The following is a 169,158-nucleotide window of genomic DNA, read 5'->3' as shown; positions in this document are numbered from 1 at the left end:
GCGCGGCCGCCTGGGCCGCCGTCTGGATGGTGCCGCCCACGAGGTTGCCCGCCCCGCCGAGCGCGCCCGAGACCGTGCTGAGCGTGCCGCCGACCAGGCCGCTGGCGGCCGAGGTGAGCAGGTACAGCACGACCAGCGTGGTCAAAGCCCAGGAGACCAGCCCGTGCAGCGCGGCCGCGCCCGGCAGGGGCTTGCCCGAGAGGCGGCCGGCGATCAGGCCGCCGGCCAGCGAGGCGACGATGCCCGAGCCGACGAACCACAGGCCCGCGCCCATCGACACGGTCGAGGCGGAGGGGTTGTCGGCGGCCTGGGTGCCGACCGAGGCCAACCCCACGCCGACCCCGACGAGATTGACGATCACCTGCGTCACCAGCGCCGTCACCGCGCCGGCAAAGATTGCGCCCCACGAGACCTCGTTGAGCAACACGGCACGCGTGTCGGCTTGCGCGGCTGACGTGGCAAGCGGGGAAACAGTCGTCGGGGTGGTCACGCTTCTACTCCGGGTCGTTGGTCGTTCAGGGTGTTGTTCGAAGGAGACTGGCTGGGCGCGCTCAGTCGCGGGTCGCGTTGACCAGCAGCCCCAGGCCGAAGCCGACGGCGCCGGCGATGAGCAGCGATGCGAGCGGGTATTCGGCAACCTGGCCGCTCACGCCGCCGGAGCCGTGGCGCAGGGCGCGCGCGCCACGATCGTAGGCGTCCTCGGCATAATCGGAGGCGTCGTCCGCCGCATGGCGCACGGACCGGCGGGTGCGGACGAACTGATCCTCGGCGGCCCCTTGAGCCCGGCGCGCGCGATCCTCGAGATCCTCGGAGCCGACGAGGCCACCCACGGTCTCCCGGATCCGGCCGCCGATATCGCGGGCGGTGTCGGCGACGTGCTCGGCGGCGTCGCGAACCGTGTCCTTGGCCTGGCCGTAGAGGTTCTCCGCCCCGCCGGCCGCCTCGCGGGCCCCCCCCTCCGCCTGGTCGTGCTTCGAGCCGGTGAGATCGCCCACCGCACCCTGCACCTTGCCGCCGAACTCCTTGGCGGCGCCCGTGATCCGATCCGTATCGACCATGTCGTTCTCCTGTCTGTTCGTGTCTGTGACGAGGCGCGTCTCGACGGAGGCACCCGATCAAACGGCCCTGGATGGCGTCAGCTGCGCTCCGACCCTGTGGGCTTGGATCCACCGGCGCTCGGAGCATCGGCGTCCTTCTTCTGACGCCGGCCCTCGGCCTCGACCCGGACATCGCCGGTGAGCTTCCCGAGGGCTTCCTTGACCGAGCCTTTGAGGTGCTCTGCGGACGTCGTCTTTCTATCTTCGGCCATGATTGCTCCGAGGGTCTTTGAGAGGCTCTGCACCTGAGAAGAGATGCTCCATCCCTCGTCGCGTTCAATGACGCTTCTATACTAGTAACTGGATCACTTTGTTCCAGGCCCACACAATGGAAAACCGTTTTCCCTGCCCAACACGGCGGCGTCGCTGCGCTTGTGGACTCCGATCTTGCGATCAAGCGCAGCACCATGATTGCGCACGGTATTGCGCGATCGATCGAGCGTCCGGGCGATAGCCGCGTCGTCGAGACACGAGAAGATTGGGTTCAGGATCTGCCGCACCCGCGGGGTCAGATTACTGATCACCGCATCTGATCGGCCCGCCTTCGACCGGCGCAGATTGGCAAACTTCTCGATCGGGTCGCGGCTGAACCAGGAGGCATCCGCATTCACCGCCTCGCTGGCGTCGGACGACGCGCGTTCGGTGTGCTTGCAGCCGCTGATGTCCTGCATGACCAGCAGCCCGGTGGCATCCGGATCGATCCCGACCCGCTCGCCCGCCGCCACTTGCTCGATCGGATCGTGGGCCGGGGTGATGTGGTTTCGGTAGCGCAGGCAGGGCGGTGCGCGATACGCATCGACCGTTGGGCCCAGTTCATCCGGGCTACCGGACCCGTGCATGGCAAGGACCACCGCGTGGGCGTACGCGATGGTCTGGTCGGGCTCGACCAGGATCACGCCCGTGCTCAAGCCGGCGCTGACCTGCCGGACTTCATGCCTGTCCACGCCCGCCGTCACGGCCTGATGCACCTCTCTCAGCACCGCTGCCCAATCGGCAGCGATGCATGAACAGGTTGCGCGCAAGCCGGTTCCAAAATTTATGTTAGGATCCTGGTATGCGCGTATCATTGACGCGTGAGCGCGCGACCAAAGATTGATGGTCACCGAATGCGTGGGGTCGATGAATGGTCCTGCGTTCGAAGCACTCAATCGATGGTGAGTCTCACCCCGTGCTGCATGTCGCCGAACCATTTCGTTCGCCCGCCACGGACGACGCCATGATCTCCTTCACGAGCGCCGAGCTCGGCCGAGATCTACGGATCTACTACCCAGAAGTTGCGTGGATTGATGACGATTCGCGTCTGGCTAGCGCACTGCGCCGCCTGTCCGAGGCTCTGGACGCGGCCGAGACGCGGTCGGAGCTTGGCTTCGCGGCGGAGTTGATCGCGGTGGTGCCGCATCTGCGCCGCTACGCGCTGTCGCTGAGCCGCAACGCGACGGAGAGTGACGACCTCGTGCAGTTCACCCTGCTCAAGGCCTGGGAACACCGTACCAGCTACAGTCCCGGTACAAGCCTGAAGTCGTGGCTCTTCACGATTCTGCGCAACGGCCATCTCAACGGCCGTCTGAAGTACCGCAGGGAAGTGCCGGATCCGGAAGGCTCCTACGCGGCCGGCCTGTCCAGCCGCGCCGATCAGGAGCATCGCCTGGACGTTCAGGATGTCCAGCAGGCACTCGACCGGCTCGAACCGCGCCAGCGGGAAGCCTTGCTCCTCATCGCGGTCGAGGACCTGAGCTACGAGACCGCCGCCGCCAGGATCGGCTGCCCGCCCGGGACCGTGAAGAGCCGGGTCAGCCGAGCCCGTGATCGGCTCGCCGTCGAACTCGGGGAGGCCTGACCGAGGCCTGCGATGATCCTGATGGCCCGGGACGCAGTCATGGAACCGGTTCGTCAGGGGCCATCCCGCAACCCGACCAGAGGGATCGTCCTCCGGAATCCGCGGAACGGCGCGATCGACCGATCGAGCCTCGCGAGACGCCGTGGAACGCGGCAGGCCCGGCGCCGCGATCAAACATCCCGAGCGGGAATCACGGTGTCCGAAGACCATGATCCCCGATGATGTGCCTCCAGATGAGCGTACCGGCCTAGTACTTCCGCACCAGGGGCGCGGGGGCCGGGGGCGGCGGGGCGCCGAATACGTAGCGGAAGCCGACCGAGACGAGATCGGCGCTCGAATCCACAACGCCCGCGAAGGCAATGTTGCCGACGTTGTAGTCGCGACCGATGCCGGAAAGGATCCGCGAGCGGTTCAGGAAGAAGTGCGAGTAGGCTACGTTCAGCGTCAGCGCCTGGCTCCACCGGTAGCTCGCACCCACCGAGACGTTGTAGCGGTCGCCGTCCGGCAGGCGCACCGAGCGGTTGGAGAAGTCGATCGGCGAGGTCTCGTAGGCGAAACCGGTGCGCAGGGTCAGGTTCGGCGACGCGTCGTACTCAGCACCGACCGAGTAGGTGTAGCCGTCCTTGTAGTTGAGTGGCAGGAAATTGACCGGCACGCCCAGCGTCTTCGACACGATGCCGACGGTGCCCAGCCTCGACCAGTTGTCCCACTCGAAGCCGAGATCCACCCGGGCCACCGGCGAGAGCGCCTGGGTCAGGCCGACGCTCAGCTTGTCGGGGGTGTTGAGCTTCGAGCGGACCTGGCCCGCGAGCGGCGCGAGTGCCAGCAGCGGCACGCCGATCGACCCGTCGATGTCGTGATGCACGGAGGAGCGGTAGCCGATGCCCAGCACGGTCCCGTCGCGCGGCGTGATCGTGGCGCCGGCCGTGAAGCCTGCGCCCCAGGACTCGCCCTTGAGGAAGGAGCTCGGGTAGACGGTCGGCTGGATGCCGGGGATCGGCAGCGCCTGCCGCAGGGTCAGGCGGAAATACTCGATGTTCGGGCCGGCCGCGACCGAGAGCCACTCGTTGACCTTGAAGCCGATCACCGGGTTGATCGCCAGGGAGAAGATCCGGGACGAGCGTCCGTAGACCTCGCCGGCCCAGACCTGCCGGGGCTTGGTCACGAGGCCGAACGGCGCGCCGGTCGCGAGGCCGAGCCAGAGGCGGTCGTTGATCTGGTAGGAGGTGGCGCCGGCCGGCACGACGGCGCCCTGACCGATATCGCCGGACCCGCCCAACCGGGCGAAGCCGGGGTTGGTGCCGACATCCGGCCGGATGGTGGACGACAGGCCGATGAAGGTGAAGTTCTGCTCGGCGACGAAGCCGGGGTTCATGGTGATGGTGGCGGGGTTCCAGAAGATCGAGGACACGCCGCCCGAGCCGGCCGCCGCACCGGCAAACGCCAGACCCTGCGCCTGCGTGCTCTGCTCCCGGATCCCGAACGCGCCCGCAGAGGCTTCGCTGAGCCCCAAGGCCGAGGCAAGAAACCCGGCGGCTACAACCCAATGGCGCGATGTCATACCTGTTTCCCCCGATCTGCAGATAACAAGGATGCAGAGTTTTCTTTTTGATTTGAAACGCGCGTCGACTGACCTCGGAAGACAAATCTATCTTCCGACGCGAGCGATGATCCGCCAATACCGTCGGCGCTCGCGAATCCGCCGCTATGACCTATACGTCACGAAGGTGACTTAAGGGGCACAAAACTGCAAGCTTGCCGGGCCGCGCTTTCCGGCCAAAACCGGCAGCAGACAGCCGAGGCGCAATGGGTGTGCTCTTTCGGCACCATGACCGACCGGGAGCGCATCTCCGCATGGCCGGAAGCCCGCGGATGGGGCTTGCACTTGACTTACCTAATGGGCTAGCAGTTCACGTATACGTCAATCCTGGCCTGCCCGAGTGGAGCGCTCCTCAAGAGAGCGATGCAGGGAGGGGGGAGGAGCATGTCGGCCAACCATATCGATGGCGGGGGCGTCGCAGCAGCCGCCACCGCTCCGCTGCCGCTGACGGAGGGGGAACCGGACACGCTGCCCGATCTCCTCGATCGCAGCTCGCGTCGCTTCGCCGACCGGCCGGCGCTGGAATTCCTCGGCCGGGTCTGGACCTATCGTGCGGTCGGCGCACTGACCGACCGGTTGGCACAGGGACTCGTCCGGCTCGGGGTCGGACGCGGTGTTCAAGTCGGCCTGTGCCTGCCCAACACGCCGTACTCGGTGTTCTTCTACTTCGCGATACTCAAGGCCGGGGGGACGGTCGTCAACTTCAACCCCCTTTATACGCCGCGGGAATGCCTGACGCAGATTCGCGATTCGGGGACGACGCTCATGGTCGTGTCCGACGTCGCCCGGATCTACGATCCCGTCTCCGCGATCGCCGATGAGGCGGGGCTGCACCATCTGATCCTGTGTCCGCTCGCCGATATGCTGCCCTTCAGGCGCGGCGTGCTCTACCGCCTGTTCAAGCGGACGGAGATCGCGCGGATCCCGGCGGACGCGCGGCACGTCCCCTGGACCAAGCTTCTCACCCGCGGCGGCGGCTCCGATGCGCGGACCGCCATTCGCCCCGACGATATCGCGCTGCTGCAATATACCGGCGGCACGACCGGCACGCCCAAGGCGGCGATGCTCACCCATGCCAATCTCGCCGGCAACGTCCGTCAGCTGGCCCCGCTGATCCGACAGACGGGCCTGCGGGACGGGCAGGAGCGCGTGCTGGCCGTCATCCCGCTGTTCCATGTCTTCGCCATGACGGCGGCGATGAACCTCGCGATCGAGATCGGCGCGCAGATCATCCTCGTCCCCCAGTTCAAGATCGATCAGCTCCTCGCCACCATCGCCCGCACCCGACCAACCTTCTTCCCGGCGGTGCCGACGATCTTCGGGGCCATCAACAAGGCGGCGGAAACCACGCCGGTCGATCTCGGCTCGATCCGGCTGTGCATCTCGGGCGGCGCGCCGCTCCCGGCCGAAGTCGCCAGCCGCTTCGAGGCGCTCACGGGCTGTCGCCTCTCGGAGGGCTACGGGCTGACCGAGAGTTCGCCGGTCGTCTGCGTCAACCCGTTCGATGCCCGGCGGCGCCCCGGCTCGGTCGGCCTGCCGCTGGCCGAGACGACGATCGAGATCCGGGATCCGTCTCATCCGGATCGGCTCATGCCCCCCGGCGCGAAGGGCGAGGTCTATATCCGCGGCCCGCAGGTCATGGCGGGCTACTGGCGGCGCCCGAAGGATACGGCCGAGGTGCTCGTCGACGGGGCGCTGAGGACAGGGGATGTCGGCTATTGCGACGCGGACGGGTTCCTCTTCCTGGTCGACCGGATCAAGGATCTCATCATCTGCGGCGGCTATAACGTCTATCCGCGCCAGATCGAGGACGCGCTCTACGAGCACGAGGCCGTCGAGGAAGCGGTGGCGGTCGGCATACCCGACGCGTACCGCGGCGAGAGCCCCAAGGCCTTCGTGAAGCTGCGCGCCGGGCACACCGCCACGCCCGAAACGCTTCGGATTTTCCTGGCCGACCGGCTCTCGAAGATCGAGTTGCCGCGGGAAATCGAGATCCGGACGAGCCTGCCGAAGACGGCGGTGGGCAAGCTCTCGAAGAAGGAGCTCGTCGCGGAGGAGCGCGACAGGGCCGACCTCACGTCTCCGAATCGGCGGGCTTCGGCATGACGTTGACGGTCCCTGGAGTCCGGGAATACGGTGGCCTTTCGTCAGAGAAGGTCTTCTGTGTCCGACACACTGTATACCGTGACCCAACTTGCCAAGGAATTGGGGGTCACGGCGAGGACGGTCCGTTTCTACGAGGACAAGGGCCTTCTGACTCCGCAGCGCGCTGGGAATACGCGTGTCTACGCGCATCGCGACAAGGTGCGGTTGATCCTCATCCTGCGCGGCAAGCGGCTGGGCTTCTCCCTGCGGGAGATCAAGGAGTATCTCAATCTCTACGACGTCGATCCGACGCAGAAGGAGCAGTGGCGCGACCTCCTGAAGAAGATCGACGGCCGGATCGAGCAGCTGGTCGATCAGCAGAAGGCCCTGGTCGAGACGCTCGGCGAGCTGGAGAAGCTCCGGCACTACGCGCTGGCCGCCCTCGAAACCGCCAAGCCGGCCAACAAGGCGGCCAATACGCGGCGGGCGCGCTAGAACCAGCTCGGCTGGATCGGCGCGAGGAAGCGCGTCGAAACGGCGATATCGAGGCCACTCGGATCATCCCGCGGTGGTTTACGGCCGCGTCCGACCGGGTACCCGAAACAACGATCCCACCCACTCCCCGCATCCCGAGGTGCAGGAGCGTAGCGGAGGCCTCGAAGGAGCCCTCCAGCTGGCCACGCGATCCCTCGAGCGCTCCTTCGAGGCTCGCTGCGCTCGCACCTCGGGACGAGGCGGTGGGGTTGGGAGGTCGCCCGCCCTGCGGGGGCCGGTCTCGCCGCACCGCATCGCAAGCGGAAACCCTTCGCGATTTCTCTTTCCCAACACGCGCTTACGCCGCTCCGCCGTCCCGCGGTCGGCCGTCACCCCCGCACGCCTCCCACCCTGATCGCTCCGAGAGGACAACATGACCGACGTCGTCATCGCGGGCTACGCCCGCTCGCCCTTCACGCCAACCAAGAAGGGGGCCCTTGCCCGGGTCCGCCCGGACGACCTCGCCGCCCAGGTCGTGCGCAAGCTCGTCGCCGACACCGGCATCCCCTCGAAGGACATCGAGGATCTGATCGTCGGCTGTGCCTTCCCCGAGGGCGAGCAGGGCTTCAACGTCGCCCGGCTGATCGGGCTGCTCGCCGACCTCGACCTCGGCGTCGGCGGCGTCACCGTGAACCGGTTCTGCGGCTCCTCGATGCAGTCGGTCCACATCGCCGCCGGGCAGATCGCGCTCGGGGCCGGCGAGGCCTTCCTGTGCGCGGGCGTCGAGAGCATGAGCCGCGTGCCGATGATGGGCTTCAACCCGATGCCGAACCCGGCGCTCCACAAGAAGCGGACCGGCGCCTACATGGGCATGGGCGACACCGCCGAGAACGTCGCCCGCCGCTGGCAGATCACCCGCGCCGACCAGGAAGCGTTCGCGGTGGCGAGTCACCGCAAGGCGGCGCAAGCGCAGGCCGAGGGGCGGCTCGCCGCCGAGATCGTGCCGATCGTGTCGAAGGATGGCACCGTCGAGGCCGACGGCTGCATCCGCTCGGACGCCAGCGTCGAGGGGCTCGCCGCCCTGAAGCCCGCCTTCCAGCAGGACGGCTCGGTCACCGCCGGCACCTCCTCGCCGCTGACCGACGGCGCCTCGGCGGTGCTCGTCTGCAGCGCGGCCTATGCCCGCCGGACCGGCCTCAAGCCCCTGGCGCGGGTCGCCGCCGTCGCGGTCTCGGGCTGCGAGCCGGAGATCATGGGCATCGGCCCCGTGGCGGCCTCGCGGAAGGCGTTGGCCCGCGCCGGCATCTCGGCCGACGCGCTGAGCGTGGTCGAGCTGAACGAGGCCTTCGCGTCCCAGGCCCTGGCCTGCATCCGCGACCTCGGCCTCGACGAGAAGACCGTCAACATCGACGGCGGCGCCATCGCGCTGGGCCATCCGCTCGGCGCCACCGGTGCCCGCATCGTCGGCAAGGCGGCCGCGCTGCTCGCCCGCGAGGGCGGCCGCTTTGCGCTGGCCACGCAGTGCATCGGCGGCGGCCAGGGCATCGCCACCCTTCTGGAGCGCGTGTGATGACCGGGATCCGCAAAGTCGCCGTCATCGGCGCCGGAGTCATGGGCTCCGGCATCGCCGCTCATGTCGCCAATGCCGGCGTGCCGGTGCTGCTCATGGACATCGTCCCGGAGGGGGCCGCCGACAGGAACACCCTGGCCAAGGGCGCCATCGCCAGGATGCTGAAGACGGAGCCGGCCTCCTTCATGTCGCCGCGCGCCGCCAAGCTGGTGGAGGCGTGCAACACCGAGGACCATCTCGACCGGCTCGGCGAAGTCGACTGGATCATCGAGGTGGTGGTCGAGCGCCTGGACGTGAAGCAGGCCCTCTACCGGCGCATCGACGCGGTGCGTAAGCCCGGCACCGCGATCTCGTCGAACACCTCGACCATCCCGCTCGACGCGCTCGTCGCGGGCATGCCGGAGGCGTTCGCGCGAGACTTCCTCATCACCCACTTCTTCAACCCGCCCCGCTACATGCGGCTGCTCGAGATCGTCACCGGCCCGCGGACCGATCCGGCGCTCGCCGCGACCGTGTCGGACTTCGCCGACCGCCGGCTCGGCAAGAGCGTCGTGCGCTGCAAGGACCGGCCGGGCTTCATCGCCAACCGGCTCGGCATCTTCTGGATCCAGAACGCCATCGCGGCGGCCGCCGATCTCGGCGTGCCGGTGGAGGAGGCGGACGCCGTGATGGGCCGCCCCTTCGGCATCCCGAAGACCGGCGTGTTCGGCCTCGTGGATCTCGTGGGCCTCGACCTGATCCCCCACACCACCAAGAGCCTGCGGGCGGCCCTGCCGGCGGAGGACGCGTTCCACGCCACCTACCGCGAGATGCCGCTGATCACGAAGCTGATCGCGGAGGGCTATACCGGCCGCAAGGGCAAGGGCGGCTTCTACCGCCTGAACCGCGCGGGCGGCCAGAAGACCAAGGAGGCGATCGACCTGGGGACCGGCGAATACCGGCCGTCCGCCAAGGCGGACCTGCCCGAGCTCAAGGAGGCCAAGGGTCCGAGGGCCGTGCTGGACCTGCCGGGCCGCGTCGGCGCCTATGCCTGGACGGTGATCGGCCCGACCCTGGCCTATGCCGCCGGCCTCGTCGGCGAGGCGAGCGACGAGATCGCCGCCATCGATGAGGCCATGCGCCTCGGTTACAACTGGAAATGGGGTCCGTTCGAACTGATCGACCGGATCGGCGGCGCCTACCTGGCGGAGCGGCTGGCGAAGGACGGCATGACCGTCCCGCCGATCCTCGCGGGGCTGAATGGACGGACCTTCTACCGGGTCGAGGGCGGCCGCCGGCAGGTTCTCACGGCCGGGGGCGACTACGAAACCCTTGTGCGTCCCGAGGGCGTGCTGCGGCTGGAGGACATCAAGCTCTCCGCCAAGCCCCTCCTCAAGAACGGCTCGGCCGCCCTGTGGGACATCGGCGACGGCGTGGTGTGCTTCGAGTTCACCTCGCAGTCGAACGCCCTCGACGAACAGATCCTGGTCCTGCTCGGCAAGAGCATCAAGCTGGTCAAAGACAAGTACAAGGCGCTGGTGGTCTACAACGAGGCCCCCAACTTCTCGGTCGGCGCGAATCTCGGCCTCGCCTTGTTCGCCGCCAACATCGGCGCCTGGGGTGAAATCGAGAAATTGGTCGCGCTGGGCCAGCAGACCTACGCGCAGCTCAAATACGCGCCGTTCCCCGTGGTCAGCGCCCCCGCCGGCATGGCGCTCGGCGGCGGCTGCGAGATCCTGCTCCACAGCGATGCGGTGCAGGCCCATGCCGAGAGCTATATCGGCCTCGTGGAGGCCGGCGTCGGCCTCGTCCCGGCCTGGGGCGGCTGCAAGGAGATGCTGGCCCGCTGGCAATCCGCGCCCAAGCTGCCCAAGGGGCCGATGCCGGCCACCGCCAAGGTGTTCGAGACGGTCTCGACCGCCACCGTCGCCAAGTCGGCGGAGGAGGCCCGCGACCTGCTGTTCCTGCGCCCCGGCGACGGCATCACGATGAACCGCGACCGGCTGCTCGCCGACGCCAAGACCAAGGCCCTGTCGTTGGTCGAGGGCTACGCGGCACCGAAGCCCGTGACGCTGACGCTCCCCGGCCCGTCCGGGGCGCTCGCCCTGCGCATGGCGGCCGAGGGTTTCGCCCGGCGGGGCATCGCCACGCGGCACGACCTCGTGGTGGCGGGGGAACTCGCCGCGGTGCTCTCCGGGGGCGAGGCCGACATGCTCGATCCCCTCGACGAGGACGCGATCCTCGAACTCGAACGCGAGAGCTTCATGCGCCTCGTGCGGACGGAGGCGACCCTCGACCGGTTCGAGAGCGTGATCGAAACCGGCCGGCCGGTGAGGAACTGACGCCATGCAGACCTACAAGGCTCCCCTGCGCGACATGCGCTTCGTGCTGCACGAGCTGCACACCGACCCAGAGGCCCCGATCCTTCCGGGCCTGGAGGACTTCACCCCCGACGTCGCCGGCGCCATCCTGGAGGAGGCGGCGAAGTTCTGCACGGAGCGGCTGCTGCCGCTGAACGCCTCCGGCGACGTGGAGGGCTGCCAGCTGGAGAACGGCGTGGTGCGCACGCCGAAGGGCTTTCCGGAGGCATACCGGGCGTTCCGCGAGGGCGGCTGGACCGCGATGGGGGCCGATCCGGCCTATGGCGGCCAGGGCCTACCGGCGGGCATCAACAAGCTCGTCGAGGAGATGATCTGCTCGACGAACCTCTCCTTCGGCCTCTATCCGGGCCTGAGCCACGGCGCCTATCAGGCGATCGAGGGCCACGCCTCGGAAGAGCTGAAGGCCGCCTATCTGCCGAAGCTCGTGGACGGGACGTGGTCGGGCACGATGTGCCTGACGGAGCCCCATTGCGGCACCGATCTCGGCCTGTTGCGGACGAAGGCGGTGCCGCAGGGCGACGGCTCCTTCGCGATCACCGGCTCGAAGATCTTCATCTCGGCGGGTGACCACGACCTCACCGAAAACATCATCCATCTCGTTCTGGCGAAACTTCCCGACGCACCGAAGGGCGTGAAGGGGATCAGCCTGTTCCTCGTGCCCAAGTACCTGCCCCGCGCGGACGGGACGCCGGGCGAGCGCAACGGCGTCACCTGCTCGGCCCTCGAGCACAAGATGGGCATCAAGGCCTCGGCCACCTGCCAGATGTCGTTCGACGACGCCAAAGGCTGGCTCGTGGGCGAGCCGCACAAGGGCATGCGCGCGATGTTCACGATGATGAACAGCGAGCGCCTGTCGGTGGGCATCCAGGGGCTGGGGGCTGGCGAGGCCGCCTACCAGGGGGCCGTCGCCTACGCCAAGGAGCGGCTCCAGGGCCGGTCCCTGGCCGGGACCAAGCGGCCGGATCTGGCCGCCGACCCCATCATCGTCCATCCGGACGTGCGGCGGATGCTGATGACGATCCGCGCCTACAACGAGGGCTGCCGGGCGCTCGGCGCCTGGGTCGCCCGAAGCCTCGACGTGATGGAGCACCACCCGGACCCCGCCGAGCGGCGCCGGGCGGAGGATTTCGCCGCGCTCATGACCCCGGTGGTGAAGGCGCTGTTCACCGATCTCGGGTTCGAGGCGGCGAGCATCGGCATGCAGGTCTACGGCGGCCACGGCTTCATCCGCGATCACGGCATGGAGCAGTACGTCCGCGACGCCCGGATCTCGATGATCTACGAGGGCACCAACGGCGTGCAGGCCCTCGACCTCGTGGGCCGCAAGCTCCCGGCCCATGCCGGGCGATACCTGCGCAGCTTCTTCCACCCCGTGCTGGCCTTTCTCGACACGGCGATCGAGGACGACGACCTGTCGCCGCTGGCGGAGCCGCTCGCGAAGGCCTTCGGCGCGCTGCAGCTTGCCACCGCCCACATCGCCCAGCGGGGCCTGAAGGATCCGGAGGAGGCCGGCGCGGCCGCCACCGAGTACCTGCGGCTCTTCGGGCTGGTGGCGCTCGGCTACATGTGGCTGCGCTCCGCCAAGGTCGCCCAGACGGCGCTGAAGGCCGGCACCGATGAGCGCGCCTTCTACGAGGCCAAGCTCGCCACGGCCCGCTTCTACATGGAGCGCATCCTGCCGCAGGTCGCGGGCCTGCTGGCCGCCGTGAAGTCCGGCAAGGACGCCATGATGGCCCTCGACGAGGCGATGTTCTGACGAAGAACCCCCGACCGGAAACCGGGCGGGGGCGGTCAATCCAGAGATATCAATCCAGAGATACGGAGAAGAGCGATGGCGGATCTCGGGCAGCTGGTCGATTCCATCGAGGAACGGTCGGAGGCGCTCAGCACGCTCGGTTACCGGGTGCGATTCGATCTCACCGATGGCGGCAGCATCCTCGTGGACGCAACCGGCGGCGGCGTGAACGTGTCGACCGACGAGGGCGGCGAGGCCGACACGGTGATGAAGCTGAGCTCGGACAACCTGCTGAAGCTGGTGCAGGGCAAGCTGAGCCCGGTGATGGCCTTCTCGACCGGCCGCCTGAAGGTCCAGGGCTCGCAGGGCATGGCCATGAAGCTCGCCGGTCTGCTCGACTCGTGACGCGTTCGCGCGGGACGCGACGCCGGTCTGCGCGCAGCCATCGAAGAGTGTTGGGAGAGGCAGGATGAAGGTGCTTGTGCCCGTCAAGCGGGTTGTGGACTACAACGTCAAGATCCGCGTGAAGGCCGACGGCTCCGGGGTCGAACTCGCCAACGTCAAGATGTCGATGAACCCCTTCGACGAGATCGCCGTCGAGGAGGCGATCCGGCTCAAGGAAAAGGGCACGGTCAGCGAGATCGTGGCGGTGTCGATCGGCCCGCAACAGGCGCAGGAGACCCTGCGCACCGCGCTGGCCATGGGGGCTGACCGGGCGATCCTGGTCAAGACCGACGTCGCCTGCGAGCCGCTGGCCGTGGCCAAGCTGCTCAAGGCTTTGGTCGACAAGGAGAGCCCGCAGCTCGTCATCCTCGGCAAGCAGGCGATCGACGACGACTCCAACCAGACCGGCCAGATGCTCGCCGCCCTGCTCGGCTGGCCGCAGGGCACCTTCGCGTACAGGATCGAGCCCGGCGCGGGCAGCCTCGACGTCACCCGCGAGGTCGATGGCGGCCTGCAGACGGTGAGCCTGACGCTCCCGGCCATCGTCACCACGGACCTGCGCCTGAACGAGCCGCGCTACGCCTCGCTGCCCAACATCATGAAGGCCAAGAAGAAGCCGCTCGAGGAGCTGGCGCCGGACGCGCTCGGCGTCGACGTGACCCCGAAGCTCACGGTGCTCAAGACCGCCGAGCCGCCGGGCCGCTCGGCCGGCGTGAAGGTCGCCTCCGCGGCCGAGCTCGTGCAGAAGCTCAAGGTCGAGGCCGGCGTCATCTAAGTCTCTGCCACCGCGGCCGCGCTCCCGTCCCGGTCGAGCGCGGCCCGCCAGCCATAGGGGTTCGCGCACATGACCACGCTTCTCTTCGTCGAGCACGGCAACGGCCAGATCAAGGACGGCACGCTCAAGGCGCTGACCGCCGCCAGGGACATCGGCGGGCCGATCCACGCCCTCGTGCTCGGCTCGGGATCGAAAGCCGTGGCCGAGGCCGCGGCCAGGCTCGACGGCGTCGACACGGTGCTGCTGGGCGAGGACGCGGCCTACGACCACGACTTGGCCGAGCCGGTCGGGGCCCTGATCGCCGCGATCGCCGAACCCTACGACACGATCATCGCCTCGGCCTCGACCACGGGCAAGAACGTGCTGCCGCGGGTGGCCGCGCTGCTCGACGTGGCGCAGGTCTCCGACATCATCAAGGTCGTGTCGCCCGACACGTTCGAGCGGCCGATCTACGCCGGCAACGCGATCCAGACCGTGCAGACGCCTCCGGGCAAGCGGGTGATCACGGTGCGCACGGCGGCGTTCAAGGCGGCCGGCGAGGGCGGGGCGGCGGCGCCGGTCGAGCCGGTCCCGGCGGCGGCGCCCGAGGCGGGCGGGTCGCGCTTCAGGGGCGAGGAGATCGCCAAGTCGGACCGTCCGGAGCTGGCCGCGGCGCGGATCATCGTGTCGGGAGGGCGCTCGCTCGGCTCGTCGGACAAGTTCCACGAGCTGATCGAGCCGCTGGCCGACAGCCTGGGGGCGGCGGTGGGCGCATCGCGGGCGGCGGTGGATGCGGGCTACGCGCCGAACGACTGGCAGGTCGGCCAGACCGGCAAGGTGGTGGCGCCGGACCTGTACGTGGCGGTGGGCATCTCGGGGGCGATCCAGCATCTGGCCGGGATGAAGGATTCGAAGGTGATCGTGGCGATCAACAAGGACGAGGACGCGCCGATCTTCCAGGTGGCGGATTACGGCCTGGTCGGCGACCTGTTCCAGGTCGTCCCGGACCTGCAAGCCGAGATCGGAAAGGCGAAGGGCCAGTAACGCGTGGGCCAGCCACGCGTACCCCTTCGCCTTTGAAGGCTCGGGTACGACGGCTGGCTCACGCGGCGTAGCGGTCGAGCGCCAGATCGTCGCTCGCGATCTCGGGGGCCCGGCCGGACACGAGGTCGGCGAGCAGGCGGCCCGAGCCGCAGGCCATGGTCCAGCCGAGCGTCCCGTGGCCGGTGTTGGTGAACAGGTTGCCGACCCGCGTGCCGCCGACGATCGGCGTGCCGTCCGGCGTCATCGGCCGCAGGCCGGTCCAGAACGCGGCCTGCCCGAGATCGCCGCCGGCCGGGAACAGGTCCTGAACCGAGCGCGCGAGGGTCTCGCGGCGCGGCCCGCGCAGGGCGCTGCTGAAGCCGGCGAGCTCGGCGGTACCGCCGACGCGGATGCGGTCGCCGAGCCGCGTGATCGCGACCTTGTAGGTCTCGTCCATCACCGTCGAGACCGGCGCGGCCGCCGCATCGGTGATCGGCAGCGTCAGGGAGTAGCCCTTCACCGGGTAGACCGGCAGGGCGATCCCGAGGGGGCGGAGCAGGGCCGGCGTGTAGCTGCCCAGCGCCGCCACGTAGGCATCCGCCTGCAGGAGGTCGCCGTCGGCGGTCTCGACCGCCGTCACCCGGTCGCCGGCATGGTGCAGCCGCGCGATCCCCGTGCGGTAGCGGAAGGTCACGCCGAGGCCCTCGCAGAGCGCGGCGAGGCGCTGCGTGAACAGGTGGGCGTCGCCGGTCTCGTCGCCCGGCAGCCGCAGGCCGCCGACGAACACGTCGCGCACGCCGGCGAGGGCCGGCTCGGCAGCGATGCAGCCGGCCGGGTCCAGCACCGTGTAGGGCACGCCGTATGCGTCGAGGACGCGGGTGTCGTCGCCGACGTGGTCGAGCTGCTTCCGCGTGCGGAAGAGCTGCAGCGTGCCCTTCTCCCGGTGGTCGTAGGCGATGCCGGTCTCGGCGCGCAGGTCGCGCAGCGCATCGCGGCTGTACTCGGCGAGCCGGACCATGCGGCCCTTGTTCCGCTGGTAGGCCTCCTCGGTGCAGTTCGCGAGCATCCGCATCAGCCACGCGTAGAGGCGGGGCTCGAGCCGCGGCCACAGCACCAAGGGGCGGTGGCGCATCATCATCCACTTGAGCGCCTTCACGGGAATCCCGGGCGCCGCCCAGGGGGCCGAGTAGCCGGGCGAGACCTGGCCGGCATTGGCGAAGCTGGTCTCCAGGCCAGGGCCGGGCTGGCGCTCCAGCACGGTGACCTGATGGCCGGTCCGCGCGAGGTAGTAGGCCGAGGTGACGCCGACGACGCCGCCGCCGAGGATGATCACGTGCATGGCGGGCCTCAGGCTCCGAGATAGAAGCGGTGGAAGCGGTGGCCGAGGTTGGTCAGGACCTCGTAGCCGATGGTGCCGGCGGCGGCGGCGACGGCGTCGACGTCGCGCTCCGGCCCGACGATGTCGACGAGCGCCCCCGGCCCGAGGGTGCCGGGCGCCACGTCGGTGACGTCGAGGACGAGGCTGTCCATCGAGACGCGCCCGATCAGCGGCAGCCGGGCGCCGCCGAACCACGCCGCGCCGCCCGCCGTGCTGCGGAAGAACCCGTCCGCGTAGCCGATCGCGACCGTGGCGAGGCGGCTGTCCCGGGTGACTGCGGCCGCGTGCCCGTAGCCGACCGGCGTCCCCGCCGGGACGCTGCGCGTCTGCATCACCCGGGCCCGCAGGCCGATCACGGGGCGCATCGGGTTCGGCGCGCCCTCCTGCGGGGCGATCCCGTAGAGGGCGGCGCCGGGGCGCACCATGTCGAAGTGGAAATCCGGACCGAGGAAGATTCCCGACGAGGCCGCGAGGCTCGCCGGCACCGCGGCCAGGCGTCGGCGGACGGCCTGGAAGACGGACAGTTGCGCCGCGTTGACCGGGCTATCCGGCTCGCCCGCGCAGGCGAGGTGGCTCATCACCAGCCGCAGGTCGAGACCCGCGAAGGCGTCCGGCCGGTCGAGGAGCGCGCCGATCTCGTCCGGCGAGAAACCGAAGCGCGCCATGCCGCTGTCGACCTGGAGGATCGCGGGCAGGTGCCGCGCGCGTCGCCGGGCCAAGTCCTGCCAGCCGTCGAGCTGGGTTCGGTCGTTCAGGACGGGCACGAGGTCGTGGTCCGCGCAGGTCGCCTCGCTGCCCGGGGCGGCGCCATTGAGCACAGCGATCACCGGTCCGGCGCCGAGGATGGACCGGAGGGCGACGCCTTCGCCGACCTGGGCGACGAAGAAGTGCCGGCAGCCGGCAGCGGCCAGGACCGGCGCGACCCGGTCGGCGCCGAGCCCGTAGGCATTCGCCTTGACGACGGCCGCGCAGGTCGCCGTCCCCGCCCGCACGGCAAGCCGGCGGTAATTCTCCGCGATGGCCGCGAGATCGATCGTGAGGAGGGCGGAGGCCGTCCCGGCCGGGCCCGGATCAGGCCGGAACGCGCGATCGATCCTGCTCATGGCGGCCCCTGGGACAGCGCTGCGATGCAATGCCGGAAAGCTATACGAAGGATCGTCGAAGGGGCGTGCGTCCTGCCGAAGAAATTTGAATTTGAAGCGTGGCCGTGCAATTTTCTGCGGCGAATTCGAAGTTCCTGCGAGTCGGACGTGGACGAGATCGATCGTCGCATCATCCAGGCCCTGCGGGGCGACGGCCGGATCAGCAACGCGGATCTCGCCGCCGCGGTCGGCCTGTCGGCCTCCGCCTGCCATCGCCGCGTGCGGCTGCTGGAGGAAGCCGGGATCATCCGGGGCTACACGGCGCTGATCGGCGGCGCGGTCGACGGGCCGGGCCTCGTGGTCCTCACCCAGTTCACCCTGGACCGCCAGACCGAGGATTATCTCAACCGGTTCGAGGCGGCCGTCCGGCGCTGTCCCGAGGTGCAGGATTGCTATCTGATGACCGGGACGGCCGATTACCTCGTGAAACTCAAGGTGATCGATGCGGCCGATTACGAGCGGCTGCACAAGGATGTCCTGTCGCGCCTGCCGGGGGTCGCCCGGCTGCAATCGAGCTTCGCCATCCGGACCGTCGTGGCCGCGGGCCGGCCGCTCTGAAGGAGCCCCGCAATGACGTCGAGCACCGAACCGCGCGCGGACGCCCCCTGCGACCTGCGCCTCCACGACGCCGCGCTCGCCGACGGAAGTCGGGTGACGATCGACATCCGGGGCGACCGTGTAGCGGCGCTACGCGATCCCGGCGCGCCGCTGCCGCCCGCCACCCGCACGATCGATCTCGGTGGCGCCCTGGTGCTGCCGGGCCTGTCGGACGGGCACGTCCACCTCGACAAGTGCCTGCTCGGCCTGCCGTGGCGCCCGCACGCGGCGGTGGGGTCGGTCCGCGCGATCATCGACGCCGAGAAGGCGTTCCGCCGGGCCACGCGGATCCCGCTTGCCGAGCAGGGCGCCGAGGCGCTCCTCGAAGGCATGCTCCGCGGCGGCACGACGAGCCTGCGGACCCATGTCGACATCGACGACGTCACGCGGCTCGACAACCTCGCCCAGATCCTCGACCTGCGGGCGCGCTGGGCCGACCGGATGCAGATCCAGATCGTCGCCTTCCCGCAGAGCGGCATCCTGGGTTGCCCGCCAGTCGCCGAAGATCTGGACGCGGCCCTGCGGATGGGGGCGGACCTCGTCGGCGGCCTCGACCCCGTCGGCATCGACGGCGACCGCGACGGTCACCTGGACATCGTCTTCGCCCTGGCCGAGCGGCACGGCAGAGGCATCGACATCCACCTTCACGACGGCGGCGCGGCCGGCCTCGCCACGATCGCGGCGATCGCCGCGCGCACCGCGGCGACCGGGCTGAGCGGGCAGGTCACGATCAGCCACGCCTTCGCCCTGGCGGACACCGACGACCTGGAACTTGGGCGGATCGCGGAAGCCCTGAACCGGGCCGGCGTCGCGATCCTCAGCAGCGTGCCGGGCGGGGCCCGCTGCCCGCCGATCCCGCGGCTGCGGAACCTCGGCGTCCCGGTCTGCTTCGGCACCGACAACGTCCGCGACTGCTGGAATCCCGCCACCGTCACCAGCATGATCGCCCGCGCCCAGCTCGCCGCCTACCGGTTCGACCTGCGCGGAGACGCGGACCTCGCGGGGCTCCTCGACCCGATCACCGTCACCCCGGCGCGGGTTCTGGGCCTCGGCACAGGCGCGGTGGCGCCCGGCGCGCGGGCCGATCTGATCGCCTTCGCGGCCGGCGGCGTGCCGCAGGTGATCGTCGAGCGCCAGGAGCCCGTGCTCGTCGTGGCGCGGGGCGCCGTCGCGATGGACCGACGCGGCGCCGCCGGGGACCCGCCGCCGTGAACGACCGCGCCCTGCGCTACCTGCTGGCCGTCGTGCGGGCGGGCTCGGTCCGTGCGGCCGCCGAGGTGCTGAACGTCGCCGCCTCGGCGGTGAGCCGGCAGATCATCGAGCTGGAGACGCAGGTCGGCGAGACCCTGCTTGAGCGCCTGCCCCGGGGCGTGGTCCCCACGGAGGCAGGCCGTCTGGTCGCCGCGCACGCGCAGCGGCAGGCCGACGAGGCGGCGCTGCTGGAGGACCAGCTGAAGCGCCTGCGCGGGGTGCAGCGGGGCACGATCAGCCTGCGCTGCGGCGCCGGCTTCCTGATCGACCTCCTCGACAACGCACTTGCCGGGTTCGCGCAGGACCATCCGGGCATCGCCTATCAGGTCGAGATCGGCACCACCGACGGGATCCTCGCGGCCATCGCCCGGGGGGACGCGGATATCGGCCTCGTCTACAACCCACCTGCCCACCCGGATGTCCGCGGTGTCGTCACCGCTCGGCAGCCGCTGTTCGCCATCCTGCCGAAAGGCCATCCCCTCGCCGACGGGGGGGCGCCGATCCCGCTGCGCAGCTTCGCCACCGAGCCCGCCGTTCTCCTGCCCCCAGACCATGGCGTGCGGCAGCTGATCGGACGCGTCGAGGCCGACGGCGGCTTCCGTCTGGTACCGCGGCTGGAGACCGCGTCCTTCGAGCTGCACCGCCGTTTCGTGATGACCGCCATGGGCGTCGCGTTCCTGCCCCGCTTCGTGGTCGCGGCCGAGCTGCGGGCCGACCTCCTGAACGCGGTGCCGCTGCGCGACGCGATCCTGTCCGAGGCGACCGCCCACCTCGTCATCCGGGCCGGGCGACGGCTGCCCGAGGGCGCAGCGCGCCTGCTCGGCTGGCTGGCCGACCATATGGTGGCGTTCCGTCCCCCACCGGCCTGACGTCACCGTGCTGGATTTCCGCACGTTGCGTGCAGAAATCCATGATTGTGGCAACGCTCTATTGCCGGGATCATCCTCCCGCACGGTGAGGACGGATCGGCATGACCATCGCAACGGTAGGCGTCGTCGGGCTCGGCAATATGGGTCTGGGCATGGCCGCGACCCTGGCCCGCAAGGGCTTCGTGGTCCTCGGCTACGACCTCGACACGGCCCGGCGCCCCGCCGCCGAGGCGGCCGGCGTCACCGTCTTCGACGCCCTCAACGACGTGCTCGGCCGGGCCGACGCCCTGGTGTTCTCGCTGCCGCTGGCGCGGGACGTGGAGGCGGTGGTCACAGCGGAGGGCGGGCTGCTCTCCCGGACCGACCGGAAGGTGGTGGTGATCGACACCTCGACCTCGGATCCCGGCACGACCCGGCGCCTCGCCGAGCGCCTCGCCGCGGCCGGTCACGCGCTTCTCGACGCCCCGGTGAGCGGCGGCCCGTCCGGCGCAGCCGCGGGCACCCTGACCATGATGATCGGCGGCGCCGGGGCGGATTACGAGCTGGCCCGGCCGGTGCTGGAGGCCATGTCGGCCCGCGCCCCCCATGTCGGGCCCTCGGGCGCCGGCAACATCGTCAAGCTCGTCAACAACCTGCTGGTGGCGGCCCATCTCGTCACCACCGGCGAGGCTCTGCGCCTGTCCGAGGCCGCGGGCCTGTCGGCCGAGGAAGCGGTCAAGGTCGTCAACACCGCCACCGGCCGCAGCGCAATCAGCGAGGTCATGGTCCCGCGCTGGGTCCAGTCCGGCACCTTCGACAGCGGCTTCTCGGCCGGCCTGATGCGCAAGGATGTGCGCCTCGCCCTCGAACTCGCCGCCGAATGCGGGATCGACCTACCGCTTTCCGCCGAGGTGAGGCGGATCTGGCAGGCCACGCAGGCCGCCATCCCCGACACGGCCGACTTCACCCGCATGGCCGATTACCGCGATCCCAAGGGAGCCCACTGATGTCCGGCATGCCGCACTCGCCCGCCGCCGACCGGGTCTCCGCACTCCTGGCCGACCTACTGCCGGGCGGCCGGATCGGGAGCGTCGTGGCCGGCGAGATTCTCGCCGGGACCGGCGCCGCCCTCGATCTCACCAACCCCGCCGATGGCGGCGTACTCGCGACCTTCGCCGATGCCGGGCCGTCGGTCGTCGAAGCCGCCATGGCGTCGGCCCGCGACGCCCAGCGCGCGTGGTGGGGGATGAGCGCCGCCGCGCGCGGCCGGGCGATGTGGGCCGTGGCCGCCCTGGTCCGGCAGCACGCCGTCGCGCTCGCCGAGCTGGAGACCCTCTCGGCCGGCAAGCCGATCCGCGACACGCGCGGCGAGGTCGCCAAGGTCGCCGAGATGTTCGAGTACTACGCCGGCTGGTGCGACAAGCTGCACGGCGACGTCATCCCGGTCCCGACCTCGCACCTGAACTACACCCGCCACGAGCCGTTCGGCACCGTGGTGCAGATCACCCCCTGGAACGCCCCGATCTTCACGGCAGGCTGGCAGATCGCGCCGGCGATCTGCGCCGGCAACGCCGTGGTGCTGAAGCCCTCCGAGCTGACGCCCCTGACCTCGCTGGCGCTGGGCCTGCTCTGCGACCGCGCCGAGGGGATGCCGCGCGGCCTCGTCTCGGTGCTGGCGGGCGCCGGCCCGACCACAGGCGCCGCGGCGGTCGCCCATCCCGAGACCCGGCTCGTCGTGTTCGTGGGCTCGGCCGAGGCCGGTGCGCAGATCGCCGCCGCGGCGGCCCGCGCCATCGTGCCGAGCGTTCTGGAGCTCGGCGGCAAGTCGGCCAACATCGTGTTCGCCGACGCCGATCTCGACCGGGCGCTGATCGGCGCGCAGGCCGCAATCTTCGGCGGCGCCGGGCAGAGCTGCGTGGCCGGCTCCCGCCTCCTCGTGCACCGCTCGATCCACGCGTCCTTCGTCGAGCGCCTGTCCCACGCCGCCGCGCGCATCCCGGTGGGTACGCCGACCGACCCGGCGACGCAGATCGGGCCGATCAACAACCGGCGCCAGCGCGACAAGATCGCCGCCATGGTCGATGCCGCCGCGGGGGCGGGGGCCACGATCGCGGCGGGCGGGGCCTGCCCTGCGGCCCTGCGCGACACGGGCGGCTTCTACTACGGCCCGACCATCGTGGACGGCGTCGCGCCGGACGCGGCGATCGCCCGGGAGGAGGTGTTCGGCCCGGTCCTCGCGGTCCTGCCGTTCGACGGCGAGGACGAGGCGGTCGCGCTGGCCAACGGCACGCCCTACGGCCTCGCAGGCGCGGTCTGGACCGGGGACGGCGGGCGCGGCCACCGGGTCGCGGCGGCTCTGCGGGCCGGCACCGTCTGGGTCAACGGCTACAAGACCATCAACGTGGCCTCGCCGTTCGGCGGCTTCGGCCGCTCGGGCTTCGGCCGCTCCTCGGGCCGCGAGGCGCTGATGGCCTACACCCAGACCAAGAGCGTCTGGGTCGAGACCGCCGCCGAGCCGGCCGTGACCTTCGGCTACGTGGGCTAGGCCGGTCTCGCGAGGGGAACCGGCGACCGACCAGGAACGACAACGGAGAAAGCGCCCGCCCGACCAAGGCGCACGACCCTCATCCCACCTGCCCCCCTCATCCTGAGGTGCTGCGAAGCAGCCTCGAAGGAGGGCTCCAGGGATCGCAGGTTTATCTGGAGGGCTCCTTCGAGGCCCGCTGACGCGGGCACCTCAGCATGAGGGGGTGGGTTGGACGGCCGATCAGAGGCTGACCGGTGAATGCGCCCCGCGAGCCGGGTCGACCAAGAGGATCAACCGACAAGCTGGCCATCAAGACCGGCAGGCGGAGCAATGGGCAACCTCGGGAGGGCATGGAGGATGACGATGGCGGGCGAACTCTTCGCAACGAATACGCGGCCGGTCGCGCAGCCCGTCTCGGGCGGCGGCAAACTCACGCTGTTCCTGCTCGCCCTCGTCATTGTCGTCATCGCGGAGGCGATCGGCAACGTCAGCATTCCGGTGGGCGCCGGCAAGATCGTGCTGCTGCCGCTGCTCTGGGCCCTGCTGCTGGGCGGTGCGCTGGGGCTGATGAGCCCCCGCCTGCCCGCGCCGCTGAGACTGTCGGAGGCGCTGCAGAACGCAGCCGGCGCCTATCTGCAACCGGCGCTGCTGATCTTCATCGCCAAGCTCGGCCTGCTCGTCGGCGGGTCGCTGCCGAAAATCCTGGCCTCGGGCTGGGCCCTGGCCTTCCAGGAATTCGGCCACTTCTTCGGCACGATGGTGTTCGGCTTGCCGGTCGCCCTCCTGCTCGGCATCAAGCGCGAGGCGATCGGCGCGACCTTCTCGGTTGGCCGCGAGCCGAGCCTCGCCATCATCGGCGAGCGCTACGGCATGGATTCGCCGGAAGGGCGCGGCGTGCTGGCCGAGTACCTGACCGGCACGGTGTTCGGCGCGGTGTTCATCGCCCTGCTGGCCGGGCTGATCGCCAGCCTGAAGATCTTCAACCCGCTGGCCCTGGCGATGGGCGCCGGCGTCGGCTCCGGCAGCATGATGGCCGCCGCCTCGGGGGCGATCGCGGCCCAGCAGACGCCCGAGGTCGCCAAGGACGTCGCCACCTTCGCGGCGGCCAGCAACCTCGTCACCACCACGATCGGCACGTACTTCACCCTGTTCCTGTCGCTGCCCTTCACGATCTGGGCCTACGGCAAGCTGGAGCCGATCCTCGGCCGCAACCGGCCGGACGCCGCCCGCCCGGCCGAGGTCGATCCGCAGGCTGCCGCGCCGGCCCATCAGGAGGTGCGGATCGGCCTCGGCGAGACCGTGCTCGCCTGGATCCTGATCGGCGCCTACGGGCTGATCGGCAACTGGCTGACCTACGGCGTCGTCCCCGACGCGCAGGTCGTGGCCGGGATGGCGATCATCATCGGCACCGTGCTTGCCGGCTGGGGCCTGTACCTGCTCCTCGGCCGGCGCCTGCCCGCCGTCCTCTGGGTCTCGATCATCGGCATGGCGCTGACCTATCCCGGCACGCCCTACGCGGCCGAGATCGCCGCCCTGACCGGCAAGCTTAACTTCCTGGCGCTGGCCACGCCGATCCTGACCTTCGCGGGGCTCTCGGTCGCCAAGGACGTGCCCGCCTTCCGCCGCCTCGGCTGGCGGATCGTCGTCGTCTCGTTCATGGCCAATGCCGGGACGTTCCTCGGCGCGGTCCTGATCGCGCAGTTCTTCATGCACCCGCCGCTGGGGTGAACCGCCGCGCGGAAGGGCGTAGGGTTGGGACGGGGGATCGAGGCGCTCCGGCGGCCTCCGGCAGGTGAGAGAGTTCACATGGGCATCGAGGCGGAGACCGTGGAGCGGATGGTCGCGTGGCGGCGCGACCTGCACGCCCATCCCGAGCTGGCCTTCCAGGAGGTCCGCACGGCGGACCTCGTCGCCCGGGAACTGGCCGCCTGCGGCCTGTCGGTGAAGACCGGGCTCGGCCGCACCGGCGTGGTCGGGACCCTGAACCGGGGCGACGGCCCGGCCATCGGCCTGCGGGCTGACATGGACGCCCTGCCGATCCAGGAGTCGACCGGCGCCGCTCATGCATCCCGGACGCCCGGCGTGATGCATGCCTGCGGCCATGACGGCCACGTGGCGATGCTGCTCGGCGCGGCGCGGCACCTCGCGTCGCGCACCGATCTCTCCGGAACCGTGCACTTCATCTTCCAGCCGGCCGAGGAACTCGAGGGCGGCGGGCGCGCCATGGTCGAGGACGGCCTGTTCCGGCAATTCCCGTGCGATTCCGTCTACGGCCTGCACAATTGGCCGGGCCTGCCGCTCGGGACCTTCGCCACCCGGATCGGCGCCATCATGGCCTCCCTCGACACGTTCGAGATCACGGTCGCCGGGTTCGGCACCCATGCGGCCATGCCGGAGTGTGGCACCGACACGCTGGTGGTCGTCTCCGAGATCGTCCTCGCCCTGCAGACCATCGTGAGCCGCCGGATCGCCCCCACGGAGCCGGTCGTGCTCAGCGTCACGCAGATCCACGGCGGCGACGCCTACAACGTCATTCCCGAGCGCGCGGTCATCCGTGGCACGGTCCGGTGCCTGAGCGACACCGTGCGCAAGCGCGTCGCGGAGCTCGTCGAGGCCATCGCCGGGGGCATCGCCGCCACGCATGGCGCCAGGGCGGATGTGTCCTATCGGTTCGGCTATCCGGCCACCGTCAACACGGGCGATGCCGTGGGGATTGCGCTCAAGGCCGCCGCGGCGGTCCCTGACATCACCGTGCGGCACGGCGATGTCGTGCCCTCCATGGCCTCCGAGGACTTCGCCTACATGCTCGAAGCCTGTCCGGGCGCCTATGCGTGGATCGGGACGGACGGGGCTGAGCGCGGCGCGCCGCTCCACAATCCGGCATATGATTTCAACGACGACGCCCTGCCTGTCGGAGCGGCCTATTGGGCCGCCGTCACCACGCGGTTGCTGGGCGCGCGCTAGCCGATCCGCGACGACCCGAAGCCCGGGGGCGTGCCGCTCGCGCGCCCGACGCTTCGGGGCGGGTGCGGCTCCAGCGGCTCGGATGGGGACAGCCCGAGCACGGCGACCCGGCGCATGAGCGGCGGCCCTCCGTCGCGGACGTAGCGACGCGATGCGCGCACGCGGCAGCTGTTTGGGTTGTCCGGCCCATCTCCACGAGCGCGCGGATCGAACTGCCGACGGCTCCGGTCAAGTCCGCATCATAGGCGTCACAAATCGTGCAGCCGCGAGCAAGCGTCACTGGCGTGTTCGACCGCGACTCCGACCAGCCCTCAGTCCATGGCGAAGCGATCGAAGCCCTGGCGCATCGGTGAACCCACCGATCAACCGGAGCCAGAAACGTCAAACCGGCCAGAAGGCCGGTCCGCAGAGATCAATGCTGTTGGGAAAAGAGATGGTAGCGAGGGAGGGATTTGAACCCCCGACACAAGGATTATGATTTGAGCGTGAGCACGGCTAAGTCATTGATAGAGCAGGGGATGCAGGGTGCTGCGCTAGTGGTGCGCTAGATCGATCGAACTCGCAGTTGGATGGCTGACGGCTGTCGAGAATGGCTGCTTAGTCGCATGTCACGCTTGCCTATGGAGTCCGCTCGGGGTGGATTTCGGCTGGTCTGCTTCGGGGAAGAAAAGCCGCCGAAGCGGACATGCCGAAACCGACGTAGCGGAACTAGATTTGGCTCATTCCGCCGTCGACACAGAGTTCGGCCCCCGCGACGAAGCTCGCCTCGTCGCTCAGCAGGAACAGCGTCGCCGCAGCAACCTCTTCCGGGCGCGCCATGCGTCCGAGCGGGATCGGTGCGATCAGCGCGGCCCGCCCCTCCTCCGGCACGTTCGCCATCATGGCGGTGTCGGTCGGCCCGGGGGCCACGACGTTCACGCGGATGCCCTGCGGGGCCAGTTCCGCGGTCCACGTGCGCGCGTTGGAACGCAGCGCTGCCTTCGTGGCGGCGTAGGTCCCGTAGGGCGTCACACCCATGACGTCGGCGATCGATCCCATAAGCACGACGGATCCACCGCGCTCCATCGCGCCAAGAGCTGCCTGCAACCCGAAGACAGCTCCACGCACGTTGACCGCGAAGTGGCGGTCGAAATGCTCCGGCGTCCCGTCGCGCAGGGTCGCCGGTTCGGAGATGCCGGCGTTGAGGACCAGCGCGTCGATCCGGCCGTGCGTCTCCCGCACCGTCGCCACGACGCGGTTCAGATCCTCCTGGAGGGCCGAGTCGGCGACGAGACCCCGAGCACCGCCCCCGACCCTCGCGGCAGCCGCCTCGACCTCGTCGGCGCGCCGTCCCGTCAGGACGACCGACGCGCCCTCAGCCGCCAGCAGCTCGGCGACCGCCAGGCCTATGCCCTTCGCCCCGCCGATCACGAGGGCGACCTTGTTCACCATGCGAGCCATCGCCGTATCCCTTCAGCTGCGATGGCCTCCCAGATACAGATCATATATCTGCTATCAAGAACGCACTTGGAATAGACTAGATATGGCCGACGATACCGATCCGGATGCCGCGTACGCCTGCGCGCTCGCCGACATGGCGCTGGTCCGCCCGGTGCTGGACAAGATCGCCGACAAGTGGACGATCCTGATTCTCACGGTACTCTGCCCGCAGCCGGCACGGTTCAACGCGATCAAGCGGCGGCTCGACGGCATCACGCACAAGGCGCTGGCGGACGCGTTGAAGAGGCTTGAGCGCAACGGTCTGGTGACTCGGACCGTGCTGCCGACCGCCCCCATCGGCGTCGAGTACGCGATCACGCCGCTGGGTCATTCGCTGCGTCAACCGTTCGAGGCCCTATGCGCATGGGCGCTGGAACATGGGGCATCGATCGCGGCGGCCAACCACGAGCACGAAGGCGGTAGGACCAAACCATCCGTCGGTGGCAGGCCCTCCACGAGCATCTGACGAAGAGGTTGGCGTCGCTGATCGGCAGCTCCCCCAATTGGGCGCCCTGAGGCCGACGGACCGATTTCGCCGCATCGCACACATATGATGTCGCATCTGCACAACGGCCGGCTCGCCCTATCATCACGGTTCGTCGTCAGGAGCCGTACGCGTGCTGAAGCCGTTCCCCCGTTCCGGCAGACCCGTCGAACGCGAGGACGGCTATCTCCCCCTGGAGGCTTATGCGGCCCTGGGCGAAGGGCGCTCGGTTGCGCTCTCCGGTGCCGACGGGTCGATCGACTGGTGGTGCTGCCCGAACCTCGACTCGCCTCCGCTGTTTGACCGCCTGCTCAACCCGGACGGAGGCGGCTACTTTGCCGTGACGCCCGATGCACCGTTCACCTGCGAGATCGGCTACCGCACCGGAAGCAACGTCCATGAGACGGTGTTCACCACCGCGACCGGCAAGGCCCGTCTGACCGAAAGCCTGAACAGCGGCAACGCCGGCCGCCTCCCGTGGGCGGAGCTTGCGCGCCGGATCGAGGGCCTGGAGGGACACGTCCGCTTCCGCGTCGAGCTCGTCTTCGGCACCCGGGGCGATACGGCTGGCCCCTTCCTCTCATCAAACGGCAGCGGCAGCGCCTTCCACGTCGCCGGTCTGATGGGCCTGTTCCGCTATGGCGACTGCGTCGTCGTCGATGCGGAGGACGATCACGCCATCAGGGCCAGCGTCTCGGTTGAGGCCGGGCAGAGCGCGACCGTGGCCATAATCGCCGGCGAGCACGAGCCTCTGGTCGTCGCGCCGATCGCCGACATCGACCGACGCATCGAGGTATCGTGCAAGGCGTGGCGGGCTTGGACGGAGGGGCTGGGATACGCCGGGCGGTACCGTGAACAGGTTGAGCGCAGCGCCCTGGCGCTCAAGCTCCTGCTGTATTCGCCCACCGGCGCCATCGCGGCCGCCGCGACTACCTCCTTGCCCGAGGGCATCGGCGGCAAGAAGAACTACGACTACCGCTACGCCTGGATCCGCGACGCCGGCTACGTCATCAAGGCCTTTCTCCGGCTCGGGGCCCACGCGGAGGCCAGCGCGGCGCTGGCGTGGATGTTCCGCCACCTGGGGGAGCACGGCGCGCAAGTCTTGTTCACAATGAACGGCGCGCCCGTATCGGACGAGGAGGAGTTCGATCTCCCCGGCTACCGCAACTCCCGCCCGGTCCGGACCGGCAACGCGGCAACCGGGCAGCACCAGCACGGCATCTACGGCGACATCTTCGAGACGGCCGCGCGGTTCGTGGCCGGCGGCGGGATGCTCGACCTGCGCAGCGGCGCCCTGCTGGCGCGCCTGGCCGACGAGTGCGCCGAGCGCTGGAAGATGAAGGATTCCGGGATCTGGGAGCTGCCCGAGAAGCAGCACTACACGGGCTCGAAGATCAGCTGCTGGCAAGCGCTGGCCCGGGCGGTCGAGATGGCCGATGGCGGGCATCTGCCCGGAAGCTGCCGGGACCGTTGGGCGCGTGCCCGCGACCGGGTGGCCGCCTGGATCGACGAGCACTGCTGGTCCGAGCAGCTTCAGGCCTACGCAATGTATCCGGGCAGCGACAGGCTCGACGCCTCGCTCATCCTGGCCGTTCGGTTCGAGTTCGGCAATCCCGATCGCTTGCGGGCGACCTGCGAGGCCATCGACCGCGAGCTCGGGCGCGGCCCCTATCACTACCGGTACACCGGGGTCGACGCCGAGGAGGGCTGCTTCCTGGCCTGTACGTTCTGGCTCGTGGAGGCGCTCGCCTTGCTCGGGAACGAGCGGGACGCATCCGCCAAGTTCGAGGCCGTGGTGGCGGCGCTCGACCGCAACTCCGGGACATATTCCGAGATGGCCGATCCGGCGACGGGGGCGTTCCTCGGTAACCTGCCCCAGGGGCTGACGCATCTCGCCCTGATCCAGTCGGCCGCGACCTTGTCGGGAATGGACCTCTAGCGGCTTCCGATCCGGTCCTTGCGGGTGAGGCCCGATCGGTCCGGCATGGGCGCGTGAGATAACCCTCCGGGGTGGGGGGCGACGTGTCCGTCCATCTCGCCATGGATATTCCATCAAATCGCAGGGCTCCGCGTTTCAGCCCCCGTCGGTCGATGACCGGGCAACGGGTCCGGTCGATGGCGAGCCAAGCCTTTCGTTCGCGCTTTTAGCTAGCTCTATGACGGACGGCTGCGACGCTTCCGAGGATTTCTTCGCGAACCCCTGCCGTCGGAGTGCTCGCCTGGGCCAAAGCCGACGAGACCACGGCGGCTTCACATCGCGCAGTCGTTACATGCCGAAATTCCATCCGCTGCGTTCGGGTCTACGACAGCCCTTCGACGGGGCGAGGATTCCGAGGCTCGCGATGGCAGATTCTAGTTCGAACTCCCTGTTCCGATTGGACGGTAAGGTCGCGGTGGTGACGGGTGCGGCCCGCGGCATCGGCCGGGCCTCCGCGGCCGCCCTCGCCCAGGCCGGCGCGGACGTTGTCGGCATCGACATCGCCGGGCCGGTCAGCTCGATCATGGAAGCGGCGAAAGCGACACCCGACGAGTTGGCGGATACGGGACGCATGGTCGAGGCCGCGGGGCGTCGCTGGCTCGGGCTGACGGCCGATCAGCGCGACATCGGCGCACTGCGGAACGCCGCCGACAGGATCGTTCAGGCCTTAGGCGGCATCGACATCCTGTTCGCTAACGCCGGCATCCAGGCGTTCAAGCCCCTACTGAAGATGGAAGATGCGGACTGGCATGATCAGATCGACGTCAACCTGACCGGCACCGCCAACGCGATCCGGGCCTTCGCTCCCCACATCGTCGCCCGCGGCGGCGGCCGCATCATCGTCACGTCGTCGACCCAGGGCCAGCACGGCACCCTGAACGGCTCGGCCTACTCGGCCTCGAAGTGGGGCATCATCGGGCTGATGAAGTCGGCCGCCCTCGAACTCGGCAAGCACCGCATCACAGTCAACGCCGTCATCCCCGGCCTGATCGACACGCCGCTGACGCGCCACGAGGAGCGGTACACGCAGGCCCTGCAGGTCGGCAACAAGGCGCCGTCCGGGAACGAGGCCGAGGACGAGGAGGCCGCCAAAGCGGCGCTCGCCGGCAAGTCGCCGCTCGGCGTGCCCTGGATCGATCCCGACGACGTCGCCCCGGCGGTCGTGTTCCTGGCTTCCGATGCCGCCCGCATGGTCAGCGGCACGAGCTACGCCGTGACCGCCGGAGACAGCGCCAACGTGACGGCCTGAGGCGAGAGCGTGCGGATACAGCCAGACAGAGAGTGAACCGGGCCGACAGCATTTGCCGCAGGATGGGTGGCCGCCGGAGCTCGGCGGTCCGCGTTCTCCATCCATCATCGCAAGGGAGTGCAGGCACATGGATCTCGGGATCTCAGGTCGCGTCGCCGTCGTCACAGGCGCGAAATCGGGCATGGGCCGCTCGACCGCCGAGCACCTGCTGCGCGAGGGCGTCCACGTCGTCCTGACCGACAAGGAAGGTCCCGAACTGCAGGTTACGGCCTCGGAGCTGGCGGCGCTCGGCCAGGTTCGCGCGGTCGAGGCTGACCTCAGCACGGCGAAGGGCATCGAGGTGCTCGCCGCCTTCGCCAACATGGCCTTCGACGACAAGCCCACCATCCTCGTCTGCGCCGCCGGCATCACGGGTGCGTCCGGCGACTTTCTCGAACTCACGGACGAGGACTGGATCGAGGCGATCCAGACCGACCTCATGGCCGGCGTGCGCGCGACCAGGGCCTTCATCCCGCATATGCGCACGGCAGGCTGGGGCCGGGTCGTACTGTTCTCATCGGAGGACGCCGTGCAACCCTACATCGAGGAGCTTCCCTACGCCGCTGCGAAGGCCGGCGTCCTCAACCTCGCGAAGGGATTGTCGAAGGCCTACGGGCCGGACGGCGTACTCGTGAACGCGGTTGGCCCGGCCTTCATCGCGACGCCGATGACCGACGCTCAGATGGAGAAGAAGGCCAAGGAGAAGGGCATCTCGTTCGACGAGGCGATCAAGCTGACGCTTGACGAGGAGCGCCCCGGCATCGTCGCCAAGCGCCGTGGCCGGGCCGAGGAGGTCGCAGCCGCGGTTACGTTCCTGTGCTCGGAACATGCCAGCTTCATCACCGGCGAGTTCCTCCGGGTCGACGGTGGTTCTGTTATGACCATGGGGGCCTGAGGTCGGCTTGCGAATCCACGGCCGTTCGGCGGCGATGTGCGTACCGAACGGCCTTCACTGCCTGATCAGGCCAGCGTGCGGACCTTGGGCTCGCGGTCCCAGTAGCGCTTCTTCGCCGCCTCAACGAAATCGTTGAGGTCGGTCACGCCCTCATCCACCTCGACGCCCGCCTTGTCGAGCAGCGGCTTTGCGGCGGCGTTGGCGCCGATGGCCTTCAGGTGACCGAAGGCATCCATCACCCACTGCACCGCGGCCGCTTCCTTCACGAGCTTGCCGGCGGCCTTCTCGGAGAGAATCACCGCGCAGCCATCGACCGTGACCGAGGGTTGACCGAACAGTTGCGCGTCGGCGGCGATGGCCGAGCCGTCGGAGAGCGGCACCTTGCCGACCTTCGGGGCGATGGTCATCGCATGGCCGCCCGCGGCCGTGATGGCCTTTTTGAGCGACTTCAGCTCATCCGCATCCGTCCCATCGGCGATCAGAATGCCGATGGTGCGGCCTTCGAGCGTGTGCCGCTCGAGGGGACCACGTATGATGCGCAGGGCCGGTGACGGCGCCATGTCCAGGACCGGTGCGGCGGTCGGCGAGGCGGGGGGCAGGTCCATCGTCAGTCCATCGGCGACGCGGGTCGCCAAATCCTCATCGACGTTGCGCAGGTTGGCGAGCATCGTCAGCCGGATGTGTTCCAGGCTCACCTTGGATAGTTCGAAGACCAGCGCGGAGGCGATGTGGGCCTGTTCGGCCGAGTCCATGGACCGGAAGAACAGCCGCGCCTGGCTGTAGTGGTCGGCGAAGCTCTCCGGCCGGATGCGCAGCTTCTGCCCCTCCTCCTCCGAGGGGAAGGTCACGTAGCCCTTGAAGGCGTCCTCACGGGCGCCGCCCGGCTCACCCGCGCGGGCGAGGCTGTTCGGCTCGTAGTTGGCGCGGCCCTTCGGCACCGCCATCTGCATGCGGCCGTCGCGCTGCTGGTTCATGAACGGGCAGCCCGCCGCCGCAGCCCGCCCCTTGGCGGCGTTGATCGGCAACTGGTGAAAGTTCACCGAGCCGAGCCGCGAGAGCTGCGTGTCCGTGTAGCTGAACAGACGGCCCTGGAGCAGCGGATCGTTCGAGAAGCCGATGCCCGGCACGACATGGCTCGGCACGAAGGCCGCCTGCTCGGTTTCCGCGAAGTAGTTGTCCGGGTAGCGGTCGAGCACCATGCGCCCGACGATCTTTACTGGCAGCACCTCCTCCGGGATGATCTTGGTCGCATCCAGGACATCGTAGGGCTGGCTGTTAGCGAATGCCTCGTCGAACAATTGCACGCCGAGTTCCCAAGTCGGGTAGTCACCGCGCCCGATGCGCTCGAACAGGTCCCGGCGCTGGAAGTCCGGATCGGCTCCGGCGATCTTCACGGTCTCGTCCCAGATGGTCGAGGCGAGGCCGGCCTTGGGCTTCCAGTGGAACTTGACGAAGGTGCTCTTTCCTTCCTTGTTAATGAACCGGAAGGTGTGGACGCCGAAGCCCTCCATATTGGCGAAGGTGCGCGGCAGCGTCCGGTCCGACATGGCCCACATGATCATGTGGGTCGACTCGGGCATGAGGCTGATGAAGTCCCAGAACGTGTCGTGGGCGGTGGCCGCCTGCGGGTAGCCCCGGTCGGCCTCCATCTTGGCGGCGTGGATCAGATCGGGAAACTTGATCGCGTCCTGAATGAAGAACACCGGGATGTTGTTGCCGACGAGATCCCAGTTGCCCTCGCGCGTGTAGAACTTGACGGCGAAGCCGCGCACGTCGCGCGGCGTGTCGATCGAGCCGGCGCCGCCCGCCACCGTGGAGAAGCGGGTGAACACCTCGGTGCGCTGCCCCTTCCGCTGGAACAGGTCGGCGACGGTGATGTCTGCGAGGCTTTCCGTGCACTCGAAGTAACCATGCGCGGCCGAGCCACGCGCATGGACGATCCGCTCCGGGATGCGCTCGTGATCGAAGTGGTTGATCTTCTCGCGGTAAACCTCGTCCTCGAGCAGGACCGGCCCGCGGAGCCCGGCCTTGAGCTGGTTCTGATTATCCGAAATCGGCGTGCCGTGGTTGGTCGTCAGCACGGGGTGATCGGCGTCGGCGGTCTGGTGGGTCTCGCCACCGTGGCCGGCGTTAAGCGAGGTGAGTTCGGTCATGGCATCTCTCCTTGGCAGGAGGCCAACCGAAAGCTGAGCCGTAAGTTTCCACCATCGCGCGAGAGCGGTGAAGGGGCCATGCCGGTCCGTGCAATCGCTCCAACAAGCCGGCCGCAGGGCCCGGCGTGTCTGCTTCACCGCGATTGCGCCTTGAAGCAGACCAGCGGCTTACGGCCAAACTCTGCCACGCTGCATTACCGATGAGCGTAAAAATGGTCGTTCGGCTTCGCGCCCATTGCGGGCATTCAGCTGAAAGCGGCGGCCTCTTGGAAGCAGACGTTCGTGGCATCTGCTGAGTGGAATACGATCAGTCTGCATTTGGGCAGGACGCGTGAACGCTAACTTCGAGTGATACGGAAGCTACCGCAACGGTCGGTTCGCTTTGATCTGTCCCCAAGCATTGCGGCAACTGCAAGGTTGCTAGCGCCGGCTTGGCTAAGACTGCCCGCTACTCAGTCGATAAATCACTGCAATAATTCAATGAACGAACTTTTAATAAACAATCGAAATTAACAAATTGCAAATATTGGAGGAAACATTTCCTTGGAGTCAGATAACGTCTGACGCCGTCGGCCTATAATCTATCAATTGCATGAATAATATCGCCGAATATTTCGACGGGTTGAGGGCGCCCGATGAAGTACCCCTGAACTTCGTCGCAGCCAGAGGCCGACAAAAACTGCAGCTGTGCCGCCGTCTCGACCCCTTCCGCGACGACACCCATCTTGAGGCTGTGACCGAGGCCAAGGACAGCTCGGACAATCGCCTTCGATTGTGGATTGGCATCCATACTGCTGACGAAGGATTGATCGATTTTGATCTTGTCGAAGGGAAACGCTTGCAATGTTGCCAGCGAGGAATAGCCCGTACCGAAATCGTCCATACTGATGTGGATGCCCATCGCTCGAAGGCGGTGCAGGACGGCACGTGCGCGCTCTAAATCGTTGATGATCACCGTCTCGGTGACTTCGAGTTCGAGCCGGGCAGGCGATAGGCCAGTCTCGGCCAGGATTGCGAGAATGCGCTCGGGCAGATCGACGTCGGAAAACTGCCGGGGGGACAGGTTGACGGCGATTTTGAGCGGCCGGGCCCAGCCTGCCGCCTCGCGGCAGGCTGCGCGCAAGACCAATTCGCCCAGCGGTAGGATCAGGCCGGTTTCCTCCGCCAGCCCGATGAAGGTCGCCGGTGCGATCGATCCCCGGACGGGATGGTCCCAGCGGGCGAGGACTTCGAAGCCGACGATTTCGCCCGTGTCGCTCCGGGCCTGGGGTTGATAATGCAGGGCGAGCGTCCCGCTCGAGATCGCGTGCCGCAGGTCGATCTCGAGACTGAGGCGGTCGGCGGCCCGATCATCGAACGCAAATTCGAACATTCTGAAGGTACCGCGCCCGTCGGCCTTCGCTTGGTACAAGGCGAGATCGGCGCGCCGGAAGACGGTCTCGCCATTCACGCCGTGCTCGGGGGCTAGAGCGATCCCCACGCTGACGCCGACCTGGACGGATTGTGCGCCGATGAGCGTCGGCACTTTGACCGCGGCGACCAGACGAGCGGCGAGATCGGACATCGTTTCCGAGCGGTCGACGTCAGAGACGAGGATGGCGAACTCGTCGCCGCCCAGGCGCGCGACCACGTCGCCGGCCGGAACGATCCGCTTCAGACGGCCGGCCATCTCCCGTAGCAACGCGTCGCCCGCCAGGTGACCGAACGTGTCGTTGACCGCCTTGAACCGGTCGAGGTCGAGACAGAGCACGGCGCATCCGCCGCCACGCCGCTGCAGGGCGTCGAGACGCTGGTTAAGGCATTCGTGAAAGAGGGTTCGATTCGGCAGATCCGTCAAATCGTCGTGGCGTGCCATATGCGCGATGCGTCTCTCGTTCTGCTTGCGCTCCGTGATATCGGTGAAGGTCCGGACCGCGCTGCCGTCCGACAGGGGTACGGTCCTTATCTCCAAGACGGTGCCGTTCGGGCGCTCGCGCTCATAGGTCTGCGGTCGCGATTCCAGGCCACCGCTCGCGACCCAGCCCTGGAAACTCGGATCGGATTTGGCGAAATCGTCCTGCTCCTGCTGATAGCGCACGACCGTCGAGAAGCTCGGCTTCGACTGCATCATCGCGGCGGGCAACTCGAGCAGTTCGATGGCCCGGGCGTTACAGACCTGCACGATTCCGTCGGCGTCGATCATGAGCAGTCCCTGATCCATCGTGTTCAGGGTGTTCGTCAGCAGCGTGCTGGTCTCCTGAAGACGCTGCTCAGTGCGGCGGATCTCGGTTACGTCCAGCACCGTGCCAAACGTCACCACCGCTGTGCCTTCCGGATTGCGGTCGCATCGACCGCGCACCAGCAGTTCGCGGACCTCGCCGCTCGGCTGAACGATCTTGGCCGGGTACTCAAATCGGGTGCCGGCGGCGATGTGGTCGTTCAGCAGCGCCAGGACCCGCGCGCGATCCTCGGGGTGGTAGGCATTCAGTACAGGTTCGCGCGTGATCGTCACGTCTTCCGCGAACCCGAACATGCGGCGCGCCTCGTCCGAGAAGTAGCCGAGGCCGGAAATCTGGTCGAATTGCCAGTGGCCCACATGGGCCATCTCTTCGGCCATGACCAGCAGACGATGGGCCTCAGCGATCGACGTCCACGCCTGAGCCGCTTCCCGCGTGGGCGGCACGACCACATCGCCTGATTGCGAAGCAGAAATCAGCACGTGGAAAGGTCCGACGACAGCACGTGAGAATGACGATGCCGCCTCGTCACTTCGATACCATTAACGTCGCAATCGATCTCGCGGCATCTCGCCCCTGAGTATCGACAAGATTGCTTGGATTTTCTCACTTTCGGTCGCGTGCAGTGCCACGATCGCCGTGACGAAAGGCGCGTTCCGATCGGGATCCTCGCCGCGGGCAACCCACGAATCCAGCCGGCTGAGACAGTCCGCACCAGCCCAGCCCTCGCTTCAACGTCGCCGGCGGTATGTCGGTCTGCGTAAAATTTGATGATCGGCCGCACGTGCAAACGCCCTGCCGATAGGGTTAATGATTCCTTACCGAGCTCGTGAGGATCCCTGATGCCCACCATCGAAGCGATTCGCCCGCAAGGCCTCAACGCGCGCGCTATATCCCTGCTCGAGCGCATCACATACCGTCGCGCCATCGATACCGAAGACCGCGAAGCGATCTTCCGCCTCCGCCACGAAGCCTACCTGCGGGAGGGCGCGATCACCGCCCGGGCGGATCAGCGTTTCACCGACGCCGTCGACGAGCAGAAGAACGCTTTCATCTACGGTGTCTACGTCGATGGCACGCTCTCCGGCTCGATCCGTCTCAACATCACGCTGCCATACGCGAGTGCTCTGCCGACGACCGCCGTGTTTCCGGACATCGTCGGACCGATGATCGATGCCGGCTGCATCATCGTCGACCCGACCCGGTTCGTGGCAAATCCGAACCTCTCACGCCGGCTACCGGAGTTGCCCTACTTGACGCTGCGGCTCGCGTGGCTCGCCATGGAGCATTTCGAGGGCGAGTATATCCTGCTTGCGATCCGCCCCGAGCATCGCGCCTTCTATCGCCGATATTGGAGCGCAACGGAAATGTGCGAGGCCAGACCCTATCCGAAGCTGACCAAGCCGGTGGGATTGTCGGTCGTGAACTATCTGGAGGTGAAGAAGACGGTTGAGAGCCGGTATCCCTTCCTGGCCTCCACCGACGCGGAGCGCGCGAGCCTGTTCGCGCCACACACCGTCCCGGTGGAGGCTGATGACACCCACACCGAGATCTGGCAGATCGCGCCGGCCCGAGTGGAGCGCAACGCCAGCGTTTAAGGGAAGCGATTGTCGAGACGGCCCGACACGCCGGTGAGCGACCGACGATGGCTCATACTGACCGTCCTCTTCATCGCCCGGACGGCCATCGCCTATCAGTTCGAGTCGATCGCGGCCGGATCCTTCTCCCTGACGGAAGGCACGCAGCTGAGCTTTGCACAGCTCGGCCTTCTGATCGGCTGCCACATGCTGCCCGGTGTCGCGCTCGCGCTGCCGGGCGGTCTGCTGGCTCAGCGGTTCGGAAGCAAACCCATCGTCCTCGTCGGACTGGGGTTGATGATCATCGGCGCCCTGACGATGGTCACCGTGACGGTGCCGATGCTCTTTGCCGGCCGCATCATCAGCGGGGCAGGCGGGGTTCTCCTGAACGTCGTGCTCACGCGCATGGTCACGGACTGGTTCGCCGGTCGTGACGCCGTGCTCGCCTTCAGCATCTTCGTAGCGAGCTGGCCCCTCGGCATTGCGCTCGGGCTCGTGACATTGCCGGCAACTGGTATCGTCTATGGTTGGAGCGGCATCGCAATCGTAAGCGCGCTGCCAAGCCTACTCGCCTTGGTTCTTGTATATATGTTTTACCGCGACCCACTTCAGCTCGCGGATATGCGCTTTGCTGCAACCGTAGGGCTTAGATTGCGCGATTACGCGCTCGCGACTAGCGCAGGCGCTGTTTGGGGCCTCTATAACGTGTCCCTTGTCATCTTCTTGTCGGCGGCTCCTGACCTCTTTCTGGCGAACGGTTACACACTGGCTAACGCCGGCTTCATCTCGAGTGTCCTCGGATGGGTGCTCGTCGTCGTGCTGCCCGCAGGTGGCTGGATCGCGCAGCGTGTCGCGCGTCCTGTAGCCTTCACGGTCGCAAGCCTCATGCTCGTTGCCGGCGCGGCCGTCGCGATGGCGCTTGGTCCCCAGACGATCGTCGCCCTCTTGATCCTGTCCGTGATCTTCGGCCTGCCGGCGGGGTTGCTGCTGGCGCTCCCGGGTGAATTGCTCTCCGCCGAGAGTCGCGCCGGCGGCATGGGGATGTTCTATCTAAGCTTTTACGTATCCATGACGGCCCTGCCGGCGGTCGCCGGTCTGATCCGCAATGCGACACACACTGTTGCCGGTCCAGTTTTATTTGGGGCGTGTATGGCCCTCCTTGCGGCCCTCGGCATGCTCCTGCTGGCGCCGCATCGTCAGACGGGCGCAGTCTGATGGCAGTGTGATTGCTGGGTTTCATCGTGCTCGATCGTTAGGCGGGGTTTTCCACCAACGGTTGCGACTGCCTTGATCAACAGTCAGGAGCGGAGACAGCGCCCAATGGGTGGCGTCACCCGTCCGCGCCCACCGTCGGTCTTGCATAGAGTTTCGGGCGAAGCAGAGACGAGCGTGGACGACCATGTTGGGTGGTTTTCTGCCCTTCCGCTATCACACGGCGGATGCATCAAAGCGGACGACGCCGCTGCACCCGCTTGAACCTTTTGCGGACTGTGAGGGGTGCGGTGTGATGACTGCGTTCTTGTAGAAGACACACTTTTGTTGAAGGTCAGCATAGAGATCAGCGTTGTCAGGTACGTCGATCACTAAATTGCTGCGTCTTCGCGCCCATCCGAGTGCCGATCCGGCTGAGCACACGGGAGAGCTGCTCAGCAGAGTAGGGCTTGTGCAGCAGCTCGAAGCCGTGGCTGCCCTCCTCAGCGAGGACATGGCTGTACCCGGAGGTAAGCACCACCGGCAGGTGCGGCAGGCGGCTGCGCAGCGCCTCTGCCAATGCGACCCCGCCCATGCCGGGCATCACCACGTCCGAGAACACCGCGTCGAACCCGTCTCCGTCCGCCCCAAGCCGGTCCAACGCGGCCTCGGCGTTGGCCGCCCATTCGGTGGCGTAGCCGAGGTCGTGCAGGATCTGTGTGGCGAAGCGACCGACCTCGACGTTGTCCTCGACCACCAGGATGCGTCGGCCCGCTCCGTCCGTCGAGACGTCGAGGACTTGCGGTACGTCGGCGCCCTGGGCCGGCGCGGTGACCTGGGGCAGGTAGAGCGTGAAGGTGGTACCCGCCCCCGGCGTACTCGCCACGTCGATGTCGCCCCCGGATTGCTTGGCGAACCCGAACACCTGGGACAGGCCCAACCCAGTCCCCTTGCCGACCTCCTTAGTCGTGAAGAACGGCTCGAAGATCCGGTCGATCTGCTCGACCGCGATGCCCGAGCCGGTATCGGCGAGCGCTACCGCGGCGAAGTGGCTGCGCGAACCGGCATGGCCGCGGATGGCCGGCATCGGCGCGTTGCAGGCCAATCGCAGCGTCAGGGTGCCCTCGCCATCCATTGCGTCGCGAGCATTGACGGCCATGTTCACCAGCGCCGTCTCGAACTGGCTGCGGTCGCAGTGGATGAAGCATTCTCCGTCGGGCAGATCGACGGCGACATGGATGCGGGCCCCGGTGACGGTATCCACCATGTCCGCGACGCCGCGCAGGCAATCGCCGACCTCGAAGGTCTCGGGCTTCAGTGCTTGCCGACGGGCGAAAGCTAGGAGTTGCCCGGTGAGCTTGGCCGCGCGGTCCACGGTGTCGGAGACTGCATCCATGTACCGTCGGCGCCGATCCTCGGGGAGATCCGGGCGACGCAGGAAGTCCACCGACGAACGGATGATGGTGAGCAAGTTGTTGAAATCATGCGCCACCCCGCCAGTGAGTTGGCCGACGACCTCCATCTTCTGTGACTGGCGCAGCGCCTCCTCGGCGAGGGCACGCTCGTTGACGGCCTCGGCGATCCGGCTCTCCAACGTGGCGTTCAACTCGCGCAGCTGAGCCTCGCGGGCGCTCAGTTCGTCGAGTCGTGCCCGTGCCTCGTATTGCCGCCTGCGACCCCGCAGGGCGGTCGACGCGACGCTGACCAGGGTGGTCGGATGGAACGGCCGCTCCAGGAAGCTGACGTTGCCGAGGATGCGCGACAGCCGTGTCGCAATCGGGTTGCGGTCCACGCCGCCCTGACGGGTCAGCATGATGAACGGCATGTCTGACCATGCCGGCTGCCCGACAATCCAACGGTCGAGCCCGGTGAGATCGGCGGTCCGTACCGCCTCCTCGGTGATCAGCACCGCCCCGGCGGTCTCGCCGAGCGCATCAACCAACTCGGGCAAGTCCCGGACAATCACCGCGGTGAGGTCCGCATCCGCGAGCAGCGCCTGGGCCAGCCTCGCGTCGCGTCCGTGCGGCGCCAGGATCAGGATATGCTCGGACGACGCGTCGTGGAACGACCTCACGACCGGTCGCCACCCAGCAACCCCGCGTCGCCGTCGCGTTGGACCAATTCCGGCACGCCGCGCAGGATGCCCTGGAACCCCTGCAAAGGTTCGCCGACCTGTAATCCGTTGCTGGTGATGCGATACTCGCGGATCGTGTCCTCGTGCGCGCCGGTGCGCTTCTTCACCACCGAAATGGCGCGGCGAACCTGCCCCAATGCCTCGAAGTATCGCAGCAGCACGACGGTGTCGGCCAGATAGGTGATGTCGACCGGGCTCTTCATGTCGCCCACCAGCCCGTGCTGGGCCACCGTCAAGAAGGTGCTCGCACCCTGTCGATTGAGGTACTGCAGCAGCTCGTGGACGTGCAGGATCAGCGCCGTCTCGTCGGGCATGGCGGCCTGGTAGCCGTTGAGGCTGTCGATCACCACGGTCTTGGCGTGTGCCTTGTCGACCTGCTGACGCACCAGGTGGGCGAACTCCCCCGGAGACAGCTCGGCGGCGTCGACCTGGTCAATCGTCAGCAGGCCCTGGTCGCGCAGACTGGCGAGGTCGAACCCCATTGCCCGTGTGCGCTCCAGCATCAGCCCGAGTTCCTCGTCGAAGACGAACATCGTCGCCTTCTCGCCGCGTGCGGCGGCGGCGACGACGTACTGGATCGCGAGCAGCGACTTGCCGGTGCCCGCCGGGCCGAGGATCAGCGTGCTCGACCCGGTGTCGACGCCGCCGCCGAGCAGGGCATCGAGTTCGGGAACGCCGCTCGCGAGCCGGTCCCGGGCGAACGCGGTCCTGTGCTCCAGGGCGACCAACCGCGGGAAGACCTGCACGCCGCCGGTCCCGATGCAGAAGTCGTGGTTTCCGCCGCGGAAGCGTTGGCCGCGGTACTTCATCACCCGCAGCCGTCGCCGCTCGGCGCCGTAGTCGGGCGCCAATTCCTCCAGCCGGATCACCGCGTGGGCGACGCTGTGGACGGTCTTGTCGAGCGCATCCGCAGTGAGGTCGTCGAGCATCAGCACGGTGGCGCCTTGGCGCGCGAAGTAGTGCTTCAGCGCCAGGATCTGCCTGCGATAGCGCAGCGAGCCGCCGGCCAGCAGGCGGATCTCGGAGAGGCTGTCGAGCACGACGAGGGACGGCTTGACCGCCTCGACCTGCTCGAAGATCGCACGGATCGTCTCGCCGAGTTCGAGGTCCGACGAGTACAGGAGGCTCTGCTGCTGCTCGACGTCGAGCAGGCTCTCGGGAGGGATCAACTCGTAGATGGTGAGGGCGTCGGGCAAGTCCCACCCGTGCGACCGAGCGGTCTCCTGCAATTCCTCCTTGGTCTCCGACAGGCTGACGTACAGGCCGCGCTCGCCCGCCGCCGCGCCGGTAAGCAGGAACTGCATCGCGACCGTGGTCTTGCCGGTGCCGGGACTGCCCTCCAGCAGGTACAGGCGGTTGCGGGTGAAGCCGCCGCCAAGCACGTCGTCGAGGCCGGTGATACCGAGCTTCGCTTTGTCCGTTCCCGCGGCTTTCGGTTCAGCGTCAGCGGGCATAGGTGGTCAATTCTTTCATCAAGGCTGGCGGAAGGGCGTGAGCAGGGATGCGCGGCAACATATCGGTAAGGTTCGCCTCGGCATGCGCGAGGTCGTGAGCCTGCTGTAGGTCGAGCCAGAACCGAGCGGGTACGCCAGACAAACGCGACAGACGGGCGGCCATGTCGGGCGTGATGGCAGCACGGCCGGCGAGAATGCGGTGCAGGGTCTGCCGGCAGATGCACAGCTCGCGCGCCGCCTGGATTACGGAGAGGCCGAGGCCGGGCAGCACGCGGTCGCGCAGCACCGTACCCGGATGGATAAGCTTCGCGTCCAGCGTGCGCATACACTTAGCCTCACGTAAGTTTTAGGTTGAACCTGTAGCGCCAAGCGAGACAGCGAGAAAGGCCACATCGATTGCGCCAGGGATCAAGATGCTGTGGCGTGACAGCACGTAAGCCGCCCATTCGCGAACGGCCGCTTTGGAGAAGCACCGACGGCGGTCCAGGCGGCTGGGCTGGGTCGCTATGAGAACGTCGCCTATGGGTGATTTCACGTCCGTCCGCTTCTCGTCAGCATATGCATCGAAGCCGACATGGCTTTAGGGACGCCTTCATAACCTAACTCTGTTTGGCGGAGGCTCTGCTTCCAGGCAACGCAGTTGACCTCGAACGCTTGAGCAACGACAGCGAAGGAGATGATACCGTCCGTCGTCACCGACCCGGCGCGCCTCGCGGCGCTCGACGCCCTCGCCATCCTCGACACACCCGCCGAGGCTGGTTTCGACGATGCCGTGCGCCTCGCCACGCGCCTGTGCGCTGCCCCTGTGGCCCTCGTCAGCTTCGTGGCCGGCGAGCGGCAATGGTTCAAGGCACGGGTCGGCTTTCCCCACTGTGAGACCGACCTGAACTCCTCGGTCTGCAAGTTCGTACTGGACGAGCCCGATCTCCTCATCATCCATGATCTCGCCGTAGATCCACGCACGTCAAAAAACCCGCTCGTCACGGGCGAGCCCGGCATCCGGTTCTACGCAGGCGCACCGCTGCGAACCATCGAAGGGCACGTCCTGGGTTCGCTATGCGTGATCGACACCGTCCCTCGTCCTGATGGCCTTTCCCCGGAGCAGGCCGACGACCTGCGAGCGCTCGCCCGTCAGGTCTCGCGCCAACTGGCATTGCGTCGGGTTATCGAGAGCCGCGACGAGACCTTGGAGGCGCAAGAGGCGCTTCGCGAGAGTGAGGATCGCTTCAAGACGATCCTGGAAACGGTCGAGGACGCGTTCGCCATCGTCCAGGTGAAGTTCGACGCCGACGACCGCCCGGTAAATTACCGTTTCGTCGAGGCCAACCCCGCCTTCGAGCGGCAGGCCGGGGTCAACCTGCGGGGTAAGTGGGTTACCGAGTTCGCGCCCGATCTGGAGCAGTTCTGGTTCGACACCTACGGGCACGTGGCCAAGACTGGCGAGCCTGCGACCTTTGAGAAATACGCGGAGGCGTTCAAGCGCTGGTTCGACGTACGCGCGGTCCGGGTCGGCAATCCCGACGAGCGGCGGATCGCGATCTTGTTCAGCGATGTCACTGGGCGCAAGAAGGCGGAGGCGGACCTGCGCGCAAGCGAGGCGGTGGCCCGACAAAACGTCGACCGTGTGCAACTCGCCCTCGCGGCCGGTGCGATCATCGGCACGTGGTTCTGGGACCTGCCGACCGACCGTTTCACTGTGGACGAAGGGTTCGCACGCAGTTTCGGGCTCGATCCGGCGCTGGGACGCGAAGGCATTCCGCTCGCCCAGATCGTCGCGACGGTGCATCCGGACGATCAGGCAGGGCTGGGCGCGGCCATCTCCAACGCCATCCTCCGGGGCGGGGCCTACGCCCACCAGTACCGGGTCAGGCGCGCGGACGGATGCTACTACTGGATCGAGGCGAACGGGCGCGTTGACCGTGGGCCGGACGGCACGCCCTTGAGCTTCCCCGGCGTCCTGCTCGACATCGAGGACCGTCGCGCGGCGCAGGAGGCGCTGCGCGAGAGCGAGGCGCATTGGCGAGGCCTATTCGAGCGGCTGAACGAGGGGTTTCTCGTCGGCGAGATCGTCCGCGACGAGGCCAGCCGGATCACGGATTGGCGCTACGTCGACGTAAACGCCGCCTGGGGCGCGCTCATCGGCTTCAAGCCGGAGGACGTCATCGGGCGGACGATCCGCGAGGTGCTGCCGGCCGTCGAGGACGAGTGGATCGACGAGTTCGCCGCCGTCGTCGAGACAGGCCACGCCGTGACGTTCACCCGCCGGGTCGGCAGCCTGTGCCGCTGGTACGAGGGTCGCGCCTTCCCGCTCGGGCGGGAGCGCTTCGGGGTCATCTTTCTAGAGGTGACCGCCCGCGTCGAGGCGGACGTGCGCCGCGACGCACTGCTCGAACTTGGGGATCGCCTGCGCGACGTCGCCGACGTTCCCACGCTGGTCGACGCCGCAGCCGGCATCCTGGCCCGCGCCACCGATGCGACCCGGGCAGGATACGGCCTCGTCGACCCGGCGAGCGAGACGGTCGAGGTACTCACCGACTGGCACGCGCCCGGCAACGTCTCCGTCTCGGGTATCCACGGCTTCCGCAGCTACGGCTCCTACATCGCGAACTTGAAGCGCGGGGAGGTCGTCGCCATCGACGACGTGACGCTCGATCCGCGCACCCGGGACGCCGCGCCGACGCTCCTCAGCATCGGGGTTCGGGTACTGCTCAACGTGCCCATCCTGGAGCGCGGCCGGCTCGTCGGCATCGCCTTCGTCCACTGGTCGGACAGCCATCCCTTCACCGAGGACGACCTTGCGTTCGTGCGCACGGTGGCTGACCGGGTGCAGATCGCGGTGGCGCGGGTGCAGGCGGAGGCGGACCAACGCGTACTCAACGAGGAGCTGTCGCACCGGCTCAAGAACACGCTGGCGATGGTGATCTCCATCGCCTCGCAGACGCTGCGCACCGTGCCGGACCGCGCGCCCGTCGAGGCGTTCGAGCGCCGCATCCACGCTCTCGCCTCGGCCCACGACGTGCTTCTGCGCCAAAGCTGGGCGGCGGCTCCGGCTAGGGAGGTCATGCGGGCTGTGCTGGTCAACGCGGGGCACGGCGACCGCGTCGACGTCGCGGGCCCGAAACTCGACCTCGGGACCCGGGCGACGCTCTCGCTCTCGCTTCTTCTGCACGAGCTGGCCACGAACGCGGCCAAGTACGGCGCGCTCTCGGTGCCCGGCGGCCGTGTTGCCATCGATTGGCGGCTGGAGGGCCAGGGTGAGGAAAGCGAGGTCACACTCGACTGGACGGAACGCGGCGGGCCGCCGCCCGTTCCGCCCGCAACCACCGGGCGCAAGGGGTTCGGTTCTCGCCTGATCCGCCTTGGGCTCATCGGGACGGGCGGCGTGGACCTCCGTTACCCCGCGTCCGGCTTCGAGGCGACGATGCGCGCTCCGCTCGTTCAGTTGCAGCATTCCTGAGGAGATTTGGTTGGGCCAATCGAAGCCGCCCGCGCGGCCTGTCATCCTCGTCGTCGAGGACGAGCCTTTGCAGCGATTGATGGCGGTGGACCTCGTCGAGGACGCGGGCTTCGACGTCGTAGACGTTGCCAGCGCGGCCGAGGCGGTGCGCGTACTGGAGAGCCGACCCGATATCCGTGTCGTGTTTACCGACATCGACATGCCCGGGGGGCTGAACGGAATGCAGTTCGCCGCGACCATCCGGGACCGCTGGCCGCCCATCGAACTGATCATCGTCTCGGGCAAGCGGACGCCCGGGGCCGAGGAGCTGCCGGCACGAGGTGTGTTCTTCGCCAAGCCCTACAAGAAGGAGGAGATCACCGCGATCATGCAACGAATGGTGAGGTGAACTCGCTGGTAGCAAACGGCCAACGAACGGCTGCTTTTGGGAAGCATCGATGGCCTTGGGCACGACTGACATGGGTCGGTAGAAGTCCGTCTGCTTCTTTGGCCGACACTCTCCGGAGTGGTCTGTCGGTTCCAGGGCAGCGCCGCCGAAGAGGCAGACCGGAATTCGACCGAGCATCCTTATCAAAGCGCCCGCGATTTCCCGGCGGCACCGGAGGAGTGCTTCTTCTTTTTGCGTTTGCCGGCCAGCAGCACCACCTCCGCATTGTCTTCGGCGACGCGCTCAGCCAGCGCGAAGTTATGCAACTCCGGCGTCCCATCCTGGTTCGCTGACGACCCTTCGGTCACAGCAAAGAAGGCCGCACGCACGATGTCCTTCTTGCTCGCCTCCGGATGCCGCTTCCGGACGGCGGCGCGGATCGCCTTCGGCTTCATGCCCGGCGCCGCGATGTTGCGCAGCGTTGAGGCAATCTCCTCGATGGAGGTCATACGGTCTCCTCGGCTGTTATCGCGTCGAGCCGCTACCCATAACCTATGTGACGCTTCGATGACACGGCCACATGCCGTGCTTCTCGTCCGGCCCACCTTGTTCACGCCTGTGTGAGGCCATATCGAACCCCTACGTTCCCTCCCGAGACCGGAACGCACTTAGGGCGCGCCTCTCCGCGAGGCGGAGCCCCTTTTTATTGCCCCGCTGGACGACGTAGCCGGCAAGCTCGTCGGAAAGCGTAGCCGCTCGTCTGGAGCCACAGCCCTCCGGTCGTCGTCTTGTCGCGGAGACACACCTACATGGCCGCCATGGCTAAGCGGCCGATGACCCTCGACCTGTTCGCCACGCTCGACATCATCGACGATGACGTCTCGGCGGTCGTGGACGCTTACCTGGCCGACCCCACCTCCCGCATGGTGGCGTTCGGCGACGGCTACCGCATCAATCCTGCGGCCGCCGTCGCGTCCCATCCCTTCGCCCGCACGTTGATGGAGCAGCCATGGGCGGACGAGGCGCTTCGACGTGCGGCCGTGCGGGCCGCCATCCTGCTCGCCGAACCGGAACGGAAGTGAGCGAGGGCGCGGCGATACCGCGGCCTCCGAGGCTCGATTCACGAACAGTGGGGTTTCATGATCGTCCCTGCCGGACACTTGGCATCCGGCAGTTCGCAGCGGCCGGTGAACAAACTATCGGCTCACTGGCGAGGATGTGAGACGGCTCCCGCTCCCGCCACATCAGGGCGTCGTGCAAGTGTCATGACATTGCGGCGACATCGGCGGCTGTCGATGCCGAGAGGTCGTTTTGCTCGCTTCCCTGACGCCGGGCTCCCCGACCACCCTGAGCCTGATCCTCGGCTGCCTCGTCCTGGCGCTCATCTTCGAGTTCTCGAACGGCTTCCATGATGCCGCCAATGCCGTCGCGACGGTCATCTACACCCATTCGCTGAAGCCCTTCGCCGCCGTCGTCCTGTCCGGTCTGATGAACTTCGCCGGCGTCCTCCTCGGAGGCATCGCCGTCGCCTATGCCCTTGTCGAGCTGATCCCACCCGACGCGCTCACCCCTCCGAACGGCGGGGCCGCAGTCGGCATGCTCGCCGCCCTGTTCGTATCCGCCCTGTCCTGGAACATCGGCACGTGGTGGCTGGGCATCCCGAACTCCTCGTCACACGCGCTGATCGGTTCGCTGATCGGCATCGCCGTCGCCGACGCCTTCCTTCACGATCGCAGCCTCGCGCAGGGCGTCGACTGGCACCAGGTTCGGGACGTGCTCGCCTCGTTGCTGGTCTCGCCGCTACTCGGCTTCGGCCTGGCGCTGCTGATGTTCCAGCTGTTGAAGCGCCTCGTGCACGACCGTCACCTCTACGAGCCGCCCAAGGAAGGGCAGCCGCCGGTCTGGTGGATGCGCGCGCTGCTGATCTTCACCTGCACCGGCGTCTCGTTCGCCCACGGGACCAACGATGGCCAGAAGAGCATCGGCCTGATCATGCTGACGATCATCGGCCTGTACCCGGCCGATTACGCGCTCAACCCGCAGATGACCCAGCCGCAGCTTGCCCAGATCGCGTCAGACCTGAACCCGGCGGCCGACCTCATCGCCCGCTTCGGCAACGACCGGAAAACCGAGGGCGCGCGGGCGGCGCACGAGATCCATGACCGTCTCGGCCGGATCGACAGCCCGGGCGACATCGCCGCCGACGAGCGGACCGCGATCCGCGACCGCCTCAACCGCGTCCTCACCGAGTTGAAGGCGGTCGAGGACAACGGCGGCACGCCCGATGCCGATAAGAAGACCGCCGAGGCGCTCCACGGCCAGCTCGGTCGGACGGTGCAGTATGCGCCCTGGTGGGTCCGCATCGTCAGTGCCCTGTGCCTCGGGCTCGGCACGATGATCGGCTACAAGCGGATCGTTCGCACGCTCGGGGAACGGCTGGGCAAGCAGCACCTCGTGCCGGCGCAGGGGGCCGCCGCGGAACTGGTGGCCGCGGGCTTGATCGGCGGCGCCGGCATCACGGGCTTTCCGGTGAGCACCACACACGTCGTGACGGGCGGCATCGCGGGAACGATGGTGGGTTCTGGCGCGGGGGTGCAGCCGGCGACGCTGTGGCAGATCGCGACGGCCTGGGTCCTCACCCTACCCGCGACGATCGTCCTGTCCGGGACGCTGTTCTACCTGATGTCGTGAGATCGGCATCGTGCGCGGCACACCAGACCGTCGGAGCTTCCGCATGCACCGTTCCCTGTCGCTCGCCGTCATCGCGGGCGCGATCGGCGGGCTCATCGCGGCAAGTGATGCCTGCGCTTGGGGAGACGAGGGCCACCGCATCGTCGGCCGCATCGCCCTTCCGCTCCTGACGCCGGAAGCCCGAAGGCAAGTCGACGCGCTGCTCGCCGCCGACACGGACACGCTCACGGCCCCGGATTTCGTCGCGCGCACCACCTGGGCCGACCGCTGGCGCGACTCCGACCGCAACACGACGAAGCTGCGCTACACCGCCACCCAGCAATGGCACTTCGTCGACATCGAGATCACGAACCCGGATTTGTCCGATGCCTGCGCGGGTCGCAGGCCGCTACCGGACGGTACACCCGCGAGCCAGGGCCCGGCACGCGACTGCGTCGTCGACAAGGTCGAGCAGTTCGCTGCTGAACTCGCAGACAAGAGCCTGCCACAGGCGGAGCGGATCCTGGCGCTCAAGTTCCTGCTGCACTTCACCGGCGACCTACACCAGCCGCTGCACGCGGCGGACAATCACGACCAAGGCGGCAACCAAGTGCAGGTGCTCTACGGAGGACACCGGGTGGCGAGCCGGCTGCATGCGTACTGGGACACGGCGGTGGTGCAGCGGATCGGGCGCGACGAAACGGCGGCCGCGGAGGACCTCGCGACGACCTTCGCCGCAGACCGCGACGCATGGCAACGCGGCCGACCCGCCGATTGGGCGTTGGAAAGCTTCGCGGCCGCCAAGGCAACGGCCTACGCACTGCCATCGGCGACGGTGCCGGATGAGCACGGCACGCCAGCCTACGCGCTGGACGAAGCTTATGAACAACGCGCCACGGCAACCGCCCGCGAGCAACTCACCAAAGCCGGCTTTCGCTTGGCCACCTTGTTGAACGCCGCCCTGCGTTGAGGCTGGACTGGAAGCTACCGTACGGGAAGAACAACCTGACGACGGTCCATCATTCCGAGCCGCAGCCGCTGGATGAGTGTCCGCTTCCGGTGCGCGTCGATGGCGATCCGCACGACTGGTTTGGGTCGGTAGGAGGCCGTCCGCTTTTCCGGCGGCCACGATCAACAGCAGATATTCTGCTTTCGGCCGCTTCCGCGCTTCTCAGCAGGCGCCTCTGAACGTCCGGGATGGGTGGTTTCCTTGCCCGTCTGCTTTGGGAAGTCGAAGCTACGATACCGGACGTTAACCAGCTCAAATCAGTCGACCAGGGGTGCCCCTTCTCTGGCGTTTAGCCACCCGCACAATAGGCTTCAGCCCACGGCCCAATCTGAGCGAAGCTCCGCCGCAGTCGCCGGCTGACCACCGCATGCAACGACCGTTGCAGACGCGGCGGCGACGAGTTCCGCGTTGTCCCGAGCCGTCCTTCCGTCCGGGGTGAGCAGGTTGTTCTCGAACCCAACGCGGACGTGTCCGCCGAGCAAGGCAGAGGCCGTGACGCAGGCGTTCTCATACCGACCGAAGGCGCAGGTCATCCAGTGCCTCGCCCGAGGCTGGTCCGGCGCCAGGAACGGCAGCAGATCGGACGGGGCCGAGGTCTGGCCTGCGGTGTACCGCCCAAGGACGTAGAGGACCGGCAAAGCTTCGAACGGCACCACTCCGGACGCTTGGAGTGCGGCGAGCCTCACGGCCTCCTCGGCCGTGTAGAGGATAACCTGGGGCACGATGCCCTCCCGGCGAAGCCACTCCATGAAAGTGCCAAACGGCTTCTCCGACGCGGCGTCGGGCGCGAGTTCGCGCAGGGCCAGGGACACGGCTTCAGGTCGGACGGCGCGCACCACCGCCATCTGCTCGGCCGGTTGGTAGAGGCCCAGGGCCTCGCTCGTGATCTGGATCACCGCCCTGTCGCCCGTGGCGGCTCGGATCGCATGCGTCGCGTCGGCATAGGCGCCCGCGTCGAGCAGATGTCGACCGTCCGCCCGGCGAACGTGGAGGTGCACCATGCAGGCACCGGCCTCCACACACGAAGCGACCGCATAGGCGTGCTCCGCCGGAGTAAGGGGAATTGCCGGATGGTCGTCCTTCGTCCGGCGTCCGCCAGTCGGCGTCACCGCGATGGCGGTCGGGCCTGGAAACGACATCGATGCCTCCTCGATAGCCAGGATGCCTCACCAAAATACATCCGTTGCATATATTCGTTGTTGCAACGTTTGTTGCATACAAGTGCGAAGAAGGGTACACAAGCCGCCATGGAACACGGTCCGCTCACGGAACAGATCGTCGGAGCCTTTGAGACCCTCGGGCCTCAGCTGAAGGCCGCGGCACGTTTCGTTCTCGACCAGCCCAATGAGGTCGCACTGCTCTCGATGCGCGAGCAGGCCAAGCGCGCCGGCGTCCAGCCCCACACCATGACGCGTCTCGCTCAGCGCCTGGGACTCGCTGGATACGACGACGTTCGCGCGCTCTACGCCGGGGCCGTTCGAGAAGGATCACTCGGCTTTTCCGGCAAGGCCGGTGCACAGGTCTCCGCGCAGCAGGCCAAGGGCGAGCGGGCGCTAGCCGTCGACATCGTCACGTCGATCGGCGCGCAGCTCCAAAGGCTCACTGAGCCGCAGGCCCTCGACCGGCTCGTCGTGGCGGCAGATCTGTTGGCATCCGCGGACAGGGTCTACTGCCTGGGCTTGCGGGCAAGCCACCCGGTCGTCGCGCACTTCGCTTACGTGATGTCATTCCTCGGCGAGCGCGCGGTCCTGCTCGATACCGGGGCCGGTACCGGACTCGACCCAATACGCTTGGCCTCTTCGAAGGACATGCTCCTCGTGGCCTCGGTTGCCCCCTATACTCGGGCGACGGTCGAGACGGCGCGCTATGCGCACGATTCCGGCGTGCCGGTCGTGGCCGTGACCGACAGCCTCGTCTCACCGCTCGCGTCGATTGCCCGGGAGACCATCCTGGTCCCGGCGGACAGCCCCTCCTTCTTCCACACCATCGCCCCCGCCCTGGTCGTTGGCGAGATCCTGGCCGCCCTCGTGGCCGGTCGGGGCGGCGATACCTCGCTCGCCGCGATCAAGCGCAGCGAGGCGCAGCTCACCGCCTTCGGCATCCACTGGTCACCCCCGCCCGCGAGGAGATCGCAATGACCCGCATTCTGCACCGCCAGATCAACGCGAACCTGCGCGTCGCCTCAGGTGGCAAGGGCGTCGAGCTCTTCGACCAAGATGGACGCAGTTACATCGACGCTTCGGGCGGCGCGGCGGTGTCCTGCCTCGGGCACGGGCATCCGGACGTCATCGCGGCGCTTCATGCCCAGACCGACAAGCTCGCCTACGCTCACACCAGCTTCTTCACCAGTGAGGTGGCCGAGGCCCTGGCGGACCGCCTCGTCGCAGATGCGCCGGCCGGCTTGGACTACGTCTACTTCGTCTCGGGCGGCTCGGAGGCCGTCGAGGCCGCGCTCAAGATGGCGCGGCAATACTTCGTCGAGATTGGGCAGCCGCAGCGCTCGAAGATCATCGCCCGGCGCCAGAGCTACCACGGCAACACGCTCGGCGCGCTGGCGACCGGCGGCAACGAGTGGCGGCGCGCGCAGTTCAAGCCGCTGCTCGCCGAGACCCATCACATCGATCCCTGCTACGCCTACCGCTACCGGGAAGCTGGGGAGAGCGAGGCCGAGTATGGTGCCCGGGCGGCGCAGGCTCTGGAGGACAAGATCCTCGAACTCGGCCCCGAGACCGTGATGGCCTTCGTGGCCGAGCCGGTGGTCGGGGCGACGGCCGGCGCCGTTCCGGCGGTCCCCGGCTACTTCCGCCGCATCCGCGAGATCTGCGACCGGTACGGCGTGCTGCTCCTCCTCGACGAGGTGATGTGCGGCATGGGCCGCACGGGGACGCTTCACGCCTGCGAGCAGGACGGCATCGCCCCGGACCTGCTGACGGTCGCGAAGGGCCTGGGCGGTGGCTACCAACCCATCGGCGCGACCTTCCTGTCGGGCAAGATCTACGAGGCCTTCGCGCAAGGCTCGGGCTTCTTCCAGCATGGACACACGTACATCTGCCACCCCATGGCCTGCGCGGCCGCACTCGCCGTGCAGGAGGTGATCGCCCGCGACCATCTCCTCGACAACGTCAAGGCGATGGGGGGCCACCTGAGCCGGCGGCTCGGCGAGCGCTTCGGCAACCACCCCCATGTCGGCGACATCCGCGGCCGGGGCCTCTTCATGGGCGTCGAATTGGTCGAGGACCGCGGCACCAAGGCCCCCTTCGATCCGGCCCTGAAGCTGCACGCGCGGATTAAGCGGGAGGCGATGAACCGTGGGCTGGCAGTCTACCCAGCCGGTGGCACCCTCGACGGAGTCCGTGGCGACCACGTGCTGCTGGCCCCGCCCTTCATCATCGACGCCGCGACCGTGGACACGGTCGTGGAACGCCTCGGCGAAGCGGTCGATGCGGCCATCGCCCAAGCCGCCTGAGAGCGGTGTGACCCCACGACCCGCCATGGGCCAGACCTGACCCAACCGTAGGATACCTGGAATGCGCATTCTGAAAAACGCGGCTTTTGCCGCGACGATGACGCTCGCCTTGATGACGGGCGCGAAGGCCGAAGACCTCGCCGGAACGCTCAAAAAGGTGAAGGACTCCGGCACCATCACCCTCGGCTATCGGGAAACCTCGGTGCCGTTCTCCTACCTGGACGGTGATCAGAAGCCGGTCGGGTTCTCGATCGACCTGTGCGGGAAGGTCGTCGCGGCGGTGAAGACAAAGCTCGGCATGCCGGACCTGAAGGTGGCCTACACTCCGGTGAACTCGGCGACCCGCCTGCCGCTCGTTGCCAACGGCACGGTCGACCTCGAATGCGGCTCCACGGCCAACCAGTTGGTCCGGCAAAAGCAGGTTGCCTTCTCGGTCTCGACGTTCGTCGCCCAATTCAAGTGGCTAACCCGCAGCGACAGCGGCGTCACCACGCCCGACGACCTCAAGGGCAAGACTGTCGCCGTCACTGCTGGAACCAACACGTCCCAGTTCCTGAACAAGCTCAACCAAGAGGACGGGCTGAAGCTCACGATCTCACAGGGGAAAGACCACGCCGAGAGCTTCCTGCTGGTCGACACGGGCCGGGCCGCCGCCTTCATGGAAGATGACATCCTGCTTGCCGGCCTGAAGGCTAATGCCAAGGACCCATCTCGCTTCAGGATCCTCGACAAGGCCTACTCGGCCGACCCCTACGCGCTGATGTTCCGGCGCGAGGATCCCGAGTTCAAGGCGCTGGTCGACGAGACCCTGGTCGGGCTGATGAAGTCCGGGGAGTTCAGCAAGCTTTACGTCAAATGGTTTGAGACACCGATCCCGCCGAGGGACCTCAACCTCAACTTCCCGATGTCGGACAAGCTCAAGGAGCTGATCAAGTCGCCGTCCGACAAGGCGAACTCCTGACCCGATGCCGCGGCCGTTGGGTCCGGGAGACCTGACGGCCTCGCGCCTTTACCTCTCGAACGCTGTTCGAACAGTGAAGCCTGAAAATAACAGGAATGGCTCGGCCGCTAGCGCGGCGGCCGCGCTTGTCCCAGGATGAGGACAGTCATGACTGTCTGCTTTCCGTCCTGTCGACGGGCACCTTGAGCGACCGAATAGGGTCGAAAACGGAACGGCTGCTTTCCTGTGCATATATCAAAATTTTGCAAAATTGATCGCACAGGTCTAGGGGCTATCTGATTACAGACCAAGAAACATCGCGCGCGATACAGCCATCCAGGCGCCTACCGGCGAACAATTCGTCATTGTAGAGGGTGATCGCCGCAGCGGGTGGAACTGAGTATGTCGAGCTATTCTTATATAACGGTCGCACGATCAGGTCCGTCTTGCTGCGCCGACCATCGAAGGTGACCCAGCAGCTGAACGACACCCGTGTCAGATTGGCATCTGCGCGGGTGTTCGTGACCTGAAAAACGTACCGACTGTCGGCGTTCTTGGCGTAGGTGAACGCAGGCTCGAATTCCGGCGCCTCATATATGTCCGCGGAAGCAACCCTGCATTGTGTGCGCTCAATTGCCAAGCCGGGCTGCCACAGCAGGCCGTTCGCACTGACCAGTGTGGCCTGCGTCGTTTCTGAAGGCGCCATCCAACCCCCAGCGCCGATAGAGACCTCCAGCACACGCTCGCTGGGATTGCCGTTCGCGTAGACCGGCCGGCAGGACACCGTAGCCAGACGCAGCCAATCCCGCGGGTGCCGGTTCGTAATTCGCCCGTACAGGTAGCTGCCCTCGACCCAGGTCTCCAACCTTACGGGCGGATCTTCGGTGTAGCGGTGAAAGGCAGCCCTCGGCTTAATATCCTCGGCCAAGAGGCGCTCGGCGTAGCCCATTGCCAGGGGGAGGGCGCCCAACGCCACCAGCACGAGCAATCCAATGCGGAGGACAGCTGCTGCCATCAAGAGGCCACCGCCGAAGAAGGCGATGCCGCCGAGGATGATCCACTCGTAAAGGTAGGGTGAGAGCGGATCGAGCCCTTCGTACCAAGCGGTGACGATCCCGCAGCCGATGCTGGTGAGCCAGAGCCGCAGCATCTTCAGCGATGCCCGGGAGAGTAGGGGGTGTCGTCCGTCGCGTGGGAAGCTCCAGGACCGCCGGGATAGTCCCAGGGGCACCCCAGCTGCGCGGGGCGCTGCACCGGCACAGGACGGCGCTCCAAATGCATCGCGGCGGCACTGGCCGCCCGCCGGCTTCCGGTGAGATGATGCAGGCTATGATGACGCCGGCCGATCTGCCCATCTGGGCCATGCTGACCCCGCCTAGCTTGGACGCACTGCTGCTGGGTCGCGGCCAAACCGTGCCGCGAGCGATTACCCTCGCACCGGACCTCGACAGCAGCAGCGTTGCCGACGCCCCGCTGCTCGCCACTACTCGGCTGATGATCCAGCGGGCCCAGGCAATCGACGGCCTCACCTTGACCGCTACCGGCGCACTGAGCCGCGCCGACGTGCGGGCAATTTTCAACGCGATGAGCTGGCCCGGCTACGACAAAGTCAACGCGCTCGCCATGAGCAAGGTGCTCAACGAGGCCGACGTGCTGCCTGTCGAGCTTACCCGCCTGACCGCGCAGACCGCCAGGTCGCTGCGAAAGCGCGGCAAGCGACTGCTGGCGACCAAACTCGGCAGTGGTCTCGCTGAGGCCGAGGCAGCCGCCGAGCTTTTCGCGAAACTCTTCGCGACCATCTTCTGGCAGACAAACCTCAGCTATTTCGATCGCGTGCCGTTCGAGGCCTGGCCGCAGAACCACGTTGGCATCGTGCTGTGGTGCTTGTCCGTGGCAGGGGAGGGGTGGTTTCTGCCCGAGGACCTGATGCGGTCGTGTACGGTGTGGGAGCCGGCGCTGATCGAAGGCCACGCGGACTTCCCGGCATACGCCTTCGAGAGCCGGGTTCTGCGCCCGCTCAGTTGGTTCGGACTGCTGGAGATGCGGATTATCGGCGACCCGGACGCCTCCACCTGGCAACGCGATCGACAGTACCGAAAAGCCACGCTGTTCGATCTGGCACTGCGATTCGACGTGAAGGTAGCCAGACCGCCAGGGCCTGCACATTGATAGCTTGGCGGCCGATCGCACCGCTAAGCTCTTGCTGCCGCACTCAGAAAATCTGCGAAATCGCAATATTCGACCCGACCACATCAGCGCCATCTGCCGCATGGATCCCCAGGGGGTTTAGTACGGACTAAAAAATTTTGTGTGGCCATGGCGCAGCTGCCGGCAGCGTTCGCCATGGCCAGTGAGATCACGCGGCCTTCTTCCGCCGCTCGGACATCATCAAACCGCGCGCAGCTGCGGCCTCCTTGATTTGCGGATCCAACTCTCCTGCACGAACCGCGGTGATCAGCGCGTCGAGCGTGGCGGGCAGTTTGTCCAGGCTGCCGATGCTGATGGCGGCCTTGCCCGGCTGCAGCTCCAGCGGCTTGCCACCAACCCGCATGATGAAATGCACGGTGCCGGCCTCGTCCTGAAACCAGCCCTTTCGCACACGGCGGTTTACCTCCACCCGCACGCGCTGACCCGACGTGTCCTTGCGCATCCCTACGGTCTTGGGTGGCTCGTACAGCCGGCCTTCGAGGGTGGCGCTCACCATATCCTTCTGTTCGGCGAGCTGACCGAGCAGCTTCTCGCGCGCCCGGCTCAGGGGATCGTTGGCCGAAGCGGCCGGCGCGGCGGTGCTCAGCTTAAGGGTCTTCAGCACGGACATCTGCATCTCCTACATGTGAGCTCGATTAGCTCTCATGTCTGGAACGCTACTGCCACTATCCTGCCGTTCAACCTGAGACTGGATCAGGACGCTGTCTGGATTAACGCACAGCGAGATACGGCTATGCACGTTAGATTGGCTCGTCCGCTCCACTCAGCTGGGGTATGCACGTATTATCTCGGAACAATGTCGAATCTAAGCTATTAAAATCGCGTTCAAAAATATCAGGATTTTGGGATTTTTGGCATGATAGCGGTCGCTGCCCTGGCCACGGCACCCTCTCCCAAAGCCAATAGCCCACAAAACCAAATGGGTAGACTGGAAGTCCGCTCATGGCGCTCTCCACGGAGCGATAGCGAAGTGGTGCCATGAGCAGCCATCGACAGATGGGTGCGAAAGCAGCAGGGGCGAAAAGCCCGTCCACGGCGTTGTCGCGAGTGGCTGGCTTGAAGAGCCAGACACGATGCGAAACGTCGCGGACAACGCCTGATAGTACTTCGTTGGATAGCGTCTTAAGGACGGATAATCTCTCTATAGAGAGATTGTTCTTTCTTATGTCGTTAGCCAATGATGTAATGTCAGTCGGATGATATATTATGTTCTTACCTATGTGGTATAAATATCGACGCACGCCATGCCCACGTCTTATAAGCATACGAGTTAACAACAAGGAAGAAAAGATGAAGCAAGAAATCAAGACTTGGCTCGAGACCCAGGCTGCCACGCAGCAGTGGCTTGAAAGAAAATACCGTGGCCATATGGCCTACCAAGTTGGCAGGGGAAAGGTATTCGCTCTTTCGTTTTCCGACTATGTGGATCTGTGGGGCCTGAGAAAGCTTAGGGAGGTCGCCAGGTTGATAGAAACCGGCAAGCTCACCAAGCGGATGCGCCATCCAGATAGAGGCTGGGTCCTTAGCTGGATTAGCAAAGAGGCTCGTGAAGCGGGGGAAATGAACATCACGACCGCGCGCATCCTCCAGCGCAATTCGAGCAAACACCGTTTTTACCTGCAGGCCGGCGACACCCATACGGATGCTGCCAAGCGCAAGATTGGCGATGCCAAACGGGGTAAAACGCTATCCGAAACTCATAAACAGGCCATCCGAGAAGCACGTATCGGGGTGCCGCAGAGCGCGGAGCACAAGGCCAAGCGTATCGCAGCCATTAAAGCGACGAAGCAGCGGCAGCGTGATGCCCAGGCTCAGCTGGCTATTCAGCCCACTTGAAGGCCAGCGAGTCGTGGTGAATGTAGAAATTCTACCTTTGCGCCAATGGCAAATGGCTGCAAAGCCATTGCTCAGTGTCATTGCGCGGCTAGATGTGGCCGTAAGCGGAATGACCGCTTTGGAGGAGGCTCGCTGGAAAAGCGGACGGCCTGCTACCGACCCAACCCGGTCGCCCAGACCGTCATGAGAGTGTCTCCAAAGCGGCCGTCGCATGATTTCCGTTCGATGTGGCAGCGGGCCTTCGGCGCTGCGGCCAAATCGAAGGATATTGTCTAAGCTGCTCGCAAAGTTGCGATCTGGGTGATTGCCTCGGCTGCACGGGTACGAAGATGTGAGACCAGGGGTTCAAGTTCCCTGCCCGATTGACACGCTGCCTCCACCTCGCGGCAAAGATCCGCGAGCGCCGAGAACCCAACCATGCGTGCTGCAGGAATCATCGCGTGTGCATCCCCTGCGATCTGCTCGCGGTCACGACCTATCAACGACGGTCCAAATCGATGCGCAAGTTCATCAGCCAGCATCGCCAGCAATTTAACCATCCGCTCCTTACCGACCATCTCCTTCATCTCGGCGAAGACGGTGAGATCGATGGGCGTCGGCGTCTCAGCACGCGCGCCGTGACCACCCGTCCAGCGATCGATGACGGCCAATAGTCCGTCGCGCCGGAACGGCTTGCCGACGTGGTCGTTCATGCCCGCCGCGCGAAACTCGCTGACCTGCTGCGATAGAACGTTCGCCGTGAGCGCGACAATCGGGATCCGCGCTGCCGCACCGCCGAGTTCACGGATCCGCCGCGTGGCCGTCATCCCGTCCATGCCCGGCATCTGCACGTCCATCAGCACAAGATCGTAGGGGCTCGCTCGCACGGCCTCGACCGCCGCTGCGCCATCACCGACTACATCCACCGTATGCCCGGCGCGCTCCAGGATCGCGCGGGCGAGATCCTGATTAAGTGGCACGTCTTCAGCCAGGAGTAGACGCTTGCCCGCTCGAACCCCTTCGACGGGTGATGCCGTTGGGGCGACGGCCGGTTCGGCCACCACGGGCAGGTTGAGGGCGAACCAGAAAGTCGAACCGCGGCTCACCTCGCTCTGAACGCCGATGTTGCCGCTCATCCGCTCGACGAGCGCCTTGGATATCGCCAAACCCAGCCCACTGCCGCCGTAGTCGCGGCTGATCGAGCCATCGACTTGGCTGAAGCGGCGGAAGAGGCGATCGCGCTTGTCGGACGGTATCCCGATGCCAGTGTCGCTGACTGAAAAGCGGAGGTAGATCCCTTTGCTGTCCGTCGCCTCCGCGATGACGCGCAAGTCGATCCGCCCTCGTGCGGTGAACTTCACGGCGTTGTTGAGCAGGTTCAGCAACACCTGCCGCAGCCGGTCCTCATCGCCGAGCAGCCAATCGGGTACGGCCGGATCGACGCTAACGCCAACCGTCAAACCTTTCGTCTCGGCCGTGTGCCGCACGATCGACACTGTGTTGTCGATCAGCATGGCAGGCGCGAAAGGTTGCGCTGCGATCTCAACCTGTCCAGCCTCAAGCCTAGAGAAGTCGAGCACGTCGTTGACTACGGTCAGCAGCGCTGCGCCCGCAGTGCGGATGCGTTCGGCGTGCTGGCGGGCCCCCGAACTTAGGTCCGCCTCCTCGCACAAGAGGTCGGCATAGCCGATCACGCCGTTCAGCGGGGTTCGGATCTCGTGGCTCATCGAGGCGAGAAACTCCGACTTGGCTTGACTCGCCGCCTCGGCGAGTTTTCTCGCGGTCTCGGCCTCACGGGTCTGCTCGGCGACACGCTGAGCTAGAGTCGCGTTCAAATCGTGGAGGGCGTCTTCGGCTGTGGCGCGCGCCGTATCATCGCGAACCGTGAGAACGGCACCGATCTGTGCGCCATCCGGGCCCAGGAGGGGTTGCGCGTTGCCGCTTGCGCGTACCTCGTTTCCATCCAGGCGCTTCACCCGCCACTGGGCATCTCGCACCGTTTGACCGTGCGTCAGCGCGCGGGTGAGCGGTAGATCCATTGGCGGATATGGCTGACCATCCTCAGTGAAGAGCCCATAAATCTCGCTGTAGGCATCCGGCTCCACCCCAAGTTGGGACACACCGTGGATCTCGGATGCAGCCTTATTGATCAGTGTGATCTTGCCCGTCGCGTCAGTGACAATCACGCCCTCGGCAAGCTGAGCCAGAATAGCGGCGCTCGTAGCGGTAGAGTGGTCGGCCCGTACCCGCGCCTCATGCAACTGCCTCTCGGTCAGGGATCGATAGCGCGCATCGCTCTCGTGCAGAGCGTGCTCGATCATCTTGCGCTGACTGATGTCCCGCAGGGTGGCGACATATCCGTCTGCTCGGCCAGTCAAGGCGTCGTGGGTGAGGGCGAAAGAGATTTCCAGCCAGACCCAGGTTCCGTCCGCGTGCTGGTAACGCTGGCAGGTCGTAGAGCGCTCGATGCGCCCGGCCGTTAGGTCGCCTAAAATCTCCGCGTAGCTCGCCGCGTCGTCAGGATGAACGAAAGCGAGGGGACGTGAGCCGACGAGTTGTTCGGGATTATAGCCGAGCACGGCGGTGACGGCGGGTGATACGTACCGCCGGGTCGTATCAAGGTCGCACCAGATGATGATGTCGGTGGCGTTCTCCGCCAGCAGTCGGTAGCGCGCCTCACTCGTGCGGATGTGCGCGTCCGCCGCCTCGCGCCGCTCGATCTCGCGGCCGAGTAGAAGTAGGGCACCGACGAGGATGAGCGTCAGACCACCAGCTACAGCGCCCTGCATGAGCGCAGATCGACGCCAGTCGGCCAACATGTCTTCGCGCGACAGTGCGGCTCCGACGTACAGAGGGTAGTCGTCGAGGAAGCTCAAGGCGACCACACGCTCGACCCCATCGGTCATGGCGGCCGTCCAGTACGGCTTATTATCCCGCGACGGGACGTGGAGCCGGTAATTCTCGCTCTCAGCGAAGTTCTTGCCGATGACCGCCGGAAGCGGCGGAGAGCGCACGAGCAGGGTACCATCTGAGCGCCACAGCGTGAGCCCGGCACTCGGCCCGTTATGAATCTTGTCGTACACACTCTCGAAAGTCTGCGGATCGACCGTCGCCTGAAGGATGCCGAGGAATGTTCCGTCTGCCCCCTCCAGACGGCGAACCACGGGGATCAGCACCCGGCCCGTCAAGCGCCCGGTAATCGGGTTGCCGATCACCATGCCTTTTTCAGGATGATCGCGCAGTGCCTGGAAGTAGTCCCGGTCCCGCACGTTGAGAGGGCGAGCTGGATAGATATCGGCTTCGACGACGGCCTGACCGTTTCGATCGATGATGATGATGTTGTTGAGGCGGGCGCGCTGCATCTGCTCACGCAGCGCGGCATGGATCTCTTCCGTCTGTATACTGCCCGCAGCTGGTACGACGAGAGGCGCTACAGCCCGTAGGTAGGTATCGATCGTCTCGAAGGTGCGTGCGGCGTGCTGTTCGAGAGCGTGGGCGGTGTTCGCTGCACGGGTCTCGGCGTCGGCAACCTCCTGCAGACGTTGATGATTGATGGCTAAGCCGACGATTGTGGGAACGCCGAGTCCGATCGTCAGCGCAGCGACCCGCGCGAGTGTCCCAAGCCGCTTTTCCATCGTCGTAACAGCAACCCCAGAAGGCATCGGTCCAATCGCCTTCACGGCCACCGACTCGAGGAAGCTTACCTATGTGAGGATGAACAAGCTGTGTGCCGGAAGCTGCTCTGTCGCGGAGGTGCTGGCGGAGGCACGGTCTGGAGCTATGCCTCGGTGTGGGTTGGTTTTCGTATGCCCATAAGAGCCTCTAACAAAACCGGGTTTGGCGCGTTGGGTGGAGATGGCAAGACCGCTCCTTCCCGATGGCCTGTGGGCCGAGATCGCACCGCTGCTGCCGCCTGAACGCGCTAAGCCGAAGGGCGGTCGGCCTCGAACCTCCGACCGCGCGGCACTGACGGGGATCCTGTTCGTGCTGCGCTCGGGCACGCCATGGGAGTTGCTGCCCCGGGAGATGGGCTGCGGTTCGGGGATGACCTGCTGGCGGCGCTTGCGGGATTGGCAGAGGGCCGGAGTGTGGGACCGTCTGCAGCACGCGCTTCTCGACCGGCTCGGCCGCCAGAACAGCATCGACTTCAGTCGAGCTTCCTTCGACAGCGCCTCGATCGCCGCCAAAAGGGGGGCCCGTCGACGGGCCCGAACCCGACCGATCGGGGCAAGCCGGGTACGAAGCGCCACATCGTCACCGATGCGAAGGGCATCCCCCTCGCTCTGAAGCTGACGGGGGCGAACGTCCATGACAGCCGAATCCTGGAGGCGGTCGTGGATGCCGTCCCGCCGATCCGGTCATGCTGGGGACCGCCGCGCAAGCGGCCCTCGAAGCTGCACGCCGACAAGGCCTACGACCACCGCCGCTGTCGTCAGGCGCTGACCCGCCGCCGTATCCAGCCCCGCATCGCCCGGCGCGGGATCGAGAGCAGCCAGCGGCTGGGACGTCGCAGGTGGGTCGTCGAGCGCACCCTGGCTTGGTTCGCCCAGTTCCGTCGCCTCGCCATTCGCTACGAGCGACGAGCCGACATCCATCTCGCCTTCTCGACGCTGGCTGCCGCCCTCATCGTCTGGCGCTTCATCGAACGATGGTTTTGTTAGACGCTCTAAGTGCGCCTTTCTCAGACCGGCGCTCGCCGCTGCTATCGACCCAACTCGGCTGCGGCAGCTGGTTCCCCCACTGCCGGAAAGCGGACGTAAGCCCCCATCAAGGTCGGAAGCGTGTCAGCTTATAAGCTTGTCCAGCGTGATGGGCAGGTCGCGGACCCGGCGGCCGGTGGCGTGGAAGACGGCGTTTCCGATCGCGGCTGCGACACCGACGATGCCGAGCTCGCCGACCGCTTTCCCGCCGAGCGCCGTGGCTGCGAAGTCGGGCACGCCGACCGAGAGGGTCGTGATCTTGGGGACGTCGGCGTTCACCGCCACAAGGTAGTCGGCGAGGTTCGCGTTCATGACGCGACCGGTCCGGGGATCGACCTGGCCCTCCTCAAGCAGCGCTTGGCCTAGGCCCATGACCATCCCGCCCATCCACTGGCTGCGGGCGAGGCGGGGGTTGTAGACCCGGCCGCTGTCGAACGCCCCGACCATGCGCCGCACCCGGACCGTGCCGAAATCCTCGTCGACGCGAACCTCTACGAACTGCGCGCTCCAGGCATGTGCGGAGACGCCGCCGTCTGTCGGCGCGATCATGCGCTGGAAGGTCTGGTTGGTCATCCGCCGGTCGTCCTCGGTCGCTCCCGGCTTGAACGTGTCGGCGCGCGCGACCAGCGGACCTTCGCCGAGCGCCCTGACTAGGTCCCCGACGTGGATGCCCTTCGAGGCGTTTCTCGCGGGCCGCACGTGCCCCTCGGACAGCAACAGGTCGTTTGCACGGGCCCCCGAGAGCGGCGAGCGGGGATGGTTGGCGGCGAGGTCCAGCAGCCGCTCACGCGCGGCGCGCGCGGCCTTAACGACGGCGCCGACGAGGAGGTTCGCGAGCTGGGAACCGCCGGCGAGCGGGGCGAGCGGAAGGTCCGTGTCCCCGAGCAAAACCCCTATCCGGTCAACAGGTATCGTCAGGACCTCGGCCGCGGCCTGCGCCAGGATCGTGTAGGTGCCGGTGCCCATGTCGATGCCGGCGCTGCGCACCTCCACCGAGCCGTCGTCCTTCACGACGACCTCCGCGTCGCCGGCGCTCCGCCGGACCGGATAGGTCCCCGAGGCCATGCCCCATCCGATCAGCTCACGCCCCTCGCGCATGGAGCGGGGCTCGTGGGAGCGCTGCGACCACCCGAAGGCCTCCGCGCCGGCGGCGTAGGCTTCCCTCAGCCTGCGGGTCGTCCAGGGAAGCTTCGCCTGCTGGTCGAACTCGGCGTAGTTCCGGAGCCGGAGTTCGAGCGGGTCCATGCCAAGCGCATGGGCGAGCTCGTCCATCGCCGTCTCGATGGCGAACGCGCTCGGGTTCTCCCCGGGCGCCCTGAACCAGCCCGGGTTCACGGTGTTCACCGGCGCGAGGCTGTGCCGGGAGGCAAGGTTTGGCACGGCGTACATGATCGGCGTCACGGCGTTGCAGGGCTCCACGTGCACGTCGTCGATGGCCGTCTCGTTCCAGCCCTCATGAACGATGGAGACCAGCCGACCGTCACCGTCCGCCCCGAGCGAGAGGCGCTGGTGCGTGCGCGGGCGTCCGCCGTAGCCGGTGAAGGTCTGCGGCCGCGTCAGGGCGAGCTTGACCGGACGCCCGATCTCGCGGGCCGCGGCGCAGGCGAGCGCCACGTGCGGATGCGGCGAGACCTTGCAGCCGAAGGCGCCGCCGACGAAGGGTGAGACGACCCTGACCTTGTCGACGCCGATGCCCATCCAGTCGGCGATGATGCTGCGCGCGCCCGCCACCCACTGGCTCGGCTCCCAGACCGTCAGGCTGTCCCCTTCCCAGGCCGCGATGCAGGCGTGGGGCTCGATGGGCAGGTTGTACTCGCGAGGGGTGGTGTAGGCTCCCTCGACCCTGACGGGCGCGGCGTCGAGCGCGGCCTGCGCGTCGCCCCAGGCGACCGACAACTGGTCCAGGGGCGTCCGTCCGGCACCTGTCGCTTCCGGATCGATGACGGCCGGGCTCTCCTCGTACTCGATCCTGACGAGCGCGGCCGCCTCGGTCGCCTGCTCGAAGATCTCCGCGACCACGAGGGCGACATGCTGCCCGTTCCAGCGGACGCGGTCGTCCTGAAGGGGGAGGAAGTTCTCAGTCGCCGCGCCTCCCTTGGAGAAGACCTCGGCCGGCGCGATCCTGAGACCGCTGCCGTGGGCGTAGGCGGCGACCACGCCCGGCACGGCCCGTGCGGCCTCCAGGTCGACGGTCGCGATGCGCCCCGCCGGGACCGTGGACTGCGCGACGACTGCATGCACCAGCCCCTCGATCCGGTGTTCTACCGCGTAGGGGGCCCGACCCGAGACCTTCAGAGGGCCGTCCGCCCGCGGGAGCGACGCACCCAGCCCGGCCGCCGCGACCCGCGTCGGCTGGTCGGCCCCGCGGGCCGGAAGGACCGCAGCGACCGCGCCCGCAGCGATCGAGGCGAGGACCGCCCGCCGCTGCGGGCCGGCATCGGGGTGACGGATCATGGGCGGGCCTCCATGTCGAGCAGCGCGCGGGCAACGACCCGCGGCGCCAAGATGGTCTTGTGGGCGTTCTGGGCGAGCGGCCGAGCCCCGGCGACCGCGAGCGCCGACGCACGGCGGATCACCGCCTCGTCGAAGGGCTGTCCCCGAAGGGCGGCCTCGACCGCGCGAGCCCGCCAAGGCCGGGTCGCGACCCCGCCGAGCGCGACCCGGGCTTCCCAGATCGTCCCTCCGTCCGGCGAGAGCTCGACCCCCACGGCGGCGCTCGCCGCCGCGAACTCGTAGGATGCCCGGTCCCTGACCTTGAGGTAGCGCGAGCGGCGGAGCGGCACGGAGACCGGCACCTCGATGGCCGTGACCAACTCGCCCGGCACGAGGTCGTGCTCGATGTCGGGGCGGTCCCCGGGCATGCGTAGGAAGTCCTCGACGCGGACGGTCCTCGCCCGCGGCCCCTCGATGCGGACCGTGGCATCGAACGCGACCAGGGCGACCGCGAGGTCGCCGGGATAGGTCGCGATGCAGGCATCGCTCGTGCCGAGGATGGCGTGGTTGCGGTGGATGCCGTCGATGGCCGCGCATCCGGAACCGGGCAGGCGCTTGTTGCACCGGGCGTTGCCCGAGGCATCGCGAAAATAGGCGCAGCGCGTCCGCTGGAGGACGTTCCCGGCCACCGTTGCCATGTTGCGGACCTGCGGCGAGGCCGCTTGCGACAGGCTCTCGGCGAGCGCCGGTGCCGCCCGCCGAATGTCGGGGTGGTCGGCGACGCGGCTCATGCGGGCCAGCGCGCCGATCCGTACCGTGCCGGCGTCGACCTCGATGCCGTCGAGACCGTCGAGATGCCCGATGTCCACCATGCGGGCCGGACGCTCGACGCCGCACTTCATGAGATCCAGCATGGTGGTGCCGCCGGCCAGGAAACGGGTACCGGCCACGGAGCCATCCCGCGCGGCCGGGTCGGCCCCGTCGGCCCGCAGGTATGCGAACGCTCTCATCGCGCAGCCTCCCCGGAAAGGCGGCCGGCGGCATCCCGGACCGCGGCGACGATGTTGGGATAGGCGCCGCAGCGGCAGATGTTGCCGCTCATGTACTCGCGGATCTCGCCGTCCGTGGCGGCGTGGCCTTCCCGGATGCACGCCAGCGCCGAGAGGATCTGGCCCGGCGTGCAGTAGCCGCACTGGAAGGCGTCGTGCTCGACGAACGCGGCCTGGAGCGGGTGAAGTCCGCCGTCCTCGTCCCGCAGGCCCTCGATGGTCGTGACCCCGTGCCCCTCGGCTTGCATCGCCAGGGTCAGGCAGGCGAGAACGCGCCTGCCGTCGACGAGCACGGTGCAGGCCCCGCACTGCCCCTGGTCGCAGCCTTTCTTGGTGCCGGTCAGGCCGGCATGCTCGCGCAGGGCATCGAGCAGCGTGACCCTCGGATCGAGGGGGAAGGTCATCTCGCGACCGTTCACGGTCAGCGTCGTCGAGCGCGCGGGCATGCGGCACCTCCGGCGTTTCGGGATCGTGGGGCAGCGGGTACGTGGCCGGCTACTGGGCGGAGTAGCCGCCGTCGACCATCAGCATGTGGCCGACGACGAAGGAGGCGGCGTCCGAGCAGAGCCAGAGCACGGCCGCCGCGACCTCCTCGGCGCGACCCATCCGGCCGACCGGATGCGCGGCGCGGATCGGGTCCATCACCGATTCCGTGCCGGCGAGCTCGACGAAGCGGCGGATCATCGGGGTGTCGATGGTGCCCGGGCCGACCGCGTTGATGCGGATGCCCTGCCGGGCATAGTCGAGGGCCGCCCCGCGGGTCAGGCCCAGGATGGCGTGCTTGGAGCCGGTGTAGGTGGTCAGGCCGGCGATGCCGACGACGGACGACATCGAGCCCATGTTGACGATGGCGCCGCCGCCCTGGCGGAGCAGCTGCTCGATCTCCGCCCGCATGGACAGCCAGACGCCGCGCACGCTCACGTCGAAGACGCGGTCGTAGGTGTCGGACGGCTGCTCAGCGAGCGGCTGCGAGTTCTGGTTCAGGCCGGCGTTGTTGAAGGCGTAGTCGAGGCGTCCGTAAGCCCCGACGACGCGCGCGACCATGCCCACGACGTCCGCCTCCTTGCTCACGTCCGTCGGGACGAAGGTCGCCTCACCGCCGCGGTCCCGGACGAGCCGGACCGTCTCCTCGCCGGCCTCCGCGCCGATGTCGCCGACGACGACGCGGGCGCCCTGTTCGGCGAAGGCGAGCGCGGTCGCCCGGCCAATGCCCGATCCCGCCCCGGTGACCAGGGCGACCTTGTCCTTGAATTCGTCATAGCGCGGCATTGCTCGCTCCCGAGATGCTTGAGGTGTGGGAAAAGGGGTTCGCGTCGTCTCAGGCGGCCTTGGCGGCGGCCTCCGGACGGTACGGCGGGTAGTCGACGTAGCCCTTGGCGCCGCCGGTGTAGAAGGTCGCCCTGTCCGGTTTCGTCAGTGGCCAATCGTGGCGCAGCCGCGCCACGAGGTCCGGGTTGGCGATGAACGGCTGCCCGAACCCGGCGAGGTCGATCAGGCCGTCGGCGAGGAATTTGGTGGCGCGCGCCTTGGTCAGGCCGCCGTCGAGCATCAGCGCCACCCCCGGCGCGTCCCGCCGCCACCGTCTGAGCAACCCGTGGATCGCCTCGCTCGTGGGCTTCTGGCCCTCGGGCGTGTTGAAGAAGCCCGTCTGGTCCATGACGTGGATGTAGGCGATGCGCCGGCGACCGAGCTCGCGCCCGAGCTCGGCGAAGGTGTCCTCGGTCTCGACGAAGGGCGGGACCGAATTGATCGTGCCGTAGGGCGTGAGGCGGATGCCGACGCGGCCGGGCCCGACCGCGTCGGCCACCGCGTCGACGACCTCCAGCGTGAAACGCAGGCGCCCTTCGAGGGTCGCGGCCGAATACCGGTCGGTGCGGTCGTTGATGAGCGGGTTTAGGAACTGGTCGAACAGGTAGCCGTTCGCGGCGTGCAGCTCGACGCCGTCGAAGCCGGCCTCGACGGCGTTGTGCGCGGCCCGGGCGAAGTCGGCGACCACGCGTTCGACCTCCTCCGTCGCGAGCGCGCGTGGCTTCGAGGCCGGGACGAAATCCGGCTCGCCCCGCTCGTTGCGCCCGAAGGCCATCGAGCCCTTGGCGGCGCGGCCGGTGGCGCTGACGGGCGCGCGGCCGCCCTCTTGGATGGATGTGTGCGAGATCCGCCCGACGTGCCAGACCTGTAGGAAGATCCGGCCGCCCGCGGCGTGGACCGAGTCGGTGACGAGGCGCCAGCCTTCGACCTGGGCGCGGGTGAAGATGCCGGGGTTATGGAGGTAGCCCTGGCCCTCGTTCGAGATCGGGGAGCCCTCGGCGACGATGAGGCCGGCCGTGGCCCGCTGCGTATAATAGAGCGCCACCTGCTCGGTTGCGGCGTCCTCCGGCCCGCGCGAGCGGGTGAGCGGCGGCATGACGATGCGATTGGGGAGCCGGAGCCCCGCGAGGTCGAAGGGGGTGAATAGGTCGGTCATGGGTCCTGCCTCGATGACGGCGGACCCATTGACTAACCGCCTTTCCTTTCGCGATAAATATTCTGCAATTCGTATCAATGCGGAATGATTTTCGTCCATGACGGTTGCCGTCGAGAGCCTCAGCGCGATGCAGGCATTCGTGCACGCCGCGGAGAAGCGGAGCTTCAAGCTCGCCGGCCAGCAGGTCGGGCTGACGGCTTCGGCCGTGGGCAAGGCGATCCAACGGCTCGAAGAACAACTCGCGGTCCGGCTGTTCCACCGCTCGACCCGGTCGGTCACGCTGACCGATGAGGGGATGCTGTTCCTCGACCGATGCCGCCGCATCCTGGCCGAAGTCGAGGCGGCGCAGGCGGAACTGACCCATGCGGGTGCGACCCCGCGGGGCCGGCTCAAGGTGAGCCTGCCCCTGGCCTCCACGCTCCTGCTGCCGGTCATCGCGGACTTCGCCGAGGCGTACCCCGGGATCGAGCTCGACCTCGACATCGGGGACCGCTTCGTCGACGTGATCGAGGAAGGGTTCGACGTTGTCGTGCGCTCGGGCGAGCCGAAGGACAGCCGTTTGCTGCATCGCCGGCTCGGGAGCTTCGCTTGGCGGTTCGTGGCTTCGCCGGCCTACCTGGAAGCGAACGGCAGGCCTGCGACCTTGGCTGAGCTCGCCGGTCACCGCTGTCTGCGCCAACGCTACGCCGAGACGGGCAGGCTCGTCCCTTGGCCGACCGGGCCTGACACCGACGGCAGGAGGGCGCCGGCCGCGGTAGCGGCCAACGCGCTGGACCCCATCATACTCATGGCCGAGCGGGGCCATGGCATCGCCTTCCTGCCGGAGCCGGTGATCCGGCGGCAGCTGGGGGCGGGAGCGCTCGTGCACATCCTGCGCGACAGTTCGGATAACGGTACGGTCGGGCTGCTATGGCCGGCCAGCCGATATCCCTCGCCGAAGGTCCGCGCATTCGTCGACTTCCTCGCGGATCGACTGGCGCGGGTCTTTGCACATCCGATCTGAACTTGGGCCGGCAGGTTCGCGAGCCATCGGATCGTGCGCAAAACCAAAATGCGCCGCGGTGTCGTGTACATGTCCGGATTGTTGATTCCACATCCCAAAACCGGAACGGCGGGAAACCACCCATCTGAGACGCTCACCCGGATCCGGCGCGGCAGCCGAAGCTGGCCGAAAGCGGCTAGTCTGCTTCGGAGCCGATCCAACGCAAAAGCGGACAGTCCTGAACCAGCCCGACCTAGCTGCTTTGACCGCCATCGCCGTTTTTCCAAAGCAGCCGTTCGTCAGCCCCCCCCCGGTTTAATTTGGCTCGGGGTGATCATCGGAAGTTATCTTAACGTCTGAGAGCAGACCTGCAAGCATGCGCCAAACGCTACAGGACTACCGCCATCCAGAGGGAGCAGCTCGCCGAGGATAGTTCATTAAAACCTTGTCGCTACAACCCTAGCGCGCATCGACTTGGGTGGTCTTCGCCCCCAAACCGATAGATGGGTGAGTAGATGGTTGCGATTGCATCCAACGAAACGGACCGGCTGGCCGCCCTGGACGATCTCGCGATCATGGACACGCCGAATGAGGCGCACTTCGACGCCGTCTGCCGTTTGGCGCGCGACCTGTTCGCGGTCCCGATCGCCCTCGTTTCGCTGGTCGACGAGGACCGGCAGTGGTTCAAGGCCAAGTGCGGCACCGACCTCGACGGTACGGAGCGAAGCATCGCCTTCTGCAACTACACCATCGTCTCCGATGACGTGCTCGTCGTCGAGGATGCGACGCGCGACGCGCGCTTCGCCGCGAACCCATTGGTGCATGGTGAGCAAGCCATACGGTTCTACGCCGGGGCGCCGTTGATACTCCGTTCGGGCATCCGTGTCGGAGCGCTCTGTATCAAAGACACGGTAGCGCGCGCGCTCTCGCCCGAGCAGGTCTGTCAGCTTCGCGATCTGGCCCAGATTGTCGTCGCACACCTGCGCTTGCGTGAGGCACAACGCGGTCACGAGGCGGAGATTGCCGAGCGCTTGCGCGTCGAGCGGCGGCTGCGGGGGGCGGCTGAGTTCCAGGCTATCGCCGAGGAAACGGCTCGCCTCGGCCATTGGCGCATCGACGTGGCCGGGCGGACGATCGCCTGGTCTGCGGGCATCGCGAGCGTTTTCGGTCGCAATGCGGTGCTCGACGTACTCGCTCTCGAAGAGCATCTCGGCTTCTACCATCCCGACGATCGTGCTGCGGTGCGCACGCGCATTGATGCGGCGATGGCCGAGCGCAGCATTCTGCCGCGCGGTGGCTACGAACACCGCTCGCGGGTGTTAAGGCCAGATGGCGAGGTACGGCATGTATCCGTGCACGGCGTGGCCGAGCGAGACGAGGCGGGTCGAGTCGTTTCGCTGCATGGCGTGTGCCTCGACGTGACCGATCTGACCCGCTCGGAACGAGAGCTTCGCGACACGGGGGCGTTGTTGCGTGCGACCCTGGAGGCGATGGACCAGGGTCTTCTCATGACCGACGCCGACGATCGCGTCCGCGTCCATAATGACCGCGTCGCCGCGATGATGGGCGTTCCTGAGAACCTGCTCTATGACGGCGCACCCTTCGAGGACGTGCGGCGGCATCAGATCGAGCACGGCGAATTCGCTCATCTGCCGGATCGCCTCAGGCGGTGGCTGGAGTTCGGCGAGGCGGAGATGCGCATTCACAACTACGAGCGCCAGCGTCCGGACGGCACCGTGCTCGAGGTGCGCACGCTGCCGGTGGCGACGGGTGGCTTTGTACGCACCTTCACCGACGTGACGACGCGGCGCAGCGCAGAGAGGGCGCTGCGCGAGAGCGAGGTGCAGTACCGCACTCTGGCTGACGCCCTGCCGCAACTCGTCTGGGTCGTTCAAGGCGACACGGGCGAGGCGAGCTACGTCAACCGCCGCTTCACGGAGTACTACGGGCAGATCGGCACCTCGCGCGCTGCTCGGCTCGCCCGGAACCACCCCGACGATGCTGGACGGATGGAGACGGCGTGGGCAACGGCGCGCTTCCGGCGCGAGAGCTACGAGGTCGAGGGCCGCCTCCGTCGTCATGACGGTATCTACCGCTGGCATAAGCTGGTGATGAAGCCGGTACGGTCCAACGGCGCCGTCATACAGTGGCTCGGCACCGCTCTCGACATCGACGATCAGGTCGAGGCCAGACACAGGCTGGAAGAGACCACCGATCTGCTGCAACTCGCCCAGGACGCGGCAGGGGCTGGCTTATGGGAATGGGACATCGGTGGTTCGGTTCGGCTCTCGTCCGCCAGCGCTCGCCTCCTCGGTTGCGGTGAAACGGACGGTCCCGTCGAGATGTCGCTCGACGCCTGGAAGGCGCACGTGTGGTCGGAGGATCGGCCCGGTCTGTGGGCTGACGTCAAGCGCGCGATCACGGCACGCGAGCCCTATACCTCCGAGTTCCGCGTCGGCGACCTGGACGGGCCTCGTTCACCGCGCTGGCTGCAATCGTTCGGCCGGGTGGTCTACGATGAGCGTAGCGGCGATCCAGTGCGCTTCGTCGGCCTGTACCTTGACGTAACCACCCGGCGCGAGGCCGAGGAGGCGCTGCGTGCGAGCGAAGCTGACCTACGTGTCAGCGAGGAACGTCTCGCGCTGGCCCTCGACAGCGGTGAGGATTGCCTGTTCGACTGGGATTTCGCCAACGGCAGGCTGTGGGTGACCGAGCGCTGGCGAGACAAGCTCGGCCTCACCGGCGATATGGCTCAGCCCACCATGTCGATCTGGATCGCAGCGATCCACCCTGAGGATCGCAAGCGCGTCGCTGCCGACACGCGTGCGCACCTCAAGGGTCGGACCCCGTCGCTCGAATGCGAGTACCGCGTGCGCCGCGCGGACGGGTTCATCTTCTGGGTGCTGGCCCGCGCCCGCGTGGCCAGTCGCACGCCGGACGGGCAAGCCACGCGACTGGTCGGCACGCTGATCGACATTTCACAGCGCAAGGAGGCCGAGGCACGCATTGCGCATATGGCGCTACACGACGCGCTGACCGGCCTGCCCAACCGTAACCTGTTTCAGAAGCGCCTCGATCACGCTTTGCACCGAGCCGCCCACGGGCCTGATCGCCACACCGTAATCGCGCTCGACCTGGACCGGTTTAAGGCGGTCAACGACACCTACGGTCACATAGCTGGGGACCGCATCCTGTGCCTCGTAGCCGAGCGCCTCCGCTCGATCGTGCGCGAGCCGGACACCGTGGCGCGGTTCGGTGGCGATGAGTTCGCGGTGATCCTGTCCGACATCGACGGCGGCGAGGCAGCACAGATCTGCGAGCGCATTATAGCCGCCGTGGGTGAGCCGCTCCTGCTCGACGGCAGAGTGATCGACATCGGTATCAGCATCGGCTTCGCCCTCATCTCAGATGACCGCGCGACTGCCGAGGAGGTGTTCAAGCGCGCAGACATGGCGCTATTCGAGGCCAAAGCCGCAGGCCGCAACACCTATCGGATGTTCGAGGCTGAGGCGCAGGCGCGAACCACCGCGCGTAGCTCGCTCGCCCTCGATATGAAGGAGGCGATCCGGCGCGGTGACTTCTTCCTCGTCTACCAGCCGATCATAGACGTGACGACCGGCGCGGTGGCGAGTTTCGAGGCACTCATGCGCTGGCAGCATCCCGAGCGCGGCTTGATCTCGCCCGCTGAGTTCATCCCGGTGGCGGAGGAGACTGGCTTGATCGTGCCGCTCGGCACTTGGGCGCTCAAGGAAGGCTGCCGAGAGGTTCTGAACTGGCCCACATCCGTACGCGTGAGCATCAACGTCTCGGCTATACAATTCCGCAGCGGTTTGGAGGAGGCCGTCGTCGCGGCGTTGGCTAGCAGCGGACTGCCCGCGGGGCGGCTGAAGCTCGAGGTGACCGAGAGCCTTCTGTTACAGCACGCCGAGCAGGCCATCACCGTGCTCCAGCGCCTGCGCGGCCTCGGCGTGCGCATCGCGCTCGACGATTTTGGTACGGGTTACTCATCGTTGAGCTACCTGCGCAGCTTCCCCTTCGACAAGATCAAGATCGACCGGGCGTTCATCCGCGACATCGCCGACCCGGACGCGGCTGCGATCATTCGGGCGGTGGTGAGTATTGGAGAGCGGCTGGGCATGGGCATCGTCGCCGAGGGCGTGGAGACCGCCGAGCAGCTTGAGCTTGTACGTCGGGAGGGTTGCATGCAGGTGCAGGGTTACCTGTTCAGCAAGCCGCTGCCCGCCGTCGAGGCACGCGCGTTCGCCGGGGCTCGCTGTGAGCAAGTGGCAGCCTGACAGAAGACTGCCGCACCATTTGCCTGTTCAGGGGAGTGGCGATCCGGCGCAACCTGCAGTCGGACAAATCCATCACTCTTCTCTGACATGTCCAAGCTCAACAACGCAGTCTCATCGTGGTGATGGTCGAGCACCTGAAAAGGCAACGGCATCCAGTTCGTGTTGATCGCCGACTACATTCGGGAGTGATTCCTGTGGAATTCAACGGCGTTGAATGTCTTGAGAAACGGTCTGGGTCCGACAAATTGTCGCCGCTGTTTAACGACTGCTTCTACCGATCGCATAGACAGAGCGCGAACATTCCAAGGTCCGGATGGCATTGAAGCAGGCAGGGCAACAACGTCCGCTTCGATGCTTCTCCGCTCAAAAGCAGCCCGTTGGATATCCACCCATCGGAGGCTTTCGGGCGGGTGATGTGCTGCGGCAGATGCTGGCCGAAAGCCGCTGGACTGCTTCCGGCTGCGCGATGCAGGAAACCGGACATCACAGCATACTCGCCGCTAGCGTCAGTAAGCCACGTTTTGCCGACGTTTGAATAGCCGACGCGATTTTCCGACGGGCTTGCAGCCATTTTGGCGGCCTAACATGCGTGCTCAGCGATCGTCGGAAAAACGATCCTTTTTCGTACATAGCTGATCGCACTACCTACCGTTGCGTTCCAATAGGGCAAGCTTCACTGAAACTGTGCTGTTGGAACGTGGCTTTGCGGTTTGAACGGAAGGGCCGCGAAGCCTCGGTTCAGACCGCTGTCATCACCGATCCGCCATCGACCCGTACATAGGCACCGGTGACGAAGCTGGCCTGCTTGGAGCAGAGAAACGCCACCATTGCCGCCACCTCTTCTGCCTTGCCGCGGCGCTTGGCCACGATGCCGGGCCGCTCCTCGTCGAGGGTCTGTTGGACCGCCTCGTCGAACGAGATGCCCTTCTCCGTCGACTTCTTCTGCATCTGCGCGTCGGTCATCGGCGTCGCGATAAAGGCGGGCGCGACAGTGTTCACGAGTACGCCGTCCGGCCCGTAGGCCTTCGACAGACCCTTGGCGAGGTTCATGATCCCGGCCTTAGCCGCCGCGTAGGGCAACTCCTCGACGTAGGGCTGAACTGCGTCCTCCGACGAGAACAGGATCACCCGTCCCCAGCCAGCCTTGCGCATGTGCGGGATGAAGGCCCGGGCGGCGCGCACGGCGGCCATCAGGTCGACCTGGATAGCTTCCAGCCAGCCATCGTCGTCGATGTCCAGGAAGTCACCCGAGGCCCCGGTGATGCCAGCAGCCGTCACCAGGATCGTCGGCTTTTCGTCGAAGGCCATGTCGGCGAACGCCTTCAAGACCTCAGCGCCCTTCATCCCGCTCAGGTCGGCCGCCACCGCCCGGACCTCGCCTAAAGCGGCCAGCTTCTCCACTGCCCGCTGGAGCTTCCCGTCGTCGATATCGGTGAGGACGACTTTCACGCCCTCCCGCAGGAGGTACTCGGCTGTCTTGAAACCCATGCCGGAGTCGCCGCCCGTGACGACCGCGATGCGGCCCGCGATGCCCAAGTCCATATCGGCGCTCCCAGTGACGAAGGAGGACCCGCATCAGACGCGGGTCCGGTTGGACGACTTTCACACGGCCTTGCTGAGAGGCCGCTCTCGCTGGTCTCAGCGCCCGGCGTTGCCGTCGCGCATCTCGCCGGTCGGTTCCTGGACATGAGCCTCCAGGAACCAGAGCTGCTTGTCGACCGCGCGGGAAACCTCTGTGAACAGGTCGGCCGTGTCGGGATCGCCCGCCTCGTCGGTCTCGTCGATGTTCTCGCGCACCGCGTTGGCGTAGGCAGCGTAGCTGTCGATCAGCGCGGCGATGTGGTCGGCGATGGCGTAGATGCCGGTCGGGTAGGCCGGCAGCTTCGTGCGCTCGACGACCACCTGGGTCGAGCCGAGTGCCGTCGCGCCGAGCTGCACGGCGCGCTCGGCGACCTTGTCGTTGAGGCCGTCCAACTCGGTGCGGAAACCGTCGAGCATCAGATGCACGGCGATGAATTGCGGGCCCTTGAGGTTCCAGTGCGCCTGCTTGATCGCCAGCGCCAGATCGATGCCATCGGCGAGCCTCGCGTTCAGGGCCTCGATCGACACGCGCTTGGCGTTCGAGTCGGTGTCGTTGCGGGTTTGGTGGGTGCGGGGCGTGGTGCCGGTCTCACCGGTAGTCATGTTCGATCTCCTCGGTCTCGCAAGGCGAAACCGAAGCTGCCGTGGCCGGTTCCAGCTGGCCTACGACCTGATCGCCGCATCCCAGAACCGCGCGACGGAACGACTGTTGTCGAAGCGCCGCCGACGCCGCGCAGCCCGCGCTGGCACGGCGCTGGAGGGAGATCCGTATGGCTGAGGACGTCAAGTCGATCTACGCGACGGCGCTGCGCAATACGCGCGCGTTGGAGAAGCAAGGGCTGGAGCAGATGGAGCGCCAGCTCTCTGGTTTGGAAAGCTACCCCGACTATGCGGCTGCGCTGCGCGATCACGTGCAGACGACCAAGACGCAGCTGTCTCGCCTCGACACCGCCCTTGAGGCGATCGGTGAGAGGCCCTCCGCGCTGAAGGAGGCGGTGACCAGTGTGGCGGGGACGGTCGGCGCGCTCGGTCATGCGATGGCGAGCGACGAGACGCTGAAGAACCTGTTTGCCGGTTATGCCTACCAGCACGATCAGATCGCCGCCTATCGCTCGCTGATCGTCATCGCCGAGGCGGCGGGTCAGTCGGCACAGGTGCCGCAGTTCAAATCGGCGATCGAGGAAGAGACGAAGGCAGCCGAGCGCATCGCTGCGTTGATCGAGCCGGTCACCGAGACCTATCTCACGCGCGCCACGGCTGGGGCCAAGGCCGACAGCTGATCGTCGACCTAGCGGCACCGCACCGTGGGTGGGTGGTGCCGTCCCTTGAATGGAAGGAGGGAAGCATGGCGAACAAGGACGATCACGACGAAACGTATAAAGAGTTCAAGTCCGTTGTGAATATGACGGCGTCAGCGCTGGAGAAGTTTCTAGCAAGCGACGAGAGCCAGTCCGTCGGCCAGAAGAAGGGCGATAGTGAGGCTACCGGCCACCAGGAGGGACGCCGCATCGTCGAGATACTGCATAAGAAGAAGGGCGATCTGACCGACGATGACTATTCGCACATGCGCAAGGTGGTGGGTTATGTCCATCGACATCTGAAGCAAGGCGGTCCGAAGGACAAGGATGCTGTCGAGGCCTCGCCGTGGCGTCTGTCGCTAATGAATTGGGGTCACGACCCGATGAAGGGCTAGCCCGACCCGTGCGACGAATGAAAGTTCCTGATCCAATTTAGTTTATCGCCCAAACAAAAATGAGGGGTCGGATCGATCACCGACAGGAGGCTGAACGCTAGTTCGAGGGAGTGGGCTACATCAAATGCTCTTCGCAGCCTACTTCACGAAACTGTGGGGAAATCGGGATCAGGCGGCCATTCTTCGACAAGCCGCTCCAGCCTATCACGCCTTGCGTGAACGGGCGATGATCTCTCTGGAATGCTGCGCAATCTCACGGGCCACGATCGCATCGTGGATCTCCCGCAGACGCTTCGTGCTATTGAGTTTGCAGCGATGAGAGGACTGTCGCGGGTCGTACAGCCGCTCGGCGAACGGGATCTCCAGCAGTGTCTGGCCGGCGGCATCAGTGATGACGAAGCCGTAAGGCATCGGACTCAGGCCCTTGCCGGCGAGTTCGGCGGCCATGTCGGGGATCGAGGCGTACGCCTCCAGGTAGGCGGTGTCCAAGTCGGCGAAGGTTAGGCCGTCCTCGTCGGGATCCAGACCGTCAGGGGTGCGCAGGTGGAAGAAGAACTGGGGCAAGGATGGCTCCCGATGACGGCATACGAGCCGGTTGCAAAGCAACCATCTTTACTCCAATCCCGATGATGTTCGCTCACCTGAGTTAGTCAGGCATCGTCTCTGGGTCTGACTGGTTTGAAGCCGGGAGCCGCCTCGATGGCAGAAGCTTTGATCGCCAAGCTTCGACAGTTCACCCCGATCTCGGCCCGGGACGAGCGGGCGTTGCGCGAATTGTCCAGTGGGCACGCCCGTCTCTACGAGGCGGGTGCGGAGATCGTGCGCGAGGGCGATGCTCTGGAGGCGGTCCGTATCGTCCTGTCAGGCTGGGCGTGCCGGTACAAGCGCCTGCCGGACGGGCGCTACCAAGCTATCGGACTGCTGCTACCGGGCGACGTGTGCACGCACGGTGTCGGGGTGGTCGCGACGATGGATTACGCGATCGAGGCGCTCGGCGCTGTGACCGTGATCGAGATCGCCCCGGCCGCGTTCGCCGCGCTGTTGGACGGCTCGCCCACCCTCGCCCGGGCCTTCGCCTGCGAGGAGCAGCAGTGCGCGGCGCTGCAGCGTGAGTGGGCGCTCAACCTCGGTCGTCGCGACGCACGAGAGCGGCTGCTGCACCTGTTCAGCGAGCTGTTCCACCGCCTACACGACATCGGGCTGACCCAGGACAACAGCTACGATTGCCCACTGAAGCAAGAGATGCTCGCCGACGTGATCGGTATGACCTCGGTACACGTCAACCGCGTGCTGCAAGCCCTACGCCGGGAGAAGCTGATCGAGCTGCGGGGGCGCCAGCTGACGATCCTAGACCGGCTCGCACTGGAGCGGATGGCGCAGTTCAACCCGAGCTACCTGCGGCTCGGATCCGTCGATGCAGGATCGGGTATCGACTAGCTGACGATCGAGGTCTCTCGCTTAGGTCTCCACTCGCGGGTTCCAAGCGGTATTAGAAGCAGCTCTTCACTCGATCTCCGCCAGCGGAGCGACCAGGGCGCAGACAACGCCGCTTGGCCGGTAGCTCAGTTCAACGCGGCCACCACTGCCCCCCGACAGTCCGCGCTGGATCAGCCGCGACCCGAACCCTTTGCGGCTCGGCGGCGCGACTAGCGGGCCGCCCCGCTCTTCCCAGCGAAGATGAAAGGTCGGCGGCCCATCCTCGTGTGCGACCCGCCAGGCCAAGTGCACGGACCCCGCCGGATCCGACAGCGCCCCGTACTTGGCCGCGTTGGTGGCCAGCTCGTGCAGCATCAGCGTGAGCGACACCATGGCCGCCTCGCCGACCGCGACTGCTGGGCCTTCGAGGCAGAACCGCCCCGGCTGTCGGTCGTCGTGCAGACCGAGCGCGGCGGTCGCCAACGCGTGCATCTCGGCGCCCCCGGTCTCGGTGTCGAGCAGGATGTCGTGCGCCCTGCCCAACGCGATCAACCGCGCCCCAAGGGTCTCGTTCGCCGTGATCAGATCAGGGGCCGTGCGCATCGTCTGCGTGGCGATAGCCTGCACGATCGCCAACACGTTTTTCATGCGGTGGCTCAGCTCGCGGTTGACGGTCTGCTGCTGCTCCTGCGCCCGCCTGCGCTCGGTCACGTCGGTGACGGTGATCACCGCACCGGACACCTCACCACCGATGCCGAAGGGCACGTTGGTGCATTCCACCGGGACTGGCAGTCCGTCCTTGCGGAAAAACACCGCCGCTTCAGCCATCAGCGGCGTGCCCTCGCGTAGGGCGTGGACGAACGCGCACGCCTCCGCCGGGAAGGGGCTGCCATCCTCGCGGTGGTGATGCAGCGTGTCGTGGAAGTTCCGACCCCGCAGTTCGTCGGCCTCCCAACCGAACAACCGCTCGGCCGCCGGGTTGGCGAGCAGGATCGTGCCATCCGGGTCGAGCCGGAACACCGCCTCGCTCACAAAGTCCGTGACGGTCCGCAGGAGGGCGCTTTGTCGCTCCAATGCCAGTTCGGTCTCCCGCTGTGAGGTGCGGTCGCGCAGGATCTTCAGGAACCCGATCACGAGGCCGGCTTCGTCCTTTAGCGGCATCATCTCGCCGCTCGCCCAGAACCGGGTGCCATCTTTTTTGAGATGCCAGCGCTCGTCCGTGCCCCGCCCCTCGGTCAGCGCGCTGTGCATCTCCAGCGCCGCGACGCCGCCCTCACGGTCTTCCGGGGTGAAGAACCGGTCGACGGTGTGGCCGATCATCTCCTCGGTCGACCAGCCGAGGATGTGTTCCGCCCCCGTGTTCCAGGTCGTGACGAGGCCCGCGAGGTCCGTAGCGATCATCGCGTAGTCGATCGAGCTTTCGACGATCGCCCGGTAGCGGGCCTCGCTGGCGGTGAGCGCCGTCTGTGCGGTCCGGGCGTCGAGGACGCTCTGGGTTACATCCTCAGCGTAGTGGATCAGGCCGACGACCTCGCCGCCTGGACCGAGCACCGGCACTTGGAGGGGGCGCCAGTGCCGCTCCTCGAACACGCCGTCCGGGCGGCGAATGTTGTAGTGCAGCACCGGCATGCGGTCGGGCTGCCTGGTCTGTACCGCCCGATCAAAGGACGCCCTCAGCTCCCGGGTGCTGTAGGCCTCGGGTGCGGCAGGATCGTCGGGGAAAACCGCAAAGATCGAGCGTCCCACGATCGCGCCACGCTCGGTCATGGTGGCGTGCAGGTAGGCGTCATTGACCCCGACGATCGTATAGATCGGGCCGTCCGGCGCAAGCAGCAGATAGGGGTTGGGCGTCGCCTCGAAGAATTCGAGCGCTGGGACGTCGGGCAGGTTCTGGCCGGTCACGGTCGGCGGGGCTCGGTTCGTCCGATCCATCGGTCTGCTGGTACACCGCGTGGTGTGCTGAACGACCGCGATGGCGTCTCACCGCGACCGTGCAGGGAATTTAGTCAAGTGCGTCGCCTAATTCCCTTCAGGGGTTGGGCCGCATGCGCTGATCGAGGGTGTCGATCGAGAGACACCCTCGACGCTGGATGTGCTATGGGTTGGCATGCCCGTCAAGCACGCCCGCCACATCGCCCTCAGCGCACCGCTTGCCGCTTGGATCGATGAGCTCGTCGCGCGCGGGGAGTACACCTCCGCCAGCGACCTCGTGCGCACTGCGCTTCGGCAGATGCGGGAGCGGGACGGTGGCACAGCGGTTGAGCCGGTTGGACGGCGCGCCCGGCGTGAGCCGTCGACCGACCGAGCCTGATACGATGGGGTCGCTGGAACATCGCTTGGACGACAGCCGCGTTCAGGCGGAAGCGATACACGCCTACGACTGGACCGACACGCCGCTCGGCCCACGCAGCGTGTGGTCGGCAGCCCTTACGGCCGTCTACGAGATGATGATGGCGTCCCCGCTCGCCATGTGCGCGGGCTGGGGGTCGGAACTGACGCTGATCTACAATGGGGCCTACGCTGACTTCCTCGCGGCCCGGCACCCCGCCGCCCTGGGCCAGCCGATCGCCCGGGTCTGGCACGACGTATGGCCCGATATCTCCCCGTTGATCGAGCGGGCGATGGCGGGTGGACAAGTCCATCACACCGACATGCATCTCGTCATGACCCGCAAGGGGCATCCCGAGGACACCTACTGGACCTTCGCTTACAGCCCCCTGCGGGACGGCAGCGGCGTGGTCGGCTTCCTCGACATCGCGATCGAGACGACGGCGGGCGTGCTCGCCGGGCGGCAGCGCGACGAGGCCCATCGGCGATTGAACCTGCGCAACGAGGACCTCGAAAATGCCGCGGCGACGAATACGGTCTCGCTCCAGCTATTCGAGAGCATCGTGCAATCGGACGAGGCCCCGATCCTCGCGTTCGACCACGGCTACCGCGTGCTGGCCTTCAACCAGGCGCACGACGACGACTTCCAACGCGTCATGGGCCGCCGCCAGCAACTTGGTGACGTGCTGCCGGACCTGTTCCCCGCGGAACAGGCGGCGGCACTCAGGGGTCTGATGGATCGGGCGCTCGCGGGCGAGCGGTTCGTCATCATCCAGGAATTCGGAGACCCCGGACGGGAGGTGCCGACATGGGAGATCACCTACACCCCGATCTACGGCGGGGACGGGCGGGTGGCCGGGGCCTTCCACCATGCGCGGAACATCTCGGAGCGTGTGCGGGCGGAGGCTGAGCTGGTCGCCACGCAGGAGGCGCTGCGCCAGTCTCAGAAGATGGAGGCGGTGGGCCAGCTCACCGGGGGCGTGGCGCACGACTTCAACAATCTGCTGACCATCATCCGCTCGTCGGTCGACCTCCTGCGCAAACCGGACCTGCCCGACGAGCGCCGTCGCCGGTACATGGACGCCGTGTCGGACACGGTCGAACGCGCCGCCAAGCTCACGGGGCAGCTCCTCGCGTTCGCGCGGCGTCAGGCGCTCAAGCCTGAGACGTTCGAGGTCGGTGCTTGCCTACGCGGTGTCGCCGACATGCTCGATACGGTTACCGGGTCACGTATCCGGGTCGGACTGGAGCTGCCCGAGGCCCCTTGCCACGTCCGCTGCGACCGCAGTCAGTTCGAGACGGCGTTGATCAACATGGCGGTCAACGCCCGCGACGCGATGGACGGTGAGGGCGCGCTGACCCTGCGGCTGGCCTGCGGGCGACCCATGCCTGAGATCCGCGGCCACGCCGGCTCGCGCTCGGCCTTCGCCGCGGTGTCGCTTATTGATACCGGCACCGGCATCGCGCCAGCCGACCTCGCCCGGATCTTCGAGCCGTTCTTCACCACCAAGGAGGTCGGCAAGGGAACCGGGCTCGGCCTGTCCCAGGTGTTCGGTTTCGCCAAGCAGTCCGGCGGCGACCTGGACGTGGTCAGCGCGCTCGGCACCGGCACCACGTTCACGCTGTACCTGCCCGAGGTCGAAGCGCCGGATGAGCGGCCGAGCGACGGTACACCCGAGGCCGGCGTGGTCGACGGCGCGGGGCGCAGGGTGTTGGTCGTGGAAGACAACGTCGAGGTCGGACGGTTCGCCACGCAGATCCTGCAGGACCTCGGCTACATGACGGAGTGGGCTGCCAACGCTGAGGCGGCGCTGGAGCGGCTGGACGGTGACGGGGCGGGCTTCGACGTGGTGTTCTCGGACGTGGTGATGCCAGGCATGGGCGGAATCGCCCTGGCCGAGGCGCTGCGCCGCCGCCTACCCGACCTGCCGGTCGTCCTGGCGTCGGGCTACAGTCACGTCCTGGCCGAGGAGGGCGCGCACGGCTTCGAGCTGCTGCACAAGCCCTACTCCGCCGACCAGCTCTCGCACGTGCTGCGCCGGGCGATCGCTCGGGCCGCCTGATGTCGCTGACGACTCGCATCCTGCTACTGGTCTTGCTCGCCCTCGCCCCGGCGTTGGCGATCCAGGGCTACAACGAGTTGGCCCTGCGTACCGCACGCGACGAGGCGGTACGGGCCGATACGATGGCCACAGCCCGTACCGTCGCCGAGGATCTCGCCCAGGTCGCCGAGAACGTGCGACAGGCCCTCGATTTCGTGGCGCAGGACCCTTCCGTCCGCGCCCTGGATCCCGCCGGTTGCACGGCGTACCTGCGCGGCGCGGTCGAGAGGAACCCGCACCTCGCGATCCTCGCGCTGTCTCGCCCGGATGGAGCCATCGTGTGCAACAGCGTCGGCTCCCCGCCCGGGGCCTATACGAACGCTGGGCGCGCCTATCACCGCCACGCCATCGCGGACGGCATGTTCGTCATGGGCACTTACGCCAAGGGTACCGCCTCGGGGCGGGACTCGCTGCATTTCGCGCAACCACTGCGCGACGCGGAGGGTCGGACGATCGGTGAATTGGCCGCGGCCGTCGACCTCAACTGGCTCAGCCGCCGCCTGCAAGGCGACCTACGGCTGCCCAGCACATCCCTGACCGTGGCGGACGGGGACAACGTCATCATGCTTCGCTATCCCGGAGGCGAGGGTTGGGTCGGCAAGCCTATCCCGGAGGAGCGTCTGCGGGCCCTGCCAGGGCGCGGTGAGGGGGTCCGGGTCGACGAGGGTCTCGATGGCCGCGTCCGGATCCTCGCAAACGCCCATCCGTCCGGCCCGGCTTCAGCGGCCTGGATCACGGTAGGGCGCGATCGAAGTGTGGCCTTCGCGGACGTCGATGCCGCCACCCGCCGCGGCTTGATCCTGATCGCTGTGGGCGCGGCGTCGGCTATCGCGGCGGCGCTGCTGGCGGGGCGATTTTTTATCCGCCGCCCATTCGGCCGCCTGCTGCGTACCGCCTCCGCGTGGCGGGAGGGCGACCTCGCCGCTCGCACCGGGCTGTCCGGGCCGGACGAGTTCGGGCGTCTCGGGGTGCAGCTCGACGCCATGGCAGGGGCGCTTCAACGCAACGAGACCGAGCTGAAGGGCGAGGTCGCCCGCGGACTGGAGATGCAGGATAGGCAGGTGACGCTGCTGCACGAGCTGAACCACCGGGTGAAAAACACGCTGGCCACGGTACAGGCCTTGGCGCGGCAGTCGACCCGAGATGGCGAGGCCCCGGGGGAGCGGCTGCAAGCGCGCATCCTGTCCCTGTCCAAGACCCACGACCTCCTGACCCGGGACGAATGGAGCGGTGCATCCTTGGATGAGCTGCTGGAGAACGAGCTGTCGCCCTACCGTATGGGGCCGGACCACATCACCCTGGATGGCCCCGCAGTGGCGCTGCCGCCACGGCACGTGCTGGCGCTGGGTATGACGGTGCACGAGTTGGCTACCAACGCGGCCAAGTACGGCGCGCTATCGGCGCCCGGGGGGCGGGTGCAGGTCGAGTGGTCGGTCGCCCGGGGTGAGTCCGGTGCGGCTCGTCTGCGATTGGCGTGGCGGGAGAGCGGTGGGCCGCCTGTCGCCACGCCGACACGCGTGGGCTTCGGCACCCGGCTGATTGCCGGCGGCGTCCGGCGAGAGTTGGCGGGGGAGATCGACTTGGCGTTCGAAGCAGAAGGCCTGCGCTGCTACCTCGACGTGCCACTGGACCCCGCTGTCAGCGCGATCCTATCGCCGACGCATTAGCGTCGACCGCCGACCTACTTGGGTACGCTCGGGCGGGTGACACCAGAAGATATGTTCCGCGTCTGCTACGGGTTGATCCGGCGGTGCCAGCGGACGGACCTAGACCACGCAACACACATAGCGCCAATCGGTCCGTTCCATTGAAGCGTGCTCTAGCGGAATGACCGAAAGCGCGAAGCGCAGCCGTTCCGTCAGGTTGTAATCGGCTTTTGGGACGCGAAAAGGCGAACGTCTAAGACCTGTTTGGAACTCGGTAGGACAGCCGCGTAGCGGATAACGAGAAGGCCTCTGCCGGGTTCGGAAGGCATAGCTTGCCGTGCTATTGAGCCGTTCCGTAGGCGCACGTTACGCCAATTGCCGGTCGGAATGCCTATCGGACCTCAGCTCTTCATCCGGGAGCGGAACTCCCGCATGCGACCCAACTCAGCCGCCGGGAACGCCATTTGCGTTTCTCCAAAGCGGTCGTTCGTCGGCCGCTCCGCAAGTTCGGCTCGGGGTCGTGAGCGGTCCCCAAGGCTAGGTCCGCTTGATGCGACCGCTGTCCAGAAGCGGACAGGCAGGAAACCACCGAGCCTGTGTGAAAACTCGGGCGCACTTCAAAATCGTGGAAGAATATTTTACGCAGCTATCCTTCAGGCATCTTGGGCGACAGGTGAGATGCCCCAAGGATGCCCTTGATAGCACTGTCCTCCCGGCGCGAGGGAAGATCCTTCTACAGGGCCTACGTTTTCACACAGCCTCCACCCTGAGCGGTCCTGCGGCTTGCGACCCAACCAAATCGTTCACGAAGACCGGACGAACACCCGAAAGCGGACGTGACAAACAAGCCACCGATAGGCGACGCCTGCTACTCAGCTGGTTGCAATCGTGTGTGCTCCTCACCCGACGCGTGCCGCGCCAACACCTTCGCCCTCCCGAACCGCGCGTACAGGGCAGGTAGCACCAGCAGGGTGAGCAGGGTCGCGCTCATCAGGCCGCCGATAACCACCGTGGCCAAGGGTCGCTGCATCTCCGCACCGGTTCCTGTCGCCAACGCCATCGGCACGAAGCCAAGAGCCGCCACGAGCGCCGTCATCACGACCGGCCGCAGGCGCGTTAGAGCCCCCTCCCGCACCGCCTGGGGAACTGACAACCCCTGCGCCACCAACGCCCGGATGTGGTTGAGCAGGACCAGTCCGTTCAGGACCGCTACGCCCGACAGCGCAATGAACCCGACCGCCGCCGAGACCGAGAACGGCATGTTTCGCAGCCATAGCGCCGCCACGCCCCCGGTCAGGGCCATCGGCACTGCGCTGAACACGATGAGCGCGTCCCGCGGCGAGCCGAGCGCCCCGAGCAGCAAGATGAAGATCAGCGCGAAGCAGGCCGGCACCACCACCATCAGGCGTTGGCGGGCCGCTGTCAGGTTCTCGAACTGGCCACCCCAGCGCACCTCGTAGCCCGGCGGCAGCCGAACCTCGGCGGCGATGCGCTCCTGTGCCTCGGCCACCAGCGAGCCGATGTCTCGACCGCGCACATTCGCGGTCACCACCACGCGTCGCCGTCCGTTCTCGCGGCTGACCTGGTTCGGTCCCTCCGTGAAGGTGAAGCTCGCCAGTTGGCGGAGCGGCACGCTCATGCCCGTCGCTCCCTGCGCCGCCGGCACGCCGGTGCTCGTCCGCGCCGAAGCCGCCTGCGCGGGCGGTAGCGGGACGGGGAGGTTCTTCAGAGCTTCGACGTCGCCCCGGACGTCGTCGGCGAGGCGGACTACGATGGCGAAGCGCCGGTCGCCCTCGAACACCAGCCCGGCGTCCTTGCCGCCGATGGCCGTGCCGATGACGTCCTGCACGTCGGCCATGCTCAGGCCGCGACGAGCGATCTCGCGCCGGTCGATCTTGATCTCCAGGAACGGCAGGCCGACCGCCTCCTCGACCTTCACGTCGGCGGCACCCTCCAGGCCGCGCAGGATGCTGGCGATCTTGCGAGCCCCCTCGACCATCGGACCGAACTCCTCGCCGAATACTTTCACGGCGAGGTCGTCGCGCACGCCTGCGATGAGCTCGTTGAAGCGCATCTGGATGGGCTGGGAGAAACCGAGCAGCGTGCCCGGGATCAGCTTTGCCTCCGCCTCCATTCGCCCGATGAGAGCCTCCTTGCTCTCGTGCGGGTCGGGCCAAGCGCTCTGCGGCTTGAGAATGAGGTAGGCGTCGCAGGCGTTCGGCGGCATGGGGTCGGCGGCGATGTCGGGCGTGCCGCAGCGCGAGTAGACGAAGGCCACCTCCGGGAATTTGCTCATCGTCTCCTCGACGCCGAGTTGCATCGCCTGCGACTGCGTGATCGACGTCGATGGGATGCGGCGCGCCTCCATGACGATGTTCTTCTCGTCGAGCGTCGGCGTGAACTCCTGCCCCAGCCGCGTCGCCAGGACGCCGGCAAGCCCGAGGATGGCGACCGCGCCGGCGATGAAGACCAGCGGCGCAAGGATCGCTCCGCCGAGCACTGGCCGGTAAATCGCCTTCAGCGCCCGGATGAGCGCGTTGTCGCCCTCGCTGACCCGGCCGCTGATGAAGGTCGCGACCATCGCCGGGACGAAGGTGAGCGACAGCACGAAGGCCGACGCCAGGGCGATCAGCACAGTCAGGGCCATCGGCACGAAGGTCTTGCCCTCGACGCCCGTGAAGGTCAGCAGCGGCACGTAGACGAGGATGATGATGGCCTGCCCGTAAACGCTTGGCTTGATCATCTCCTCGGCCGAGACCCGCACCGTCTCCAACTGCTCGTCGAGGTTCAGCGTGCGCCCGTGGGCGTGCTGGCGCTCGGCGAGGTGGCGCAGGCTATTCTCGGCGATGATGACCGCACCGTCGACGATGAGGCCGAAGTCGAGAGCGCCCAAGCTCATCAGGTTGGCGCTGATCCTCCCCACCAGCATGCCGGTCGCGGTCATCGCCATGGTCACCGGGATGACCAGCGCCGTGATCAACGCCGCCCGGATGTTGCCCAGCGCCAGGAACAGCACCGCGACGACGAGCAACGCACCCTCGGCGAGGTTCCGGGCCACCGTCCTCACGGTGGCGTCCACGAGGTCGGTGCGGCTGAGCAGCGTCCGGGCCTGGATACCGGGCGGCAGGAGCTTGTTGATCTCCCGGATCTTGGCGTCTGCGGCGGCCGAGACGGTGCGGCTGTTCTCGCCGATCAGCATCAAGGCGGTGCCCAGCACCACCTCGTGCCCGTTCTCGCTGGCCGAGCCGGTACGCAGCTCCCGCCCGATGCCGACCTCGGCGACGTCCGAGACCTGGATCGGGACACCAGCCCGGGTCGCCACCACGATGTCCCGGATCTGATCCATGTTCTCGATCAGGCCACCGGCCCGAACGACGTAGCCCTCGCCGTTGCGCTCGACGTAGTTGGCCCCGCGTGTCGCGTTGTTGGCCTCGACGGCCCGGGTGAGGTCGGTGAAGGACAGGCCGTAGCCGACGAGCTTCATCGGGTTCGGCCGGATCTGGTACTCCTTTACGAAGCCGCCGATGGCGTCAGCCCCGGCCACGCCCGGCACGCTCTTCATCTGCGGCCGGATGATCCAGTCCTGTACCGTGCGCAGGTAGACGGTGCGCTCGAAGTTGGACTTCAGTCGCTCACCCTCGGGCGTGAGGTAGCTGCCGTCCGACTGCCAGCCGGCTTGGCCGTCCCTGACCAGTGCTCCCTCGCCGGGAGCCTGGTACTCGACGGCCCACCAGTAGATCTCGCCGAGGCCCGTCGAGATCGGCCCAAGCTTCACCTCCACCCCAGGCGGTAGGGTGTCCCGCACCTCGACCAAGCGCTCGTTGACCTGCGCTCTCGCGAAGTAGACGTCGACCTTGTCGCTGAACACAGCGGTGAGCTGCGCGAAGCCGTTGCGCGAGAACGAGCGGATGCTCTCCAGGCCGGGCGTGCCAGCGAGCGCGCGCTCCAGCAGCACCGTGACCTGCTTCTCGATCTCGACCGGCGTCAGCGCCGGGGCGACGGCGTTGATCTGCACCTGGTTGTTGGTGACGTCGGGGACGGCGTCGATGGGCAGGCGCGCGAGCGACCATGCACCGAAAGCGGTGGCGATGAGGGTCACGAGGATGACGGCGTAGCGGTTGGCGACGGAGAAGCCGAGGATGGAGCGGATCACGGTTCAGTCCTCCGCCGCGGCCTTGCCGAGTTCAGCCTTCAGCGTGAAGCTGTTGATCACCGCGACCGCCTCCCCGGGTTCGAGCCCGGCTGTCACCTCCGCGCTGTCGTCGTCAGATCGCCCGAGCGTCACCGGCCGCGCCTCAAAACCGTCGGCCACCCGCACGAATACGTTCGGCTTGCCCTCCAGCGTCTGGATCGCGCCGGCGGGCACCATCACCCGAACCGGCTTGTCGGACACCAGGATCTCGGCGGCCACGAACGAGCCGGGACGCCACGTCTCGTTCGGGTTGGTCAACTCGGCCACGACCCGGGCGGCCCGGGTGTTCTGGTCAAGGACGGGCACGATGAAGACGATGCGCCCGCTCGCCGCCTCGCCGGTAGCCTCGGCACGGACCGCCACCGCCTGGCCCTCGCGGACCAGCGGCATGTCGCCTGGGCTCACCGCGAGGTCGACCCAGACTTTCGAAAGGTCGACGACCGAGTAGAGTTCGGTCTCCAGGTTGTCCCGCCCGACCGCGGCCCCAGGGTCGACGCGGCGCTCGACGATCTTGCCCGCGATGGGTGAGCGGATTTCCTGACGCTCGAACTGCGCCTCTGGCTGGTTTGGCAAGGCGTCGATCTCGGCCGGGCTCAGACCCAGGAAGGTGAGCTTGCGCCGGGCGGCGTCCTCCTTGACCTTGAGGTCCTGGTAGCTCGCTTGCGAGCGCAGGTATTGCTGCTCGGACGAGATGCGCTTGTCCCAGAGAGCCTTGTCGCGCTCGAACAGCGACCTCTGCAGATCGGTAGAGACCCGGGCGGCGAGGTACTCGCCCTTGGTCTCGGCGATCTCGCGGCTGTCGAGCAGGGCCACGACCTCACCCTTGGCCACCCGGTCGCCGAGGCCCTTGCGCAGCTCGACCACCGTGCCGGTGGTTTTCACCGCGATGCGAGCGGTCAGGTTGGCGCTCGGCACGATGGTGCCCGGGACGTGCAGGTGTCGCGACAGCCGGCCCCCGGCGGCGGCCTCGGTTCGGATACCGGCCTTGGCGACCTGGGCATCCGTCAGCCGCACGAGCCCGGGCTTTTCCGGTTCCGGGGCGGCTGCCGATTGAGGTGCGGGTCGCGCCGCCGTGGCGTTGGGCCAGGCATCCGAAAGCATGGAGCGGACGGCGTCCGGCGCACCGGGCCACCACGTCGCGATCAGGAAGCCGCCGGCGACAGCCAGCAGCACGGGGATAAGACGTCTGAACATGTCGATGCCATGGGCTGGCCGCCGCGAGCGCAGAGGCACTGTGCCGAAGTTCGAGGCGAGGGAGCGAGGTGGCTTTCTCAGGCCCTCGGAGGCTCGAACATCTCCCCGTCCCCGCCATCGGCTGTGAGGGACTCGTCGACAGCCGCAAACGCCATGACTATCCAGACGGCGGCCATGGTGGCCGTCGCGAAGGCGGGCATCACGCCCTGCGCGTGGGATTGGGCGTGATGGGCCAAGTCGTCCTCGGCATGCCGGTCCGCAGCATGGTCATGGTCGGCGAATGACGGCACGGCGTGCGCGACCGCCGGCGCCGCCGCCTGGCAGGCATCGGCCATCGCCGGCATGACCATGACGGCCATCAGCACGAACGCGACGGCCGCCGCTATGAGACGCCGTCCCAAGGACACCCGACAACCACTTCCCGATCCACGCCAGCCGACGCCAGAACGCCGATTTCCCTTCCCGTATCCTATCCGGGGGGATAGCATGTCAACATGGAACACGCGCACGCCTCCCACCCGGAAATCGTCAAGCGCCTGAAGCGCGCGCACGGCCACCTCGCCGGCGTCATCGCCATGATCGAGGAGGGCCGCGCCTGCGTGGACCTCGCGCAGCAGCTCCATGCGGTGGAGAGCGCCATCGCCAACGCCAAGCGGGTGCTGATCGAGGACCACATGGAGCACTGCATCGGCGACGGGGTCGGGGAAGGCGGCAAGACCGCCAACGCCGCGCTCGCCGAGTTCAAGGCGCTGGCGAAGTACCTCTGAGGGGCGCTCGATGCTGAGCGTCCTCGCCGACCGGAGCTACCGGCACCTGTTCGCCGCGCAGGTCATCGCCCTGATCGGCACCGGCCTGCTGATGGTCGCACTCGGGCTGCTGGCCTATCGCCTCGCCGGCCCCGAGGCCGGCGCGGTGCTAGGCACGGCGCTGGCCATCAAGATGATTGCCTACGTGCTGGTGGCGCCGGTGGCGAACGCCTTCACCGGGCAGTTGCCGCGCCGCGCTTTCCTAGTGGCGACCGACCTCGTCCGCGCTGCCGTCGCCCTGCTCCTGCCTTTCGTTGACCAGATCTGGCAGGTCTACGTCCTTGTCTTCGTGCTCCAGTCCTGCTCGGCCGCCTTCACCCCGACCTTCCAGGCGACCACCCCCGACATTCTGCCGGAAGAGCGCGACTATACCCGGGCGCTCTCTCTCTCGCGGCTGGCCTACGACCTGGAGAACCTGCTCAGCCCAGCGCTCGCGGCGGTCCTGCTGACCGTCATCGACTTCCACTGGCTGTTCGGCGGTACCATGGTGGGCTTCCTGTGCTCGGCGGCGCTCGTCGTCTCTGTCAGCCTGCCGAACCCGAAGCCGTCCGAGCGCCGCGGGATCTATGACCGGACCACGAGGGGTCTGCGCGTCTACCTAGCCACACCCCGCCTGCGCGGGTTGCTCGCCCTGAACCTCGCGGTGTCAGCGGCCGGCTCGATGGTCATCGTCAACACCGTCGTGATCGTGCGAGCCATCCTGCACCGGCCCCAGAACGACGTCGCGGTGGCACTCGGGTTGTTCGGCGGCGGCTCGATGGTCGCGGCCCTGCTCCTGCCGCGGGTGCTCGACCGGCTGCCGGACCGGACCGTGATGCTGCCGGCGGCGGGTCTCCTCGGTGTCGTGCTGCTCGCCTTCGCCGCGACGACCTGGGGCGGCGTAATCGGCTGGCCGATGCTGCTCGCCGCCTGGCTGGTGCTCGGGGTCGGCTACTCGGCCGCCCAGACCCCAACCGGGCGGCTGCTCCGGCGCTCGGCAACACCCGAGGACCGGCCTGCGGTGTTCGCGGCGCAGTTCGCCCTGTCGCACGTCGCCTGGCTTGTGACCTACCCGCTGGCGGGTTGGCTCGGCGCGGAGGCCGGCATGCCAGTCACGCTCGCGGTCCTCGGCATGCTCACCCTGGGGGCTATCGCGGCGGCGGCCATGCTGTGGCCCACCTCTGATCCGGGCGTGGTCGAGCATGAGCATGCCGACCTCGCATCAGACCACCCACACCTCGAAGGCATCGGGGCAAATCGGCATGCCCACACCTTCGTCATCGACGACCTTCACCATCGGTGGCCCGCGGCTAAGCCGGGATGACACCTATCAGCTTCCCGTTCAGCCAAATGTCGCCTTACAAGTTTTTCTGCTCGAAAGCAGAAGGGTGGAAATCCACCCACTCCGGTCGTAGCCCTCTACCCCGTCTGCAGCCTGTAAGCGGGCGTTCCCAGCCAGCGCCTAGTTCCGTAACCAGCCCCTATGCGAATGGGCGGTCGAAGCCGGATATGTCCGCTTACGGGATGTCGGCATAGCCATTTGTATGACTGAGATGGGCGCAAAGCCGAATGGCGGCTTTCAGGCTGCGACCCCACGGCATCCTCCACCGTACGTGAACCGTTGCTGTCGCGCGCACCCGCTCGACCGAAACGGCAGCGATAGAGAAATACCAAGTGAGCGGCCATATGCCGGATACCTCGCCCTCTTGATTGCTGAAGGGTTGCTGTTCTGACAAAGGGCAGACAAGCAAACGATCAAGCCGAGCAAGGGTATCTGTATAAGTGGTGCATTCGTAGATGTAGGCGTCGTAGGACACTCTTACATCCTCCGACGCTTACACTTTTAAAGCGGGGCCAGGTGACTGGAAGCATAGGCTTTTGCCCGCAGGTCTGTTCGCTCCCGAGCCATAAGGCGTCAGTCCCGATTACCCTCCATATCGGTCACGTCGACTGCATAGTACCTCAGACTGAGCTTGAATTTGTCGAACCACGCATCCGAGATCGATCTCGCGAAGAAGCCCGTGATTGCCTCGACTCCCTTTTGAATGTGCCAAGGCACCAAACTTTGATCAGCCTGAGCGAGGTCAGCAAGACGATTGGCCTGAATGATAGACGCGATTTCTACATAAACTTCATGGTTCGAGAGCATATTGAGACCGGTGGTGTCAAAGGCGGGCTTGAGCGGATCAACCCCAGGCATAAAATCGCCAACGGTGCATCTATTGCCGAGAGGACTGTTAAAGGGGAATGGTACTGCCCGGCCAACGTGCCCTCCATCCCTGGGCAGTTGCCAGCTCCTGAATGCGAATGCATCAGAGGCCCCGGTTCCACGGAAGCTCGATAGCTTAAGTCCAAGACTAATTATTTTATTTGCTTGTGCAACCCTGAATGCCCGGGAGCTATCGAAGGTGATCTCGATCGGCCGCCCCACGAGGGAACTAAGCGCGCGCTTAAGAGCAGTTAAAAGAACTCCGAAACCAGGCTCTCCAGTGCCCAGGAAGTGGATGTGCCGCACGTGATCAAACGCGTTTTGCTCAATCATATTGCGGAACTGCTTGCACCAGAAATGAAGGTCCAGTCGAGTGTGTCCGGCTATGGCGTAGCCATCTAATTTGTAGGGTACGACACGCTTCAACCAGGCTCTCGCCTCCGTGTGGTTGCGCCCCTGCAAAACGTTGAGCAAGAGCAAGTCGCTTCGTGCTCTCGAGGAAATTAGGAACTTAAGGTTGTTCTCGCTATCATTGAGGCAGGCTTCGAATTTTGTATACCCACTGCGCGGATCATTGAGACTGCGGGTAGGTACATCAAGAGCAACTCCGACGTCGCAGTTCGCCTCCTGCCAGTCGAGCACGAGCCGCCTGAACTGATGCATAGGAACACGGACGGCGCCGCTGATAAGAGAGAACCCACCGCTATCTCCAAGGAGGAACGTTCGCGAGCGTAATCTCTGTGAGATGATGGTGGGCCCGCGGTCAAATACGCCGAACGCAGCGGTGTATAGAGCACCGTCATAATGGAACAAAGGACTTTTCGGGCCCAGGAAATTCAGATCCCTTAGACTGACCCCTTCTACCGGTCTGCGAGTATTGGAGCTGATACCGCTCCGTGCTGCCCAGCGGGCATAGGTATTGTTCACAGCGGGTAAAAAGCGCGCATAGTCATGGCGCTGCTGGTGAAGCGCGATCATGCAAAACCTCATGGAATTCGCAGCCGGAAGCGCTGTAGCTCCGGCTGCAACGGTCCGAGCTTAGGTTCAGATATCGAATTTCATTGGCACATCAGCGGGCCACGCTTGCGGCTGAAGTACCCCAATAGACCGATTAGACCTACGGCCCTCGCGAAAAGCCGGAATAAAGACCTCGTAAGACGCAAGCCGAGTACGAAATTTCCATCTGATCACGTCTTCGCGGCCGATTGTGCAGGCGATAGGCGAGACAATATCGTTTCGAAGCTCTGCCATTGCCGATAGAAAATCAGCATAATCTTGTGCAGAAATTACAATTTTATCCTCGCCGTTACAGTTATTTATCGATAACTTGTGCTCAGTCCGAGCTACCAGAACAGATAGAACTTGGTCACGGATCCCCAAAGTGAGCGGTTGATCTCGCCGTCCCAGAACACGGGCAAGTTCATTTGCTACCGTGGCGTGCGCAGCAAATGCCAGTTGATTAATCTCGCATTGCGCCTGCCACTGTATTTGATTGTCTGTAGCAACTAGCGGGTATTCGCTGGTGCTGGATGTAACCTGCTGAAGGACTGAGCCAACGTCCGTCGCAACTCCACCATCAGCCTGGAGTGGTTGAGCTTCCGTTGTGATTTGGATCCGACCAACCCCAGCTTCCGCGCGTCCTGGATCAACAACCTTGAAATCCCATACTCCGCGGGTTGCAGTAGGTAGGATATTGATCTCGGCCCTGCGGCGCCCGTAGGTCTGCAAGACCACGTCGCCGTGCATCGGTTGTCGCAGAAGGCCGCCTTCGGCGAAAGGATGCGCATAGATTACAGGCGCACTTGGCGTCAGGATAGGAGAGACGGTGATCGTGCCATCTCGACGGATAACGAACTGGCGGCTCGTAACCCGCATCGGCGTGCTCGGATCTTTCGGATCGTGGTTTGCATCGATTGGGCGATCAGTCTTCCGCTCGCGAATGGAGTGAGAAAGGTGGAACAGCTCGGCAAGGAGTTGGACGCGATCGTCGGCTGCCGGCATGTGGGAGAGTACGAGTTCTTCGGGCTCGAAGGGTAGGCGATCCTCTTCTTTAAGCTCCTCGTAATTGATGGCTCCGTCGGCCGCGACATGTCTGGCCACGACAGCCAGCGACACACCTTTTGCAGAAAGCCTCGCGCGCGCGCGCTCAGCCACGATCTCCCGAACGCGCTCGCGATTGAGGTGCAATGGCCTTGGAGCCTCACCACCCTTAGGACTAGCTTCGATCGCGCCCAGGCCAGAAATTCCGCCCTTAGCCATCGCGATGGCTAATAGAGCCCGAACACCTTCGCGTGAGCGCGAAAACGAGCGAAGGCCATCGGGACGATCGTTCACTAGGATCTGTAAGCCGTCAAATGCCCTACAGTCCTTGTGAATGTCTTTGCTAGCTTGCCGACTATCCTTGATGTTCCGACCAAAAATCGCCGCCGAAGCGGGAGCAAATGGATGGTTGCTGTTAGGCGGTGTGATGCCTTGCTCATCAAGCTCCTTCTTGTAAGTTTTATCCGGCGTGTGCACGTGATCGAGAACGGCCATGAGCAAGCAAACAAGACAGGCTAAATCATACTCGCTTTTGCTAAATCGAGCAGCATGGATCACTGCTGCGGTTCCCTTTCGCCATCTCTCGTGCTCGCCTTCGCCCGTTCCACTTCCAACGTCAGGGATGAGCTCAAGAACCTTGTTTGCTGCCAACGCATTCTCGGCTTCCGTTGCGGGAGCTTCCAGGCTGGGCCAAGCGTCTGGAGAGGACACCTGAATGGCCTCAGCGACGAGCTGAGCGGCGACCTCATCGTTGATGAGAGTGGAACGTGAGTTCTGGGTTTTAGCTGCCATGACTGCGCATCCTTGGATGCGGACGATGGCCGGGCTTCGTAAAGCGCACGCCGGCTCACCGCCCGCGCGTTACCGGGGTGGGTGAGCCGCTGAGAGGCGGCCGTGGCAGACATCCACCGTATGGATGCTGGCACGTGAGCCGGCACTGTCCCGAGCCCGCTGGAAGTGCTCACGCCCTTCCATGCCAGGAGCCTCTGGCCTACGCTCCGATGATCGACGATCTCGAAGCTTACGTAGCCACTCCGATGAGCGGAGTTGCTCTACTGTGAACCCTTCAGCCCACCCCGGAGGTTAGAGAGCGGGCATCTACGCTCTCGCAGGCGGCTCGGACAGCTATGTCCGGAAAGGCCAAGCACATCGCAGGAACTTGGATCGCTAGCAAATCCTCATTCCTCCACCCGTATACGTTGCCATTACTGGCCGACGCTCCCGTACCGCTAGGGCCATTGGAAGGGCAGATTCTCACGATCAAATATACGCAAGCCTATCGCGCCTTTCAAGTAGGAATTTCTCTTGAAGAGAAATAGCACCGTAAAGTTGGTCGATTGGGTGGGTTGCGACTGGTACCTCCGCAATTTACCGCAATGAGTTTCTCGCTTGACACGGCACTCGCTCTTGGTCTTTGCTGGATCAGACGAGTGCGCAGAGCCGTTTACTTGCTCAGCGCGATCGGCACTGGTCGTCTGGAGGGCACTTCAGCCGCTCCTGACTGCGAAGTCACGACGATCACCAAACCATACTGCGAGCCTTCGTGGCCGCAGATGCTTTGTCGACCTGCCATTTGGCGGGCCGGTGCTCGATTGTGGCTGGAGCAGAGCGATGTGGCCCAAGACCGATGCCGACTGCGTGTCTGGCCGCAACCCTACTGTAAACGATGAATTCCCGCCGCCCTCAGCAGGGGTCGAGGCTCTCCTCGAGCGGGTGTCGACAACTTCTTTCTCAGACTGGCGCGCCCGAAGGGACGACATTCAGAAGGAAACCTACAGGCATTTTGCGGATGGCAAGATCACTGCGGCTGAGTTCGAACAGCTGACCATCCTCGTCCAGAACCGGGACCAGAATGTCGTCCACTCAGGTCGGACCTCGAGCAAATCAGTCGGTCAGAGCGTAAATGCGGCTGTTCGATTATACCGCGCTGCGGCAAGGGTGAAGGGCAGCCTGCCTCGGGGCACGACCCCGCGGAAGATGCTAACCGCGGCCGAACTTCGTGAACGGCGCGAGAAGCAGGGCAAGCGGATCTACCTTGCAAAGGTGAGCATCATCGCCGCGGAGATCCTTCAGGAAACTCGCTATGCGATCGGCATTCAGGCCGTTCTTGCCCGTGTCGTTAGGGAAGTCCGAAATACCGGCACGTGCGAGCAGGCGGTCGGTACGCTGGCCCAAGAGAGCGGAGCAAGCCGGCGCACCGTGCAGATGGCGCTGAGGCGCGCAGAAGCGGACGGTTTGATCGCGATTCAAGCTCGTCCCCGGAAGCCGAATCGTATCACGATCGTCAGCCAGAAGTGGCTCACGTGGATCGCGAATTCGATCAACAGGGACTCCGAACGTATAGATAACTATGGTGTTTCTTCTAAAGGTGCAGAAATTTGCACCCTACCATACGATAGTAGCGAATGCGCGCCGCATAGTCCGGCGGTGCTTGCGCGTCGCCCGAGACCGAGCCGCGAGAGCGGCCAAACTTCGATTCCATCGAACCGATCGCGTCCAGATACTACAAGTCTCAAGGCTGAGAAGTACGAGGGAGAACCGTTTGAGGAGCGGCTTGCCCAGCTTGAGAGTTCGGTTCTCGCGCATAGCGTGGCTGCCGCGCGGTCGACGGCAAAGGCTATCGAGGAGCCGGAGCAGAGACCGCCTCAGCCAGCCTTTGCGGATCTGGACGTGGGTGAGCCTGGCGCTGCCGAAGCGGAGATTAATGTGATGCTCTTAGCGGACGACGGATGTCGGAGGTGCGGGAGCCAATCCTGCGCGTGCTCTACCGGCTGACGGCGGCGCTATGGCCGGGCTGAACGTTCGATCCTATGCCGAGCGATCCGTGGCGGAATACTGCTGGCCCCGGTACGCTCGCAGGCGGCGGCGATCATTTTCGCTACCCTGCTGGCCCTCGGCGCGGCCACTGCATATGGCCCGCGGGGGTAACTCGACAAGCGTTTCATCAGGCACGATTGCTGCGTCTGGCTGGGCTTCGCGATGTCGACGTCGGCCGTGCCATTTCTTGCGGGTCAGAGCTGGTCCTGCCTACTCGTCCGGTCACCGAGGTGAACGGCTGGACACCCGTCCCATCGCGGCCCGCAGCGCGTCCGTGTCCTCCACGATGCGCCCGGCTACGCGTGCAGCTTCAGCATACGCGCTGATTGGGTGTTTTCCACGGAAGGAGAGATCGCGCTCCAGTCCGATGGCAAGGCCTGCGCTGACCTCCCTAAGCTCCTCGAGGCTGACGTAGCCGAGCTCAGGCTCGGCGAAGCCGAGATCGCACAGCCCGTACAAGGTATCGCCATTTGTCTCCATAGCGCAGACTAACCAGGTTGCTGGACCCGCCGGATTGAACAGCTTGAGCACGGGGCGATGGTCGCGCTCCGGCTCGCAGCCGTTGGCCAGGAGCAGTTCTCTAGTAGCTTTGTCGATCAAGGGCAGCATGGACATCCTCGCGCGTGTGACGAGGAAGCCGTGCAGCCAGGCCGGTTCAAGAGCGAGCGCGTTGAGTGTTTACGGCTCCCGCACCGAAACATCATAAAAGCTACATTTTGTGATGTTCCGCGCTAAGTCATTGATTTATCTACATCCTGCAAAGCGCTCGCCCTTACACGCGTTTGGCAACATCATTTTTTGCTTCGGACGCGGACAAAGTGTGAGGTTCTGATGAAGCAGGCGCGCGTGCCAACGGAGGCAGAGTTCCGGCGCTTGGTCGCGGTCGCCTCCCAAGGGCGGCACGGTCCCCGGAACCGGGCAGCCCTCATGCTGAGCTATCTTGCCGGCCTACGGGTTGGTGAGATCGCCGCACTTTGTTGGGTAGATCTTCTCGACAGCGAAGGGAAGGTGCGTGAGCAGCTGAGGCTGAGCGCGGCCGTCACCAAGGGGGGCCATGCAAGGGTCGTCTTCATGAACGCTCGCCTCCGACGAGAGGTCGAGCAGTTCCGATCCTCGATGTCCGGCGCGCCGGGTCTGAAGGAGCCCGTTCTGATCACCCAGAAGCGCACCGCGTTCAGCGCGAACACGATGTGTCAGCTCATGCGCGGGTTCTACGATCAGGCCGGTCTGGATGGCGGCTCAAGCCACAGCGGCCGCCGCTGGTTCATCACCCGGCTCGCACATGCCGGGATCTCGCCCAAGGCCATCATGATGCTGGCGGGTCACCGGCATCTCTCGACCACCCAGCGCTACATTGACGTCAACGATGAGATGATGCGCGCCGCCGTGGAGTTACTCTGACCACCATCGCGGCATGAGCGCATCGCTGATTGCGGCGACTATCAGCCCGCCGCGGGACGAGACAGGCACTGACGCGTCCAGGGCGGTAGGTGGAAGTCGAGTAGCGTCTCCTACTCGTCGCGCAGATCGCCGCCGCTAGCTCCCGATACCACTTTGACAGACCGTGCCCGGAACCTTGGCTATAAGGGCCGATTATCCCAAGACGGCCACGCTTGGTGATTCAGCCGGAGAAAAACGATGCGCGTTGTTGAGCTGGTGATCGCATCGTGCATACTCACGACCGCTGGCGCGAACCTGGCCTCCGCCCAATTCGTCGATCCCTTCAAGGTTCTTGAAGAGGCAAAACGTGATCGCTTGGAGCTAGATAAGCGGCTCGCACGGGAAGCGGCGGAACGAAGGCAAAAGGAAAAGGCGGAGCAAGCTGAGAAGCTGAACGCGCAGCGTAAGCTCGATCAACAAAGAGCTGCGGCCGTGAGCGCTTCCCCTCCAGTCGCGTCAGCAGAACAGGCTTCGGCTTCCCAGAAGCCTGTACCCAGCCCCGAACTGCGCAACCCGCTCGTTGTATCCGGTGATGCTGCAGGTGGTACCCTCGAAGCTAACCAGACAAGTGTCCCGGCGGCTCCTGGGACCGTAGTGGTTGTAGCTCCATCACCGGAGCGGTCGGACAGCACCGCCCACGCGGCTCCCGTCGCGAGCTCCACCACAGCTCCCCCGATCGCGACAGGCGCTCCGGATGTGCCACTCTCAGCAACCCTGACTCCCGATCCTGTGAGCGCTCCTCCTATTGTTTCCGAGCCCTCGCTCGGAACGCCGCTGGTTGGCGAGGTCACGAGGCCCGTTGTTGCGGCTCCTGCACGCGTACTGATCACGGTCGACAAGGCGACCCAGCGCATGCGGGTGACGGTTGACGGGAAGCTTCGGTACTCTTGGGCGGTCTCAACGGCACGAGCGCCCTACAGGACACCGGCAGGCACGTTCCACCCTTTGTGGCTGGCAAAGGTGCACTACTCCAAGGAGTGGGATGATGCTCCGATGCCCTATTCCATCTTCTTCACAGCGGCCGGGCATGCCATTCATAGCAGCCGCGCCACACGCCAGCTCGGCCGACCGGCGTCCCACGGATGCGTCCGACTTGCGCCGTCCCATGCTGCCGCGCTGTTCACGCTCGTGCGGGCTGTGGGTGCAGGCACGACAAAGGTCGTGGTCACCAACGGTGTGGCGGCAGGAAGAGCAGCACGGGGCCGCACGGCCGACGCGCGTGCTCATCATACGCAGCGCGCATCGTCTGAGATTTAACCTGCGAGATCTGGCGGAGGCCGGATCCTATATCGCGACTCCAGAGACATCTCTCTCCCCACGATGGCCTCACTAGAGCCGTGCCCTTTCAGGTTGGCTCGTAGGCATCGTATCCAGCAGCGGTAAGGTAGTTTCGGCACTCATCGGGCCGGACGGCGGCGAAAGCGTCCTCGATGGCGATGGTCAGGTCGGCGGCGGTCCGTGCTGCCGCCGTTCGGAGCAAGGCTTTGACCTTGGCAAAGACCTGCTCGATCGGATTGAAGTCAGGACTGTAGGGCGGAAGGTAGAGAACCCGTGCGCCAACCGCCTCGATGGCCTCGCGCACCCCGGCGACCTTGTGGGCGTTCAGATTGTCGAGGATGACGGTGTCACCGCGCCTCAGCACCGGAGCCAGGGTGTCGGTCACGTAGGCGCGGAAGCGCATACCATTCGTGGCTCCATCGAAGACGCTCCTGGCGATCAGTCCTGTAGCGCGCAGGGCGGCGGTGATGGTGGTGGTCTTGTAGTGGCCGTGGGGCACGGCGATCCGGCAGCGCTGACCACACGGAGCACGACCATAGCGGCGGACCATCTTCGTCGTGGCGGCCGTTTCGTCGAGGAAGACCAGGCGATCCGGATCGAGGTCGGGTTGGCGATCGAACCAGTCCTCGCGCGCGGCCCTCACGTCCGGCCGCTCCTGCTCGGCCGCGTGGACAGCCCCTTTTTACGGGTGATCCCATGCCGGGCGAAGAAGCGTGACAGGCTACTCGTGCTGGCCCGGACGCCGCGTTCCGACAGCCTGTCGCGCAGTTCCCGCAGGAAGGAGAGCGGGTGTTCTTCGTTGAGCCGAAGGATCAGAGCGGCCTGCGCTTCCAGACGCTGCGAGTTGCGGTCGCCGCCCATGGGCTTGGGCGCGATCTTACCGTCCTGTCGAAAGCGCTCATGCCAACGGACTGCGCTGGCTGCCCCGACACCGAAGCGTTTGGCCGCCTGACGCCGCGAGGCGCCCGCCTCAATCGCGGCGATCACACGCTCGCGCAGATCGACCGACAGGGCTGAAGGCATGGCGCTCCTCCATCACAAGCCCATCCAGCGAATCACACGCCAGCCAGATCGCCAACCCCAACCGATTCAACCCGCCAGGGCACGGCTCTAGCCAAACTTTTCACCTGCGAATTGATGGATTTATTATAACACAGAAGAAGGTACTATACGCCTGCACCAGCCTTGCAATCGCGCAACTGTAGGTCACACGCTAAATGACCCCTTGGGCCTTCTTGATCGCACTCCTTTCACCAACGATGATATCTATTATATTTATAAAAAAATTGCAGACAATAATTGTGCCAGAACTAGAATACAGAGAGCGTGGTCGGCGACATTTTCTATCTTGTTCGCACCAACCCTCACGGGCTTTTTATTGTTCAAGCCTCAATGCCTGAAGTCACTTGGCATATTTTCGTTGTCGGCTATCGTTGTAGTTTGTATCTCACGCATTTCCGAAGTCATCGTAGGCTTCTATGGTGACGCCCTGGATAAAATTGACACTACCAGACAAGGATACAACAATCCAAGGACTAATATGGGAGTTTCTGAAAGACTTAACTGGCTCGGATTGAGCTACGTCGAGGTTCTACAGTATTATGCTACACTTACATTTCTAACATGCAACCTTGTTGAACCGACTTCTTTCGGCGAAAAGCCACTTTCAGGGACCGATGCTCTTTTTTTCAGTGTCGTTACGATCACAACAACGGGATACGGCGACATGAGCCCTAAAGGGGACATTGGACGACTTCTTGCAGGTTGCGAGACACTGACAGGAATTATACTTCTCGTAGCTGTCCTGGCTTCTTACATATCTGGAAAGATAGAAGCAAAAAAGATAATGCCCTAGAGCGAGCTGACAATACTGCAGACTCCCTTTCTAGATCAAGCTCGCCTAGCGCCTAACTCGCTAGACGATATTTGTCTCGCACGTTTCATTTGTTTTTCAAGTCGTCTTCTCAAAGTATTTGTATTACAAAGCAGCAACGCGCGATGATCAAAACGACAAATTCTCTTGCTATGGGACGAAGGGCGCAACTGACCCAGTCAGCGGACTTGGATACAAGAAGCCATAACGGTCGGCAGGGGTTTGTCACCCGATTTGCTTAATCAGGCATCTCGCCTCGCCGGTCCTTCCGGCATTTGGCATCGATCTATTCAGGCGCACCGCCGAAGCCTGCGAAATCCAATCCAATTCGTGTCATCGAAATACCCAAACGCTGGATTAGGTTGAGGGCGTACTCGTAGCGCAATTGGCTTACGACAGTCGCTGATGCCTTACGGAAGACGAGTTGCTCCCCCTCCACCGCGGTGACGAGCACTTCGAAGGACCAGTCTTTCAGTTCACCCTCGTTCTCGGCGTAAAGAGTGCGCCAGTAAGGAGCGGATCCGGGATTGGGATCGAAGCCGAAGCACGTGATCTCTCCGTCGATACGGAGGTAGACGTAGCGGTTCGAGTTGATGTCTTCCGGGATAGGTCGCCCGCTCAGTCTGTTGAGCCTGACCGCGGCGAAGGGAAGTCGCGGACCGAACGACTCCTTCTGAAGGTTGGTTAGCTGCGAAGGAACTGTATCGCAGGCTGGCGAAAGGCAGATCCAATGACCGCCGTCAAGGGTGAAAACGTGTCCAGTTGTAAGGTGCCACCCGAAGCTAGGCTTGCTGCAGACGAACGCGTTGTGTTCGAGAAGCGCCTTCCGCTTTTGATCCTCGTTTGCCAAATCAACGCCGAAGTGCTTGACTGTGAGGCCGTTGATCTCGCCCGAGGCGACCTCCGCCTGGGCGAGACGGTCCGCGAAGTGGATCACGTTGGGCAGAATTGCTGCAATCAGTTCATCTGAATGCCGTTGAACGCTTTCAGCGACGCGGCTCTGACGTTCGCGGGCATCAGCCTTGAGTAGCCGGTCATACCAGTGGGCCAGGGCGTGCTTGTGCCCGAGCGCGAGATCCTGGGCGACCATACCCTGGTCGTCCATTTCGGCGCGGAGCTTCGCGAGATAGAGGCGTGATGGAGGTGGCCGCCAATCGTTCAGGGCCTTGAGCATCTCCGCCGTCAAATCCTCGCTGTCGGCCTTCCGGCAGAAGGCAACGAAGACAGTTCCTGTCTTCAGCCACTTGATGGCGCCGTTCGACCGCTGCGGGACCGGGCTGTCGAAGTCCGCCATCTGCTCCGCAAGCTTTTGCCCGGTGCGCTCCATGACGTAGTCGAGTACGAGCTTGACGTTGCGCCCCTTGAAATTTGCCTCGTCGATGAGACTCTTAAATCTTCCGAACGGGGGCTCCGCAGAGAACGCGCGACCAGCGTACGTGCGGGGTTCGTACCGTGACGCGAGATATTCGGTCCTTCCGATCGACGCGAGGATTTCGTCACCAAGACCCGGACGTACATCGTCCGCGTCCTCGTCGATCAGCTTGCTGGCGGCTTCGTCGTCGATCTGTCTATCAACGGGTTTGGTCAGCATCGCGAGGCAGACCTGCTCGAAGACGACGTCGAGGTCGGTCTGAGTATGAACAAGGACCAGATTAAAATGATCGTTCCGTGCCAGTTGACGGATGATCGTGATCGCCTGCGAGCCGTCATCCGTACGGCTCCGGTCGAGTTGGAAGTCCAGGATGAGAAAGTCAGATTGGTGAAGGTGGGCCGCAGTCGCGACGTCGGCATCCGCGTTAACGTTGGATCCGTCATGGATATCCACCAAGAGCGGTGGTTTCGAACTCCTGAAACCGCGAATGACCTTTAGTATCGGTTCGGGATTTTTCCGCCACTGCTTCGCGTCGCCGAGATTCTCCGCTCCCTCTGGGGGAGCGTCGCCAGCAAGAATTTCCTCGTAGGTTGGATAATCGTCATCGATGATCAGGACGGATCGGATCGGATCGATGAAGGCCTCTTTTACGAACGCGGAATAATGGTCAGCCGGCACTGAATTCGGCCCCTCGGAATGTAATGATGAAGTTCGCTCCGCCCATCGGCATGCTTTCGGACGGAAGTTCGTAGCGGATGCGGTGCCCGCCTGCAGCGAGATTGGCACGGGCTAGGTAGAGACCGACGCCGCGGCCTCCACGCCCCTTACGCGTGAAGAACAGACCAAAGAGACGTGCCGCGTCCTCGGGGTCGACGCCGGGGCCGTTGTCGGAGATCACAATGTCCCCGTCGACCACGTCGAGAACGATCTTCCTGTCGCCGCTCGTCGAGGTCCCGAGCCAGTAAATACTGTTGTTTACAAGGTTGATAAAGACCGGGAACAGACGCGACGGCTGATCGAAAACGGAAAACGATCGGAAGGCGGGCGTGGCGATCAGGCGGACCCTCGTTTTCGCCAAAGCGGGGCGAAAGAACTCCTCCACGTAATCGGCGATCTCCGTGCCACTGACCAGCCGTTGGACCTTTTCCCCGGCTAGACGGAGTGGGGAAAGGAAGCGCAGCTGATTGGTCAGGCCTTCGTATCCCAGCCGGATGTCGCTGGCGGCCTTGCCGTTCTGGACGTCGACGGGAAGATTGCGCAGGCCCGAGCCGATGATATCGTCGAAGTCCTGTAGGTCGTGGCCCACGATTTCGACGGCGATGCCGAGCTGCGCGAGCGCATTCAGACGTTCAAGTTCGATGCGAAGTTCGGCCATTTCCTCCATGTCGGATATTGCGAGATGTTCGAGATCGATGCTCTCTTTCAGGCTTCGGAGCGCTCCGATGTATGAAACGAAGATCTGCTCGTTCTCTTGGTCCATGCTCAAACGCATTGCATCGAGCGCCCGCGAACAGTCGATGTAGGTCGTTTCATCGCGATCGAACCGGGCGAGCAGCGGTGCCGCTTCGGCATGGAAGAGCTTGTTCCGCTCCTGAAGGAGGCTGCCTAGGCGCTCGGACTCGCCCTTTAGCAGATCCACAAGAGTGGATCGCCACGATTTGATACGGTTGTGGATCTGGGCCGCGTTGCGCTGAATCTGTTTTTCCAGCAGTTCGCGCGGCTCTGCAGGATTGATCGCTTCGATGCGCGCCTCGATCCTGGACCCCATCTGCTCCAGTAGCGACGCGATTTCGCGCATTCCGCCCTTGTAGCCTTCGTACGTCTCCTCCAGCGTCCCAAGATTCTTCGGCGCACCCGGGACCTTCAGATCGTTTGCTGCGTCGCGAAACTGTTCGAGTGAATTTTGTGCCGCTGCGATGCCATCGACGTCTTCAATGCGCAATTCTCGGGAAGAACGTCGGATCTCCTCTGCAAGTTTGGGAACCGCCTTCGAGGCTGTCTTCAGACGCGTCCGGAATTCGCTGCGGTGCTTGGAGCGGAGCTTGTTGCGCGCCTCGGATGCTCGAGTAGCCTTGTTTGCCGCCTGGATTTCCGGAAGCTGCGTCTCGCGGACGCCGGAATCGGAACCGAAATAGCGTCGCGCCGAGACCTTGAGCAGATTTCCGACGATCGCGCGGAGGGTCTTTGCGGCACGGTTGTCAAGAAGCCCTTCGCGTCCCGCCTTGTCCTTTAGATTCGGGTTGCGGCCCCGCTCGATCGCAATCCGGCCGAACATCTGGCGGTGGTTCCAAAATTCGCGCCCAGCGTTAAAACTTCGCCTCATCTCAATTTCGAAGAAGTCGTTGTCAGTGCGTCCGAACGGTAGAACTCGCAACTTATCTCGAAAGAGCATAAAGCCGGAATATAGCTTTGCAAGTTCTAGAAATTGTTGGTGCTGTAGCTTGTCGTGACTTGAGTTCTCCTGTCGGAATTCCATCGCGGCGATATAGATGTCGAAGGGTCCGACCTGGCTGTCAGCCCGGCGAGGCAACACGAGGTCCTTAGGAGGATCGATGATGCAAGAGCCTTCGATCCAGTTCCCGAATGCCTTGACTCGGCCCTCGAAGCGACCGTTTGCATCGATCACGCCCTCGAATTGATGCTCTAAACGTTCGAGGGTCGCGCGGTCGAATTTCTTGTCGCCGCCGACGACCGTGCGCGGTACCTCACCGTTCCAGGCCCGAACCAGATAGGAGAATTCGAGCTCGCTGCCGTCTTTCTGTCCCGGCTTTGGCTTCGTGAAGGGATCTACAAACCCCATCAATGTTTCAAAGAAACGCTCCCGCGAGGCGTGCGAGGCCGTGTCCTCGACGTCCTGCCGTAGTTGCACGGAAAGATCAAAGTTGATCTCAGATACGAGTAATGCGGTTCCATGCGGCGCTTCCCCCGTGAAGACCGGCCAGTTCGCGAGATGCCTGTCGCTGAACGGAATGTTTTCAATCGCCCGCAGAATTGCTGCCGACGGCGGCACGAACTCGCCCTCACTCTCGCGATCAAACTGTCTCCAGGCCGCCTCATCATAGTCCGTCCAGGCACTCTCGAGCCGTTTCCGACGAGCGTCTTCTCCGATTCCTTCGACGTTCTCTGCGAGCTTGCGGGCAAGGTTGGGCAGCTGCTCGAGGAGCTGCCTCGGATCGTCGCCCTCCACCACCGGGATCTCGACATCGGACAGGATGAGGAACGGGTTCTCGAACAGGCGCCAGTCGACCAACGCGGCCACGTAGGGCTGGTCGACACGTTTTGACATTAGGAGGAGCAGAGGCCCCAGGTTGGCGCAGGAAAGCCGGCCGATACCCTTCTGTCCTTGACGCGGACGGACCGGCAGGCCGTTTCGATCCCGCGCTGGAGTGCGATCGTCGACCGCCTTCGACTCGGTCCCCACGACCAGCCATCGTCCGACGAACTCGGTCCGGTTCATGCCGTGACCATCGTCCGACATGACGGCCACGGGGACATCGCCGTCGTAGATGTCGAGGGCGACGTGCCTGGCATAGGCGTCGAAGGCGTTCTTCCAGAGCTCGGAAACAGCCGTCGGGCAGTCGGCGATCTGCTCGCGTCCGAGGTGATCGACGGTCCGGGCTCTCGTTTGGAAGGCGATCCCGTCGATCACGCGTCCAATCCGTATCTGGTTCGCATCCAATCTCCCTCGCGGAGCAACGCCGTTCTGCGTGCAAGCGTGCTCTTCTTCACACGAGCAGCTTTACGGCGCGTTTCGCGAGGTGCAAGCAGGAGCATAAGACCGCTTCTGCAGGCGGTAGGAAGAGGCCCTTTAACAAGCGCTGCGCATTCTCCAGCTTGACTGTGCGGAAGCGTCGGGCATGGTCGATCCAGTCGCGGAGATCGGGCGCGGCCGACACGCGGTAGAAGAGTGAGTACGAGACCTGGGAAGTATGCGCGATTGCGTGCCGACACTTTCAGGTCCAGCTGCCGGTCGAAGCGGCGTCGGCCGATCAAACGCGTCCGGTCAACCGTGAGCGTCGAAGCAACAGCGCAGGCGCCGGAGTCCTCTGATCTCGGGGGGCGCGGTCGCCCGAAGTTCCTTGCCATCGACTTCTTCTGCGGCGCTGGCGGCACCACGCGCGGTCTTCTGGATGCCGGCGGATACGTGATCGCTGGCGTCGATAAGGAAACCACTTGCCGACGGACCTACGTCGAAAATAATCGCAATCACTTGCTCGACGGCGCGCTGCCCGCATTCCTCGAGCGCGACATCTTTGAGAGAACCGAGGACTATCCGTCTGGTCAACGGTCCGAACTCGTCGAAGAATTGGATGTGTTGATCGGCAATGCCCGGCGTAGCCATCCCGGCGTCCCGCTGCTCTTCGCCGTCTGCGCTCCGTGTCAGCCCTTCACCACGCTATCGCGCAGGACCATGAGCCCGGAGCGTCTCGCCAAGCGAGAGAAGGACCGAAACCTACTGCAATGCGCCGCTGACCTGATCGAGCGTTATAGGCCTGAACTGGTCTTGTCCGAAAATGTCGCTGGCATCCGCGATCCCCGCTACGGCGGTATCTGGGACGGCTTCGCGACGGAACTCTCTCGGATTGGCTATGCAACCGGAACCCGACTTATATGCGTGTCCGCCTTTGGGATCGCGCAATACCGCAAGCGTTCGATCCTAATCGGCGCCCGTGCAGACGTCGTAGCGTCGACGACCATCGACGAGAGCGACGGACGAATCGTGGTTCCAGACCGCGACGACGCCTCTCCTGCGAAATCGGTCGCCGAGGTGATCGGCCACTTGCCGAAGCTGGGCGCAGGCGAGGTTCATGCTGAGGTGCCCAATCACCGAACCCGTTCACTCAGTGCCCTCAACATCGAGAGAATGAAGTTCGCACGTCCCGGTGAGACCAACCGTTACATGGCCGACACTGCTTCCGGTGATCTCAGTCTCGAATGCCACCGGCGAGTGAATGCCCGGCTTGCGCAGCGGTGCTTCAACGACGTCTACACCCGCATGAGCGCCGACCGGCCCTCGCCGACTATCACGACGAAGTGCCACAGCATTTCTAACGGACGCTTCGGCCACTATGACATGGACCAGCTACGCGGCATCTCGCTGCGAGAGGCGGCCGCGCTTCAATCCTTTCCGGACGATTACGTGTTCCACCCCGTCGAACGCATCGAGCCGATCGCGAGAATGATCGGAAACGCTGTGCCCCCAAAGCTCGCGCAATTCTTCGCAGGATACCTCGTCAGGTTGATCGCTGGCGCGGCTCGGTCCTGAGATCATTGAGCAGCCCGGCCGTGCCCTCGGCCAGGCTGCATTCCCAGACCGTGAACACGCGCCAACCTGCAGCCTCTAGGGCGGCCCGGGCAGCCCTGTCGCGTTCGACGTTGCGATCCAGCTTTGGCCCCCAGAAATCAACGTTCGTGGACGGGCGCTTGCCTCGGCGGCAGTGGTGCCCGTGCCAGAAGCAGCCGTGGACGAACACCGCCATGCGATGGCGGGGTAGAACGAGGTCCGGACGCCCGGGAAGGTCGCCGCGGTGTAGTCGGAAGCGATGGCCAGCAGCGTGCAGGGCTCGTCGGACGACCATCTCCGGCTTGGTATCCTTGCCCTTTACCGCCGCCATCATTCTGGATCGCGCTTCTGGCGGCACCCGATCCATCAGGCCACCGACGGTCGCGGCAGCGACCTCATGTGACTTTCGTCACGTAGTCGTCGAGCCTGAGGTAATCCGACTTCTTCGGCAGCAGGATGGCGTAGCTGCCGGGCGACTTCTCGACCAAATGGACGTGCCAGTAGCGCGAGCCGTCATCCTTGATCGTGACATTCAGACCGTCGAGATGGCTCACGAACTCTTTTCCCGGGATTGCAAACGCGATTTTCAAGTCCATGCACCCGAGGACGAAGTAAGAGCGCTTGGTCTCGTTGAGGAACTCGGCCCATTGCGGGTGAAAGGCGTACCAGTAGGGATATGAGTTCCGTTTGAGGTACCGCTTCGACACTGTACAGGCGGCCCTGACTTCATGGTCTGCGCTCCAGAATAGTGCGCGGCTCTTCCGTATCAGCGGCGCGCCATGATCGCGGCCCACGGCAGTGATGATGCTTTCGCGCTTCCTTTGAAGCAACGTACTGTCCGTGAACTCCCAGCTGCTCTTCGGCGTGCGGTCCTCGTCCGAGCGATCCTCAACCTCCGGCTCAGCCAACCCTGCGCTCAGCTTTTCCACGTCGGTGGCCGTGGTGAACATCACGTCGATCATGCGGTCCAGGCGCGTGTACTCCATGGGCGCCAGCAGGCTTCGGATTTTTCGGCCAGTCTCTGGCCCATCGGCGTTCTCCTTCAACTGCACCAACTTAAGGAGGGCCTCGGCGCTGATCAGCCTGACATCCCACGCGTGCCGCGAGCCCCTGATCTGGGCCTCCAGTTCGCCCGTGTCCTGCCGACCAACGATAATGAGGACCGAGGACGGCCCGCTGACCTGGCCGGCCGCGGCCAGGCGATCCCGGTATCCTGCAAGCGTGTCGAGCGACATGCGATAGGCATCGGTTGTCTTGACCTCGGCGATTATGGAATGGCCCTCAGGCGATAGCCAGATGCCGTCGTACCCAATGGCGCTAACCACTCCTTGGTAACGCCCGTTCGTTACCGTGAAATCCAGGCGGCGCCCTATTTCATTAATGAGGTCCTGGAGGATCAGGCCGCCCTTATTCAGGCTCGATCCGAGGCACTGGTCCACGTAGACAGCGATCTTGTGTGTCGGCACCTGCGAAAGGTACTGGCGAAGTTCGCCCGAACAGACGGACCCGTCGCGTAGCAAGCCGTCCCCTGCTGTCGCAACAACCTGCTCGATGCTAAACTCGCCCACGGCAATTGGGTTTGAGGTCCAGAGTGCGAGGAGGGGCATTGAGGGGTCCGGGTTATGAACAAAGACCGTAGTCTGACGATCGAACGCTCTGGCTGCAATTAAGGAGCGCTCCGGTCTTCTGCAGGTCTTGTGCAGCCCGGAATCATGCGCGCGTCCACTCCGGCCGCAGCCTATCCACAACACGCTCAAGCCGCACCTGGCCGTAGTGCTTGTCGATCATGGCGAGCGAGGTCCGGCAGTTGCGAGCCACATCGAGCACCTCAGCTCCGTTCGCGAGCTGCTCGCTGATGTAGAAATGGCGCAGCGAGTAGGGAGTTCGCTTGATTCCGCGGTGATCCCGCTCGAGCCCGGCCGCCTTCACCAATTCGGTAAAGCCATTTGCCACCGAGGCAATGCGCTTGCCCTGCTCGTTCGCAAACACCGGGTCCGAATCATCAGGCTCTCGGCCCATGCTGCGCTCGAACAGCATCCAGAGGGTGTCGAACCATGGGATCGCCGCCTTCTGCGGGATGGCCTTGCCGCTCTTGCCCTTGCCCCGCACCTGCAGCCGGACGTCCCGATCGTCCACGCTTTTGCCTCTCCCAGCGCGGTACCCCAACACGTCGCCCCAGGTGAGGTTATACATCTCGGTGGGGCGCAGGCCTGAGAACGCGCCGATCATCACATACGCGTGCAGCACGGTGCGATCGCGCCGGGTATGATCGTCCAGGCGCTTGATGCGCCAGCTGCGCCGGTCGCTGGTTCGCACCTCGGCGCCGGTGCCGTCCATAATCGGGTCTGCCAATCGGCTGAGGCTCACCGCCTCCAGCCGGGCGAACTCGTGCGGCTCGAAGCTCGGCCGTCGGTTATCGGGTGAACGCCGAGCCTTGATGCTGATCTCCGGTGGGGTCTTCAGGTAGCCCTGCCGCGAGGCCCAGCGCAGCAGCGCACGCAGCACCACGCTCTCCCCGCGTTGGCGGCTCAGGGACGGGGCCGAGCGCCGTACAGGCCGGCGCAGCCGATGGCCGTCACGCTCATACTCGATATGTGTGATGAGCTTGCCCGGCCCCTCGGTCCAATAAGTGCGCCGCCACTCCGCGTAGCGCTCCAGATCCGTCTCGGTGACCGCGTCGATTGGTTTCTGGCCGAAGTAGCCGATGAAGTAGCGGCGAATCACGGCCGGCTCGCTCTTGCCCTGGTCGGCTCGACGTTCGCCGCGTTCCACCTCGCGCAGGATCTGCGCGATGTAGGCCTCAGCCACGCTCTCGAAGGTGTGCGTTTTAGCCGTGAGACCCAGCTTGGCTCTGTAGGTGGCCTCGTACCAGATGGCGTCTGCGCGCCGTTCGGCTTCCCGCTGGTCGTCTGTGTCGAGCGAGCGCTTGAACTGGCCCTGGCCTTTGATGCTGAAGCGCACCTGCCACTTGGTGCTGCCAACGCGCCGGAAGAGCTGGTAGCGCTCGGTTTGGACGTTGCCAGGGGTGCTCACGATGCGGCCCTGTCTGGTTACTGCGGTGCGGAGGACTGCGCTAGAAGTGCGCTAGGGTGCTCCGTGAGCCCCCAGCAAACCGTTACGCCCGCACGACAATTTTTTCGGCTGCGCTAGCGCTGTTCTAGGATTTAAAGCCGAAATTCGCAGAGAGCAAGGCAATGAAAAACCCCGCTAAGTGCTTAGCGGGGTTACATAAAATTGGTAGCGAGGGAGGGATTTGAACCCCCGACACAAGGATTATGATTCCTCTGCTCTAACCAGCTGAGCTACCCCGCCACGAGCCGATGCCGCCCAGGGGACGGTCAGCACGGGGCGGTATAGGGAGGGCCGGCGCGTCGTGTCAACGGTCTCGCGCAGGCAAATCGCGCAGGCAGGCCCATGCCCGGCAGGGCGGTCGTGAGACCAAACGAAACCACCGTCGCCTGTACAGGGCTGTCGGATGCTGTGCCCGCAAACCGGGTGCCCTATGGTGAGGATCGGGCTCGTTCAGACCCTCGCAAACCGGGAGCGTTCGATGACACGTCACGCCTGTCGATATCTCGCTGTTCTGTTCACCTTGGCGCTGCCGCCGGCAGCCCACGCGGCCGGCGAGGGCGCGACCTACCGGGCAACCCTCGACGGGGCGAGCGAGGTGCCGGCCACGCAATCGAAGGGGTATGGCGAAGTCACCGCCACGTTCGATCCGGCGACCAAGCGGCTCAGCTGGCAGGGGAGCTACAGCGACCTTACCGGGCCCGTGACCGCCGCCCATTTCCACGGTCCGGCCAAGCCCGGTGAAAATGCCGGCGTCCTGGTGCCGGTGACCGCTGCGACGAGCCCCTTCACGGGTGAGGCGACCCTGGACGAGGCCAAGGCCGCGGATCTGGAGGCCGGCCGCATCTACTTCAACATCCATACGGCTGCGAACCCGAAGGGCGAGATCCGCGGCCAGGTCACCCGCGCGCGGTGAGCGTTCACGACGGCCACCTCGACGCGCATCCGCAGGACCGGTAGGCGGAAACGTCCCCGCCGGAGCTCTCGATGAAGCAGACCGAAGCCATCATTGCCTGGACACCGACGCGTTGGTCCGAGCTCAGACCCGAGACGGCAGGGCAGGTCGTGGTCCTGCCTGCCCCCGATGAGGCCGGATTGGCCAAACGCTACATGATGCGCGCGGGCGCTAGTTCGTCTGCGCTGGCCGCCTTGTCCGACGAGGCGCGCATCGCCCGCCTGTTCATCGATTTCCAGACCCTCGTGGTGCGTGACGGCATCGATCCGCAGGTCGCCCACCGGGCCTTCCTGGCCATCGACGAATACCGGTTCCGGATCGCCCCCGATACGGAGGGTGCCGAGTTCGAGGATCCGCCGGAAGAGGATTAGCCCTATCGGCGCGCCAGGGAGCTACCCTCACGCAGGCGTGAGAATAACGAATACACATGCGCCGGTGGCGCCCTATCTACCCCGATGTCCTGCCTTTGCCGGAGATCGGTCATGCCCGTTTCCCGCCGCGCCGTCGTCGCCGCTGCGGCCCTGGCGCCGCTCGCCGCCCGGTTCGCTGCTGCCGCCGAGCCGTTGATCCGACGGCCGATCCCGTCCAGCGGCGAGATGCTGCCGGCAATCGGGATCGGTACGTCCCGCCGGTACGAGGTTGAGCCGACCGCCGACAAGATCGCGCCGCTCAAGGAGGCGGTGCAGACCTTCGTGTCCCAGGGCGGATCGGTGATCGACACCGCGCCGAGCTACGGCACCGCCGAGGACGTGCTCGGGGTCATCCTGTCGGAGACCGGCCTGCGCCAGAAGGTCTTCCTCGCCAGCAAGGTCGATACGACCGGCCGCGACCAGACCCGCGCGGAGTTCGAGCGGTCGCTGAAGCGGATGAAGGTCGATAGCCTCGACCTCGTGGCGGTCCACAATCTGATTGACGTGGCCGAGAATCTCGCAGTGCTGCGCGACCTGAAGGCGGCCAAACGGATCCGCTACGTCGGCGTCACGGTCTGGCGCGACAACCAGCTCGACGCCCTCGAAGCCGTGATGAAGCGCGAGACCCTCGACTTCATCCAGGTGAACTACGCCATCGACAACCGCGCCGCCGCCGAGCGGGTGATCCCGCTGGCCGCCGACCGGGGCGTGGCGGTGATGACCAACGTGCCCTTCGGCCGCGACCGCCTGTTCAAGGCGGTGCAGGGCAAGGAGCTACCGGCCGTCGCAAAGGATTTCGGCTGCACGAGCTGGCCGCAGTTCTTCCTGAAGTACGTGCTGGGCAACCCGGCCGTGACCTGCCCGATCCCCGGCATGGCGAAGTCTGCCTATGTCGAGGACAACCTCGCCGCCGCCCGCGGAACGCTCCCGGATGCGGCCCAGCGCAAGCAGATGGAGACCTTCATCGATGCGGTCTGATCGTTTCACGCGCCGTGCGGCGTTCGCCCTTGCAGCCGGCCTCACCCTGGCGGCTGCGGTTCCGGCCCTCGCGCAGGACGGTGCAAAGAAGATCCGGATCGGCGTGATCGGGGCCGGCAATATCGGCGGCACCATCGGGACCCTGTGGGTCAAGGACGGCCACGAGGTGATGTTCGCCTCGCGTCACCCGGAGACCCTGGCCGCCATGGTGTCGGAACTCGGGCCGAAGGCGAAGGCCGGCACGCCGGAGGAGGCGATCAAGTTCGGTGACGCCGTGTTCATCGCGGTGCCCTACAAGGCCTATCCGGAGCTCTCGAAGGAGATCGGTTCGTCGCTCAAGGGCAAGATCGTGCTCGATGCCGGCAACGCCACGCAGAAGCGCGACGGCGCGCTCTACGACGAGGTCCAGGCCAGCGGCATCGGTGCGACCTCGGCCAAGTATTTCCCGGGCGCGAAGCTGGTGCGGGCGTTCAACGCCGCCAACTACAAGGTCTTCGCGAAGGAAGGCGCCGATGGCGGCAAGGACCGCACCGGGGGCCGCATGGCGATTCCGATCGCCGGTGACGATCCGGAGGCTTTGAAGGTCGCGGAGGGTCTGGTCCGCGATGCCGGCTTCGATCCGGTCGTGGTCGGCCCGCTCAAGGATGCCGACAAGTTCGCCATGGGCTCGCCGGGCTTCGGTCACGATGTGACCGCACCGGAACTGCGGGAAAAGCTCGGACTCGGCAAGTGAAGCGGCTGCCGAACGGAGCGATGTTCCGCGCGGGCCGCGTCCATGCCTGATCCCGTACCGGGCCGCGGCCCCCTCGCGCGCCTGATCGACATCCAGCCCGGCGAGGGCCGGGCGCTCGCCTGGGCCTGGGCCTACATCTTCTCGATCCTGGCCGCCTATTACGTGCTGCGCCCGATCCGCGACCAGATGGGCGTGGCCGGCGGCATCGAGAACCTGCCCTGGCTGTTCACCGCGACCCTGGTGGGCATGCTCTGCCTGAACCTGCCCTTCGCCTATCTGGTGAAGCGGATGCCCCGGGCGCGGTTCGTGCCGATCACCTACCGGTTCTTCGCGGCCAACATCCTCGTCTTCGCGCTGGTCCTCTACGCCGCCCCGCCGGACTGGACGATCTGGATCGGGCGCGTCTTCTTCGTCTGGCTGTCGATCTTCAACCTGTTCGTGGTCTCGATCTTCTGGGCGACCATCGTCGACGTGTTCTCCAACGAGCAGGGCCGGCGCCTGTTCGGCTTCATCGCCGCCGGTGCGACGGTCGGCGCCATCGCGGGCTCGGCCACCACGGCGATCCTGGCCAAGAACGTCCCGACCTGGGGCCTGATGCTCTGCGCCGTCGTGCTCCTCGAAGTCGCGGTGTTCTGCATGCGCGGCCTCGCGGCCCTGTCGAGCCGCCTTCATGAGGTGCCGGGCAGCGGCGCCAGGGACGGGCAGGATGGAACGATCGGCGGGAGCGTTCTGGCGGGCGTGACCCGGACCTTCGCGTCGCCCTACCTGCTCAACATTTCCCTGTTCCTGCTGCTGTTCTCGGTGACCTCGACCTTCCTGTATTTCGAGCAGGCCGGCATCGCGAAGCGCAGCTTTCCGGATCGGGGCGCCCAGACGGCCTTCTTCGCCAGCGTCGACCTCGCGGTGAACGTGCTGACGCTCGGCGTGCAGCTGTTCCTCACGGGCCGGATCGTGAATCGGCTCGGCGTGGGGCTCACGCTCGCCATCCTGCCGGCCTTCAGCATCCTCGGCTTCGCGGCGCTGGCGGTCTGGCCGACGATCGGCGTGATCGTCGCCTTCCAGGTTCTGCGCCGGGCCGGCAACTTCGCCATCGCCCGGCCGATCCGCGAGGTGCTGTTCACGGTCGTCCCGCGGGAGGACCGCTACAAGGCCAAGAGCTTCATCGACACGGTGGTGTATCGCCTGGGCGATCAGGTCGGCGCGTGGTCGTTCACGGGCATCCAGGGTCTCGGCTTCGGCAGCACCGGGATTGCCGGGGCCGCAATCCCGCTCTCCGCCGCGTGGCTCCTGAACAGCCTCTGGCTGGGGCGCGCGCAGGACCGGCGTCAAACCGAAGCCGCAACGGAAGAGCTCAATGCGGCCGGGCCGTCGGCATCTCTCAGTCGGGCGGCTCCGTCAGCTTAGAGCCGTGCCCGACCGCGTTGCAATCGTGCGCGGCTTTAAGCCTTTGTTTCAACGCGCTGTCTTGCGCCGAACCGGTGTCCACTTCGGCGGAGAGCGCTCTAGCGGCGCGCATCCATAGCCTACCAGTGCTTCATCCAGTGCCAGACCAGGAAGGCCGGGACGGGGAGCATGATGGCGAAGAAGATCCAGTCGAACATCGGGGGCATGGGGCAGTCCTTCGTTCGGTCCGCCCCAGGTCCTACCGGCGCCACCGGCCGACGTTCCGGCTGCACAGCGCTCGCCTCCACCCCGCCGCTCGCTGCGTCGCGTTAAGCTTCGATTTACCTTAACCCGTGAGGGATCGGGTTCGGTTCGGTCGGGAGGGGGGCATGACCGGTCTTGCGCTGCCGGCACGGAGGCGATCGCGCAGTCTCCCCTGTCGCATCCTGACCGTGCTTGCGCTGCTCGCGCTGGCGCCTTCGGCCGCCGCCGCGCAGGAGCCGCTGTTCCTGCGCATCCGGCCCATCTCGGACGCGGAGGCGGCGCGCGCCGCCCGGGAGGCGTTGTGGGCGCGGCGTCAGGCCCATGCGCGGGCGGTGATCGAATCCGTTTGCACCGGCTGCCTCGGCGCCTGGAAGCCGACCGCCGAGCCGGCCCCGGCCCCGCCACCCATGCGCGAGCCGGATGCGGTGGCGAACCTCACGGTCCCAATAGGGGTTGAAACCGACCCCGGCGCCGTTGCATCCGACGTCCCCGATCCACCGACCCCTGAGAGGCATCCATGACGCAAGCGCATCCGACCAGTGGCGCCGAGCCCGAAGTCGATTGCCCGGTGAGCCTCGAAGTCCTGGGCTCCGTGTACCGCGCCGACGATTTCGACCTGCCGTTGATCCTGGAGCAGATCCCGCCGCTGAAGCGCGCCCAGCTCGCCACCTACCTCTACGGCAAGAGCCACATGCACAAGCTCGGCCTCAAGGTCGCCCGCTCCTGCGAGCGCGACGACCTGATCAAGATCGCAGGCGAGATCGGCTCGGTGATCCACGGGCAGGCGCACCTGAAGCCTTCGAAGCCGGCCCCGGCCGCCGCGCCCGAGCTGCGCGCCAAGACCTTGCCGGGCCAGAAGAAGGTCAGCCTCGCCGGCGCGCCCGCGAAGCCCGCCATCAGCCTGGGCGGCTCGGCCAAGGTCCGCAACTTCGACTGAGCGAGCGCTTCTGGCGCGCGCCTTGCGCGGCGATCCCCAGCCCTCGGCGGGGATGCGCGTTGCGCGCGCCCCGGGCTTCGGATAATCGCCCGCGATGAACACCGACCACGACAAGATCCTGATCGTCGATTTCGGCTCTCAGGTGACGCAGCTCATCGCACGCCGGGTGCGGGAGGAGGGCGTCTATTGCGAGATCGTGCCCTTCACGAAGGCCGATGCGGCGTTCCGCGAGCAGAAGCCGAAGGGTGTGATCCTCTCCGGCGGCCCCGAATCGGTGACGGTCGAGGCCTCGCCCCGGGCGCCGCAGCTGGTTTTCGAATCCGGCGTCCCGGTCTTCGGCATCTGCTACGGGCAGCAGACCATGGCGGCCCAGCTCGGCGGCGCGGTCGAGGGCGGGCACCATGCGGAGTTCGGCCGGGCCGAGGTCGAGATCCTGGCTGACTGCCCCCTGTTCACGGGCGTCTGGAACAAGGGTGAGACGTATCCGGTCTGGATGAGTCACGGCGACCGGGTCACCAAGCTGCCGGACGGCTTCACCACCGTGGCGATCTCCAAGAACGCCCCCTTCGCGGCGGTGGCCGACGCGGCGCGCAACTACTACGCGGTGCAGTTCCACCCGGAGGTGGCGCATACCCCCCACGGCGCCCTCCTGATCCGCAACTTCGTGCGCGACATCGCGGGCTGCTCCGGCGACTGGACGATGGGCGCCTACCGCGAGGAGGCGATCGCCAAGATTCGCGAGCAGGTCGGCGCCGAGAAGGTGATCTGCGGCCTGTCGGGCGGCGTCGACTCCGCCGTGGCGGCCGTGCTGATCCACGAGGCGATCGGCGACCAGCTCACCTGCGTGTTCGTCGATCACGGCCTGCTGCGGATGGGCGAGGCCGAGCAGGTCGTGGCGCTGTTCCGCGATCACTACAACATCCCGCTGGTCCACGTGGAAGTCTCAGGGATGTTCCTGGCCGCGCTGGAGGGTGTGTCCGATCCGGAAGTGAAGCGCAAAACGATCGGCCGCCTGTTCATCGACGTGTTCGAGGCCGAATCGAAGAAGATCGGCGGCGCGAAGTTCCTGGCACAGGGCACGCTCTATCCCGACGTGATCGAGAGCGTGTCGTTCACGGGCGGCCCGTCGGTGACGATCAAGAGCCACCACAATGTCGGCGGCCTGCCCGAGCGCATGGACATGAAGCTCGTGGAGCCGCTGCGCGAGCTGTTCAAGGACGAGGTCCGAGTGCTCGGCAAGGAACTCGGTCTGCCGGAAGCCTTCGTCGGTCGTCACCCGTTCCCGGGTCCGGGTCTGGCGATCCGCTGCCCCGGCACGATCACGCCAGAGAAGCTGGAGGCCTTGCGCAAGGCCGACGCGATCTACCTCGACGAGATCCGGCAAGCCGGCCTGTACGACACGATCTGGCAGGCCTTCGCGGTGATCCTGCCGGTGAAGACGGTCGGCGTGATGGGCGACGGCCGGACCTACGACCACGTCTGCGCGCTGCGCGCCGTGACCTCGGTGGACGGCATGACGGCCGATTTCTATCCGTTCGACATGGCCTTCCTGGGTCGGGTCGCGACCCGGATCATCAACGAGGTGAAGGGCATCAACCGGGTGACCTACGACATCACCTCGAAGCCCCCCGGCACGATCGAGTGGGAGTGAGGTCGCCGCGAATCAAGTCGGTTGACGGAGTGGATTAAGGATCCGGACGTCATCGAAATCGCGCTCGTTGTCGGTGACGACCACGCAGCCGTTCGCTTCGGCGTCCGCAGCGATGATCGTATCCAGCGCGTTTCGCGGGCGACCACGCGCCTTACCCTCGGCCATCAGACGCGCCCAGATGAGCCCAGCAGCTTCATCGAAGGGCAGCACCCGGCCCGCGAAAAGCGCCTGCGGTACTTCCGGGCCAGCGAACCACGTCTCGAGCACGCGCCGGCGCTGCCCGTTGGGCTTCTCCAGAATGCCGCGCCGGATTTCAGCGACTGTCAGTGAGGCGATATAGAGGTCCGTGTCGGATTGCTCGGCCATCCATGTCAAAAGAGATGCGGAGGGCTTCGGCTTGATGACGTGGCTGATGATGTTCGTATCAAGCAGATAGCGCATCAGAGGTCTGGCACAGGCCGTTCGTCCCGCGCGCGGGTCAGGTCCAGGTCGGCTTCGATCAGGGGGGATCGCCGCAATGCAGCCAGGATCCCGCCCTTCGGGCTTGGCTCGCCAGCGACGGAACGGCTGACTGTCGCACGCAGCTCCGAAGCCTGCGGCGTATCCTGGGCGAGAAGCGTCGCGAGCGACTGGAGAAGATTGCGGTCCGTATCGCGGCCTACCACTGTAAAGCGCACCAGGCCTCGTGCGCGTGAGCTCTGGACGAGGCGTTGCTGAGCCATGCTGGAGGCAACCTCCCACGCGGATTGAGTTCACCGGTCAGCATAGCGTTACGGCCCGCACAGAGTGGGTTCAAGCGCCTTCAGCACGGGCCGATAAGCCGCGAGATGAAGGCCGTCCCGCATGGCGCCGGGCTTGGCGTAGCCGGTCTCGCCGTCGCGCAAGGGTGCAAACGGATCGGTGAAGGTGCAGCCGAGGCGCCCACACAGGCCGCGCAGCCGCTGCGAGTAATCGGCGACCGCCGCGGCGTCGACCAGCGTCCCGAGTTCACGCCCGACCGGGGGGAGGGCGGTGACCACCACCCGCGGCGCGAGCCCCTGCAGGCGGCGCACGATGAGCTCCGCGGCCGCCTCGAACCGCGCGGCCGGCCCGGCGGAGCGCGGCGCGTTCTTCATCAGGATGTCATTGGTCCCGATCGTCAGCGCAGCGATCCGGGGATGCGCCGTGAAGCTCAGCTGCGCGAGGTGATCCGCATAGGCCGCCGCCGTCGAGCCGCTCACGCCGCCATTGACCAGCGGCAATCCGCACGCCTCCTGGCCCCCGGGATGCAGCTCGACCTGCGAGTCGCCGCCGTAGAAAACATATTGGGCGGGCGCCTCGTCCAGGCTCACCTGAATGGCGATCAGGCGCATGACCGCGTAGGCGCGCGCATCGGCGGCCGGCCTGTGCAGCCGCCAGCCCACGACGCCGCCAACGGCGAGCAACCCGATTCCGGCGACGATCAGGAGCGCGACGCGCTTCACGGCTCGGCGCCGGCACGGTCGACCTGTGCATCCGGCCGGGAATCCGTCGAGGCGTAGTAGGGCTTGATGTCGAGGAGCGGCGTGCCGTCGATGCAGTCGAGGCCGCGCACCCGCAGCACGTCGCCCTCCCGGCCGAGCAACGCCACCACCGAGAGTGCGATCGGATTCGGCCGCGCCGGCGAGCGCAGCGAGAAGGTGCCACGCGGCCCGTCCGCATGGCGCGGCTGCTGGACCACGAGGCCGCGGGTCGCCTGCTCCATCCAGTAGAGCAGGATCAGGTGCGTGCAGCCCGTGATGGAACGCAGGCCCGCCGCGTAGGCGGCATCGACCTCCACGGTGCAGATCGCGTCGGCCTGCAGCCCGTTCTTCGGGCATTCGGAACGCGTCCGCCAGGGGGTACGGAGCCGGCCGAGGAAGTAGAGGCCCGCATCGAAGGTCGCGGGCAGGTTCGCCATCTCCTCGCCGGGACGGATCCCGAACGCGTCCGTGCTCATGCGACCTCGCTCTGTCTCCGGGGCTTCTCGGCCAACCCCCCGCCGCCCGCAAGCCCGCATCTCGCGCGCCCGCGTCCGGGGGTGTAGAGCCGGCGCCGGTACGGGAGGCGACATGATCGAGCGGGAATTGCGGCCGATGCAGGCGGTGCCGGATGCCGGGACCGCGATCGACCGCTTGGCCGAACTCTACGACGGTGCGGTCGGTGCCCTTAGGGAGGCGCTGGAGCGCTACCTCGCGGGCGGGCCGCCGCCGGACGCCACCGAGCGGCTCGCCTTCCGCTACCCCGAATTGCGGATCAGCTACCGCCCGGACGGTCCGCTGCCGCGCGTGCGGCGCGCCACCGCGAAGCTTCAGGCCGCCGGCACCTACGCCACCACGGTCACGCACCCCGCCTTCTTCCGCCACTACCTGACCCGACAGCTGGAGCCGCTGATCGCCGATTACGGGATCACCCTCGAGGTGGGCCTGAGCGCGCAGGAGATCCCCTATCCCTACGTGCTGGAGGCGGGGCTCGATGCAGGCGGGCGCGCCGTCGATGGCGCGGACCTCGCCACCTACTTCCCGGTGCCGCTCCTGTCGCTCGTCGGAGACGAGATCGCGGACGGCACCTTCGACCAAGTCCCGGGCGAACCGCTGCCGCTCGCGCTGTTCGATGCCGTGCGGGTCGATTACTCGCTGCGGCGCCTCGTTCACTACACCGGCTGCGACTGGCGCGAGGTTCAGCCCTGGATCCTGCTGACCAACTATCACCGCTACGTCGATCAGTTCGTCCGCCACGGGCTGGAGCGGCTGGCCTCGGGCGCGGAGGGATTCGAGCGCCTGGTCCTGCCGGGGGGCGTGTCCGTGTCCCGCGCCGAGGCCGCGCAGGCCGACCCGGCGGCGGTGATCGCCGCCTCGCCCTGGCACCGGCACCAGATGCCGGCCTACCACCTCGTCGCCCAGGGCGCCGACGGCACCCATCAGGGCACGACCCTGGTGAATATCGGCGTCGGCCCCTCGAACGCGAAGACGATCACCGATCACCTCGCGGTGCTGCGGCCGGATTGCTGGCTGATGGTCGGCCATTGCGGGGGCTTGCGGCAGTCGCAGACGATCGGCGATTACGTGCTGGCGCACGCCTACTTGCGCCGCGACCGGATTCTCGACGAGCTGGTGCCACCGGACGTGCCGGTCCCGGCGCTCGCAGAGGTGCAGGTCGCCCTGCAGAGCGCGGCCGCCGCCGTGACGGGCGAGCAGGCCGAGGCCCTGAAGCGCCGCCTGCGCACCGGCACGGTCGTCACCTACGACGATCGCAATTGGGAATTGCGGTTCAGCCAGGAGCGGCGGCGGATCAACCAGTCCCGGGCCGTTGCGGTCGACATGGAGAGCGGCACCGTCGCGGCGCAGGGCTTCCGCCTGCGCGTCCCCTATGGCGCGCTGCTCTGCGTGTCCGACAAGCCGCTTCACGGCGAGATCAAGCTGCCGGGCGCAGCCAACGCGTTCTACGATCGCGCCGTTTCGGAGCACCTGCAAGTCGGTCTGGCGGCCCTCGACGCCCTGCGCGCCGACCGGCATGGGCTGCACTCGCGCAAGCTGCGGAGCTTCGACGAGCCGCCATTCCGATAGCGCTTGGAGCGCCCGTCCCGGACGCCTTGTACCGGGCCGATCTCAGCGGTGGAGGAATACGCCTTCGCCGATTCCCAAGCTTGGATACGCTCGCGCCCATCGGTGTGGGTCGATCAGCGAGGCATGTAACGTTGGGTGCTCCGATGGCCCGTTCCGCTCGGCTTTTGGCCCAGGCGTTGGGCGGAAGGGCGCGGACGTCCGTGACTGCGGTATCCGCGCCGCTCGGCGCTTGAATGCACGCCACAGCCCTCGTCCCTCCGGCCCGCATGAGCCTTCGTCAGTCGCGAAGGCTCCGTCCAGCAGTCCCGAATTGCGAACCGTTCCAGACGCGCCAGGATGGCGGGCGGGTCAGATGGGTTAGCGGGAGAATCTGGTGAGCGGCGTTGCGACGGTTCCGACGACCGCGGCCCTGCTCGTCCTGTGCATGGGCCTCTGGGCCACCGCCCTGCTCCCCGAGGTTGTGACGGCGCTCGCCTTCTTCGGTCTGGCGATGCTTCTCAGGCTCGGCAGTTCCGCGACGGTGTTCTCCGGCTTCTCGGCTTCGGCCTTCTGGCTGGTCCTGTCGGGGATGGTGGTGGGGCAGGGGATGACCCGCACGGGACTCGGTGCGCGCACGGCCCGGGCCCTGGCGCTGCGCCTGTCGGGCTCCTACACGCAGCTCATCGCCGGGCTTGTCACCCTAAGCTTCCTGCTCGCCTTCGTGATGCCGTCCAACCTCGGACGGATCGCCCTGATGATCCCGGTGACGCTGGCGCTCTGCGATGCGTTCGGGCTCGGCCCCGGCCGTCCCGGGCGGACCGGGGCCGTCCTGGCGGTGGGCGTCGCGACCCCGGTCCTGTCCGCCGCGATCCTGCCCGCCAATGTGCCGAATCTGGTGATGGCCGGCTCCGCCGAGCGCCTCCTTGGCCTGCACTTCTCCTACCTGTCTTATTTCCTCCTGCACGCGCCGGTCCTGGCCTTGGTGAAGGGCGTGATCCTGACGGCCCTGGTCGTGCGGCTCTTCCCGGATCGGCTGGCCGGGGGCAGACCCGCCCTGGCGCCACTCCCGCCGGTCTCGGCGGCTGAACGGCGGCTCGCGATCATCCTCGCCTGCACCCTCGCGCTCTGGATGACCGACAGCCTCCACGGGCTCGCCCCGGCCTGGGTCGGTCTGGCGGCGGCCGTGACCTGCCTGCTGCCGCGCATCGGGGTCCTGCCGGCCGAGGCCTTCCAGCAGGTGAACCTGCGAACATGCTTCTACATCGCGGCCCTGCTCGGCCTCGTGGCCCTCGTGAACGAGACCGGCCTCGGCGAACGCCTGGGCCGTCTCCTGCTGGCCCTGGCGCCGCTGGCCCACGACGCACCGGCGCAGGACTTCGCGGTGCTCACCGGCATCGGCACGCTTCTGACGCTGCTCGTCACGGCCAATGGCGCGCCGGCTTTGTACACCGCGCTGGCGGGCGAGATGACGCGCGCCAGCGGCCTGTCACCGATGGCGGTCGTCTCGATTCAGGTCATCGGTTACTCGACCCTGTTCTTCCCGTACCAGGCCCCACCGATCGTGGTCGCCAGCGAACTCGGCAACGTGCGCCTGCGGGACGCGACGCGCCTGACCCTGAGCTTCGGCCTCATCGGTCTCGTTGTGGCTGCGCCCCTCGATTACGCGTGGTGGAGGATGCTCGGCGCCCTGAAGTGACAGATTTCGACTTGTGTAGCCTGCCCGGACACATTGCGTCGCACCATGACGGATTGCGGCTTGCCCGCGCAGGCTCTAGCGCTACCACCTTAGAGACGGTCCAGTTCGCAGCTGCGAGGCTTCACTCCGATGGCACCCACCGCGCGCCCGACAGTGGCACAGCCGCTTTCGCCACATCTCCAGATCTATCGCTGGACCTGGACCATGGCGATGTCGGTGTTTCACCGCATTACCGGCACGGCGCTCTACGGCGGGACTGCGCTCGTCGCGATCTGGCTGCTCGCCCTGGCCTCCGGACCCGTCGCCTATTCTTACGTGGCGGGATTCTTCGGCTCCGTGATCGGGCGCCTGATCCTGTTCGTCTACACGTGGATCCTGATGCACCACATGCTCGGCGGCCTGCGCCACTTCGCGTGGGATTTCGGGATCGGCTTCGATCGCGAGAAACGCCTCGCCATGTCGCGCCTCACCCTGATCGGGTCCGTGGCGCTCACGGTCGTCATCTGGGCGGTCGCCCTTCTGGTCCGCTGAGGAGGCCGCGATGGCACAGGAACAGATCCGCCAGGACACCCGCGTCTCGATCCGCACCCCGCGGGCCCGCGTACGCGGCCTCGGCGTCGCCCATCACGGCGTCGGCCATTGGTGGCTCCAGAGAATCACCGCCGTCACCAACGTGGTGCTGATGCTGGCCTTCGTGGTCATCATCGCCAACATGGCCGGCCGTAGCTACGCGGAGGCGGCGCATATCGTCGCGAATCCCCTCGTCTCGATCCTCCTCATCCTGGCGCTCCTGTCGGTGACGCTCCACATGCGTCTCGGGATGCAGGTGGTGATCGAGGATTACGTTCACGCGCAGGCGACCAAGATCGCCGCGGTCTTCGCCAACAACGTCTACGCGGTCCTCGTGGCCGTCGCCTGCCTGTACGCGGTTCTGCGCATCGGCTTCGGACAGCCGGCCTGAACCCCGCCCACACGACATTCGAGGAGCCGAACATGGCCGCCAACGGCACCAACGGCAGCGGGCCTGCCTACACCATCCACGATCACGCCTTCGACGTGGTGATCGTCGGCGCGGGCGGCGCGGGCCTGCGGGCCACCGTCGGCTGCTCGGAGGCCGGGCTGCGCACCGCCTGTATCACCAAGGTGTTCCCGACCCGCTCGCACACCGTGGCGGCGCAGGGCGGCATCTCGGCCTCGCTCGGCAACATGGGCCCGGATGACTGGCGCTGGCACATGTACGACACCGTCAAGGGGTCGGACTGGCTCGGCGACCAGGACGCGATCGAGTACCTCGTGCGCAACGCGCCGGCCGCCGTCTACGAGCTGGAGCATTGGGGCGTGCCCTTCTCGCGGACCGAGGAAGGCAAGATCTACCAGCGTCCGTTCGGCGGCATGACCACCGACTACGGCAAGGGCACCGCCCAGCGCACCTGCGCGGCGGCCGACCGCACCGGCCACGCCATGCTGCACACCCTCTACGGGCAGGCGGTGAAGAACCAGACCGACTTCTTCATCGAGTACTTCGCCCTCGACCTGATCATGGACGACGAGGGCCGCTGCCGCGGCGTCATCGCCCTCGATCAGGCCACCGGGGAGATCCACCGCTTCCGCGCCCAGACGACCATCCTGGCGACCGGCGGCTACGGGCGCGCCTACTTCTCGGCGACCTCGGCCCATACCTGCACGGGCGACGGCAACGCCATGGTGCTGCGCGCCGGCCTGCCGCTGCAGGACATGGAGTTCGTGCAGTTCCACCCGACCGGCATTTACGGCGCGGGCTGCCTGATCACCGAGGGCTCCCGCGGCGAGGGCGGCTACCTGACCAACTCCGAGGGCGAGCGCTTCATGGAGCGCTATGCGCCGTCCGCCAAGGACCTCGCCTCGCGGGACGTGGTCTCGCGCTCCATGACCATGGAGATCCGCGACGGCCGCGGTGTCGGCAAGAACAAGGATCACATCTACCTGCACCTCGACCACCTCGATCCGAAGATCCTGCACGAGCGCCTGCCCGGCATTTCGGAGAGCGCGAAGATCTTCGCGGGCGTCGATGTCACCAAGGAGCCGATCCCGGTCATCCCGACCGTCCACTACAACATGGGCGGCATTCCCACGAACTATCACGGCGAGGTTCTGACGCTGCGCGACGGCAATCCCGACACCGTGGTGCCGGGTCTGATGGCGATCGGCGAGGCGGCCTGCGTTTCGGTGCATGGCGCCAACCGCCTCGGCTCGAACTCGCTGATCGACCTCGTGGTGTTCGGCCGCGCCGCCGGTAAGCGCTGCGCCGAGATCGTCGAGCCGAACGGCCGCGCCATGGAATTGCCGAAGGGCGCCACCGACAAGGCCCTCGAGCGCCTCGACCGCTTCCGCCACGCCAACGGCTCGACGCCGACTGCGGAGCTGCGCGCCGAGATGCAGAAGACGATGCAGAACAACTGCGCCGTGTTCCGCACCGGCGAGGTGCTGGAGGAGGGCAAGGGCCTGATCCACAAGGTCTGGAACGCCGCCGCCGACGTGAAGATCACCGACCGGTCCCTCGTCTGGAACACCGATCTGCTGGAGACCCTGGAGTTCGACAACCTGATCGGTCAGGCGGTCGTCACCATGGAATCGGCCGCCAACCGCACCGAGTCCCGCGGCGCCCATGCCCGCGAAGACTTCCCGGATCGCGACGACAAGGACTGGATGAAGCACACCCTGTCCTGGCTCGACGAGGGCCGGCATCAGGTGAACATCGATTATCGCCCGGTGCATACCTACACGATGTCGAACGAGATCCAGTACATCGAGCCGAAGGCGCGGGTGTATTGAGTTGAATATTGGCGAAATGCATGTCTGAAGTCAGCATTGACGCTGTATTCAGACTGATCGCCGGTCGTACCGAGGTGGAAAGGGGGTCTGTCATGCCACACACCTACCAGGGATTTCCTCGGATCTCGGTCGACCCCGCGGTGATGGGCGGCAAGCCGTGCATCCGCGACATGCGCGTGACCGTTGGAATGATCCTAGGCGAACTCGGCGGTGGGACGACCATCGAAGAATTGCTGTCTGATTATCCCTACCTGGAACGGGAAGACATCCTTAAGGCCCTGCGCTTCGGCGCCTCGCTCGCAGGCTTCAGGGACGTCGCCCTGGTTGCCGCATGAAACTCGTGATCGACATGAACCTGTCGATCAGCTGGATCGATGGGCTGGAACGTCGGGGCTTCTCCGCCGCGCACTGGAGCACGATCGGGCTTCAGGACGCGGCGGATGAAGCCATCATGGATTGGGCACGCGCAAACGGCGCGATCGTACTCACGCGCGATCTCGATTTCGGCGCAGCCCTGACACGAAAAGCGCTGATCGCCCCGAGCGTTATCCAACTCCGGTGCGGACGCGTCGAGCTTGAGCGCCATTTGGCCCTGGTGACGCGCGTGCTGACCGAGCACGGCGGCACCCTGGAAACCGGCGCAATCGTCATGATCGAAGACGAACGCGTGCGCGTTCGCATCTTAGATCCTAACCCTATCTCCTGATCGATACTGCCGGACATCGACGCAATGGCCCAGTTCAACCTTCCGAAGAACTCCCAGATCACGCAGGGCAAGTCCTGGCCCGCCCCTCCGGGCGCCAAGAGCCTGCAGACCTTCAAGATCTACCGCTGGAACCCGGATGACGGGGCCAATCCGCGGATCGACACCTATCAGGTCGATCGCGAGGATTGCGGCCCGATGGTCCTCGACGCCCTGCTGTGGATCAAGAACAGGGTCGACTCGACGCTGGTCTTCCGCCGCTCCTGCCGCGAGGGCATCTGCGGGTCCTGCGCCATGAACATCGAGGGCCAGAACGCGCTGGCCTGCACGATGGGCATCGACGAGTGCAAGAACCCCGACAATGCCCTGCCGGTGATGACCCGGAAGGACAAGGACGGGGCGATCCGGATCTATCCGCTGCCCCACATGCCGGTCCTCAAAGACCTCGTGCCGGATCTCACAAACTTCTACGCCCAGCACGCGGCGATCGAGCCGTGGCTGCAGACCGAGACCCCGGCCCCCGAGAAGGAGTGGCGGCAGACCCCCGAGGATCGTTCGCGCCTCGACGGACTCTACGAATGCATCCTCTGCGCGTGCTGCAGCACGTCCTGCCCGAGCTACTGGTGGAACGGAGACAAGTTCCTCGGCCCGGCGGCCCTGCTTCAGGCCTATCGCTGGCTGATCGATTCGCGTGACGAGAACACCGGCGACCGGCTCGACAATCTGCACGATCCGTTCCGGCTTTACCGCTGCCACACGATCATGAACTGCGCCAATACTTGCCCGAAGAGCCTCAATCCGGCGAAGGCGATCGCCGAGATCAAGAAGATGATGGTTGAGCGCGCACTCTGAAAGAACAAAGCCCGATTCGCTGTCGGTGCGTTCCGGACTGATGATCCGGAACCGGTCGCGATCGGGGCGTGGCTCTGGACTTGAGGCCTGAGGGCCACACTGTTTCGAAAAGGCGCTGTTTCCGCGACGGACTCACCGGGCGTCGCAGGCAGCGCCTTGCAGTCAGCGCATTTGCCATCGAGTCAGGGCCGACGCGCGACAACGCGCCTGTTCAAGCTTGACCCAAGTGGACCGATGCTGCGCCCCAGCCTGTCGACGTTCGCCGTTCTCTGCCTCGCTGCCAGCCTCGGAGCCTGCGCGTCGAGCCGGCTCGACGCACCGCGCACCCGGGCGCCCCAGCCCGGCCTCGATGCGGTCCAGGCGGTTCCGTCCGGGACGGTGACGGCGGCCCCGCTCGCGCCCCCGCCGGGCGTTGCGGCCAGCCCCGATGCGCCGCCCCCCGGCCCACAGGCCGCCCTCTCGCCCGCCACGCCGACCGTGATCCCCGAGCCCGTCGCCCCTCCGGCACCGCCGCCGCCCGTGGTCGCCACCGGGCGCGCCGCCGTCGTCGGAAGCTGGGATGCCCGGGACGCGACCGGCGCGAACTGCAAGGTCACGCTGTCGAGTGCGCCGGCGCTGGATCTCTACAAGGCGTCGGCCTCGGCCTGCCCCAACAAGGATCTGGCCAAGGTCTCGGCCTGGGATTTCCGGGACGGTGAGGTCTATCTCTACCAGCCGGGCGGCACCGTGGCGGCGCGCCTGCGCCAGGGCGGCGGGGGCCTGGAAGGCGCGCTGACCAAATCGGGTGCCGCCCTCGCGCTAAACCGCTGAGCGGGACGGCGCGACCTCCGCGCGCGGTTGGCACCGCGCGCCCAAGACTTACATGAGGGGCTCCCGCAGCGTCACGCCCCAGGCAGCATGTTCCTCGATTGGCTCGAGCGCCGCGTCGATCCGTTCGCGCCCTTCGATGAATCGCAGATGCCGCCGCGCTCGGTGCTCGGCTTCGCGTGGTTCTACCTGCGCCCGATCCGCGCCGCCCTGGCGGCCCTGTTCGTCATCGCGGTGATCGCCGGCACGGTCGAGGCCTCGCTCTACCTCGTGATGCGCTGGTTCATCGACCTGCTCGGCACGGCCGATCGGGCCACGGTTCTGGCGGACCACGCCACGGGTTTCGGCCTGGCAGTGCTGCTGGTGGCCGTGGTGCGTCCGGTCTCGATCTGGGCGCACGAGGTGCTGTCGAACCAGCTCATCGTGCCGCAATCGACCAGTCAGATCCGCTGGCGGGCGCATCTCTACACCCTCGGACACCCGCTCTCGTACTTTCAGGGCGACTTCTCGGGCCGCCTCGCCAACCGCGTCGTGCAGGTGGGACCGGCGGTGCGCGAGCTCGCCGTCGTGTTCATCGACACGCTGCTCTACGTGGCGATCTACGCGGTGACCGCGGTCGGGCTGTTCAGCTCGATCTCCCCGTGGCTGGTCCTGCCGGTCCTTGTCTGGATCGGCGCCTATGCGTGGCTCACCACGTGGTTCGTGCCCCGGGCGCGGGCCCGCTCGCACAAAACCGCCGATACCCGCTCGACGCTGATCGGCCGCATCGTCGACAGCTACACCAACATCCTGACGGTCAAACTCTTCGCCCGGGACCGGGAGGAGCGCGCCGCCGTGCGCGACGCCGTCGAGGTCCACACCGAGGCGTATCTCCATCAGTTCCGTCTGGTCACGCTCACCACGAGCCTGCTGGGCATCCTCAACAGCGCCCTGCTGATCGCCACGGGCGCAGCCTGCCTCGTCCTCTGGCGCGGCGGCGGCATGAGCACCGGCGAGGCCTCGGCCGGGCTCGCCCTGGTGCTGCGGCTCATCGCGATGTCGGGCTGGGTGATGCAGACGGTGCGCGGCGTCTTCGAGAATGTCGGCGTCGTGCAGGAGAGCATGCAGACGATGGCGCGACCGCACGCGCTGATCGATGCGCCGGATGCGCGGGAGCTCGTCGTCACCGGCGGCGAGATCCGCTTCGAGGGTGTCGGCTTCCACTATGGCCGCGGCGACGCCACCGTGATCGAGGACTTCTCGCTAACCATCCGCCCCGGCGAGAAGGTCGGCCTCGTCGGCGTCAGCGGCGCGGGGAAATCGACCCTCGCGAGCCTGCTCCTGCGCCTCTACGACGTCGAGAGCGGGCGTATCCTGGTGGACGGCCAGGACATCGCGGGGGTGACGCAGCAGTCTTTGCGCGAGGCCATCGCGATGGTCAGCCAGGATACCTCGCTGCTGCACCGCTCCATCCGCGACAACATCGCCTACGGCCGCCCGGGCGCGTCCAACGAGGAGATCGAGCAGGCTGCCCGGCTCGCCCATGCGGACGGGTTCATCGCCGACCTCGTCGACCACAAGGGGCGGCGCGGCTACGACGCCCAGGTGGGCGAGCGCGGCGTCAAGCTCTCGGGCGGCCAGCGCCAGCGGATCGCCATCGCGCGGGTGATCCTCAAGGACGCGCCGATCCTCATCCTCGACGAGGCGACCTCGGCGCTGGACAGCCAGGTCGAGGCGGCGATCCAGGAATCCCTCGACACGCTGATGGCCGGCAAGACCGTGCTGGCCATCGCCCACCGGCTCTCCACCATCGCGGCCCTCGACCGGCTCGTGGTGATCGAGCGCGGGCGCATCGTGGAGGAGGGGACCCACGCCGACCTCGTGGCCCGCGGCGGTGTCTATGCCGGCCTGTGGTCGCGCCAGTCGGGCGGGTTCCTGGCCGATCGGACTGCGCTGGGGCGCCGCGAACCCGAACAGCCGCTGGATCGACGGCCGCGCCAGATTCCCGACCCTGTGCGGGGCTGACAGCCCCCGCGCTCAACGCCGATCGCACCGCACGACCGCAATCGGCCCCGACACCTTTCGAGAGACCTCCATGCCGGCACTCGACCTCGCGGGCCTTCCCGCGCGGGACGGAGCCCCTCTGCACCGTCCCTGGCTCCGTGAATTGCGGGCGACGCTCGCCCTGTCCGGGCCGCTCGTACTGATCAATCTCGCCCAGCACGGCCTGATCATGGCCGATGTCGTCCTGCTCGGCCGCCTTGGCGCCGAAGCCCTGGCGGCGGCGACCCTGGCGCACGGGCTCTACTTCATCCTGTTCATTGGCGGCCTGGGCCTGACCGGAACGGTGGCGCCGCTGATCGCCGGGGCGCGCGGGCACGATCCTGACGCCACCGATGCCGCGCGCCGGACCCTACGGGCGGGCCTCTGGGCCGCAACGTTGGTGGCCGCACCGCTGATGGGGCTGCTGTGGCATACCGGCCCGATCCTCGCCGCGATCGGCGAGCCGCCGGCCCTCGCCGCGGCGGCGGGCGCCTACATGCGCGTCCTGCAATGGGCGATGGGGCCGGCCCTGCTGTTCATGGCCCTGCGGGGCGCGCTCGCCGCCCTGGAACGGCCGGGCTGGGCGCTGGCCGCGAGCCTCGCCGCTCTGCCGTTGAACATCGCCCTCGGGCTCTGGCTCACCTTTCCGGCGGGCCGCGACCTCGGCATGGTGGGTATCGGAGCCGCCACCCTGTGTTCGGCCGTGTTCAGCCTCGCCCTTCTGGTTCTCGTGGTGCTGTGTGATCCGCGGCTCAGGCGTCATCGGCTGCTCCACGGATTCTGGCGCTTCGACGGCGCCCGGCTCGCCGCCGTGTTCCGCCTCGGCCTGCCGATGGCGGCCACGGGCCTCGCCGAGGCCGGCCTGTTCGAGGCGGCAGCCCTCGGCATGGGCCTGTTCGGGGCGAGCCAGCTCGCCGCCCACGCGGTGGCGATCCAGATCGCGGCCGTCTGCTTCATGGTACCGAACGGCGTCGCCCAGGCTGCGACCGTTCGGGTCGGCCTCGCCTTCGGGCGCCGGGACGGGACCGGCATGCGCCGGTCCGGTGCGGTCGCCCTCGGGCTCGCCTTCGCGTTCATGACGCTCTGTGCGCTCACCCAGCTTGCCGTCCCCGAGCGCCTCACCGGCCTGTTCCTCAACCTCGGCGATCCGGTGAACGTCCCTGTCCTGCCGATCGCAGTTGCCTTCATCGGCTTGGCGGCGCTCTTCGCGGTGGCCGACGGCATCCAGTCGGTGGCACTCGGCATGCTGCGCGGCCTGCAGGACACGCAGGTGCCCATGTGGATCGCGATCGGCGGCTACTGGGGCCTCGGGGTGCCGCTGGGCGCCGCCCTGGCCTGGGGCGCCGGCTTCGAGGGCATCGGTATCTGGCTCGGCTTCTGCGCGGGCCTGTTCGCGGTGGCGAGCCTGCTGGTCCTGCGCTGGCGCCGACTCACCCGTGCCGCCTGAGGCCGGCGCGGTACCGGATCCGAGGCGCGAACGGCCGCGCGCGTGCCCCGTCGACCGCACCGCAGTAACATACGGCCCCGCTTCCCACGCGAGATGCGCAAGCGCTTTGGCCGTCGGCTTGACTCCGGGCGACGGGCGGTCGCATTGCACAGTTTAGAATTAAAGTGCTGTGGTTCGGCCGAGCCGACAAACCCGCACGGCAAGCGGGGCGTCTCCATCGTCCGGCACGGTGAGGACCCGCTCTCTGGAGGTTCGAGACCTTGGCGAACACATCAGCCGCCGCCCCCACGACGCATGGGCAAGACGGCAGCCGTCGTGACTTCCTGTTCCTGGCCACCGGTGCCGCGCTCGCCGTGGGCGCCGGCGCCGCCGTGTGGCCGCTGGTCTCATCCATGGCGCCCGATGCCGACACGATCGCGGCCGGCGCCCCGATCGAGGTCGATCTGACGCCGATCCAGGACGGCCAGATCGTCAACGTCTTCTGGCGCGGCAAGCTGATCTTCGTGCGCAAGCTGACCGCGAAGGAAGTGACCGACATGAAGGCGGTCCACCTCTCGGCGATGATCGATCCGGCGGCGTTCACGACCCGCGTCAAGAACGGTCACGACCAGTGGCTCGTGGTGTACGGCAACTGCACCCATCTCGGTTGCGTGCCGATCGGCCACCAGGGCAATTTCGAGGGCTGGGCCTGTCCGTGCCACGGCTCGCAATTCGACGCGGTGGGTCGCGTGCGCCACGGACCGGCGCCGATCAACCTGCCCATCCCGCCCTACGCCTTCCAGACGGACGCCAAGATCCGGATCGGCGAAGGCGGCAAGGAAGCGGCCTGAGGAGGACGGAAGCATGAGCGGAACGGCCAGCACCTACGTCCCGAAGAGCCGCGTGGCGAAATGGTTCGAGGCGCGCCTGCCCATCGCCGGGCTGGTGCACTCGTCCTTCATCGCCTACCCGGTCCCCCGGAACCTGAACTACTTCTGGACCTTCGGCGCGATTCTCGCGGCTTTCCTGGGCATCCAGATCATCACCGGCGTCTGGCTGGCGATGCACTATGAGCCGTCGGCGACGGGCGCCTTCAATTCCGTCGAGAAGATCATGCGCGACGTGAACTACGGCTGGCTGCTGCGCTACGCGCACGCCAACGGCGCGTCGATGTTCTTCGTGGCGGTCTACGTCCACATGTTCCGGGCGCTCTATTACGGGTCGTACAAGGCCCCGCGCGAGGTGCTCTACATCCTGGGCGTCGTCATCTACCTGCTGATGATGGCCACCGCGTTCCTGGGCTACACGCTGCCCTGGGGCCAGATGAGCTTCTGGGGTGCCACCGTCATCACCAACATCCTGGCGGCGATCCCGGTGGTCGGCGACACGATCCAGACCCTGCTCTGGGGTGGCTACTCGGTCGGCAACCCGACGGTGAACCGCTTCTTCTCCCTGCACTATCTGCTGCCCTGGATGATCGCCGGCGTCGTCGTCCTGCACGTCTGGGCGCTGCACGTGACCGGTCAGAACAACCCCGCCGGCATCCCGATCAAGTCGGGCAAGGACGCGGTGCCGTTCACGCCCTACGCCACCGTGAAGGACGTGTTCGCGACCTGCGTGTTCATGATCCTGTTCGCGTGGTTCCTGTTCTTCCGGCCGAACTTCCTCGGCCACGCCGACAACTACATCCCGGCGAACCCCGCCGTGACGCCCGCGCACATCGTGCCGGAATGGTACTTCCTGCCGTTCTACGCGATCCTGCGCGCGGTCCCGAGCAAGCTCGGCGGCGTGATCCTGATGTTCTCGGCGGTGATCATCCTGGCCTTCGCGCCCTGGCTCGACACGTCGCGGATCCGCTCGTGCAACTACCGGCCGATCTACCGCCAGTTCTTCTGGGTGTTCATCGGCGTGACGCTGCTGCTCGGCTGGCTCGGCTCGCAGCCCCCGGAGGGCGGCTACGTGATCGCCTCGCAGGTCTGCACCTTCTACTACTTCGCCCACTTCCTGATCGTCATGCCGCTCTGCGGCCTGTTCGAGACGCCGAAGAAGCTGCCGGGCTCGATCCTCGAGACCGTGACAGGGCCGGGCAAGCAGGTGAGCGGATCCGGCATGCCGGCGGGCGCCGCCGCCGCTCCGACCACCAAGGGCTGACGGGCGACGACAGGACCATGATGATGACCCGCGTCCTCTCGACCGCCGCCCTCGCGGCCCTCCTGCTCGGCGTCGCGCCGGCCTCCGCCCAGGAAGGGCATGGCGGACCGATCCCGGCCCGCGTGAACTGGAGCTTCGCCGGCACGTTCGGCCGCTTCGATACCGCGCAGCTTCAGCGGGGCTTCCAGGTCTACAAGGAAGTCTGCTCGGCCTGCCACTCGATGAAGCTGGTGTCCTTCCGCAACCTCGCGCAGGAGGGCGGGCCGGACTTCACTGCCGGCCAGGTCAAGGCGCTCGCCGCGACCTATCAGGTCAAGGACGGGCCGAACGATGCGGGCGACATGTTCGACCGCCCCGGCCGCCCGGCCGACACGTTCCCGCCGCCCTTCCCGAACGATCAGACCGCCGCCGCGGCCAACGGCGGCAAGGCCCCGCCGGACTTCTCGGTGATCGCCAAGGCGCGGACGTTCTCCCGCGGCTCGCTCTACTTCCTGACCGACTGGCTGCCGTTCATCGGCTATTCCGAGCAGGGTCCCGACTACATCCACGCGCTGCTCAATGGTTACGAAGAGGCACCGAAGGACTTCACGGTGCCGGACGGTGGCCACTACAACAAGTACTATCCCGGCCACATCATCGCGATGCCGCCGCCGATCACGGACGGGCAGGTCACCTACCCGAAGAACGATCAGGGTCAGCCGGTGGTGCCGGAGACCGTCGATCAGTACGGCAAGGACGTCGCGGCCTTCCTGATGTGGACGGCCGAGCCCCACATGATGGACCGCAAGGCCCTGGGCTTCCGGGTGATCCTGTTCCTGATCATCCTGTCGGGTCTGCTCTACTACGTGAAGAAGAAGATCTGGGCCGATGTCGGCGGCGAGGTCCACGGCCTCCAGCCGGAACTGCACAAGACCTACTGAGGCCGGCCAGATCGGTTCGCTGTTCGGATGGGCCTTCCTCGGGAGGCCCATCTTTTTTGGGTCGGCTCTCCGTGCTACCGATCGCCCGCCGCGACGGTCCCCTGTCCGACCCCGCTTGTCCCCTCCGCCACCTCATCCTGAGGTGACCGCGTCAGCGGACCTCGAAGGAGGGCTCAAGGGATCGCTGCAGCTTCCAGCGGTCTCCTTCGAGGCCTCCGCTTTGCTCCGGCACCTCAGGATGAGGTGCCGGGTGGGATAGACCGCGCTGCCCAGGCGTCGCGCGTTGAGGGAATTCGGCATGACGGCAGCGGTCCTCGGGGTGATGGGTGGCTCCGGCGTCTACGACCTGCCGGGGCTTGCGGATGTTCGCGAAGAGCGCATCGCATCCCCCTGGGGCGAGCCCTCGGACGCCCTGCGCATCGGGCGGATCGGCGACACCCAGATCGTGTTCCTGGCCCGCCACGGGCGCGGTCACCGCTTCTCGCCGGCCGGCATCAACTACCGCGCCAACATCGATGCGATGAAACGCCTTGGCGTCACCGACCTCGTCTCGCTCTCGGCCTGCGGCTCGTTCCGGGAGGAGCTGCCGCCCGGCCTGTTCGTGCTGGTCGATCAGTTCGTCGACCGCACCCATGGGCGTGCCTCGTCCTTCTTCGGCGACGGCTGCGTCGCCCATGTCTCGCTGGCCCACCCGGTCGGGCCCGGTCTCCAGGCGCGGATCGCGGCGGCCGCCAAGGCGGAAGCGATCGCGGTCCATCGCGGCGGCACCTATGTCTGCATGGACGGGCCACAATTCTCGTCGCTCGCCGAGTCGCGCGCCTACAAGGCGCAGGGCTTCGACGTGATCGGCATGACCAACATGCCCGAGGCCAAGCTCGCCCGCGAGGCCGAGATCACCTACGCGACGATCGCCATGGTGACCGACTACGATTGCTGGCACCCCGGCCACGACGCCGTGGATGTGGCGGCCGTGGTGGCGGTAGCGCGGGCCAATGCCGACAAGGCGGCCCGGCTGGTCGCCCGGCTCGCCCGGGACTTCCCGGCGGAGCGCGAGCCCTGCCCGGCCGGCTCGCACCGGGCGCTCGACGGCGCGATCATGACGTCGCCCGCCGTCCGCGACCCCGCTCTGCTCGCCAAGCTCGATGCCGTGGCCGGGCGGGTGCTCATTGGATAGGCGACAGCCCTTTCCAATCGGAAGAAAGTCCATCTAGAAGGCGCAGGCGGCAGCGGCCGCCCTCGACGCGAAGTCCGAAACAAGATGCGCAGCGCCACCATCACCCGGAAGACCGCGGAGACCGACATCGCGGTCACCGTCGCCCTCGATGGCACCGGCCGGTCGAAGATCGCCACCGGGATCGGTTTCCTCGACCACATGCTGGATCTGCTGGCGCGGCACGCCCTGTTCGATCTCGACGTGAAGGTCGATGGCGATCTGCACATCGATCAACACCATTCCGCCGAGGATTGCGGCATCGCCCTCGGGCAGGCCTTCGCCAAGGCCCTGGGGGACAAGCGCGGGGTAACGCGCTACGCCGACATCCACCTGCCGATGGACGAGGCGCTGACCCGTGTCTGCGTCGACATCTCGGGCCGCCCGTTCCTCGTGTTCCGCACGACGTTCCGCGTGGAGAAGATCGGGCAGTTCGACACCGAGCTGGTGCGCGAATGGTTCCAGGCCTTCGCGATGAACGCCGGCCTGACCCTGCACGTCGAGACGCTGTACGGCGACAACGCCCACCATATCGCGGAGAGCTGCTTCAAGGGGCTGGCTCGGGCCTTGCGGAAGGCGGTGGCGATCGATCCCCGGGAGGAGGGGCGCGTTCCCTCCACGAAGGGCTCCCTGTAGAGCATCGTGTCCTCGCGCTCCCCGACCGTCTCCAGGACGGTTTGGGAAGCGCCGTTGTCGGAGTTTTGCGATGCGGATGCGCAGCTACACGCTCCACTTGCCGCCCGATGCCCGCCCAGGCGAGGCCGTCGGGCTCGATCGGGCCGTCCTGGTGCCGGATGGCTTCTCGTGGTCAGCCTTCGCGTTCACGGTGCTGTGGTTCCTGTATCACCGGCTCTGGATCGCGGCGCTGATCGTGCTGGTTGGCCTGATCGCGCTTGCGGGGGCGGGGATCGTTCTGGTGCTGCCGACGGGCGCTGGCCTGATCGCCACATTGCTGGCCGGATGGCTGATCGGGCTGGAGGCGTCGAGCCTGCGCCGCTGGACCCTCGCCCGGCGGGACTGGCCGGCGCGCGATGCCGTAATCGCGGGCAGCCCCGAGGAAGCCGAGGCCCGCGCGATCAGCCGCTGGCTGGATGCGAACCCGGCAACGCCGCGCGCGCCATTCCCCAGTGGCCCGAGCCGACGCGCCGAGCCGGTGATCGGCCTGTTTCCCGCCCAGGAGGGCGCCCGGTGATGAGCCGGACGACACGCGCATGAGCACCGAGACCGTCGCGATCATCGATTACGGATCGGGCAACCTTCACTCCGCCGCCAAGGCCTTCGAGCGCGCCGCCCGGGAAAGCGGGTGCGACGCGCGGATATGCCTGACCGCCGATCCGAAGGCGGTCGCCGGGGCCGACCGCGTCGTCCTGCCCGGCGTCGGCGCCTATGCGGATTGCCGCCGCGGGCTCGACGCCGTGCCCGGCATGGTCGAGGCGATGACGCAGGTCGCCCAGCGGGACGGCCGGCCGTTCCTCGGGATCTGCGTCGGGATGCAGCTCCTGGCGACCCGGGGGCTCGAATACACCACGACGCCCGGCCTCGGCTGGATCCCCGGCGATGTCGGCCTGATCAGGCCGTCGGACCCGGCCCTCAAGGTCCCCCATATGGGCTGGAACACCCTGCGTCCGGCCCGCGACCACGCGCTGCTCGCCGGCATCCCCACCGGCGAGGACGGGCTCCACGCCTATTTCGTGCACAGCTACGCGCTGTCCCCCGAAAGTCCCGGCGACGTGGTAGCGCGGGCGGATTATGGCGGGCCGATCACCGCCCTCGTCGCCCACGACAACATCGCCGGCACGCAGTTCCACCCCGAGAAAAGTCAGCGGCTCGGCCTCGCGCTCATCGCGAATTTCCTGACGTGGCGGCCCTGAGAGCGGCCACGCTTCGGCAAGAAGGACTGAATCCCCCGTGATCCTGTACCCGGCGATCGACCTGAAAGAGGGGCGCTGCGTCCGCCTGATCCAGGGCGACATGGCCCAGGCCAAGGTGTTCGGCGACGACCCGGCCGCTCAGGCCGCGATCTTCGAAACGCAGGGCTTTCCCTGGCTGCACGTGGTCGACCTCGACGGCGCCTTCGCGGGGGCCCCGCGCAACGCCGCGGCCGTGGACGCGATCCTCGGGCGGGTGACGATCCCGGTTCAGCTCGGCGGCGGCATCCGTGAGATGAAGACCCTGGAGGGCTGGCTCGCCAAGGGCGTGTCGCGGGTAATCATCGGCACGGCGGCGGTGCGCGATCCCGGCTTCGTCCGCGAGGCCGCCCGCCAGCATCCCGGCAAGATCGCGGTCGGCATCGACGCAAAGGACGGGCGCGTCGCCGTCGAGGGCTGGGCGCAGACCTCCAGCATGACGGCGGAGGAACTCGGCCGCCGCTTCGAGGACGCCGGGGTGGCTGCGATCATCTACACCGACATCGCCCGGGACGGGATCCTGAAGGGCCTCAACGTCGAGATGACCCTGGCGCTGGCGCAGGCCGTGCGCATCCCGGTGATCGCCTCGGGCGGCCTCGCCTCGATCGACGACGTGCACCGCCTGCTGCAGCCGGATTGCGCGCTGATCGCGGGCGCCATCACGGGGCGGGCGCTCTACGACGGCCGGATCGATCCGGAGGCGGCGCTCGCCGCGATCGCTGCGGCACGCGGCCCGGCTTCGTGATAGATCTGTCCCGGTGGCGGCGCTGACTCGGGAGGCCTCGATGACGGCAGTGAAGGCCCGGCGCTCCTCGGCCGGGACGGCCTACGCGGACGATTTCTATACCTGGACCCAGGAGCAGGGCGCGCGGCTGCGGTCGGGTGACCTGTCGGGCCTCGACCGCGCGAATCTGGCCGAGGAGATCGAGAGCTTGGGCAGGAGCCAATATGACAGCCTTGTCAGCCTGTGGCGCGTCGTCCTGCTGCACATGCTGAAATTCGACTATCAGCCGGAGCGTCGGAGCCGCAGCTGGACAGTTTCGATTCGGACGCACCGAAACAGAGCCGCCGACGTGCTGGACGATAATCCGGGGCTGAAAAGCCGTCTGGTTCAGGCGGTCGAGCGTGCTTATCGTGATGCGCGGGAAGAGGCGGCAGCCGAAACAGGTCTGCCTCTGAGGATGTTCCCGAAGGATTGCCCCTATACGCGGGAAGAGCTGCTGACGCGGCCCTTCTCTGCGGATCCCGATGACCTCTCGGACTGAAGAGCCGCCCTTGCTCAAGACCCGCATCATCCCCTGCCTCGACGTGAAGGACGGGCGCGTCGTGAAGGGCGTGCGCTTCGAGGGCCTGCGCGATGCCGGCGACCCCGTCGAGGCCGCCAAGGTCTACGATGCGGCCGGCGCCGACGAACTCTGCTTCCTCGACATCACCGCGAGCCGGGAGGCCCGGGGGACGCTGCTCGACATCGTCAGCCGGACCGCCGAGGCCTGCTTCATGCCGCTGACCGTCGGCGGCGGGGTCCGCACCGTCGAGGACGTGCGTGCCCTTCTGCTCGCCGGGGCCGACAAGGTCGCGATCAACACCGCGGCCGTGAAGGACCCGGATCTGGTCGCCCGCGCCGCGGAAAAGTTCGGTGCCCAGTGCATCGTGGTGGCGATCGACGCCAAGCGCGTCTCGCCCCCCGGCGACCCCGCCGCCTGGGAGATATTCACGCATGGCGGCCGCGATCCGACGGGCATCGACGCCGTCGAATTCGCGCGCCTCGTGGTCAGGAAGGGCGCCGGCGAGTTGCTGGTCACCTCCATGGATAAGGACGGGACCCGCTCCGGCTACGACCTCGCCCTGACGCGGGCGATCAGCGATAGGGTCTCCGTGCCGGTGATCGCCTCCGGCGGCGTCGGCGGGCTCGATGACCTCGTGGCCGGCGTGGCCGAGGGCGGGGCGAGCGCCGTGCTGGCAGCCTCCATCTTCCACTTCGGACAGGCGAGCGTGGCCGAGGCCAAGGCCCATATGGCGGCGGCCGGCCTCGCCATGCGCCTCGACGGTCCCGCTTCTTCCGCGAGGGCGCCCCTGTGAGCAGCTACCTTCTGGCGAACGCCAACCTCCTCGACCCGGCGACCGGCCGCGAGACCGCCGGCGCCGTCCTCGTCCGGGATGGGCGGATCGCCGATATCGCCAGCGGCGCCGCTCCGGGCACGCCGGGCGGTGCGAAGCGGATCGACTGCCTCGGTCGCGTCCTGACCCCCGGCCTCATCGACATGCGCGCCTTCGTGGGCGAGCCCGGGGCCGAGCATCGGGAGACCCTGGCCTCGGCGAGCGCCGCCGCGGCCGCGGGCGGTGTGACGACCCTGGTCTGCATGCCGGATACCAACCCGGTGATCGACGGGCCGGCCATCGTGGATTTCGTGCTCCGCCGCGCCCGCGACACGGCGAGCGTCACCATCCTGCCCGCCGCCGCCATCACCAAGGGCTTGGCCGGCAAGGAGATGACCGAGTTCGGCCTGCTCAAGGAGGCCGGCGCGGTTGCGTTCACCGACGGGCTGCACGCGGTTGCCAACGCCCAGGTGATGCGCCGCGCCCTGACGTACGCCCGGGACTTCGACGCCCTGGTGATGCAGCATGTCGAGGATGCCGACCTCGTCGCCGAGGGCGTGATGAACGAGGGCGAACTCGCCACCCGGCTCGGTCTCATGGGCATCCCCCGCGAGGCCGAGACCGTGATGCTGGAGCGCGACCTCCGCCTCGTGCGGCTGACCGGCGCCCGCTACCACGCCGCCATGATCTCCTGCGCCGATTCGATCGAGATCGTCCGCCGGGCCAAGCAGGACGGGTTGCCGGTGACCTGCGGCGTGTCGGTCAACAACCTCGTGCTGAACGAGAACGACATCGGCCATTACCGCACCTTCTGCCGGCTCTCACCGCCGCTCCGCGACGAGGCCGATCGGCACGCGGTGGTGCAGGCCCTCGGCGAGGGCGTGATCGACGTGGTCGTGTCCGATCACAATCCGCAGGACGTGGAAACCAAGCGCCTGCCCTTCGCGGAGGCGGCAAACGGCGCGCTGGGGATCGAGACCCTGCTCGGCGCAGCCCTGCGACTCGTCCATACCGGCGACATCGATCTGGCGAAGCTTATCGCCGCGCTGACGGTGAACCCCGCCCGGATCCTCGGGCGCGAGGCCGGCCGCCTCGCGGTCGGCGCGCCGGCGGATCTCGTGCTGATTGATCCCGATCTGCCCTACGTCCTCGACAAGCGGCGGCTGAAGTCGCGGTCCAAGAACTCGCCGTTCGACGAGGCGCGCCTGCAGGGCGCCGCGGTGCTGACCCTGGTCGGCGGTGAGATCGTCCACGCGATGGACGACGTGGCGGCGGCGGCCTGATGCCCGCCGATCTCGCAAGCTGGGCCACCCTCGGCGGCCTCGTCCTCGGCTACGCCCTGGGCTCGATTCCGTTCGGCCTGATCCTGACGCGCTTCGCCGGGCTCGGCGACGTGCGGGCGATCGGCTCCGGCAATATCGGCGCCACCAACGTGTTGCGCACCGGCCGGAAGGGGCTCGCCGCCGCGACCCTGCTGGGCGACGCCCTGAAGGGAACGGCGGCGGTCCTGATCGCCCGGAACCTGGGGGAGGGGCCCGCGCTCGCTGCCGGGCTCGGCGCCTTCCTGGGCCATTGCTTTCCCGTCTGGCTCGGCTTCAGGGGCGGCAAGGGTGTCGCCACCTTCATCGGCGTGCTGCTCGCCTTCTCCCCGCCGGCGCTCGGCATCTTCGCGTTGATCTGGCTCGGCCTTGCCTTCGCGCTCAAGTATTCGTCGCTCGCGGCCCTGGTGGCATCGGCGGCGACGCCCCTGGCGCTCTGGGTCCTCGGCGTCCCGGCGCAAGCTGTGCTGTTCCTGCTGATGGGCGTGCTGCTATGGTGGAAGCACGCGCCCAACATCCGCCGACTCGCCTCCGGCACCGAGGGGCGCATCGGCCAGAAGGGCTGAGCGCAGGCACGGGATGCGCGGTCCTTGGGGGGATCGTATGCAGCTCACCGATGCCCAACGTCTCGATTGGCTGCGCCTGATCCGCACCGAAGGCGTCGGACCGCGCAGTTTCCGCACGCTGATCAACCGCTTCGGCGGGGCGGCGGCTGCCCTCGACGCCATGCCCGATCTCGCACGGCGCCAGGGCAAGCGGCTGGAGCCGCCGACCCGTACGCAGGCCGAGGACGAGATCGCGGCCCTGGACCGCCTCGGCGGCAGGCTGATCGCCTCCGGGGAGGCGGACTATCCGCGGCTTCTCCAACAGACCGATGCGGCACCGCCACTCCTGGCACTCCGCGGCGCCGCGATCCTGAACCGTCCGGCGGTGGCCCTCGTCGGCTCGCGCAACGCGTCCACGGCTGGGCTCGCCTTCACGGAGCGGCTGGCCCGCGGCCTCGGCGAAGCCGGCCTGACGGTGGTGTCGGGCTTGGCACGGGGCATCGACGCCCGGGCCCACAAGGCCAGCCTTCCGACCGGCACCGTCGCGGTGATGGCCGGCGGGCAGGACAAGATCTACCCGGCCAATCACGCCGCCCTTGTCGACGCGATCCTGGGGGAGGGTGGGGCGGTGCTGGCCGAGATGCCGATGGGTTGGGTACCGCGGGGGCGCGATTTTCCGCGGCGCAACCGCATCATCTCCGGCCTGTCGTACGGCACCGTGGTGATCGAGGCCGCGCGCCGTTCCGGCTCGCTGATCACGTCGCGCTACGCCCTGGAGCAGAATCGCGAGGTCTTCGCGGTCCCCGGCTCGCCGCTCGATCCGCGCGCCGAAGGCACCAACGACCTGATCCGCCAGGGCGCGGCGCTGGTCTCCGAGGTGTCGCATATCCTCGACGTGCTGGGGCCCATCATCGAGCGCGGTCCGGACGCGGAGGCCGCTCCTGCGCGGGGCCGGCCGGACTTGCGCGATCAGCCGGACTTCTGGGACGAGATCAACCTCGACGCGGCAAACCCGGACGCCCTCGAGCCCCCGGACCTGTTCCGCCAGCCCGAGCCTGCCGTCTCGGAAAGCCCGGATGATTTGCCGGAGCCGGCCGACGACCGCGCCCGTATCGTCGCCCTGCTCGGACCGAGCCCGGTCGGCACCGACGAGCTGGCCCGCAGTGCCGGCCTCGGCATCCGCGTGATCCAGACCGTGCTGCTGGAGTTGGAGCTCGATGGCCGGATCGAGCGCCACGGCAGCGGCACGGTCTCCCTGCTCAGCCGCTGAACGGATCCGCGTCGGCCGCCGCGTCGGCTTCGACGTCCGCGAGGTGGCGCATCACGTCGAGGCAGCCCTGGAGGATGTAGGCGGCGGCGAGCTTATCCACGAGTTCGCCGCGCCGGGCGCGGGAGGCGTCGGCCTCGATCAGCGCGCGGGTCACCACCGCGGTCGAAAGGCGCTCGTCGAAGAACACGTGGGGCAGGGGCAGGATCGGCGCGAGGTTGCGCATGAAGGCCCGGGTCGATTGGACCCTTGGCCCCTCGCTGCCGTCCATGTTGAGCGGCAGCCCGACCACGAGGCCGCCCACCGCGTGCTGGCGGCACAGGGCGGCGAGGCGCTGCGCGTCCGGCGTGAACTTCACCCGGCGGATCGTCTCCAGCGGCGTCGCGATCTGACGGCCCAGATCCGAGAGAGCGAGGCCGATCGTCTTGGTGCCGAGATCGATGCCGATCAGCCGCGCCCCGCCGCGGGAGGCGGCCGCGAAGGCGCGGATCGCGTCGTGATTCATGGTTCCGCCTGCGTGCTGCGCGCCAGGATAGCCTCCGCGACACCCTCGAACCGTGCCGGCAGAGGCTCGAAGCCCGGCCCGAGCACCAGAGCTGCGGCGGGGCCGGTGATCCGCGTGAAGAAGTCAGTGAGGCTTTCGCCGCCGAACCGGATCGTCTCCAGATCCGGCGCGAGCAACCAGATATCGTATTCCGGGCCGCCGCCCGTCACGTCCCAGAACAGCAGGCCGCCATCCTCGCTACGGCCGAAAAAGCAGGCCCGCTCGACGACGGCGGGATCGCCGCCCTCGACGTCGAACCGATGCGGTTCGGCCCCATCCTCCAGCATCCCGATGGTGGCGCCGACGCTGTGGGCGATGATCCCGGCCTGGGTGATCAGATCGCTGGCCTCGTAGGGGCTGGGGACCGCAATCCGGACCTGCTCCCCCGCCAGACCGACGCCGCAGGCTAGGCAGAAGCTGCGGTATGAGTCCGGCAGGGCGAAGCCGAGTTCCGCCGCCGCGCGGTCGAGCACCGTCTCATCCGGCACGAAGCCCGGGGACAGGCTGGTGAAGATCTGCGCCCACATCGATCCCGCTCTCTCATCCACAGGCTTGCCGCGCTCCGTAGATCGCCTCGGATGGACGCGGAGCCGTTCCCGTTTAGGTAGGTAAATGCTTCGTTAATCCACCGCTCGGGTACCCGCCTTGTCGACCATCGGCCAGCCCACCCGGACCAATCCCGCCCCATCGGCACGGACGATGCCGCGTCGACACCGCCTGATGCTGCTCCTCGCCTTCGAGATCCTGGTGCTGGGTTTCGCGCAGGCGGCAGTCCAGCCGGTGCGGCGGCCCGGGATCACCATCGAGATGTCTGTGATGCCCCATCACGTCGTGACCTGACAGAGGGGCCGGACGGCGCTCCGCGTTGCGGCGCGTCGGAACCCGGTGCTATAGCCCGGCCGATCCCCGGGGGCTGCCCCGGGACAGGGGCGAACGGGACGGCATGTCGGTCGACGAGAAGACGGTTCGGCGCATCGCGCATCTGGCGCGGATCGCGGTCACCGACGACGAGGTCGGGCCGCTGCAGGGCGAGCTGAACGCGATCCTGGCCTTCGTGGAGCAACTCGGGACCGTCGACGTCACCGGCGTCGAGCCCATGACCTCCGTGACGCCGATGGCGATGAAGAAGCGCGAGGACGTGGTCACCGAGGGCGGCCGCGCCGCGGACGTCGTGGCGAATGCGCCCGAGACCGAAGACAACTACTTCCTGGTCCCGAAGGTGGTCGAGTAGGCCTGTTTCGGCCTGAGGCTTGCGGACGGGATTTCTGGCGGGCGCGCCGCGGCGCGCGGGGACGTGAACAGCGTGAATCCGAACGAACTCACCCTGGCCGAGGCGCGCGACGCCCTCAAGGCGAAGCGACTCTCGGCCCGCGAGCTGACGCAGGCGCATCTCGACGCCATGGGCAAGGCCCGCGCGCTGAACGCCTATCTCTTGGAGACGCCCGACCACGCCCTGGCGATGGCGGACGCTTCGGACCAGAAGCTCGCCACCGGCGAGGCCCGGCCGCTGGAGGGCATCCCGCTCGGCATCAAGGACCTATTCTGCACCGACGGCGTGACCACGACGGCGGGCTCCAAGATTCTCGAGAGCTTCGAGCCGCACTACGAATCGGCGGTCTCGGCCAATCTCTGGCGCGACGGCGCCGTGATGCTCGGCAAGCTGAACCTCGACGAGTTCGCCATGGGCTCGTCCAACGAGACCAGCGCCTTCGGCAACGTCGTCTCGCCCTGGCGACGCAAGGGCTCGGACGCGCAGATCGTGCCGGGCGGCTCCTCGGGCGGTTCGGCCGCCGCAGTCGCGGCGCGGCTGTGCCTCGGCGCCACCGCTACCGATACCGGCGGCTCCATTCGCCAGCCCGCCGCCTTCACCGGCACGGTCGGGATCAAGCCGACCTACGGGCGCTGCTCGCGCTGGGGCACGGTGGCGTTCGCCTCGTCGCTCGATCAGGCCGGTCCGATTGCACGGACGGTGCGCGATTGCGCGATCCTGCTCGGCTCGATGGCCGGGGCGGATGCCCGCGACACGACCTGTGCCGATCTCGCGGTGCCCGACTTCGAGGCGGCGGTCACCCGCGGCGTGAAGGGCCTGACCATCGGCATCCCGAAGGAGTACCGGGTCGACGGCATGCCGGCCGAGATCCAGAAGCTCTGGGACGAGGGCGCGGCGTGGCTGAAAGCCGCCGGCGCGACCATCAAGGAGATCTCGCTGCCGCACACGGCTTACGCGCTGCCGGCCTACTACATCGTGGCGCCGGCCGAGGCGTCCTCGAATCTCGCCCGCTACGACGGCGTGCGCTACGGCCTGCGGGTGCCCGGCAAGGACATCGCCGGGATGTACGAGAACACCCGCGCCGCCGGCTTCGGCCGCGAGGTCAAGCGCCGGATCATGATCGGCACCTACGTGCTCTCGGCCGGCTACTACGACGCCTACTACGTCCGCGCGCAGAAGATCCGCACGCTGATCAAGCGCGACTTCGAGCAGGCCTACGCCGACGGGGTCGACGCGATCCTCACCCCGGCGACGCCGTCGGCCGCCTTCGGCATCGGCGAGAAGGCTTCGGCCGACCCGGTGGAGATGTATCTCAACGACGTGTTCACCGTGACGGTGAACATGGCGGGGCTGCCGGGCATCGCGGTGCCGGCGGGCCTCGACGGGCAGGGGCTGCCGCTGGGTCTCCAGCTGATCGGCCGACCGTTCGACGAGGAGACTCTGTTCGCCGTCGCCCAGGTGATCGAGGATTCGGCCGGGCGGACCCAATTGCCTGAGCCGTGGTGGGCATGACCGTCCCGTATTACCCCTGGACGGTCTGGATCTGGGCCGGGTTCGACCCGGCGCTGATCGTGGTCGCACTCTATCTGGGCTGGACGGCGAGCCAGTTCGGCAAGGTGTTCATCGCGGCGATCGCGGCGCTGGGTTTCTCGGTGCTGTTCTCCTACGCGGTGAGCGCAGCCGGCATCCCCTGGCCGGCCCCAGTCACCCATGACGGGCCGACCTTCTTCCCGGTCCGGGCCGTCGCGGCTCTGCTGTGGGCGATCGTGGGCTACGGCGCGCAGAAGGCGATCCGACGCCGCGCTTGATCTTTTTGCGCTGCGGCCCGTAAGTGACCGCACGATATTGACCCCCGTCGCGACCTCATCCTGAGGTGCCGGAGCGCAGCGGAGGCCCTGGAAGAGGCTTCCAGCCAGCCGCGCGATCCCTGGAGCCCTCCCTCGAGGCTGCTGTGCAGCACCTCAGGATGAGGTCGCGGGTGGGAGGATTCCGCCAAGCCACTCTCCCGGCCCGGACGACCATGAACGCACCCGTCGACCCCAAGAAGCTGATCAAGGGCGGCCTCCACGATTGGGAGGTGATCGTCGGCATGGAGATCCACGCCCAGGTGTCGAGCCAGGCGAAGCTGTTCTCCGGCGCCTCCACCGAGTTCGGCGCCGAGCCGAACGACCACGTCTCGCTGGTCGATGCCGCGATGCCCGGCATGCTGCCGGTGATCAACGCCGAATGCATCGCCCAGGCGGTGCGCACCGGCCTCGGCCTCAAGGCGCAGATCAACCTGCGCTCGGTGTTCGACCGGAAGAACTACTTCTACCCGGATCTGCCGCAGGGCTACCAGATCTCGCAGTACAAGGATCCGATCGTCGGCGAGGGCGAGGTGCTGGTCGACATGGCCGACGGCTCCTCGATCACCGTCGGCATCGAGCGGCTGCACCTGGAGCAGGATGCCGGCAAGTCCCTGCACGACCAGGACCCGACCCGCAGCTTCGTCGATCTCAACCGCTCGGGCGTGGCGCTGATGGAGATCGTCTCCCGGCCGGACCTGCGCTCGTCGGAGGAGGCGAAGGCCTACGTCACCAAGCTGCGCACGATCCTGCGCTATCTCGGCACCTGCGACGGCGACATGGAGAAGGGGTCGCTCCGCGCCGATGTGAACGTCTCGGTGCGCCGCCCCGGCGAGCCGCTCGGCACCCGCTGCGAGATCAAGAACGTCAACTCGATCCGGTTCATCGGGCAGGCGATCGAGACCGAGGCGCGCCGCCAGATCGCGATCCTCGAGGATGGCGGCAAAATCGATCAGGAGACACGCCTGTTCGACCCGACCAAGGGCGAGACGCGCTCAATGCGCTCCAAGGAGGAGGCGCACGATTACCGCTACTTCCCCGATCCGGATCTGCTGCCGCTCGAATTCGATCAGGCCTATGTCGACGCCCTCGCCGAGGGGTTGCCGGAGCTGCCGGACGCCAAGAAGGCGCGGTTCGTGGCGGATTACGGCCTGTCGCCCTACGATGCCGGCGTGCTGATCGCCGAGCGGGCCTCCGCCGACTATTACGAGGCGGTCGCCAAGGGGCGGGACGGCAAGGCCGCGGCCAACTGGGTGATCAACGAGCTGTTCGGCCGCCTGAACAAGGAAGGCCTGTCGATCGAGGCGAGCCCCGTCTCGGCGGCGCAGCTCGGGGCGATCATCGACCTGATCGGCGAAGGCGTGATCTCGGGCAAGATCGCCAAGGATCTGTTCGAGATCGTCTGGACCGAGGGCGGCGATCCGCGCGCCCTGGTCGAGAGCCGCGGCATGAAGCAGGTGACCGATACCGGCGCCATCGAGAAGGCGGTGGACGAGATCATCGCCGCCAATCCCGACAAGGTCGCCCAGGCCAAGGAGAAGCCGACCCTGCTCGGCTGGTTCGTCGGCCAGACCATGAAGGCCACCGGCGGCAAGGCGAATCCGGCGGCGGTGAACGCGCTGCTGAAGGCCAAGCTCGGGATCGAGTGACCGGCTTATCGCGGACGGCCTACCAACCCGTGCCCTCATCCCTGAGGTGCCGGAGCGCAGCGGAGGCCTCCTAAGGCCGCCCTTCTAAGGTGTTTGGCGGTCTGATCGGATGCATCATCCTTTTCCCGGGCGCATGCAGCGTCAGCGGAATGCGACCCGGGACCCAGCGCATGACGTTGCGCAGCGGCGTTCGGGATCGACCTGCGCCGCTGCGCGGCACTTTTTATGCTGGATCCCGGATCAGGTTCCGCTGACGCTCCACCTGTCCAGGAAAGGAAGCGCGGGGCCCGCGATGCACGCTCGACCAACCTTGATAGGGCTAGCCTTCTAAGCCTACTGGGATCCTTGGAGGGCTCCTTTGAGGGCCGCTGACGCGGGCACCCCTCAGGTAGAGGGCGCGGATTGGAAGGTCGGCGCTCGTGAATCAGCGAGTCCACCGAGCCTCTTTCATTGCCTGCGCCACGACGAAATCCCGCCACGGCACTGCCGGGCAGGTGAAAGCCGTCGAATCCTCTGAGAAGAAACCGCGGCGGAACGGCTCGAGTCGGGGCCTTTCGCGCATTCGAAGGCGTGCCATGTTGGCCGCTTCTGCGCCCCTGGAGCCGCGTCCGTCCGGCTGTTCGTCTGCTGCCGCTGGGCTTCGGGCCGAACCGGTCCCGGAACCGTCTAGGCGGCGTTACGCTGCGGTGGAGTCATCCCTGTCTCCTCCAGCTTCAGACAATCGCATCCGTTGCGAAACCTGATCTCCTCAAGTTTCCGGCCGATCCGTGCCTGCATTTGCGAAGCACACACAGAGACTGCGCCCGCCATTCGCCTCGGTCAACCGCAATTTTGCCGGTGAAATGCTTTTTCCTGGCCGCCGGCTCCGTGATGCAATGCAAGGCGAAACCGTTCAGGCACTTGGATCGATCTTGCGGCATCGCGGAATTTTCACTGGTGCCCTAACGAATTGTCGGCTTCCAGGTTGTTCTCACGCAGAAGCGGCGGCCCCCAAGGCTCTGGGGGGACAACGCCACGGTCCGGCAGAAGGGCTTAGCCGGCCCATCATCAGCGCCGGTCCGCCTCGACGGTGGGCGCTGTGGTCGCGTGCGTCAGGGCGGAGACGCGGTCGCGCAGGTCCATGAACCAGGTCGGGGCCGGCGCGCGGCCGCCATTGACCACCACGGTCGCGGTCATGCCGGCGATCAGCGGGATCTCCGGCGGCACGTGATCGATCTGGATCCGGACGGGCACCCGCTGCGCCAGCCGCACCCAGGTATAGACTGGGTTGACGTCCGGCAGGCCCTGCGTGCTGGCGGCGGCATTCGCCGTCGCGATGCCGAGGGTGATGCTGGCCACCGTGCCGGTGAGGCGCGGATCGAAGCCCATCAGCTTCACGTCGGCCCGGTCGCCGACATGGATGTTGGGCATCTTCGTCTCCTCGAAATAGCCGTCGATCCAGTACGAATCGGTATCCACCACGCTGATGTTCGAGGTGCCCGTCCGGGCGTAGTCGCCGACCCGCATCAGCAGGTTGGTGACGCGGCCGTTGACGGTGGATTTCACCTGCGTGCGGTCGAGGTTGATCTTGGCTTGGCGCAGCTGCGCCTGCGCACTCTCCAGGGCGGCCGCGGCGATCTTGGCCTGGCCGGCATATTGCTGCTTCTCCTCGACGGAGGTCGAGACCGTGGTGAGCGCCTGCCGCCGGGCCGATTGAGCGTTCTTCACCTGCAGGTCGGCCTCCCGGTTCTTCACTTCGGCATCGGCCGAGGTGACGTTGACCTCGAAATCGACCGGGTCGATCACGTACAGCACGTCGCCCTTGCGGACGTTCTGGTTGTCGTGGACGCGAACCTCGACGATCTGCCCGGCGACCTGCGGGGCGATGTTGGCGACCTGGACGCGCACCGTCCCGTCGCGCGTCCAGGGGGCGGCCACGTAGAACTCCCAGACGTAGGCAGCCGCCAGCCCGGCGACGAGCAGGATCACGCCGGTGGCGGCCAGCCGGAAGACCTTGGCGGCGCGGCCCCGGCGCGGGACGATTGGCCGGAGATCGCGATGATCCGTCGCCTCCGTGCGGGCGGCCTTGGGATCGTCCTCGTCGGCGGTCGTTTCGGGCATCAGATCAACGCGATGAGGAGGGCGAGGACGCAGACGTAGAGACCGGCCTCGGCGAGCGGGGCATTGGCAACATAGCGGCTGAAGCGGATGCGGGCGAAGACCCAGCGCAGCATCAGGAGGATGACGAAGGCCGCCAGGGCATAGGCGACGAACGAGGAGATCAGCACCCCACCGATGTGAATGTCCTCATACATCGCCGTGTCCTGAGTCCCCGTCCGTTTGCGGTTTCACGAGGCGCCGACGCCGAGGCGCCGCAGGAACGTGCGGTGCCGGGCGATGGTCCGCGCCGCGGTGAGGAGATCGCTGGCGGCCCGCGCCGTCGTGAGCCGCACGCTCCGATCCTGTCGAGAGGCCGCGCGAATCAGATCACCGGCCGAGGTTTCGAGCGCGCGGTCGTCGCCGGCGGCCAGTCCGGCCCGCGCCCGCAGGATCGCGTCGCGCAGGGCCGTGACGGCCCGCAGCCGGCGCAGTTCGGCATGGCCCCGGGCCGCGGCCGCCTCCAGCCGGGCCAGCGCGAAGGCGTGCGAGAGGCTCGCCCGCCGCACCGCGCCGCTCCCCGAGCTGTAATTGGCGAACTGGAACAGCCGGTCCGCATTCAGGCTGGTCCGCGTGGTGGCATCGCCGCCCTCGCCGACCAGGGCATCGGCGAGGGCGCGCCGGGCGGAATCGAGGGCGAAGACGCGCTGCTGCGCCGGCGTCACCGGGATGAGGAGGCGCACGACGATCGACAGGATGATCGCCGCGACCACGACCAGGAAGGCGTTCAGCAAGAAGGTCTGCGCATCGTAGCTCTGCGGGTTCGAGGGGCCGAGCAGGACCGGGAAGAACACGATCAGGATGAAGCCGATGCCGAAGGTCTTCGGGTTCAGCGACAGGAAGCAGCCCAGGAAGATCACCGGTGCCATCACCAGGGCGAGCATCGGAAAGCCCTGGACGCCGTCGAGGAAGACGAAGCGCGCGATCCCCGCGAAGGTCGCCGCGAGGGTCATCCCGATGACGACACCGGTGGCGAATTTTTTCGGATCCGGCGTCGTCGACGACAGGGCCGCGGTCGCGGCGACCTGCACGAGGGCGAACGAAGCCTGGGGCAGGCCCAGTGCCACGAAGATTGCGGCGGTCGCGGCGAAGCCCAGCGCGACCCGGAGGGCGCCGCGCAACGCCACGGGGAAATCCCGATGGGTCGGCAGGCTGGCGTCGCGCAGGGGCGCGTGGCCATCCGCCACCGCCTGGATCCCGTCCTGGGCGAAGGTCGCCGCACAGACGAAATCCAAGGCGCGCTGGAGCATCACCACCTCGTCGACGGGGCGTCGCCCGTCGCGGACGGCCTCGTCGACGAGGTCGCGCAGGCGCGCATCGTCGCGATCGAGGCTTTCGGGATCGGGCGCGTCGGCGACCCGGCGGCAGATCGCCATCGCCTCGGCGACCGCGGGGCTCGGGTTCTTCAGATGCGCGGCGGCGGCCGCCACGGTCCGGATCGAGGCCGCCATCACGTAGAGGGCGGCGATGCAGCTGCGCGCCCCCGCGGCGCGGAAGCGGCCATCGTCGAGTTCCCCCGCGATGGCGCTGGCATCGGCGCGCATCGGGGCGATCGTCCGGATCAGCGCCGCGGTGCGCTGGGCGCCGAGATCGCCTTCGGCCAGGGACGTTCGAGCATAGGCGCGGGTCTCGTCCCAGGCCTTGCGAAGCTGCGGCAGCAGCGCCCGCCAGGTGCTGGGGGAGGCGAGGGCGTCGTTGATGAAGGTGATCGCCACGATGCCGAGGACGATCACGGCGACCCGCGAGACCGCGGCGTCGAAGGCGCCCTGCGGATCGTCGATCTGTCCCAGGGCGATGATCGCCACCGTGTAGCCCGACAGCATCGCCCCATAGGCCCGGGTATCCTGGAGGTACTGCGCCACGAACACGCACAGGCCGAGCCAGACCGTGAAGCTGAGGAACAGCATCACCCGGTCCTGCCCGAACAGGGCGACGACCACGATCGACACCACGGCGCCGATCAGCGTGCCGAGCAGGCGATAGACGGCCTTGGAGATGGCCTGCCCGCGTTTCGGCTGGGCGAGAATCGCCACGCAGGTGGCGGCCGAGGAGGCGCTGTCGAGCTGAAGCCAGAAGGCCGCCGCCAGCGCCAGCATCATGGCGATCCAGATGCGCAGCGCGAAGGCCCAGGCCGCGGGCTTCGGCACCCAGGCATCGAGGAACGCGATCAGGCGATCGACGAGCGGAGCCGTTCCCGTCTCCGCGCCGGCAGCGGAGCCCTCAGCCACGTCGGGACCGGCCGGGACCGGCCCCGCCACGCGGGATCGACGCGCCCAGGCGCGCCGGTCCCGTCCACCGATCGGCGGACGAAGCTGTCGGCCCGTGCCGGGGCAGCCATCCAACCGTCATGTCGCTTAACCCCCGGAGATCCATGGCTTCGGCGGTAGGAACGAACGAAAAGCGTCGCGGTTCGCGCGTCTCAGGCCTTGTCGCCGCCCTTCAGGCGCTTGTTGCACTTGCTCCAGTACTGGGGCCACTTGGGACCCTGAGCGGCCTTCTGCGCGTCGGTAAGTGCGCGCCATTCGGCACCGCAGGTCTTCTGGCGCGTCCGCGCGGCACTCTGGCCGGGCGACGGCTCCTTCGCGGCGGGAGCCGCCGGGGCCTCGGCGGCGGCCGGAGGCTTGGTGGGCGCCTCCTTGGAGGAGGGTTCCTTGGCGGAGGGGTCCTTGGCGGATACCGGCTGCGCGGCGAGCAGTGGCAGGGCCAGCCCGGCAATTGTCACGAATCGTCTGATCATCGTCTCAGTCCCCCCGGCACCCTGACGGCGCCCCGGCGGCACTCTCGTTGCACGCCGGCCGGACCGGCAAGGCCACGCCGAAGGTCGCCAACAGGAATGCGGCACATCCCGCATTCGTGAGCGCGGGGCCGCTCTTGCCCTTGAGCGCAGCGGGGAAATCGTCTTCACTGCCGGGATTGTCCGACCCGGCGGAGGGGCACCGCGCCGCTGACGGTTCGGTCGTGGAGCAGGCAGAGCATGGCAGCGGTGTCCGGGCGGCCGATCGACGTGCATACCTGGAGCACGCCGAACGGCTGGAAGATCCCGATCATGCTGGAGGAGTGCGGGCTCCCCTATAGAATCGTCCCGGTCGACATCGCCAAGAACGAGCAATTCGCTCCGGATTTCCTGGCGATCTCACCCAACAACAAGATCCCGGCGATCGTCGACCCCGACGGGCCCGGCGGAAGCCCGATCTCGGTTTTCGAGTCGGGCGCCATCCTTCAGTATCTGGGACGCAAGACCGGCCAGTTCTATCCGGTGGACGAGCGGGCCCGCGTCCTCGTGGATCAGTGGCTGTTCTGGCAGGTGGCCGGCTTCGGACCGATGCTCGGCCAGACCCACCATTTCAAGATCTACGCCCCCGAGAAAGTGCCCTACGCGATCGAACGGTTCACCGCCGAGGCGAAGCGCCTCTACGGCGTGCTGGAGCGCCACCTCGAAGGCCGCCCCTTCCTCGCCGACGACTACTCGATCGCCGATATCGCGACTTTCACCTGGGCCAAGCTCCACTTCAAGCAGGGTGTCGAGATCGAAACCCTGCCGAACGTGAAGCGCTGGCTGGACGCGATGCTGGCGCGGCCGGCGGTCCAGCGCGGTCTCGCGGCGATCTGACGAGCCGCGAGACCCTGCCCTCAGTTCTTGATGGCGGCCTGCTGGTTCACGTCGGGCACGCGTGTCCAGGTCTGGGATCCGCACAGGACCCGGAGCATGCAGCCGGAGACGCTGAGTTCGGCCTCGCTCTCCCGCTCGAGGCTGACCGTATAAATCTTGCCTTCCTCGATGTTGTAGATCTCGCCCGTGTACTTGTCCTCATCGGGCTTCAGACCGTCGATCAGCTGAAGGCCCATGACCGGGCGGGCGCGCTTCTTCGGATCGGGGTTCTTGAGATCCGTGCGGGGCGTGCCGGACTCGGTGGTCGGCACCTTGAGCCACACGACCTTGCCGCAGACCAGTTTCTGGCCCGGGCCGCAGCGGTCGATCCGGATCTTGGCGCGGCCGTCGCCGGTGAGCCAAGTACCAGAGGGATCCTTGCCGGACGGATCCTTGGCGGTATCGGCGGCGGCAGCGGAGAGGCCGGCGAGGAGCAGGGTGGCGCTGAGGGCGAGGCGCATGGTTCGTCTCCGGAATGGGGGCGTGGCGGATGCCCGGGGGATGGACGAAGTTCGATGGAGCGGGATTGAGCCGTCGCAATCAGGCGATTTTTCGGCAGTGTTGCGGCAGCGCCACGGCCACGCTTGCCGGAAGGGATCGCCCCGGGCGGCTTGAGGCCCCGTGGAGCCACCGCTATAAGCCCGGCGCCGAAGCGAAATTCTCGCTCCCGAGGCGCGCCCGGCATCTCGGCGCGCCGCACGCCTTTTCCACAGACGGACCGGACGCATAATGGCCACCGAGCGCACCTTCTCGATCCTCAAGCCCGACGCCACGCGCCGGAACCTCACGGGCGCCGTCAACGCGGTGATCGAGGAGGCCGGCCTGCGCATCGTCGGCCAGCGCCGCATCCGCATGAGCCAGGCGCAGGCGGAAAAGTTCTACGAGGTGCACAAGGAGCGCCCGTTCTTCGGCGAGCTCGTCAGCTTCATGACCTCCGGCCCGGTGGTGGTGCAGGTTCTGGAGGGCGAGAACGCCGTGGCGAAGTACCGTGAGGTGATGGGCGCCACGAACCCGGCCCAGGCCGCCGAGGGCACGATCCGCAAGAAGTTCGCGGAGTCGGTCGGCGAGAACACCGTCCACGGCTCGGACAGCGCCGAGAACGCCAAGATCGAGATCGCGCAGTTCTTCCAGGACTCCGACATCGTCGGCTGATGCACGCTGCGGTGGCGGGCCGGGCACACCGGCCCGCCATCGTTCCCGCGCCCACTCGGGCGCGCAGTGAATGCCGCCCTGTGTGTCCGGCCCGCCATTGACGGGGCGGAGCCCGAAGGAGTCCAACGGCCGAGCTTAGCCAACTCAGCCCGGACCCGAACCACCATGACGATGCGCCGCCTGCCCCTGCTGATCGCGACCGGTCTCTTCGCCCTCGGCGCGACCGCCGCCCTCGCGGGCGGATCCTCGGCCCCGTTCCAGCAATACGAGCCGGACCCGGCGCTCAAGACCGCCACCAAGGCGAATCTCGAAGGCCGCGTGCGCCACGCCTGCACGGTCGTCCAGGCCCGCATGACCAGCGCCACCGAAGCGTCCCTCGAGCGCCCCTGCGGCTGCTACGCCCGGCAGACCCTGCGCAGCCTCGACGCGTCCGAGATCGAGGCCTACCGGGCGACCGGCTACTTCAACGATTCGGCCCGCGCCAAGGCTCTGTCAGCGCTCGACAGCTGCAAGCTGCAGCGGCCGGTCTGAAAACACCGGGGCGCCGCCCCGGACCCCGCCGAAGGGACACGTCCCTTCGGCATCCCCCTCACACGCTGAACAGCACGCCCTCCGGCGCCTGCTCGCTGATGACCACGCGCTCGCCCTCCAGGCGGGCGCGCCCGCTCGCCACCAGGGCGAGCACCGGCGGATAGAGGCGCCGCTCCTGCACGATCACGCGGTCCGCGAGGCTGTCCGGATCGTCATCCTGGCGGACCGGGATCGCCGCCTGCGCGATGATCGGGCCGGCATCGAGTTCCGGCACGACGAAATGGACGGTGCAGCCGTGCAGGCGCACGCCCGCATCGAGCGCCTGCCGGTGCGTGTGCGTACCCTTGAACAGCGGCAGCAGGGAGGGATGGATGTTGATCATCCGCCCCGCCCAGCCGGCCACGAAGCCCGGCGTCAGGATCCGCATGAAGCCCGCGAGGCACACCAGCTCGACGCGCGCGGCCCGGAGTTCGGCCTCGAGGGCCGCATCGAAGGTCGCGCGATTCGGAAAAGCCGTATGGTCGACGACTCGCGTCGGGATGCCGGCCTCCGCGGCCCGGGCGAGGCCCGCCGCGTCCGGCCGGTTCGACAGGACCAGTACGATCTCGGCCGGATAGGCCGGGTCCCGCGCCGCTTCGAGGATCGCCACCATGTTCGAGCCGCGGCCCGAGATCAGGATCGCGACCCGCCTCTTCCCCGTGGCCGCCATCAGAGGGCGAGGCGCCCGCTGAAGGTCACCGGCTCGGGGCCCCGCTTCGTAATGCGGCCGAGGCGCACCGGGCTCTCGCCGGCCCGGGTCAGGGCCTCGTCGACGTCGTCCACCGCGTCGGCGGCGGCGATCACCACCATGCCGATCCCGCAATTGAAGGTGCGCAGCATCTCGGGCTCCGCGACGCCGCCCTCCCGGGCGAGCCAGCCGAACACCGGCGGCGGCGTCACGGCGTCGAGGTCGATCGCGATGCCGACATCGTCCGGCAGCACCCGGGGCAGGTTGTCGGGGAAGCCGCCCCCAGTGATGTGGGCCAGCGCCCGGATGCCGTCCGTGGCGGCGAGCGCGGCGAGCAGGGGCTTCACGTAGATCCGGGTCGGCGTCAGCAGCGCCTCGCCGAGGCTCATCGCCGGCGCGAACGGGGCCGGCGCGTCCCAGCCGAGGCCGGTCTTGGCGACGATCCGGCGGACCAGCGAGAAGCCGTTCGAATGCACGCCGGAGGAGGGCAGGCCCAACACCACGTCGCCCGGCGTGATGCCCGGACGCGGCAGCAGGCTGCCCCGCTCGGCGGCGCCGACCGAGAACCCGGCGAGGTCGTAATCCGACCCGTCGTAGAGGCCCGGCATCTCGGCGGTCTCGCCGCCGATCAGCGCGCAGCCGGCCTGACGGCACCCCTCGGCGATGCCGCGCACGATGTCGGCACCGACGCCCGGCACCAGCTTGCCGGTGGCGTAGTAGTCGAGAAAGAACAGCGGCTCGGCGCCCTGGACGATGATGTCGTTCACGCACATCGCCACGAGGTCGATGCCGATCGTGGCGTGCCGCCCGGTCTCGATCGCGATCTTGACCTTGGTGCCGACGCCATCATTGGCCGCCACCAGGATCGGATCGCTGAATCCCGCAGCCTTCAGGTCGAACAGGCCGCCGAAGCCGCCGATCTCGGCGTCCGCCCCGGGGCGCCGGGTCGAGCGCACCAGCGGCTTGATCGTCTCGACCATCGCGTTGCCGGCGTCGATATCGACACCTGCCGCCGCGTAGGTCAGCCCCGTCGTCGGCTCCTTGCCGTCCCTGGCCGTCATGCCCGCGCCACCTCGCTGATTGCTCGGCCCGCTCTAGCGGCTAACCGCGCGTTGCGCGAGTCGGTGCCGGATCGCGCCGACAGCGGATCGGGCCTTGACCTGCGCCGATGCGGGGTGATCCTGAGGAACCATGCCCGAGAACGCGCCCCCCCGGCAGCTCGCCTTCGACCTGCCGCTCGATCCCCGTTACGGGCGCGAGGACTTCCTCGTGGGACCGGCCAACGAGGCCGCCTACGCGCTGATCGAGGCGTGGCCGGACTGGCCCGACAGCGTGCTGGTGCTCACCGGCCCGCCCGGCAGCGGCAAGAGCCACCTCGCGGCGATCTGGGCCGAGCGCGCCCATGCCTGGACGGTCCCGGCCGCCGAGATCGACGCCGACGCGGTCCAGCACCTCGTCTCGAACGGGGCGCTCGTGATCGAGGATATCGACCGCGCCGGGAGCCGGGACGAGGCGGCCCTGTTCCATCTCCTGAACCGGGCGCGCGAACTCGGATGCCCGCTGCTGCTGACGAGCGGCACGGGCATCGACGCCCTGGGCCTCACGACGCCCGACCTGCGCTCGCGCCTCCGCCTCGCCCCCGGGATCGCCATCGCGGAGCCGGACGACGCCCTGTTGCGGGCCGTGCTGGTGAAACTGTTCGTGGATCGCCAATTGGTGGTCGATCTGGGCGTCATCGATTCGCTGGCCCTGCGAATCGATCGTTCGCTCGGCCGAGCCCGGGACGTGGTCGCCGAGCTCGATCGGGACGCGCTGGGCCGGCAGAGGCGGATCAGCCGGCCGCTGGCACTGGCCGTCCTGCGCCGCATGGGCCTCGACGACGAGGCCGAGGAGCCGGGCGGCTGAACGCGGAATCGTAGGGTGTCACGGAACTGTCGTGATGCCCCGGGGCGTACATTGTAGAACGCGCGACGCAGCGACAGGAGCAGGGACTCGGAATGGATTCGACGCAGAAGCCCGTGGAACGCGAAGCCGCCGATGAGGCCGCCGAGCCCCGTCGGCATTCCGCGGCCACTCCGACCACCCGGCGTGCGCCGGCCGTCCGGCGGCCTCCGGCCGCCGCCGCGCCGGGTGCCACCGCGACGTCGGGCAAGGCCACCGCACCGACCGGGCAGCCCAAGCCGGCCGTGACACGGCCCCGGACCGCGCCCGCCGCCAAACCGGCCGCTGATCCGACGGCTCGGTCCGACGCTCAGGCGGCCAGCCCGCCGACGGCCACGGCCGCCGCCATGCCCGATACGACCGACGAGTGGCCGGCGGTCGCCGAGCCCGAGGAGCGGCAGGCCGACGCGGCGCGGGAAACGGTGCTCGAAGCCGGGCGCGGCCTGCGGCACACGCCGGAGCGGTTCGTGAACCGCGAGCTGTCCTGGCTGCAGTTCAACCGTCGGGTGCTGGAAGAGGCGTCGAACCCCAACCATCCGCTGCTGGAGCGCCTGCGCTTCCTGTCGATCTCGGCGAACAATCTCGACGAGTTCTTCATGGTCCGTGTCGCGGGCCTGATCGATCAGGTGCGGGCGGGCCTCACGGTCCCGTCCCAGGACGGGCTGTCGCCCTCCGAGCAGCTGGTGCGGATCGGCACGGAGGTGTCGCGCCTCGCCGCCGATCAGCAGGCGCGCTGGCGCGAGCTGCGCGAGGAGCTGCACGACTCCGATATCGACATCGTCGAGCCCGCCGCGCTCACCGCCGAGCAGGCGACGTGGCTGGAGGATTATTTCCTCACCCACATCTTCCCGGTTCTGACCCCGCTCGCCATCGATCCGGCCCACCCGTTCCCGTTCATCCCGAATCTCGGCACCACGATCGCCCTGACGCTGGTGCGCCCGAAGGACGGGCGGACCCTGCGAGCCCTGATCCGCCTGCCCGGCGTCATCGACCGCTTCGTGCGCCTGCCGGTGAGCGACAGCGAGACCACGGCGCGCCTGATCCCGATCGAGCAGGTGATCGGGATGTTCACCGGCCGGCTGTTCCCGGGCTACCTCGTGAAGAGCAGCGGCGCGTTCCGGGTGGTGCGCGACTCCGACCTCGAGATCGAGGAGGAGGCGGAGGATCTCGTCCTCCACTTCGAGACCGCCCTCAAGCAGCGCCGCCGCGGCGTCGTCATCCGCCTCGAAGTCGAGGCCGGGATGGCCGAGGATCTGCGCGGCTTCGTGGTGGACGAGCTGGAGATCGCCCCGGACGCGGTGTTCCTGGTCGAGGGCATGCTGGCCCTCAACGAGCTGTCCCAGGTGGTCGGGATCGACCGGCCGGACCTGAAGTTCAAGCCCTACAATCCCCGCTTCCCGGAGCGCATCCGCGAGAGCGGCGGCGACGTGTTCGCGGCGATTCGCCAGAAGGACTTCATCGTCCACCACCCCTACGAGTCCTTCGACTCGGTGGTGCAGTTCCTGGCCCAGGCGGCCCGCGACCCGAACGTGGTGGCGATCAAGCAGACGCTCTACCGCACCTCGTCGAACTCGCCGATCGTGGCGGCCCTGGCGGAGGCGGCCGAACTCGGCAAGTCGGTCACCGCCCTGGTGGAGTTGAAGGCCCGCTTCGACGAGGAGGCGAATATTCGCTGGGCGCGCAACCTGGAGAAGGCGGGCGCGCAGGTGGTGTTCGGCTTCGTCGAGCTGAAGACCCACGCCAAGCTGTCGCTGGTGGTCCGGCGCGAGGGCGACAAGCTCGTCACCTACTGCCATGTCGGAACCGGCAACTATCACCCGATCACCGCGCGCGTTTACACGGACCTGTCGTTCTTCACCGCCGACCCGGCGATCGCCCGGGACGTGTCGCGGATCTTCAACTTCATCACCGGCTACGCGGAGCCCGCCGAGCTGGAGCGCATGGCGGTCTCGCCGCTGACGGCGAAGAACAAGCTCCTTGAGCACATCGAGGCCGAGGTCGCCCACGCGAAGGCCGGCCGCCCGGCGGCGATCTGGATCAAGTGCAACTCGCTGGTGGATGCCCAGATCATCGACGCGCTCTACGACGCCTCGGAGGCCGGGGTGCAGATCGACTGCGTGGTGCGCGGCATCTGCTGCCTGCGGCCCGGCATCCCGGGCCTGTCGGAAACGATCCGGGTGAAGTCGATCGTCGGGCGCTTCCTGGAGCACGGGCGCATCTACGCCTTCGGTAACGGCGTCGGGCTGCCCCATCCCAAGGCCACGGTCTACATCTCGTCGGCCGACCTGATGAGCCGGAACCTCGACCGGCGCGTCGAGGCGCTGCTGCCGATCACCAACCCGACCGTGCACCAGCAGGTGCTCGACCAGATCATGCTGGCGAACCTCCTCGACAACCGCCAGAGCTGGCGGCTGCTCGCCTCCGGCGGCTGCGAGCGGATCCAGCCGGCCGACGGCGAGGAACCGTTCAACGCGCACAAATATTTCATGACGAACCCGAGCCTCTCGGGGCGCGGCAAGGCCTCGAAGAAATCGAGTCCGCGCGCTCTGAGCCGCCGGGCGCAGCGGGGCTAGAGTTTGGCCCCATGCGCCGGAGACTCGACAGGTTTCGGACGGACGCGCTCCGGTTCTGCGTGAGAAACTTGCGCACGCTCAAAGAACTGCGCAAAGGCAGCACCCGTTCGCCGACGCAACGCCATGTGGTTTCCGTGCAGCCGTCACGGCTTCTTGCCCGGCAACCCGGCAACGACATTCTGGATCTGGAGCCGATATCGGTCGTCGCGCGACCGGTCTCGTCCCCGGATCGCACCGGCGGCGCCTCCGTCGAGCCCGCCACGCTCACTCAAGGACCCGGACGCTTGGGCAGTTCTCGCGCCAATCTCCTCCTCGCGCACAATGCGGAGCAGCCCGTGCACGCCGCGCAATCCCCGGTCGCCCTCATCGATATCGGCTCGAACTCGGTGCGCCTCGTCGCCTATGACGGCCTGACCCGGGCCCCGACGCCGCTCTACAACGAGAAGGTCCTATGCGGCCTGGGCCGCAACGTTCTGACCACCGGTCGGCTGAACGACGAGGCGGTGGCCCGGGCGCTCACCGCGCTCGCCCGGTTCCGGGTGCTGTGCGAGACGATGCGGGTGGGCCGGGTCTTCGTGCTGGCGACCGCGGCGGCCCGCGACGCCGAGAACGGGCCCGACTTCCTGCGCGCCGCGGAGGCGGCCTGCGGCCAGGAGATCCAGCTCCTCTCGGGCCGGCGCGAGGCGGAACTCTCCGCGATGGGCGTCATCTCGGGTTTCCACGCGCCGGACGGCGTGGTGGGCGATATGGGCGGCGGTTCGCTGGAACTCGTCGACGTCCGCGGTACCGTCGTCGGCCAGGGCGTGACCATGCCGCTCGGCGGCCTCGCCCTCCAGGATCTGTCCGGCGGCTCGGTGAAGAAGGCCGCCAAGATCGTGCGCGAGCACATGCGCAAGGCCGTGCCGCAGCTCGAAACCCTGCGCGGGCGGACCTTCTACGCGGTCGGCGGCACGTGGCGGGCACTGGCGCGCCTGCACATGGCCGCCCGCGGCTACCCGGTCCACGTGATGCACGGCTACACCGTGGAGCCGACCGACGAATTGACCTTCCTGCAGCTCGTCGAGCAGACCGATGTCGCGTTGCTGCAGGACGTCGAGGCGATCTCGGAAGCGCGGCGTCCGCTCCTCGCCTACGGCGCGGTGGTGCTGGAGGAGATCATCCGGGTCGGCCGCCCGCGGGAGGTCGCGATCTCGGCCTCCGGCGTCCGGGAGGGCCTGCTGTTCGAGCAGCTCGACCGGGATGCAAGGCTGATCGACCCGCTGCTCGCCTCGGCGGCGGAATTCAACACCCTGCGCTCCCGCGCCCCGCGGCACGGCGAGGAGTTGATCGCCTGGACCGACCAGTTCGTGGCGACCCTCGACGGCCACGAGACCGCCGACGAGCGACGCCTGCGCCATGCGGGCTGCCTGCTCTCGGATGTCGGCTGGCGTGCCCATCCCGATTACCGCGACGAGCAGAGCATCGCGGTGATCCAGAACGCCGCCTTCGTGGGCGTCGATCACCCGGGCCGGGCCTATCTCGCCCTCGCGGTATCGCTGCGGCACACCGGCCTCGCACCCGAGAAGGCCAACCCGATCCTACGTGGCGTCGCGGGCCCGCGCCTCTTCGACCGGGCGCGGCTCCTCGGGGGTTTGCTGCGGATCGCCTTCCCGATCTCGGCCGGCATGGACGGGGCGCTCGGCCGCGCGCCGCTCACCGTCGAGGACGGGAAGGTCACCCTGCGGCTGCCGCGGGAGTGGGAGGCGCTGAACGGCGACCGCCTGCTGAACCGCGTCCGCGGCCTCGGCCGCGTCGTCGGCCTTGAGGGGCGGGTCGAGATCGGCTGAGCCCCGGCTTCAAGCGAGCCGATCCGGGAAGATCGCCTTTTTGATCACGGCATGGACGCCCCAGTTGCCGTCCACGACCTGCGTGATCCCGAAATCGACCGCCACCGACATCAGCGAGATCGCCTCGTCCTCGGTGAGCCCCTTCGCGTGCATCAGGAACTGGCGCATCTTGCGGAAGGCGTCGCGCATGGCGAGGTCGATCGACGATTTCGCGAAGATCGCCGCCTGGGCGTCCGGACCGAGGTCGCGCAGGTAGTTCGGGTAGCTGAAGCCGGACAGGACCCAATCGTCCTTGGTCTCGATCATCGGGAAGTCGAGGGCTTCGAGCGGCGAGCCCGGCAGGTCGGCCTTCTTGTGCAGGATGAACTGGAAGGTGCCGGTGAGCGAGCACTCGATCGCGGTCCCGCACATTTCGGAATCGCCCTGGCTGGCATGGGGATCGCCCACCGAGAACAGCGCCCCCGGCACCGCGACCGGGAAGTAGAGCGTCGCGCCCTTGCCGATCCGCCAGTTGTCGATGTTGCCGCCGGTATAGCTCGGCGGGATCGTGTTGACCCGGTCGGCCTCGGCCGGCGCCACGCCCAGCGTGCCGAAATGCGGGCGGATCGGCACCCGGATTCCCTTCAAGACGTCGAAGGTCTTCTGGGTTTTTGAATGGTCCACCGGCAAGCCGGGATAGTCGATGGTCGGATGCGCGACTCCGAACGGGTCGGTCACGCCCGGCCAGCGGAAGCTGTAGATTGCCCGCGCCCAGTCGCGCGCCCCGGTGGCGTCGACCTCGTAGATGGTCACCACCTCGCGGGGCTTATCGCCGGTGATCAGATCCTTGTAGTGGAAGCCCCACCACGCCGCCGCGTTGCTGCCGAAGGCGAGCCCCTTGTACTTGGGATTGGCGCTGGGGCGCGGCGCCACGTCGAGGATGCGGACCTCCAGCACGTCGCCGGGCTCGGCGCCGCGGATCGCCACCGGGCCGGTGCAGATATGGACGCCGAGGCCGCCGCCGGGGCCGATCTTGGCGTCCATCGGCCCGGCGCCGCGGGGCGAGACGCCCATCTTGTCCTTGGTCCAGAGGTAGACGCTTTCGGCCCCCGGATCGCCCTCGATCATCCGCTCGGCATCGTCGCTCGCTTGGTGGGTGAGCGTCTCGATGGTGACGAAATCACCGGAGCCGATCTCGACCTGCGGTTTCAGGCTGCGGCTGAAGAAGCCCCAATGCACCGTCTCGGCATTGGCCGGCAGATGGTAATGCCCGGTCGCGGCGAATTTGGCGCCGGAGGCCTCAGCCAAAGCCGGGCTGACCAGCGAGGGACCGCCGGCCGCGAAGGCCGCCGCCGCAGCGCCCGTCGCCACGAACCCGCTCTTCAAGAAGGCGCGCCGCTCCGGCTCAAGGTCGCGCTTGAACCGGCGCCGGTGCTCCTCGAAGGCGTGGCAGTTCGGGTCGTCGCCCTGGCACATGGTGTCGGCTTCCGGTGGTTGCGTTTCCCCGGAAGCGGTCAAGCAATTCGACGGCCACGCTGGCGGCCGTCGATAGATCTCTTCAGGCGGAGACCATCCCGACACCCGGCTCCTCGGCCTTCGGCGGCGCCGCGTCGGACTGCGCTTCGACCACCGCGGCGGCCGTCACGTTGACGATGCCGCGGGCCGTCACCGACGGCGTCAGGATGTGGGCGGGTTTGGCCGGTCCGATCAGCAGGGGGCCGACCGGGAGCGCGTCCGCCAGCATCTTGGCGAACTGGAAGGCGATGTTGGCCGCGTCGAGATTCGGGAAGATCAGGACGTTGGCCGCGCCCTTCAGGCGGGAGCCCGGCAGCACCCGGTCGCGGACCATCTCGGAGAGCGCCGAATCCGCCTGCATCTCGCCGTCGACGATCAGATCCGGATCGCGCTTCTGCAGGAGCGCGACGGCGTCGCGCATCTTCATGGCGGAGGCCGAATCCGACTGGCCGAAATCCGAGTGGCTGAGCAGCGCGATCTTCGGGGTCATCCCGAAGCGGCTGACGTGGCCGGCGCAGGCCTGGGCGACGTCGGCGATCTCCTCCGCGGTGGGGTTCGGCCGGACATGGGTGTCGGCGAGGAAGTAAGCGCCGTTATGGGTCACCACGAGGCTCATGGCGGCGCATTGCTCGACGCCGGGCGCCAGCCCGATCACGTCGCGGATGATGCGCAGCCGCGTCTCGAACCGGCCCTCCAGGCCGCAGATCAGCGCGTCGGCCTCGCCCCGGCGGACCGCGATGGCGCCGATCACGGTGTTGTTGGTGCGCACCAGCGTCCGCGCCGCGTCCGGCGTGATGCCGCGCCGGCCCGCGACATCCAGATAGGTCTGCACGTAGGCGCGGTAGCGCGGATCGTCCTCGGGGTCGATCAGCTCGAAATCGCGCCCGTGCTCGATCGACAGGCCGAAGCGCTTGAGCCGCGTCTCCACCACACGCGGCCGGCCGACCAGGATCGGGAACGCAACCTTGTCCTCGACGATCGCCTGGACGGCGCGCAGCACGCGCTCATCCTCGCCCTCGGCGTAGATGACGCGCTTGGGCGCTTCCTTCGCCTTGGAGAAGAGCGGCTTCATGATCAGGCCGGACCGGTGCACGAACCGGTCGAGGCTCTCGACATAGGCGTCGAGATCCTGGAGCGGCCGGCCGGCCACGCCCGAATCCATCGCCGCCTTGGCGACCGCCGGGGCGATGCGCAGGATCAGCCGCGGATCGAACGGGCTCGGGATCAGGGATTTCGGCCCGAACGGCCGGGCCTCGCCGCCATAGGCCCGGGCGACCACGTCGGAGGTGGTCTCGTGGGCGAGGCCGGCGATCGCCTTCACGGCGGCCTTCTTCATCTCCTCGTTGATCTTGTGGGCGCCGACATCCAGCGCGCCGCGGAAGATGTAGGGGAAGCACAGGACGTTGTTGACCTGGTTCGGGAAGTCCGACCGGCCGGTACAGATCATCGCGTCCGGCCGCTCTTTCTCGGCCAGATCCGGCATGATCTCCGGATAGGGGTTGGCGAGCGCCATGATCAGCGGCTTCTCGGCCATCTCCTTCAGGTATTCGGGCTTCAGCACGCCGCCGGCCGAGAGGCCGATGAACACGTCGGCGCCCGGGATCACCTCGGCGAGGGTGCGCTTGTCGGTCTCCTGGGCGTAGATGTCCTTCCAGCGGTCCATCAGCTCCGGGCGGCCCTTGTAGACCACGCCCTTGATGTCGGTGACCGTGATATTCTCGCGGGTCGCACCGAGCGACACGAGGAGGTTGAGGCAGGCGAGCGCGGCCGCGCCCGCCCCGGAGGTGACGATCCGGACGTCCGACAGGGTCTTGCCGGCGAGTTCCAGCCCGTTGAGGACGGCGGCCGCCACGATGATCGCGGTGCCGTGCTGGTCATCGTGGAAGACCGGGATGTTCATCCGGGCCCGGCACTGCTCCTCGACCTCGAAGCATTCGGGCGCCTTGATGTCCTCCAGGTTGATGCCGCCGAAGGTCGGCTCCAGGGCGCAGACCACGTCGACGAGCTTCGAGACGTCCTTTTGGTCGACCTCGATGTCGAACACGTCGATGCCGGCGAACTTCTTGAACAGGACCGCCTTGCCCTCCATCACGGGCTTGGACGCGAGCGGGCCGATATCGCCCAAGCCCAGCACCGCCGTGCCGTTGGAGAGCACCGCCACGAGGTTCTGGCGGATCGTGAGGTCGGCGGCCTGCTGCGGGTCGTCGTGGATCGCCATGCAGGCGGTGGCGACGCCCGGGGAATAGGCGAGCGCGAGGTCGCGCTGGTTGCCCAGCGGCTTCGTCGCCTGGATCTCGAGCTTCCCGGGCTTGGGCAGGCGGTGGTAGACGAGCGCCCCGGCCTTGAGGTCCTCGGACATGTTATCGGCCATCGCCCACGCTCCCGCTCACCTTTTTCACCGAGGACGACGCGATCGCGCATCGCGCGGGCTCGCGTCTTGACCGGTCTGTTGCACCGGCTACGCAGGGGGCGCAACCCGCACAACGAGACCCGGATCCATCTCGCCAAGCTGGCGAGGGCCTACGGC

146 protein-coding genes, 1 tRNA gene and 1 pseudogene (1 of these 148 only partly in view) are annotated in these 169,158 nt (G+C 66.9%); 92 read left to right on the top strand and 56 right to left on the bottom strand.

Annotation, left to right across the window (positions count from 1 at the left end; genetic code table 11):
• The 4 genes and pseudogenes from AAHG09_RS06930 to AAHG09_RS06915 form a co-directional block, all read right to left on the bottom strand.
• Nucleotides 1-490: pseudogene (locus AAHG09_RS06930) on the bottom strand (PhnA-like protein); the annotation flags it as partial.
• 61 nt (nt 491-551) lie between these two features.
• Nucleotides 552-1,058, bottom strand: a complete 507-nt coding sequence (locus AAHG09_RS06925) for a CsbD family protein (RefSeq protein WP_342106186.1) — start codon at nt 1,056-1,058, stop codon at nt 552-554.
• 77 nt (nt 1,059-1,135) lie between these two features.
• The gene (locus AAHG09_RS06920; RefSeq protein ID WP_342106185.1) at nt 1,136-1,309 is read right to left on the bottom strand and encodes a CsbD family protein; all 174 of its coding nucleotides are present in this window, start codon (nt 1,307-1,309) and stop codon (nt 1,136-1,138) included.
• A 93-nt stretch (nt 1,310-1,402) separates the two neighbouring features.
• Nucleotides 1,403-2,065, bottom strand: coding sequence for a helix-turn-helix transcriptional regulator (locus AAHG09_RS06915; protein ID WP_342106184.1), 663 nt, complete (start codon nt 2,063-2,065; stop codon nt 1,403-1,405).
• A gap of 200 nt (nt 2,066-2,265) precedes the next feature.
• Here AAHG09_RS06915 and AAHG09_RS06910 point away from each other — a divergent pair, with 200 nt between their 5' ends.
• On the top strand, nt 2,266-2,934 hold the full coding sequence (locus AAHG09_RS06910) for a sigma-70 family RNA polymerase sigma factor (RefSeq protein ID WP_342106183.1): 669 nt from the start codon (nt 2,266-2,268) through the stop codon (nt 2,932-2,934).
• A 247-nt stretch (nt 2,935-3,181) separates the two neighbouring features.
• Here AAHG09_RS06910 and AAHG09_RS06905 read toward each other — a convergent pair whose 3' ends face one another.
• Nucleotides 3,182-4,495, bottom strand: coding sequence for an OmpP1/FadL family transporter (locus AAHG09_RS06905; RefSeq protein WP_342106182.1), 1,314 nt, complete (start codon nt 4,493-4,495; stop codon nt 3,182-3,184).
• Nucleotides 4,496-4,918: 423 nt separating this feature from the next.
• Between AAHG09_RS06905 and AAHG09_RS06900 the strand changes: the two genes are divergently transcribed.
• From AAHG09_RS06900 to AAHG09_RS06865, 8 genes are all read left to right on the top strand, one after another.
• Nucleotides 4,919-6,640, top strand: a complete 1,722-nt coding sequence (locus AAHG09_RS06900; protein WP_342106180.1) for a long-chain-fatty-acid--CoA ligase — start codon at nt 4,919-4,921, stop codon at nt 6,638-6,640.
• Nucleotides 6,641-6,697: 57 nt separating this feature from the next.
• Nucleotides 6,698-7,114 carry a MerR family transcriptional regulator gene (locus AAHG09_RS06895; protein ID WP_342106179.1) on the top strand — a complete coding sequence of 139 codons (417 nt, stop codon included), beginning with the start codon at nt 6,698-6,700 and terminating at the stop codon, nt 7,112-7,114.
• Between the two features lie 412 nt (nt 7,115-7,526).
• The gene (locus AAHG09_RS06890; RefSeq protein WP_342106178.1) at nt 7,527-8,663 is read left to right on the top strand and encodes a thiolase family protein; all 1,137 of its coding nucleotides are present in this window, start codon (nt 7,527-7,529) and stop codon (nt 8,661-8,663) included.
• The gene (locus AAHG09_RS06885) at nt 8,663-10,984 is read left to right on the top strand and encodes a 3-hydroxyacyl-CoA dehydrogenase/enoyl-CoA hydratase family protein (protein ID WP_342106177.1); all 2,322 of its coding nucleotides are present in this window, start codon (nt 8,663-8,665) and stop codon (nt 10,982-10,984) included. Before AAHG09_RS06890 ends, AAHG09_RS06885 begins: the two co-directional genes overlap by 1 nt.
• 4 nt (nt 10,985-10,988) lie before the next feature.
• Nucleotides 10,989-12,779: an acyl-CoA dehydrogenase C-terminal domain-containing protein gene (locus tag AAHG09_RS06880; protein WP_342106176.1), complete on the top strand. Its 1,791-nt coding sequence runs from the start codon at nt 10,989-10,991 to the stop codon at nt 12,777-12,779.
• 75 nt (nt 12,780-12,854) lie between these two features.
• A complete protein-coding gene (locus AAHG09_RS06875; protein WP_342106175.1) occupies nt 12,855-13,163 on the top strand; it encodes an SCP2 sterol-binding domain-containing protein in 309 nt (102 codons plus the stop codon).
• Nucleotides 13,164-13,227: 64 nt separating this feature from the next.
• On the top strand, nt 13,228-13,977 hold the full coding sequence (locus tag AAHG09_RS06870) for an electron transfer flavoprotein subunit beta/FixA family protein (protein WP_342106174.1): 750 nt from the start codon (nt 13,228-13,230) through the stop codon (nt 13,975-13,977).
• A gap of 69 nt (nt 13,978-14,046) precedes the next feature.
• Nucleotides 14,047-15,000 (top strand): electron transfer flavoprotein subunit alpha/FixB family protein, encoded by a 954-nt coding sequence (locus AAHG09_RS06865; RefSeq protein WP_342106173.1) that lies wholly within the window; start codon nt 14,047-14,049, stop codon nt 14,998-15,000.
• A gap of 58 nt (nt 15,001-15,058) precedes the next feature.
• On the opposite strand, the gene AAHG09_RS06860 is transcribed toward AAHG09_RS06865, so the two are convergent.
• Both AAHG09_RS06860 and alr read right to left on the bottom strand, forming a co-directional pair.
• Nucleotides 15,059-16,318, bottom strand: a complete 1,260-nt coding sequence (locus AAHG09_RS06860) for a D-amino acid dehydrogenase (RefSeq protein ID WP_342106172.1) — start codon at nt 16,316-16,318, stop codon at nt 15,059-15,061.
• Between the two features lie 8 nt (nt 16,319-16,326).
• Nucleotides 16,327-17,460: an alanine racemase gene (gene alr, locus AAHG09_RS06855; protein ID WP_342106171.1), complete on the bottom strand. Its 1,134-nt coding sequence runs from the start codon at nt 17,458-17,460 to the stop codon at nt 16,327-16,329.
• A gap of 147 nt (nt 17,461-17,607) precedes the next feature.
• Here alr and AAHG09_RS06850 point away from each other — a divergent pair, with 147 nt between their 5' ends.
• The 7 genes from AAHG09_RS06850 to AAHG09_RS06820 all read left to right on the top strand — a co-directional run bounded on the left by AAHG09_RS06850 (nt 17,608) and on the right by AAHG09_RS06820 (nt 25,686).
• Nucleotides 17,608-18,057 carry an Lrp/AsnC family transcriptional regulator gene (locus AAHG09_RS06850; protein WP_342106170.1) on the top strand — a complete coding sequence of 150 codons (450 nt, stop codon included), beginning with the start codon at nt 17,608-17,610 and terminating at the stop codon, nt 18,055-18,057.
• Between the two features lie 12 nt (nt 18,058-18,069).
• Nucleotides 18,070-19,308: an amidohydrolase gene (locus tag AAHG09_RS06845; RefSeq protein ID WP_342106169.1), complete on the top strand. Its 1,239-nt coding sequence runs from the start codon at nt 18,070-18,072 to the stop codon at nt 19,306-19,308.
• Nucleotides 19,305-20,216, top strand: a complete 912-nt coding sequence (locus tag AAHG09_RS06840) for a LysR family transcriptional regulator (RefSeq protein ID WP_342106168.1) — start codon at nt 19,305-19,307, stop codon at nt 20,214-20,216. The genes AAHG09_RS06845 and AAHG09_RS06840 overlap by 4 nt, the downstream gene beginning before the upstream one ends.
• A 101-nt stretch (nt 20,217-20,317) precedes the next feature.
• Nucleotides 20,318-21,202: an NAD(P)-dependent oxidoreductase gene (locus AAHG09_RS06835; protein WP_342106167.1), complete on the top strand. Its 885-nt coding sequence runs from the start codon at nt 20,318-20,320 to the stop codon at nt 21,200-21,202.
• Entirely contained in the window at nt 21,202-22,740 is a 1,539-nt protein-coding gene (locus AAHG09_RS06830) for an aldehyde dehydrogenase family protein (RefSeq protein ID WP_342106166.1), read from the top strand. The genes AAHG09_RS06835 and AAHG09_RS06830 overlap by 1 nt, the downstream gene beginning before the upstream one ends.
• A 339-nt stretch (nt 22,741-23,079) precedes the next feature.
• Entirely contained in the window at nt 23,080-24,450 is a 1,371-nt protein-coding gene (locus AAHG09_RS06825; RefSeq protein WP_412759996.1) for a DUF3100 domain-containing protein, read from the top strand.
• 78 nt (nt 24,451-24,528) lie between these two features.
• On the top strand, nt 24,529-25,686 hold the full coding sequence (locus tag AAHG09_RS06820; protein WP_342106164.1) for a M20 aminoacylase family protein: 1,158 nt from the start codon (nt 24,529-24,531) through the stop codon (nt 25,684-25,686).
• Between the two features lie 708 nt (nt 25,687-26,394).
• On the opposite strand, the gene AAHG09_RS06815 is transcribed toward AAHG09_RS06820, so the two are convergent.
• Nucleotides 26,395-27,126 carry an SDR family NAD(P)-dependent oxidoreductase gene (locus AAHG09_RS06815; RefSeq protein ID WP_342106163.1) on the bottom strand — a complete coding sequence of 244 codons (732 nt, stop codon included), beginning with the start codon at nt 27,124-27,126 and terminating at the stop codon, nt 26,395-26,397.
• A gap of 82 nt (nt 27,127-27,208) precedes the next feature.
• Here AAHG09_RS06815 and AAHG09_RS06810 point away from each other — a divergent pair, with 82 nt between their 5' ends.
• The 4 genes from AAHG09_RS06810 (at nt 27,209) to AAHG09_RS06795 (ending at nt 31,810) form a co-directional block, all read left to right on the top strand.
• Entirely contained in the window at nt 27,209-27,631 is a 423-nt protein-coding gene (locus AAHG09_RS06810) for a winged helix-turn-helix transcriptional regulator (RefSeq protein ID WP_342106162.1), read from the top strand.
• Nucleotides 27,632-27,782: 151 nt separating this feature from the next.
• Nucleotides 27,783-29,588: a glycoside hydrolase family 15 protein gene (locus AAHG09_RS06805; protein WP_342106161.1), complete on the top strand. Its 1,806-nt coding sequence runs from the start codon at nt 27,783-27,785 to the stop codon at nt 29,586-29,588.
• 403 nt (nt 29,589-29,991) lie between these two features.
• A complete protein-coding gene (locus AAHG09_RS06800) occupies nt 29,992-30,876 on the top strand; it encodes an SDR family NAD(P)-dependent oxidoreductase (protein WP_342106160.1) in 885 nt (294 codons plus the stop codon).
• Nucleotides 30,877-31,003: 127 nt separating this feature from the next.
• The gene (locus AAHG09_RS06795) at nt 31,004-31,810 is read left to right on the top strand and encodes an SDR family NAD(P)-dependent oxidoreductase (RefSeq protein ID WP_342106159.1); all 807 of its coding nucleotides are present in this window, start codon (nt 31,004-31,006) and stop codon (nt 31,808-31,810) included.
• Nucleotides 31,811-31,875: 65 nt separating this feature from the next.
• Here the strand turns inward: AAHG09_RS06795 and AAHG09_RS06790 are convergent, their stop codons facing one another.
• Together AAHG09_RS06790 and AAHG09_RS06785 are read right to left on the bottom strand one after the other, a co-directional pair.
• Nucleotides 31,876-33,963: a catalase gene (locus AAHG09_RS06790; RefSeq protein ID WP_342106158.1), complete on the bottom strand. Its 2,088-nt coding sequence runs from the start codon at nt 33,961-33,963 to the stop codon at nt 31,876-31,878.
• Nucleotides 33,964-34,537: 574 nt separating this feature from the next.
• Entirely contained in the window at nt 34,538-36,661 is a 2,124-nt protein-coding gene (locus AAHG09_RS06785) for a putative bifunctional diguanylate cyclase/phosphodiesterase (RefSeq protein WP_342106157.1), read from the bottom strand.
• A gap of 360 nt (nt 36,662-37,021) precedes the next feature.
• On the opposite strand from AAHG09_RS06785, the gene AAHG09_RS06780 reads away from it, so the two are divergent.
• Nucleotides 37,022-37,777: an N-acyl amino acid synthase FeeM domain-containing protein gene (locus AAHG09_RS06780; RefSeq protein ID WP_342106156.1), complete on the top strand. Its 756-nt coding sequence runs from the start codon at nt 37,022-37,024 to the stop codon at nt 37,775-37,777.
• A 33-nt stretch (nt 37,778-37,810) separates the two neighbouring features.
• Nucleotides 37,811-38,971 carry an MFS transporter gene (locus AAHG09_RS06775; RefSeq protein ID WP_342106155.1) on the top strand — a complete coding sequence of 387 codons (1,161 nt, stop codon included), beginning with the start codon at nt 37,811-37,813 and terminating at the stop codon, nt 38,969-38,971.
• A 352-nt stretch (nt 38,972-39,323) separates the two neighbouring features.
• Here AAHG09_RS06775 and AAHG09_RS06770 read toward each other — a convergent pair whose 3' ends face one another.
• The 3 genes from AAHG09_RS06770 to AAHG09_RS06760 are packed head-to-tail and all read right to left on the bottom strand — an operon-like array spanning nt 39,324 to nt 42,860.
• The gene (locus tag AAHG09_RS06770) at nt 39,324-41,021 is read right to left on the bottom strand and encodes an ATP-binding protein (RefSeq protein ID WP_412759995.1); all 1,698 of its coding nucleotides are present in this window, start codon (nt 41,019-41,021) and stop codon (nt 39,324-39,326) included.
• On the bottom strand, nt 41,018-42,535 hold the full coding sequence (locus AAHG09_RS06765) for an ATPase domain-containing protein (RefSeq protein ID WP_342106154.1): 1,518 nt from the start codon (nt 42,533-42,535) through the stop codon (nt 41,018-41,020). The genes AAHG09_RS06770 and AAHG09_RS06765 overlap by 4 nt, the downstream gene beginning before the upstream one ends.
• Complete coding sequence (locus tag AAHG09_RS06760; protein ID WP_342106153.1) at nt 42,525-42,860, bottom strand: HigA family addiction module antitoxin; 336 nt, start codon at nt 42,858-42,860, stop codon at nt 42,525-42,527. The genes AAHG09_RS06765 and AAHG09_RS06760 overlap by 11 nt, the downstream gene beginning before the upstream one ends.
• A gap of 351 nt (nt 42,861-43,211) precedes the next feature.
• Here AAHG09_RS06760 and AAHG09_RS06755 point away from each other — a divergent pair, with 351 nt between their 5' ends.
• Both AAHG09_RS06755 and AAHG09_RS06750 read left to right on the top strand, forming a co-directional pair.
• The gene (locus AAHG09_RS06755; protein WP_342106152.1) at nt 43,212-45,992 is read left to right on the top strand and encodes a GAF domain-containing protein; all 2,781 of its coding nucleotides are present in this window, start codon (nt 43,212-43,214) and stop codon (nt 45,990-45,992) included.
• 10 nt (nt 45,993-46,002) lie between these two features.
• Entirely contained in the window at nt 46,003-46,380 is a 378-nt protein-coding gene (locus tag AAHG09_RS06750) for a response regulator (RefSeq protein ID WP_342106151.1), read from the top strand.
• A 182-nt stretch (nt 46,381-46,562) separates the two neighbouring features.
• Here AAHG09_RS06750 and AAHG09_RS06745 read toward each other — a convergent pair whose 3' ends face one another.
• On the bottom strand, nt 46,563-46,868 hold the full coding sequence (locus tag AAHG09_RS06745) for a hypothetical protein (RefSeq protein ID WP_342106149.1): 306 nt from the start codon (nt 46,866-46,868) through the stop codon (nt 46,563-46,565).
• A gap of 300 nt (nt 46,869-47,168) precedes the next feature.
• Between AAHG09_RS06745 and AAHG09_RS06740 the strand changes: the two genes are divergently transcribed.
• From AAHG09_RS06740 to AAHG09_RS06730, 3 genes are all read left to right on the top strand, one after another.
• The gene (locus AAHG09_RS06740; protein ID WP_342106148.1) at nt 47,169-47,441 is read left to right on the top strand and encodes a hypothetical protein; all 273 of its coding nucleotides are present in this window, start codon (nt 47,169-47,171) and stop codon (nt 47,439-47,441) included.
• A 229-nt stretch (nt 47,442-47,670) separates the two neighbouring features.
• Nucleotides 47,671-49,050 (top strand): inorganic phosphate transporter, encoded by a 1,380-nt coding sequence (locus AAHG09_RS06735; protein WP_342106147.1) that lies wholly within the window; start codon nt 47,671-47,673, stop codon nt 49,048-49,050.
• A gap of 43 nt (nt 49,051-49,093) precedes the next feature.
• Nucleotides 49,094-49,999, top strand: coding sequence for a S1/P1 nuclease (locus tag AAHG09_RS06730; protein WP_342106146.1), 906 nt, complete (start codon nt 49,094-49,096; stop codon nt 49,997-49,999).
• A 350-nt stretch (nt 50,000-50,349) separates the two neighbouring features.
• Here AAHG09_RS06730 and AAHG09_RS06725 read toward each other — a convergent pair whose 3' ends face one another.
• Nucleotides 50,350-51,177, bottom strand: coding sequence for a beta-keto acid cleavage family enzyme (locus tag AAHG09_RS06725; protein WP_342106145.1), 828 nt, complete (start codon nt 51,175-51,177; stop codon nt 50,350-50,352).
• Nucleotides 51,178-51,285: 108 nt separating this feature from the next.
• Here AAHG09_RS06725 and AAHG09_RS06720 point away from each other — a divergent pair, with 108 nt between their 5' ends.
• From AAHG09_RS06720 to AAHG09_RS06710, 3 genes are all read left to right on the top strand, one after another.
• Nucleotides 51,286-52,176: a MurR/RpiR family transcriptional regulator gene (locus AAHG09_RS06720; RefSeq protein WP_342106232.1), complete on the top strand. Its 891-nt coding sequence runs from the start codon at nt 51,286-51,288 to the stop codon at nt 52,174-52,176.
• Nucleotides 52,173-53,504 (top strand): aspartate aminotransferase family protein, encoded by a 1,332-nt coding sequence (locus AAHG09_RS06715; RefSeq protein ID WP_342106144.1) that lies wholly within the window; start codon nt 52,173-52,175, stop codon nt 53,502-53,504. Before AAHG09_RS06720 ends, AAHG09_RS06715 begins: the two co-directional genes overlap by 4 nt.
• Nucleotides 53,505-53,565: 61 nt before the next feature.
• Nucleotides 53,566-54,465, top strand: coding sequence for a transporter substrate-binding domain-containing protein (locus tag AAHG09_RS06710; RefSeq protein ID WP_342106143.1), 900 nt, complete (start codon nt 53,566-53,568; stop codon nt 54,463-54,465).
• Nucleotides 54,466-54,736: 271 nt separating this feature from the next.
• Here the strand turns inward: AAHG09_RS06710 and AAHG09_RS06705 are convergent, their stop codons facing one another.
• Nucleotides 54,737-55,594, bottom strand: a complete 858-nt coding sequence (locus AAHG09_RS06705; protein ID WP_342106142.1) for a hypothetical protein — start codon at nt 55,592-55,594, stop codon at nt 54,737-54,739.
• Between the two features lie 179 nt (nt 55,595-55,773).
• On the opposite strand from AAHG09_RS06705, the gene AAHG09_RS06700 reads away from it, so the two are divergent.
• A complete protein-coding gene (locus tag AAHG09_RS06700) occupies nt 55,774-56,613 on the top strand; it encodes a hypothetical protein (protein ID WP_342106141.1) in 840 nt (279 codons plus the stop codon).
• 187 nt (nt 56,614-56,800) lie between these two features.
• Here the strand turns inward: AAHG09_RS06700 and AAHG09_RS06695 are convergent, their stop codons facing one another.
• Complete coding sequence (locus AAHG09_RS06695; protein WP_042672067.1) at nt 56,801-57,262, bottom strand: DUF6641 family protein; 462 nt, start codon at nt 57,260-57,262, stop codon at nt 56,801-56,803.
• Between the two features lie 680 nt (nt 57,263-57,942).
• On the opposite strand from AAHG09_RS06695, the gene AAHG09_RS06690 reads away from it, so the two are divergent.
• Complete coding sequence (locus AAHG09_RS06690; RefSeq protein ID WP_342106140.1) at nt 57,943-58,488, top strand: hypothetical protein; 546 nt, start codon at nt 57,943-57,945, stop codon at nt 58,486-58,488.
• A gap of 272 nt (nt 58,489-58,760) precedes the next feature.
• Here the strand turns inward: AAHG09_RS06690 and AAHG09_RS06685 are convergent, their stop codons facing one another.
• Nucleotides 58,761-62,153 (bottom strand): PAS domain S-box protein, encoded by a 3,393-nt coding sequence (locus tag AAHG09_RS06685; protein WP_342106139.1) that lies wholly within the window; start codon nt 62,151-62,153, stop codon nt 58,761-58,763.
• A gap of 169 nt (nt 62,154-62,322) precedes the next feature.
• On the opposite strand from AAHG09_RS06685, the gene AAHG09_RS06680 reads away from it, so the two are divergent.
• Nucleotides 62,323-63,128, top strand: a protein-coding gene (locus AAHG09_RS06680) for an IS5 family transposase (protein WP_342106138.1) whose coding sequence is annotated in 2 segments (ribosomal slippage) — nt 62,323-62,653 and nt 62,653-63,128 — 807 coding nt in all. Because the reading frame shifts where the segments join, the coding sequence is not laid out codon by codon here.
• A 123-nt stretch (nt 63,129-63,251) separates the two neighbouring features.
• Here the strand turns inward: AAHG09_RS06680 and AAHG09_RS06675 are convergent.
• From AAHG09_RS06675 to AAHG09_RS06655, 5 genes are read right to left on the bottom strand one after another with little or no spacing between them, the layout of a single operon-like run.
• Entirely contained in the window at nt 63,252-65,621 is a 2,370-nt protein-coding gene (locus tag AAHG09_RS06675) for a xanthine dehydrogenase family protein molybdopterin-binding subunit (RefSeq protein ID WP_342106137.1), read from the bottom strand.
• On the bottom strand, nt 65,618-66,610 hold the full coding sequence (locus AAHG09_RS06670) for an FAD binding domain-containing protein (RefSeq protein WP_342106136.1): 993 nt from the start codon (nt 66,608-66,610) through the stop codon (nt 65,618-65,620). Before AAHG09_RS06670 ends, AAHG09_RS06675 begins: the two co-directional genes overlap by 4 nt.
• On the bottom strand, nt 66,607-67,095 hold the full coding sequence (locus AAHG09_RS06665; RefSeq protein ID WP_342106135.1) for a (2Fe-2S)-binding protein: 489 nt from the start codon (nt 67,093-67,095) through the stop codon (nt 66,607-66,609). The genes AAHG09_RS06670 and AAHG09_RS06665 overlap by 4 nt, the downstream gene beginning before the upstream one ends.
• A gap of 49 nt (nt 67,096-67,144) precedes the next feature.
• A complete protein-coding gene (locus AAHG09_RS06660; RefSeq protein WP_342106134.1) occupies nt 67,145-67,918 on the bottom strand; it encodes an SDR family oxidoreductase in 774 nt (257 codons plus the stop codon).
• Between the two features lie 49 nt (nt 67,919-67,967).
• On the bottom strand, nt 67,968-69,113 hold the full coding sequence (locus tag AAHG09_RS06655) for an alkene reductase (RefSeq protein ID WP_342106133.1): 1,146 nt from the start codon (nt 69,111-69,113) through the stop codon (nt 67,968-67,970).
• 97 nt (nt 69,114-69,210) lie between these two features.
• On the opposite strand from AAHG09_RS06655, the gene AAHG09_RS06650 reads away from it, so the two are divergent.
• Together AAHG09_RS06650 and AAHG09_RS06645 are read left to right on the top strand one after the other, a co-directional pair.
• Complete coding sequence (locus AAHG09_RS06650; RefSeq protein ID WP_342106132.1) at nt 69,211-70,116, top strand: LysR family transcriptional regulator; 906 nt, start codon at nt 69,211-69,213, stop codon at nt 70,114-70,116.
• A 494-nt stretch (nt 70,117-70,610) separates the two neighbouring features.
• Nucleotides 70,611-74,390 (top strand): EAL domain-containing protein, encoded by a 3,780-nt coding sequence (locus tag AAHG09_RS06645; RefSeq protein WP_342106131.1) that lies wholly within the window; start codon nt 70,611-70,613, stop codon nt 74,388-74,390.
• Between the two features lie 738 nt (nt 74,391-75,128).
• Here the strand turns inward: AAHG09_RS06645 and AAHG09_RS06640 are convergent.
• Together AAHG09_RS06640 and dps are read right to left on the bottom strand one after the other, a co-directional pair.
• Entirely contained in the window at nt 75,129-75,932 is an 804-nt protein-coding gene (locus AAHG09_RS06640) for an SDR family NAD(P)-dependent oxidoreductase (RefSeq protein WP_342106130.1), read from the bottom strand.
• Between the two features lie 96 nt (nt 75,933-76,028).
• Nucleotides 76,029-76,574 carry a DNA starvation/stationary phase protection protein Dps gene (dps, locus tag AAHG09_RS06635; protein ID WP_342106129.1) on the bottom strand — a complete coding sequence of 182 codons (546 nt, stop codon included), beginning with the start codon at nt 76,572-76,574 and terminating at the stop codon, nt 76,029-76,031.
• Nucleotides 76,575-76,741: 167 nt separating this feature from the next.
• Between dps and AAHG09_RS06630 the strand changes: the two genes are divergently transcribed.
• Together AAHG09_RS06630 and AAHG09_RS06625 are read left to right on the top strand one after the other, a co-directional pair.
• A complete protein-coding gene (locus tag AAHG09_RS06630) occupies nt 76,742-77,251 on the top strand; it encodes a DUF892 family protein (protein WP_342106128.1) in 510 nt (169 codons plus the stop codon).
• 65 nt (nt 77,252-77,316) lie between these two features.
• Nucleotides 77,317-77,664: a DUF3140 domain-containing protein gene (locus AAHG09_RS06625; protein ID WP_342106127.1), complete on the top strand. Its 348-nt coding sequence runs from the start codon at nt 77,317-77,319 to the stop codon at nt 77,662-77,664.
• Nucleotides 77,665-77,868: 204 nt separating this feature from the next.
• Here AAHG09_RS06625 and AAHG09_RS06620 read toward each other — a convergent pair whose 3' ends face one another.
• Complete coding sequence (locus tag AAHG09_RS06620) at nt 77,869-78,228, bottom strand: DUF6894 family protein (RefSeq protein ID WP_342106126.1); 360 nt, start codon at nt 78,226-78,228, stop codon at nt 77,869-77,871.
• 135 nt (nt 78,229-78,363) lie between these two features.
• On the opposite strand from AAHG09_RS06620, the gene AAHG09_RS06615 reads away from it, so the two are divergent.
• A complete protein-coding gene (locus tag AAHG09_RS06615) occupies nt 78,364-79,101 on the top strand; it encodes a Crp/Fnr family transcriptional regulator (protein ID WP_342106125.1) in 738 nt (245 codons plus the stop codon).
• Between the two features lie 66 nt (nt 79,102-79,167).
• Here AAHG09_RS06615 and AAHG09_RS06610 read toward each other — a convergent pair whose 3' ends face one another.
• Nucleotides 79,168-80,982, bottom strand: a complete 1,815-nt coding sequence (locus tag AAHG09_RS06610) for a PAS domain S-box protein (RefSeq protein WP_342106124.1) — start codon at nt 80,980-80,982, stop codon at nt 79,168-79,170.
• Nucleotides 80,983-81,187: 205 nt separating this feature from the next.
• On the opposite strand from AAHG09_RS06610, the gene AAHG09_RS06605 reads away from it, so the two are divergent.
• The 3 genes from AAHG09_RS06605 to AAHG09_RS06595 are packed head-to-tail and all read left to right on the top strand — an operon-like array spanning nt 81,188 to nt 85,177.
• Nucleotides 81,188-81,391 (top strand): ribbon-helix-helix domain-containing protein, encoded by a 204-nt coding sequence (locus AAHG09_RS06605; protein WP_342106123.1) that lies wholly within the window; start codon nt 81,188-81,190, stop codon nt 81,389-81,391.
• A 4-nt stretch (nt 81,392-81,395) separates the two neighbouring features.
• Nucleotides 81,396-83,471, top strand: a complete 2,076-nt coding sequence (locus tag AAHG09_RS06600) for a PAS domain-containing protein (protein ID WP_412759994.1) — start codon at nt 81,396-81,398, stop codon at nt 83,469-83,471.
• A complete protein-coding gene (locus AAHG09_RS06595; protein ID WP_342106121.1) occupies nt 83,471-85,177 on the top strand; it encodes a sensor histidine kinase in 1,707 nt (568 codons plus the stop codon). Before AAHG09_RS06600 ends, AAHG09_RS06595 begins: the two co-directional genes overlap by 1 nt.
• 847 nt (nt 85,178-86,024) lie before the next feature.
• On the opposite strand, the gene AAHG09_RS06590 is transcribed toward AAHG09_RS06595, so the two are convergent.
• The 3 genes from AAHG09_RS06590 to AAHG09_RS06580 form a co-directional block, all read right to left on the bottom strand.
• Nucleotides 86,025-89,309, bottom strand: coding sequence for an efflux RND transporter permease subunit (locus tag AAHG09_RS06590; protein WP_342106120.1), 3,285 nt, complete (start codon nt 89,307-89,309; stop codon nt 86,025-86,027).
• 3 nt (nt 89,310-89,312) lie between these two features.
• The gene (locus tag AAHG09_RS06585; RefSeq protein ID WP_342106119.1) at nt 89,313-90,542 is read right to left on the bottom strand and encodes an efflux RND transporter periplasmic adaptor subunit; all 1,230 of its coding nucleotides are present in this window, start codon (nt 90,540-90,542) and stop codon (nt 89,313-89,315) included.
• A gap of 77 nt (nt 90,543-90,619) precedes the next feature.
• On the bottom strand, nt 90,620-90,901 hold the full coding sequence (locus tag AAHG09_RS06580; RefSeq protein ID WP_342106118.1) for a hypothetical protein: 282 nt from the start codon (nt 90,899-90,901) through the stop codon (nt 90,620-90,622).
• Between the two features lie 135 nt (nt 90,902-91,036).
• Between AAHG09_RS06580 and AAHG09_RS06575 the strand changes: the two genes are divergently transcribed.
• A complete protein-coding gene (locus AAHG09_RS06575; RefSeq protein WP_342106117.1) occupies nt 91,037-91,309 on the top strand; it encodes a metal-sensing transcriptional repressor in 273 nt (90 codons plus the stop codon).
• A gap of 10 nt (nt 91,310-91,319) precedes the next feature.
• The gene (locus tag AAHG09_RS06570; RefSeq protein WP_342106116.1) at nt 91,320-92,651 is read left to right on the top strand and encodes an MFS transporter; all 1,332 of its coding nucleotides are present in this window, start codon (nt 91,320-91,322) and stop codon (nt 92,649-92,651) included.
• A 193-nt stretch (nt 92,652-92,844) separates the two neighbouring features.
• On the opposite strand, the gene AAHG09_RS06565 is transcribed toward AAHG09_RS06570, so the two are convergent.
• The 3 genes from AAHG09_RS06565 to AAHG09_RS06555 all read right to left on the bottom strand — a co-directional run bounded on the left by AAHG09_RS06565 (nt 92,845) and on the right by AAHG09_RS06555 (nt 96,368).
• Nucleotides 92,845-93,144, bottom strand: coding sequence for a hypothetical protein (locus AAHG09_RS06565; protein ID WP_342106115.1), 300 nt, complete (start codon nt 93,142-93,144; stop codon nt 92,845-92,847).
• Between the two features lie 98 nt (nt 93,145-93,242).
• Complete coding sequence (locus tag AAHG09_RS06560) at nt 93,243-94,514, bottom strand: hypothetical protein (protein WP_342106114.1); 1,272 nt, start codon at nt 94,512-94,514, stop codon at nt 93,243-93,245.
• A 66-nt stretch (nt 94,515-94,580) separates the two neighbouring features.
• A complete protein-coding gene (locus AAHG09_RS06555; RefSeq protein WP_342106113.1) occupies nt 94,581-96,368 on the bottom strand; it encodes a hypothetical protein in 1,788 nt (595 codons plus the stop codon).
• Between the two features lie 819 nt (nt 96,369-97,187).
• Between AAHG09_RS06555 and AAHG09_RS06550 the strand changes: the two genes are divergently transcribed.
• The gene (locus AAHG09_RS06550) at nt 97,188-98,351 is read left to right on the top strand and encodes a hypothetical protein (RefSeq protein WP_342106112.1); all 1,164 of its coding nucleotides are present in this window, start codon (nt 97,188-97,190) and stop codon (nt 98,349-98,351) included.
• Nucleotides 98,352-98,615: 264 nt separating this feature from the next.
• On the opposite strand, the gene AAHG09_RS06545 is transcribed toward AAHG09_RS06550, so the two are convergent.
• Nucleotides 98,616-99,002 (bottom strand): DUF2958 domain-containing protein, encoded by a 387-nt coding sequence (locus tag AAHG09_RS06545; RefSeq protein ID WP_342106111.1) that lies wholly within the window; start codon nt 99,000-99,002, stop codon nt 98,616-98,618.
• 222 nt (nt 99,003-99,224) lie between these two features.
• On the opposite strand from AAHG09_RS06545, the gene AAHG09_RS06540 reads away from it, so the two are divergent.
• A complete protein-coding gene (locus AAHG09_RS06540; RefSeq protein WP_342106110.1) occupies nt 99,225-99,794 on the top strand; it encodes a tyrosine-type recombinase/integrase in 570 nt (189 codons plus the stop codon).
• 237 nt (nt 99,795-100,031) lie between these two features.
• Nucleotides 100,032-101,090 carry a L,D-transpeptidase family protein gene (locus tag AAHG09_RS06535; RefSeq protein ID WP_342106109.1) on the top strand — a complete coding sequence of 353 codons (1,059 nt, stop codon included), beginning with the start codon at nt 100,032-100,034 and terminating at the stop codon, nt 101,088-101,090.
• Nucleotides 101,091-101,178: 88 nt separating this feature from the next.
• On the opposite strand, the gene AAHG09_RS06530 is transcribed toward AAHG09_RS06535, so the two are convergent.
• Nucleotides 101,179-102,134, bottom strand: a protein-coding gene (locus AAHG09_RS06530) for an IS630 family transposase (RefSeq protein ID WP_342106108.1) whose coding sequence is annotated in 2 segments (ribosomal slippage) — nt 101,179-101,783 and nt 101,783-102,134 — 957 coding nt in all. Because the reading frame shifts where the segments join, the coding sequence is not laid out codon by codon here.
• Nucleotides 102,135-102,459: 325 nt separating this feature from the next.
• On the opposite strand from AAHG09_RS06530, the gene AAHG09_RS06525 reads away from it, so the two are divergent.
• Nucleotides 102,460-102,966 carry a potassium channel family protein gene (locus AAHG09_RS06525; RefSeq protein ID WP_342106107.1) on the top strand — a complete coding sequence of 169 codons (507 nt, stop codon included), beginning with the start codon at nt 102,460-102,462 and terminating at the stop codon, nt 102,964-102,966.
• 304 nt (nt 102,967-103,270) lie between these two features.
• Here AAHG09_RS06525 and AAHG09_RS06520 read toward each other — a convergent pair whose 3' ends face one another.
• Nucleotides 103,271-105,034 carry a response regulator receiver domain gene (locus AAHG09_RS06520; protein WP_342106106.1) on the bottom strand — a complete coding sequence of 588 codons (1,764 nt, stop codon included), beginning with the start codon at nt 105,032-105,034 and terminating at the stop codon, nt 103,271-103,273.
• Nucleotides 105,024-108,005, bottom strand: a complete 2,982-nt coding sequence (locus AAHG09_RS06515) for an ATP-binding protein (protein ID WP_342106105.1) — start codon at nt 108,003-108,005, stop codon at nt 105,024-105,026. The genes AAHG09_RS06520 and AAHG09_RS06515 overlap by 11 nt, the downstream gene beginning before the upstream one ends.
• 360 nt (nt 108,006-108,365) lie before the next feature.
• Here AAHG09_RS06515 and AAHG09_RS06510 point away from each other — a divergent pair, with 360 nt between their 5' ends.
• The gene (locus AAHG09_RS06510; protein ID WP_342106104.1) at nt 108,366-109,622 is read left to right on the top strand and encodes a DNA cytosine methyltransferase; all 1,257 of its coding nucleotides are present in this window, start codon (nt 108,366-108,368) and stop codon (nt 109,620-109,622) included.
• On the opposite strand, the gene AAHG09_RS06505 is transcribed toward AAHG09_RS06510, so the two are convergent.
• From AAHG09_RS06505 to AAHG09_RS06490, 4 genes are all read right to left on the bottom strand, one after another.
• Nucleotides 109,591-110,007 (bottom strand): very short patch repair endonuclease, encoded by a 417-nt coding sequence (locus tag AAHG09_RS06505; protein ID WP_342106103.1) that lies wholly within the window; start codon nt 110,005-110,007, stop codon nt 109,591-109,593. The genes AAHG09_RS06510 and AAHG09_RS06505 overlap by 32 nt on opposite strands.
• Before the next feature lie 28 nt (nt 110,008-110,035).
• Nucleotides 110,036-111,247, bottom strand: a complete 1,212-nt coding sequence (locus AAHG09_RS06500; RefSeq protein WP_342106102.1) for a hypothetical protein — start codon at nt 111,245-111,247, stop codon at nt 110,036-110,038.
• Nucleotides 111,248-111,350: 103 nt separating this feature from the next.
• The gene (locus AAHG09_RS06495; RefSeq protein ID WP_342106101.1) at nt 111,351-112,673 is read right to left on the bottom strand and encodes a tyrosine-type recombinase/integrase; all 1,323 of its coding nucleotides are present in this window, start codon (nt 112,671-112,673) and stop codon (nt 111,351-111,353) included.
• Between the two features lie 202 nt (nt 112,674-112,875).
• Nucleotides 112,876-112,952 (bottom strand) — tRNA-Met (locus AAHG09_RS06490).
• Nucleotides 112,953-113,190: 238 nt separating this feature from the next.
• Between AAHG09_RS06490 and AAHG09_RS06485 the strand changes: the two genes are divergently transcribed.
• The 8 genes from AAHG09_RS06485 to guaA all read left to right on the top strand — a co-directional run bounded on the left by AAHG09_RS06485 (nt 113,191) and on the right by guaA (nt 120,020).
• Entirely contained in the window at nt 113,191-113,625 is a 435-nt protein-coding gene (locus AAHG09_RS06485) for a CHRD domain-containing protein (protein WP_342106100.1), read from the top strand.
• Between the two features lie 71 nt (nt 113,626-113,696).
• Nucleotides 113,697-114,035 (top strand): hypothetical protein, encoded by a 339-nt coding sequence (locus AAHG09_RS06480; protein ID WP_342106099.1) that lies wholly within the window; start codon nt 113,697-113,699, stop codon nt 114,033-114,035.
• A gap of 111 nt (nt 114,036-114,146) precedes the next feature.
• Nucleotides 114,147-115,052: an aldo/keto reductase gene (locus AAHG09_RS06475; RefSeq protein WP_342106098.1), complete on the top strand. Its 906-nt coding sequence runs from the start codon at nt 114,147-114,149 to the stop codon at nt 115,050-115,052.
• Entirely contained in the window at nt 115,042-115,785 is a 744-nt protein-coding gene (locus AAHG09_RS06470) for an NADPH-dependent F420 reductase (RefSeq protein WP_342106097.1), read from the top strand. Before AAHG09_RS06475 ends, AAHG09_RS06470 begins: the two co-directional genes overlap by 11 nt.
• A 42-nt stretch (nt 115,786-115,827) precedes the next feature.
• Nucleotides 115,828-117,189 carry an NTP/NDP exchange transporter gene (locus AAHG09_RS06465; protein ID WP_342106096.1) on the top strand — a complete coding sequence of 454 codons (1,362 nt, stop codon included), beginning with the start codon at nt 115,828-115,830 and terminating at the stop codon, nt 117,187-117,189.
• A gap of 368 nt (nt 117,190-117,557) precedes the next feature.
• Nucleotides 117,558-117,953: a hypothetical protein gene (locus AAHG09_RS06460; protein WP_342106095.1), complete on the top strand. Its 396-nt coding sequence runs from the start codon at nt 117,558-117,560 to the stop codon at nt 117,951-117,953.
• Complete coding sequence (locus tag AAHG09_RS06455) at nt 117,950-118,369, top strand: hypothetical protein (RefSeq protein ID WP_342106094.1); 420 nt, start codon at nt 117,950-117,952, stop codon at nt 118,367-118,369. The genes AAHG09_RS06460 and AAHG09_RS06455 overlap by 4 nt, the downstream gene beginning before the upstream one ends.
• Before the next feature lie 94 nt (nt 118,370-118,463).
• On the top strand, nt 118,464-120,020 hold the full coding sequence (guaA, locus tag AAHG09_RS06450) for a glutamine-hydrolyzing GMP synthase (protein WP_342106093.1): 1,557 nt from the start codon (nt 118,464-118,466) through the stop codon (nt 120,018-120,020).
• A gap of 12 nt (nt 120,021-120,032) precedes the next feature.
• Here the strand turns inward: guaA and AAHG09_RS06445 are convergent, their stop codons facing one another.
• From AAHG09_RS06445 to tsaA, 4 genes are read right to left on the bottom strand one after another with little or no spacing between them, the layout of a single operon-like run.
• Nucleotides 120,033-120,464 carry a type II toxin-antitoxin system VapC family toxin gene (locus tag AAHG09_RS06445; RefSeq protein ID WP_342106231.1) on the bottom strand — a complete coding sequence of 144 codons (432 nt, stop codon included), beginning with the start codon at nt 120,462-120,464 and terminating at the stop codon, nt 120,033-120,035.
• Nucleotides 120,461-120,742: a hypothetical protein gene (locus AAHG09_RS06440; RefSeq protein WP_342106092.1), complete on the bottom strand. Its 282-nt coding sequence runs from the start codon at nt 120,740-120,742 to the stop codon at nt 120,461-120,463. Before AAHG09_RS06440 ends, AAHG09_RS06445 begins: the two co-directional genes overlap by 4 nt.
• Before the next feature lie 48 nt (nt 120,743-120,790).
• Complete coding sequence (locus AAHG09_RS06435; protein ID WP_342106091.1) at nt 120,791-121,483, bottom strand: SGNH/GDSL hydrolase family protein; 693 nt, start codon at nt 121,481-121,483, stop codon at nt 120,791-120,793.
• Nucleotides 121,480-121,977, bottom strand: coding sequence for a tRNA (N6-threonylcarbamoyladenosine(37)-N6)-methyltransferase TrmO (tsaA, locus tag AAHG09_RS06430; protein ID WP_342106090.1), 498 nt, complete (start codon nt 121,975-121,977; stop codon nt 121,480-121,482). Before tsaA ends, AAHG09_RS06435 begins: the two co-directional genes overlap by 4 nt.
• A gap of 112 nt (nt 121,978-122,089) precedes the next feature.
• Between tsaA and AAHG09_RS06425 the strand changes: the two genes are divergently transcribed.
• From AAHG09_RS06425 to dprA, 24 genes are all read left to right on the top strand, one after another.
• Nucleotides 122,090-123,583: an AMP nucleosidase gene (locus AAHG09_RS06425; RefSeq protein WP_342106089.1), complete on the top strand. Its 1,494-nt coding sequence runs from the start codon at nt 122,090-122,092 to the stop codon at nt 123,581-123,583.
• A 373-nt stretch (nt 123,584-123,956) separates the two neighbouring features.
• The gene (locus AAHG09_RS06420; protein WP_342106088.1) at nt 123,957-125,258 is read left to right on the top strand and encodes an SLC13 family permease; all 1,302 of its coding nucleotides are present in this window, start codon (nt 123,957-123,959) and stop codon (nt 125,256-125,258) included.
• 129 nt (nt 125,259-125,387) lie between these two features.
• Complete coding sequence (gene sdhC, locus AAHG09_RS06415; protein WP_342106087.1) at nt 125,388-125,789, top strand: succinate dehydrogenase, cytochrome b556 subunit; 402 nt, start codon at nt 125,388-125,390, stop codon at nt 125,787-125,789.
• A gap of 10 nt (nt 125,790-125,799) precedes the next feature.
• Nucleotides 125,800-126,219, top strand: a complete 420-nt coding sequence (gene sdhD, locus AAHG09_RS06410) for a succinate dehydrogenase, hydrophobic membrane anchor protein (protein WP_342106086.1) — start codon at nt 125,800-125,802, stop codon at nt 126,217-126,219.
• 32 nt (nt 126,220-126,251) lie between these two features.
• On the top strand, nt 126,252-128,069 hold the full coding sequence (gene sdhA, locus AAHG09_RS06405; RefSeq protein WP_342106085.1) for a succinate dehydrogenase flavoprotein subunit: 1,818 nt from the start codon (nt 126,252-126,254) through the stop codon (nt 128,067-128,069).
• A gap of 20 nt (nt 128,070-128,089) precedes the next feature.
• Nucleotides 128,090-128,404: a DUF433 domain-containing protein gene (locus AAHG09_RS06400; protein WP_342106084.1), complete on the top strand. Its 315-nt coding sequence runs from the start codon at nt 128,090-128,092 to the stop codon at nt 128,402-128,404.
• Nucleotides 128,401-128,775: a DUF5615 family PIN-like protein gene (locus AAHG09_RS06395; protein WP_342106083.1), complete on the top strand. Its 375-nt coding sequence runs from the start codon at nt 128,401-128,403 to the stop codon at nt 128,773-128,775. The genes AAHG09_RS06400 and AAHG09_RS06395 overlap by 4 nt, the downstream gene beginning before the upstream one ends.
• Before the next feature lie 24 nt (nt 128,776-128,799).
• Nucleotides 128,800-129,624 (top strand): succinate dehydrogenase iron-sulfur subunit, encoded by an 825-nt coding sequence (locus AAHG09_RS06390; protein ID WP_342106082.1) that lies wholly within the window; start codon nt 128,800-128,802, stop codon nt 129,622-129,624.
• 234 nt (nt 129,625-129,858) lie between these two features.
• On the top strand, nt 129,859-130,434 hold the full coding sequence (locus AAHG09_RS06385; protein ID WP_342106081.1) for an AprI/Inh family metalloprotease inhibitor: 576 nt from the start codon (nt 129,859-129,861) through the stop codon (nt 130,432-130,434).
• An 87-nt stretch (nt 130,435-130,521) separates the two neighbouring features.
• Nucleotides 130,522-132,435, top strand: a complete 1,914-nt coding sequence (locus AAHG09_RS06380; RefSeq protein ID WP_342106080.1) for an ABC transporter ATP-binding protein — start codon at nt 130,522-130,524, stop codon at nt 132,433-132,435.
• Nucleotides 132,436-132,505: 70 nt separating this feature from the next.
• Entirely contained in the window at nt 132,506-133,900 is a 1,395-nt protein-coding gene (locus AAHG09_RS06375; RefSeq protein WP_342106079.1) for an MATE family efflux transporter, read from the top strand.
• A 260-nt stretch (nt 133,901-134,160) separates the two neighbouring features.
• Nucleotides 134,161-134,730: a ubiquinol-cytochrome c reductase iron-sulfur subunit gene (gene petA, locus AAHG09_RS06370; RefSeq protein ID WP_342106078.1), complete on the top strand. Its 570-nt coding sequence runs from the start codon at nt 134,161-134,163 to the stop codon at nt 134,728-134,730.
• A gap of 13 nt (nt 134,731-134,743) precedes the next feature.
• A complete protein-coding gene (locus AAHG09_RS06365) occupies nt 134,744-136,030 on the top strand; it encodes a cytochrome b (RefSeq protein WP_342106077.1) in 1,287 nt (428 codons plus the stop codon).
• Between the two features lie 17 nt (nt 136,031-136,047).
• Nucleotides 136,048-136,950 carry a cytochrome c1 gene (locus AAHG09_RS06360; protein WP_342106076.1) on the top strand — a complete coding sequence of 301 codons (903 nt, stop codon included), beginning with the start codon at nt 136,048-136,050 and terminating at the stop codon, nt 136,948-136,950.
• Between the two features lie 298 nt (nt 136,951-137,248).
• Nucleotides 137,249-138,124, top strand: coding sequence for an S-methyl-5'-thioadenosine phosphorylase (locus AAHG09_RS06355; RefSeq protein WP_342106075.1), 876 nt, complete (start codon nt 137,249-137,251; stop codon nt 138,122-138,124).
• Between the two features lie 84 nt (nt 138,125-138,208).
• Complete coding sequence (gene hisB, locus AAHG09_RS06350; RefSeq protein WP_342106074.1) at nt 138,209-138,796, top strand: imidazoleglycerol-phosphate dehydratase HisB; 588 nt, start codon at nt 138,209-138,211, stop codon at nt 138,794-138,796.
• A gap of 76 nt (nt 138,797-138,872) precedes the next feature.
• Nucleotides 138,873-139,352: a DUF2628 domain-containing protein gene (locus tag AAHG09_RS06345; RefSeq protein WP_459558966.1), complete on the top strand. Its 480-nt coding sequence runs from the start codon at nt 138,873-138,875 to the stop codon at nt 139,350-139,352.
• Nucleotides 139,353-139,371: 19 nt separating this feature from the next.
• On the top strand, nt 139,372-140,031 hold the full coding sequence (hisH, locus tag AAHG09_RS06340) for an imidazole glycerol phosphate synthase subunit HisH (protein WP_342106072.1): 660 nt from the start codon (nt 139,372-139,374) through the stop codon (nt 140,029-140,031).
• 37 nt (nt 140,032-140,068) lie between these two features.
• A complete protein-coding gene (gene hisA / locus AAHG09_RS06335) occupies nt 140,069-140,812 on the top strand; it encodes a 1-(5-phosphoribosyl)-5-[(5-phosphoribosylamino)methylideneamino]imidazole-4-carboxamide isomerase (protein ID WP_342106071.1) in 744 nt (247 codons plus the stop codon).
• A 40-nt stretch (nt 140,813-140,852) separates the two neighbouring features.
• Entirely contained in the window at nt 140,853-141,332 is a 480-nt protein-coding gene (locus AAHG09_RS06330; RefSeq protein WP_342106070.1) for a DUF29 domain-containing protein, read from the top strand.
• A gap of 10 nt (nt 141,333-141,342) precedes the next feature.
• On the top strand, nt 141,343-142,146 hold the full coding sequence (gene hisF, locus AAHG09_RS06325; protein WP_342106230.1) for an imidazole glycerol phosphate synthase subunit HisF: 804 nt from the start codon (nt 141,343-141,345) through the stop codon (nt 142,144-142,146).
• Nucleotides 142,143-143,447 carry a dihydroorotase gene (locus AAHG09_RS06320; protein WP_342106069.1) on the top strand — a complete coding sequence of 435 codons (1,305 nt, stop codon included), beginning with the start codon at nt 142,143-142,145 and terminating at the stop codon, nt 143,445-143,447. The genes hisF and AAHG09_RS06320 overlap by 4 nt, the downstream gene beginning before the upstream one ends.
• Nucleotides 143,447-144,049, top strand: coding sequence for a glycerol-3-phosphate 1-O-acyltransferase PlsY (gene plsY / locus AAHG09_RS06315; RefSeq protein WP_342106068.1), 603 nt, complete (start codon nt 143,447-143,449; stop codon nt 144,047-144,049). The genes AAHG09_RS06320 and plsY overlap by 1 nt, the downstream gene beginning before the upstream one ends.
• A gap of 37 nt (nt 144,050-144,086) precedes the next feature.
• Nucleotides 144,087-145,298 carry a DNA-processing protein DprA gene (gene dprA, locus AAHG09_RS06310; protein ID WP_342106067.1) on the top strand — a complete coding sequence of 404 codons (1,212 nt, stop codon included), beginning with the start codon at nt 144,087-144,089 and terminating at the stop codon, nt 145,296-145,298.
• Here the strand turns inward: dprA and ruvX are convergent.
• Nucleotides 145,288-145,800: a Holliday junction resolvase RuvX gene (gene ruvX / locus AAHG09_RS06305; RefSeq protein WP_342106066.1), complete on the bottom strand. Its 513-nt coding sequence runs from the start codon at nt 145,798-145,800 to the stop codon at nt 145,288-145,290. The two genes, dprA and ruvX, sit on opposite strands and share 11 nt — an antisense overlap.
• Nucleotides 145,797-146,366 (bottom strand): SMI1/KNR4 family protein, encoded by a 570-nt coding sequence (locus tag AAHG09_RS06300; protein WP_342106065.1) that lies wholly within the window; start codon nt 146,364-146,366, stop codon nt 145,797-145,799. The genes ruvX and AAHG09_RS06300 overlap by 4 nt, the downstream gene beginning before the upstream one ends.
• Before the next feature lie 172 nt (nt 146,367-146,538).
• Between AAHG09_RS06300 and AAHG09_RS06295 the strand changes: the two genes are divergently transcribed.
• The 5 genes from AAHG09_RS06295 (at nt 146,539) to gatB (ending at nt 150,602) form a co-directional block, all read left to right on the top strand.
• Complete coding sequence (locus AAHG09_RS06295; RefSeq protein ID WP_342106064.1) at nt 146,539-146,679, top strand: hypothetical protein; 141 nt, start codon at nt 146,539-146,541, stop codon at nt 146,677-146,679.
• 103 nt (nt 146,680-146,782) lie between these two features.
• Nucleotides 146,783-147,070: an Asp-tRNA(Asn)/Glu-tRNA(Gln) amidotransferase subunit GatC gene (gene gatC / locus AAHG09_RS06290; protein ID WP_043355468.1), complete on the top strand. Its 288-nt coding sequence runs from the start codon at nt 146,783-146,785 to the stop codon at nt 147,068-147,070.
• A 72-nt stretch (nt 147,071-147,142) separates the two neighbouring features.
• Nucleotides 147,143-148,621: an Asp-tRNA(Asn)/Glu-tRNA(Gln) amidotransferase subunit GatA gene (gene gatA, locus AAHG09_RS06285; protein ID WP_342106063.1), complete on the top strand. Its 1,479-nt coding sequence runs from the start codon at nt 147,143-147,145 to the stop codon at nt 148,619-148,621.
• Nucleotides 148,618-148,917 carry a hypothetical protein gene (locus AAHG09_RS06280; protein WP_091713905.1) on the top strand — a complete coding sequence of 100 codons (300 nt, stop codon included), beginning with the start codon at nt 148,618-148,620 and terminating at the stop codon, nt 148,915-148,917. The genes gatA and AAHG09_RS06280 overlap by 4 nt, the downstream gene beginning before the upstream one ends.
• Nucleotides 148,918-149,129: 212 nt before the next feature.
• Nucleotides 149,130-150,602, top strand: a complete 1,473-nt coding sequence (gatB, locus tag AAHG09_RS06275) for an Asp-tRNA(Asn)/Glu-tRNA(Gln) amidotransferase subunit GatB (protein WP_342106062.1) — start codon at nt 149,130-149,132, stop codon at nt 150,600-150,602.
• A gap of 1,047 nt (nt 150,603-151,649) precedes the next feature.
• Here gatB and AAHG09_RS06270 read toward each other — a convergent pair.
• From AAHG09_RS06270 to AAHG09_RS06255, 4 genes are all read right to left on the bottom strand, one after another.
• A complete protein-coding gene (locus tag AAHG09_RS06270) occupies nt 151,650-152,702 on the bottom strand; it encodes an HlyD family secretion protein (RefSeq protein ID WP_342106061.1) in 1,053 nt (350 codons plus the stop codon).
• The gene (locus AAHG09_RS06265) at nt 152,702-152,896 is read right to left on the bottom strand and encodes a DUF1656 domain-containing protein (protein ID WP_342106060.1); all 195 of its coding nucleotides are present in this window, start codon (nt 152,894-152,896) and stop codon (nt 152,702-152,704) included. Before AAHG09_RS06265 ends, AAHG09_RS06270 begins: the two co-directional genes overlap by 1 nt.
• A 33-nt stretch (nt 152,897-152,929) precedes the next feature.
• Nucleotides 152,930-154,966: an FUSC family protein gene (locus AAHG09_RS06260; protein ID WP_342106229.1), complete on the bottom strand. Its 2,037-nt coding sequence runs from the start codon at nt 154,964-154,966 to the stop codon at nt 152,930-152,932.
• A gap of 191 nt (nt 154,967-155,157) precedes the next feature.
• Entirely contained in the window at nt 155,158-155,475 is a 318-nt protein-coding gene (locus AAHG09_RS06255; protein WP_342106059.1) for a hypothetical protein, read from the bottom strand.
• Nucleotides 155,476-155,712: 237 nt separating this feature from the next.
• Here AAHG09_RS06255 and AAHG09_RS06250 point away from each other — a divergent pair, with 237 nt between their 5' ends.
• The gene (locus AAHG09_RS06250) at nt 155,713-156,348 is read left to right on the top strand and encodes a glutathione S-transferase family protein (RefSeq protein WP_342106058.1); all 636 of its coding nucleotides are present in this window, start codon (nt 155,713-155,715) and stop codon (nt 156,346-156,348) included.
• A gap of 20 nt (nt 156,349-156,368) precedes the next feature.
• Here the strand turns inward: AAHG09_RS06250 and AAHG09_RS06245 are convergent, their stop codons facing one another.
• On the bottom strand, nt 156,369-156,848 hold the full coding sequence (locus tag AAHG09_RS06245) for a DUF2147 domain-containing protein (protein WP_342106057.1): 480 nt from the start codon (nt 156,846-156,848) through the stop codon (nt 156,369-156,371).
• Nucleotides 156,849-157,116: 268 nt separating this feature from the next.
• On the opposite strand from AAHG09_RS06245, the gene ndk reads away from it, so the two are divergent.
• Nucleotides 157,117-157,539 (top strand): nucleoside-diphosphate kinase, encoded by a 423-nt coding sequence (gene ndk, locus AAHG09_RS06240; protein ID WP_160533087.1) that lies wholly within the window; start codon nt 157,117-157,119, stop codon nt 157,537-157,539.
• Nucleotides 157,540-157,704: 165 nt separating this feature from the next.
• A complete protein-coding gene (locus AAHG09_RS06235; RefSeq protein WP_342106056.1) occupies nt 157,705-158,070 on the top strand; it encodes a hypothetical protein in 366 nt (121 codons plus the stop codon).
• 58 nt (nt 158,071-158,128) lie between these two features.
• Here the strand turns inward: AAHG09_RS06235 and purN are convergent, their stop codons facing one another.
• Both purN and purM read right to left on the bottom strand, forming a co-directional pair.
• Nucleotides 158,129-158,779 carry a phosphoribosylglycinamide formyltransferase gene (purN, locus tag AAHG09_RS06230; RefSeq protein ID WP_342106055.1) on the bottom strand — a complete coding sequence of 217 codons (651 nt, stop codon included), beginning with the start codon at nt 158,777-158,779 and terminating at the stop codon, nt 158,129-158,131.
• Entirely contained in the window at nt 158,779-159,858 is a 1,080-nt protein-coding gene (purM, locus tag AAHG09_RS06225) for a phosphoribosylformylglycinamidine cyclo-ligase (RefSeq protein ID WP_342106054.1), read from the bottom strand. The genes purN and purM overlap by 1 nt, the downstream gene beginning before the upstream one ends.
• 130 nt (nt 159,859-159,988) lie before the next feature.
• Between purM and AAHG09_RS06220 the strand changes: the two genes are divergently transcribed.
• The 3 genes from AAHG09_RS06220 (at nt 159,989) to ppx (ending at nt 165,137) form a co-directional block, all read left to right on the top strand.
• On the top strand, nt 159,989-160,702 hold the full coding sequence (locus AAHG09_RS06220; RefSeq protein WP_342106053.1) for a P-loop NTPase family protein: 714 nt from the start codon (nt 159,989-159,991) through the stop codon (nt 160,700-160,702).
• A gap of 383 nt (nt 160,703-161,085) precedes the next feature.
• A complete protein-coding gene (locus AAHG09_RS06215; protein WP_342106227.1) occupies nt 161,086-163,311 on the top strand; it encodes an RNA degradosome polyphosphate kinase in 2,226 nt (741 codons plus the stop codon).
• Between the two features lie 284 nt (nt 163,312-163,595).
• Nucleotides 163,596-165,137: an exopolyphosphatase gene (gene ppx, locus AAHG09_RS06210; protein WP_342106052.1), complete on the top strand. Its 1,542-nt coding sequence runs from the start codon at nt 163,596-163,598 to the stop codon at nt 165,135-165,137.
• 9 nt (nt 165,138-165,146) lie between these two features.
• On the opposite strand, the gene AAHG09_RS06205 is transcribed toward ppx, so the two are convergent.
• Together AAHG09_RS06205 and AAHG09_RS06200 are read right to left on the bottom strand one after the other, a co-directional pair.
• On the bottom strand, nt 165,147-166,592 hold the full coding sequence (locus AAHG09_RS06205) for an acetamidase/formamidase family protein (RefSeq protein ID WP_342106051.1): 1,446 nt from the start codon (nt 166,590-166,592) through the stop codon (nt 165,147-165,149).
• Between the two features lie 82 nt (nt 166,593-166,674).
• Nucleotides 166,675-169,002 carry an NADP-dependent malic enzyme gene (locus tag AAHG09_RS06200; protein ID WP_342106050.1) on the bottom strand — a complete coding sequence of 776 codons (2,328 nt, stop codon included), beginning with the start codon at nt 169,000-169,002 and terminating at the stop codon, nt 166,675-166,677.
• A 78-nt stretch (nt 169,003-169,080) separates the two neighbouring features.
• Between AAHG09_RS06200 and AAHG09_RS06195 the strand changes: the two genes are divergently transcribed.
• Nucleotides 169,081-169,158 carry the start of a CatB-related O-acetyltransferase gene (locus tag AAHG09_RS06195; protein ID WP_342106226.1) on the top strand. 534 nt of this gene lie beyond the right edge of the window, so only the first 78 of its 612 coding nucleotides appear in the window; it begins with the start codon at nt 169,081-169,083; its stop codon lies beyond the right edge, outside the window.

Source organism: Methylobacterium guangdongense, from assembly GCF_038442355.1.
Classification (GTDB): domain Bacteria; phylum Pseudomonadota; class Alphaproteobacteria; order Rhizobiales; family Beijerinckiaceae; genus Methylobacterium; species Methylobacterium guangdongense.
The sequence above is the reverse complement of the archived record's forward strand: the minus strand, read 5'-3'. Positions and strand labels throughout refer to the sequence as shown.

Bases quoted from the DNA above. Each gene is read 5' to 3' on its own strand.
- AAHG09_RS06385 (WP_342106081.1), top strand. From the start codon at position 129,859: ATGCTGCGCCCCAGCCTGTCGACGTTCGCCGTTCTCTGCCTCGCTGCC.
- AAHG09_RS06555 (WP_342106113.1), bottom strand. From the start codon at position 96,368: ATGGCAGCTAAAACCCAGAACTCACGTTCCACTCTCATCAACGATGAG.
- AAHG09_RS06440 (WP_342106092.1), bottom strand. From the start codon at position 120,742: ATGGCTCAGCAACGCCTCGTCCAGAGCTCACGCGCACGAGGCCTGGTG.
- AAHG09_RS06880 (WP_342106176.1), top strand. From the start codon at position 10,989: ATGCAGACCTACAAGGCTCCCCTGCGCGACATGCGCTTCGTGCTGCAC.
- AAHG09_RS06255 (WP_342106059.1), bottom strand. From the start codon at position 155,475: ATGATCAGACGATTCGTGACAATTGCCGGGCTGGCCCTGCCACTGCTC.
- AAHG09_RS06740 (WP_342106148.1), top strand. From the start codon at position 47,169: ATGGCCGCCATGGCTAAGCGGCCGATGACCCTCGACCTGTTCGCCACG.
- AAHG09_RS06815 (WP_342106163.1), bottom strand. From the start codon at position 27,126: ATGGCTCGCATGGTGAACAAGGTCGCCCTCGTGATCGGCGGGGCGAAG.
- AAHG09_RS06690 (WP_342106140.1), top strand. From the start codon at position 57,943: ATGAAGCAAGAAATCAAGACTTGGCTCGAGACCCAGGCTGCCACGCAG.
- AAHG09_RS06710 (WP_342106143.1), top strand. From the start codon at position 53,566: ATGCGCATTCTGAAAAACGCGGCTTTTGCCGCGACGATGACGCTCGCC.
- AAHG09_RS06920 (WP_342106185.1), bottom strand. From the start codon at position 1,309: ATGGCCGAAGATAGAAAGACGACGTCCGCAGAGCACCTCAAAGGCTCG.
- AAHG09_RS06730 (WP_342106146.1), top strand. From the start codon at position 49,094: ATGCACCGTTCCCTGTCGCTCGCCGTCATCGCGGGCGCGATCGGCGGG.
- AAHG09_RS06825 (WP_412759996.1), top strand. From the start codon at position 23,080: ATGACGATGGCGGGCGAACTCTTCGCAACGAATACGCGGCCGGTCGCG.
- AAHG09_RS06270 (WP_342106061.1), bottom strand. From the start codon at position 152,702: ATGCCCGAAACGACCGCCGACGAGGACGATCCCAAGGCCGCCCGCACG.
- AAHG09_RS06595 (WP_342106121.1), top strand. From the start codon at position 83,471: ATGTCGCTGACGACTCGCATCCTGCTACTGGTCTTGCTCGCCCTCGCC.
- AAHG09_RS06790 (WP_342106158.1), bottom strand. From the start codon at position 33,963: ATGACCGAACTCACCTCGCTTAACGCCGGCCACGGTGGCGAGACCCAC.
- AAHG09_RS06745 (WP_342106149.1), bottom strand. From the start codon at position 46,868: ATGACCTCCATCGAGGAGATTGCCTCAACGCTGCGCAACATCGCGGCG.
- AAHG09_RS06585 (WP_342106119.1), bottom strand. From the start codon at position 90,542: ATGTTCAGACGTCTTATCCCCGTGCTGCTGGCTGTCGCCGGCGGCTTC.
- AAHG09_RS06560 (WP_342106114.1), bottom strand. From the start codon at position 94,514: ATGATCGCGCTTCACCAGCAGCGCCATGACTATGCGCGCTTTTTACCC.
- AAHG09_RS06725 (WP_342106145.1), bottom strand. From the start codon at position 51,177: ATGTCGTTTCCAGGCCCGACCGCCATCGCGGTGACGCCGACTGGCGGA.
- AAHG09_RS06670 (WP_342106136.1), bottom strand. From the start codon at position 66,610: ATGAGAGCGTTCGCATACCTGCGGGCCGACGGGGCCGACCCGGCCGCG.
- AAHG09_RS06640 (WP_342106130.1), bottom strand. From the start codon at position 75,932: ATGGACTTGGGCATCGCGGGCCGCATCGCGGTCGTCACGGGCGGCGAC.
- AAHG09_RS06925 (WP_342106186.1), bottom strand. From the start codon at position 1,058: ATGGTCGATACGGATCGGATCACGGGCGCCGCCAAGGAGTTCGGCGGC.
- AAHG09_RS06890 (WP_342106178.1), top strand. From the start codon at position 7,527: ATGACCGACGTCGTCATCGCGGGCTACGCCCGCTCGCCCTTCACGCCA.
- AAHG09_RS06455 (WP_342106094.1), top strand. From the start codon at position 117,950: ATGACGCAAGCGCATCCGACCAGTGGCGCCGAGCCCGAAGTCGATTGC.
- AAHG09_RS06865 (WP_342106173.1), top strand. From the start codon at position 14,047: ATGACCACGCTTCTCTTCGTCGAGCACGGCAACGGCCAGATCAAGGAC.
- AAHG09_RS06885 (WP_342106177.1), top strand. From the start codon at position 8,663: ATGACCGGGATCCGCAAAGTCGCCGTCATCGGCGCCGGAGTCATGGGC.
- AAHG09_RS06485 (WP_342106100.1), top strand. From the start codon at position 113,191: ATGACACGTCACGCCTGTCGATATCTCGCTGTTCTGTTCACCTTGGCG.
- AAHG09_RS06755 (WP_342106152.1), top strand. From the start codon at position 43,212: ATGATACCGTCCGTCGTCACCGACCCGGCGCGCCTCGCGGCGCTCGAC.
- AAHG09_RS06470 (WP_342106097.1), top strand. From the start codon at position 115,042: ATGCGGTCTGATCGTTTCACGCGCCGTGCGGCGTTCGCCCTTGCAGCC.
- AAHG09_RS06700 (WP_342106141.1), top strand. From the start codon at position 55,774: ATGATGACGCCGGCCGATCTGCCCATCTGGGCCATGCTGACCCCGCCT.
- AAHG09_RS06780 (WP_342106156.1), top strand. From the start codon at position 37,022: ATGCCCACCATCGAAGCGATTCGCCCGCAAGGCCTCAACGCGCGCGCT.
- AAHG09_RS06505 (WP_342106103.1), bottom strand. From the start codon at position 110,007: ATGGATCGGGTGCCGCCAGAAGCGCGATCCAGAATGATGGCGGCGGTA.
- AAHG09_RS06250 (WP_342106058.1), top strand. From the start codon at position 155,713: ATGGCAGCGGTGTCCGGGCGGCCGATCGACGTGCATACCTGGAGCACG.
- AAHG09_RS06660 (WP_342106134.1), bottom strand. From the start codon at position 67,918: ATGCCGCGCTATGACGAATTCAAGGACAAGGTCGCCCTGGTCACCGGG.
- AAHG09_RS06600 (WP_412759994.1), top strand. From the start codon at position 81,396: ATGGGGTCGCTGGAACATCGCTTGGACGACAGCCGCGTTCAGGCGGAA.
- AAHG09_RS06705 (WP_342106142.1), bottom strand. From the start codon at position 55,594: ATGCTGCGGCTCTGGCTCACCAGCATCGGCTGCGGGATCGTCACCGCT.
- AAHG09_RS06330 (WP_342106070.1), top strand. From the start codon at position 140,853: ATGACGGCAGTGAAGGCCCGGCGCTCCTCGGCCGGGACGGCCTACGCG.
- AAHG09_RS06200 (WP_342106050.1), bottom strand. From the start codon at position 169,002: ATGGCCGATAACATGTCCGAGGACCTCAAGGCCGGGGCGCTCGTCTAC.
- gatC (WP_043355468.1), top strand. From the start codon at position 146,783: ATGTCGGTCGACGAGAAGACGGTTCGGCGCATCGCGCATCTGGCGCGG.
- AAHG09_RS06835 (WP_342106167.1), top strand. From the start codon at position 20,318: ATGACCATCGCAACGGTAGGCGTCGTCGGGCTCGGCAATATGGGTCTG.
- AAHG09_RS06480 (WP_342106099.1), top strand. From the start codon at position 113,697: ATGAAGCAGACCGAAGCCATCATTGCCTGGACACCGACGCGTTGGTCC.
- alr (WP_342106171.1), bottom strand. From the start codon at position 17,460: ATGAGCAGGATCGATCGCGCGTTCCGGCCTGATCCGGGCCCGGCCGGG.
- AAHG09_RS06300 (WP_342106065.1), bottom strand. From the start codon at position 146,366: ATGTGGGCGCAGATCTTCACCAGCCTGTCCCCGGGCTTCGTGCCGGAT.
- ruvX (WP_342106066.1), bottom strand. From the start codon at position 145,800: ATGAATCACGACGCGATCCGCGCCTTCGCGGCCGCCTCCCGCGGCGGG.
- AAHG09_RS06795 (WP_342106159.1), top strand. From the start codon at position 31,004: ATGGATCTCGGGATCTCAGGTCGCGTCGCCGTCGTCACAGGCGCGAAA.
- AAHG09_RS06645 (WP_342106131.1), top strand. From the start codon at position 70,611: ATGGTTGCGATTGCATCCAACGAAACGGACCGGCTGGCCGCCCTGGAC.
- AAHG09_RS06500 (WP_342106102.1), bottom strand. From the start codon at position 111,247: ATGCCCCTCCTCGCACTCTGGACCTCAAACCCAATTGCCGTGGGCGAG.
- AAHG09_RS06395 (WP_342106083.1), top strand. From the start codon at position 128,401: ATGAAACTCGTGATCGACATGAACCTGTCGATCAGCTGGATCGATGGG.
- AAHG09_RS06475 (WP_342106098.1), top strand. From the start codon at position 114,147: ATGCCCGTTTCCCGCCGCGCCGTCGTCGCCGCTGCGGCCCTGGCGCCG.
- AAHG09_RS06295 (WP_342106064.1), top strand. From the start codon at position 146,539: ATGCCGCGTCGACACCGCCTGATGCTGCTCCTCGCCTTCGAGATCCTG.
- AAHG09_RS06650 (WP_342106132.1), top strand. From the start codon at position 69,211: ATGACGGTTGCCGTCGAGAGCCTCAGCGCGATGCAGGCATTCGTGCAC.
- sdhA (WP_342106085.1), top strand. From the start codon at position 126,252: ATGGCCGCCAACGGCACCAACGGCAGCGGGCCTGCCTACACCATCCAC.
- AAHG09_RS06715 (WP_342106144.1), top strand. From the start codon at position 52,173: ATGACCCGCATTCTGCACCGCCAGATCAACGCGAACCTGCGCGTCGCC.
- AAHG09_RS06810 (WP_342106162.1), top strand. From the start codon at position 27,209: ATGGCCGACGATACCGATCCGGATGCCGCGTACGCCTGCGCGCTCGCC.
- AAHG09_RS06245 (WP_342106057.1), bottom strand. From the start codon at position 156,848: ATGCGCCTCGCCCTCAGCGCCACCCTGCTCCTCGCCGGCCTCTCCGCT.
- AAHG09_RS06845 (WP_342106169.1), top strand. From the start codon at position 18,070: ATGACGTCGAGCACCGAACCGCGCGCGGACGCCCCCTGCGACCTGCGC.
- AAHG09_RS06535 (WP_342106109.1), top strand. From the start codon at position 100,032: ATGCGCGTTGTTGAGCTGGTGATCGCATCGTGCATACTCACGACCGCT.
- AAHG09_RS06265 (WP_342106060.1), bottom strand. From the start codon at position 152,896: ATGTATGAGGACATTCACATCGGTGGGGTGCTGATCTCCTCGTTCGTC.
- dps (WP_342106129.1), bottom strand. From the start codon at position 76,574: ATGACTACCGGTGAGACCGGCACCACGCCCCGCACCCACCAAACCCGC.
- AAHG09_RS06425 (WP_342106089.1), top strand. From the start codon at position 122,090: ATGATCGAGCGGGAATTGCGGCCGATGCAGGCGGTGCCGGATGCCGGG.
- AAHG09_RS06355 (WP_342106075.1), top strand. From the start codon at position 137,249: ATGACGGCAGCGGTCCTCGGGGTGATGGGTGGCTCCGGCGTCTACGAC.
- AAHG09_RS06220 (WP_342106053.1), top strand. From the start codon at position 159,989: ATGCCCGAGAACGCGCCCCCCCGGCAGCTCGCCTTCGACCTGCCGCTC.
- AAHG09_RS06375 (WP_342106079.1), top strand. From the start codon at position 132,506: ATGCCGGCACTCGACCTCGCGGGCCTTCCCGCGCGGGACGGAGCCCCT.
- AAHG09_RS06905 (WP_342106182.1), bottom strand. From the start codon at position 4,495: ATGACATCGCGCCATTGGGTTGTAGCCGCCGGGTTTCTTGCCTCGGCC.
- AAHG09_RS06345 (WP_459558966.1), top strand. From the start codon at position 138,873: ATGCGCAGCTACACGCTCCACTTGCCGCCCGATGCCCGCCCAGGCGAG.
- AAHG09_RS06675 (WP_342106137.1), bottom strand. From the start codon at position 65,621: ATGATCCGTCACCCCGATGCCGGCCCGCAGCGGCGGGCGGTCCTCGCC.
- AAHG09_RS06570 (WP_342106116.1), top strand. From the start codon at position 91,320: ATGCTGAGCGTCCTCGCCGACCGGAGCTACCGGCACCTGTTCGCCGCG.
- guaA (WP_342106093.1), top strand. From the start codon at position 118,464: ATGAACACCGACCACGACAAGATCCTGATCGTCGATTTCGGCTCTCAG.
- AAHG09_RS06820 (WP_342106164.1), top strand. From the start codon at position 24,529: ATGGGCATCGAGGCGGAGACCGTGGAGCGGATGGTCGCGTGGCGGCGC.
- AAHG09_RS06900 (WP_342106180.1), top strand. From the start codon at position 4,919: ATGTCGGCCAACCATATCGATGGCGGGGGCGTCGCAGCAGCCGCCACC.
- AAHG09_RS06280 (WP_091713905.1), top strand. From the start codon at position 148,618: ATGACCGTCCCGTATTACCCCTGGACGGTCTGGATCTGGGCCGGGTTC.
- AAHG09_RS06695 (WP_042672067.1), bottom strand. From the start codon at position 57,262: ATGTCCGTGCTGAAGACCCTTAAGCTGAGCACCGCCGCGCCGGCCGCT.
- purM (WP_342106054.1), bottom strand. From the start codon at position 159,858: ATGACGGCCAGGGACGGCAAGGAGCCGACGACGGGGCTGACCTACGCG.
- AAHG09_RS06860 (WP_342106172.1), bottom strand. From the start codon at position 16,318: ATGCACGTGATCATCCTCGGCGGCGGCGTCGTCGGCGTCACCTCGGCC.
- hisH (WP_342106072.1), top strand. From the start codon at position 139,372: ATGAGCACCGAGACCGTCGCGATCATCGATTACGGATCGGGCAACCTT.
- gatB (WP_342106062.1), top strand. From the start codon at position 149,130: ATGAACGCACCCGTCGACCCCAAGAAGCTGATCAAGGGCGGCCTCCAC.
- AAHG09_RS06390 (WP_342106082.1), top strand. From the start codon at position 128,800: ATGGCCCAGTTCAACCTTCCGAAGAACTCCCAGATCACGCAGGGCAAG.
- AAHG09_RS06215 (WP_342106227.1), top strand. From the start codon at position 161,086: ATGCCCGATACGACCGACGAGTGGCCGGCGGTCGCCGAGCCCGAGGAG.
- AAHG09_RS06550 (WP_342106112.1), top strand. From the start codon at position 97,188: ATGTGGCCCAAGACCGATGCCGACTGCGTGTCTGGCCGCAACCCTACT.
- AAHG09_RS06760 (WP_342106153.1), bottom strand. From the start codon at position 42,860: ATGCGCACGCTGGACGCGAAGCTTATCCATCCGGGTACGGTGCTGCGC.
- dprA (WP_342106067.1), top strand. From the start codon at position 144,087: ATGCAGCTCACCGATGCCCAACGTCTCGATTGGCTGCGCCTGATCCGC.
- AAHG09_RS06580 (WP_342106118.1), bottom strand. From the start codon at position 90,901: ATGGCCGTCATGGTCATGCCGGCGATGGCCGATGCCTGCCAGGCGGCG.
- AAHG09_RS06720 (WP_342106232.1), top strand. From the start codon at position 51,286: ATGGAACACGGTCCGCTCACGGAACAGATCGTCGGAGCCTTTGAGACC.
- AAHG09_RS06205 (WP_342106051.1), bottom strand. From the start codon at position 166,592: ATGTGCCAGGGCGACGACCCGAACTGCCACGCCTTCGAGGAGCACCGG.
- AAHG09_RS06800 (WP_342106160.1), top strand. From the start codon at position 29,992: ATGGCAGATTCTAGTTCGAACTCCCTGTTCCGATTGGACGGTAAGGTC.
- AAHG09_RS06765 (WP_342106154.1), bottom strand. From the start codon at position 42,535: ATGCCCGCTGACGCTGAACCGAAAGCCGCGGGAACGGACAAAGCGAAG.
- AAHG09_RS06460 (WP_342106095.1), top strand. From the start codon at position 117,558: ATGACCGGTCTTGCGCTGCCGGCACGGAGGCGATCGCGCAGTCTCCCC.
- AAHG09_RS06575 (WP_342106117.1), top strand. From the start codon at position 91,037: ATGGAACACGCGCACGCCTCCCACCCGGAAATCGTCAAGCGCCTGAAG.
- AAHG09_RS06465 (WP_342106096.1), top strand. From the start codon at position 115,828: ATGCCTGATCCCGTACCGGGCCGCGGCCCCCTCGCGCGCCTGATCGAC.
- AAHG09_RS06365 (WP_342106077.1), top strand. From the start codon at position 134,744: ATGAGCGGAACGGCCAGCACCTACGTCCCGAAGAGCCGCGTGGCGAAA.
- hisB (WP_342106074.1), top strand. From the start codon at position 138,209: ATGCGCAGCGCCACCATCACCCGGAAGACCGCGGAGACCGACATCGCG.
- AAHG09_RS06830 (WP_342106166.1), top strand. From the start codon at position 21,202: ATGTCCGGCATGCCGCACTCGCCCGCCGCCGACCGGGTCTCCGCACTC.
- AAHG09_RS06625 (WP_342106127.1), top strand. From the start codon at position 77,317: ATGGCGAACAAGGACGATCACGACGAAACGTATAAAGAGTTCAAGTCC.
- AAHG09_RS06870 (WP_342106174.1), top strand. From the start codon at position 13,228: ATGAAGGTGCTTGTGCCCGTCAAGCGGGTTGTGGACTACAACGTCAAG.
- AAHG09_RS06400 (WP_342106084.1), top strand. From the start codon at position 128,090: ATGTCTGAAGTCAGCATTGACGCTGTATTCAGACTGATCGCCGGTCGT.
- sdhD (WP_342106086.1), top strand. From the start codon at position 125,800: ATGGCACAGGAACAGATCCGCCAGGACACCCGCGTCTCGATCCGCACC.
- AAHG09_RS06235 (WP_342106056.1), top strand. From the start codon at position 157,705: ATGACGATGCGCCGCCTGCCCCTGCTGATCGCGACCGGTCTCTTCGCC.
- AAHG09_RS06540 (WP_342106110.1), top strand. From the start codon at position 99,225: ATGAAGCAGGCGCGCGTGCCAACGGAGGCAGAGTTCCGGCGCTTGGTC.
- purN (WP_342106055.1), bottom strand. From the start codon at position 158,779: ATGGCGGCCACGGGGAAGAGGCGGGTCGCGATCCTGATCTCGGGCCGC.
- AAHG09_RS06630 (WP_342106128.1), top strand. From the start codon at position 76,742: ATGGCTGAGGACGTCAAGTCGATCTACGCGACGGCGCTGCGCAATACG.
- AAHG09_RS06875 (WP_342106175.1), top strand. From the start codon at position 12,855: ATGGCGGATCTCGGGCAGCTGGTCGATTCCATCGAGGAACGGTCGGAG.
- ndk (WP_160533087.1), top strand. From the start codon at position 157,117: ATGGCCACCGAGCGCACCTTCTCGATCCTCAAGCCCGACGCCACGCGC.
- AAHG09_RS06545 (WP_342106111.1), bottom strand. From the start codon at position 99,002: ATGCTGCCCTTGATCGACAAAGCTACTAGAGAACTGCTCCTGGCCAAC.
- AAHG09_RS06605 (WP_342106123.1), top strand. From the start codon at position 81,188: ATGCCCGTCAAGCACGCCCGCCACATCGCCCTCAGCGCACCGCTTGCC.
- AAHG09_RS06665 (WP_342106135.1), bottom strand. From the start codon at position 67,095: ATGCCCGCGCGCTCGACGACGCTGACCGTGAACGGTCGCGAGATGACC.
- plsY (WP_342106068.1), top strand. From the start codon at position 143,447: ATGCCCGCCGATCTCGCAAGCTGGGCCACCCTCGGCGGCCTCGTCCTC.
- sdhC (WP_342106087.1), top strand. From the start codon at position 125,388: ATGGCACCCACCGCGCGCCCGACAGTGGCACAGCCGCTTTCGCCACAT.
- AAHG09_RS06360 (WP_342106076.1), top strand. From the start codon at position 136,048: ATGATGATGACCCGCGTCCTCTCGACCGCCGCCCTCGCGGCCCTCCTG.
- AAHG09_RS06655 (WP_342106133.1), bottom strand. From the start codon at position 69,113: ATGACCGACCTATTCACCCCCTTCGACCTCGCGGGGCTCCGGCTCCCC.
- tsaA (WP_342106090.1), bottom strand. From the start codon at position 121,977: ATGAGCACGGACGCGTTCGGGATCCGTCCCGGCGAGGAGATGGCGAAC.
- AAHG09_RS06615 (WP_342106125.1), top strand. From the start codon at position 78,364: ATGGCAGAAGCTTTGATCGCCAAGCTTCGACAGTTCACCCCGATCTCG.
- AAHG09_RS06380 (WP_342106080.1), top strand. From the start codon at position 130,522: ATGTTCCTCGATTGGCTCGAGCGCCGCGTCGATCCGTTCGCGCCCTTC.